General features: G+C 55.2%; 240 protein-coding genes, 11 tRNA genes, 1 other RNA gene and 6 pseudogenes (1 of these 258 only partly in view). 122 read left to right on the top strand and 136 right to left on the bottom strand.

Annotated elements, in window-relative coordinates; translation table 11 throughout:
- Positions 1 to 91 precede the first annotated feature (91 nt).
- A complete protein-coding gene (locus tag IPI71_04885) occupies positions 92 to 376 on the top strand; it encodes a HEAT repeat domain-containing protein (GenBank protein QQR71946.1) in 285 nt (94 codons plus the stop codon).
- A 180-nt stretch (positions 377 to 556) separates the two neighbouring features.
- Complete coding sequence (gene lysS / locus IPI71_04880) at positions 557 to 2074, top strand: lysine--tRNA ligase (GenBank protein QQR71822.1); 1518 nt, start codon at positions 557 to 559, stop codon at positions 2072 to 2074.
- Between the two features lie 272 nt (positions 2075 to 2346).
- On the opposite strand, the gene IPI71_04875 is transcribed toward lysS, so the two are convergent.
- Positions 2347 to 2829, bottom strand: coding sequence for a DUF350 domain-containing protein (locus IPI71_04875; protein ID QQR71821.1), 483 nt, complete (start codon positions 2827 to 2829; stop codon positions 2347 to 2349).
- 377 nt (positions 2830 to 3206) lie between these two features.
- On the opposite strand from IPI71_04875, the gene IPI71_04870 reads away from it, so the two are divergent.
- Both IPI71_04870 and IPI71_04865 read left to right on the top strand, forming a co-directional pair.
- Complete coding sequence (locus tag IPI71_04870) at positions 3207 to 6767, top strand: PKD domain-containing protein (GenBank protein QQR71820.1); 3561 nt, start codon at positions 3207 to 3209, stop codon at positions 6765 to 6767.
- Positions 6768 to 6817: 50 nt separating this feature from the next.
- Complete coding sequence (locus IPI71_04865; GenBank protein ID QQR71819.1) at positions 6818 to 9529, top strand: PEGA domain-containing protein; 2712 nt, start codon at positions 6818 to 6820, stop codon at positions 9527 to 9529.
- On the opposite strand, the gene hypF is transcribed toward IPI71_04865, so the two are convergent.
- The gene (gene hypF, locus IPI71_04860) at positions 9526 to 11781 is read right to left on the bottom strand and encodes a carbamoyltransferase HypF (GenBank protein ID QQR71818.1); all 2256 of its coding nucleotides are present in this window, start codon (positions 11779 to 11781) and stop codon (positions 9526 to 9528) included. The two genes, IPI71_04865 and hypF, sit on opposite strands and share 4 nt — an antisense overlap.
- Before the next feature lie 57 nt (positions 11782 to 11838).
- Between hypF and IPI71_04855 the strand changes: the two genes are divergently transcribed.
- The 3 genes from IPI71_04855 to IPI71_04845 are packed head-to-tail and all read left to right on the top strand — an operon-like array spanning position 11839 to position 15186.
- Positions 11839 to 12351: an ArsR family transcriptional regulator gene (locus IPI71_04855; GenBank protein ID QQR71817.1), complete on the top strand. Its 513-nt coding sequence runs from the start codon at positions 11839 to 11841 to the stop codon at positions 12349 to 12351.
- Positions 12335 to 13144, top strand: coding sequence for a winged helix-turn-helix transcriptional regulator (locus tag IPI71_04850; GenBank protein ID QQR71816.1), 810 nt, complete (start codon positions 12335 to 12337; stop codon positions 13142 to 13144). The genes IPI71_04855 and IPI71_04850 overlap by 17 nt, the downstream gene beginning before the upstream one ends.
- Positions 13141 to 15186, top strand: coding sequence for a DEAD/DEAH box helicase (locus IPI71_04845; GenBank protein QQR71815.1), 2046 nt, complete (start codon positions 13141 to 13143; stop codon positions 15184 to 15186). Before IPI71_04850 ends, IPI71_04845 begins: the two co-directional genes overlap by 4 nt.
- Positions 15187 to 15212: 26 nt before the next feature.
- Here the strand turns inward: IPI71_04845 and IPI71_04840 are convergent, their stop codons facing one another.
- The 10 genes and pseudogenes from IPI71_04840 to IPI71_04795 form a co-directional block, all read right to left on the bottom strand.
- Positions 15213 to 15716, bottom strand: coding sequence for a PH domain-containing protein (locus IPI71_04840; GenBank protein ID QQR71814.1), 504 nt, complete (start codon positions 15714 to 15716; stop codon positions 15213 to 15215).
- An 8-nt stretch (positions 15717 to 15724) separates the two neighbouring features.
- A complete protein-coding gene (locus IPI71_04835; GenBank protein QQR71945.1) occupies positions 15725 to 16585 on the bottom strand; it encodes a hypothetical protein in 861 nt (286 codons plus the stop codon).
- 5 nt (positions 16586 to 16590) lie between these two features.
- Positions 16591 to 17826 carry a 2,3-bisphosphoglycerate-independent phosphoglycerate mutase gene (locus IPI71_04830; GenBank protein QQR71813.1) on the bottom strand — a complete coding sequence of 412 codons (1236 nt, stop codon included), beginning with the start codon at positions 17824 to 17826 and terminating at the stop codon, positions 16591 to 16593.
- 99 nt (positions 17827 to 17925) lie between these two features.
- A complete protein-coding gene (locus tag IPI71_04825) occupies positions 17926 to 18519 on the bottom strand; it encodes a 30S ribosomal protein S3ae (GenBank protein ID QQR71812.1) in 594 nt (197 codons plus the stop codon).
- An 11-nt stretch (positions 18520 to 18530) separates the two neighbouring features.
- Positions 18531 to 20063 carry a serine--tRNA ligase gene (locus tag IPI71_04820; protein QQR71811.1) on the bottom strand — a complete coding sequence of 511 codons (1533 nt, stop codon included), beginning with the start codon at positions 20061 to 20063 and terminating at the stop codon, positions 18531 to 18533.
- Positions 20042 to 20266 (bottom strand): hypothetical protein, encoded by a 225-nt coding sequence (locus tag IPI71_04815; protein ID QQR71810.1) that lies wholly within the window; start codon positions 20264 to 20266, stop codon positions 20042 to 20044. The genes IPI71_04820 and IPI71_04815 overlap by 22 nt, the downstream gene beginning before the upstream one ends.
- Positions 20263 to 21480 carry a DHH family phosphoesterase gene (locus IPI71_04810; protein QQR71809.1) on the bottom strand — a complete coding sequence of 406 codons (1218 nt, stop codon included), beginning with the start codon at positions 21478 to 21480 and terminating at the stop codon, positions 20263 to 20265. Before IPI71_04810 ends, IPI71_04815 begins: the two co-directional genes overlap by 4 nt.
- A gap of 4 nt (positions 21481 to 21484) precedes the next feature.
- On the bottom strand, positions 21485 to 21943 hold the full coding sequence (locus IPI71_04805; GenBank protein ID QQR71808.1) for a 30S ribosomal protein S15: 459 nt from the start codon (positions 21941 to 21943) through the stop codon (positions 21485 to 21487).
- A 186-nt stretch (positions 21944 to 22129) separates the two neighbouring features.
- Positions 22130 to 23362: a methyl coenzyme M reductase-arginine methyltransferase Mmp10 gene (gene mmp10 / locus IPI71_04800; protein ID QQR71807.1), complete on the bottom strand. Its 1233-nt coding sequence runs from the start codon at positions 23360 to 23362 to the stop codon at positions 22130 to 22132.
- 56 nt (positions 23363 to 23418) lie between these two features.
- Positions 23419 to 23938 (bottom strand): annotated as a pseudogene (locus tag IPI71_04795) (amino acid permease).
- A 267-nt stretch (positions 23939 to 24205) separates the two neighbouring features.
- Between IPI71_04795 and IPI71_04790 the strand changes: the two are divergent.
- The gene (locus IPI71_04790; protein QQR71944.1) at positions 24206 to 24484 is read left to right on the top strand and encodes a DUF504 domain-containing protein; all 279 of its coding nucleotides are present in this window, start codon (positions 24206 to 24208) and stop codon (positions 24482 to 24484) included.
- Positions 24485 to 24508: 24 nt separating this feature from the next.
- Here IPI71_04790 and IPI71_04785 read toward each other — a convergent pair whose 3' ends face one another.
- Together IPI71_04785 and IPI71_04780 are read right to left on the bottom strand one after the other, a co-directional pair.
- On the bottom strand, positions 24509 to 25225 hold the full coding sequence (locus IPI71_04785) for a hypothetical protein (GenBank protein ID QQR71806.1): 717 nt from the start codon (positions 25223 to 25225) through the stop codon (positions 24509 to 24511).
- An 81-nt stretch (positions 25226 to 25306) separates the two neighbouring features.
- Positions 25307 to 25534, bottom strand: a complete 228-nt coding sequence (locus IPI71_04780; GenBank protein QQR71805.1) for a hypothetical protein — start codon at positions 25532 to 25534, stop codon at positions 25307 to 25309.
- An 8-nt stretch (positions 25535 to 25542) separates the two neighbouring features.
- On the opposite strand from IPI71_04780, the gene IPI71_04775 reads away from it, so the two are divergent.
- Both IPI71_04775 and IPI71_04770 read left to right on the top strand, forming a co-directional pair.
- Positions 25543 to 25615 (top strand) — tRNA-Thr (locus tag IPI71_04775).
- A gap of 110 nt (positions 25616 to 25725) precedes the next feature.
- The gene (locus IPI71_04770) at positions 25726 to 26940 is read left to right on the top strand and encodes a tyrosine-type recombinase/integrase (protein QQR71804.1); all 1215 of its coding nucleotides are present in this window, start codon (positions 25726 to 25728) and stop codon (positions 26938 to 26940) included.
- A gap of 48 nt (positions 26941 to 26988) precedes the next feature.
- On the opposite strand, the gene yaaA is transcribed toward IPI71_04770, so the two are convergent.
- Positions 26989 to 28236: a peroxide stress protein YaaA gene (gene yaaA / locus IPI71_04765; GenBank protein ID QQR71803.1), complete on the bottom strand. Its 1248-nt coding sequence runs from the start codon at positions 28234 to 28236 to the stop codon at positions 26989 to 26991.
- 136 nt (positions 28237 to 28372) lie between these two features.
- Here yaaA and IPI71_04760 point away from each other — a divergent pair, with 136 nt between their 5' ends.
- The 17 genes and pseudogenes from IPI71_04760 to IPI71_04680 all read left to right on the top strand — a co-directional run bounded on the left by IPI71_04760 (position 28373) and on the right by IPI71_04680 (position 46858).
- A complete protein-coding gene (locus tag IPI71_04760) occupies positions 28373 to 28774 on the top strand; it encodes a hypothetical protein (protein ID QQR71802.1) in 402 nt (133 codons plus the stop codon).
- Positions 28756 to 29367, top strand: coding sequence for a hypothetical protein (locus IPI71_04755; protein ID QQR71801.1), 612 nt, complete (start codon positions 28756 to 28758; stop codon positions 29365 to 29367). Before IPI71_04760 ends, IPI71_04755 begins: the two co-directional genes overlap by 19 nt.
- Positions 29252 to 29767 carry a hypothetical protein gene (locus tag IPI71_04750; protein ID QQR71800.1) on the top strand — a complete coding sequence of 172 codons (516 nt, stop codon included), beginning with the start codon at positions 29252 to 29254 and terminating at the stop codon, positions 29765 to 29767. Before IPI71_04755 ends, IPI71_04750 begins: the two co-directional genes overlap by 116 nt.
- Before the next feature lie 118 nt (positions 29768 to 29885).
- Positions 29886 to 30398: a hypothetical protein gene (locus IPI71_04745; protein ID QQR71799.1), complete on the top strand. Its 513-nt coding sequence runs from the start codon at positions 29886 to 29888 to the stop codon at positions 30396 to 30398.
- A 369-nt stretch (positions 30399 to 30767) separates the two neighbouring features.
- Positions 30768 to 31670, top strand: coding sequence for a hypothetical protein (locus IPI71_04740; GenBank protein QQR71798.1), 903 nt, complete (start codon positions 30768 to 30770; stop codon positions 31668 to 31670).
- Positions 31671 to 32019: 349 nt separating this feature from the next.
- Entirely contained in the window at positions 32020 to 32193 is a 174-nt protein-coding gene (locus IPI71_04735; GenBank protein QQR71797.1) for a hypothetical protein, read from the top strand.
- A 124-nt stretch (positions 32194 to 32317) separates the two neighbouring features.
- Positions 32318 to 32497 carry a hypothetical protein gene (locus tag IPI71_04730; GenBank protein ID QQR71943.1) on the top strand — a complete coding sequence of 60 codons (180 nt, stop codon included), beginning with the start codon at positions 32318 to 32320 and terminating at the stop codon, positions 32495 to 32497.
- Positions 32481 to 32843, top strand: a complete 363-nt coding sequence (locus IPI71_04725; GenBank protein QQR71796.1) for a hypothetical protein — start codon at positions 32481 to 32483, stop codon at positions 32841 to 32843. Before IPI71_04730 ends, IPI71_04725 begins: the two co-directional genes overlap by 17 nt.
- Positions 32840 to 35677 carry a hypothetical protein gene (locus tag IPI71_04720; GenBank protein ID QQR71795.1) on the top strand — a complete coding sequence of 946 codons (2838 nt, stop codon included), beginning with the start codon at positions 32840 to 32842 and terminating at the stop codon, positions 35675 to 35677. The genes IPI71_04725 and IPI71_04720 overlap by 4 nt, the downstream gene beginning before the upstream one ends.
- 93 nt (positions 35678 to 35770) lie before the next feature.
- Positions 35771 to 38062 (top strand): DEAD/DEAH box helicase family protein, encoded by a 2292-nt coding sequence (locus IPI71_04715; protein ID QQR71942.1) that lies wholly within the window; start codon positions 35771 to 35773, stop codon positions 38060 to 38062.
- A gap of 39 nt (positions 38063 to 38101) precedes the next feature.
- On the top strand, positions 38102 to 39553 hold the full coding sequence (locus tag IPI71_04710) for an SAM-dependent DNA methyltransferase (GenBank protein ID QQR71794.1): 1452 nt from the start codon (positions 38102 to 38104) through the stop codon (positions 39551 to 39553).
- Entirely contained in the window at positions 39525 to 41246 is a 1722-nt protein-coding gene (locus IPI71_04705) for a putative DNA binding domain-containing protein (GenBank protein ID QQR71793.1), read from the top strand. The genes IPI71_04710 and IPI71_04705 overlap by 29 nt, the downstream gene beginning before the upstream one ends.
- Before the next feature lie 168 nt (positions 41247 to 41414).
- Positions 41415 to 42518, top strand: coding sequence for a restriction endonuclease subunit S (locus IPI71_04700; protein ID QQR71792.1), 1104 nt, complete (start codon positions 41415 to 41417; stop codon positions 42516 to 42518).
- 270 nt (positions 42519 to 42788) lie between these two features.
- Positions 42789 to 43541, top strand: a complete 753-nt coding sequence (locus IPI71_04695) for a hypothetical protein (protein ID QQR71791.1) — start codon at positions 42789 to 42791, stop codon at positions 43539 to 43541.
- Positions 43426 to 43941 (top strand): hypothetical protein, encoded by a 516-nt coding sequence (locus IPI71_04690; GenBank protein QQR71790.1) that lies wholly within the window; start codon positions 43426 to 43428, stop codon positions 43939 to 43941. The genes IPI71_04695 and IPI71_04690 overlap by 116 nt, the downstream gene beginning before the upstream one ends.
- 308 nt (positions 43942 to 44249) lie before the next feature.
- Positions 44250 to 45811, top strand: a pseudogene (locus tag IPI71_04685) (IS1634 family transposase).
- Positions 45812 to 46450: 639 nt separating this feature from the next.
- A complete protein-coding gene (locus IPI71_04680; GenBank protein QQR71789.1) occupies positions 46451 to 46858 on the top strand; it encodes a hypothetical protein in 408 nt (135 codons plus the stop codon).
- A 237-nt stretch (positions 46859 to 47095) separates the two neighbouring features.
- On the opposite strand, the gene IPI71_04675 is transcribed toward IPI71_04680, so the two are convergent.
- Complete coding sequence (locus IPI71_04675) at positions 47096 to 47251, bottom strand: hypothetical protein (GenBank protein ID QQR71788.1); 156 nt, start codon at positions 47249 to 47251, stop codon at positions 47096 to 47098.
- A gap of 269 nt (positions 47252 to 47520) precedes the next feature.
- Here IPI71_04675 and IPI71_04670 point away from each other — a divergent pair, with 269 nt between their 5' ends.
- Entirely contained in the window at positions 47521 to 47820 is a 300-nt protein-coding gene (locus tag IPI71_04670; protein ID QQR71787.1) for a hypothetical protein, read from the top strand.
- Positions 47821 to 48018: 198 nt separating this feature from the next.
- On the opposite strand, the gene IPI71_04665 is transcribed toward IPI71_04670, so the two are convergent.
- The 14 genes and pseudogenes from IPI71_04665 to IPI71_04600 all read right to left on the bottom strand — a co-directional run bounded on the left by IPI71_04665 (position 48019) and on the right by IPI71_04600 (position 58583).
- Positions 48019 to 48129, bottom strand: a tRNA-Met gene (locus IPI71_04665).
- Between the two features lie 103 nt (positions 48130 to 48232).
- A complete protein-coding gene (locus tag IPI71_04660; GenBank protein ID QQR71786.1) occupies positions 48233 to 49711 on the bottom strand; it encodes an acetyl-CoA carboxylase biotin carboxylase subunit in 1479 nt (492 codons plus the stop codon).
- On the bottom strand, positions 49708 to 51438 hold the full coding sequence (locus IPI71_04655) for a pyruvate/oxaloacetate carboxyltransferase (GenBank protein ID QQR71785.1): 1731 nt from the start codon (positions 51436 to 51438) through the stop codon (positions 49708 to 49710). The genes IPI71_04660 and IPI71_04655 overlap by 4 nt, the downstream gene beginning before the upstream one ends.
- A 54-nt stretch (positions 51439 to 51492) precedes the next feature.
- Complete coding sequence (locus IPI71_04650) at positions 51493 to 52146, bottom strand: hypothetical protein (protein ID QQR71784.1); 654 nt, start codon at positions 52144 to 52146, stop codon at positions 51493 to 51495.
- Entirely contained in the window at positions 52128 to 52826 is a 699-nt protein-coding gene (locus IPI71_04645; GenBank protein QQR71783.1) for an ATP-binding cassette domain-containing protein, read from the bottom strand. Before IPI71_04645 ends, IPI71_04650 begins: the two co-directional genes overlap by 19 nt.
- Positions 52823 to 53494: an energy-coupling factor ABC transporter ATP-binding protein gene (locus IPI71_04640; protein QQR71782.1), complete on the bottom strand. Its 672-nt coding sequence runs from the start codon at positions 53492 to 53494 to the stop codon at positions 52823 to 52825. Before IPI71_04640 ends, IPI71_04645 begins: the two co-directional genes overlap by 4 nt.
- Complete coding sequence (locus IPI71_04635; protein ID QQR71781.1) at positions 53491 to 54027, bottom strand: biotin transporter BioY; 537 nt, start codon at positions 54025 to 54027, stop codon at positions 53491 to 53493. The genes IPI71_04640 and IPI71_04635 overlap by 4 nt, the downstream gene beginning before the upstream one ends.
- 39 nt (positions 54028 to 54066) lie before the next feature.
- Positions 54067 to 55043, bottom strand: a pseudogene (locus tag IPI71_04630) (biotin--[acetyl-CoA-carboxylase] ligase).
- A gap of 5 nt (positions 55044 to 55048) precedes the next feature.
- Entirely contained in the window at positions 55049 to 55471 is a 423-nt protein-coding gene (locus IPI71_04625; protein QQR71780.1) for a DUF2111 domain-containing protein, read from the bottom strand.
- A 31-nt stretch (positions 55472 to 55502) separates the two neighbouring features.
- Positions 55503 to 56078, bottom strand: coding sequence for a hypothetical protein (locus IPI71_04620; protein ID QQR71779.1), 576 nt, complete (start codon positions 56076 to 56078; stop codon positions 55503 to 55505).
- A complete protein-coding gene (locus tag IPI71_04615; GenBank protein QQR71778.1) occupies positions 56075 to 57508 on the bottom strand; it encodes an RtcB family protein in 1434 nt (477 codons plus the stop codon). Before IPI71_04615 ends, IPI71_04620 begins: the two co-directional genes overlap by 4 nt.
- 6 nt (positions 57509 to 57514) lie before the next feature.
- Positions 57515 to 57922, bottom strand: a complete 408-nt coding sequence (locus IPI71_04610; protein ID QQR71777.1) for an archease — start codon at positions 57920 to 57922, stop codon at positions 57515 to 57517.
- Complete coding sequence (locus IPI71_04605; protein QQR71776.1) at positions 57912 to 58214, bottom strand: hypothetical protein; 303 nt, start codon at positions 58212 to 58214, stop codon at positions 57912 to 57914. The genes IPI71_04610 and IPI71_04605 overlap by 11 nt, the downstream gene beginning before the upstream one ends.
- Before the next feature lie 54 nt (positions 58215 to 58268).
- Positions 58269 to 58583 (bottom strand): DUF2551 domain-containing protein, encoded by a 315-nt coding sequence (locus IPI71_04600; GenBank protein QQR71775.1) that lies wholly within the window; start codon positions 58581 to 58583, stop codon positions 58269 to 58271.
- A gap of 143 nt (positions 58584 to 58726) precedes the next feature.
- Between IPI71_04600 and IPI71_04595 the strand changes: the two genes are divergently transcribed.
- The 6 genes from IPI71_04595 to IPI71_04570 all read left to right on the top strand — a co-directional run bounded on the left by IPI71_04595 (position 58727) and on the right by IPI71_04570 (position 63039).
- Positions 58727 to 59620 (top strand): protein translocase subunit SecF, encoded by an 894-nt coding sequence (locus tag IPI71_04595; GenBank protein QQR71774.1) that lies wholly within the window; start codon positions 58727 to 58729, stop codon positions 59618 to 59620.
- Complete coding sequence (locus IPI71_04590) at positions 59617 to 61068, top strand: preprotein translocase subunit SecD (GenBank protein QQR71773.1); 1452 nt, start codon at positions 59617 to 59619, stop codon at positions 61066 to 61068. Before IPI71_04595 ends, IPI71_04590 begins: the two co-directional genes overlap by 4 nt.
- A gap of 56 nt (positions 61069 to 61124) precedes the next feature.
- Positions 61125 to 61397: a thioredoxin gene (gene trxA / locus IPI71_04585; protein ID QQR71772.1), complete on the top strand. Its 273-nt coding sequence runs from the start codon at positions 61125 to 61127 to the stop codon at positions 61395 to 61397.
- On the top strand, positions 61398 to 62048 hold the full coding sequence (gene npdG / locus IPI71_04580) for an NADPH-dependent F420 reductase (GenBank protein QQR71771.1): 651 nt from the start codon (positions 61398 to 61400) through the stop codon (positions 62046 to 62048). It abuts the gene before it with no gap.
- A 41-nt stretch (positions 62049 to 62089) separates the two neighbouring features.
- On the top strand, positions 62090 to 62626 hold the full coding sequence (locus IPI71_04575) for an aldolase (protein ID QQR71770.1): 537 nt from the start codon (positions 62090 to 62092) through the stop codon (positions 62624 to 62626).
- 77 nt (positions 62627 to 62703) lie between these two features.
- Positions 62704 to 63039 (top strand): hypothetical protein, encoded by a 336-nt coding sequence (locus IPI71_04570; GenBank protein ID QQR71769.1) that lies wholly within the window; start codon positions 62704 to 62706, stop codon positions 63037 to 63039.
- Positions 63040 to 63154: 115 nt separating this feature from the next.
- Here IPI71_04570 and IPI71_04565 read toward each other — a convergent pair.
- The 6 genes from IPI71_04565 to IPI71_04540 all read right to left on the bottom strand — a co-directional run bounded on the left by IPI71_04565 (position 63155) and on the right by IPI71_04540 (position 65919).
- A tRNA-Ala gene (locus IPI71_04565) sits at positions 63155 to 63226 on the bottom strand.
- A gap of 218 nt (positions 63227 to 63444) precedes the next feature.
- Positions 63445 to 63516, bottom strand: a tRNA-Ala gene (locus tag IPI71_04560).
- A 121-nt stretch (positions 63517 to 63637) separates the two neighbouring features.
- Complete coding sequence (locus IPI71_04555) at positions 63638 to 64648, bottom strand: transcription initiation factor IIB (GenBank protein ID QQR71768.1); 1011 nt, start codon at positions 64646 to 64648, stop codon at positions 63638 to 63640.
- 9 nt (positions 64649 to 64657) lie between these two features.
- Positions 64658 to 64885 (bottom strand): RNA-binding protein, encoded by a 228-nt coding sequence (locus IPI71_04550; GenBank protein ID QQR71767.1) that lies wholly within the window; start codon positions 64883 to 64885, stop codon positions 64658 to 64660.
- A gap of 106 nt (positions 64886 to 64991) precedes the next feature.
- Positions 64992 to 65642: a histidinol phosphate phosphatase domain-containing protein gene (locus IPI71_04545; GenBank protein ID QQR71941.1), complete on the bottom strand. Its 651-nt coding sequence runs from the start codon at positions 65640 to 65642 to the stop codon at positions 64992 to 64994.
- A 4-nt stretch (positions 65643 to 65646) separates the two neighbouring features.
- The gene (locus IPI71_04540) at positions 65647 to 65919 is read right to left on the bottom strand and encodes a signal recognition particle subunit SRP19/SEC65 family protein (GenBank protein QQR71940.1); all 273 of its coding nucleotides are present in this window, start codon (positions 65917 to 65919) and stop codon (positions 65647 to 65649) included.
- A 67-nt stretch (positions 65920 to 65986) separates the two neighbouring features.
- On the opposite strand from IPI71_04540, the gene hypB reads away from it, so the two are divergent.
- Complete coding sequence (gene hypB / locus IPI71_04535) at positions 65987 to 66646, top strand: hydrogenase nickel incorporation protein HypB (GenBank protein QQR71766.1); 660 nt, start codon at positions 65987 to 65989, stop codon at positions 66644 to 66646.
- 78 nt (positions 66647 to 66724) lie between these two features.
- Positions 66725 to 67102 (top strand): 30S ribosomal protein S8e, encoded by a 378-nt coding sequence (locus IPI71_04530; protein ID QQR71765.1) that lies wholly within the window; start codon positions 66725 to 66727, stop codon positions 67100 to 67102.
- 199 nt (positions 67103 to 67301) lie between these two features.
- On the opposite strand, the gene IPI71_04525 is transcribed toward IPI71_04530, so the two are convergent.
- Positions 67302 to 67628, bottom strand: coding sequence for a hypothetical protein (locus IPI71_04525; protein QQR71764.1), 327 nt, complete (start codon positions 67626 to 67628; stop codon positions 67302 to 67304).
- 159 nt (positions 67629 to 67787) lie between these two features.
- Between IPI71_04525 and IPI71_04520 the strand changes: the two genes are divergently transcribed.
- Complete coding sequence (locus IPI71_04520) at positions 67788 to 68249, top strand: DUF2240 family protein (GenBank protein ID QQR71763.1); 462 nt, start codon at positions 67788 to 67790, stop codon at positions 68247 to 68249.
- Between the two features lie 4 nt (positions 68250 to 68253).
- Here the strand turns inward: IPI71_04520 and IPI71_04515 are convergent, their stop codons facing one another.
- A complete protein-coding gene (locus IPI71_04515) occupies positions 68254 to 68658 on the bottom strand; it encodes a 30S ribosomal protein S6e (GenBank protein QQR71762.1) in 405 nt (134 codons plus the stop codon).
- Between the two features lie 146 nt (positions 68659 to 68804).
- Positions 68805 to 70583 carry a translation initiation factor IF-2 gene (gene infB, locus IPI71_04510; GenBank protein QQR71761.1) on the bottom strand — a complete coding sequence of 593 codons (1779 nt, stop codon included), beginning with the start codon at positions 70581 to 70583 and terminating at the stop codon, positions 68805 to 68807.
- A gap of 215 nt (positions 70584 to 70798) precedes the next feature.
- On the opposite strand from infB, the gene IPI71_04505 reads away from it, so the two are divergent.
- The 4 genes from IPI71_04505 (at position 70799) to IPI71_04490 (ending at position 72931) form a co-directional block, all read left to right on the top strand.
- Positions 70799 to 70871 (top strand) — tRNA-His (locus tag IPI71_04505).
- Positions 70872 to 71278: 407 nt separating this feature from the next.
- On the top strand, positions 71279 to 72133 hold the full coding sequence (locus tag IPI71_04500; protein ID QQR71760.1) for a PEGA domain-containing protein: 855 nt from the start codon (positions 71279 to 71281) through the stop codon (positions 72131 to 72133).
- Positions 72134 to 72198: 65 nt separating this feature from the next.
- Complete coding sequence (gene msrB, locus IPI71_04495; GenBank protein ID QQR71759.1) at positions 72199 to 72633, top strand: peptide-methionine (R)-S-oxide reductase MsrB; 435 nt, start codon at positions 72199 to 72201, stop codon at positions 72631 to 72633.
- 49 nt (positions 72634 to 72682) lie between these two features.
- On the top strand, positions 72683 to 72931 hold the full coding sequence (locus IPI71_04490) for a hypothetical protein (protein ID QQR71758.1): 249 nt from the start codon (positions 72683 to 72685) through the stop codon (positions 72929 to 72931).
- Positions 72932 to 73943: 1012 nt separating this feature from the next.
- Here IPI71_04490 and IPI71_04485 read toward each other — a convergent pair.
- The 20 genes from IPI71_04485 to IPI71_04390 form a co-directional block, all read right to left on the bottom strand.
- On the bottom strand, positions 73944 to 74711 hold the full coding sequence (locus IPI71_04485; protein QQR71757.1) for a formylmethanofuran dehydrogenase subunit C: 768 nt from the start codon (positions 74709 to 74711) through the stop codon (positions 73944 to 73946).
- Entirely contained in the window at positions 74708 to 76411 is a 1704-nt protein-coding gene (locus IPI71_04480; GenBank protein QQR71756.1) for a formylmethanofuran dehydrogenase subunit A, read from the bottom strand. The genes IPI71_04485 and IPI71_04480 overlap by 4 nt, the downstream gene beginning before the upstream one ends.
- On the bottom strand, positions 76408 to 77694 hold the full coding sequence (locus tag IPI71_04475; GenBank protein QQR71755.1) for a formylmethanofuran dehydrogenase subunit B: 1287 nt from the start codon (positions 77692 to 77694) through the stop codon (positions 76408 to 76410). Before IPI71_04475 ends, IPI71_04480 begins: the two co-directional genes overlap by 4 nt.
- Complete coding sequence (locus tag IPI71_04470; GenBank protein ID QQR71754.1) at positions 77684 to 78073, bottom strand: molybdopterin dinucleotide-binding protein; 390 nt, start codon at positions 78071 to 78073, stop codon at positions 77684 to 77686. Before IPI71_04470 ends, IPI71_04475 begins: the two co-directional genes overlap by 11 nt.
- Positions 78070 to 78681, bottom strand: coding sequence for a 4Fe-4S binding protein (locus IPI71_04465; GenBank protein QQR71753.1), 612 nt, complete (start codon positions 78679 to 78681; stop codon positions 78070 to 78072). The genes IPI71_04470 and IPI71_04465 overlap by 4 nt, the downstream gene beginning before the upstream one ends.
- A gap of 1 nt (position 78682) precedes the next feature.
- Positions 78683 to 79771 carry a nickel-dependent hydrogenase large subunit gene (locus IPI71_04460; protein ID QQR71752.1) on the bottom strand — a complete coding sequence of 363 codons (1089 nt, stop codon included), beginning with the start codon at positions 79769 to 79771 and terminating at the stop codon, positions 78683 to 78685.
- On the bottom strand, positions 79768 to 80223 hold the full coding sequence (locus IPI71_04455; GenBank protein QQR71751.1) for a hypothetical protein: 456 nt from the start codon (positions 80221 to 80223) through the stop codon (positions 79768 to 79770). The genes IPI71_04460 and IPI71_04455 overlap by 4 nt, the downstream gene beginning before the upstream one ends.
- On the bottom strand, positions 80220 to 80609 hold the full coding sequence (locus tag IPI71_04450) for a DUF1959 family protein (GenBank protein ID QQR71750.1): 390 nt from the start codon (positions 80607 to 80609) through the stop codon (positions 80220 to 80222). The genes IPI71_04455 and IPI71_04450 overlap by 4 nt, the downstream gene beginning before the upstream one ends.
- Complete coding sequence (locus tag IPI71_04445) at positions 80606 to 80848, bottom strand: hypothetical protein (GenBank protein QQR71749.1); 243 nt, start codon at positions 80846 to 80848, stop codon at positions 80606 to 80608. Before IPI71_04445 ends, IPI71_04450 begins: the two co-directional genes overlap by 4 nt.
- Positions 80845 to 81687: an NADH-quinone oxidoreductase subunit H gene (locus tag IPI71_04440; protein QQR71748.1), complete on the bottom strand. Its 843-nt coding sequence runs from the start codon at positions 81685 to 81687 to the stop codon at positions 80845 to 80847. Before IPI71_04440 ends, IPI71_04445 begins: the two co-directional genes overlap by 4 nt.
- 1 nt (position 81688) lies before the next feature.
- Positions 81689 to 81895: a hypothetical protein gene (locus tag IPI71_04435; protein ID QQR71747.1), complete on the bottom strand. Its 207-nt coding sequence runs from the start codon at positions 81893 to 81895 to the stop codon at positions 81689 to 81691.
- Between the two features lies 1 nt (position 81896).
- Positions 81897 to 82550, bottom strand: coding sequence for a hypothetical protein (locus tag IPI71_04430; GenBank protein ID QQR71746.1), 654 nt, complete (start codon positions 82548 to 82550; stop codon positions 81897 to 81899).
- On the bottom strand, positions 82547 to 83149 hold the full coding sequence (locus tag IPI71_04425; protein ID QQR71745.1) for a DUF2105 family protein: 603 nt from the start codon (positions 83147 to 83149) through the stop codon (positions 82547 to 82549). Before IPI71_04425 ends, IPI71_04430 begins: the two co-directional genes overlap by 4 nt.
- 3 nt (positions 83150 to 83152) lie before the next feature.
- A complete protein-coding gene (locus IPI71_04420) occupies positions 83153 to 83548 on the bottom strand; it encodes a DUF2106 family protein (GenBank protein ID QQR71939.1) in 396 nt (131 codons plus the stop codon).
- A 41-nt stretch (positions 83549 to 83589) separates the two neighbouring features.
- The gene (locus tag IPI71_04415; GenBank protein ID QQR71744.1) at positions 83590 to 83829 is read right to left on the bottom strand and encodes an EhaE family protein; all 240 of its coding nucleotides are present in this window, start codon (positions 83827 to 83829) and stop codon (positions 83590 to 83592) included.
- Positions 83819 to 84055 (bottom strand): EhaD family protein, encoded by a 237-nt coding sequence (locus IPI71_04410; protein QQR71743.1) that lies wholly within the window; start codon positions 84053 to 84055, stop codon positions 83819 to 83821. Before IPI71_04410 ends, IPI71_04415 begins: the two co-directional genes overlap by 11 nt.
- Positions 84048 to 84302 (bottom strand): DUF2109 domain-containing protein, encoded by a 255-nt coding sequence (locus tag IPI71_04405; protein QQR71742.1) that lies wholly within the window; start codon positions 84300 to 84302, stop codon positions 84048 to 84050. The genes IPI71_04410 and IPI71_04405 overlap by 8 nt, the downstream gene beginning before the upstream one ends.
- Entirely contained in the window at positions 84299 to 84796 is a 498-nt protein-coding gene (locus IPI71_04400; protein QQR71741.1) for a hypothetical protein, read from the bottom strand. Before IPI71_04400 ends, IPI71_04405 begins: the two co-directional genes overlap by 4 nt.
- A gap of 203 nt (positions 84797 to 84999) precedes the next feature.
- Positions 85000 to 86457: a TrkH family potassium uptake protein gene (locus IPI71_04395; protein ID QQR71740.1), complete on the bottom strand. Its 1458-nt coding sequence runs from the start codon at positions 86455 to 86457 to the stop codon at positions 85000 to 85002.
- Positions 86458 to 86528: 71 nt separating this feature from the next.
- Positions 86529 to 87989 (bottom strand): TrkH family potassium uptake protein, encoded by a 1461-nt coding sequence (locus tag IPI71_04390; protein ID QQR71739.1) that lies wholly within the window; start codon positions 87987 to 87989, stop codon positions 86529 to 86531.
- Positions 87990 to 88912: 923 nt separating this feature from the next.
- Here IPI71_04390 and IPI71_04385 point away from each other — a divergent pair.
- A tRNA-Leu gene (locus tag IPI71_04385) sits at positions 88913 to 88997 on the top strand.
- Between the two features lie 89 nt (positions 88998 to 89086).
- On the opposite strand, the gene IPI71_04380 is transcribed toward IPI71_04385, so the two are convergent.
- Positions 89087 to 90253 (bottom strand): hypothetical protein, encoded by a 1167-nt coding sequence (locus IPI71_04380; protein QQR71738.1) that lies wholly within the window; start codon positions 90251 to 90253, stop codon positions 89087 to 89089.
- 163 nt (positions 90254 to 90416) lie between these two features.
- Here IPI71_04380 and sixA point away from each other — a divergent pair, with 163 nt between their 5' ends.
- Positions 90417 to 90899: a phosphohistidine phosphatase SixA gene (sixA, locus tag IPI71_04375; GenBank protein ID QQR71737.1), complete on the top strand. Its 483-nt coding sequence runs from the start codon at positions 90417 to 90419 to the stop codon at positions 90897 to 90899.
- 17 nt (positions 90900 to 90916) lie between these two features.
- Here the strand turns inward: sixA and IPI71_04370 are convergent, their stop codons facing one another.
- A complete protein-coding gene (locus IPI71_04370; GenBank protein QQR71736.1) occupies positions 90917 to 91720 on the bottom strand; it encodes an ArsR family transcriptional regulator in 804 nt (267 codons plus the stop codon).
- Between the two features lie 160 nt (positions 91721 to 91880).
- Between IPI71_04370 and IPI71_04365 the strand changes: the two genes are divergently transcribed.
- The 4 genes and pseudogenes from IPI71_04365 to IPI71_04350 all read left to right on the top strand — a co-directional run bounded on the left by IPI71_04365 (position 91881) and on the right by IPI71_04350 (position 96249).
- Positions 91881 to 93197, top strand: coding sequence for a formylmethanofuran dehydrogenase subunit B (locus IPI71_04365; GenBank protein ID QQR71735.1), 1317 nt, complete (start codon positions 91881 to 91883; stop codon positions 93195 to 93197).
- Positions 93197 to 94899 (top strand): annotated as a pseudogene (locus IPI71_04360) (formylmethanofuran dehydrogenase subunit A). The gene IPI71_04365 and the pseudogene IPI71_04360 overlap by 1 nt, the downstream one beginning before the upstream one ends.
- A 41-nt stretch (positions 94900 to 94940) precedes the next feature.
- A complete protein-coding gene (locus IPI71_04355) occupies positions 94941 to 95186 on the top strand; it encodes a hypothetical protein (protein ID QQR71734.1) in 246 nt (81 codons plus the stop codon).
- 298 nt (positions 95187 to 95484) lie between these two features.
- Positions 95485 to 96249, top strand: coding sequence for a hypothetical protein (locus tag IPI71_04350; GenBank protein QQR71733.1), 765 nt, complete (start codon positions 95485 to 95487; stop codon positions 96247 to 96249).
- Here IPI71_04350 and IPI71_04345 read toward each other — a convergent pair.
- The 6 genes from IPI71_04345 to IPI71_04320 all read right to left on the bottom strand — a co-directional run bounded on the left by IPI71_04345 (position 96176) and on the right by IPI71_04320 (position 101855).
- Positions 96176 to 97072 carry a VIT1/CCC1 transporter family protein gene (locus tag IPI71_04345; protein ID QQR71732.1) on the bottom strand — a complete coding sequence of 299 codons (897 nt, stop codon included), beginning with the start codon at positions 97070 to 97072 and terminating at the stop codon, positions 96176 to 96178. The two genes, IPI71_04350 and IPI71_04345, sit on opposite strands and share 74 nt — an antisense overlap.
- Before the next feature lie 43 nt (positions 97073 to 97115).
- Positions 97116 to 98225, bottom strand: coding sequence for a sugar-specific transcriptional regulator TrmB (locus IPI71_04340; protein ID QQR71731.1), 1110 nt, complete (start codon positions 98223 to 98225; stop codon positions 97116 to 97118).
- Positions 98209 to 99195 (bottom strand): homoserine dehydrogenase, encoded by a 987-nt coding sequence (locus tag IPI71_04335; protein QQR71730.1) that lies wholly within the window; start codon positions 99193 to 99195, stop codon positions 98209 to 98211. Before IPI71_04335 ends, IPI71_04340 begins: the two co-directional genes overlap by 17 nt.
- Positions 99192 to 99683 carry an amino acid-binding protein gene (locus tag IPI71_04330; protein QQR71729.1) on the bottom strand — a complete coding sequence of 164 codons (492 nt, stop codon included), beginning with the start codon at positions 99681 to 99683 and terminating at the stop codon, positions 99192 to 99194. Before IPI71_04330 ends, IPI71_04335 begins: the two co-directional genes overlap by 4 nt.
- Positions 99684 to 99939: 256 nt before the next feature.
- Positions 99940 to 100605 carry a hypothetical protein gene (locus IPI71_04325; GenBank protein QQR71728.1) on the bottom strand — a complete coding sequence of 222 codons (666 nt, stop codon included), beginning with the start codon at positions 100603 to 100605 and terminating at the stop codon, positions 99940 to 99942.
- Positions 100602 to 101855, bottom strand: coding sequence for an AAA family ATPase (locus IPI71_04320; GenBank protein QQR71727.1), 1254 nt, complete (start codon positions 101853 to 101855; stop codon positions 100602 to 100604). The genes IPI71_04325 and IPI71_04320 overlap by 4 nt, the downstream gene beginning before the upstream one ends.
- A gap of 110 nt (positions 101856 to 101965) precedes the next feature.
- On the opposite strand from IPI71_04320, the gene IPI71_04315 reads away from it, so the two are divergent.
- The 6 genes from IPI71_04315 (at position 101966) to IPI71_04290 (ending at position 107646) form a co-directional block, all read left to right on the top strand.
- Complete coding sequence (locus tag IPI71_04315) at positions 101966 to 102880, top strand: ATP-binding cassette domain-containing protein (GenBank protein ID QQR71726.1); 915 nt, start codon at positions 101966 to 101968, stop codon at positions 102878 to 102880.
- On the top strand, positions 102840 to 103682 hold the full coding sequence (locus IPI71_04310) for an ABC transporter permease (protein ID QQR71725.1): 843 nt from the start codon (positions 102840 to 102842) through the stop codon (positions 103680 to 103682). Before IPI71_04315 ends, IPI71_04310 begins: the two co-directional genes overlap by 41 nt.
- Before the next feature lie 572 nt (positions 103683 to 104254).
- Positions 104255 to 105661, top strand: a complete 1407-nt coding sequence (locus IPI71_04305) for an MFS transporter (GenBank protein ID QQR71724.1) — start codon at positions 104255 to 104257, stop codon at positions 105659 to 105661.
- 82 nt (positions 105662 to 105743) lie between these two features.
- Complete coding sequence (locus tag IPI71_04300) at positions 105744 to 106040, top strand: MTH1187 family thiamine-binding protein (GenBank protein ID QQR71723.1); 297 nt, start codon at positions 105744 to 105746, stop codon at positions 106038 to 106040.
- Positions 106041 to 106273: 233 nt separating this feature from the next.
- Entirely contained in the window at positions 106274 to 106579 is a 306-nt protein-coding gene (locus IPI71_04295) for a hypothetical protein (GenBank protein QQR71722.1), read from the top strand.
- Positions 106576 to 107646, top strand: coding sequence for a nitroreductase family protein (locus IPI71_04290; protein QQR71721.1), 1071 nt, complete (start codon positions 106576 to 106578; stop codon positions 107644 to 107646). The genes IPI71_04295 and IPI71_04290 overlap by 4 nt, the downstream gene beginning before the upstream one ends.
- On the opposite strand, the gene IPI71_04285 is transcribed toward IPI71_04290, so the two are convergent.
- Positions 107621 to 108943 (bottom strand): GntP family permease, encoded by a 1323-nt coding sequence (locus tag IPI71_04285; GenBank protein QQR71720.1) that lies wholly within the window; start codon positions 108941 to 108943, stop codon positions 107621 to 107623. The genes IPI71_04290 and IPI71_04285 overlap by 26 nt on opposite strands.
- Before the next feature lie 42 nt (positions 108944 to 108985).
- Between IPI71_04285 and IPI71_04280 the strand changes: the two genes are divergently transcribed.
- Genes IPI71_04280 through IPI71_04270 form a run of 3 tightly spaced genes read left to right on the top strand, consistent with a single transcriptional unit; the run spans position 108986 to position 111857 of the window.
- Positions 108986 to 109885 carry a flavodoxin family protein gene (locus IPI71_04280; protein ID QQR71719.1) on the top strand — a complete coding sequence of 300 codons (900 nt, stop codon included), beginning with the start codon at positions 108986 to 108988 and terminating at the stop codon, positions 109883 to 109885.
- On the top strand, positions 109875 to 111215 hold the full coding sequence (locus IPI71_04275) for an HlyC/CorC family transporter (protein QQR71718.1): 1341 nt from the start codon (positions 109875 to 109877) through the stop codon (positions 111213 to 111215). Before IPI71_04280 ends, IPI71_04275 begins: the two co-directional genes overlap by 11 nt.
- A gap of 45 nt (positions 111216 to 111260) precedes the next feature.
- Entirely contained in the window at positions 111261 to 111857 is a 597-nt protein-coding gene (locus tag IPI71_04270; GenBank protein QQR71717.1) for a uracil-DNA glycosylase, read from the top strand.
- Between the two features lie 94 nt (positions 111858 to 111951).
- Here IPI71_04270 and IPI71_04265 read toward each other — a convergent pair whose 3' ends face one another.
- Positions 111952 to 112527 (bottom strand): cysteine hydrolase, encoded by a 576-nt coding sequence (locus tag IPI71_04265; GenBank protein QQR71716.1) that lies wholly within the window; start codon positions 112525 to 112527, stop codon positions 111952 to 111954.
- A gap of 149 nt (positions 112528 to 112676) precedes the next feature.
- Between IPI71_04265 and tsaA the strand changes: the two genes are divergently transcribed.
- Complete coding sequence (gene tsaA / locus IPI71_04260) at positions 112677 to 113186, top strand: tRNA (N6-threonylcarbamoyladenosine(37)-N6)-methyltransferase TrmO (protein QQR71715.1); 510 nt, start codon at positions 112677 to 112679, stop codon at positions 113184 to 113186.
- Between the two features lie 474 nt (positions 113187 to 113660).
- On the opposite strand, the pseudogene IPI71_04255 reads toward tsaA, so the two are convergent.
- From IPI71_04255 to IPI71_04245, 3 genes and pseudogenes are all read right to left on the bottom strand, one after another.
- Positions 113661 to 115430: pseudogene (locus IPI71_04255) on the bottom strand (rubredoxin).
- A 48-nt stretch (positions 115431 to 115478) separates the two neighbouring features.
- Positions 115479 to 115625 (bottom strand): annotated as a pseudogene (locus IPI71_04250) (rubredoxin).
- 52 nt (positions 115626 to 115677) lie between these two features.
- On the bottom strand, positions 115678 to 116073 hold the full coding sequence (locus IPI71_04245; GenBank protein QQR71938.1) for a YkgJ family cysteine cluster protein: 396 nt from the start codon (positions 116071 to 116073) through the stop codon (positions 115678 to 115680).
- A gap of 521 nt (positions 116074 to 116594) precedes the next feature.
- Here IPI71_04245 and IPI71_04240 point away from each other — a divergent pair.
- Positions 116595 to 117056: a hypothetical protein gene (locus IPI71_04240; GenBank protein QQR71714.1), complete on the top strand. Its 462-nt coding sequence runs from the start codon at positions 116595 to 116597 to the stop codon at positions 117054 to 117056.
- 17 nt (positions 117057 to 117073) lie between these two features.
- Here the strand turns inward: IPI71_04240 and IPI71_04235 are convergent, their stop codons facing one another.
- Positions 117074 to 117556, bottom strand: coding sequence for a YkgJ family cysteine cluster protein (locus IPI71_04235; GenBank protein ID QQR71937.1), 483 nt, complete (start codon positions 117554 to 117556; stop codon positions 117074 to 117076).
- 51 nt (positions 117557 to 117607) lie between these two features.
- The gene (gene rbcL, locus IPI71_04230) at positions 117608 to 118900 is read right to left on the bottom strand and encodes a type III ribulose-bisphosphate carboxylase (protein QQR71713.1); all 1293 of its coding nucleotides are present in this window, start codon (positions 118898 to 118900) and stop codon (positions 117608 to 117610) included.
- A 929-nt stretch (positions 118901 to 119829) separates the two neighbouring features.
- Between rbcL and IPI71_04225 the strand changes: the two genes are divergently transcribed.
- Positions 119830 to 120234 carry a pyridoxamine 5'-phosphate oxidase family protein gene (locus tag IPI71_04225; GenBank protein ID QQR71936.1) on the top strand — a complete coding sequence of 135 codons (405 nt, stop codon included), beginning with the start codon at positions 119830 to 119832 and terminating at the stop codon, positions 120232 to 120234.
- Between the two features lie 144 nt (positions 120235 to 120378).
- Entirely contained in the window at positions 120379 to 121251 is an 873-nt protein-coding gene (locus IPI71_04220; protein ID QQR71712.1) for an isocitrate lyase/PEP mutase family protein, read from the top strand.
- A gap of 219 nt (positions 121252 to 121470) precedes the next feature.
- Here IPI71_04220 and IPI71_04215 read toward each other — a convergent pair whose 3' ends face one another.
- From IPI71_04215 to IPI71_04205, 3 genes are read right to left on the bottom strand one after another with little or no spacing between them, the layout of a single operon-like run.
- The gene (locus tag IPI71_04215; GenBank protein ID QQR71711.1) at positions 121471 to 122043 is read right to left on the bottom strand and encodes a methyltransferase domain-containing protein; all 573 of its coding nucleotides are present in this window, start codon (positions 122041 to 122043) and stop codon (positions 121471 to 121473) included.
- A 15-nt stretch (positions 122044 to 122058) separates the two neighbouring features.
- Entirely contained in the window at positions 122059 to 122427 is a 369-nt protein-coding gene (locus IPI71_04210) for a hypothetical protein (GenBank protein ID QQR71710.1), read from the bottom strand.
- A complete protein-coding gene (locus tag IPI71_04205) occupies positions 122399 to 123571 on the bottom strand; it encodes an aminotransferase class V-fold PLP-dependent enzyme (protein ID QQR71709.1) in 1173 nt (390 codons plus the stop codon). The genes IPI71_04210 and IPI71_04205 overlap by 29 nt, the downstream gene beginning before the upstream one ends.
- 90 nt (positions 123572 to 123661) lie before the next feature.
- Between IPI71_04205 and IPI71_04200 the strand changes: the two genes are divergently transcribed.
- On the top strand, positions 123662 to 123973 hold the full coding sequence (locus tag IPI71_04200) for a J domain-containing protein (protein ID QQR71708.1): 312 nt from the start codon (positions 123662 to 123664) through the stop codon (positions 123971 to 123973).
- Positions 123974 to 124106: 133 nt separating this feature from the next.
- Complete coding sequence (locus IPI71_04195) at positions 124107 to 124436, top strand: CGGC domain-containing protein (protein ID QQR71707.1); 330 nt, start codon at positions 124107 to 124109, stop codon at positions 124434 to 124436.
- Positions 124437 to 124966: 530 nt separating this feature from the next.
- On the opposite strand, the gene IPI71_04190 is transcribed toward IPI71_04195, so the two are convergent.
- The 5 genes from IPI71_04190 to IPI71_04170 form a co-directional block, all read right to left on the bottom strand.
- A complete protein-coding gene (locus IPI71_04190; GenBank protein ID QQR71706.1) occupies positions 124967 to 127384 on the bottom strand; it encodes a hypothetical protein in 2418 nt (805 codons plus the stop codon).
- 303 nt (positions 127385 to 127687) lie between these two features.
- The gene (locus IPI71_04185) at positions 127688 to 128428 is read right to left on the bottom strand and encodes an ABC transporter ATP-binding protein (GenBank protein QQR71935.1); all 741 of its coding nucleotides are present in this window, start codon (positions 128426 to 128428) and stop codon (positions 127688 to 127690) included.
- Positions 128429 to 128492: 64 nt separating this feature from the next.
- Positions 128493 to 129254, bottom strand: coding sequence for an ABC transporter permease (locus IPI71_04180; GenBank protein QQR71705.1), 762 nt, complete (start codon positions 129252 to 129254; stop codon positions 128493 to 128495).
- Complete coding sequence (locus IPI71_04175) at positions 129241 to 130197, bottom strand: glycosyltransferase family 2 protein (protein ID QQR71704.1); 957 nt, start codon at positions 130195 to 130197, stop codon at positions 129241 to 129243. The genes IPI71_04180 and IPI71_04175 overlap by 14 nt, the downstream gene beginning before the upstream one ends.
- Before the next feature lie 793 nt (positions 130198 to 130990).
- Complete coding sequence (locus tag IPI71_04170) at positions 130991 to 131749, bottom strand: glycosyltransferase (protein ID QQR71703.1); 759 nt, start codon at positions 131747 to 131749, stop codon at positions 130991 to 130993.
- On the opposite strand from IPI71_04170, the gene IPI71_04165 reads away from it, so the two are divergent.
- Together IPI71_04165 and IPI71_04160 are read left to right on the top strand one after the other, a co-directional pair.
- The gene (locus IPI71_04165) at positions 131736 to 132998 is read left to right on the top strand and encodes a glycosyltransferase family 4 protein (protein ID QQR71702.1); all 1263 of its coding nucleotides are present in this window, start codon (positions 131736 to 131738) and stop codon (positions 132996 to 132998) included. The two genes, IPI71_04170 and IPI71_04165, sit on opposite strands and share 14 nt — an antisense overlap.
- An 85-nt stretch (positions 132999 to 133083) precedes the next feature.
- A complete protein-coding gene (locus IPI71_04160) occupies positions 133084 to 134004 on the top strand; it encodes a glycosyltransferase family 2 protein (protein QQR71701.1) in 921 nt (306 codons plus the stop codon).
- 37 nt (positions 134005 to 134041) lie between these two features.
- Here IPI71_04160 and IPI71_04155 read toward each other — a convergent pair whose 3' ends face one another.
- Positions 134042 to 134860: a class I SAM-dependent methyltransferase gene (locus IPI71_04155; protein QQR71700.1), complete on the bottom strand. Its 819-nt coding sequence runs from the start codon at positions 134858 to 134860 to the stop codon at positions 134042 to 134044.
- Between the two features lie 110 nt (positions 134861 to 134970).
- Positions 134971 to 135825 (bottom strand): hypothetical protein, encoded by an 855-nt coding sequence (locus IPI71_04150; GenBank protein ID QQR71699.1) that lies wholly within the window; start codon positions 135823 to 135825, stop codon positions 134971 to 134973.
- A 50-nt stretch (positions 135826 to 135875) separates the two neighbouring features.
- Here IPI71_04150 and IPI71_04145 point away from each other — a divergent pair, with 50 nt between their 5' ends.
- Entirely contained in the window at positions 135876 to 137141 is a 1266-nt protein-coding gene (locus IPI71_04145; protein ID QQR71698.1) for a glycosyltransferase family 4 protein, read from the top strand.
- A 74-nt stretch (positions 137142 to 137215) separates the two neighbouring features.
- Positions 137216 to 137950 (top strand): FkbM family methyltransferase, encoded by a 735-nt coding sequence (locus IPI71_04140; protein ID QQR71697.1) that lies wholly within the window; start codon positions 137216 to 137218, stop codon positions 137948 to 137950.
- Positions 137951 to 138082: 132 nt separating this feature from the next.
- Here the strand turns inward: IPI71_04140 and IPI71_04135 are convergent, their stop codons facing one another.
- The 5 genes from IPI71_04135 to IPI71_04115 form a co-directional block, all read right to left on the bottom strand.
- Positions 138083 to 138661, bottom strand: a complete 579-nt coding sequence (locus tag IPI71_04135; protein ID QQR71696.1) for a hypothetical protein — start codon at positions 138659 to 138661, stop codon at positions 138083 to 138085.
- Positions 138658 to 139095, bottom strand: coding sequence for a hypothetical protein (locus IPI71_04130; protein ID QQR71695.1), 438 nt, complete (start codon positions 139093 to 139095; stop codon positions 138658 to 138660). The genes IPI71_04135 and IPI71_04130 overlap by 4 nt, the downstream gene beginning before the upstream one ends.
- Positions 139077 to 139478 (bottom strand): hypothetical protein, encoded by a 402-nt coding sequence (locus IPI71_04125; protein QQR71694.1) that lies wholly within the window; start codon positions 139476 to 139478, stop codon positions 139077 to 139079. The genes IPI71_04130 and IPI71_04125 overlap by 19 nt, the downstream gene beginning before the upstream one ends.
- Before the next feature lie 200 nt (positions 139479 to 139678).
- Positions 139679 to 139978 carry a transposase gene (locus tag IPI71_04120; GenBank protein ID QQR71693.1) on the bottom strand — a complete coding sequence of 100 codons (300 nt, stop codon included), beginning with the start codon at positions 139976 to 139978 and terminating at the stop codon, positions 139679 to 139681.
- A 191-nt stretch (positions 139979 to 140169) separates the two neighbouring features.
- Positions 140170 to 140580 (bottom strand): hypothetical protein, encoded by a 411-nt coding sequence (locus IPI71_04115; GenBank protein QQR71692.1) that lies wholly within the window; start codon positions 140578 to 140580, stop codon positions 140170 to 140172.
- 330 nt (positions 140581 to 140910) lie between these two features.
- On the opposite strand from IPI71_04115, the gene IPI71_04110 reads away from it, so the two are divergent.
- The 3 genes from IPI71_04110 to IPI71_04100 are packed head-to-tail and all read left to right on the top strand — an operon-like array spanning position 140911 to position 144007.
- Positions 140911 to 142176, top strand: a complete 1266-nt coding sequence (locus tag IPI71_04110; protein ID QQR71691.1) for a UDP-glucose/GDP-mannose dehydrogenase family protein — start codon at positions 140911 to 140913, stop codon at positions 142174 to 142176.
- Positions 142068 to 143015 carry a UTP--glucose-1-phosphate uridylyltransferase gene (locus tag IPI71_04105; GenBank protein ID QQR71690.1) on the top strand — a complete coding sequence of 316 codons (948 nt, stop codon included), beginning with the start codon at positions 142068 to 142070 and terminating at the stop codon, positions 143013 to 143015. The genes IPI71_04110 and IPI71_04105 overlap by 109 nt, the downstream gene beginning before the upstream one ends.
- Positions 143006 to 144007 carry an SDR family oxidoreductase gene (locus IPI71_04100; protein ID QQR71689.1) on the top strand — a complete coding sequence of 334 codons (1002 nt, stop codon included), beginning with the start codon at positions 143006 to 143008 and terminating at the stop codon, positions 144005 to 144007. Before IPI71_04105 ends, IPI71_04100 begins: the two co-directional genes overlap by 10 nt.
- A gap of 369 nt (positions 144008 to 144376) precedes the next feature.
- On the opposite strand, the gene IPI71_04095 is transcribed toward IPI71_04100, so the two are convergent.
- The 3 genes from IPI71_04095 to IPI71_04085 all read right to left on the bottom strand — a co-directional run bounded on the left by IPI71_04095 (position 144377) and on the right by IPI71_04085 (position 145811).
- Positions 144377 to 144889 carry a CAP domain-containing protein gene (locus IPI71_04095; GenBank protein QQR71688.1) on the bottom strand — a complete coding sequence of 171 codons (513 nt, stop codon included), beginning with the start codon at positions 144887 to 144889 and terminating at the stop codon, positions 144377 to 144379.
- Positions 144890 to 145044: 155 nt separating this feature from the next.
- Positions 145045 to 145437: a hypothetical protein gene (locus IPI71_04090; protein QQR71687.1), complete on the bottom strand. Its 393-nt coding sequence runs from the start codon at positions 145435 to 145437 to the stop codon at positions 145045 to 145047.
- Between the two features lie 86 nt (positions 145438 to 145523).
- Positions 145524 to 145811, bottom strand: a complete 288-nt coding sequence (locus IPI71_04085; protein ID QQR71686.1) for a hypothetical protein — start codon at positions 145809 to 145811, stop codon at positions 145524 to 145526.
- Between the two features lie 326 nt (positions 145812 to 146137).
- Between IPI71_04085 and IPI71_04080 the strand changes: the two genes are divergently transcribed.
- From IPI71_04080 to IPI71_04070, 3 genes are all read left to right on the top strand, one after another.
- Positions 146138 to 146773 (top strand): DUF2284 domain-containing protein, encoded by a 636-nt coding sequence (locus IPI71_04080; GenBank protein QQR71685.1) that lies wholly within the window; start codon positions 146138 to 146140, stop codon positions 146771 to 146773.
- A 765-nt stretch (positions 146774 to 147538) separates the two neighbouring features.
- Entirely contained in the window at positions 147539 to 147910 is a 372-nt protein-coding gene (locus tag IPI71_04075; GenBank protein QQR71684.1) for a rubrerythrin, read from the top strand.
- Between the two features lie 7 nt (positions 147911 to 147917).
- Positions 147918 to 148715, top strand: a complete 798-nt coding sequence (locus tag IPI71_04070) for a bacteriocin family protein (protein QQR71683.1) — start codon at positions 147918 to 147920, stop codon at positions 148713 to 148715.
- Positions 148716 to 149028: 313 nt separating this feature from the next.
- On the opposite strand, the gene IPI71_04065 is transcribed toward IPI71_04070, so the two are convergent.
- Both IPI71_04065 and IPI71_04060 read right to left on the bottom strand, forming a co-directional pair.
- Complete coding sequence (locus IPI71_04065) at positions 149029 to 151317, bottom strand: DEAD/DEAH box helicase (protein ID QQR71682.1); 2289 nt, start codon at positions 151315 to 151317, stop codon at positions 149029 to 149031.
- Complete coding sequence (locus IPI71_04060) at positions 151314 to 152387, bottom strand: ribonuclease H-like domain-containing protein (protein QQR71681.1); 1074 nt, start codon at positions 152385 to 152387, stop codon at positions 151314 to 151316. Before IPI71_04060 ends, IPI71_04065 begins: the two co-directional genes overlap by 4 nt.
- Before the next feature lie 58 nt (positions 152388 to 152445).
- Between IPI71_04060 and IPI71_04055 the strand changes: the two genes are divergently transcribed.
- Both IPI71_04055 and IPI71_04050 read left to right on the top strand, forming a co-directional pair.
- Positions 152446 to 153150 (top strand): type 1 glutamine amidotransferase, encoded by a 705-nt coding sequence (locus IPI71_04055; protein ID QQR71680.1) that lies wholly within the window; start codon positions 152446 to 152448, stop codon positions 153148 to 153150.
- Entirely contained in the window at positions 153129 to 153905 is a 777-nt protein-coding gene (locus tag IPI71_04050; GenBank protein ID QQR71679.1) for a TIGR01458 family HAD-type hydrolase, read from the top strand. The genes IPI71_04055 and IPI71_04050 overlap by 22 nt, the downstream gene beginning before the upstream one ends.
- Positions 153906 to 153923: 18 nt before the next feature.
- Here IPI71_04050 and IPI71_04045 read toward each other — a convergent pair whose 3' ends face one another.
- Positions 153924 to 155012 (bottom strand): site-specific DNA-methyltransferase, encoded by a 1089-nt coding sequence (locus tag IPI71_04045; protein ID QQR71678.1) that lies wholly within the window; start codon positions 155010 to 155012, stop codon positions 153924 to 153926.
- On the opposite strand from IPI71_04045, the gene IPI71_04040 reads away from it, so the two are divergent.
- The 6 genes from IPI71_04040 (at position 154942) to IPI71_04015 (ending at position 160004) form a co-directional block, all read left to right on the top strand.
- Positions 154942 to 155673, top strand: a complete 732-nt coding sequence (locus IPI71_04040) for an ABC transporter ATP-binding protein (protein QQR71677.1) — start codon at positions 154942 to 154944, stop codon at positions 155671 to 155673. The genes IPI71_04045 and IPI71_04040 overlap by 71 nt on opposite strands.
- Complete coding sequence (locus IPI71_04035; protein ID QQR71676.1) at positions 155658 to 156773, top strand: SufD family Fe-S cluster assembly protein; 1116 nt, start codon at positions 155658 to 155660, stop codon at positions 156771 to 156773. The genes IPI71_04040 and IPI71_04035 overlap by 16 nt, the downstream gene beginning before the upstream one ends.
- A gap of 7 nt (positions 156774 to 156780) precedes the next feature.
- The gene (locus IPI71_04030; GenBank protein ID QQR71675.1) at positions 156781 to 157434 is read left to right on the top strand and encodes a protein-L-isoaspartate(D-aspartate) O-methyltransferase; all 654 of its coding nucleotides are present in this window, start codon (positions 156781 to 156783) and stop codon (positions 157432 to 157434) included.
- Positions 157431 to 158057, top strand: a complete 627-nt coding sequence (locus IPI71_04025; GenBank protein QQR71674.1) for a cyclase family protein — start codon at positions 157431 to 157433, stop codon at positions 158055 to 158057. The genes IPI71_04030 and IPI71_04025 overlap by 4 nt, the downstream gene beginning before the upstream one ends.
- Entirely contained in the window at positions 158058 to 158663 is a 606-nt protein-coding gene (locus IPI71_04020) for a hypothetical protein (GenBank protein ID QQR71673.1), read from the top strand.
- Positions 158664 to 158873: 210 nt separating this feature from the next.
- Complete coding sequence (locus IPI71_04015) at positions 158874 to 160004, top strand: glycosyltransferase family 4 protein (protein ID QQR71934.1); 1131 nt, start codon at positions 158874 to 158876, stop codon at positions 160002 to 160004.
- 140 nt (positions 160005 to 160144) lie between these two features.
- Here IPI71_04015 and IPI71_04010 read toward each other — a convergent pair whose 3' ends face one another.
- On the bottom strand, positions 160145 to 161575 hold the full coding sequence (locus IPI71_04010; GenBank protein ID QQR71672.1) for a flippase: 1431 nt from the start codon (positions 161573 to 161575) through the stop codon (positions 160145 to 160147).
- 230 nt (positions 161576 to 161805) lie between these two features.
- Here IPI71_04010 and IPI71_04005 point away from each other — a divergent pair, with 230 nt between their 5' ends.
- Complete coding sequence (locus IPI71_04005) at positions 161806 to 164406, top strand: oligosaccharyl transferase, archaeosortase A system-associated (GenBank protein QQR71671.1); 2601 nt, start codon at positions 161806 to 161808, stop codon at positions 164404 to 164406.
- Between the two features lie 4 nt (positions 164407 to 164410).
- Positions 164411 to 165388: a histone deacetylase gene (locus IPI71_04000; protein QQR71670.1), complete on the top strand. Its 978-nt coding sequence runs from the start codon at positions 164411 to 164413 to the stop codon at positions 165386 to 165388.
- Positions 165389 to 165424: 36 nt separating this feature from the next.
- Here the strand turns inward: IPI71_04000 and IPI71_03995 are convergent, their stop codons facing one another.
- A complete protein-coding gene (locus tag IPI71_03995; protein QQR71669.1) occupies positions 165425 to 166621 on the bottom strand; it encodes a YcaO-related McrA-glycine thioamidation protein in 1197 nt (398 codons plus the stop codon).
- A gap of 58 nt (positions 166622 to 166679) precedes the next feature.
- Between IPI71_03995 and IPI71_03990 the strand changes: the two genes are divergently transcribed.
- Entirely contained in the window at positions 166680 to 166976 is a 297-nt protein-coding gene (locus IPI71_03990; protein ID QQR71668.1) for a DUF2098 domain-containing protein, read from the top strand.
- On the opposite strand, the gene nikR is transcribed toward IPI71_03990, so the two are convergent.
- Positions 166973 to 167395 (bottom strand): nickel-responsive transcriptional regulator NikR, encoded by a 423-nt coding sequence (gene nikR, locus IPI71_03985; protein ID QQR71933.1) that lies wholly within the window; start codon positions 167393 to 167395, stop codon positions 166973 to 166975. The genes IPI71_03990 and nikR overlap by 4 nt on opposite strands.
- A gap of 199 nt (positions 167396 to 167594) precedes the next feature.
- Between nikR and IPI71_03980 the strand changes: the two genes are divergently transcribed.
- The 10 genes from IPI71_03980 to IPI71_03935 are packed head-to-tail and all read left to right on the top strand — an operon-like array spanning position 167595 to position 173366.
- Positions 167595 to 168830, top strand: coding sequence for a translation initiation factor IF-2 subunit gamma (locus tag IPI71_03980; GenBank protein QQR71667.1), 1236 nt, complete (start codon positions 167595 to 167597; stop codon positions 168828 to 168830).
- On the top strand, positions 168794 to 169207 hold the full coding sequence (locus IPI71_03975) for a nucleotide-binding protein (protein ID QQR71666.1): 414 nt from the start codon (positions 168794 to 168796) through the stop codon (positions 169205 to 169207). Before IPI71_03980 ends, IPI71_03975 begins: the two co-directional genes overlap by 37 nt.
- A gap of 7 nt (positions 169208 to 169214) precedes the next feature.
- On the top strand, positions 169215 to 169796 hold the full coding sequence (locus tag IPI71_03970; GenBank protein ID QQR71665.1) for a DNA-directed RNA polymerase: 582 nt from the start codon (positions 169215 to 169217) through the stop codon (positions 169794 to 169796).
- On the top strand, positions 169783 to 169986 hold the full coding sequence (locus tag IPI71_03965) for a DNA-directed RNA polymerase, subunit E'' (protein QQR71664.1): 204 nt from the start codon (positions 169783 to 169785) through the stop codon (positions 169984 to 169986). The genes IPI71_03970 and IPI71_03965 overlap by 14 nt, the downstream gene beginning before the upstream one ends.
- Entirely contained in the window at positions 169987 to 170490 is a 504-nt protein-coding gene (locus IPI71_03960) for a GTP-dependent dephospho-CoA kinase family protein (GenBank protein ID QQR71663.1), read from the top strand.
- A 56-nt stretch (positions 170491 to 170546) separates the two neighbouring features.
- Entirely contained in the window at positions 170547 to 170843 is a 297-nt protein-coding gene (locus IPI71_03955) for a 30S ribosomal protein S24e (GenBank protein QQR71662.1), read from the top strand.
- Positions 170843 to 171022, top strand: coding sequence for a 30S ribosomal protein S27ae (locus IPI71_03950; GenBank protein ID QQR71661.1), 180 nt, complete (start codon positions 170843 to 170845; stop codon positions 171020 to 171022). The genes IPI71_03955 and IPI71_03950 overlap by 1 nt, the downstream gene beginning before the upstream one ends.
- A 10-nt stretch (positions 171023 to 171032) precedes the next feature.
- Positions 171033 to 172610: a bifunctional N(6)-L-threonylcarbamoyladenine synthase/serine/threonine protein kinase gene (locus tag IPI71_03945; GenBank protein ID QQR71660.1), complete on the top strand. Its 1578-nt coding sequence runs from the start codon at positions 171033 to 171035 to the stop codon at positions 172608 to 172610.
- Positions 172607 to 173167, top strand: a complete 561-nt coding sequence (gene rdgB, locus IPI71_03940) for an RdgB/HAM1 family non-canonical purine NTP pyrophosphatase (GenBank protein ID QQR71659.1) — start codon at positions 172607 to 172609, stop codon at positions 173165 to 173167. Before IPI71_03945 ends, rdgB begins: the two co-directional genes overlap by 4 nt.
- A gap of 52 nt (positions 173168 to 173219) precedes the next feature.
- The gene (locus IPI71_03935; GenBank protein ID QQR71658.1) at positions 173220 to 173366 is read left to right on the top strand and encodes a 50S ribosomal protein L40e; all 147 of its coding nucleotides are present in this window, start codon (positions 173220 to 173222) and stop codon (positions 173364 to 173366) included.
- 5 nt (positions 173367 to 173371) lie between these two features.
- Here the strand turns inward: IPI71_03935 and IPI71_03930 are convergent, their stop codons facing one another.
- Positions 173372 to 174022, bottom strand: coding sequence for a DUF1917 domain-containing protein (locus IPI71_03930; GenBank protein QQR71657.1), 651 nt, complete (start codon positions 174020 to 174022; stop codon positions 173372 to 173374).
- Positions 174023 to 174075: 53 nt separating this feature from the next.
- Positions 174076 to 174840, bottom strand: a complete 765-nt coding sequence (locus tag IPI71_03925; protein QQR71656.1) for a thiazole biosynthesis protein — start codon at positions 174838 to 174840, stop codon at positions 174076 to 174078.
- Positions 174841 to 175052: 212 nt separating this feature from the next.
- Here IPI71_03925 and htpX point away from each other — a divergent pair, with 212 nt between their 5' ends.
- From htpX to IPI71_03910, 3 genes are all read left to right on the top strand, one after another.
- A complete protein-coding gene (gene htpX, locus IPI71_03920; protein QQR71655.1) occupies positions 175053 to 175937 on the top strand; it encodes a zinc metalloprotease HtpX in 885 nt (294 codons plus the stop codon).
- A gap of 140 nt (positions 175938 to 176077) precedes the next feature.
- Positions 176078 to 176148: transfer RNA gene (locus IPI71_03915), tRNA-Gly, on the top strand.
- 4 nt (positions 176149 to 176152) lie between these two features.
- Positions 176153 to 176226 (top strand) — tRNA-Val (locus tag IPI71_03910).
- Positions 176227 to 176795: 569 nt separating this feature from the next.
- On the opposite strand, the gene IPI71_03905 is transcribed toward IPI71_03910, so the two are convergent.
- Complete coding sequence (locus tag IPI71_03905; GenBank protein QQR71654.1) at positions 176796 to 177248, bottom strand: HEPN domain-containing protein; 453 nt, start codon at positions 177246 to 177248, stop codon at positions 176796 to 176798.
- Positions 177238 to 177849 carry a nucleotidyltransferase domain-containing protein gene (locus IPI71_03900; GenBank protein QQR71653.1) on the bottom strand — a complete coding sequence of 204 codons (612 nt, stop codon included), beginning with the start codon at positions 177847 to 177849 and terminating at the stop codon, positions 177238 to 177240. Before IPI71_03900 ends, IPI71_03905 begins: the two co-directional genes overlap by 11 nt.
- Before the next feature lie 765 nt (positions 177850 to 178614).
- On the opposite strand from IPI71_03900, the gene IPI71_03895 reads away from it, so the two are divergent.
- Entirely contained in the window at positions 178615 to 179469 is an 855-nt protein-coding gene (locus IPI71_03895) for a tetratricopeptide repeat protein (protein ID QQR71652.1), read from the top strand.
- Positions 179470 to 179498: 29 nt separating this feature from the next.
- Positions 179499 to 180617, top strand: coding sequence for a TIGR04084 family radical SAM/SPASM domain-containing protein (locus tag IPI71_03890; protein ID QQR71651.1), 1119 nt, complete (start codon positions 179499 to 179501; stop codon positions 180615 to 180617).
- 1 nt (position 180618) lies between these two features.
- Here the strand turns inward: IPI71_03890 and IPI71_03885 are convergent, their stop codons facing one another.
- The 10 genes from IPI71_03885 to IPI71_03840 form a co-directional block, all read right to left on the bottom strand.
- A complete protein-coding gene (locus tag IPI71_03885) occupies positions 180619 to 181098 on the bottom strand; it encodes a 23S rRNA (pseudouridine(1915)-N(3))-methyltransferase RlmH (protein ID QQR71650.1) in 480 nt (159 codons plus the stop codon).
- A gap of 222 nt (positions 181099 to 181320) precedes the next feature.
- Positions 181321 to 181659 (bottom strand): DUF5518 domain-containing protein, encoded by a 339-nt coding sequence (locus IPI71_03880; protein ID QQR71649.1) that lies wholly within the window; start codon positions 181657 to 181659, stop codon positions 181321 to 181323.
- Between the two features lie 311 nt (positions 181660 to 181970).
- Complete coding sequence (locus tag IPI71_03875; GenBank protein ID QQR71648.1) at positions 181971 to 183554, bottom strand: O-phosphoserine--tRNA ligase; 1584 nt, start codon at positions 183552 to 183554, stop codon at positions 181971 to 181973.
- On the bottom strand, positions 183551 to 184453 hold the full coding sequence (locus IPI71_03870; GenBank protein QQR71647.1) for a 4-demethylwyosine synthase TYW1: 903 nt from the start codon (positions 184451 to 184453) through the stop codon (positions 183551 to 183553). Before IPI71_03870 ends, IPI71_03875 begins: the two co-directional genes overlap by 4 nt.
- The gene (locus tag IPI71_03865; protein QQR71646.1) at positions 184425 to 186089 is read right to left on the bottom strand and encodes an arginine--tRNA ligase; all 1665 of its coding nucleotides are present in this window, start codon (positions 186087 to 186089) and stop codon (positions 184425 to 184427) included. Before IPI71_03865 ends, IPI71_03870 begins: the two co-directional genes overlap by 29 nt.
- The gene (gene prf1, locus IPI71_03860; protein QQR71645.1) at positions 186089 to 187360 is read right to left on the bottom strand and encodes a peptide chain release factor 1; all 1272 of its coding nucleotides are present in this window, start codon (positions 187358 to 187360) and stop codon (positions 186089 to 186091) included. Before prf1 ends, IPI71_03865 begins: the two co-directional genes overlap by 1 nt.
- A gap of 85 nt (positions 187361 to 187445) precedes the next feature.
- A complete protein-coding gene (locus IPI71_03855; GenBank protein QQR71644.1) occupies positions 187446 to 187952 on the bottom strand; it encodes an NUDIX hydrolase in 507 nt (168 codons plus the stop codon).
- Entirely contained in the window at positions 187953 to 188624 is a 672-nt protein-coding gene (queC, locus tag IPI71_03850) for a 7-cyano-7-deazaguanine synthase QueC (protein QQR71643.1), read from the bottom strand. It lies immediately after the preceding gene.
- On the bottom strand, positions 188624 to 189232 hold the full coding sequence (locus IPI71_03845) for a radical SAM protein (protein QQR71642.1): 609 nt from the start codon (positions 189230 to 189232) through the stop codon (positions 188624 to 188626). Before IPI71_03845 ends, queC begins: the two co-directional genes overlap by 1 nt.
- Positions 189229 to 189633 carry a 6-carboxytetrahydropterin synthase gene (locus tag IPI71_03840; protein QQR71641.1) on the bottom strand — a complete coding sequence of 135 codons (405 nt, stop codon included), beginning with the start codon at positions 189631 to 189633 and terminating at the stop codon, positions 189229 to 189231. The genes IPI71_03845 and IPI71_03840 overlap by 4 nt, the downstream gene beginning before the upstream one ends.
- Positions 189634 to 189799: 166 nt before the next feature.
- Here IPI71_03840 and IPI71_03835 point away from each other — a divergent pair, with 166 nt between their 5' ends.
- From IPI71_03835 to IPI71_03810, 6 genes are all read left to right on the top strand, one after another.
- Entirely contained in the window at positions 189800 to 190228 is a 429-nt protein-coding gene (locus IPI71_03835) for a 30S ribosomal protein S12 (protein QQR71640.1), read from the top strand.
- A gap of 5 nt (positions 190229 to 190233) precedes the next feature.
- Entirely contained in the window at positions 190234 to 190821 is a 588-nt protein-coding gene (locus tag IPI71_03830; protein ID QQR71639.1) for a 30S ribosomal protein S7, read from the top strand.
- Between the two features lie 24 nt (positions 190822 to 190845).
- Positions 190846 to 193038: an elongation factor EF-2 gene (locus tag IPI71_03825; protein QQR71638.1), complete on the top strand. Its 2193-nt coding sequence runs from the start codon at positions 190846 to 190848 to the stop codon at positions 193036 to 193038.
- A 437-nt stretch (positions 193039 to 193475) separates the two neighbouring features.
- Positions 193476 to 193631, top strand: a complete 156-nt coding sequence (locus IPI71_03820) for a hypothetical protein (protein QQR71637.1) — start codon at positions 193476 to 193478, stop codon at positions 193629 to 193631.
- Positions 193613 to 194227 carry a hypothetical protein gene (locus IPI71_03815; GenBank protein QQR71636.1) on the top strand — a complete coding sequence of 205 codons (615 nt, stop codon included), beginning with the start codon at positions 193613 to 193615 and terminating at the stop codon, positions 194225 to 194227. The genes IPI71_03820 and IPI71_03815 overlap by 19 nt, the downstream gene beginning before the upstream one ends.
- A gap of 10 nt (positions 194228 to 194237) precedes the next feature.
- Positions 194238 to 194441 (top strand): hypothetical protein, encoded by a 204-nt coding sequence (locus IPI71_03810; protein ID QQR71635.1) that lies wholly within the window; start codon positions 194238 to 194240, stop codon positions 194439 to 194441.
- A 295-nt stretch (positions 194442 to 194736) separates the two neighbouring features.
- Here IPI71_03810 and IPI71_03805 read toward each other — a convergent pair whose 3' ends face one another.
- Positions 194737 to 195213 carry a peptidylprolyl isomerase gene (locus IPI71_03805; GenBank protein ID QQR71634.1) on the bottom strand — a complete coding sequence of 159 codons (477 nt, stop codon included), beginning with the start codon at positions 195211 to 195213 and terminating at the stop codon, positions 194737 to 194739.
- 119 nt (positions 195214 to 195332) lie between these two features.
- Here IPI71_03805 and IPI71_03800 point away from each other — a divergent pair, with 119 nt between their 5' ends.
- Complete coding sequence (locus tag IPI71_03800; GenBank protein QQR71633.1) at positions 195333 to 195821, top strand: GTP-binding protein; 489 nt, start codon at positions 195333 to 195335, stop codon at positions 195819 to 195821.
- 36 nt (positions 195822 to 195857) lie between these two features.
- Here IPI71_03800 and IPI71_03795 read toward each other — a convergent pair whose 3' ends face one another.
- Entirely contained in the window at positions 195858 to 196361 is a 504-nt protein-coding gene (locus IPI71_03795; protein QQR71632.1) for a flavodoxin domain-containing protein, read from the bottom strand.
- A gap of 120 nt (positions 196362 to 196481) precedes the next feature.
- On the opposite strand from IPI71_03795, the gene IPI71_03790 reads away from it, so the two are divergent.
- Positions 196482 to 196964, top strand: a complete 483-nt coding sequence (locus tag IPI71_03790) for a DUF2124 domain-containing protein (GenBank protein ID QQR71631.1) — start codon at positions 196482 to 196484, stop codon at positions 196962 to 196964.
- A gap of 256 nt (positions 196965 to 197220) precedes the next feature.
- Here the strand turns inward: IPI71_03790 and frhB are convergent, their stop codons facing one another.
- From frhB to frhA, 4 genes are read right to left on the bottom strand one after another with little or no spacing between them, the layout of a single operon-like run.
- Positions 197221 to 198096 carry a coenzyme F420 hydrogenase subunit beta gene (gene frhB, locus IPI71_03785; protein QQR71630.1) on the bottom strand — a complete coding sequence of 292 codons (876 nt, stop codon included), beginning with the start codon at positions 198094 to 198096 and terminating at the stop codon, positions 197221 to 197223.
- A 10-nt stretch (positions 198097 to 198106) separates the two neighbouring features.
- The gene (frhG, locus tag IPI71_03780; GenBank protein ID QQR71629.1) at positions 198107 to 198991 is read right to left on the bottom strand and encodes a coenzyme F420 hydrogenase subunit gamma; all 885 of its coding nucleotides are present in this window, start codon (positions 198989 to 198991) and stop codon (positions 198107 to 198109) included.
- Positions 198912 to 199451: a coenzyme F420-reducing hydrogenase, FrhD protein gene (gene frhD / locus IPI71_03775; protein QQR71628.1), complete on the bottom strand. Its 540-nt coding sequence runs from the start codon at positions 199449 to 199451 to the stop codon at positions 198912 to 198914. The genes frhG and frhD overlap by 80 nt, the downstream gene beginning before the upstream one ends.
- Before the next feature lie 10 nt (positions 199452 to 199461).
- Positions 199462 to 200829 carry a coenzyme F420 hydrogenase subunit alpha gene (frhA, locus tag IPI71_03770; GenBank protein QQR71627.1) on the bottom strand — a complete coding sequence of 456 codons (1368 nt, stop codon included), beginning with the start codon at positions 200827 to 200829 and terminating at the stop codon, positions 199462 to 199464.
- A gap of 431 nt (positions 200830 to 201260) precedes the next feature.
- On the opposite strand from frhA, the gene IPI71_03765 reads away from it, so the two are divergent.
- Positions 201261 to 201416 (top strand): hypothetical protein, encoded by a 156-nt coding sequence (locus IPI71_03765; GenBank protein QQR71626.1) that lies wholly within the window; start codon positions 201261 to 201263, stop codon positions 201414 to 201416.
- Positions 201398 to 202162 carry a hypothetical protein gene (locus IPI71_03760; protein ID QQR71625.1) on the top strand — a complete coding sequence of 255 codons (765 nt, stop codon included), beginning with the start codon at positions 201398 to 201400 and terminating at the stop codon, positions 202160 to 202162. The genes IPI71_03765 and IPI71_03760 overlap by 19 nt, the downstream gene beginning before the upstream one ends.
- Positions 202163 to 202616: 454 nt before the next feature.
- On the opposite strand, the gene IPI71_03755 is transcribed toward IPI71_03760, so the two are convergent.
- Positions 202617 to 203579 (bottom strand): GTP cyclohydrolase I FolE2, encoded by a 963-nt coding sequence (locus tag IPI71_03755; GenBank protein ID QQR71932.1) that lies wholly within the window; start codon positions 203577 to 203579, stop codon positions 202617 to 202619.
- 134 nt (positions 203580 to 203713) lie between these two features.
- On the opposite strand from IPI71_03755, the gene ilvC reads away from it, so the two are divergent.
- The gene (ilvC, locus tag IPI71_03750) at positions 203714 to 204703 is read left to right on the top strand and encodes a ketol-acid reductoisomerase (GenBank protein ID QQR71931.1); all 990 of its coding nucleotides are present in this window, start codon (positions 203714 to 203716) and stop codon (positions 204701 to 204703) included.
- Positions 204704 to 205037: 334 nt separating this feature from the next.
- On the opposite strand, the gene purL is transcribed toward ilvC, so the two are convergent.
- Positions 205038 to 207110 carry a phosphoribosylformylglycinamidine synthase subunit PurL gene (gene purL / locus IPI71_03745; GenBank protein QQR71624.1) on the bottom strand — a complete coding sequence of 691 codons (2073 nt, stop codon included), beginning with the start codon at positions 207108 to 207110 and terminating at the stop codon, positions 205038 to 205040.
- Positions 207111 to 207189: 79 nt separating this feature from the next.
- Between purL and IPI71_03740 the strand changes: the two genes are divergently transcribed.
- Positions 207190 to 207804, top strand: a complete 615-nt coding sequence (locus IPI71_03740) for a translation initiation factor IF-2 subunit beta (protein ID QQR71623.1) — start codon at positions 207190 to 207192, stop codon at positions 207802 to 207804.
- Positions 207805 to 207826: 22 nt separating this feature from the next.
- On the opposite strand, the gene IPI71_03735 is transcribed toward IPI71_03740, so the two are convergent.
- The 5 genes from IPI71_03735 to IPI71_03715 all read right to left on the bottom strand — a co-directional run bounded on the left by IPI71_03735 (position 207827) and on the right by IPI71_03715 (position 212235).
- Positions 207827 to 208096, bottom strand: coding sequence for a DNA-directed RNA polymerase subunit L (locus tag IPI71_03735; GenBank protein QQR71622.1), 270 nt, complete (start codon positions 208094 to 208096; stop codon positions 207827 to 207829).
- Positions 208097 to 208174: 78 nt separating this feature from the next.
- Positions 208175 to 208900 (bottom strand): MBL fold metallo-hydrolase, encoded by a 726-nt coding sequence (locus IPI71_03730; GenBank protein QQR71621.1) that lies wholly within the window; start codon positions 208898 to 208900, stop codon positions 208175 to 208177.
- Between the two features lies 1 nt (position 208901).
- Positions 208902 to 210176, bottom strand: a complete 1275-nt coding sequence (locus IPI71_03725; protein QQR71620.1) for an ATP-binding protein — start codon at positions 210174 to 210176, stop codon at positions 208902 to 208904.
- Between the two features lie 44 nt (positions 210177 to 210220).
- A complete protein-coding gene (locus IPI71_03720; protein ID QQR71619.1) occupies positions 210221 to 211111 on the bottom strand; it encodes a type II methionyl aminopeptidase in 891 nt (296 codons plus the stop codon).
- Positions 211108 to 212235, bottom strand: a complete 1128-nt coding sequence (locus IPI71_03715; protein QQR71618.1) for an aminopeptidase P family protein — start codon at positions 212233 to 212235, stop codon at positions 211108 to 211110. Before IPI71_03715 ends, IPI71_03720 begins: the two co-directional genes overlap by 4 nt.
- A 60-nt stretch (positions 212236 to 212295) precedes the next feature.
- Here IPI71_03715 and IPI71_03710 point away from each other — a divergent pair, with 60 nt between their 5' ends.
- From IPI71_03710 to IPI71_03680, 7 genes are all read left to right on the top strand, one after another.
- On the top strand, positions 212296 to 212523 hold the full coding sequence (locus IPI71_03710) for a hypothetical protein (GenBank protein QQR71617.1): 228 nt from the start codon (positions 212296 to 212298) through the stop codon (positions 212521 to 212523).
- 40 nt (positions 212524 to 212563) lie between these two features.
- Positions 212564 to 212848, top strand: coding sequence for a hypothetical protein (locus tag IPI71_03705; GenBank protein ID QQR71616.1), 285 nt, complete (start codon positions 212564 to 212566; stop codon positions 212846 to 212848).
- A 100-nt stretch (positions 212849 to 212948) separates the two neighbouring features.
- Positions 212949 to 213021 (top strand) — tRNA-Asn (locus tag IPI71_03700).
- A gap of 10 nt (positions 213022 to 213031) precedes the next feature.
- A tRNA-Ile gene (locus IPI71_03695) sits at positions 213032 to 213106 on the top strand.
- A gap of 57 nt (positions 213107 to 213163) precedes the next feature.
- Entirely contained in the window at positions 213164 to 214192 is a 1029-nt protein-coding gene (locus IPI71_03690; protein QQR71615.1) for a hypothetical protein, read from the top strand.
- Between the two features lie 14 nt (positions 214193 to 214206).
- Positions 214207 to 214519: signal recognition particle sRNA (ffs, locus tag IPI71_03685), an RNA gene on the top strand.
- A 13-nt stretch (positions 214520 to 214532) separates the two neighbouring features.
- Entirely contained in the window at positions 214533 to 215489 is a 957-nt protein-coding gene (locus tag IPI71_03680; GenBank protein QQR71614.1) for a malate dehydrogenase, read from the top strand.
- Between the two features lie 12 nt (positions 215490 to 215501).
- Here the strand turns inward: IPI71_03680 and IPI71_03675 are convergent, their stop codons facing one another.
- The 3 genes from IPI71_03675 to IPI71_03665 are packed head-to-tail and all read right to left on the bottom strand — an operon-like array spanning position 215502 to position 216558.
- A complete protein-coding gene (locus IPI71_03675) occupies positions 215502 to 215759 on the bottom strand; it encodes an elongation factor 1-beta (GenBank protein ID QQR71613.1) in 258 nt (85 codons plus the stop codon).
- Between the two features lie 3 nt (positions 215760 to 215762).
- Positions 215763 to 215924 (bottom strand): DUF1610 domain-containing protein, encoded by a 162-nt coding sequence (locus IPI71_03670; GenBank protein QQR71612.1) that lies wholly within the window; start codon positions 215922 to 215924, stop codon positions 215763 to 215765.
- A gap of 49 nt (positions 215925 to 215973) precedes the next feature.
- Positions 215974 to 216558: a uridylate kinase gene (locus tag IPI71_03665; protein ID QQR71611.1), complete on the bottom strand. Its 585-nt coding sequence runs from the start codon at positions 216556 to 216558 to the stop codon at positions 215974 to 215976.
- Positions 216559 to 216614: 56 nt separating this feature from the next.
- Between IPI71_03665 and IPI71_03660 the strand changes: the two genes are divergently transcribed.
- A complete protein-coding gene (locus IPI71_03660) occupies positions 216615 to 218285 on the top strand; it encodes a phospholipase (protein QQR71610.1) in 1671 nt (556 codons plus the stop codon).
- An 8-nt stretch (positions 218286 to 218293) separates the two neighbouring features.
- On the opposite strand, the gene IPI71_03655 is transcribed toward IPI71_03660, so the two are convergent.
- On the bottom strand, positions 218294 to 218602 hold the full coding sequence (locus IPI71_03655; protein QQR71609.1) for a helix-turn-helix domain-containing protein: 309 nt from the start codon (positions 218600 to 218602) through the stop codon (positions 218294 to 218296).
- Positions 218599 to 218829, bottom strand: coding sequence for a winged helix-turn-helix transcriptional regulator (locus tag IPI71_03650; GenBank protein QQR71608.1), 231 nt, complete (start codon positions 218827 to 218829; stop codon positions 218599 to 218601). Before IPI71_03650 ends, IPI71_03655 begins: the two co-directional genes overlap by 4 nt.
- 70 nt (positions 218830 to 218899) lie before the next feature.
- Between IPI71_03650 and IPI71_03645 the strand changes: the two genes are divergently transcribed.
- The gene (locus tag IPI71_03645) at positions 218900 to 219268 is read left to right on the top strand and encodes a hypothetical protein (GenBank protein QQR71607.1); all 369 of its coding nucleotides are present in this window, start codon (positions 218900 to 218902) and stop codon (positions 219266 to 219268) included.
- On the opposite strand, the gene IPI71_03640 is transcribed toward IPI71_03645, so the two are convergent.
- The 4 genes from IPI71_03640 to nadX all read right to left on the bottom strand — a co-directional run bounded on the left by IPI71_03640 (position 219249) and on the right by nadX (position 222418).
- Positions 219249 to 219833 carry a HEAT repeat domain-containing protein gene (locus IPI71_03640; GenBank protein ID QQR71606.1) on the bottom strand — a complete coding sequence of 195 codons (585 nt, stop codon included), beginning with the start codon at positions 219831 to 219833 and terminating at the stop codon, positions 219249 to 219251. The two genes, IPI71_03645 and IPI71_03640, sit on opposite strands and share 20 nt — an antisense overlap.
- Before the next feature lie 78 nt (positions 219834 to 219911).
- Positions 219912 to 220760, bottom strand: coding sequence for a carboxylating nicotinate-nucleotide diphosphorylase (locus IPI71_03635; protein QQR71605.1), 849 nt, complete (start codon positions 220758 to 220760; stop codon positions 219912 to 219914).
- 6 nt (positions 220761 to 220766) lie between these two features.
- Positions 220767 to 221663 (bottom strand): quinolinate synthase NadA, encoded by an 897-nt coding sequence (nadA, locus tag IPI71_03630; protein ID QQR71604.1) that lies wholly within the window; start codon positions 221661 to 221663, stop codon positions 220767 to 220769.
- Positions 221660 to 222418: an aspartate dehydrogenase gene (gene nadX / locus IPI71_03625; GenBank protein QQR71603.1), complete on the bottom strand. Its 759-nt coding sequence runs from the start codon at positions 222416 to 222418 to the stop codon at positions 221660 to 221662. The genes nadA and nadX overlap by 4 nt, the downstream gene beginning before the upstream one ends.
- A gap of 185 nt (positions 222419 to 222603) precedes the next feature.
- Between nadX and IPI71_03620 the strand changes: the two genes are divergently transcribed.
- Positions 222604 to 223866 carry a radical SAM protein gene (locus IPI71_03620; protein QQR71602.1) on the top strand — a complete coding sequence of 421 codons (1263 nt, stop codon included), beginning with the start codon at positions 222604 to 222606 and terminating at the stop codon, positions 223864 to 223866.
- Between the two features lie 98 nt (positions 223867 to 223964).
- The gene (locus IPI71_03615) at positions 223965 to 224504 is read left to right on the top strand and encodes a hypothetical protein (protein ID QQR71601.1); all 540 of its coding nucleotides are present in this window, start codon (positions 223965 to 223967) and stop codon (positions 224502 to 224504) included.
- 1 nt (position 224505) lies between these two features.
- Here the strand turns inward: IPI71_03615 and IPI71_03610 are convergent, their stop codons facing one another.
- On the bottom strand, positions 224506 to 224973 hold the full coding sequence (locus IPI71_03610; protein ID QQR71600.1) for a hypothetical protein: 468 nt from the start codon (positions 224971 to 224973) through the stop codon (positions 224506 to 224508).
- Positions 224974 to 225014: 41 nt separating this feature from the next.
- Positions 225015 to 225088 (bottom strand) — tRNA-Ile (locus tag IPI71_03605).
- A 117-nt stretch (positions 225089 to 225205) separates the two neighbouring features.
- On the opposite strand from IPI71_03605, the gene iorA reads away from it, so the two are divergent.
- Positions 225206 to 225983 carry the start of an indolepyruvate ferredoxin oxidoreductase subunit alpha gene (gene iorA / locus IPI71_03600; GenBank protein ID QQR71599.1) on the top strand. 992 nt of this gene lie beyond the right edge of the window, so the window shows 778 of its 1770 coding nt (coding positions 1-778); its start codon is at positions 225206 to 225208; its stop codon lies beyond the right edge, outside the window.

Below are 225983 nucleotides of genomic sequence, written 5' to 3'. Positions count from 1 at the left end.
CGGGACCGGTTACCAGCAAATAACGGTTTGAAGCGATCTGCTTTGGGTATGGCGGTTTTCAATGACACACGGAAAGGACGATCCGGCGTACATGGTGCGGCTTAACCATTTCATCGCGATGCTCACCGATGAGGAGCCTTCAAACAGATGGAAGGCTGTGGAGATACTTGCCCGTCTGCAGGACGAACGCTCGGTTGAGCCACTTATAAAGGCCCTCTCCGATGAGGACTGGCGGGTGCGGCAAAAAGTTGCATGGGCTTTGGGGATGATAGGTGATGCCCGTGCGCTCGTTCCCCTCCGTCATGCCCTCTTCCATGAACGTGAGGGGGTCAAAGAGATCATAGAAGAGGCCATTAGCCGAATCAAGGGGGAATGACCTCATGATCCTGGCTCCGAATCCAGCTTCCCATCTCCATGCACCTCTCTGATGAACTGAACCATTTTGCTATAAATTTTTAATACGCTTCGCGGGGAATAGTAAAAGGAACGCCAATCCCGGTTTCACCCGGCAGGCTCACCCGTGCATTCGTAAGAGTCCACGGGGAAGGAGATGAGCATGGACAGCAGAGACCCCGGCCTTGAATTCGATCACCAACGGTTAGAGAAGCTTGAAGAGCTTCGTGCGGCAGGATATCCCCTTTATCCCCCGGTTTTTGAACGTTTGAATACGATTGCCGGGATCCGTGAGCATTATTCAGGCGCTGGCCACGAGAGGAGTGAAGATCGGGTAACTACTTCAGGCAGGTTGTACACCATCCGGGACCATGGCAGGACTATCTTTGCCGACCTCGGCGACCAGGATGATAAAATCCAGATCTATATCAGGAAGAATGACCTTGGTCCGGAAAAGTTTGCGTTTTTCACCCGCTATATCGAGCGGGGAGATCTGATCGGTGTCCGTGGGCATGTGTTCCGGACCAAACTCGGGGAACTCACCATCTGGGTGGACGAGATCGTTCTCCTCGCAAAGGCGCTTCTGCCCCTCCCTGAAAAGTTCCATGGCCTGACGAACATCGAGAAAAGGTATCGCCAGCGATATGTAGACCTCATCGTGAACGATCAGAGCCGGGAAAATTTCCGGACCAGGAGCAGGGTCGTATCGTTACTGAGGTCATACCTGACCGATCGGGACTTCCTCGAGTTCGAGACCCCCATCCTCCAGCCTGTATATGGTGGAGCAAATGCCCGGCCGTTCACGACCTACCACCATTACCTTGACCAGAACCTGTTTCTGCGCATCGCACCCGAACTCTATCTCAAACGGCTGGTGGTGGGAGGATTTGAAAAGGTCTTTGAACTGGCGCGTAATTTCCGGAACGAGGATGTCGATACCAGGCACAATCCCGAGTTCTCCATGGTCGAGATCTATGAAGCATACAGGGACTACCATGACATGATGGCCCTGACCGAAGGTATCATCACACATCTCGTGCGTGCCATCCATGGTTCGTACGTCGTTACCTATGGTGATCTGGAGTTGGACTTCTCTCCTCCGTGGCGACGCCTTTCGATGGAGGAAGCGGTGCGGGAGTACACGGGTATCGATGCCAGGTCCACCGATATTGTTCAGTTGAGAAAAACTGCCCTGGACCAGGGTATCGAAGGGGTCGAAGGGGCTCTGTCCTGGCGGGAGTTTCTCTTTCTCTTCTTCGAGAATTGGGTCGAGGAAAAGCTGGTGCAGCCGACACTGGTCTATGACTTTCCGGTCGAGAACTCACCGCTTGCAAAGATGCACCGGTCAAAAGACGGCTTCACCGAGAGATTCGAACTCTTCATTTGCGGGATGGAGATTGCAAACGGGTTTTCCGAGTTGAATGATCCTCTTGATCAGTACGAGCGGTTCCGACAGCAGGACGAGCGGAGGAAGGCTGGGGATCTCGAGGCCCAGATGATCGATTACGATTTCATCACCGCGCTTGCCTACGGGATGCCACCGACCGGGGGTGTCGGGCTCGGGATCGACCGCCTGGTCATGCTTCTCACCAACCAGAGCTCGATCAAGGAGGTAATCCTGTTTCCCCAGATGAAGTCGGAGCAGGATCAGGGTTCACGAAGCGGTGAAGGCCGCTTCTGATAAGTCTTCTGGTATCCATGCGGTCTTCCAGCCAGGATTAAAAAACCACATGATCCCGTGGCCTGGAGACATGTAAACAGGATGAAACGCACATGATACTGTCGGGTTACACGCCCCCTTGATGAAAACCGTGGATGCGGTTTTAATACCAACCGCGGGTGGCTACCACGGCCGGGCAGAAAGCATGAAAATGGCAGGGGGGTCGGTATCGTACCAACCCTATGATATAAAAAACGAAAACCGTGTGGGGGCGTTCATTCAAAAAAAAAGGTTCAGATAAGGGCTGAAGTTATCCCGATGACCCCGGACTGGATGATGAGGGCGGTGGCAACAATGACGCCGGCCATCATGAGGGCGGCGGCGACATTCCCCTTTTTCAACTCTTCAAATTCATCCACACCTTTAGTCAGGTGATCGAGGACATTCAGGGCAAGGTAAATGGCGGCAATGGCCAGAACGACACCGAGGATAAGCTGGATAAATGCGGCTACGAGCGAAAGCCAGTCACCTGCAAGGGCATTGGTGATGCCGATAGAGATACCGGCGACACCGGACTGAACCACGATGGCGATGGCAAAGAAGACGGCTGCAATTATGATGCCTACCGCTGCATTACCCTTCTTGATCTCCTGTGCTTCGTCCATTCCCTTCGTAATCTTTGAAAACGTGGAATAGCCGATATAGAGGGCCACAACCGCAAGGATGATGGCAATTACGAGTTGTATCAATCCGACAAATGCATTCGCAAGTTCCATTGTACTGCACCTCTGTAAGGTTCACCAGAATTTACCCTATTATAATAGATAAAGGTATCTTCAAAAAATGAACAATTTGACTTAATAACTATTCTTTTTTTAATCTGAAAGTGATATTACGAATTAAAAATATTCTGCGCAATAATTCACGGTTGAATCAGCCGTGAAAATGCAGAAAATGTTTATATAGTCATACGATCAGGGATAATTTAAATATCTGATCGATACAGAGTCTCAGTTTCATGCCGGCAGGAGCGTGTAAACGATCGTACATCCTCCAGGGCCGTGGCTATCGACGGGGTGCGCCCCGGGACCGCCGGGGCAACGGGCCTATACGGCACCAAGCTGGGTATCTGTTTTCCATGGAGCGATGAGGTATGCAAATCAAGGTGAAACCAGTTATAACGTTGCTCATTCTGAGCATTATTCTCTTATGTGGTGCAGGAGAAGCGGCACAGGTGTTTTCCACCACCATTCCGATCTCCTTCATCCAGAATGATGGACAGACCGATGACCAGGTCCTCTATTACGCCGATGCAGCCGGCTACACGGTGTATCTGACTCCTTCCGGGGAAGTTATCAGCACTGCCGAACCGCATTCGGTTCTCACGATCTCGTATACAGGCAGCCGTGCGCCGGTAACAGTCACACCAGAGGATGAACTTGCGGGCAAGGCCAACTTCCTCATCGGGTTTGAGGATGCGTGGGTTACCGGCGTTCCTATGTATGGTTCGGTGAGGTATGATGGGCTCTACGAGGGCATCAGCCTGGTGTACCATGGCGGGCCCGGGATCCTGAAGAAGGAGTTCATCCTTGAGCCGGGCGCTGACCCGTCAGCAATCGTGATGCAGTATCTCGGGCAGGAAAGGATTGCCCTCGATGAGAACGGTGCGCTGCTCGTCTCCACCAATGCAGGAACGTTCATTGAAAGCCCACCGGTGTGCTACCAGGTTGTCAATGGTGACCGGGCGGATGTTGCCTGTGAGTATACCATCGATGAGGGAATCGTCACGTTCGCTGTCGGGCCATATGACGCAGCCCTGCCGCTCGTCATTGATCCTCAATATGATTTCTCAACGTATCTGGGAGGGACCAGGGATGACAAGGGTGCTGGGATTGGGATGGATGACTGGGGAAATGTCTACGTTGTCGGTTCGACTCAATCGACGCAATTCCCGCTCTCGAATGGTCCCATCTACCAAGAGCATCTGAACGGAAGCTGGGACATCTTCGTCACAAAATTCGGTCCTGATCAGCCGGACGGTACCGTTTATTCAACCTATATCGGTGGATATTCCGATGATCTCGCAGGGGGTATGGTGGTTTCCAATGATACGGGAATCGTGACATTCACCGGTTCAACTAAGTCCTGGAATTATCCAACTTACTCAACGGCAGGTCCCGATGTATATGGAGGCAATACCGATGCAATCGTCACCAGGTTGAATGCAGATGGTGATGCTCTTATCTGGTCGCGGATTCTTTATGGAAATAAAACTGACGTTGGAACTGCGATAGCACTTGATGATTACATATACAACGACGTCGTTGTTGTTGGATACACCTCATCGGATAATTTAACCGATTGGGGATTCACTGACGGACCAGTTGGAGGGACGGATGGTTTCGTTCTAAAAATTTGGAATGATGGTGTCACTTATGATGGCAGGTACCTCGGGGGCGACAAGAATGATTACGCCTACGGGGTGGAGGTTGAAAAAGGGTCAGGATTCCCCGATATCTGGGTTACGGGTTCGACAAAATCACTTAATTTCCCTACAAGTGGCGGAGCATTCCGTCATGCCAATTTTGGAGAAATGGATGCCTTCGTTACACGGCTTGACTGGGATCTTAATATTAAAGCCTCGACCTATCTTGGCGGTTCGGGGAACGATGTTGGAACGGCAATAGCTGTTGACCGCGACCTGTATCCCTACATCACCGGATATACCGAATCCCCGGTGTCACCCATCAGCCTTTTCCCGATACGACCATTGGACAATGCATTCCAGAAAACGTTTGGAGGAGGTCAGTGGGATGCCTTTGTCACCAAAATGGAACCGGACCTCTCACGAATAAACTACTCCACCTACCTTGGCGGACTTTACGATGAAAAGGCCTATGGAATTGCGGTCGATGCAAATGGTACGGCATTCGTGACAGGGTACACGAACTCAGAAAACTTCCCGACAAAATATCCGATTCAAGCGACAAAGGGACTTGGTTATCTCGTCCCGGATGCCTTCATCACCCAGGTAAACCAGACCGGGACGGGACTTCTCTTCTCGACCTACCTGGGAGGCACCTATTACGATGAAGGAGCGGCTATTGCTGTTACTGATGACGGGAAAACCATTGCTGTAACCGGTTACACAGAATCCGTCAATTTTCCAATCCAGAATGCTCTCCAGCCATACCTCTCCGGGTTCTCGGCAGTCCGGTTCACCGATGCATTCGTGACAAAGATCGTTAAGCTGACTCCGGTGGCTAACTTCACGGGAGACCCGGTAGTCGGATGCACACCGCTCACCGTTTACTTCACCGACACCTCCACGAACAACCCCACATCATGGTTCTGGGAGTTTGGTGACGGGTCGAATTCGACAGAACAGAACCCGAACCATACCTACGTGAATACTAACCTTAATGCGGCGAAGAATTTCACCGTCAATCTGACAGCCTGCAATATTGAAGGGTGCAATACGACTTCGAAGATCAATTTCACGAAGGTCTGTCCCCAGCCCTTTGCAGATTTCATTGCCAGTCCCACGCAAGGTTGCCTCAATTGGAGCAACACCACAATCCAGTTTAACCTGACAGCAGATAGCGGAGGAGTGAGAAAAGGACCGGCCTTGAAATGGAACTGGAGTTTCGGTGATGGTAACTACAGTCTCGTCAACTACACCAACGTGAATGTGACTCACACCTACACTACGATGAATGGAACAGACAATTTCACAGTCACGCTGACCTATGAGAATGCATGCTGTAACAATACCACCGTAAAAGAATATTACATCGACATCCGTGACAAACCCAATGCTTCATTCTATGCCATCCCGACCATCGGTCTCATCCCCCTCCACGTGAATTTCTTCGATAATTCCACCGGGAGGCCGAGCAACTGGACCTGGACGTTCGGGGCAGGGCAGGGAGGTTCAACCGATCAGAACCCAGAACATACGTACAGCACAAAAGGTGCCTATAACGTGAAGCTGACGGCCTGCAATTTCTGCGGGTGCGATAGCGAAACGCAGAACAAATACATCAAGGCCGGAGTGCCGAACCTCACTTTCGCAGCAGGGACTACCATGGTCCTTCCAAACGGGGATATTATCGTGCCCACCAATGATACGACCCCGCTCAGGCTCTACCTCGAGGAAGCGCCCAACGGTATCAGCGGCTACGATATCACGGCGCTCTGGGGTGATTCCGTCCATGGGGACATCATGTCGGTCGCATTCCCATGGTGGGCGGCAAACACGTCCGTCACCACCCTTCCGAATTACTCTGCCCGGATAAAAGCCCTGGATCTTGGTAACGGTGTAAACCCGGGAGACACGAACCAACTCCTGGCCACGTTTAACCTGAAGGGTAACATCTCGACGTTTAGCAGCACTATCGACTTCAAGGCTATCGTGAACAGGCTGGATGACGATGGGGTGTTTGGACCGGTCGATACGCACAGTGTGCCGGCCACGATCAGCGTGGTCCGTCTCCTCCCGTTCCCGGGTATATCCGGTCATCCGACCGACCCTGATGGAGACCAGAAATACTGGGATGTGAACGGCAATGGAGAAATCGACTTCAATGACGTCATAACCTATTTCCTGAACATGGACTGGATAGAGAGTGAACAATATATTCCATTCTTTGACTACAATGGAAATTCCTACATCGACTTTAACGATGTAATCCTTCTGTTCCATGAAGTGTGAGGGGAAAATAATTTATTTCATATTTACAAGGGAGAAATCAGGAGGAGCCTATGACAGCAAATCGAAAATTCGCGTTCACTCTGGCTTTAATACTGCTCTGTGCTCTCATGAGCGCGGTATCGGCAACAACACTTATTGCTGAAACCGGAACGATCCCCGCAACCGGAACAACAGGAAATTTCACTATTGTTGCCGATTCACTCCCGAACGGGATCTCGGGTTTCAAGATAACGGTATCGTTGGGCGATCCCTCAAAAGCAGAGATCGTTGCGGTGACGACCCCTCACTGGGCAGAACTCAGTGAGATTGACGGAGTTGACATCCTGGGTCCCGGGAAAGTCGTTCCGGTGATGCGGGATACCGTTGATATCACGGTCATGAAACTCGAGGTTAACCATAGCCCGCTCTCCAATCTGGAACTTGCCACCCTCACCATAAGGGGTGACAATAATGGAATAACCGGGCTGAATGTTATCCTCAAAAAGATTTCAGACCCAAATGGTACGCCGATCCAGGCAACGGTCCAGAACGGGACCATCACCATCGGCAGCACACCGCCACCGGTAACCAATGGAACGCTGCATGTCGAGACGAACCCTGCCGGTGCAGGGGTCTGGCTTGATGGGAATTATAAGGGATCCAGTCCCCTGACAATTCCCAACGTCACCGCCGGTGACCATACCCTCAAGGTCGAAAAGCCAGGATATTATCCTTCAGAAAACCTGGTTACGGTTACTGCTGGGATCACGAACCCGGTAACAATTTCCCTTACCGAGATCCCCCCCACCCCGACAACCGGGACCCTGGTGGTCCAGTCGAACCCCAGCAGTGCGGATGTCAAGGTTGATGGAGCGTATCGGGGGATGACGAACCTGACCATACCCAATGTTTCGGCGGAACTCCATACCGTTCGGGTAGAAAAAGCAGGTTATTTCCCCTGGGAAGACACAATCGGAGTGGTTGCAGGAGGGACCACCGTGGTAAATGTGGGTCTGACTGCGATCCCCCAGCCTCCGACAACAGGAACGGTGAACGTCACTTCCAGTCCATCTGGAGCCGAAGTCAAACTCGACATGGTTTCCCAAGGGACTACACCGCTGGAAATCACGGGCGTTACCCAGGGAATTCATACCATCCGGGTAGAGATTGCCGGATATCTGCCCTTCAGTTCCCCTATTGAGGTGACAGCCGGGGAGACCACCTATGTCGCCGCTCATCTTGAACCGGTCCCCCCAGTTATCGTGAATGGAACCATATACGTTGAGTCAAACCCCACGGGCGCAAATATCACGCTGGACGGAGTGTTCAAGCAGACAACGCCCCGGACAATCCACGATGTAAGCAGTGGTATCCATACCCTCCGCCTGGAAAAAACAGGATATGTGGTATGGGAAGAACCTGTCATCGTATTTGCAAACGAGACAACCACGGTCTTTGCGGAACTCGCCCTGGTTCCACCCACCACCGGCTCAATCACTGTGGAATCGGATCCACAGGGGGCCGCCGTGTACCTTGACGGTGAACCCAAAGACAGCACTCCGACGGTAATCCTTGATGTTATACCTGGTCCGCACATAGTCCGGATCGAGAAGACCGGATATCTGCCGTATGAGAAGGAGATTACGGTAACCGCTGGAGGGATTACGACGGTTATCGCTGCTCTTACTCCGGAGCCACCTCCAACAACAGGTTCGGTTGAGGTGGATTCTGTTCCCCGCGATGCAAACGTCTACCTTGACGGAAATCTTGTGGGGTTGACAAAAATCCTCATTACCGATGTTGAGCCGGGACTGAAGACGGTCCGTATCGAGAAAGAGGGGTATAAGGTATTTGAGATAGCGATTGCAGTATTGCCCAACCAGACGGTATCTGTAAACAAGACCCTCATCCCGCTTCCCACGACCGGAAACCTGGACATCGACTCATCGCCTCCGGGTGCCAGCGTTTACCTGAATGGTGTCATGCAGGTATCATCAACGCCTCTCCTCATTTATAATCTCGATCCCGGGTTGTATCTCGTGAGGATGGAAATGGATGGGTATCAGACCTGGGAGGAGCCGTTCAATGTAACTGCCGGCGAGACAACGGTGGTGGATGCAATCCTCGAACCAGCCCCGGCACGTACCCCCACCCCCACCCTCACCCCAACCCCTACTCCCATTCCAACGACAACGAAAGGCGGGACAGGGGGGTTGCTGATAACTTCCGATCCCATCGCAACGGTCTTCATTGACGGAAAAGAGAGGGGTATTTCCGGTGAAGTAATAAGCAATGTCCAGGCCGGAACACGGAATGTGACCCTGTTCAAACCCGGCTACAAGCAGGTAAGTATCCCGGTGAACATAAACGCTGCAAGGCCGACGGTCGTTGACAAAGTTACCCTTGAACCGACAGGCGTTCCCCCGGTTACCCCGACTCCCCAACCAACAGCCGCACCGACACCCCTGCCCACCCCGACCCCGCTTCCAACCACCCTTCCTCCAACAACCACCCCGGTCATCCCGCCGTATCCCGGACCAGTAACCGGGGGTCTGTTCGTATACACGACTCCCTTAGGATGTTCCGTCTCCATTGATGGTGTCCATCGGGGGACAACGCCGGGCATCTACAGCATGCTGGCTCCGGGCTCCCACGTTCTCAAGGTAAGTCGTGACAAGTACCTGGATGAAGTCCGTCCCTTCGATGTAGTTGCAGGGGAAGTCAGTACCCAGGTGATCATCATGGTTCCGGACATACGCGGTATTGTTTCCGCCTTCTTCTAATCCATTTTTTTGGAATAGGGATCCATTTCGTTTTCCAGAAGTCCTGCATAGACACACTGCCCAAAGGAGATACACCCGTCGCCGAGCGGGAGATCGGCATTGATCAGGAAGTCGAGCCCGGCAGCCCTGACCTGGCCGGCTATAGTCTCCCTGATTGCACGGTTGTAAGCAACTCCTCCTGAAAGGATCACCAGGCCAAGGTCACGGTCATGGGCAGCATGGACCGCAAGACCGGCAATACCCCGTGCGAGGTTGTACTGGAACGATGCTGCAATATCCGCGATATCACGTGACCCCTGATCCCGTAAGAGCTGGTATTCTTTCAGGGCACGCCGGCAGAGGGTTTTTGTCAGGAGGGTTTCACAGGACCCCTCCCGGGCGTAGGCAAGGTCCCATGGCCTCATTTTGCCGGGGACAGCAGCGGACTCGAGTTTCATAGCCGGCTCTCCATCGTAGGTCTTCTCCCGGCAAACCCCGAGGAGTGCGGATACTGCATCGAGGACACGTCCTGTGCTGCTGGTCTTTGCCACGTTCAGGCCCTGAGCGAGCTGGATCTTGAGGATGTCGAGCTCGACATCTGTCCAACCCCGGGAGGCAAGGATTTCCTGCACACCCCCCTCGGGGAGAATACCATAGAGCATCCGCTCCGGATAGGTTGTTGCGAAGTCTCCCCCGGGCATCGGGACTGTTTCCAGGTGTGCCACGCGTTCGAGATCAGGGACCTGTCCGGCAAATACCTCCCCGCCCCAGACATTACCATCATCACCGTATCCAACTCCATCGATGGTGATACCGATGCAGGGCCTGGTCGTGGAAGCTGCGACATGGGCCCGGTGGTGCTGGACGGGAACAAGGCTCGCACCATATGCTTCTGCAAGCTCCCTGGCATACCGGGTGGAGAGGAACTGGGGGTGCGCATCATGGGCGATGGTGTCGGATCGGGCACCCAGCAGTCGCCCCAGGTTCGCGATGGTCTCTTTGAGGTATTCGAATGTTCGCGGGTTCCTGACATTCCCGATATGGGGGGAGATGGTGCAGAACCCGTTCCTGTAGAACGTGCTGTTGGAATTCAGCTCAGGACCGACGGCGAGGATCGTTGATGGCCCGAGGTCGATTGCGATGCGTTTTGGGGCCATCCCCCGGGACAGCCTGATGATATATCCGTCCCTGACAACCGAATCGTCGCACCGGTTCACGATGCGCCGGTCATGGGTGAGAAAGAAATCGACATCCCGGTTCAGCGTTGCCATGGCCAGGTCGATGTCAGTGATCATCGGGTATCCCGGCATATTGGCGCTGGTCATGACGAGCAACGGGTGTTCCAGGTATGAGAAGAGGAGGTGATGGAGCCCTGTGTACGGGAACATGCAGCCGATGGTGTGGAGGTTGCTGATGTCCTTGTGTGCCGATGCGTCCCGTTTTTCGAGTACCACGATAGGCCGCTCCAGGCTCTCCAGTCTCAGGCGGTCTGCGGCATCGACCCTCGCGATCCGGTCGATACTGTCATGCCTGACCATGACCGCAAACGGTTGTTCTGACCGCCCGATCCTGCTCTTCAGTTCCCTGGCAGACTCTTCGATGCATGCAATGTGAAAACCGCCGATACCCCGGATGGCAACGATCGAGCCGGTATCCAGCAGCATGGCGGTCTCCCTGATGATATCGCCGCACGCCACATCATTTCCGGCCCGGTCAAAGAGACGCAGCCTGGGTCCGCAGTCGGAGCAGGCAATGGTCTGGGCATGGTGCCTCCTGCAGGATGGATCGTGATACTCCCCATCGCATGCCGGGCAGGGAGGGAACCGTTTCATGGACGTCCTCTCCCGGTCGTAAGGGAGCTCGGAGATGATACTGTAGCGGGGTCCGCAGTTGACACACGAGGTAGCCCAGTACCCTTCGTACCTGCCGCCTGGACACATGATGTCGGCAATACACTCCGCACAGGTGGCGATATCCGGGGGAATCATCCCTGAAAGGGCACCGCTGCTGCTCGGGAGGATAACGAAACCCTGGCCGGTGGGCTCATGGGAAGGGAACACTTCGATGCTGTCGATACAGGAGAGGGGCGTTCCACGGGAAACTTCATGGAGAAAGTCCTCGAAATGGTCTCCTTCAGCCAGGATCCTGACCTCGCTTCCGAGGTTCTTGACCCATCCGGAGATGCCATGTTCTCTGGCCTTCCTGTAAACAAAGGGACGAAAACCGACGCCCTGGACGATTCCACGGATGATTATCATGCCGCTGCGGCGCATCTGGTCTCTACAAAACTTTATTGGTTTATTAGGGCATATAATCATAGGGTTTTACTATTGACTGGTCATATCAGGATAGTTAATGATCCGGTGGAATTAGTCCCCCTCTTAATCACGTTCAACAACAGCTGCTACAAGCAAGTCTACGATCTCCTCAACCGTTCCTGGATGACTGAGGAAGAATTGTCTGAACAGCTGAGTGATGCCGGAGTGGGCCACTGCATAACCATCCTGAAAAAGGGTAACCTGATAGAAGAGCAGTGGCGGATGCCGGAACCAGGGGAACGGCCGGTCAGGGAATTTCGTGCAACCTATAATAAATTTCGGGCCAACTTCCAGTGCAACTTTTCAGATCTCTCCGATCTTCTTTACATTGCGAGTTCTAACGAGGAGCACCTCAGGGAGATGGTCGAAAAGATCGAAGACGAACTCTCCAACGGCAATACCTCGATCAACGATATAGCACGCAAATTTGGCGTCAGCCCGGTTTTCATCAAAGGCCTCGCAAAGCGTATCCCCCACCTGGACGTGAAAGGACAGGGGCTGGTGCTGCTTGACCGAAGCCAGTAATGATCCCCTCTACTCGATCCTCCGCAGCAAACGCGAGGTAACGCGGTTCCAGATCCTGGTGGAGATCGCCGAGCATCAGCCATCCATCCGCCAGCAGGAGATTGCCGAAAAGCTGGGAGTCACCCCCCAGGCAGTGTCAGAGTATATCCGCGAGCTGGCGGATGACAGCATGGTCACTGCCCACGGGCGCGGCAGGTACGGAGTAACCCGGAAAGGCATCGAATGGGTACTGAACCATGCTGAAGCTCTTGAAAGCTATGCCCGGCATATCAGGAAAGATATCATCCAGCAGGTCTCGACCTGGACTGCGCTCGCCGCAGAAGACCTGCATGAAGGAGATCAGGTCGGGGTGTACATGAAGGACGGGCTGCTCTTTGCGGCTCGGGAGCAACGGAGCGCGATGGGAACGGTCATCAGGGATTCCCGGAAGGGAGAGGATGTCGGTGTCGCCCGCCTGGCCGGAATTATCGATCACACTGAAGGGACGGTCCACGTATGCAAGGTTCCAAGAATCCAGCGGGGCGGATCACGAAGTGTCAGCCCCGATCTGGTGCGAGAGGTGACCTCCCGGGCCGGAATGGTCGCCGCAGTCGGGCTTGAGGCATACGTTGCCCTCCAGGAAGCTGGGCTTATACCGGACATGTTTTTTGGATCCCGGGAAGGGGTGATCGAGGCGGCCTTTCACGGAATCGAGTGTGTTATCATCATCGTTGATGAGGAATTCACCGATTTTCTCAAACGGCTTGAAGAAGCCGGGCTACCCTACCAGATCCATGATCTTTCCGGCGCATGAGAGTCATCATCCATCCCCAGAAAGGGAATTATAAGATCCTTTTTCTCGAAAACCAGCATGTCCGGGGAACAGGGTTTGCAGATTTCGCCAGAACACAAAAGGGAGTCAGGCCGGTCCAGTACCGGCTCCGGTGGGGGGGCCGGAGCCAGTTCCGGAATACCCCTACCCGTGACCTCATCGCATCACTCCGGAAATCAGACCTGTTTCTCACCGGGCACGATGACCTGGTCGAGGCATTCCTCTCTGATCTCCAGATACCGTTTGATACAGTTGACCTCTGCAGGATCTGCCTTCTTGAAGAACGAATCACTCCCCTGAACCCCGCAACCGCGGTACGGTACGGGGAATCCGAATCGATCTGTCCCGGTTGTGCGAAACGGGAACTCCGCCGTGAACTGGCCCACATGGGGCGCATCGGCCAAAGGGCGATGTCTCACATGGAAGCCCTGATCCAGAAATACCGGGACGTGGACAAGGTGCTGGCTAGTATCCAGCCTGAGAATATCCGGATGCGCCAGACCCTGTTTGACCGGCTTGAAGCACACCCGATCCAGAAGACCGCACGCCTCGAGGAGCTTCCGCTTCCCCGGAACTTTGTCGATGTGTCGGGCGTAGAGACACTCATGCCTGCCCAGCAGCTGGCGGTTGAAGCAGGTCTGCTGTTTGGAAAGGATCTCCTGGTCGTATCGGCAACCGCAAGCGGGAAGACCTTTATCGGTGAGATGGCAGGTCTCAAGAACCTCCTCGAAGGGCGGGGACAGATGATTTTCCTGGTGCCGCTGGTTGCACTAGCCGTGCAGAAATACCAGCGGTTCCTTGAGCGCTACGGGGAGATCACCGGGGTTGGAATCCTGATCGGCAGGAACAGGATCAACCTGCCCGAGAACCGCCCTGTAGGAGACCGGAACACCGGAGCGCCGGTCATCGTAGCTACTTACGAGGGAATCGATCACCTCATCCGGTCCGGGAAGAAGCTAAAGAAAGTGGGAACGGTGGTCATCGATGAAGTCCAGATGCTCGAAGACAGTGATCGCGGTCACCGCCTTGACGGGCTTATCGCCCGCCTCAAGTTCCTGGCCCCAAAAGCCCAGTTCCTGTACCTGAGTGCAACCATAGGTCTCCCGAAAATTCTTGCCAAGAAACTCGGGGCAACTTTGGTACGTTACGATGAACGGCCGGTTGCCCTTGAACGATACCTCCTCTTTCTTGAGCACAAGCAGAAGATCCCGACCATCAAGCGGCTCTGCGAGGAGGAGTTCCGAAATGTCTCCTCCAAAGGATTTCATGGGCAGACCATTGTCTTCACCCATTCACGGGCACGCTGCCACGTGATTGCCGAGGCGCTCGGTCCATCCTACGGTGTTTATCACGCAGGACTTACCTCCCAGGAACGGCGATCTGCCGAGGCACTCTTTCTTTCCGGGAAATTGAAGGCCGTGGTCACCACCGCGGCACTGGGTGCAGGCGTGGATTTTCCTGCCTCCCAGGTCATCTTCGACTCCCTGGCCATGGGGATCTCGTGGCTTTCGGTCCAGGAGTTCAGCCAGATGGCCGGACGGGCAGGGAGACCGGACTACCATGACCTCGGCAAAGTGGTAATCCTCGCCGAACCAGGGGCAAGCTATGTGCGCAATTCTCCCCATACCGAGGAGGAGGTCGCGATGCGTCTCCTGAAAGGAGAGATGGAGGAGGTGGCGCCCGAACATGATCTCGAGGCAAGCTCCGAAGAGTTCGCTGCCAACGCCGTTGTCTGCAACGGAAACGAAAGAGATCTTGACCGCATCTGCTCCAGCATGGTGGGAACACTCGAGCCTGTGCTTCCCGTCCTCATCGAACGCGGCCTGGCCGTGAGATCTGAAGGCCGGATCGAATTGTCTGACATGGCCCGGATCATGGCCGAGCATTTCATCGGGGTAGAACGACTGACGGAAATTCTGGCACTGACCCAGAAGACCGATGACCCCCTCGATATCCTTACCGAGCTCGAGTGCAGTTCCAGGGAACAAGACCGGGAAAAAAGGGTAAAAAAGAGACGCCGGTGAGGGTTAATCCACCAATCGTCTGTCGCTTACGGTCGCTCTTCCCGTCCCGGGTTTCTCATACGTTCCTTGATAGCGTTTTTCAGCGATCCTGCATCGGTAAGACCGTTGATCTTCAGTTCGGAGTTCACCATCTTCCCGCCGCAGAACTCTTCAGTCCGGACCTTAAGAAGCGAGATCCCCAGGAGACGCGACAGTGGGCCCTGGACGATCTCGATGTTGCTGATCCTGTCGTAGGGGATGGTGCCCGCATGGCGATGCCATACACCCCGTTCCAAGCTGATCCCCTCTTCGGTCAACCGGAAGATGATGGTGCGGTAGTATGCACCAGTCCACAGGACGGTAACGATCACCATGAGAAGGATGGGAATGGTAAACATGAGAACCATGACCGGAGAAAGAAATAGACTCGCCGGGATCAGCCAGGGGAAAACACCAGCCCAGACAGCGATGAGGAGATAGGTGAGGTACAGGCTTCGTAGGTTCCGGTGGGGTTTGATTTCAATCGAAGGAATAGTACTCTGTGGTGGCATACGTGGAGCTACCCGCTCTCCCCTTTGATGGTGCATACCCACCGGTCATAGATGGGATCACGGGTATTTTCAGAAATCTCAACAGTCCGGTCACACGCTTGAGCCCATGCCAAGATACGGTTTGCTTCGGCCTCCTTTCCAACCGTTATCAGGCACCGGTCGGTGAGCATCACCAGCTCACGGGTGAGTATTTCCCAGGTATCAGCGTTAAATTCATTGATCTCGCCAAACATCAAACCAAGACCGATCCCGGCCCTGCCGATATAGTGATGGGCAAGTGTTGCATCGATGTGCATGGTCTCCCGGGGAACCAGTCTCCCGGTGGAGAATCCCAGCGAGAGGAGACTGAGATCGATATCGCAGGACAAGATGCGGTAGCCCATGCCCCTGAGCACCGCTGAACCAAGGCCGGAGCCACAGCAGAAATCGAGACATGTCTGCCCATTCCCCGGGCCCAGGTTCTCCATGAGGAGTTCCTGCACCAGTGCGGTCCGTTCCGGGTTGAGATCCTCGAATGCAGGTGTCACTTCCGCCGCGATACGAAGGCTGTAATACTCCCTGACGGCTTCTTCCCAGGCCTGTCGTTCCTCCTGGTATATATCTCCCCCCATGTCCTCGAAAAATGCGATGAGTGAGGCTGTCGGCCGCCTGAGGTGGCAGCACCCGGCAATCCACCGGCCATCCATGGAATGAACAGCGACGGCGATTGGGTCGGACTCCTGGTCAATGAGCAGTCTTCCCTGGTCGCCATCACATTCCATGAGAAGTGCGGTGAACCGGTTATCGGGCAGGTCAGCAAATGAAGGCTCGATGAGATCGAGCGTACCGACCCCGAATATATCAGCAATTGAAGCGTTGTTCTCGCTCATTGGTATCATGCCCCGTATTTCTGCACCCGGTTGATCAGGTCGCAGATTACCGGCATCAGGGCCGATCCTGTGATCCGGTTGAGTCCTCCCTGCGCACACGTGATCTCATCAAAGGACCTGACAGCGTCGATCCGCACACCATCGCCCCGGATGACCAGCGGAACCGGGTCGGCACTGTGGTCACGGATGCTGCAGGGGGTGCTGTGATCAGCGCAGACCACGGTTAGGAGACCCTCGATTGAGAGGAACGGCATGATGGCAGCATCAACCCGTTCGATAAAGTCCCTTTTTACCAGCGCCTCGCCGTCATGCCCCGCCTCGTCTGCACCCTTGATGTTGAACAGGACAAAATCCTGGGTTTCAAGTTCGGACAGTACTGCTTCAACCTTACCCGGGAGATTGGTATCCACAGATCCCGTTGCTCCTTCTACGGGTACACGGCGGAGTCCCACTGCGCTCCCGATCCCGTTGATCAGGGTTGCTGCGGCGATTACGCTCCCAGACAGTCCATACCGCTCTTTGAAGGAGGGAAACGCGCCCATCTCACCGGCACCGCGAATAAGGATGGTCGTTGCCGGGGCAAGTCCCCGGCCCTTCCGGTCATGGTTGAGAGGGTGCCTTTCAAGGATTTCATCGGCCTGCCTGACAAAGGAGTTCAGCGCCTCAGCGGTCTTCAGGTCTGCAGGACTATCGCTGAGCGGTCTGAACTGAGGGGGGCTGACACCCTCGTGTTTCGGATCGTTTGAGGATACGCATGATCCAAGGTCCTGCCCCCGGAATGCGAGAGCGGCACGGTGACCTTTCCCTGACCTGAACAGGAACTCGATGCCGAATTCCGAGAGATTGACTCCGTCCGAGATTGCACGGGTCAGGTCTGCAGTATCGCTGATGCGCCCGGCCCTCCGGTCGCTGACCTTTCCGGCATCATCAAGCGTGGCATAGTTGCACCGGAAGCCGATCATACCCGGCTCCATCCGGATGCCGGTCCCCACCGCCTCGAGCGGGCCGCGACCGGTGTAGAACTCGTTTGGTGGATATCCGAGCAGGCTCAGGTGCGAGGTATCTGATCCAGGGCGGATGCCAGGACCTATGGTGTCCATGATCCCGCAGACCCCTTCAGCGGCAATCCGGTCAAGGACCGGTGTGTGTGCGGCCTGGAGTGGCGTTAGATTTCCAAGTTCCGGGCAGGGCCGGTCAGAAACACCATCAATGATCAGGAGCAGGACCCTCTCAGCCGTCATCCTGAAATGATACGGTCTGCACGATATTATGCTTCACCATTCGGCAGAAGATGGTGCCGATGATATACTTGGAAAATGCGGGTGAGGCAGGAGGCGGCATCACGCGGCCCTGACCGTCCCGACCTTTGACTTGATGATCTCAACCCGGCGGACCGGGAAGAGTGGTTTTATTGCCTTGAAGACTGCCTTGGAGATCTCACCGGTAATTATCCCGTTGAGGAGAGCGTTGAAGTCGCCTTCTTTTGCCATATCCCCCACTTTCTGGGCCATGAGACCGCGAATCGCATGGGTCTGGCTCAGGTTCGCCCGGGTAAGGGTGTAGCAGGTCACGGTCAGGTCGACCTTTTTGCCATCCTTTGTGGTAACCGGGACGTGACAATCGATGCGGGAGGTGCGCCGTTTGACGAGAGACCGCAGGTAATCCCTGGTCAGCTCGTGCCCGATAAACTCAGTATACGCGGCATCCCCCGCCACATCCGAGACCCGGAACTTCATTTTCACATTCTGACGGGCATAATCGTTGATGATCTCGCCAAGGGTGGTCTGCATGATCCGTCCGACCACGTTCTCGGGATCGTTAGCGATGGTATCACCGATATAGGTCTTACCGAGGCTGTCAGGGCCGTATACTTTGTACCAGCTCTTTGCCTTCCAGCCTTCAACTCTTCGTCCTGCCTGTTTTTTCCTTGCCATTCAATCACCTTTCAGAGGAATGTAAACAAATTTTTAGGTTCTCCAACTATTCCGGCCACTGTATCCGGCCAATTTTCACAGTCCAGGCCTTTCTGGGCCAGGAATGCCGCCGTCCACCGCTCAAGGCCGATGCCCGAGCAGCCGGACCAGCAGTCCGCCCCGCTCTGGATCTTTACGTTGAACCCTTTTGGGTACTTGTCCCCGTTGATGCTGACGTTCTGGAACTCGAGCCAGCTCTCGTTGTAGGGGAGGAACGCTTCATAGTCCGTGGTCCCGATCCGCTCGCCACAGCTGCATTCGATCTCGCGCCCGACTATCCCTTCCTGGGCCATGAACCAGGGGGTGACCCTGGCAGACCGCCATTCGAGTTCGAGGATTTCTTCGAAGACGTGCGTGTATACTTCGTGGAGCCGGTCGGCGATTTCCACGGTCTGTTCCGCGGTCCCCAACCAGAGCACCTCGATCCGGTGGAATTCGTCTACCCGTTCGATGCCGTGGATTCCACCGCTCTCATAGCGGTGTGATGTCCCGCTCCGGTCAAAGACCCTGATGGGCAGGCAGTCGTTGCCAAGCGTCTCTCCCTGCACAAAGGGCCAGAACGGAGGGCACTGCGCGTAGCACATGCCCCCGATGGGACCATCGATCCGGTTCCGGATCTCCTCAACCCAGACCTCGCCGGTCACCTTGTAGTAATCGGCGACATCCTCCCAGTAGGAGGCATCGCGGGTCTTCGGGGTGCAGATGTAGTAGATCTCCGGATACACTCCCTTGGCATGCCCGGATCGCATCCAGACTTCCCAGGGGACCATCTTGGGAAAGATCATCTCCGAGAAGCCAAGGGGGTGGATGATCTCTTCCATAACGATCTGTTCAAAGGCCCGGAAGAGCTGGACTGCCTGCGGACCGTATATCCACTGTCCCCGGGCCGGGGCATGCTTGATCCAGCCCCGGGCCACCATCCCGGCGGTCGGATCTCCAGTTGTATGCCGGGGTTTTGGCCCACTCTCAAAGACGAGCTCCCAGTGCTCGCTCTTGCCACCGTAGAGCGCCGCCTCGATCTTCTCTTCCACCAGCCGGACGAGCCGGTCGGGTATCCGCCCCTCGAGATCGGCAGCACTCATCGCAAGGCTGAGCGTCAGGGTGCCGTCAGAGAGGTTGGATTCGGTGATAAAGGGCAGTCTCGGGGCCCGGAAGTTCTCCGGGAAGTCGCCTTTCATGGTGATGGTGAAGGACCCGACCTCGATCTCCCGTAACCCGAGACGATACTTGCCAAGGGCCGGCGCGACCTGCTTCCTGAACCTGAAGAGTGCGTCATGGGCCCGGGTGTATGCCCCGCTCTCGAAAATGAGCCGGAGGACGTTTTCATGGAATTCCGGGGCCCCGGTGATCCGGCCGACTTCGGCAGGATCCGTCCCTTTCGGGACGCCCCGCATGAAGAGCACCCTGTTTGCCTCGTCGATTAATGTCCGGGCAGCCTGTTCAGATTCCGGTGTGAACGGGGCGCTGAACCGGATCCCGGCCTCTAGCCTGAAGTGTACCTGCATAGCTCCTCTGCAATTGCCAGATTCATAAGGTAATCATCCACCGATGCGATAAGGGACCGCAGTTTTGTTGCCGACACCGTGGTCCTGACCGCGGTCCCGGACGCCGTTGTCCGCATGGAGAGGAGGTTGTCGGGCCTGATGGCTCCGGCAACACAGTGCGCGTTCCTGTGGGGGGTAGTAATCTCACCTTCTATCAGTTTCATGCTGCAACGATCCTCCCGAATGCTTCCCGGAACTCGTCGAGACGGGCGCAACTGACTGTTGCCCCGGCCCTCATCGAATGCCCCCCTCCGAAACCGCCGCACTGTACCGCTGCCTGGTGGGCGGCATCACCGAGCCGGTTATCGTGAGTGCCCGGGGAGCGGATGGAGATGTGACAGAGATCACCGGCCTTTGCTGCAACCATCACCGGTGTTTCGACCAATGTGTCACGGACCAGTGCGTCGGCGAGATCGCTTGCCACAGACGTCTCTTCTACGGTGAAGAACCCATTTTGGTCCGGTTTCTCCAGGGCAAACCGGAGGGCCCGGATCACCTGCAGGCGGTGGCCGAGAGCCGTTTCCCATGCCTCGTTCAACCCTTCTGGCGAACGGAAGCAAAGCGATGCAGCAAGTCCGCCGCGTCCGCACTTCCCGCAGGCATCCACGATTGCGGTAAGGGCATGGGCCTCGGTGAGAACCTCCCGCTCCAGGGAATAGCGATCCCCGTACAAAGACTCCATGGTCGCTGCTGGAGCAAAGGGGCTGATCCGGAGCACGATGAGCGATAGCAGGTTTTCCATATCAGGGGACGTATCTCCAGCCACGCTCTCGATCAGGTCTGCCACCGCCATCTCATCTCCACTAACCTGGTGGAGGTAGGGTTTGGTTGAGCAGAGCAACCGCTCGTGAAGGTCCCTTCCAGGCAGGAGGCACCCCTTCCTTGGGGTGATGACCGATTCTGCAACCGCGCTGTTGAAGATCTCCCTGTTTTTCCCGGCAATCTGCTGATCGTCCCCGAGGATTCCGAGCATGACCAGCCCGGCAAGGTCACGGTTGTCGCCGAGCTTCTGCGCAACGAGGTAAGCTGCGCCGGCTGATGAGAGCTCGCGATCGGCATCGATACCGGCGAGGCGCGGGTTGACATGGAGGTCACCGGAAAACCGGGGCAGGTGATGGTCGACGACCATGACCTCGTTTGGCAGGTCCTCAAGACCGGATCCCATGTCGCAGAGCAGCACCGGAGTGCCGGGAGAGATCGATGCCACGCTCAACCGGTGGAGCACCCGCAGCCTGAATCGTATACCTCTCCGGAACAATGCCATGCAGAGGATGGTTCCCGCTGCAATCCCGTCTGCGTCGTGGTGCGCATACACCTCGACGTATTCCTGTCGCGAGAGGTGTTCGGCAACCCGGGATGCGGCTTCGTCAAGGGACATGTCGTTATCGGGAGAGCAGGATCTCCGCGGTCTCCGGCTTGTAGCTCCAGTCGCCCGGCAGTCGCCCGGATGAAACGTAGTACTTGACCAGCCGCCGGACCTTAGATTCAGTCAACTGCAACTGCCGCTTGTTGTGCAGGTCGTTCTTATTCTCAGCGAGATGCTTCCGCAGACCGAGCGCCTTTGCGATCAGGTTGCGGAGGTCTTCGGGTATCTCTGAGCGCAGGCCGTTCTCTTCGAGGACCTGGCCGATCCGCTTCCCCAATACCAGCTTGACGTCCGGAACGCCATAGCGGTCACGGAGCACGAGCCCGATCCGGCTGCTTGAATATCCTTCTTTCTTGAGATCGATGATGACTTTCTCGATGGCTTTCACGTCGGTATTTGACCAGGACGGCGCCTCAGTGCGGTGAGGACGGACCGAACTCGAATCTCCTCTCCGGCGTGCATGTATACGTGCCATGGTTCACCTCCAGGTGATGTAAATCCGAAAAAGAGCAGACACCGCTGACTCTTCTGTAATCCCAAGCCGTAACAAGCAAGGCCGTGCCGAACAGCACGTCGGACTTACATATGCCAGCACATTGTTGTGCTTGCCTCAAATATACGGCCCGGCCGATAATAAGCGTATCGAAGGAGAGCCGGACGCTCACCGCTCCCGGCCATACCGGTTGATGAAACGTATGAGATCTGAGAATCCTTCCAGTTCCATCAGGAGCACCCCATCCCGCGTCATGCCCATACTGGTCTCGGCATCAGCGGTCAGCGTATCGGGACCCCGGAACACCATCCGGTCGATACCGTCCCTTGAGAAGATCTGGACAGCCTCGCGGTCGTGAACGAACGCCCGTCCCGGGATAATGACCGGGTCATCGATGTCCGAAAGGTCGAGCTCCAGGAGGTCGTCGCGGGTAATCAGGCAGGCGATCTCTTTTTCTACAGGCACCACCCTGACCCCGCCCCCCCTGGCATCGAGGATAGCCTGGATTGCCGGGGCGGCAATACTTCCCGAAATCACCGTGGCCGACCTGTCAAGCAAGGGCAGTTTGCCGAGTAGGTCGGGATCGTTCCGGATGGCAAACGGCGATCCAATCGCCGGGTCCCAGAGCGGTGTCCCGCTGATCTTGAACGAGAACTGTCCTGCAAGATCGGTCACCAGGTCACGGAACTCCTCGGGACTCTGGATCCGCTGCCCCTTGATAACCGGGGCGTTACCAAGGATCAGACCCTGCCGCGTGGTATTGGCGAACCGCATGAGGATAAGGCCTTTTGCCCCGCGTTCCTCCAGCCAGCTGCAGGTTTCTTCGAGATATTTCCCGTCGTTGATGCCTGGGAGCACCACAGCGGCACCATAGACATCAATCTCCCCGCACAGCCGTTCGAGGACACGGAGGGAGACTTCGGGAGTGGGATCGTGCATGTAGCGCTTCCGTTTCCGGGGATCCACGGAAAAGACGGTGAAGGACACTTCCGAGAGGCCGTGATCGACCAGGAAGTCGGCGATTGCCACTTCGTCGAAGCCTTTCCCACTGGTATACCCGATGTGGAGCGGTACTTCCATACCGGATAGGAGCTCGATTAAGTCCGTGAACCCCGGGTAGCAGCTCGGGTCTCCTCCGCCGCTGATAGTGACCCGGTCGAGATCTGCGGTCATCATCTGGAGGTTTGCCAGCGTTTCCTCACCGATTTCCCGAAGCGTCTTCCATCCCTGGTAGTATTCCCGAACACTGCGGCTGCAATAGTCGCAGCCGACCCTGTAGGGCGGGCAGTGACTGCACCCGAACGGCCGGGTTTCTTTCACGTGTTTGAAGTAACAGTATTCGCAGAAACCGCGGCAGTTCACACCGGGGCGTCCCCCGATGTCGACCGAGAGGTGCGTCATTAACTTTATTTTTCTCCTTTTAACCGATTAATTCCTTTGGAACGAGGCATCAGGTTTCAACTACAGATGATGAGTATCGCGGGAACGTTCAGGATCCCTCCGTCCACTGGGGTTCGTAAATTCCAAAGGCAATGCCAGGCCTGCCCTGGTTAGGACACTCGCCATGTAGCCCGACCATCCGATGGCGACGACGGCGATGGAGACGGAGTACTCAAGTATCAGGTCCCAGCCGATTATCCATGCCCAGATCTCGCCGAGGGATGCGAAGCTGCAGGTGCAGGCGCTGCCTGCAACCGGGACCATCGTTGCGAACTCAGCGTAGCAGAGGGCGGCGAAGAGGCATGCAGCACCCGTACCAATAAAAGAGACCGCAATGGCTGGTCCGGCATAGATTGCAGCGGCGATCCCGGTGATGACAAAGATCCCGGTGCCAATGATGGCACCGACTCCGAAAAATACCAGCTCCAGTGGCCCAAGGACTTTCTTGAGGGTATGTTCCCCCTGGCAGCACTCCATCAGTCCAGGGATGGTCTTTGTCCGAAAGAGGGTCTTTTTATCCAGAAAATGGCTGCCCATCATTCTGGTGTTCAACTACTCAATTGATAAAATGAAGGGTGAAGGTGACAGATCAGGGATGCAGGTATCATGTTTACCGCAATTCCGGCAGGTCTTGCCCACCCGTCTCTTCACGAAGGTTTCCTTTCGGTGCCCCCCTCCCTGGACAACCAGGCGGGAGAATGATCCTGCTCTTACCTGCCGGGCAGGGTCTGCCCTGGCGAGGACGAAACCGCCCGGTCCCGACAGATCTTAATATATTGCCGGCATCCAGAAATGATTGGGACCATGCGTAAAAGCAGGGAACTGTTGTTACAATTCTACCACGACGCACGGTACCAGTTCAGTGAAGTGGTGGTGTGCTATGTCGACCGGGGAGCGACGGGCGACGAGTCATGTGTGGAGGGTGACCGGATAAAGGATCTTGGTTCGCAGTACATGGAAATCGAGTGTGCCGGCATGGTCTCCCCCATTCCCTACCACCGGATTACGCGGATAAGCTACGCGGGAATGCCGGCCTGGGAACGAGGGGACGGGAAGGAGAAACCGGGAACGGGCCGAGGATGAAGACAGAAACAGTGATGGTTAGTCTTATGACCATCCGAGCTGGTCGAGCAGTGCCCGGGTCCTGTCTTCGGGAAGAGCGCCGGGTTTTCGTGGTTTGACCGAGAGCGATATGGCATGCTTCAGCGGGACGGTCCGGTTCTCCTCCCGGCAGAGGGGGTAGTCTCCGGAAAACCGGCTGAGGGCGGAGGCAAAGGCCCTGATGATCTTCACCGTGCTCCGGAGTTCATCTTTCTTCAGGGCCATGGCATACTCGAGGATTGAGAGGTCGATGAGCGTGCTCGGGATCCAGTCTATCTCGCAGGCATACCCGAAGATCCAGGCGATGGGGGTGGTCTTAAGGGTTGAGAGCAGATCTGCCCGGTTAGACCCGATGGTGCACGATCCAAGGAGTACGCCCTCGATATTCCCGGTGCGGGCAACCTTTCTCACCCCCTGCAGCAGGGTGGTGAGCCGCATACCGCAGGTAATCGACTTCCCTGACTCTGACTCGAGTGCCCCGACCATCCGGCTACCCCCGTGGGCGGCGATGTAGAGAAAGAGCCTCTGCTCCCTGGTGTGGGTCAGGTCGTCCTCGAGTGCCTTCTGGAAGCTCTTCTTCTCGTAAAAACTCGAGTAATAGATGTTGAAATTTCCCTTGTACTTCTCGAGCCCTTCGAGGAATGGAAGCACGGAAGGGCGCTTGGGCTTATGGGCCGGCGTCCACCAGGGCCCTTCGAGAACGAGGAGTGCGGAATCGCCCATCTTTCATCAGCACTTATCCGGATCTGATATCAAGGTTTGGCTGACAGGATTGGGAAGGAGGTGTACCGGGAGTCGTTTCCATCACGGCGCCCGGACCGCATGAGAGCCCGGAGAAAACCCTGTCCGGCATACCGGTATCCAGATGGTATCGCTGGCCGGTCCATAGGTAAGTGCCAGGTCACACCAAATTGCCAGTGGTGGGGCTTCGCCATACCCGATATGAAGGTCCCTGGTGGTGTACTGGTGCGATCCCTTGGAGTGATTGGTTTTTCTCCAGTCGCCACCTTTTTCACGCTCCAACGGCAACATTATATGGCGCCCCAGTGGCTTAGCTGGCAGAGCGGCTGACTTGTAATCAGCAGGTCCCGTGTTCAAATCACGGCTGGGGCTTCAGAAGTCAACCTTCAATTTTCTTACCCAAAATTTATATACATCCTTTCAGACGCCCTTCTATGGCAGAATCTTCCACACTGATTCAACACCATGCGCAATTCTCGGGCATGAGACCTGAATTCGCAGACAAATCCATCGAGAATGGACTGAAAAAAGGCTGGATTACGCAGAACGACATTGCTCTGATCCGCGACTTTGTCACTGAAAAGAAAGTCTCGGGATGTATCGGCCTGTCCAGGGTGAACAAGATCACCTACACCCTAGTGCACTGGCGCAGGTTCCTCCCTGAGTTCAGCGGGATGACCATTTCCGATGTCTACAACGGCATCGAGGCCTTGAAGAATGGAAATACCACGAAAGGCACTCCGTTTGCTCAGAACACCAAGCACGACTTCGTCAGGATCCTGAAACAATTCCTCGTCTGGCTTGTGGAGAACGAGTACACCTCGCTTCCCGAAAAGAAGGTGATGAGGATCAAGGTCCCACCGGACAACCCGATGACAAAGACTGCGTCCCAGATGATAACTCCTGAGGAGATTCAGCGTCTCTACAAGGCATGCTACCGGAGTTACGACCGGGCCATGATCACCTTCATCTATGAGGGAGGCCTCCGCATCGGCGAGGCCGGGGCAATGAAGTGGAAGGACCTCACCTTCAACAAGAACGGGATCGTGGTGAATGTGAACTTCAAGACAAACGTCCCCAGGTACATCCCTATCATCGCAGGGATGGAGTATATCATACAATGGCGCGTGGACTATCCCGGGACTCCGGAAGGGGACGCTCCGGTCTTTATCAACTACCGGGGAACGCTCCTCAGGAACGAGGCTGCCATCGCCCAGCTCCGGGTCATCGGCAAACGTGCCGGCATCGAGAAGCGGCTGACTCCCCATCTCTTCCGGCACTCCCGGATCACCCATATGGTCCAGGAAGGCGTCTCCGAGAGTGTGATCAAGTTGATCATGTGGGGGTCGGTCCATTCCAAGATGCTCCGCACCTATGCCCACCTCACCGGGCAGGATATCGAGCGGGAGCTCCGCAGGGTCTACTGCCTTGAAGACACGGAAGGAGAGAAGAAAAAGTCTGCTCTTGAGCCCCATGTCTGCTCGCACTGCCACATGATCATGCCGCCCGCAGCGGAGTATTGTGCCGTCTGCGGGCAATCGCTGATGGGGACTGGAACAGCCAGCGAAGACGAGATCCAGGACTTCGTACTCAGGCACGGCCCGGAGTTGATGGAGTTCATCATGCAAAAGAGCGGGACGAAGCAGCACACCGAACTTAAGACAACCCCCAAAATCATACCGCCAGTAATCCGATGAAAAATATTTTCCCTCTTTTTTCCTTCGTTCTCAAAAAAGAAAATGGAATCATTTTTCCCGCAACATTAAACGTCGTAAAGTTGAAGCATCCAAGTTAGAATAATCGTAGGTTTGCTCGTCTTCACTTTTCTTTTCAAACCTGAATATGTAGAAAAACCGGTTTGTCTCATCAGTACAAAAATGAAGACGATAATCAGCAATTCGTAGTCTCCAAATTGTGAATTCCTTTATTCGTCCTGTTTCAGTAATTTCTTTCATTTTACGCGATATCGGATAAACCATGAGGACTTGTTGCATTTTTTGGAAAAATAGACGTTTTATATGCGGATTATCATAACTATCAATATCTTTTCGAACATGGGGATGCACACTTAATCTCCATTCTATTTGTTTTCGTTTCATTTCGCTGAGTAATCCCATTGCGTTTCGATGAACGAATAATGAATAAACTGATTCCTCGCTGCTGGTCGGCATTTGGTTAATAAACTGGAGTAAGGATTCTGCAAATTCGTCAATGGGGGTAGGTTCCTTCGGCCAATTCTCTCCCTTTGGCGGCGATAAGATTTTCCGAAGCATCAAGTGATGTGTTTCAAGCATCCAAGAATCAGGGAGTGCGAGCAGTTCCGGCGCGGGCATTCTGAGAAGCGAATCACAGAGCGCAGCCGCAAAGGTCTTGATCTGATCCTCACCGGGGCCAATTTTTCCCATCGCATGAAGTACTCGTACATCCTTTAGTCCTTCGATCGCAGACCAGTCAATCAGTTGTTGATATGCCCTTTGGCCCGTCATATCAACGACCAACTTAATTCCTTCTGCCCTGGCATATGCAGCGAGGAGACAGGTTAGCCTATTGTCTGTCTTCCAAATCTCTTGTATCTCTTGAAGATCTTCGAGGGGGGATTCGTACAGTTGGATCTGTTCTTCAGGAAGGAGCAGTCCATAAAGTCCTGATATTATAAGCAGATGGTGAGGAGATTTTTCCAGGCTAGTTTTAAGGTCGTAGATTTTTCCATCATTGCCTTTTCCCGAATAAAAGCGCCCAATATAGCGGTCAATTGCAGGTAAATACTTGGCGCTAGCCTTTCCATTGAAGTCTTGAGAACGATGCAATCCAAGATTTAAGGGATGCTCTGCAAGAGAACTTCCCTTATTCTCAAGACCCCCTTTGAATATGAGGTCAAAAGACAGATTTCTTGCCTGATAAAGAAGTTTAATCGCTTGAGGATCTTTAAGTCGGGCTGCAATCGATCGTTCCTTATGATATGGTTCATCGCTGGAAACGGTCGCTTTATTCAACGAACAGATTCCGAGGAATAGAACCGGACTTTTTGGATTATAGGTATTGGACGGAGCAGTATTCGAGGACATGACTGTTCAATTGAAACCTGACTTCGCCAGAAGAAGGATGAGAAGGTAGTGTTTATATAATTTCATGCAAAAAAACACAGCCTTCTCATTAGGTAATATAGCATTAATCGATAAAATTGATTCGGAGACCAACTTTTTCGCATCAGTTCTTGGCGGAGTTGGTGGTCGAAGCAAGTCATTCATACCATCCGTAAAGCTTCTCATCAGCAACAAACTCAATCAATCGGTATCGATCAATAAGATTCTGGACTTTACCCCCGACGAACTTCTCAAGACACTGGGGTTTGAAGATACAATTTCAGACCGGAGTTTGTATCGGACTCTGGAACGACTGGGAGAAAGAAAGTCGATTGTTCTTGACCAGTTTCAACGCTGGATCTCCCAGCAGAGCCTCGTGGATCCAACCCAGTTCGTGGACTTCAGTTCGAGTTACTTTGAGGGGACAAAATGTCCGCTGGGGAGTTAGGGTATTCCCGGGACAATCAGCCAGGGAAACTCCAGATCGCATTTGGGATCAGTGTCGGCCTCAATAACATACCGACGATGCTGACCATCCAGAAAGGAAATGTTCAGGATAAAAAGCATATGCAGATGCTGATCCGGTTATGCTCGAGCGTTCTTCCTGAAGGCAGTCTTCTGGTGTTTGACTGTGGAGGGAATACCCAGGATAACAAACGAAGGATCCGCGATCTGAAGTTCCATTATTTGACCCTGAAAGCAAAGAAGAAAGGACCATACCGGAACGAGATAACGATCTACCATGCCAGGAAAGAAAGCCAGGTTTCATTCGTTTCTGGCAACCGGGTCTATTCATGTGTCAAATATCGGGATGGCGAAGAAGTCCGCATATTTTTCTGTGACGACCTGGCCTGTGACCAGTTGACGAAGAAAGCAAGGAAACTTGAGAAAGACCTGGAGAAGGGGAAGGTTCTCACAAAGAAGGTTGAACGCGGAAAAGATCTCGGCCAGTATATCGCTCCTGAGGGGTTGGATCATCGCCCGTGGTCATCTCCAGAAGATCATTGGCGATATCCCCAACCCCTATGTAACCGGTCTTGAAGGTTTCTTCGTGCTTGAATCAACCATCGATGATGATCCCGAAAACATCCTGAATGCCTACAAGAATCGTGACCGTGCAGAGAAGTTCATCCGGGACCTCAAAGAAGGAGCCGAGCTCCGGCCGATCCGGCACTGGTCCAAACACGCGGTGATCGGGTACGTGTTGATCGTTTTCCTCACCAAAGTCCTGGTGAGTTTGACACAACTTTTCTGTAAAGATCCCGTCGTGAAAAATCTGAAAGTCCTCAAAAATTATCTCACGAATTTGACACTTACGATCATATACCCTTCTTTTGGGTATCCTGTCAAGATCATTTCCAACTTCTCCCCAGAAATACGCCCAATTCTTGGAGATTTTATCAAGAGATATGGTAGCCTGGAGGCGCCAAATCACTGGTAAATTGCTTCTGGCGAATTGGGTTAAGTCGTTTAAATTTGATGGAAGTACTGAAAAGTGGCGAAGTTAGGTTGAAAATATGAAGAAGATAAAATAAAAGAGATGGGAGTAAGTATCAATCATGCTCTCACCGATTAATATCAGAGAACTTTTCTCTAAAATGTCAGCCCACACTACGGCCTGTTCATCGTCACAATTTCTTTGTTCAACAAGAGCATCATTTGAATCCTGGTTCAGAGTGGAACTCGTTCCAGTTTTGATAAGTATGGGAATACCCTATCGAGATATCTCCCCTGATTTCACATTTCCCGATGGAGGTAAAGCTGATCTTTGTATCCAATCGGATGGCAAAGCCATTCTATTCGAATTGAAACCTTTTGTATCCGGGCAAGATTCTAAAAAGAAAATCGAATATCCTCGTCAAATCGCTCGATTACTCAATCATCTCAGTAATAAAACGAATATTCTACAGGTTATCACTTTTACAACCTTTAATGGATATACAGAAAATAAAATGAAAAAATTTCGCGAGGATTTTTTTTCAGATGCTCGTTGGGAGGTTGTAGGCCCTTTCCCGTTGGTTGAAGGATATCCCCTCAATCTTATTTTGACAAGCGCAGTGAGATCCGATTGAACTATTATTTCTCCTTTATCCGATACAGTCAGGCTTATCCTGACCCACTTTCAGGAGCTCCCGTTCACCCTTATTTCCTGACTTCGCCAGAAGAAGGATGAGAAGGTAGTGTTTATATAATTTCATGCAAAAAAACACAGCCTTCTCATTAGGTAATATAGCATTAATCGATAAAATTGATTCGGAGACCAACTTTTTCGCATCAGTTCTTGGCGGAGTTGGTGGTCGAAGCAAGTCATTCATACCATCCGTAAAGCTTCTCATCAGCAACAAACTCAATCAATCGGTATCGATCAATAAGATTCTGGACTTTACCCCGACGAACTTCTCAAGACACTGGGGTTTGAAGATACAATTTCAGACCGGAGTTTGTATCGGACTCTGGAACGACTGGGAGAAAGAAAGTCGATTGTTCTTGACCAGTTTCAACGCTGGATCTCCCAGCAGAGCCTCGTGGATCCAACCCAGTTCGTGGACTTCAGTTCGAGTTACTTTGAGGGGACAAAATGTCCGCTGGGGGAGTTAGGGTATTCCCGGGACAATCAGCCAGGGAAACTCCAGATCGCATTTGGGATCAGTGTCGGCCTCAATAACATACCGACGATGCTGACCATCCAGAAAGGAAATGTTCAGGATAAAAAGCATATGCAGATGCTGATCCGGTTATGCTCGAGCGTTCTTCCTGAAGGCAGTCTTCTGGTGTTTGACTGTGGAGGGAATACCCAGGATAACAAACGAAGGATCCGCGATCTGAAGTTCCATTATTTGACCCTGAAAGCAAAGAAGAAAGGACCATACCGGAACGAGATAACGATCTACCATGCCAGGAAAGAAAGCCAGGTTTCATTCGTTTCTGGCAACCGGGTCTATTCATGTGTCAAATATCGGGATGGCGAAGAAGTCCGGTACATATTTTTCTGTGACGACCTGGCCTGTGACCAGTTGACGAAGAAAGCAAGGAAACTTGAGAAAGACCTGGAGAAGGGGAAGGTTCTCACAAAGAAGGTTGAACGCGGAAAAGATCTCGGCCAGTATATCGCTCCTGAGGGTTGGATCATCGCCCGTGGTCATCTCCAGAAGATCATTGGCGATATCCCCAACCCCTATGTAACCGGTCTTGAAGGTTTCTTCGTGCTTGAATCAACCATCGATGATGATCCCGAAAACATCCTGAATGCCTACAAGAATCGTGACCGTGCAGAGAAGTTCATCCGGGACCTCAAAGAAGGAGCCGAGCCCGGCCGATCCGGCACTGGTCCAAACACGCGGTGATCAGGTGCGTGTTGATCGTTTTCCTCACCAAAGTCCTGGTGAGTTTGACACAACTTTTCTGTAAAGATCCCGTCGTGAAAAATCTGAAAGTCCTCAAAAATTATCTCACGAATTTGACACTTACGATCATATACCCTTCTTTTGGGTATCCTGTCAAGATCATTTCCAACTTCTCCCCAGAAATACGCCCAATTCTTGGAGATTTTATCAAGAGATATGGTAGCCTGGAGGCGCCAAATCACTGGTAAATTGCTTCTGGCGAATTGGGTTAAGTCGTTTAAATTTGATGGAAGTACTGAAAAGTGGCGAAGTTAGGTTATTTCACCCGTTTGATCATGCTGGTGTGCATGTGGCGACACGGGTTGCCAGCATGCAGGAACGGAACACCATGGAACAGCTCGTGGTCACACGGGAAGCAGTCGAAGCCTATGAACGCCGGACCGGGTTCGTGGGCATCGGGGAGTTCTTTCTGCGGAAAGGACTCTTTGTCCTGAAGGAGGGTGAGACATGCAGGAAAAAGTAGTGGGCCCCCCAAAATCAGAAGCATCTTCCACAATGATTCAACTTGAGGGACCCAGAATATCCTCTCTTCTCGGATTAAAAAAGGTATGGTTATCTGAATTTTCGATCTGGTCCGCAGGAGGGGTCTGATGCCCACAGCACAGCACTCCACTTCGCCGGTCCCGCTCTATCTCCTCCCCCAGGCACTATCGGAAGAGATCAAGAAGTACGGGGATACAATTGCCGAGGTCAGGATCCGGCGGACCACCGGTCACAACTATGTCCTGAAGGTCAAGCACGAGAAGCGGGGTGACCGCGGTGACTGAACCCGGGACGCTCTCGCTCGGTGAGAACGAGATCCTTCGCGTGGAGATAGACGGCGAGTCCTACCGGATCGAGGCAAAGGAGGTCCGGGCCCTTCTCTTCTACGGCCGTGTCGTGCCGATCATACAGGTCCAGCGGAAGACATCTGCAGATGGAAAGGAAGAGGGCGAGGTAATCTCCATCGAGGGGCACGCAGCCATCAACCGAGCAGGGAAAGCGGTGATCCTCTACACGCGGGCCGGGCACTTCATTATCCCGCTCGTGAGTTTCCAGCGGGTCGCCCGGGGGGAAGCGGTCTCGGCACCGCTCTTCCCCCTCTTCCCGGACTGTCAGGATGGATCGGCATGAGCAGTGAGGTCAAGAGGGCCCTCGCGACCCTTTTCCCGGATGGCGGGATCGTGGAGCTCCGGGCCCTGACCGACCACTCGGTCCACAGCGGGTATTTCGACAACTTCGATACGCTGGCCGAGAAGACGGCAAACCTGGACACGTTGCCGGAAGTCGCCGGGATCTATGTCACGTTGAACACGGTTGACCCGGCCCTGCTCTCCCGGAGAGCGAACCGGGTGAAGTTGAATCTGGGCCGGAAGGACCCGACCACCAGCGACTCTGATGTACTCAGCCGGCGCTGGCTCCCTGTCGACCTGGACCCGGTCCGGCCAAGTGGAGTCTCATCCACCGATACAGAACACGAGGCTGCTCTTGCTCATGCCGGGCGTATCCGGACCTGGCTTGGAGAGCAGGGGTTCCCGGATCCTATCATGGCTGACTCCGGGAACGGGGCTCACCTGCTCTACCGGATCGACCTGCCGAATGATGATGCATCAACAGACTTAGTGAAAGGGTGCCTTGGAGTCCTTGACACCCTGTTTTCCGATGGAACGGTATCCGTGGATGCCGCGAACTTCAACGCCGCTCGGATCTGGAAACTCTATGGGACCACGTCGAAGAAAGGGGACAACACCTCCAGCCGGCCTCACCGGCAGTCACGCATCATCGCAGTCCCTAAAGAGGTGAATGTGGTCCCGGTCGAACAGCTCCGTCACCTTGCCAGCCTACTTCCGAAGAACGATCCGGACCCTGGCCAGCGGACGAAAGGGCGGGGCCTCGACCTCCACGAGTGGCTGAACGCCCACCGGATCGGGATCCGGTCAGAGAAGCCGTGGCAGGGAGGGATGCTCTATGTCCTGGACGAGTGCCCGTTTTCCTCCGCGCACCAGGACGGAGCGTTTGCCATCCAGTTCCCAAGCGGAGCGGTTCATGCCGGCTGCCAGCATGCTTCGTGTGGTGGCGGGACACAGCGATGGCCGGAGCTTCGGGAACGGTATGAACCGAGGATACGCGAAAAGCGAGAGCGGGGATCTATAGCCAATACTGCATCAATCCTCTCACCCCCTGCTCCTCCACTGCCTCCTGCTGCAACGATCGAATCCCGGTCCCAGGCTGCCGAGACCCTGCGGTCCGGTGACCCTCTCACCTTTATCCTGGACGTCTTCCATCGGGACCATGTCGGGGACCGGGTCGTTGCCGAATGCCTCATCCTCTCGGTCGCATCGCAATCGGTCCTGAATACCCAGGGACTCCATGTCGCAATATCAGGAAACTCGGGGAAGGGGAAGACCCATGCCTGTCGCGCGATGCTCAACCTCCTCCCCGAGAAGTTCAAACTGAAAGGGACGGTCTCGGACAAGGCCCTCTATTACCACCCGATCCAGCCGGGCACTGTCCTCCTCTTCGATGATGTGTCCCTCTCAGAGGACCTGCAGGAGATCCTGAAGTCGGCAACCGCGAGCTTCCGGGAGCCGATCGAACATCGGACACTCACCAGCGATCGGCAGGTACGGATCTGCACCATCCCCGAGCGGTGCGTCTGGTGGCTAGCGAAGGTGGACCTGGCCGGTGACGATCAGGTCATGAACAGGATGCTCTGTGTCTGGATCGATGACTCGGCCGACCAGGACGCAGCGGTCCTGGCCCACCTGAAAACTGCCGAGGCAAAGGAAGCCGTTGCCGGAGAAGACCCGGACATCCTTGTCTGCCGGGCGATCTGGGAGCTCGTGAAGGAGCAGGTCCTGCATGTCCGCGTCCCCTTTGCCCCTCGAGTGCATTTCTCATCTGCCCAGAACCGAAGGAATCCCGGGATGCTCTTTGACCTGATCAAGTGCCATGCGAGGCTCTTCTTTCTCCAGCGGGACCAGGATGAGCACGGGAGCATCATCGCTACTCGCGAGGACTTCGAGTATGCCCGCAGGCTCTTCCTGGACCTGACCGGTGATACCGGGGCCCAGGAGACGAAGCAGACTCGGAACGAGGCAGCCGCCCTTGACAGCATCGCTAAGATGGGACTCGAGGTCTTCACCATCAAACAGCTCCAGGATGTCCTCGGTCTCTCCTATCACCAGGTCTACAGGCTACTCAAAGGGTATCGGAACAGTCGTGGACTCTATACCGGCATCCTCGATAAGTGCCCTGCGGTGAGTTACATTGATGCCACGGTCGCCGAGGACATCTACGGGATGGAGGTGAAACACCGGGAGCATTACTTCTCGTTCGACATCGGCCTCTACAAGAACTGGACAGCGAGGGCGGAGATCTGGCTTGAAGACGAACTGGAAGAAGAGCAGCGAAGGACACGAGGTCCTCGAAACGAAACGAATGATGACACTATTGCACTAGGTTTGCTCGACACTGATGTAAATGAAGAAGATGTTGATTCCGGTCTGGAATCTGAAAATGAAGAAGAAGGTACTGAGAGAGGTACCTCTTCTGATACCTCTTTGCATCATTTATCAGGAACGCACAGCATGCACGATCGGGCGAGTGATACCTCTTCCCGTGCCTGCATTTCGGGAAAGGGTGAAAACAAATTACATGCAGGGTCATTGAGGTCCCTAATTGCAGATTCGGGTCTGCAGAATGGTCATTCAATCTCCACCAGCCTCCGCAAAGACGTGCAAAGAAAGGGAAAGGATGCGAAGAGCGGGAAGCCATTCCGTATAAATCCCCTCCCTGGACTCTTGGACCACCGGGATTTTGTCAGGGTTAAAGTGGTGTCCAGCCGGTGTGATGTTTGTCATGTGAAAGCAGCGGTCTTCCGGTGTGCGGAAAAGAATGTGGGGGTGTGTGAGAACTGCTATGCGAGGATGGTAAGTGAGTGGAATGAACAATCAGGCATAAAGTAAATGAGCCCTTTATTCACTCCGAACGCTGGCGAAATTTAATCGTATCTTATCACGACTATTCTTGTATTGAAAGGTTAGATCTCCGTGGCACCAGTGGACAAGAAAACCCTCAGCGAACGTGATATCTGTACGAAATTCATCACCCCGGCACTCTCCCGGTCCGGGTGGGATCTTCATACCCAGGTCCGGGAAGAGGTGAATATCACCAAGGGGCGAATTTCGGTCAAGAGCGGATCGGTCGTGCGAGGGAATCCGAAATTTGCCGATTACATTCTCTATTATCGTCACAATGTCCCGATTGCGGTAATCGAAGCAAAGGATAACAATCACACAGTAGGGGCAGGGATGCAACAGGCTCTTGAATATGCACAGATGATCGATGTTCCCTTTGTGTTTAGCTCGAACGGGGATGCCTTCCTCGAACATGACTCAACCGGAACGAAATCCCCGATGGAGGAAGAGTTCTCCCTCGACGCGTTCCCGTCACCTCAAAACCTGTGGAAACGTTACTGCCAATGGAAAGGAATCGATGAAGGAAAAATTGCTGCAATCACCCAGGAATATTATATCGATGAGACCGGGAAGGAACCCCGATATTACCAGATCAATGCAATCAACCGGACGATTGAAGCGATTACAAAGGGACAAAACCGTGTCCTCCTTGTGATGGCGACGGGAACTGGCAAGACCTATACCGCCTTCCAGATCATCTGGCGCTTGTGGAAGGCCGGTGTGAAGAAGCGGGTCCTCTTCCTCGCCGACAGGAACATCCTCGTTGACCAGACCCTCACCAACGATTTCAAACCGTTCGGATCTGCAATGGTCAAGGTGAGAAACCGGCAGGTCGACAAAAGCTATGAGGTCTATCTTGCTCTTTACCAGGCGGTGACCGGAACCGAGGAATGGAAAAACATCTACAAGCAGTTCTCACCCGATTTCTTCGACCTGATCGTTGTAGATGAGTGCCATCGGGGAAGTGCAGCCGAGGATGCGATGTGGCATGAAATCCTAGATTACTTCTCATCAGCGACCCATATCGGCATGACAGCAACCCCGAAAGAAACAAAGTATGTCTCGAATATCCATTACTTCGGGCCTCCAGTCTTTGTCTATTCTCTCCGGCAGGGTATTGAGGACGGATTTCTTGCTCCTTACCGTGTCGTCCGTATAGACCTTGATAAAGATTTGACCGGGTGGCGGCCGGCAAAAGATCAGAAGGACAAATACGGAAATCTCATCGATGACCGGCTCTACAACCAGAAGGACTTCGACCGGGTTCTTATCCTCGAACAGCGGACGCGTCTCGTCGCCCGGAAGGTCTCTGACTTCCTCAAGATGGTCGACCGGTTTGCAAAAACCATCGTGTTCTGCGAAAATATCGACCATGCCGAGAGGATGCGCCAGTATCTCGTGAATGAGAATTCAGATCTCGTTACGGAACATCCACGGTATATCGTGCGGATTACCGGTGATTCTCCAGATGGAAAGGCCGAACTTGACAATTTCATCATGCCAGACAGCAGGTTCCCGGTCATCGCGACCACCTCCCGTCTTCTCGGGACTGGTGTCGATGTCCAGACCTGCAAGCTGATCGTGATTGACAAGCGAATCGAGTCCATGTCGGAATTCAAGCAGATCATCGGGCGCGGGACCAGGATCAATGAAGAATATGACAAGTACTACTTCACCATCATGGACTTCCGAAAAGCAACGGAACATTTTGCAGACCCTGACTTCGATGGAGAACCTCTCGATGGAGGTGGCTACATCGGCCCGATCGAAGATCCGAAGAAGAAGGAGCGAAAGGAGGGGGAGGGGTTCAGGTATGTGGTCGGAAATGTCCCGGTGACGGTCGTAGCCGAACGTGTCCAGTATTTCGGGGTCGATGGAAAGCTCATTACCGAATCGCTCACTGATTACACGAAAAAGAATGTAACCCGGCAGTATGCGACCCTCGATGCGTTTCTCAATTCCTGGACCCATGCCGAACGGAAGCTGGCAATTGTCAAGGAACTCGAAGAACAGGGGGTAATCTTTGAAGCGCTTGAAACCGAGGTCGGGAAACAGTTCGACCCGTTCGATCTCATCTGTCATATTGTCTACGGAAAGCCGCCTCTCAGTCGGAGGGAGCGTGCGGACAAGGTGAAGCGGGCCTCCTATTTCGAGAAATATGGGGCAAAGAGCCGGGCTGTTCTTGAAGCGATCCTCGAGAAGTATGCGGATGGGGGACTTGAGGACATCGAGGACATCCAGATCCTCAAGGTCGATCCGCTCTCGCAGTTCGGCACGCCACTTGAAATCGTTCAGAATATCTTCGGCGGAAAGGGGAATTATCTGACCGCTATCCGGAGGCTTGAGCAATGCCTCTACACGGCGGAGTGCTGAACCAATGATACCGGTGATTTGTCTGGGAGGGATGTGCTGATGGCAATTTCCACAACGATCAAGGCCATCCAGGATATCATGCGCAAGGATGCAGGCGTCGATGGTGATGCGCAGCGGATCAGCCAGCTCGGGTGGATGCTCTTTCTTAAGATCCTCGACGACCGTGAAAAAGAATACGAACTGCTCCGCGAGGATTTCAAATCGCCCATCCCGGAACCCCTTAGATGGAAAAATTGGGCGACCAATCCCGAGGGAATCACGGGTGATGACCTGCTCGCATTTATTGACGGGAAACTTTTCCCGACGCTTAAGGACCTTCCGGTCGATGCGGGATCGAATGGGTCGGGATTTGTCGTAAAAAGGGTCTTCGAGGACTCCTACAATTACATGAAGAACGGGACACTCATCCGCCAGGTGGTCAACAAGATCAACGATATCGACTTCAACAGCTCCCAGGACCGCCACCTGTTCGGAGACATCTATGAGAAGATCCTGAAAGATCTCCAGAGTGCCGGAAATGCTGGGGAGTACTATACTCCGCGAGGCGTGACGCAGTTCATGGTCGACATGATTGCTCCTAAGCTTGGCGAAGTGATTCTCGATCCGGCCTGCGGGACCGGTGGTTTTCTCACTGCTTCGATCGAAGCCCTCCGCCGGCAGGTCAAGACCATCGAGGATGAAAAACTTCTTCAGAAGTCTGTCAATGGGGTAGAGAAGAAACCGATGCCGCACCTCCTCTGCGTCACCAATATGATGCTCCATGGAATCGACGTCCCGATCCGGATCCGCCATGACAATACCCTTGCCCGGCCGCTCCGTGACTATTCCCAAAAGGACCGCATCGATGTCGTGGTCACCAATCCTCCCTTCGGTGGAATGGAGGAGGACGGGATTGAATCGAACTTTCCCTCTGCCTTCAAGACCCGAGAGACGGCCGATCTCTTCCTGGTCCTCATTATCCACCTTCTCAAGGACGGAGGGCGGGCCGCGATTGTCCTTCCTGATGGAACCTTATTCGGGGAAGGTGTGAAGAGTCGGATAAAGGAGAAACTCCTCACTGAATGCGACCTCCATACGATTGTCAGGCTCCCAAATGGTGTTTTCAGCCCGTATACCGGAATCAAGACCAACCTCCTCTTCTTCACAAAAGGCAAGCCGACAAAGGAGATCTGGTTCTACGAGCACCCCTATCCGGAAGGTTACAAGTCCTACTCGAAGACGAAGCCTATCCGGATTGAGGAGTTCACACCGGAAAAGGCATGGTGGGGTAACCGTGTCGAGAACGAGCATGCCTGGCGGGTGTCGGTCGAGGACGTTGTCTCGAATAATTACAACCTTGACATCAAGAATCCGAACACGAAGTCCGAGGACTCGGGTGATCCCGTTGAGCTCCTCAAGGAATATGAAAAGATCCGTGTCGAGGTCGAACAGACACGAGAAGCGCTAAAACAGGAACTCATGGATGCGCTTGGAAGGGGAACCAGACCGTAGATTAGAGGGTGATGATACGCCAGAGGAATTACCAAGATTATTACAGGAATTAATGGACCTTCCCTCCGAGACCGAATGGATTGAATTTAAAGAAGCGAGAACAACATACGATTTCGATACTCTCGGGCGTTATTTCTCAGCGCTTAGTAATGAGGCAAATCTGAATGACCAATCTGCAGGTTGGTTAATTTTCGGGGTAACCGATACACCGCCAAGGATAATTGTAGGCTCAAATTATTGCCTGATGCCCCCTGGTCTTGATGATCTTAAGAAAAGCATTGCCCGGCAGACAAATCATCAAATGACTTTTTCTGATATTCATGAGTTCAATACCTCGTTTGGTCGCGTCATCATATTCGAAATTCCACCAGCTTCCCGAGGGATCCCTACAACATGGAGAGAGCGAGCCTATGGTCGGATTCATGACTCACTTGAACCTCTTGCACTTCATGAGATTGAACGGATACGGAACCAGGGTCCTGTCGATTGGTCTTCGAGAATCTGTGAAGGAGCCTCAATCTCCGACTTAGAACCCGATGCCATCTCATTTGCCAGAAACGAGTTCAAGAAGAAGTATCCAAGTCTTGCTCAAGAGGTCGACCGCTGGCCGGATTCAGAATTCCTTAACCGGGCAAAAATCTCCGTTGAGGGCAATATCACCAATACTGCAATCGTCCTTCTTGGGAGGACAGAGTCAGAGCATTTTCTCTCTCCATCAATAGCCCAAATAACCTGGGTTTTAAAAGATGAATCTGGAACTGAAAGAGATTATGTTCATTTCGGACCCCCATTGATTCTTGCGGTGAATGACGTATTCCGAAGGATTCGGAACCTTACTTACCGGCATATTTCAGATGAAACTCTCTTCCCGGTGGAGATCTCACAGTATGATTCTTGGGTCATCCGGGAAACCCTACATAACTGTATTGCGCATCAGGACTATTCACAGGGAGCCCGGATATCAATCGTAGAGAGCCCCGATTCCCTGCTCTTTACGAATCGCGGCGATTTCATTCCTGGTTCGGTTGAATCGCTCCTAATCCAGGATGCACCACCGGACAGGTATCGAAACCGATTCCTCGCCAATGCCATGGTGAATCTCAATATGATTGATACAATTGGAAGCGGAATTCGGCGAATGTTTCAGCATCAGAGGGAGCGCAATTTCCCCCTTCCTGACTATGATCTTAGCGAACCTGGACGGGTGAGCGTGAGGATCATTGGAAAGGTACTCGATCCCAAATATACCCGGATGCTGATTAGAAGGAAAGATTTGAATCTGCTCGATGTTATCGCACTTGATAAGGTCCAGAAAGGCCGCCAAATTACACAGGACGAATTCAGATCCTTGAAGACGAAGGGACTGATTGAGGGAAGACGCCCACACCTCTATGTCTCTGAAAAAGTTGCAGCAGAAACGGACACACGGGCTGATTACATCCGGAAGAGATCGTTAGATAGAGATTATTTCAAGAAGATGATTGTCACCTATCTTGAAACCTATCATGAAGCGAAATGGAGTGCTTTTGAGGACCTGTTGCTAGATAAAGTATCAGATGCGTTGAATGAGAAACAGAAGCGACAGTTCATCAAGGACCTTCTCCAGGAAATGCGAAGGGATGGAACTCTGGAAACGATTGGAAGAACCCAGGCAGCACGCTGGGTCCTCGCATCGAAAGACCGTTCATCATGATGGAACAGAATTCCTGCCAAATTAGCAAATCCCGAATTCTAAAATGGATAACAATTGGAGAGAGATTGGAGAGATTAATATTGGAAATTTTCGCAGGAATTTAAAAATGGACATGAATGACTGGATATTTCAAATTTGGAATTCGGGGAACATTGGAGAATTCAGAAAATGAATTCAAAGAATTCTCTAATTGATCGAGCAGATACGACGCTTCTTATAGAGCAATTCCCCTTGCTCGCTACCTCTCCTAATGGAATAACTAATCTGCGCGAACTCATTCTCCAGCTCGCAGTCAGGGGAAAACTCGGAACGCAGGATGCGAGCGATGAGCCGGCGAGAGTTTTGTTCGATAAAATTAAATCTATTAATCAACAGTTAGTGAAGCAGGACAGGATTAGAAATGAGAGACCTCTGAAAGAAATATCTGATTCAGATGTTCCATATAAGATCCCGGAAAGTTGGATTTGGACGCGGCTTGGCAACATTGGTCAAATTGTTGGAGGGGGGACACCACGTACCTCGAATTCTGACTATTATGTGAAAGATGGAATCCCCTGGTTAACACCTGCAGACCTCTATAGATTGAAAGAGAGATTCGTTAAAAGAGGGAGAAGAGATATTTCTGAAATTGGTTTGAGTGAAAGTTCTGCTCAACTGCTACCTAAAGGAACAGTTCTATTCTCAAGTCGGGCTCCGATTGGATATGTGGCGATTGCATCAAATTCTTTAGCGACAAATCAAGGTTTTAAATCATGTATTCCATTCATCATGGAAATGAGCGAATATATCTATTATTTTTTAAAAGCAGCTGCAATTGAAATTGATGCCAAAGCATCTGGAACAACGTTTAAGGAAATATCTGGACAGGAAATGAAACAGATCCTGATCCCCCTTCCTCCCCTCGCCGAACAGCAACGCATCGTCCAAAAAGTCGACTGCCTCATGGCGCTCTGTGATACCCTTGAGTTCCAGCAGCGGAAAGAGCACGAATCAAGGGTCCTGCATGGGACGGCGGCACTTACAGTACTTCTGAAGGCGAAGGATTCTGAAGAATTGGAGAAGATATGGAAGCATTTAACTGGGAATTTCGATGGACTGTTCGATTGTTTAGAAAATATTTTGACACTACGACAGACAATTTTACAACTTGCAGTTAGAGGGCAGTTGGCAGAGCAAAATATCGATGATGAATCCGTGTCCGATGTACAGGAAATATTCGATAATACTCCTCATTCCTTACCTGAAAACCTGACTTCGCCAGAAGAAGGATGAGAAGGTAGTGTTTATATAATTTCATGCAAAAAAACACAGCCTTCTCATTAGGTAATATAGCATTAATCGATAGAATTGATTCGGAGACCAACTTTTTCGCATCAGTTCTTGGCGGAGTTGGTGGTCGAAGCAAGTCATTCATACCATCCGTAAAAGCTTCTCATCAGCAACAAACTCAATCAATCGGTATCGATCAATAAGATTCTGGACTTTACCCCCGACGAACTTCTCAAGACACTGGGGTTTGAAGATACAATTTCAGACCGGAGTTTGTATCGGACTCTGGAACGACTGGGAGAAAGAAAGTCGATTGTTCTTGACCAGTTTCAACGCTGGATCTCCCAGCAGAGCCTCGTGGATCCAACCCAGTTCGTGGACTTCAGTTCGAGTTACTTTGAGGGGACAAAATGTCCGCTGGGGGAGTTAGGGTATTCCCGGGACAATCAGCCAGGGAAACTCCAGATCGCATTTGGGATCAGTGTCGGCCTCAATAACATACCGACGATGCTGACCATCCAGAAAGGAAATGTTCAGGATAAAAAGCATATGCAGATGCTGATCCGGTTATGCTCGAGCGTTCTTCCTGAAGGCAGTCTTCTGGTGTTTGACTGTGGAGGGAATACCCAGGATAACAAACGAAGGATCCGCGATCTGAAGTTCCATTATTTGACCCTGAAAGCAAAGAAGAAAGGACCATACCGGAACGAGATAACGATCTACCATGCCAGGAAAGAAAGCCAGGTTTCATTCGTTTCTGGCAACCGGGTCTATTCATGTGTCAAATATCGGGATGGCGAAGAAGTCCGGTACATATTTTTCTGTGACGACCTGGCCTGTGACCAGTTGACGAAGAAAGCAAGGAAACTTGAGAAAGACCTGGAGAAGGGGAAGGTTCTCACAAAGAAGGTTGAACGCGGAAAAGATCTCGGCCAGTATATCGCTCCTGGAGGGTTGGATCATCGCCCGTGGTCATCTCCAGAAGATCATTGGCGATATCCCCAACCCCTATGTAACCGGTCTTGAAGGTTTCTTCGTGCTTGAATCAACCATCGATGATGATCCCGAAAACATCCTGAATGCCTACAAGAATCGTGACCGTGCAGAGAAGTTCATCCGGGACCTCAAAGAAGGAGCCGAGCTCCGGCCGATCCGGCACTGGTCCAAACACGCGGTGATCGGGTACGTGTTGATCGTTTTCCTCACCAAAGTCCTGGTGAGTTTGACACAACTTTTCTGTAAAGATCCCGTCGTGAAAAATCTGAAAGTCCTCAAAAATTATCTCACGAATTTGACACTTACGATCATATACCCTTCTTTTGGGTATCCTGTCAAGATCATTTCCAACTTCTCCCCAGAAATACGCCCAATTCTTGGAGATTTTATCAAGAGATATGGTAGCCTGGAGGCGCCAAATCACTGGTAAATTGCTTCTGGCGAATTGGGTTAAGTCGTTTAAATTTGATGGAAGTACTGAAAAGTGGCGAAGTTAGGTTGATACCTGTGTCCGGTTCTCTCTGTCGATTATTTCGAAAAATATAAAATCTGATTAAATATCCTTATGCTAAGATATTTCTCTCTGGAGGCCATCTTACCCAGCAGGTTTTATGGTCTTGCTTATAACCTGACCTCCCGAGTTTTAGGCACATGATTCCATCAAATATCGGTCCAATTCTATAATGCGACCCTCAACCGCAAGATCTAAATAATATAATGTGCTTACATTATAAGCATATGAAACCCATTCGCCGAATCAAGAAGATCAATGGGATAGAATACTGGTATGAGGATGTTCCCTACTACGATCCGGTGAAGAAACAAACCCGCCACACCTCACATTATTTAGGGAAAAATATCAATGGAGTTCCAGTAAAAGTAAGAACTGAAGGTATTCCAGGCCCAAGCATCTCTGCAATCCCAAAGGAAGCATTCACTCATGGAAATCTCCTCCCACTTCAGCAAATCATCCAGGACCTGCACATTGATGAATATCTCTCCACACTTGCCAGCAAGAGTGAGAAAGAGACCATTCTCGCCATAGCCATCAACCGGATCCTACATCCCGTCGCGATGCACCTTGTATCGACCTGGTACGAAGAGAGCTCGCTCTTCCTCACCAATCCGAACCTCCATCTGAGCAGCCAATCTATCAGCGAACTTCTTTCCACCATTGGCAACAGCGGTGTTCCCGAGGAATTCATGCATCTCCTCATTCGAAACCTCGGCACCGATGCAACACTCATCTATGACATCACCAGTCTCTCAAGTTATTCGCAGCTCATATCTCTCCTGGAATATGGGTACAATCGTGATGGCTTGGACCTTCCACAAGTCAATTTCTCCCTTATTCTCGACACGCATCAGGCCATTCCCGTTATGTATGACATCTACCAGGGGAGCATTGTCGATGTCGTAACCTTAAAAAATACCATCAAGAAAATCGGAGCCATAGGGGTCAACAATTACACATTGGTGCTCGACCGTGGTTTTTTCAGCCAGGGGAACCTGGAAGAGCTGGTCCAGGAAGGATTCTCATTCGTAATACCTGCGTCCCTCACGCTCAAACAAGTCAAAGAGGTTCTCACCGAAGCTCAACGTGACCTTGAAAGCCCGCAATACCTGCAGAAATACCAGAAGAATCCGATCTTTGTCAAGCCTATCTCATTCGACGTGCACGGGAATGATATCAAAGCATTTTGCTATTATGACATGAAGCGGGAGCAGGATGAACGAAATCTCTTCTATGTTCGCCTCCATGACCTGAAACAGAAACTTGAGCGTCTCAAAATACCACGGTGGCGGAAGCCCGATGATATCTTTAAGGAGTGCGCAGGAAAGTTCTCGAATTATTTCTCCTGGCATGTGCAGGGTAACCAGTTTGTGGTCGAAATCCGGAATAATGCCGTGTCACAGAGGGTTAACAGAATGGGCAAACAGATCATTCTGTCCCATGGACCACTCGATTGGAAGGAGTGTCTCACCGTCTATCGGGAACGCGATTATATCGAGAAAACATTCCGAACTTTGAAACAGGATCTCCAGGTTCTCCCTCTGAATGTGAAAAAGGAGTCTACAATGAAGGGGTTTCTTTTGTCACATTTATCAGCCTCATTTTGAGGATGAAACTGCTGAAACAGATGAAGGACGCTGGACTCCTGGAAGATTATACCCTCGATGGTCTTCTCCTCGAACTTTCCAAGATCAAGAAGATTCGATTGGTGACGGGAGAGACGATTATAACTGAAATTTCAAAGAAACAGAGAACTATCCTGGATGCACTCGGACTATGTGCTTAAACTACCCGGAAGTCAGGTTATAAACCACGCTGCAAATCATCTTCAGCGATACCTGGGCCGGCGTTCTGGACGTTCGGCCATGCTCGTCTCCACTCCCTTCCGCTCCGGTCCGGCCGGTCCTCGCTTCGGGTCGTTCCGCTCACATCGCCTCCCTGTTTTTCTGCGGCTTGATGTGGCGAGTAGACGCTCAGTGACTCGCAACGCTCGACTTTGTGCTGATACACTCGGCAACTGGCACCGCTTGGGCCGCTGTGGCCTCCTACACTTTCACTCTCCCTGTAGCTGAGCCTGTTGATTCTGAAAATGGAAGACCGAGGTATGAGTGATGATCCACCCACAATCTGGTGTCCGAGCTGTGGTTCATTGTTAACCTCGACACTATTAACCTCGCCACTGAATGATTCCGGGATGTGGGAGTGCAACCCTCCAATGCGAGTATTGCAACTCGCGCCACCTTGAAATGCCTGGTCACCTTGGTACCCCTTTTTCACCAAGGTGAACATGGCATCGAAGAATCATATGGACATCTTACGTCCTCGCCACGAGAAGTCAGAATAACTGTAAAACGCACGTCATTTTTCAACTCCGACTATCATACCAGTTTATATATTCCTTAAATTAGAACCTATCTTGGTTAGTATGAAAGCCTGGGGAATTATTGTCGGATTAATGATTATTCTCGCGATGGTCTGCACTCCTGTTGTTGCCATCAGTAAAAGTGACCTCTTATCACAATACTCATCCGGTCAGATATCAGTCGAGACCACGGCGAAGTCCCCGCTAAGTGAGAAACCTTCCCAGGGAGACCTGACATCCGTGTTCTCGCCTGCAAAACAATTGTATCTTTGGAAACTCTCTCAACCTCTCACGTGCCCACCTGACGAACCGATAGGAGGGCTGCATCCTGGAGTCATGGCTCTTCTGTTTAACATAGAAACAGGAGAAGTAACCCACCTTTTCTTCGATGACAGGATGAGGGTCTTCATCGTGAAAGAAGGCTGCCAGTGCCCGATCACCCCGTGGAAGCCTAAATGGGAGCGAATATGAAAATGAAGGCAACGTGGATTATCATCCTTATCCTTGTGCTGTGTTCAATAATATGCATTCCTGCAATTGCAATCAGCAAGAGCGACCTTCTCGCATCCTACATGTCACCATCAAACGTACACTAGACTAAATTCAATACCTCTGAACTTATTTCAAAATCGATGGCCATCCCTACATATCCAATTCCCACTCCTGAAATCCCCTCATCAGGAATTGGCTCTTCATTCCCAAACCTGGTCATCCTACACCAGTTCCGTCATCAGGGAAATCATACCTCCTATCGTGGTTTGTTTCTCCATCTCCCCCTATCCCATGGAAATATGACTCCCCAAGTAAACAACTCATCGTCACTCCAACTCCGACAAGTGCACCCACATCTTCGACAGGATGCATGTACGCATCTTGCCCTCCCGCCATCCCGGTTGGCGACCTCCATCATACGCTCTGTGCATGTATGGCGTATGTCAATGCAAGTACAGGAGAATTGTTTGGGGAAGAATGCATCAATCCAGAGACAGGTTTTTCTTACCCAATCGGGATGGATGCTTTAGGGACCTGCTATCTGGTAAAACCAGGGTGCCCGGCAAAGTGGGCCGATTAATCTATCATCAATTTTTTAGTTTTTTCCGTTTTGCACCCGCTCTCCCGCTCGGGGGGGCCTCGTGGTCGGCACCGCGTGCCGCCCGGTTCGACCCTCCGGCACTCACCTGGGGAGTGAGCAGGAGGGAGGTTTATCAGCAACTAGCGACGAGCGGTCCGCCGCAGCGGTCTGCGAGGAGTGGGTGACAGCAGCCGGTGGTGAGGAGCCTGCGATGAAACCACGGGCGTCTATCGCTGCCCGATCCAGGATGAGAGATCGGGGAGACGGTGCGAGCGGAGCTTCCTGGAGGAGCACCGGACGCGAGGAGGAGCGGACGGGAGGAAGCGGAGACGAGCACGGTCGACCGGTTACAATTCTGTGAACCAACACCCCAGCTCCGCGGAGGCCGCCACCGAACGAGAGTGAGGGCGTCGCCGGAGGGGAGCGATATTTTTGGGCCGCGATCAACCTGCTGCAGGCTGAGCCCTCGCCGCGAGCGAAGCAAGCAGCGGGCGAAGGCTGGAGTCTCGCTCCTGTCTTCACCCTTTTCCGATTAAAAAAATGAAATTCTTGCTAAGAATGCTGCGGGTGGGATCCGAACCCACGACCTCCAGATGTCTCAGATGACGGCGCCTCGAATTGCACAATAACCCTATGAGTCTGGCGCCCTAACCAGCTAGGCCACCGCAGCGCACAAAAGTGCATAATTAAAACGCCACAAACGGTATTAAAGGTTCTGATGTGCATTCTGCCCGTTATAAGAGGCAAATCGGGAAAAAAAAGTGTCCGGGACGTCACTCCTCCTTCTGGCTCTGGATATAGGCGCTGATCGCCCCGGTGATGGCGGCGATCTCCTTGCCGTGCCGGAGGGATGCAGCAAGGGTCTGCATCCTCTTTTCCTCCTCCCGCACGTACCGGGCAAGCGTCTTCTGGATATGCCCCTCCTGGAGGAAATGGGTATGGGTGTCCCCGTTGATGAAGTGCTTGTTGTGCATCACCGCGTGGTGGAAGGGAAGCGTGGTCTTCACCCCGATGATGACATACTCGTAGATGGCACGCCGCATCCGGGCGATGGCCTCCTGCCGGTTCATTCCCCAGGAACAGAGCTTGGCGATCATCGAATCGTAGACCGCCGGTATCGTGTAGCCCATGTGGATTCCGGAATCGACCCTCATTCCCGGCCCGCCCGGTGACCGGTAACGGAGGATCTTCCCGGGGTCGGCGGCAAAGTTATTCAAAGGATCCTCGGCATTGATCCGGCATTCGATAGCATGCCCGCGGATGGATATCTCGTCCTGTTCGAACGGCAGCGTCTCACCTGCAGCGACAGCCAGCTGCTGCTTGACGATATCGATTCCGGTGATCAGCTCGGTCACCGTGTGCTCGACCTGCAGCCGCGTGTTCATCTCCATGAAGTAATAGTCGCCGTCTGCATACAGGAATTCGACCGTCCCGGCGTTCCAGTAATCGGATGCCTGGGCCACGGTAATCGCTGACTGGGCCATCCGCTCGCGAAGCTCTGGGGTCATGATGGGGCAGGGTGCCTCCTCGACCAGTTTCTGGTGACGGCGCTGGATGGAGCATTCGCGGTCGTACAGGTGGACCACGTTGCCATGTTCATCGGCGAGAACCTGGAACTCGATGTGGCGGGGCTTGCCCAGGTACTTCTCGATGAAGACCGTTGAATCACCGAACGCCGATTCGGCCATGCGCATCCCGGCATTGATTGCCTCGTCGAGGGCTTCCTCTTTCCCGACGATTTGCATGCCGATTCCCCCGCCACCGGCACTTGCCTTCACAATAACCGGGTACCCGATCTCGGCGGCAACCTTATGGGCGTCCGCAGCGCTCTTCACACTGCCGGGGCTCCCGGGAACGACCGGGACACCTGCATCCCGCATGGTCTGCTTGCTCTCGATCTTTGACCCCATGGCCTGGATGGTCTTCCATGAAGGCCCGATAAAGGTGATGCCTTCATCGGTGCACCGCTTCGCAAAGGAATAGTTCTCGGCAAGAAACCCGTATCCCGGGTGTATGGCCTCGCTCCCGGACAACCGGGCAATATCGATAATCCGGTCCACGTTCAGGTAACTCTTCGCCGGAGGGGCTTCTCCTACAAGGAATGCCCCGTCAGCGTACTTGACGTGGAGCGCGTCCTTATCGACCGTGGAGTAGATGGCAATGGTCTCGATATTCATCTCCCGGCAGGCCCGCATCACCCGGATAGCGATCTCGCCCCGGTTGGCGATGAGCACCTTCTCGAAGTATTTCATTCCACCACCAGGAGCACGTCCCCGCTCTGGACCACGTCCCCGGTATTGACGAAGATGTCAGCGACCTTCCCATCAAAGGGGGAATGGATGGGGTTTTCCATCTTCATCGCCTCGAGCACCACCAGCAGGTCGCCCTTCTTGACCTCGGCACCCCTGCCGACCGCGATCTCGAGCACCATCCCCTGCATGTTCGATTTCACCCCTCCCTGGATGTCGCCGCGGGGGATCTTCTGGACAGGAGCTGCAGCCGCCGCCACCGCACTTCCCCCGACAGATATGATCCTTACGTTGAAGATCTCCCCGTCCACCTCGACCTCCATGCTGTGCGGGATCTCGGCCGGCTTTGCGGCAGGCTTCGTCCTCTGGGGAAGTTCTTCCGGTTTGCGCTCCCCTTTGAGGAAGGAGGGAGCGATAGCCGGGTAGAGGATGTAGGTGATGACATCCTCTTCCTTCTTGATCAGGCCTTCGGCCATGGCCTGCTCCTTCATCTTCTCATAGATCGGTTCGAGCAGGTCTGCAGGGCGGACGGTGATGACTTCTTCATCTCCGATGATCCGGTGGACGATCTCGGGGTTGATGGGGGCCGGGGGTCGTCCGTAGAGTCCACGGACATAATCCTTGACCTCGTTGGTGACGTTCCGGTACCGCTCACCACCGAGAAGAACGTTCAGGACCGCCTGTGTCCCCACGATCTGGGAGGTGGGAGTCACCAGCGGAGGATACCCGAGGTCGGCCCGGACCCGGGGTATCTCGTCATACACGGCGTTCATTTTATCGAGGGCATCCTGTTCCTGGAGCTGGGAGACGAGGTTCGAAATCATGCCCCCCGGAAGCTGGTATACCAGTACATCGCTGTCCACCCGCTCAGAGATGGGGTTCAGGATCCCGCCATACTTATCCCTGAGCTTGAGGCAGACATCACGGGCCTTCCGGAGGTCCAGCAGATCGATGCCGGTGTCCCTGGATGTTCCCCTGAACGCGGCGACCACGGACTCGGTGGGGGGCTGGGACGTGCCGAGGGCAAACGGCGACATTGCAGTATCGAGGATATCGACACCGGCCTCCGCTGCCGCCTGATAGCTCATCGGTGCAATCCCGCTCGTGGCGTGGCTGTGCAGGTCGACCAGGACATCCATCTCGTCCTTGATCCCGGTGATGAGTTCCCGCGCTGCGTCAGGCATGATCAGCCCGGCCATGTCCTTGATGCAGATGGAGTCGCATTCATATGCATAGAGTTCCCGCACCATATCGATGAAACCGGGGATGGAGTTGACCGGGCTCGTGGTGTAGCAGATGGCGCCCTGGAGATGTGCCCCGACTTCCTTGACCATCCGCATCGACTCCTTCATGTTCCGGATGTCGTTCAGCGCATCAAAGACACGGAAGATGTCCACGCCTACATTGAAGGCACATTCAACGAATTTGTCGACCACGTCATCGGGATAATGACGGTATCCCACAAGGTTCTGGCCACGGAGCAGCATCTGGATGGATGTATGGGTCAGCGCCTCCTTGAGCAGCCTGACCCTGTCCCAGGGATCCTCGGCAAGGAAACGGATACTCGAGTCAAACGTCGCTCCGCCCCAGGCCTCAACCGAGAAAAAGCCTGCCCTGTCAAGGGTTTGTGCGAGGGGGAGCATGTCTTCAGTCTTCAGGCGCGTCGCTATCAGGGACTGGTGGGCATCCCGAAGTGTTGTATCAGTGATCAGAAGACGTCCATGACTCATCTGGCTGCTCCTGGGCAGTTATAAATACGGGCTCTGTTTAAACCTCTAAAACCTTTATATCTGAAGTATAAAAATATCGCGAACTGGTATAAAAGAAAGGGACAGAATGAGAATCGCCAGGATTCCCATAGTTATATCCCGTTTCGAAGTCCGGAACACAGGGCAACAGCTCCCCCCGGACCGGAAACCCCGGATGGCGAGCAGGTCGGCCTGGTCACGGGCCCGCATCAGGTGGGTATGGATCAGGAGGAACCCCAGGGCAGGGATCAGCCTGAATTCCAGTTTCATCCCCTTGAGCAGGATCGCCTTTCGGATCCTTGCAAATTCCCGGGATATTTCGTGAAGGCCCTGGATACTCATCTCAACCGCAATACCGATGTCAAACCCTGCCTTGGTTCCAAACAACCAGACGGAAAGGTCCAGGTACTCACCCGGATACCATTCCCGGTATACCGAGAAAGCGAGCAGGAGGATTACACCGGTCCTGATGAAATAAGAGGCCCCATCGTTGCCGGAGAGTTGGGTGACCACCGCAACGATGCCCACGAAGACCAGGACCCCCAGGAATGCCGCTGACTTCACTGTCTCTTTCAGCGTCAAGGGAGAGAGGAATAGCCATGCCATGGTGAGAGTGGCTCCGGCAATGGAGAGGAATGTGGCAATCGAGAGGCTGACAAGGGAGACCAGCCTTATCCGTGCATCATGCATACCGCCTCCATGAGGTCGTCCCTTGTCAGGTTGGCGGGAGTGATTCCCTGTTCCCGGAGCATCCTCACCGACCCTGGTGCAGATTCCCACAGGGATAGTGCACCGGGCAGGCTGCCGAGCCCAAACAGCCTTCCTGATCGCATCTCCCAGAGATAATCGGTTCTCGGGAGGATGTGCTGCTCATGGGTAATGACGAGCACGATACTGCTCCGGTTCTCTTGGATCGATTGGCAGATGGCCAGCTTACCCTGGCAGTCCAGCGCGCTGAAGGGTTCATCGAGAATGATCAGGTCCCAGGTCCGCATCAGGATGCAGGCGAGCTGGAACCGTTTGAGTTCTCCCCGGGAGAGCCGGAACGGATCCTCACCTTCCCGCCCGGCCAGACCGGCCCGTACACAGGCGGCGGATGGGTCCACACCGTACGATCCGGCCTCTTCGCCCAGGGTGGATCCGGTGACATGGTACTCCGGGTGCTGGAAGGACAGGGTGCGCGAGCCAATCCCGTCGTACTCTACTCTTCCTGCATCAGGCCGGAGCAGCCGCGAAGAAAGGAGGGCAAGAGTGGTCTTCCCTGACCCCACCCTTCCGCTGATCAGATGTATGCCCGGGGTAAAGACCCCATCCGCATCAAATTTCCATGACCCGGAGTGCCACTCCACTGCGGAGAGCGATAGTCTCATCTCCGTGCCCTCCAGGAGAGGGGGTAGCAGCAGCCCGGTTCGAGTTCTGAGAAGACCTCTTCCGGGCGGCCTTCATGGAGAACAGCCCCGTGGTGCAAAACCACGATCTTATCGCACCGTGCGGCAAGCTCCATGTTCTGGGTACATCGTATTACGGTCCGTGCACCTGAACCGGCGATGAGGGCGTCTGCCAGTTGGAGAGAATCGTAATCGAGGTGAGAGTCGAATTCATCGAGAACAAGGGTTTCAGGGCAGGTTATCAGGGCTGAGAGGAGGGCGATGAGAACATGTTCTCCACCGGAGAGTGTATCCATGGTCTGGTTGAGCCGGTCACCAAACCCGATGGTAGCCGCGGCCTCCTTCACCCTGCAATCCACCTCGCTGCATGGGATATGGCGAAACCGTAGCGGTGCGGCGAGTTCATCAGCAACCTGGGAAAAAAGCACATTCCGGTCAGGGTATTCATCGACAAATCCGGTAGTCCCGGGAACGGGGTTTACTCCATCGACCTTGACGCTGCCTGATTCCGGCCGGAAAAGCCCGGCCAGGAGGCGGAGCAGGGTCGTCTTCCCGCTCCCGTTTTCACCGATAACGGCAGTAGTGCCGTCAAAAATCATGAGGCTTGGGATGGTGAGGGCTCGGAACCTCAGATCCTTGATCTCGATCATGGGTTCCCGCTCCGGCCAGTGAAAGCCTCGAGTCTCCCGGCGATAAGGAAGACCGCGTATCCTTTGACCGCATCACCGGGGATGAAAGGGAGCACGCCGATGAGGAATGCCATGGGGAGAGATATTCCGGCAGAGAAGGAGAGCCAGGTCATCCCGAAGAAGAAAATGATCGCAAGGCCGAAGAAGATGCCCGCCACCCGGAGCGTCGCGTGGTGCTGTTCGTACGCAAGCCCTGTCGCAAGTGCCCCGGGAAGAAACCCGAGGACGTATCCTCCTGTAGGGCCGAGCAATACAGCGAGTCCTGCCGTCCCGCTATGGAATACCGGAATGTTCAGCGCCCCCATCAGTATATAGAGACCGGTCGGGTATGCCGCATACCTTCCCATAACGGCACCGGAGAGGATAACAAAGAGGGTCTGCAGGGTGAGCGGGACCGGAACGAACGGGATCGATATCCATGAACCGATGGCAATCAGGCCGGTAAATGCAGCGGTAAAAGCGATAAGAACAGGCCTGGCCGGGTCTCTCAACATCGTCAACCTATAAAACTTGACTGGGTTGACAATAAATTTCTATCGCTGGATGCAGTCCCCGGCAATCACCCGCTCGATCTTCCCGTTATCTTTTCTGATGATCAGCGCTCCGTAATCATCGATGTCGATAGCCTCCCCTTCAAACGTGGCCTTCATGGTATTGATCCTGACCCGCCGCTCTATGGTGCAGGAGAGGCTCTTCCATTCGCGTGCGATCGCCTCATACTCCCCTGCCTCAATGAGGAGATAGCGCCTCTCAAACTCCTTCAGCAGCCGTGCAAGGAATGAAGCCCGGTCAACATCGCCGCCCATCTCGGCACTGATGGTGGTTACCGCACTCTTCACCTGTTCCAGCTTGGCCGGATGAATGTTCACATTGATCCCGATCCCGAGCAGGCAATAGTGGATCACGTCAGCCTCGGCTGAGAGCTCGAGGAGGAGCCCGGCTACCTTCTTGTCACCAATAAAGATATCATTCGGCCACTTGATCAGGGCGCCGAGTTCATAACCCTTGCGGATAGCACGTGCCACGGCCACGGAAGCGGCCATCGTCACCATGAAAACGCGGTCGATGGGAACTGTAGGTTTGAGTATGATGGTGATCCAGACCCCTCCGGCAGGTGAAACCCACGAGCGTCCGAGCCTGCCGATTCCACCGGTCTGTTCTTCGGCGATGATCACCATTCCGTGCATCTTCTGGGCATTCCCTTCTCTCACGAGCTGTCTTCCGATCCAGGTGGTGGATGGGGTGCTCTCGTAGTACCGCATCTTCTTGCCCATGAAACTGGTCCGGAGGTGCTTGTGAACTTCATAGGGAAGGAGCCTGTTGCTCTTCTTGGTCAGGCGGTAACCCTCCTTGCGGGATGCTGAGATCTCATAGCCCATGCCTTTGAGCCCTTCACGTGTTTCCACACCGCCGAACGGGATATGCCAAGCATGCTGCTGATATGCTCGCCAGAAACCGGTTCGTCCTTTGACTCAAGCACCTCAAGTACTTTGAACGCTGCTGTATACATCCGGACTACCTTTTCGCATCCACCCGTTCGGTCGGGAGCGGGCAGGGATCTTTCCCGCAGACCTGTTTGAGAATGGCCGACTGGTGTTCCATCAGGGTTGCAAGATCGAAGATCCCGGTGATGTCAACCACCCCGATCGCACCGATTGCGTTCCCCTGGTTGTCGCGGATGGGGCTCACCACGACCGGCACCCCCTTATACACCCCTGATGATGGTGTTTTCCTGACGATATGGTTTCCTGCCAGAACCTCTTCCAGTACCGGTCCGCTATACTCCCGGTCCACCACCGTCCCGCTCTCAATCCTGATGCCGGGATTGTCCCGTGAACGTGCAGTTATGGGAAGGCGGTTCAGCAGTTCGTGGACGGCCATCCCCAGCGGCTCAAGATCTCCTGCTGATGAGTCCTGCGAGATAACGTAGCGATTCATCGGTACTTCCTCATACATCCCTCTCTTCCTGTCAAAATAATGTTTCCTCCGGTGCCTCGCAGAACGCAGCGAGGAACGGTCGGGATGGGTATTCATGGATGGTGGTCGCCACGATCTCGCCTTGCCCAAAAGACGTCCCGATCAGTACCGGGTTGCCCCCGGCCCGGGCGATGACCGATCCCTCGAATTCCGTGAAATAGCCGTCACACTCGATACAGCTGGTGTCGTATCCCTCAACAAGGCTGGCCCAGGGGCTGGCACCATCAATGGTAAGGGTATTCGTACCGTACTCGTGGTGGTAGCGGAGGCGGATAGGAAGCCAGTCGTAAGCATCCCCCCGATCCGTTGCGGCCCCGAAGACGAGGAGTCTGCCTCCCTGTCCGACAAACCTGCGTATCCGGGGAGCTGCCGCCTTCAGGGCAGGCAGAAGACCTGAGTATGCAGGGTTTGCAAACCCGGTAGGAACGATCAGGGTGCTGAACCGCCCCCGGTAAAACGGTGTGGCAACCATATGGGGGGTGATGTGCTCACAGGCCACCCCGCACTCTTCGACATACCGGGAAAATACCAGCTTCTCATCCCAGAGGAGGGCACAGCGCCTGATCATCCTTTGATAACCCCCAGCGGGGTGAACCGGGCAACAAGCCGCGATATGCCGGTCTCATGCACAACCCTGACCACTTCTCCGCTTGGTTTATAGACTTCCGGCGCTTCATCGGCGATAGCGCCGTTGTGGTGGGCCCGGACAAGAATCCCTTTCTTCCCGAGGGCTTCTCTGATCTCGCGCCCCGAGAGCTGCTTCTTTGCTTTTGTCCGGCTCATGATCCGACCTGCCCCGTGACAGGTGCTCCCGAACGTCCGTTCCATTGCCACGAGGGTGCCATGGAGAAGATAGGATGGCGTCCCCATGCTTCCGGGGATGAACACCGGTTGGCCCACCTCCCGGTACTCGGGAGGCAAATCGGGCGATCCCGGCCCGAAAGCCCGCGTGGCTCCTTTCCGGTGAACACAGACCCGCATTCGCCTGCCGTCAACGACATGGTCCTCGAACTTTGCAATATTGTGGGCAACATCATACACGAGGTGCATGTCTTCGTAGGATATCGAATACATCCTGGCAAACACTTCACGAGTGGCATGCATGATTATCTGCCGGTTTGCCCACGCATAGTTGGCCGATGCAGCCATCGCGCCGATATATGCCAGCCCTTCCTGTGAGGAGAGCGGGGCACAGGCCAGCTGCCGGTCGGGGATGCTGATGCCGTACTTCCTGGTGGCAGCTTCCAGTACCCTGAGATGATCCGTGCAGACCTGGTGTCCCAGGCCCCGGGAGCCGCAATGGATCATCACGCAAATCTGGCCTTCAGAAAGGCCATACACTTCCGCCGCCCGGGGATCGTACACCTCCTCGACCCGCTGGACTTCGAGGAAGTGGTTTCCTGCACCGAGCGTCCCGCTCTGTGGCATCCCCCGCTGGAGGGCCTTTTGCGATACCGCACCAGGATCTGCCCCTTCCATGGAGCCCTGTTCCTCGCAGCGCAAAAAATCCTCTTCAATGCCGAAACCATGTTCCACCGCCCATTTTGATCCCTTTATGAGCATCCCGGAAAGCTCCTTGTGGTCGAGCCGGAGCGTGCTCTTCGCACCGACACCGGTCGGGACCGCGGCGAACAAAGCTTCGATGAGTTCCCGTTTCCGGACGAGATCGGGTGCCGCGAGAGGCGTGGTGAGGACCCGCACACCGCAGTTGATATCAAATCCGACTCCTCCGGGCGATATGACTCCGTCCTCCATGCCGAATGCAGCCACCCCTCCGATTGGGAAACCGTATCCCCAGTGAATGTCAGGCATGGCAAGCGAATATTTCACAATTCCCGGCATCGTGGCAACGTTGGCAAGTTGCTGGACGGCCCCGGGCTCAAGAGTCTCTGCCAGCAGGTCCGAGAGGAAGAACCTTCCCGGGACCCTCATATCTGGAACAAACCCGATCGGCACTTCCCATTCGTACGGCCCGATCCTTGTCAATCCCTGAAGCATGGCACCTCACACATCAAAGATGACCTCAAGGATATAAGTATGATTGTCCCGGTACACCTTGAGCCCTGAGAGGGAGATCCCCTTGATTTCCATGCCACCCCGGTGCCTGGCAGATGAGAACGGTTCTCCAGCGAGATCTCCTTCTACCCTTCCTTCCGAGAGTATCACTTCGGCTCCGGAAACCACCATATCTTCAACCTCTGATACGTAGAGTATCTCGGAGAGGAAGGCATGCATCAGCGACTCCAGGTCCGGTGCCCGGACTTCGATTTTCCGGCGCATCGGTCCGGGTTCTGCGGATCCGTACATCACGACCATCATTGCCCGGGCCGCTTCGGAAAAGAGCCCTTCCAGGGTGCTTGCCTTCACCCGCAGCCTGACATCTGCAGTATGCTCCAGCTCTTCAAAACTCATGGCAGCCGATACCGCTTTTTTCTTCCACGTCGTCCATAAAGAAGGGAACCATTCCCATGTGCACTACAGAGAGATACCGCACCTGGTGGATCGAGACAAAGACCATATAATCCCCTGCGGGTATCTGGAGATCGGACGGCTTGGGGGGCTTGATGCTGACCGGGAGGAGAATCGGGCCGCCGCAAGACGTGGAAATGCGGAAATCGGATTTCCGCTGGGAGATATAATCCAGTACCTCTTTGGCGATCCTGATCTTTTCGGGAGAGAAATGGCTACCTGATCGGGTGTGCATACTATGCTCAATGCATGCGTAGTCTTGCTAAAAAAAAGTGATCATCGGGAAGTTTCAGGCCGTCCCCACAATCCGTTCGACGGTATCCACATACTGTTCTTTCAGGGAGTAGACGCTGCAGGGATTCTCGCGGTTCTTGCTCACATGGAGAATCCCGATTTTGGATGCGACGATTCCCACCATGGCGGCAACGGAATGGTAGCTGATTGAAAATGTCTTGTTGAGGGCTTCATAGATTTCGGCGATGGTGAGTGATTTAAGGCGGAGAAAGAGCTGCAGCAGGGCACGCCGTATCCCGGTCCTGTCCCGGGAGATGTAGTTCCTGAGGCGGTTCTCAACAACCGTCCTGATCTCGTGCGGAGATCTCATGGTGAGGTACTCACCACCCTCTTTATTTAAATATTTCTTTTTTCAGCGCCCATCAACTCCCACGTTCCACCCTCAGGCTGCCGTCGGATTGAACCTGCCCTGTACCCGAAGGATTTTACCTCTGGATCACGAACCTAGTGGGTATGGGATTCGTCACCTTTGATGTGAACCGGTACACCCCCAGGCAGATGGTGGTGCTTCCCATGGTTCTCCTTATCGTATCACTGATCATCCTTTGTTATGGCGTGGTCACAACCGGGATGCCCGCCAAACCGGGTATGGATTTTTCAGGGGGCACAGCTATCACCATTTATACGGAAGATAGTCCTGATGTTCTTAAAACGATCTTTTCAGATTATCCGGTTATCGCTATAGATAGCGGTATCGCAAACGGGAAATTCATAAAATTCGGTATCATGGACGAAGCCACGTTCGATTCCCTTACCACGATCCTTGATGCGCGATATCCGGATGCCTGGCAGCTTGCCCAGATCGATGCAACCTTTGGACAAACGCTCCAGGGACTTGCAAAATATGCCCTTGTCTTTTCCTTTATCGGTATGGCAATTGTGGTGTTCCTCGCATTCCGGTCATTTGTTCTGGCAGGGGCAATAATTCTCGCAGCGATCGCTGATATTGCCATGACTGCTGCGACCATGTTCGTTATTGGTATCGAACTTACTCTTCCGACCTTTGCAGGACTCCTGATGCTGATAGGATATTCGGTGGATAGTGATATTCTACTCACGATGCGGGTATTCAAACGGCCGGGGAAACTGGACGAGAAGCTTGCCAGCGCATTCCATACCGGAATCATCATGACTACTACCACGCTTGCTGCTATTGCGGCGATGGGAATTGTCGCCTACCTGGGTAATGTTCCAGTCATCCCGGCCATCGCGAGCGTGCTTTTCATCGGACTTGTATTCGACTTAATGAATACCTGGCTCACCAACGCCGGTATCATCAAGTGGTATGTGGAGAGGCAGGAAGCCGGGCAGCGGAAAGAGTCCGGTAAGAAGAGGGGTGTAAGATGAACAGGAAAGGGCTGATCGAGCTGGTAAAGACCTGGCAGGTTGCGCTTCTTGTCATCCTCCTGGCGGTATCTGTGGTAGCGATATACCCGCATATCGATGACGGGGTAACCACCAATCTCCAGTACGGCCTCGATCTTCGCGGGGGTACATGGCTCCAGATGAGGTTCCAGGCCGAAGTTGTGGGATTTGCAACGGACCGCCCGGTCTCCGATTTCCTGGCCGACCTCCAGAAAACACTCGATGCTGAGATCTATCTTATTGGGGACAACAAAATTGAAATCCGAAAATACTTCGCTGAGAATGAACTGAAACCCGCGTTTACAGCAGCGCGGGGAACGCTCACCAGTTACGAGCAGGGAGTCTCCAGGAAGACTGGTGAACAGGTGAAACAAATCCTCGAGCAGAAACTCAATGCACTCGGTACCCGGGATGCCAAGGTCAACCTCCTCACCGGGTTTTCCGGTGTTACCCAGTATGTTCGGGTTGAGCTCGCTGGAGTAAGTAGGAGCCAGGCTGAAGATATCGTTGGAAAGCAGGGGAAATTCGAAATACGGATCCATACTACGGGGAATGAAACGGAACACGTCCTCTATGGCGACACCATTTCAACGGTCGGGATACCAAGCCAGGAACCAGGGAAAAACACATGGGGCGTTTCCTTCACCATTTCTGAAGAAGGCGCAAAACAGCTCCGTGACGCAGCCATCAAGTACGGGGGAACAACCGATCCCGATAACCACTGGCTGGACATGATCCTTGATGGAAAGACCGTCTACAGTGCACCGCTGAGTAAAGACCTTGCTACCAAGCTCCAGGCCGGCCCAGTTCAACAACTTCTGGCATCAACCGGTCCAGGTCAGGAAGGCCTGGCGCAGGCCAAGAACCTTGAGATCCACCTGCGGGCGGGGGCACTCCCCGTTGAGGTCTCTCTTGCCGGCACGAACACCATCCCGGCGCCCCTGGGTGAGCATTTCACCAGGATGTGCATGTATGCCTTCATCGCCGCAGCTGTTGCCGTCGGAATCGTCATATTCTACCGTTACCGCGAACCTTCCATCGTCCTCCCCATGATGGGGGTCAACCTTTCCGAGATTGTCATCCTGCTCGGCATCGCAGCCGTTATCCGGCAGCAGCTCGACCTGGCAGCGATTGCCGGCCTTATCGCCGTCCTTGGGACGGGCATTGACCAGCTGGTCATTATTACAGATGAGGTTCTCCACGAAGGAAAAGTCCCGTCACGCCAACTCTATGAAAAGAGGCTTACCAGGGCGGTAGGAATCATCATGGTATCTGCGGCAACGGTGGTCATCGCGATGCTCCCGCTTGCCATCCTGCCTCTCCAATCCCTCCGCGGCTTTGCCGTCATCACCATCTTAGGCGTTCTCATAGGAGTCCTTATCACCCGTCCTGCGTACGGAAAAATAATTGCGGCGATCCTTTCCAAATAAACCGGATAAAAATCTTTATCACCTTTTTTCACCGATTTCTCTGAAAGGTAGTACACATGGGAAAACCGGTTTTGATTGACTTTTTTGCCGAATGGTGCGGTCCGTGCAGGCTCCAGGGGCCCCAACTCGACGAGCTCAAGCGGAATATGGGTGACAAGATAGAGATCCGGAAGATCGATGTCGATCAGAACATGGAGCTCGCCAACAGGTATGCGATCCGTGTCGTGCCGACCCTCATCATCGAAAAAGACGGCAAGGTGATGGAGACCCTCGAAGGGGTCACCAGTGCCGAGGCCCTCAAGCGTATGCTTATGCCGCTGGTGGAATAGATGAAGATTGGCATCGTTGGCGGGACCGGGGATATCGGAGAGGGGATTGCAATGCGGCTCTCCCCAAACCACGATGTGGTGATCGGATCCCGCGAAGAAGACAAGGCAGAAAGTTCCTGCACCGCCTGTATTGAGGCCCTGGGCCATCTCGGAATACGGTGCAGGCTCGCTGGCCATTCTAACCAGGAAGCCATTGACCGGTCTGATATTGTGATCCTTGCGATACCGTTTCGGCACCTGGTCCAGACCATGTCATCCTTGAGCGGATTTGAGGGTAAAATCGTGGTTTCGCCCATCAACCCCATGGAAAAAAGGGAATTCTTTGTTTATGCTCCTCCCGTGGAGGGTTCCGCGGCTCAGCTGGTCCAAAAAATGTTACCCGAAGAAACCCGGGTATGTTCGGCCTTCAACACGGTGGCGGCAAATAAATGGAAGGCACTCAGCGAAGTGCTTGACCTGGCAGTGCCGGTCTGTGGTGACGATGCTCATGCCAAGGCGGCGGTGATGCATCTCGTTGGGAGTATCCCGGGAGTGAAACCCTACGATGCCGGGCCGCTCGCCGTCTCCTCCATGGTGGAGTGCCTCACCCCCCTGCTGCTCAACATCGCGCGGTATAATAAGATGAGGGATGTCGGTATCCAGTTCAGGTGACGGTTTTTTCTCGAGCCTGATGCCTCGCCAGGTGTACCAGCGTGCAGGATGAGTTCGAACGGATCGGAAAGCGGCTCTTTGCCGAGCGTTTGGTTGGTGCCAGTTTTGGCAATATGAGTGCCAGGACCGGAAGCGGGTTCTTTATCACCAGGAATGGCTCCTATCTTGATTGCCCCGGAAGCCTGGTCTTCGTCCCACTGGGCGGGAAGGTCCCCCTTGATGCCTCGAGTGAATACCGGGTCCACCGTGCGGTCTACCGTGCCACCGATTGCCAGGCCATCATACATGCCCACCCCCCTTTCGCGATCGCCCGTTCGCTCCGTTGTGACCAGATCGTCCCGGTTGATTCCCAAGGGCTGATGTTTGCCCCTCTTATCCCGGTTATTGAAGGCCCATGCGGCAGTGATGACCTTGCTTCCCAGGTCGCGTGTGGCCTGGCAGCATACAGCATCGTGGTTGCCAGGGGACACGGGACGTTTGCAGCGGGTAAAAGCCTTGAAGAGGCATACCTCCTTACCTCGCTTGCCGAGCACAGCTGCCGGGTTCTCTTCCTGGCCGAGTCCGCGAAGGGCAGGTAGACCGGACAGTCGTGAGGTGCATTTAATGTCTTCGAAAACAGAACATTGTGGCAGAAAATCGTAAGGAGAGAGTTAGCATGGCTTCACTCGATGAGAAGATCACCCGGCTTTCTCCTGACCAGCGGCGCGAAGTCGAGACATTTATTGATTTCCTCCTGCAGCGGGGGTCGGGTAAGGGCTTTCTCACTGAAAACGGTACACTTTTTCAGGAAAGTCTGAAGGTCGCCCCGCAGCATCCAATCATCATGGCCGAGGAACTACGTCCGCTCACGCCCGAGCCTCCCCGGGACCCGCTGCCCGTTCTACCGGACATCAGCCCGAAAGAATCCAGGCACGAACAGAAAGGGGGCGGGGTTCAGCAGGGCCGCTCCGCCAGGAAAGATCCCGGGCTGCTTCTTGACTGGATTGATTGAACCCAGCGCCATGCAAACCCGCGCCCCTCCACTTTTACGGATCGAAAAGGGGGCTTGCCCCTTGACCTTCTCCTGGTGACCCCCGGTCGCCTCGGATCCCCAGAACCTCTGCCCATGGACTCGACGGGATTCGAACCCGTGGCCTTCACGTTGCAAACGTGACGATCTACCCCTGATCTACGAGCCCTCCCTCTCCTAAAGATTCAGTTTATATTGCTTATAGGCATTGCGAACCTGCATGTCACCGCAGCGATATCAGCCCGGTTCGCAGGCTCTTTAAAAACCGGGATAGACCTGGCGTGATTCAAACCCGCGTGCCTTGACTTTACCGGACCGAGTGCTTTGCCCCTCCCGGGCCCACGCGACCTACGGTCACCACAGATGCTCCCAGAAGTAGATTAAACATGGACTTGGCGGGATTCGAACCCGCGGCCTTTACGTTGCGAACGTAACGATCTACCCCTGATCTACAAGCCCCAGACTGCAGTAATCCAGGTATCTTTCTCTTCAATATAGTTGTTTTTCTTCGGTTCCGCACCCGCCCCGCTGACTGCATACTGCCACGGGCCAGGATACGACCGGAAAAGTATGGGGGATATCAGAGAATTATTTCGATATCCAGCTTTTCTGCAAGTTCCTTGTACCGGTTCCGGATGGTAACCTCGGTCACCCCGGCAACCTCGGCGACCTCGCGCTGGGTGCGCCGCTCTCCACCAAGGATGGACGAGATGTAAATTGCTGCTGCAGCAACTCCGGTCGGCCCCCGGCCGCTGGTCAGCTCTCGCTCGCCTGCCTGGCGGAGGATCTCCACCGCCCTGCTCTGGACCTCTCCCTTCAGGTTCAGGCCCGAGCAGAACCTTGGCACATAATCGATTGGCGATGTGGGCAGGAGCTTGAGCCCCAGCTCGCGGGAGATGAAACGGTAGGTCCGTCCGATTTCTTTGCGTGAGACCCGGGAAACCTCTGCAATCTCATCGAGGGTCCGGGGAACGCTGCACTGCCTGCAGGCTGCATAGAGGGCTGCCGCTGCAACTCCCTCTATGCTCCTCCCCCTGATCAGGTTCTTGTCCACGGCATCACGGTATACTACAGCGGCCGTCTCCCGGACATTGCGCGGGAGGCCGAGGGCGGAGGCCATACGGTCGAGCTCCGAGAGGGCAAAGGCGAGGTTCCGCTCGGTTGCGTTGCTGACCCGGATCCTCCGCTGCCACTTGCGCAGCCGATACAGCTGGGCACGGTTCTTGCTCGAGATGGCCCGCCCATATGAGTCCCGGTTCCTCCAGTCAATCATCGTAGAGAGACCCTTGTCGTGAATGGTAAAGGTCATCGGAGCCCCGACACGGGAACGCTTCATCCGCTGATCGTGGTCGAATGCCCGCCACTCAGGGCCACGGTCGATAAAGTCCTCATCGATCACCAGGCCACAGTTCTGGCAGACCAGTTCTGCACGCTCGTAGTCATGGACCAGCTGGCGGCTCCCGCATTCGGGACAGACCGTCTCGGTGTGGTTCTCTGCCTTCTTCTCATGCTCCTTGACCCGTTCTTTCAGACGGTGCTTGAGAGCTTCCCGCTCATTTTGGAGGACCTTTAACTTCTCTACTTCCTGCATGCTCTGTGCCTACCTTGATACGAATAATTTCTCCCCGGCGGCAACCCTGCATTCTGCCCTGCAGAGCACTGCCGCATACGGAGTAGCCACGTTCCCAAACACATCCACCACCTTTCCTACGGGTCTCATTCTCCGGTCAACGATCTCGGAATACATCCTGGGAAGCTGTGCAGGATTGCAGCGGATGACAAGAAGTCGCTTCCCTACCGTATGCACCACATTCCCAATCGCTTTCAAGGTACAACCCCGTTACTCCGCCCCGGAAAAACGGCAGATGGAATCGCTTAGTAATCTATATATATTCTTGTTGATAGTATAAAAACCTATTGTAAAGGTATAAATATCAAATTCCGCATAAATGGAGGAATTTGGTATTTAAAGCCAACACGCGGTCGCATTCTTCCGTTTTAAGCCCTGCTCCCCTCGCAACAAGAAATCTCGCGCGCTCGTCGAGGAGATCCTGTGGGCCATGCGCGTCGGAATTTACGACGATTGTACATCCAGTCTCCCGCGCCACCATGGCTACATGCCCGTTTGTACGGTTATGACCCCCCCGCGAAGTTATCTCGAGGGCGACCCCATGTTCCCTCGCGGCCTCGGCATCATCCAGAGATATGAGCCCGGGATGGGCGAGGATGTCCACATCATGGCATGTGCACGCCGCGGTGTTGGTCCCCACTGCTACCGGTTCAACAATGGTTTCACCATGCACCACCACAATGTCAGCCCCGCACTCCCGAGCCTCCCGCGCACATGAGGGGATTAAGGGCGGGGGAACATGGGTGAGTTCGACTCCGCATAACAGATTTACTCCATAATGACTGGCTGCAGGCTTCACCTTCTGGATCGCGCCTATTAGAAAATGCAGATTCGAAGGATCGGCATGGTCAGTTATGGCCACCGTGGTATATCCGAGGACGGCCATTCGTCTGACAAGCTCGATCGGGATCAGCTCTCCATCGGTCAGGTTACTATGGGTGTGGAGATCGTACATCTTTTTACCGCCTCCCATCCAGCGCACCGGCCACCATGGCGAGGAGCTTCTCCTTCCCCTGGTCCCAGTCCGCTACGATACGCCCTTCGTTTTTCCACCAGTAGGCCGGATGGCTTTTCTGCTCGGCATGGTATCTTACCCGGCAGCGTTTCAGGGCTTTCTCGATATCCGTGAGAGTCGGATCCCTGATGGCGCGCGATCGGGGAACCCGCCGCCCACCCTTCCTGGTAAGCCCGGCATCGAAGTAGCAGGGATAGAGGATGCGCTGCCCTTTCATCTCATCCTTCATCATACTAAGGTGGGTGAATGGAACCTATAAACACTGCAGCAGCATACATTTTTACATGCACCATATCGACGTCAGGCTCGAGAAGGATATATTCGACGTCAATAACCGTATCGCCCGGGAAAACGCTTCCCGTTTCAGGGCGCATGGTGTCCGGGCCATCGATCTCCTGGGTGCGATCGGCTCAGGGAAGACCGCGCTCATAGAACGGATCGTCCCGGTCCTGAAAGAACGGGGTATCCGATCAGGAGCGATCGCTGGAGACTGCTACGGAGATGATGACTTCCAGAGAATACGGGCCCTGGGCATCCCGGTTGTGAATGCCAATACCGGGAAGGAATGCCATCTCGACGCACACCTTGTCGAGCATTCAGCAGAGCACCTGCCGCTCGATGATATCGATCTCCTCTTCATCGAGAATGTCGGCAATATGGTCTGCCCGACCGATTTCCTGCTCGGAGCCGAGAAGAGAGTGGTTATTGTGAGCGCAACCGAGGGAGACGACGTGGTGAACAAGCACCCGATGATGTTCCGCGGCTGCGACATCGGTATTATCAACAAGGTGGACCTGGCACCACTGGTGGGAGTCAGGCTAGATCGCATGGAACAGGATATGCGCCGCTATAACCCGGAGATGAGGATATGCCGGACCAACTTAAAAACAGGAGAAGGCCTCGGACCGGTCATCGACGCGCTGCTGGCTGAACGGAGTTCTTAAATACGTTGCAGGAGCTATTTATAGAACACTCTGTTCGATTCATTCGGATAAGGCAGACATTAAAAAAGGGGATATAAGATGCTCTGGCAGGGAAGATCAGTCCGGAGGGTAACCGGAGGAAGGTACCGTCCCTCAAAGGGGAAGCTGAGGAGTGAGATCGGTTCGGCACCGGCAGAAACTCATATCGGCAACGACCGCAGAAAGATAGCCCGCTCGTTCGGGGGAAACCCGAAAATCCGCGCAATGCGGGCGCTGTATGCGAATGTTGCAGACCGTTCAACCGGCCGGACCAGGAAAATGGTCATCGAAAAGGTCGAAGAGAACGGAGCAAATCCAAACTATGTCCGGCGTAACCTCCTCACCAGGGGTGCAGTCATCAGGACTGAAGCAGGACGTGCACGGATCATAAGCAGGCCGGGGCAGGACGGCGTCATTAATGCTGTCCTTATCGAATAATTCTTTTTTTCAAGAAACGCAAAAAAAGGGATGCCGTCGTTCCGGCACCGTGTATAGGTACCAGGACATTACCAAAAGTCGTATCCTGTCCTGATGATGTAGGAGGAATGCGGGGGATACGACCTTTGTCGATGTATCTTCGAACTACATCCTCATAAAAGTATTCATCAGGGTTTGCATCGCCGGATAAGAAAAGAGATCAGCGATTTTTCATCTGTTTCTTTGCTCGGGCAAGCGCGGCATTCATTTCGTTGATTGCCGCATCTATCCCGAAGCATATCTCCTCAGCCGCACTCCCGCTGGCATCCAGCAGGGAAGAGACTTTCGCCTCGGCATCGTAGCGCATCTGGCGAAGTGAACGGAATTCCCGGTCGTATTCGGTAGTAAGAGCACGGATTCTGCGCTCGTACTCGCTCCGGAGGTCAGCAACAGCCTGGTCTGCTCTCTCCTGCAGCTTCTCGATCTCGGTGGCGATCTGATCTATCTGCTGCTTTGCTATCTCTGCGTACTCCCGGGTTTTTTTCATACTCCATCATCGACTCCATGGCCATAAGAGTTTTTGTATTTCCAGGCGCTCAACCGGTGCCTTCCAATCGATTCCTTGATAAAAACAGGGGATATATGCTTATCACTGCATGCAACGGGCGCATCTGCCTCCATAGCGTGCGCACCTCCGGGAAATGGTATGAGTCTCACCACGACCATCGCCGCACCGTTCAGGCATACGCGAAAAGAGCGTCTGAAAAAGAACGAGATTGTGTATTATCTCGCCTTTGAGCGGGGATGGATGAACATCGAACAGGCGACCCTGCTCCTCTCAAGGGCTGAGGAGGAGGGGTTGATCGCATATGACGGCGACATGATCCGGCCGCTCTTCGATGTCGGCGGAGTCGAGATCCCGCTCGGGTTCAAACCGTCGGCAGCAGTGTTCCGGACATCGGATCCGCAGAGAGAGCTCATGGACCGGATTGCCCGCCAGGGTGAGATCCCTCTCACCACCGTGACTTCCGAGATGAACGCGCTCATCAACCAGGCCTTTGATGGAAAGATAAGACCTGAGGCGGCACTGGTCATCCTGGCCCGGCGCCGAGGAGTGCCTTTTGAGGATCTGCTCCCTGCGCTGAGAGAATCGGTTTTAAAAAAGTGAATTGTTATTCTTTATTCTCTTCGGGAGCGGGCTTGGCAAAGTATTCTTCAAGCGGTTTTTCACCGTAAGCAGTGATTCGGGCGTTGATCTGGACGAAATCGGCAGTGATCTCATTTCCCCGGATCGATTTTCTCCGGCGCTGTCCTTCCCGGACCGGTCTGAACCCGGCACCTCCGGAGAGCAGCAGCCGCTTTCGCCCTGCAATCGGAAGGTTTCTCCGCGCCGGAGTCCCATCCCGGTCAGATCCCCCGGTGATTTCCATGCGGTATCCGGGCAGACCGAGCGGCCCTGCATCCAGCTCGTCTCCGATCCGTTTCCCGATGATGGCTCCTGCCTGACCTCCACTCACGTTGACATTATATGATCGCCCTGTCTTTTGGTCAGACACTACAACCTTGAACTCTACCATATTCACGACTCCTTATACTCTGCATATCCCGAGGGGAGGGGATCCGCGATCCAAGACCTCACTACACCGGCACGTGCCGGTAGCAGGTGCCCATACGCAGATCGCCCCGAATTGCCAATAACTTTGGATGGCCGATCTATTAAATACTACTTACCCCAGAAAGGGTCGGCCTTGCGCTTCATCGTGGTAAACTCAGCAAATATTTCCTGGGTAGTAATCGGGAGGGTGGCCATCATCTCACGCTCGAGTACTTTGACATGCCGTTCGGGGATGTCCACAAAGAGATCGTCTCCCTCGTTTACCTGCCGTCCAACCGTTGCACCTTCGATGGAGATTGCCACCTCGGCTCCTGCCTTCGCTTCCCGGATGTTCTCCTGGTTCAGCTGCATCGATTTGAGATGCCCGACCTTTTTTCCATCGGTCTGGATGAGATTGATATCGGTGCGCAGCGTTCCCCCGAGCACCCTGACCCCGACAACAGCAGGATTGCTCTGCCGGAAGATACAGTGGGGCAATACCCGTATCTTTGCCGGCAAAATGATCTGTTCGAACCGCTGCTGCTCCGCTTTCCTCTTCATCTCCTCACTCCAGGCGATGTAGTCGTCCACGATCTTGTAGATAACCCGCCCCTCGAAAACCTTCACCTGGGTGTACCCGGGATCCCTGAGCATCTCCGCGGCATCGGGAAGGATCGGTGTGCTGAATGCAAGCAGGGCCCGGTAGTAAGGGTTCTTGATAGTCTCCACCTCGATGAGGTCATGGCGGCTGACCGGGCCGACTTCGGCTCGCATAACCCCGATCTCCTTGGCATCGAGCTCGTTGCAGAGCGCTTCCAGGGCTCCAATGGTGTCCGCCTTTATAATCAGCCCTTCCGGCGAGATCTTGACCGAAATCTCTTCCATCTCCTTCCTGATCCGTTCTTTTGTGACCTCTGCATCTCCCTCAACCGCCTGGATGGGAGACCCGGCAATGGTTCCATCGAGATTCGGGGCACTCACCTTGATGCCTGCTGCTGCCGTGACTTTCCTGACCCGTTCAAACCGGTCCTCGACCAAGATCTCTTTCAAGGGGCGTGGTTTTAACAATGCCCGTACCTTCGTGACTGCCACGCCGTCGTTCCGGGCAATCGCTATCTCATCTCCAACCGAGAGTGTCCCGTCGTAAAGGATGACATCCAGGGTGGTGCCCAAGCCGCGTTCTTCTTTTACTTCAAGGACGGTCCCGGTGCCGGCACCATCAACCGAATATGCCAGATCCTGCTCCATGTAACGTTGGGCAAGCCCGATCATGACCATCAGGAGTTCAGGGATACCCTCACCGGTATGGGCACTTACCGGAACAATGGCCAGGTTGCGCTGGAAATCTGAGACGCGGTCAAAACGTTCCGCGGAGAAGCCCGATTCTGAAAGCTCCGCCACCAGTTCGTAAATCCGCGTCTCGACGATCTCTTTCACCCGATCATTCTGGCGGGCAAATGTCGTGAGAAAAGGTTCATTCCTGCCGGGTCTCCATCCGTGAATACGATCTATCTTTGTCGCCGCAACAACGAACGGAGTACGATAGGTTCGCAGTATCTGGATTGCCTCGGTCGTCTGGGGCTGGAACCCCTGGTTGATGTCCACCACCAGGATAGCCATATCTGCGAGCGCTCCGCCCCGTGCACGGAGGGTGGTGAATGCGTGGTGACCAGGAGTATCGATGAAGAGGAGCCCAGGCACCCTGATCGGCATCTTTTCCATCGTGCCGCTCATCTTCCTGATGGCATCGATAGGAACGATGGTGGCCCCGATATGCTGGGTGATTGCGCCGTTTTCGGTGCTCACCACCGATGATCCCCGTATCCGGTCGAGGAGCGAGGTCTTGCCATGATCGACGTGGCCGAGCACGGCGACAATAGGGGTGCGGATATCTGATTTCTGCGTCACGGGAAACCACCTTTTTGTTTGGCCGCAAACCGGGGGGATGGTGCCGGTCGCAGGCGGGACAGTCCATCCTGGTACAGCCTGGCGGGAATGGCACCGGGTTCTGTAATTATACTGGCGCACATGAGGTATTAATGCACCCTTCGGAAGCACATGGCCCGGCGCATTTCCAGGGTTATCTATTATATAATGCGAAATCCAATGTATTCGGGTATATTGCCAGGGTGGGGTAGCTGGTCATCCTAGGGGACTGTGGATCCCCCGACCCGGGTTCGAGTCTCGGCCCTGGCCTTTCTTGTCTTTTTTCTGGCATCTCTTCCGGACTGAAGGTTCCCGGTCAATCATCAGAGATCCGCCATAGGGGCACCGCAGCGGGGACACTTCAGGGCATAGCAGGGGATCTCAGGGGGTCGGGCCCGTTCGTACCTGCAGTTTGGGCAGAAACAGCGCCGGGGCCCTCCTTCGCCATCCCATTGGTCTCTCCCATGTCCCCTTCCAGGTCGGGGTAACACTTGTTCTTCACCAATTTGAGGGTACTGACACTAACCGCTCATCAATGAATCGGTTGTTCAAGGTGATCGCTCGTGTCAGCCCGGTCCAGATCTCCCAGGTTCTTAGAGGTCTCTTTTTTGTCAGAGAGTATTGATAGGTTTAAATACCGTCAAAAAAATCCTACAGTATACCGGATTTGATCAACCATGCAACGGCTATCTCTTTTCGCAGTAGCGATCCTGGTTACTCTGGCTCTCGGAGGCGCTGGTGTGCAATCAGAAGAGGTTATCGGGGGAGAAATGGGCACATACCGCATCCACTGCAACGTTGAGAGGGCAAAGGTTCATTTCGATGGAGATTATCAAGGAGAGATCGCTCAGGGTATTCTGGAAGTTCCGGTTTATGTGACCGGAACGCCATACCAGACCTTCACCATCGAAAAAGAAGGATACAGGTCCTACACCGGACCAATAACTTCTGTCCCGGTGAAAGGACGGGTCATCGACATCTATGCACAGCTCACAGCCCTCCCACTCACCGAGTACGCCACCCTCCACCTGCTTGTTTCCCCCACGCTTGCCACCGTGTATTATGACGGGAACGATGCCGGAGCAGTCCCACCCAACGGCATCCTCATCATCCGCGATGTTGTCCCGGGCAATCACCTTATCCAGGTCTCAAAAGAGGGATATGTCACCCAGGATCTCGATCTTCACGTCGAGAGAAATGAGATCAAGAAGGTGCCGGTCAATCTTGAAAAGGTGGTTACCGGGCCTCTGACCGTATCTTCGGACCCCCCGGGAGCCACGATATACCTTGACGGGCAGATGGTAGGGACCACACCCCTGACCCTCACCGATACCGCATCAGGGGAACACACCCTCACATTAACGATGGAGGGTTATTCCGATTTCAGCCAGACCATAACCGTCACACGCGACGGGAGTGCGGTATCAGCAACGCTTGTTCCTTCGACAATACAGGGCAGGGTCGGCCTCTCCCCGCTTGCACTGCTGGGAGCACTCATGGTTTGCGCCTTCCTGGCATGCAGGAAGGGATAACCCACTCCCCATTCCAGAGAAGCTGGTGGTGTAGGGAGCGGAGTAATCGGGACGAATCGTGAAAGATGGTCCTCATCTTCAGGGTGCAGACGGGGACACTCGAAGAGTGCGAGAAGGTGGTGAAGAGCGATGCCGAATGGAGGGAGCAACTCAGCGCGGAGGAGTTCCGGGTCGCAAGAAAGGGTGCGACCGAACCAGCTTTCACAGGGAAGTTCATGGACTTTCACGACAGGGGGTTTTACCGGTGTGTCTGCTGCGGTACCGATCTTTTTTCATCTGGATCAAAATTCGATTCCGGGACGGGATGGGCAAGCTTCTCCGCACCAGTAGATGCGCATAACATCAGGACAAGGACTGATCGGAGCTTTGGGATGGCCCGGACTGAAGTGCTCTGCGCCAGGTGCGATGCGCACCTCGGTCACGTATTCGATGATGGCCCGCCCCCGACCGGGAAGCGTTACTGTATTAACTCCGCCTCGTTGAAATTTTCCCCGCTCTGAATCTCTAGGGGGGATGCTTTTCCGCACCAGGTGCCGATGGTGATCCGACATGCAGAGCTGCGTCAGGGCCGCCATCACCAATATCAAAGGGGGTGTTGCAGGGGTGCTCATCTACCTTTCAGTCACCGCCCTGGTGTATGGTGTCGCATTCATGGCCGCGTTAGGCAACGATACTCCCGGTGCCCGGCTCGTTCTGGAGTGGGCCGGGGCGTACTTCCTGGTGGCATACCCCCTCTGGACCATTCCCATCGCATATTTTCTCGGGGGCTGCTTCCTGTTTAGAGACACTCTGAGCTGACTGTGGCGCGGCTCACTTTGAAAACCGGGGACCATGACCCTTGAACCGGCACCATCCACCCAATTTTTAACGATACGTGTTGTCTCTTTCCTGTAAAACGGAGGAACACTGTGAAGGAACACACCATGATGGTAGCGGCGATCCTGCTCTTCTCGTGCGTCCCGGTCGTCCAGCTCATTGTCGCCGGCTAAAAGACGACCGGTGCCATAAATCATGAGATAACTATATTCTTTTTCTTTTCCCATGTTCTGGCATCCATGATCGATAAAAAAGCCTATCTTTTCGCAAAATGGAGAGAGAGCCCGGGACTGAGGGGAATATTTGCCCGTGCCTGGCGATCATGGCAAACCGCGATCTCCCGCAACAGCTGGAAGAGCCGGTGAGAGGAGAAGGCACTATATGACTGACAGGTTATGCCCATTTGATAAAAAGCCCTGTATGGGGAGTGCCTGCATGGCATTTCTTGATGATTCAGGAACTTGTGCGTTTCGTTCCATTGGTTTATCGGCAAAAGGAAACCTGCAGGCGGCACGGAAAAACGAGGATCGTTCATCGTCAAAGCGCTTCAGCGCCCACCTCTTTGACTGATGAGGGGCGGGCACCCCATCCTGCAAACCTATCGGTTCCTGCAACATGAGGCGGTCATCGCGGTCCTGGGGGGGGCATGCCGGATCATCGGATCGATGTAAAACCGGTTGCCCGGTGCATAGCCTTATCAGGGTTCTTGCCGATGGATGCTACTGAGGTGACCATCGATGTGCACTGTCGGAGGACCCGTGGATATGGAGGTACCGCCTGACCGGGTCAAGGGAAAAGACTACAAATGCAGAGAATGTGGAGAAAAATTCACCAGTGTAAGCAAACGGCCGATGTGCCCCTCATGCCAGTCCGAAGATGTTGAAGAGGCATAACAGCCATTTCTGATATACCCAATGTTTTTTTCTTCGATCCATCCAGTGAAAACCTCGATCAGGGTTCTATTATCGCAACGGTTTTCGGGCGGCAGAGAACGCTAATCCTCTCTTACGAGGACGATCCCCTTTCCGCGGTTGGCAACATCCCCGCGGAATGCGGCCATCCGGTACCGTTTCCCCTTATACTCCACTTCCTCAGTTCCATTCCGCACGAACGTCGGGAGGAACTGCCGTGCCTCCCCAAAGACCATGCACGTCCCACCAGTCATGTTCCCGCAGGGCCGTGTGCAATCCCCCCCGATGACAAGCTTCCCCCCCCTCATTTCCACGCCGGGCAGGTCCCCGCAGTTGCCATGGATGATGACCTCGCCGCCCGAGAGGTACTCGGCTGTAAAATCCCCGGCATTCCCCATCACCTCGACCGTGCCGCCCCTCATGCCCCTCTTCTCACCGCGATAACCCGCCCCGCAGTAATGACCGGCGTTCCCCTCGCAAAGGATGTGACCGCCCCTCATCTCGCGACCCAGCCACGCATCGGCGTTCCCCCGGACGATGATCTCTCCAGCGCTCATGAAGTTCCCGCAGTGCATTCCGATATCCCCCTCGATGATGATCCTGCCGGCGTTCATGTACTCACCCACCCTCTTTATGACCCCGGTCTCTCCGGTGAGGATCACCTCCACCTGGTCGGGCGAGACCGCCGGGCCCTCGCTGGTGACGAAGAAGAGGTCACCAAGCGAACGCTCCTTGTTCCCTTCGAAGACCTTCACGTCGTTCCTGCGCAGAAAGTTCTGGGGGATGATCTCCTCAGCCTCGATGGGGATCCTCGGTTTCGCACGCTGCTTGGTCTTCAGGACGACCCTCATAACGACGCCTCCGTATCGATCCGGAGGCCTCTTGGCAGGTAGACGTCCTGGACCGGGTAATTTCGCATCCTGACCGTATAGTATTGCTCGAACTTCTTCGTGAACTCAGGGTCGTTACCCATGTCATACTCTTCCGGTACCTTCACCCTGGACCATATGGTGCTGTTTGCCCCCTCCACCACCACTTCGCCGTCGCGTGCCACCACCCGCCCGCGCTTGATGGTGTAGCGGGTGCGGGAGAAAGCGGCCATCACCTGCTGGTAATCAACGGAAGGGTCGACCTGGTCCGGCCTGATCGGGTAGATGGCGATGTCAGCCTCGGCCCCGGGTGCCAGGTGCCCCTTCCCGATATGGGTGATTCCAAGGGCCTTTGCCTGCCCGGCGCGGGTCATCACCGCGATCTCGTACCAGTCGAGTTCCCTGTCGATAGAGAACAGTGGGACGTAGTGCTCGGTCCTCCGGTCTATCATCTTCCTCTCGTTTTCACGAAGCTTCCTGCTCATCAGGAGCGCAATGATCTCGGGGTATTTCACGAACGGCGCTCCGTTCGGGCTGTCTGTGGAGAGCAGGCACTGCCAGGGGTTCTTCGTCAAGAGTGCAAGCTCGAGGCCGATGGACCACATGACGCAGTTAACGAGGCTCTTTCTCCCGTAGTAGACCGGGATGATCCCCGACCCGGTCTCGAGCTCCACGTCGTGGTTGCTCCACTTGTTGTGGTGAAGCAGGTAGAGCTTGAACTCCATGGGCCCATCGGCGGTCATGGTGGTCGTCCTCCCAAACATGATCTGCCCCATGTCCATGACCACCTGGGGCCTGGCATTCACTGCACGGGCGATGTCCTCGGACCGTGAACTGATGTCCCTCCAGGTCGACCCGCCGTAGGAATGGAACTGGACATGGGTGAGATACAGGCTCTGGCGTTCCCTGTTGAGGTCAGGGACAAGGTCGATGGTGTCAAGGGTTGTCCGGTAGTTCCCCGGGACACCGAGGTTGTTGCAGTGGAGGTGGACCGAGTGGGGCAGGTTAAGGATTTCGTTTGCCCGGATCATCGTCCCGATGATCTCGGCTGGCGTCACCTCGAAGTTCTGGACCGGGTCATGGATGCTGTTCACGTCCTCGCCCCAGCCCCACGCCTCGGTGCCCCCCGGGTTGGTCAGCTTGATGGCAAACCCCCTGACTGCCTCAAGAGTCCATGCAACGATGGCGGCCGCCCTCTTATCATCTTTTTCCCTCACCGCCTCCATGACGGACCAGTTGCCGTCAAAGAGGGTGTTGGCGAGCATGTCCTGGTGGGGAGTCGCGGTGAACTCCTCGTGGGTGTGCCGGGCCTCGAGGGGGGCCATCGCCCCTTCGAGGACCGTTGTGTATCCCATGGTGCAGTAGCGGTAGGAATTGCCAAACGTTGTGGGCACGCTGTAGCCGGAGGTCACGCGCATGACGCCCTTGCGTGCGGTCCTCCCGGCCCGCATGTCCTCAGGGCTCATGTATCGCCCGAAGTTCACCTTGGTCCCGCAGACATGGGAGTGGGAGTCGATCCCACCGGGGAGTGTCAGGCACCCGGCGGCATCGATGACTTCTGCACCCGGCGGCGTCTCTTCCACGATCCTGCCGTTGACGATCGCGATATCCATGATCTCGCCCCTGATCCCCGAGAGGGGGTCGATCACGAACGCGTTTTTGACCAGGAGCCCTGGCGTCATCCCTTCGCCTCCTTAACGATTGCGTAAATCTTCTCGAGTATCTCGAGGTCGTCGGGATAGCTCCCCTGGAAGAGCTTCCGGGTCCGGATAGGGACGCCGTCCATCCGGTAGGCAGTCCCCTCGGAGTCGATCCCCGCAACCGCAACCGGGATCTGGATTTGCGATAGGTGGGTAGTCACGTTGACATGTGGGTCAATCTGGACGGTTGGGATGTGTGCGAGGTGCTCTGCGCATGCCCGCGGGAAGTGTGCACCGGGGTCACTTGCCACGATGAGGCAGGCATCGCATTCTCCCCGCCGGAGGATGTCCACGCTCGTGGTCTCTCCCGGGTTATAGAAGGCGATCCCCCTTGCAAAATCGATCGCATAGGGATAGCCGGTGAGCCAGGTGAACACCTCGTTTGAGCCGTACACGTTCCAGTGCCCCCTCATCGGGGAGATGGTGAACTTTGTGTGCCGGTTCAGCTCCTGGGTGAGCTCGATGGCGTTCCGGATATTCTTGTACTTCCCGGGAGCCATGGTGAGCCCGACACCGAAGAAGAAGGCTCCGAATTTTGCCGCCTTGCACATCTCCGCGACCCTGAAGAGCTGCTCGCGGGAGACGCCCTCCACGTATTGCGGGATGATGCCGCCTTTCCCGCGGACAATCGCCCGGAGCGCCGAGAGAACCGCGTAGTCGCCCCCGGGGTTCACCTTCACGAACTCGTCTGCGACCTGTGAGGACTCGGTCTCGCGGACGTCCACGACCACCACTTTCCTCTCCCTGAACGCATTCTTCACGAAGAACCCGTCGCAGTAGGTGGTGTACCTGCTCATGTGCCGGGGATGGGCATCGATCGGGTTTGCCCCCCAATACACCACGACGTCGGCCCTGTTCTTGACCTGCCCGAGCGTGCAGCCGGGGTGGCCGACCTCCTGGATCGCCATGATGGAAGGACCGTGGCAGACCGTCGAAGTGTTATCGATGACTCCCCCGAGCACCTCTGCCAGGTGGACCCCGATGGTCTGGGCTTCTCCATACGTCCCGCTCCATCCATAGAGGAGCGGGCGGTCTGCGTCGAGGAGGATGCCCGCGGTCTCCTCGATCGCCCTCTCGTATGAGACCTTCTCCCACCCTTCTTTGTGCCTCCGGATAGGAGCTTCCAGCCGGTGGTCGCCCATGAACTTCTCGTTTGCAAGCGTGCAGCCGTTCTCTACGTTAACAACGCGTGTCCCCTCCACCTCTACGACGAGATCGTCGCAGAGGCACCCGCAGAACGAGCAGACAACATCCTCAATCTTCATACGGGACACCCCCGCACCGGCCCATCAGCGCTCCAGGGGACGGAACCGGGTCCTCTGTAATCTCGATCTCCACCTCGGTGACCTTGAAGTCTGGCATCCCGGTGCCATGGGTTTCCGGGCTGACGAGGTGGTTTGCATATGGCCCGAGGCAGCAAAAGACCCTCCCCCGGACGAGACCCGGGTCAGGCCGGACCCACATCACCACTTCGCCGGTTTTGCTTCGGACCCTCACGCGATCGCCCTCCTCTGCCATCAGCTCGAACATGTCGATTGGGTTCATGCGGATCGAAGAGGTCTCCTCCCGGTATGAGGGGGCATTCTTCCGCTCCACATACGAGCCCTGCCGGATCGTCCGTCCGGTGTTCAGGAGGAACTTCATATCTCCTCCTCGGGTCCATGGACAGCTTCGAGAAGACGGGCGACGTGGATAGCTTCGTTCGGGCAGTTGTCCTCGCAGGTCTTGCACCCCGTGCACTTCTCAACATGGAGCACCTGACATTTCCCTTCGTTCACCCGGAGCAGAAGTTCGTCCGTGGAGGCCCGGCCTCCGTGCGCCATCTGCGCATCGATCAGCTTATTCACAGGGCAGGCGACTGAACAGTTCCCACAACCCATGCACCTGTCCAGGTCCACGTCAATCTGGAACGAGAACGAGAGCCTGGTGTTGTCGTAGAACATCGACTCGAGTATCCGCCCGCTCGTCAGCACGCCGTTTGGGCACGCCTCCACGCAGAGGCCGCACCTTATGCAGTGGCCGATGTGGATGCGGGGCATCCACCCCTCCTGCGTCATGACCACTTCGATTGCACCGGGTGCCGGGCAGGCCATCATGCAGAAGAGCTGGTGGGTGCAGGTCTTGCCTGTCAGTTCAGGGTAATCCCGGAAGTATGGTGGGGTGGCTAGCGGGGCGGTCTTTGCGGTGAGGAACTTCTTAAACCATTCACCACGGAGGAACTCTTTTGCGTAGTATAAGATCGAGAGGGCCATATCACCGCTCCGTGCAGGCGATGCAGGGGTCCGACGAGACAAAGGTCGACGGGATGTCCGCAAGCGATGCAACTCCCTTGAGCATGTAGTGACAGCATGCCTCGATGTTCATGATGGACGGGGTCTGGATGGTGATATCGATGATCCTGCCCGCAGCATCGGTCCTGATGAAATAGGAGAGTTCCCCGCGCGGGGCTTCGCCGGAGTATGCTATCTCGCCCGCACCGGGGATTCCACCGCCACGGATGGGTCCTTCCGGTAACGTGTCGAGGCATATGCGAATCAGGGCGATGCTCTGGAGGACTTCCTGGAACCTCATCATGATCCGGGCGAAATTGTCTCCCTCCTCCCTGGAGATCGGGGTAAACCCGAGCTTCTGATATGTCGGATGGTGCAACCTCCGGTCAGATTCAGGTATCCCGCTGGCCCGCGCGGTTGGTCCCACGGCACAAGCCTCACGGGCGGCCTCCCTGGTGAGAATTCCGATCCCTCTGCTCCGCAATGCGATCATCGGACCGTTCTCAAACATCCCCATATACCGGGTAACCTCTTCTTCGATAGCGGCAAGGTTCGCCCGCAGGTGCAGTTCGTCCTCCTGCCTGAGATCGAACCTGACCCCCCCCGGTACGATGTATGCGCAGGTCACCCGGGCCCCGGTGATCCGCTCCAGCTCGTCCATCACCTTCTCACGGACATCCAGCAGGTACATGGCAAGCGTCTCGTGCTCGATGGTGTAACAGTACGAGAAATTGGCAAGGATGTGGCTCTGCATCCGGTCAAGCTCGTTGACAACGACCCGGAGCAAAGCAGCGCGTTCGGGGACCGGAATGTTGCTGATACCCTCGAGCGACTCGATAAAGACCATGTTGTGGATGACCGAGCAGATCCCGCATACCCGTTCGGCAAGGAACATCACTTCCTGCCAGGGTCGTCCCCGCATGATCCGTTCGATCCCCTTCTTCATGTAGCCAAGTTCCACCTCGGCCGAGATGACGTACTCGCCTTTCGTCTCGCATTTGACCCGGGCCGGTTCTTTCCAGCAGGGGTGTATCGGCCCGACGGGTATCGAAACATCCACGGTCCGTTTCATCGCTTCTTCACCTCGTAGTCCTTGAACACGACCGGAGCGACAGCCAGCACCGCGGAGAGGATCTCCGTTGGCCGCGGGGGGCATCCTGGGACCTGGGCGGCGATGGGGATGTGCTTGGCCACCGGCGGATCGATGAGCGTGTGCGGGCGGTTATACAGGCACCCCGATATCGGGCAGTTCCCGATGGCAATCGCTGCTTTGGGTTCGGGAATCTTGTCCCATACGCTGCGGAGCTTCTCCTCCCAGCCTGGTGTGAAAGCACCGATTACCAGGAGTATGTCGGCCTCACGGGGATTGTTGTGGACGTAAATCCCGTACTGTTCGATGTCGTACCGGGGGGAGAGACAGGCGAGCACCTCGATATCGCAACCGTTGCACGAACCCACGTCGACATAGGCGACATGAATTGATTTTGAACGGACGAAGTTCTTGACCTTCTGGAGCAGGCTCATCTCAGGATCGCCTCCCTGATCAGGTCCCTGCCGGCTGAGACGGCTTCCTCCCGTGGCGTATCATGTTCCATCAACTCTTTTATGCGGGAGAGGATACGGCCCATCTCGTCCTCGTCAAGAAGCGGGACGGCCCGCGAGTACAGGTGGGTCCGCAGGCTGCGTTCCGGCTCGGGCGCATGTGCTGTCTGCCGTTTTCCCTCTTCATACCGTGCCGGAAGGTTCTCCATCAGCAGCATGTCGAACCGCTCCATGATGTATCGCCTGAGCCTGATATGCGGGATACGGAGATCGGATGCAATCTCACGCACCATCCGGTCATGGCGGGTGCTGACGAGGATATTGTACTTCATGGCGGTAAGATCCTTTTCGTACAGATATTCGCTCATAGCACACCCGGGTATGTGAATATCCCATAGATTAAGAAGAGGAGGACGGCTACCCAGAGAGCAAACCTCTCCCACTTGTGGATATGGTGTTCATTGTCATACCAGTAAAGACCCGTTGCAAGCCCAAGGACACTGCCTGCGATGATAGCACCCAGGGCGGTTGATGGCCGCTGGACGAGCTGGAGGAACAAAACTGCAAGGTAGATAGCCCCCGCCCCAAGAATAACCTCCCGGATCATGCAACCACCCACAGGATCCCGGCATACACAACCATGAACGCGGTGATCAGTACCTGGACGGTCACGGTATCGAACGGTGAAAGCATCGGGCACAACGCGCAGACGAACGAGAGAGAGATGATGAGGAGAACCATCCCGATGACAATCCACCAGAGGGGAAGACCGCCAATGAAAACGGTGAGGAACGTGAGGAGCAGTACATAGGTCTTCAAACCGTTGGTCACCTCCAGGCCTGCACGCCACACCCCGAAATGTTCGGTCTTGTAGCCGGACACGATCTCTTTGCTTTCGACGATGGAAAACGGACTGGATGGCATTTTTGAGAGGATAACAATGTACATTGCAAGGGCGGGCAGGGGGACCAGGAACAGGAGAGGGCCATGCACCTCCTGGTAGGCCGTTATGTCAGCCAGGGAAAAGGACTCCGTGAAAAGGGCAATGACTGCGACCGTAACAAAGAGCGGTATTTCCGAGGCTGCTGAAATGACCGACCTGACACCTCCAAACTTACCATAGGGCGAGCCTGACGAGAGCCCGAATCCATGCTCAACGATCTTATGGAGCATATAGATACCAAAGATGATCAGGAGACTCCCCCCCGAAAGGACCACAAAGAGGGCGGCGGTCCAGATGCCAATGGCCAGCATGACAATACCCACAAAGAGGGCAGCGCTTGCCGTTGCAGGGATCCAGGTACTCTTGAAGGAGAACTTCAGCATGTGGAGGATTTCCTGCCAGACCGGTGGACCGGGACGTCGCTGGATACGGGCTATTGTTTTTCTATGAATGCCGATGAGGAGCAGGCCGAAGAATACTGCAAACAGGACATATTCGATCATGTCAGTACCCCATGAATGGAATGTCACCCTCGTGTTCCCGGGCCATCCACCAGAGACCTAGGGAAAGGGTAAAGATGGGGAAACACCCGACCAGCAATGCTGCGTATGCCCAGAAGGGAAGGTATTCTCCCCGCTCAAGGAAGAAACCCATCACCATCAGAAACCCCGATGCAAGTGCCAATACACCGAAATGGCTTTTCGACAGCATGTCATATCACCAGGACTACCTCGATCACCCTCAGGAAAATGAGGAGGGACGAGAGCGAACACATTATCACGTACGGTGCACCAGGCGCCCTGAACATTTCAGCCTTCGCGGCATAGAATGGAGCCATCCCCTCCCCCATGACGCCGAGTACCAGCAATGCTTTGATGACCGGATAGACCTCAACAGCAGTCGCTTTCCCCAGTTCGATCATCGAAAGGGTCCCGGTGGTTGCCGCGATCAATGCTGCTGCCCCGAACAGGGGGACAGTTGCCGATAATGCTACAATCCCGTACTGGTACGCCGCTTCCTGTACATGCCGTATCTTCACTGCTGCGACAATTCCGACATTGCAGACGCCGATTAGGGAGACGAAGAGTGTGAAATTGAAAATATCGCCGGTCACCACAGCACCCATCGATGCGAGCCCGCACGCGATCGCCATGAATCGCCGAAACCTCATTTCGGACAGAGATGTCTTCTTTGCATAGTACGCATCACCCCCGAAAACGATGTCCACCTGCCGCTCCGGGCGGCTGATGATGGCAAAGATGGTGAATGCCAGGGCGAACAGGAGCAGGGTGGTGGTATAAGGAGTGAGATATACCAGTTCATCCCCGAATTCAAAAACCAGGAATGGGTTGCCTGCAATGGTCATAGGGGGGTATCACCCCACATGGTCCCCACCAGGGACATTTTTGCGGCTACCTTCAGCAGGATCCCTACCGCGGCCATGAATACCGCGGTGAGCCAGTATTCCGGTAAGAACATGAAGATGAAAAATGCGAAGATCCAGACCGCCCATGAGATACCTGCGGCTATCTCCAGCAGTTCGAACTTTTCACGGTGTCCGCGGGACATGACGTAGAAAATTACACTGAGGCCGACGATCCCTCCACCGGTAAAACCCGAGAGGACGATCCCGTAGACGATGAGGAAGATGGAAATAATAAGAGGGGCGTCGGCCTGTATCACCTCGATGTTCAGTCCTTTCACCACGCGGTCCCTGATCCCCTCCTTCATGATGTAAATCTGGGATAGGGCGAGGAGTTCTGCGATGCCGACCACCAGTCCGGGGAGGATAAGCGCTTCGGCAAGATCGGTCCCGAGAAGGGCGATGATGCTCAGGGATGGGATTTCCACAAGATCGAGGAGGAGAAGGCGATGGAGATCGTCCCTTTCAAGGACCAGGGCAAAGAATGCAATGACCGCGGCCACCATCACCAGGAGAAGCCCGAGCGAGTACTGCTGCCACACCCTTCATCCCTTCCTGAAAAGATACGACGCAATCGCAAAAGCGATGAATAGAATCGTAGGCTCTACAACCGTGTCCAATCCGCGGGTATTGTAAAGGATTTCATCGAGAATCCCACCCGGGTGGGCAACGATGGTGGTCCCGGCATGTAGCGTGCTGTTGGCAATGAACCATGAGAGCGGTGTAAGGTAGGTGGTGACATACCCTGCGGTAGGAGAATTCTCGGGATACTGGCTTTCGATAACCACCTGGGTGAACGGAAGTCCTCCCCGATCATATGGGTCGAGTGGGCTCGAACGGTTAATCGTCTTTGGATATAGCTGGTCTTCATGGTAAGTGAGGGGGAGGGAGAGGATGGCGATGATGAAGAGGACGGTAACCGCTCCGGCAAAAAGCGGCATGATTACTTCGTAGTTGGAAATGATCCGGGATATCTTCTGGATCACGCTGCCGCCTCCTTCTTCTGGATGACCCTGACATAGATAAAGGTGGACAGCGCAGTGACCCCGCCGAAGGTTAAGAGCGCGAGGGCTTCGTTGTAGGATAGCATCACCAGCAGCAGTCCCCAGGCAGGTATTTCAAGGTTGATCAGCTGCACGAGATAGCGCTTTGGACGGGGGAATGCCGAGGCTATCGTGCCAGAGAGAAGGATAACAAGGCCGATGATGAATTCAGGACTCATCGGCATTCCTCCTCAATGCCATCAGGATGAAAATGGTGGACAGGGGGGCAATAAGTGCAGTTGCGGTGAGGATATCGAGCATACCACGGTCCGAGAGGAAGGGCATAACCCCCGCAACGAGGAGGCCAAGTGAAATCAATTTGTTAAAAGGATCCCGGGAGAACATGGTGGCAAGAGCCCCAAGGACGATCAAAACCCCATACAGTACCGCGAGAACCTCATTCATGCTTTGGTCCTCCCGCCCAGGTACTTGCTATGGCATTCGATTCAAAGGTCGAGCCAACAAAATACGCCGCGGCAGCAAGAACTGCCAGGGGGTGGTGGGTGATGAGGACGATAGACCCGGATATGGCGAAGGAAACGACGTTCAGGAAAGGCAATTTTCGCATCGTGTTTCTCTCAAAGATCAGCCGGATCGCCGCATAGATCGCAATAATCCCGCAGATGAGAAGTGCCGTTTCCTGCCCGTTCATCTCGACCTCACCTCCCAGATGCTTGCAAGTAACCGGCTTGCATGGACGTATGATATCCCCTGGATGGTGAGGATGGCGATAACCATGCCGGCAATGAAATCGGATGCAGCAAACCCGATCTGCGTAAACCCGTAGACGATAAAGGTGGCCGTGATGCACCCTGTGGTTCCCGCATAACCCGGATCATAGCAGATACGGTTCCCGACATACACGAGCACCGCTGCAAAGAGGCCCCCGGGAATCCCGGCAGCGTACACTCCGCAGGATGCCAGGAGCGTCCCTGCTGAAGCATCGGGCGATGAGACGATATTTCCCATCATATATCCGCCATGAAGCGATCCATTCCCCCGTTCGATCTCCCGCGCGATGGCCGATGCTCCACTCACGCCTCCCTTCTCCGGCAGCTTGAAAATTTGATCAATGGTGACGAAATTGATCCAGCATACGATGGCGGCCACACCGATTCGCGATAGCGTCACCAGGTCGATGATCATTTCTTAAAACATGCTAGAGGTATAAGCTGAATAAGATTGTGATAGTGCCAAAAGACCTCGTAATGAGGTTTAATTTAACGATTCGAAAGTAATCAATGGTTTTCTAATAAGATCACCTCCTGGTTTTAATTTTCTTCTTAATACCCGGTGGCAGGGTAACCATCAGTGGGAAAACAGGAGAGGATGAAGAACGAGTCCTGTTATTACGGATCAAAGCCCCGGACCAGTCCCACCACCAGTATGAGTACCGGGATGATCTCAAGCCTGCCGATCCACATCACGAAAATGAAGAGCCATTTGACTGAAACCGGGCTTGCTGCATTGAGGTACCCATATCCCATACCGTTGTTCGAGACTGCAGAAATGATCTCAAAAGTCACCTGTATCACATCGTACGTTGTCGGTGCGAGGTGGAGCGCCAGTATGATTCCCACAAAGACCACGAGGAGGTACAGGATAATGATCAGCATATTCTTCGAGAGCTCGACTTCAGAAATACGGGTGGGTATGTTACGTCCTTCATGCTTGAACGGTACGATGACGCTTCCCCGGACAAAGAGCCTCTTGAACCACCATACCATCCCTTCATACCCGAGAATGATGCGGTTGATCTTGATGCCCCCCGCTGTGCTGCCTGATGAACCCCCAATCAGCATCAGTAGCATGATGACCATGACCGGGAGTGGGAGCCACAAGAGGGAGGAGTTCTGGAATCCGGTGCTGGTAATACCTGAAACGGTATTGAATGAGCCCCACCTGATGGCCTCGGCAATGTGGTACTGGTTGAAGAGGTACAGGTTCAGGATGACGATTGCCGACCCGGCAAAAGAGAGGGCAAGCAGCAGACGCACGACCGGGTTTTTAAAAAATACTCCGAACTTCCCCCGGTAAAAAAGAAAATACAACTTGAAGGGGAGCGCCCCTGCGATCATGACCGGTATCAGTAGAAATTCGAGGTGGAAGTTATCATAATGGAGCATCCCGGCATCGTGTGGTGTGAATCCTCCGGTCGAGATTGCCGCCATGGCCAGATTAACCGCATCCCAGAGCGATATGCCGGAGAACAGGATGAGGCCTGTTGCCACGAGGGTAAGGACGAAATAAATGACCCATATCCGTCTCCCCGTCGAGACTACATTGGGCATGAGGGCTTCGGACCGGCCTTCCGACCGGTAGAGTTGCGATTGGGATAGGCCAGAGCGGGAGAGCATGGCGATTCCGAAGGCGATCACTCCGATCCCGCCCAGCCACTGCGTGAATGACCGCCAGAATATTAGCGTCCGGGGCATCGTGTCAAGAGAGGTCATCACGGTGATCCCTGTATCTGTCCAGCCTGACATGGACTCGAATACCCCGTCGGTCCAGGGGATCTCGAGGGCGAGAACGAAGGGGACAGCCCCGACAAGGGCAACGATTAACCAGGTGAGGGCCACCGCGACGAGGGCAACGGAAAGTGAGGGTTGATATGTTGTTTTTGGTACCTTTGAAATGAGAAACCCAAGGGAGAAAAAGATCACCGGAACAGATCCCATGGGGATCATCATAGTCCATTCCTGGAATACCAGGAGGACGATGAGTGGAACGAGGGTGATCAGCGCGAGGAACCCAAAGATGACCCCCATGTCATGGGCGATAATCGCCAGGTGCCCGAGGCGCTTCATGCACTGGAAGGATTAACCTGCAATAAATATCAGTATTCGCTCCCTGCGGGGGAAGGTCTGGATAATTACAGTTAGTTAGGCTCAAAGCCCCGGATAATCCCCATCGCCAGGATGAGGACAGGGATGATCTCAAGCCTGCCAATCCACATCACGAAGATGAAGAGCCACTTGATGACGTCCGGGCTTGCCGGAGTGAGGTACCCGATGCCAAGACCTACGTTGCTTGCTGCAGAGACCAGCTCGAATACAACCTGGTGAACTTCGAATGGGGTTGGAGCAAGGTGGAGAGCGAGGAGCAGTGCGATAAAGATCATGATCACGTAGAGGAAAATGACGAGCATGTTTTTTGAAAGTTCGACTTCTGAGATCCGCGTGGGTATGTTACGCCCTTCGTGCTTGAACGGTACGATGACGCTTCCCCGGACAAAGAGCCTTTTGAACCACCAGACGAGCCCTTCGTAACCAAGAATGACCCTGTTCGTTTTAATCCCTCCCGATGTGCTTCCGGCTGCACCTCCGATCATCATCAGCAGGGTGATGACGATGAGGGGAAGGGCGGTCCACTGAAGGGGCGAGTCCTGGAGCCCTGTACAGGTATATCCGGATATGGTGCAGAAAAATCCCTGCCGAAATGCATCATCAAGAGCGACATTATTGAAAAAATACAGGTTGATGGCCACCACCACTGAACCCAGTATGGAGAGGGCGATTATGAGCCGGACCACCGGGTCGCGGAAGAATGCCCTGAACTTACCCCTGTAGATAAGGAAGTACACCTTGAACGGCAGGGCTCCGGCCATCATGACCGGAATCAGGAGGATTTCCAGCAGTTCGTTGTTATAGTAGGACATGCCTGCATCATGGAGCGAGAAACCTCCGGTGGCAATCGAGACCATGACCAGGTTCACGGCATCCCAGAGGGGAATCTCGGAAAAGAGAACCAGGCCGGTGAACATCACCGTGAGGAAAAAGTAGATTACCCACATTCTTCTCCCGGTTGATACAACGCTTGGCATCAGCGCCTCCGAACGACCCTCCGATCGGTAGAGCCGGCTCTGGGAAAGTCCCGAATGGGAGAGCATGGCAACCCCGAATGCGATGACTCCTATGCCCCCAACCCACTGCATGAATGAGCGCCAGAATACCAGTGTCCGGGGTATGGTATCGAGGGAATTCATGACCGTAAACCCGGTCCCTGTCCACCCTGACATTGCTTCAAAAACAGCATCGGTCCATGAGACCTTTAACGCAAGGACAAACGGGAGAGCCCCGACCGCGGCAATCACAAGCCAGGTGAGGGCAACGGCAACCAGTGCCACGGAGAGGGATGGGTCGTATGGTTTTTTGGGGACTTTGGAGATGAGAAAACCAAGGATGATAAAGACGAAGGGAACCGATCCCATGGGGATGATCAGGTCCCATTCCTGGAAGACCAGGAGGACACCAAAGGGGACGATGGTAATGAGGGCAAGGAACTCAAAGATGAGCCCCATATCATGAGCGATGATCGCCAGGTGTCCAAGGCGCTTCATGCACAGAAACCTGTACATGCATAGGATATCAGTATTCTCCCGGGTTTTCCGACACCCATGCTGCCGGTTTCAACGAGGATACCGGGTTGAGATTGGAATTCCCATACCTCTTATATCCCGGTATGGAACCGAAAAGTGAAGGGGTTTAGGAGGTTAATATGCCATTGAATGGTACGACGCCCTGCAGATCCGGCGTCGCATTCATCCCTTCACCCTTCCGCTTCTTCAATTAAAAAAGCAGAAAAGTGTTTACCATATATGATCCAATAACGGCCTGTTACCGGGTATTTTCAAGGTATCACGGACATCTCCGTAACGTAACCAAGCAAGCAGGTTCACTCGTAGGAGGGAATCATCACCGTTGAATAACCGCCAGCTGTAAGGTGGCGACCAGCCGCGATCGTTCGTTTGCCCAGTGTGGCCCGTGATCATCCTGCTTACCTTATCTATCCAAGTATTCCGGGACATGCGGATACCATACCTTGCTGGTGCTGGAGACAAGGTTGGAAACCCGGTAATGCACAGCTCCCAGACCATCATATATGGCAAGTTTCTGTTATATCTTCATGTTTATAATCTTTGCGCAAAATAATAATTTTGCGTTATATAAACCAGTTCATTCACTCAGATTCGTATATTCGCTGATCGAGGCGCTGATTGATGAGAATAAACCCCGCAAAATAGTAAGGTAATGCAAAAACAACGCAATTCTTATTAACACAGTGTTTTATCCGATTCGATGAAATTTCGGGTTTTAATTTCATTTGAAAACTATTCCGGCATTTTCATCCTGCATGACCGTGTCCCCCAAGGGGCCCGTGCCATATTTTTTAATGTGAAAAAACCCTGGATCTCAACTTCCGGAACCTGGATACCGGGAATGGAAAAGCAGAAATTTTCTGAAATGAAAGTTCTTACCCATCGCGAGGGTTGCCGAGCCAGGTCAAAGGCGCTGGATTTAGGGTCCAGTCTCGCAGGAGTTCGGGGGTTCGAATCCCCTCCCTCGCATAACATATGAAAAAGGATCCCTGTCCCATTTCCAGCTATAGAGAAAATATGGAAAGGGTAACAGTCTCTTCAGGGAGGTTTCACACCGGTTAGCTAATAAAGTCCGAGAGCCGGGACTGCTTCATGCGCAGGCAGTCCGTAAGCAGGGTGCTCTCATCGATAAAACGGGATACCGGCAGCTGGAATCCCGATCCCACCGAATCCAAGGCGCTGGCCAGGCTCTCGAAATGTTCAGGGGGCTGCAGCAGGGCATTCCGGACATTCTCACGGACATTGAAGACTCCCATCGGGATATATCCCTTCCGTGCTTCGCGAAGGACGATCGCCCCCGCCTGCTTTTGTTCACGTGAGAGAGCTTCGAGGAGGGCCATCCTGCACGAGTAGAAACATCCTCCAACCGATGAGTACCCCTGTTTGCCCCTGTTCCGTTCGAAATCGGAAAATACCAGTTCTTCTTTGCCCGCAACATGTAAAAAGGCCTCTGTCCATTCATATTGCCAGGGAGTTGGGAGAAGGATCACCGCATAGTGGTTGTTGAGACTTGAGAAGCGGTGCACCCTGACGGTCTCGATAACCTGGTGCTGCCTGATGTCCTTGAGGAGATGATCCCCGAGCATCGTGTCGCAGGCCGTGATTGCCCACCTGGTCGGGACCATTTTCCGTGACGCTCCCCTGCCGAGCGCCCCCACCGAGAGCGCTTTCTGGATTGAGGTAAACGGAACACCCTGGGCATGGAGTGATGTGATCGCCTGGGCGGCCGGAAGATCGGTATCGTTGTAAAGCTTCTCCAGCTTCGGGTCCCATGACCGGAACTCTATCTCCAGCCGCTCGATACCAGCGCTCGGACCAAACGGGGTCTGTTCCTCGGAAAGGGAAAACCCTCTCGGGACATGCTCGAAGCTGGCTTCACTCTCAATCGATCCTGCCGAGAGGGCGATCTCCCGGAGCTGTTCGGCGAACCTGCAGTCGAGATCCCGGACATCCTGCAGGAGCTTGCCCCGGACCAGTTTCATCCGGTAGGATATGATCTCCTCCTGGGATCGACGTTCCGGTATCCAGGACTCGGGCATGTCCAGTATCCTAGTGTCTCCGTGTAGCGGCGCGATCATCGGACCGGCATACACCTTTGGATAGTTCCAGGATCCAATGAAAACGGAGGGGGGAGAGCTTCCCTCGAGCTCTGTGCCCACCTGGATGGACGGGAGCCGGTACGACGAGGTGATGCTTCGTAAATATGCTCCCTTCCCGACAGTCATGCTTATGAGGCACTATGGTGTTTGATGATAAAAAAACAGGTGACTGCAGAGAGAATGTGATCTCCTTCCTGCTTGCATATTATATCCCGGGAGGAACTTGTTCATCGCTGTTCCTGCAGATGACTGAAGAAATACTGATATTCTCAAATGCTATCTCATGTTCATGGATCTATATATTCTTCGGCACGGTAAAGCCGGAACGTCTTTTTCAGGAAAACCTGATGCGGATCGCCATCTTACCCGGCAGGGCCGGGATGAAATACAGCAGGAAGCATACTGGATGCTCCGGAACCGGTGCCGCTTTGACCTGATCGCTACAAGCCCCCTGGAACGTGCTGTTGAAACCGCGGAGATCGTTGCCGGCGTCCACCGTCACTCCGGGAGACCCGCCATCTGGAAGGAACTTTCACCGGGTATGGACTTCTCCGACCTGATGGCCCGGATAGCATCCTGCACCGGCCTCTCATCTCTCCTCATCGTCGGCCACGAACCCTCGCTTTCAGAGTGCATCGGAAGAATTATCACCAGGGGAGGTGGTGCGGATATCCAGCTGAAAAAAGGGGGCCTGGCCCGGATCAGGCAGTTTTCCCCCTCCCCGGTCTCAGGCTCACTGTCATGGCTCCTTTCTCCACGCCATATGCGCTAAGGACCTGCAATTACGGGTCAGGAAATCTCAGGAGAGGCCTGCTCGAGCACTACAAAACGGCACAGGTTGCTTCCCATCGCATAGCAATGGGTCTCGATGGCAGTCATCCTGTTCGAGTAAAACGATGAGAAGAATGATGTGAGGATCCCTGACTCGAACGCACAGGCAGGTTTTCCCGAGATAGGAAGGTCGATGCACTCAAAGCAGTCGGTGATGCAAAGCGTAAGGGGATCGGTGCGTTCCAGTTCAACATCCCCGAGACAATTTTCTTTCCATATCCGGGCGATATTCTGTACCACCGTCTCGATCTCCGGTGCATCGATGCAGGGATAAAGGGCTTTTCCCGCCCTGAGGCCTGCCAGCTTCAGTACCGGGTCTATCATGATTCCCTGGTTCAGGAGCGTGAGGCGGATGGTGGAGAGGAGGAACCTGAACATCGCTCCCGGGTCGCCGTTGCAGGAGAATGAACCGGGTATATACATATCGAGATCGAACACCCCTCTCCACGAGGAATCCGCCCCGGCAAGGTACAGGGCATTTAAAAAGAAAATCTTCTTTCGTCCATCAGTGGGATCAGATTTCGCACCCACGATTCCCGATTCTGCCAGGTCTTTGAGATGGATCGAGACTGTCGACTTCGCCCGCTTCGATCCCTCCACCAGGTCCTCGAATGCCATGTCCTGCCGGGCCAGCATGTCGAGTATCCTGATCTTGACAGGGCTATCGATAGCACGGATACCCAGGTCGGAGGCATAGAGGCCGATGTATGACAGGTTATCCGTATCCTCAAAGCGAGAGTCCGGCAGGGACGGCTCTTTCACGTACTATTCTTGGTAATCAAAATCTATATATACATTTGGTTCGCATACAATAGATTGTTCGTATACCATAGAACTTATATACGATGCGCGGGTGCGGCTTGCTTCCTCCCAACACAAACCCTGCCTTTCAGCATCGCCCGTGCCAGCAGGTGAAAACGAAATGACCAAGACAGTTACGGATGTTCTCTGTCCCTTCTGCGGGACTCTTTGCGACGACCTTGAGGTAGTGGTCACGGACGACGGCAAGACCATCGTGGACGTGTACAACGCCTGTGCGATCGGGGCGGAGAAGTTCATGCACGCCCAGGCCAAGGACCGGGTGAAGCGTCCGCGGATGCAACAGGCGGACGGCACCTACAAGGAAGTCTCGTATGATGAGGCCGTAGAGTATACGGCGCAGATGCTGGCCAACGCCAGGAAGCCGCTGATGTATGGGTGGAGTTCAACGAGTTGCGAGGCTCAGAGCGTCGGGCACGAGATTGCCGAGAAGGTCGGTGCGATTGTAGACAACACGGCAACGGTGTGCCACGGCACGACATTGATTGCCGTCCAGGACGTTGGCATCCCGAGTTGCACGCTTGGGGAGATCAAGAACCGGGCCGACCGGATCCTGTTCTGGGGTTGCAACCCGGCTCACGCGCACCCTCGGCACCAGTCGCGCTACTCGATCTTTCCCCGTGGATTCTTCACCAACAAGGGTCACAAGAACCGGAAGGTGGTAGTAGTAGATCCACGGAGGACCGACACTGCCAAGATGGCCGACTACCACTTCCAGATCGAGCAGGGCCGGGACTACGAGTTACTCTCGGCGTTCCGGGTAGCGATTCGCGGTGAATGGCTACCGGACACCGTGGCCGGGATTCCCAAGGAGAGGATCTACGAGGCCGCCGAAATGCTCAAGAGCGGCCGGTTCGGGATCATCTTCTTCGGCATGGGTGTGACCCAGTCTCTCTCGAAGAACCATAACATCGACAACGCCATCATGCTGACCAAGGATCTCAACGACTACACCAAGTTCAGCATCATGGCCATGCGGGGCCACTACAACGTGACCGGCTCCGGCCAGGTCATGGGCTGGCAGTTCGGCTTCCCGTATGCTACCGACCTCTCCCGTGGGTTTGCGCGGTATAACCCCGGCGAGACCACGTCCAACGACCTGCTGGTCCGCGGCGAGGTCGATGCGGTGTTCGTGATCGGCAGCGACCCTGGCGCCCACTTCCCGATCAGCTCGGTGAAGAAGATCTCCCAGTTGCCTTCAGTCTGCGTCGACCCCCACATCACACCCACCAGCGAGGTCTCCAAACTCCACGTCCCGGTCGCCTTCGTGGGTGTTGAGGTCGGCGGCAACTGCTATCGCATGGACAACGTCCCGATCGATGCCCGCAAGGTTGTCGACCCGCCGGAAGGCATGCTCACCGACGAAGAGTTCCTGACCCGGGTCAACCAGCGTCTCGATCAGCTGATGGAGGTGGAGTAATGTCCGAGTATCTGATAAAGAACGGGTTTGTCTTTGACCCGGTGCAGGGGATCAGGGGGGACAAGGCGGACGTTGCGGTCAGGGACGGCACGATCGTGGACAACGTGTCGTCCGGCGCAAAAGTGATCGATGCTGCCGGCAAGACGGTGATGGCCGGTGCCGTGGAGATCCACGCCCACATTGCCGGGCCCAAGGTGAACGAGGGGCGGAACTACCGGCCCGAGGACAAGTTGTTCACCTACAGGCCGAAGGGGAAGGGGAGCCGGATGGCCGGCGGGTTCTCGATCCCGACCACCTTCAAGACCGGGTATGAGTATGCCCGGATGGGGTATACCACGGCCATGGAAGCGGCGATGCCCCCCTCTTTGCCCGGCACGTGCACGAAGAGATCCGTGACACGCCCATCATCGACGAGGGGGCTTACCCGGTGTTCGGGAACAACTGGTTCGTGATGGAGTATCTCAAGAACGGCGAGATCGAGAACACCGCCGCGTATATCGCCTGGCTGCTCAGGGCGTCCAAGGGCTACGCGATCAAGGTGGTCAACCCCGGCGGCACGGAAGCATGGAGCTGGGGGCTGAACTGCCTGACCGTGAACGACCCGGTGCCCTACTTCGACATCACGCCGGCCGAGATCATGACCGGCCTGATGCAGGCCAACGAGTACCTGGGCCTGCCTCACTCCATGCACGTGCACCAGAACAGCCTGGGCAACCCCGGCAACTATACCGTGACTCTCGACTCCCTGAAACTGGCCGAGAAGATCAGGCCCAACAACAAGTTCGGGCGGGACACGGTACTGCACTCCACCCACCTGCAGTTCCACTCCTACGGCGGGGACAACTGGGGCAACTTCGAGTCCAAGTCAAAGGAGGTGATGGACTACGTCAACAAGCAGAAGAACATCACCATCGATACCGGTTGTGTGACCCTCGATGAGACCACCACCATGACCGCAGACGGGCCGTTCGAGCACCACCTGACCGAACTCAACCACCTCAAGTGGGCCAACATCGATGTCGAACTCGAGACCGGGTCCGGCGTGGTGCCCTACGTGTACAGCCCGGACATCAAGGTCTGCGAGATCCAGTGGGCCATCGGGCTCGAGATCGCTCTCATGACCAGGGACCACATGCGGACGTTCATCACCACCGACCACCCTAACGCCGGGCCATTCACCCGCTACCCCCGGATTATCAAGTGGCTGATGAGTGCCGAGGCCAGGAAAGAGAGGATCGAATCGTTCAAGCATGGCGCAAAGATGGTCGATGCTACCTACATCGCCGGTATGGACAGGGAACTCTCGCTCTACGAACTCGCCCAGATGACCCGGGCCGGGCCGGCAAAGGCGCTCGGGCTCGCGAACATCTACGGCGGGCTCGCACCAGGTATGGACGCCGATGTCGCGGTCTACAACTTCAACCCCGAGAGATCATACAAGCCCGATGAGATCGAGAAGGCGTTCTCCGCAGCGGCGTTCGTAATGAAGGCCGGAACACCGGTGGTCATCGATGGCGAGATCGTCTCAAACGGCAACAAGCGGACGCTCTGGGTCGACGCAAAGACCAGCGAGAACCCCCAGGTCATGCGAGATATCCGTGACAAGTTCCTCAAGTACTACAGCGTGAACATGAACAACTATGACGTGGCCGGCCACTTCCTGACCAACCCCAGGGTCATCGAGGTCGATGCCGCCCGGTGAGGTACAGCCTGCAGATCACCAGCACAATCTAGGTGAGAATCATGACAGAATTAACCAGGATCAAGAAAGAAGGAACCGTTGAACAACTCCCGTCCTCTGCGAAAGCCGTATTCTCCCTGCTCGAGGACGGCAAACCGAGGACCCTGAACGAGATGGTGGGGAGCGTTTCTTTCTCACCACGTACCATCAGGAACGCCCTGAACCGCCTGAAGGAGTGCGGTCTCATCGTGGCCAAGTTCAACTTCAGGGACGCACGAAAACCCCTCTACCAGCTGAAGAGTACCTGAGGCTGGAAAAAACCGGCGGGGCTGCCAACCCCCCCCCATTCCTCCCAGTTCGTGAGGGGCTCTCTGAAAAAGATGGCATGTGCGATTTGCGAAAATATCTCCGGCCCGGAAAATGATATACCGGATTTAATCACGGCATCCCCTTTGAAAGCGCCCGCAGGCAGGCCGGATCTGCCTGGTCTGCGCCACCAAAGTCCCGGTTTGGCCCTCGCACTGGAGGGATGCCGGGCCAAATCTTTATCTTCTTTTTTCGGAGTACTCTTCGATAGCCTGCTATCAGTGGGGCTGGAGAATGGTGATGAAGCACCAGTATTTTGGAGATACCCGGGATCTCTTCAAATACGATCTCATCACCAGGCTCGTTCTTGATATACCGGATCTCTCCCGTCTCATCATCATCCCCATGCTCACCGCGGATGATGGTTCACCTGGTGGAGGAAGAACGATGTTCCGGGAGTCCCATGCTGGATATCTGAATAAAGTGTTGACAAGCTTTCTTGCTGCCAATCGTGGCTCCCGGGATATAACCAGGATTGTTCAATATTTTAGGGATTGTGGCATCTGCATGGATATGTTCGGGCCGCCGTTTTTATCACACGGCAGGGAAGGCTATTTTTCTTCCGCGGCAACGTTCTGCAGGGGAGTGCAGGGGGCACTGATCTTTATCGATCCCGATAACGGGCTCGAGGTGAAACGGTCGGGGGAGAAGCACCTGCTCTTCTCCGAACTTCTGGCGGTCTGCACTGCGGCAGCCGCTCCCTCCCTCACCGTGGTATACCAGCATTTCCCCAGGGTCTGCAGGGAGGTGTACGTCCAGGAGCGCCTGGTACAACTCCGGGAGCGCTGCAGACAGACAATCCTGGCAGTGGCTGACAACCAGGTGGTCTTCTTCCTTCTTCCATCAGGAGATATTGAGGATAAGGTTGCTTCGGTTCTTCTCCGCTATGCAGGGGAGTATCGGGTACTCCGGAGCTGGACAAAAACCTTTTTTAGATATCGACGTTCAGGAAGATCCTCACCAGGATGCCGATGCCAAACGATATCGCAGCTATGCCAAGGCTGATGGCCGCCATCTCGATGAACCGGCGCCAGAAAGGAAGGTCCTGGGCAACAGCCGTATAGAATGTGAATAATACGATGATGGCGATGGCTGCTGCCAGGGTTATGGCATATGCCTCCATTGCCCCGGTCATCACGAGGAAGGGGAGGATGAGGATGATGACCGTTGCAATGTAGGCGCTGCCGGTATAGAGAGCGGCGGTAACCGGGTTGTTTCCGGATCTTTCCGACTTCTGGGAGAGGTATTCCGAAGCCCCCATGGAGAGTGCGGCGGCAATCCCCATTATCAGCCCGGCGGCAGCAACGATCCGCGTCTCCTGAAGGGCAAGGGTGAATCCCGCCAGGCTTCCGGTGAACTCGACCAGGGCATCGTTGATGCCGAGCACCACGGAGCCGACATACTTGAGACTCTTTTCATCGAGCATCCCGATAATGGCCATCTCATGCTCCTCCTCCTGGGAGAGCACCCCTTCTGCTTCGGGAATAACCCGGGCAATTTCCCGGTAGGTATCTATGGCCTTGTTCTCCCGCTTCTCCATCAGCTTAACCCCGAACGTGAGACCAAAGAATCTTGCTATGAATGAATAGAACAGGACGCGGATCCATTGCGGGGCGGGGTCTTTCCCGGTATAGCGTTTGAGAATTTTGTAGTGGGAAAGCTCCTCACCTGCCATTTTGAGGAGGACATCGCGGTTATGGTCATCCTTCTGTAGGCCTGCAAGGCGCCGGTAGATATGGTATTCGGTGATCTCCCCCTGCTGGAGTTCCAGGAGCCAGGCCACGAGTTCCGGGCTGATATTCCGGCCTTCCACCTCTTGCGATGGCATGTGCGGAAGAGTAGCCCCTGGAACTCATTTAATCTTTCCACACTTAAGAGGGGATCTTCCATTCCGGATTGAGGAGGATATCGTTCGGGAGTCCGGCAAGAGCGACTGCGGCAAGCGCCCCCGTTACTCCTCTCCCGCCGTAGAGATCGGTACTGAAACGCTTCGCAACAGATCCCGCTTCACCGGCATCGATCCGGCCCTCCCTTGCCTTTATCCCGTATGCACGAAATTCGGGATCGATCCGGAACCCCTGTTTCACGGCAACCCCCCATTCCGGTGAGAGTGCTTCATCCTCAACGAAGAGAATTGCCCTCTCCGATACCTTGTCGACACGATGGGGAGGGATTGCAAGCTCGATGAATGAACAGGAATTTCCTGCGGTCTTTTCAGGGATCTCGGGATTGAGCATGGCAACATGGTGATCGATGGGAATGACCCCCTTGATCCCTCCCAGAAACTGGAGGAGGGCAAGGGAGAGAGCGAATGTTGCTCCTCCTTCAATGCTGTCGGTATCGTCAATGCCGATGATCAGGTGGGTGAGGGCCCGGGTCCTGATTGCCCCTTCCACCACCCCTCCGCTCCGCCTGACCTGGACATCACAGACACCGTCAGCCCGCGACATCATATCGGTCAAGGAAAACGCCGGACCCCCGATGCAACGGATATGCTGGATGATGTCATCCCCGTTCCGTTCAACCCCGACCACCCCCACGGCCGGAAACGGGTGAAGCCCGATAGTGATCTCACACTTCCCCATGCGTGCGCTCTCCATCAGCAGGGTTCCTTCACGTCGGATTTCCTGAACAACATCCCCGGCGAGTGCGTGATGGTACTCGCAATATGCTGCGCATGCACTGCTCAGACACTCATGGTAAATCCGGACCTGATCTCCATCCACGGTGGTGAAGATTTTCTGACACGTGCTCTGGGGGAGTGCTGACAGCGATGCGTACCTGGCCGGGGACCTGCCCTGTTTCTTTTCCCGCTGGATCACACAGCCTTCATCGACCAGGCGCATGATCCAGTCCTGGGCGGTGCTCCGCGGGACCCCTGCCGCGTTCTGGATATCAGTGACCGTGAAGTATCCATGTTCAAGCGTGAACGACCGCATCATCTGGAGAAACTCTCTTCTCCGCTTAATGACCCCGGGCATGCATCTCCCTGATAAAGAGCACGTCCCCGATGATGGCACTCGCGGTTTCCCGGGACCCGGCCCCCTTCCCGATAAGGGTTATCTCTCCTGCCATATCCGTCTCGAGGGTGATCGCATTGAGGCTCCCGTCAACCACGAGAGGATGATTTTTGGGAAGAACCCGGGGTGCCACCTTGAGGATACCCCGGTCAGGGACCGCTTCGGCAATGAGGCGGATGGTGCAGTGCTGATCTTCTGCAAGGCGGAGGGCGTCCGTGGTCAGCATGTCAATACCGGTTATCTCGACATCCTCGAGCTTTACGTTCCGCTTCCAGATGGTGTTGGAGAGGATGACCAGCTTGATGGCCGCATCGGTGCCTTTCACATCGTAGGTCGGATCTGCCTCGGCATATCCCATCTCACGCGCTTCAAGGAGGGCCTGGTCGTAGGTTAGGTTTTCTGCTGCCATCCTGGTGAGGATGAAGTTGCAGGTTCCGTTCAGGATACCGTGGACGGCGAGCACCCGGTTCCCGGCCAGGCCATGCTGCAGGGTGTGCATGATCGGGATTGCCCCACCTACGGTGGCCTCGTACCTGAACGCAACTCCGTGTTCGTGGGCCATGCCCTGGAGTGCGGCATAGTGGAGTGCGACAGGACCCTTATTCGAAGTCACCACGTGTTTCCCTCGTGCGATTGCCTTTTTTATGAACCCGGTGGCAGGCTCCCCGGTTCGGGCATCGGTCGGGGTAACTTCAATCAGCACGTCGTAGTCTGCCCGCTCAACGATATCGGTCGCAGAAAGGGACTTATCACCACAGAATCCCCGTTCCCGCTTGGCTGCAAGGACTTCTTCGATATGGATCCCGTCCTTGTCCACGAGAGCGCTCTTTGAATCGGCAAGCCCGGTGACGGTGAGACCCAGGTCCTTTTCATCGATCAGTTCAAGGATCCCACGACCAACGGATCCCATCCCGAGGATTGCCATCCTCATCCGGTTTCCTCCAGAGGTTCGATGATGAGGAGCTGCTTTTCTTTGGCGATACCCCGCAGGATCCCGAGGGCCTGCTCCATATCCTCCTTGTTCACCGACCGGATGACCAGGCGTGCTGACGATGGCTCGCTGATGGCAGGCATCACCATGGTAAGTTCGGTTACTTCTGCGTATCCCGTGCAGTCAATCCTGTCAACAGTATCCCCGAGATCAGTATGCATGATATGCCCGATCATGATGACGGTCTGCTTGTAGAGGAGCCGTTCTTCACCGATCCGGACCACATTCACCCCCTGCCCCTTGATCAGGGAGAGGAGTTCCCCGAGCCTCTGCTCCTGCAGCTCGAGCACGATCTGAACCGCAAGGACATCCCCATTGGTCTTTTCATCACGCTGGTGGATGACAGCAATAATGTTTCCACCGACTTCTGATATCGGTTTCAAGGCCGCGACCAGCTGGCCCGGGGTGTCCTTCATCTCCAGTTTCATGGATACCTGCAAAAGAAACCACCTGTAGTTATATGCGAACCAGGGAATGATAAGCCCTTGTACCCGGAGATGCTCCGGGTTTCCTGGTACGGCCGTTTCTTCCCCCTGGGCCAGGCCCGGTCCGGCCAGCCACGAGAAGGGCCGGGACGATCTCCCGTGGGCGACCCGGGTCTTGAATAGCCGCCATCACATCGCCATCCAGTTTTTTTGGTGGGGAGGTTATGGCCCCTTCATGGCCCCCTTACCGCGGGATTGTTCATCGTCTCCGATGCTGCCGGGGTATCTCGTCTTCGCTTGGGCTGTTCTTCATGTACCCTTCCGGAAGCGTCTCTGCACCTGCGGTCATTTCTTCCCGGGCCACTGGTTTCTCCCGCCCTCTCACGGGATCCGTATACGACAGGGTCCTGAACCGGGAGCAGAAGTACCTGAAGGACCGGTTCTTCTCCTTCGCGGTTGTGACGGAGAAATGGGCAAGAACCTCGATCATGAAAGCAATCCGCGATGTATAAAACGATGGGATCATCCTGTTGAAAACCTCCTTGGTGATATGGTTTGTCGTCTTGTACGGACGCAGCGCAAGCCGTTTCTGGGATGCATCGTCGAGGCCGGCAAGGTACCAGCTCTCAATCTCCTGGATGATGACCACTATCCGGTCATCGGAAAGGACACAGAACCGGGATTTGAGAACCGCTTTCTTGGCTTTCACGGTCCGTTCCTGATCGATATCCCCGCACAGGATGAAATCATGGTCCATTTCAGTGATGCTCCGGACAAAGCGGCAGACCTTGACACTCTTCATGCAGGCATAGGTGATGATCTCTACTGATGCGTAATCGCTTTTGAGGAGTGGCACGATGACCTGTGCGAAGAAACGCTGGTCATCGCCTCCTTCAACAAAGATAAAAAGCCGGTGTGGGGTCATTCCATCCCAAGGAGGTTCTGGATGAAGAGATCCTCGATCCCGATCTCATGTTCAAGAAAAGTGCGAATCTCCTTCTTTGTCCCGGGGCGGATGACCTGCGAGAAACCGCTGCGGTCCCTTGATATCAGGAGGATGTCTTCCAGATCGGCATGCTTGACCATCTCGGGGTTGTGGGTGGTGACAATGATCTGCTTGGTCCGTGCCGCATCCTTCAGCATCTCGACGAGCTGAGAGATAAGGAATGGGTGGATGTTTCGCTCCGGCTCCTCGATGACCGTGACCGGCCGTTTCTCGAAATACAGGGCAATGATCAAGGCAAGGATATTGATGGTGCCGTCAGATATCATCGATGCCGGGATGTACTTACCGCTGCTGTAGGTCTCCTTCAGTTTCAGAAACAGGGACATGTCCATGAACTTTTCGATGGCAACCTCCTCGATGAACGGCAACATCTCGCGGATCAGGCGCAGGAACTCGGTTTTCTTGTGCGGGTCTTCAAGGATGTTCTTAATCACGATGGCAAGGTTGCCGCCGTCTTTCTCAAGCTCGGTCTTTCCGACGATAGGGACCGCCCGCTTCAGGAGGAGCGGGTCGAAGTCAAAGACTTTCATCCCACGAAATAGCCACTCGAGCGGGGGGATGCCCGGGACCGCGATGGGGAGATTCATGATCAGCCAGCGGGACGGGATCTCATGTTTCTGGAAATATTGTGGGAAGAGCTCCTGGTCGCGGAGTTCGATGGTGTCCGGCGGAACAATCGCGTAGGCAACCGAGTGATCGGCTTTGGCCAGCGTGATCCTCCCCATCCCGAGCTCGCACCGCTCATGGGTCCCCGGGCGGGAAAAGGTTCCGGTTATCACCAGCAGGTCGCGGGAAATTTCATAATTATCACCGCTATCCGAGAACGAGAGCGAGAATTCGTACAGGATTTCGTATGGCTCAAAATAGATAGGGAGACCCTCTTTCACAGCGATGACATCCCGCCTTTTCTCTTCGAGCAAGTACAGGATTCTGAAAGAGAACGGCATCGCTGGTCCGATCGTGGTATTCCTGAGATACTCCACTCCACCCTGGAGTGAAATTGCGTTATTCAGGCCATACTTTGCGATATCCCTGATGAATTTAAAGATCTGGATGAGGTTCGATTTTCCCGATGCGTTCGACCCGATGATGATGTTGAAGCAATCAGGCTCGATCCTTATCTCTCTGAAGCTCTTGAAATTTACCACCGAGATCTCCCTTATGGGCATGCATGAGCATTCTTTGGCAATGAACAAAAGATCTTCGATGCGGCAGGAGCTGTGGTGCCGATCGAAAGCCTGTTTTAGGAAAGGTTCTGTACAGGTTACCGGGATCGGGGATGGAGGGGAACCCTGTAATCGAAGCCGAAAACCTTACCAAGCTTTTTGGCGCCCTCGTCGCCGTTGATGGTATCAGTTTCTCGGTCTTTGCAGGCGATGTGTTCGGTTTTCTCGGGCCAAACGGAGCAGGAAAAACCACCACCATGAAGATGATCCAGTGCGTTTCGCCGAGGACTGCCGGCACTCTTACCGTCCTTGGAATGGACCCGGCAACCCATCCCCGGACTATCAAGGCAGAGCTCGGTGTCCTGCCCCAGGAATCGAACCTCGATACGGATTTCACCTGCTTGGAAAACCTCATCGCGTATGCCCACTACTTCGATATCCCTGGTGTCGAGGCCGAAAAACGTGCCAGGGAACTCCTCTCCTTTGTCCAGCTCACCGAGAAACGCGATGTCCAGATCGACAAACTCTCCGGGGGTATGAAACGGCGTCTCCTCCTCGCCCGCGCTCTCATCAACCACCCAAAGGTCCTCGTCCTCGACGAGCCCACCATCGGTCTCGACCCTCAGGGCCGCCACCTCATCTGGGAGAAGCTCAAGGCCCTCCAGGCTGCGGGAAACACCATCGTGCTCACCACCCACTACCTCGAAGAGGCGGAACGGCTCTGTAACCGCCTGGTGATTATGGACGGCGGAAAAATCCTCGTGGAGGGGAGCCCCGGTGAACTGATCTCGCGGTACGTGGGAAGCGACATCGTTGAGGCCGATCATACCCCCGAGGTTATCTCCTGTCTCGAGGAACTGGGAGAAACGTTCGATATACACGGGGACATTGTCCAGGTCTTTACCAGCCAGCCCCGCGAGGTGGCAAAACGGCTCTTTGAGACGTGCAGTCCCGGCCGGGTCTTTGTTCGCAGAGGTTCTCTTGAGGATGTCTTTCTCAAGCTCACCGGGAGGGTGCTTCGTGACTAACCGGCGGGGGCCTTCCCCGGAGAACACCTACATCTTTCCCCGACTCTCACGGTCCTGCCTCAAGGTATGGCGGCGGAACTGGGATGTCTTTTTCAAGACCTACCAGGTGAACTTCCTGCCGCCGTTAATCGAGCCCTTGCTCTACCTCCTGGCCATCGGTTTCGGCCTTGGGATTTTTATCGGTGAGATTGACGGTATCCCGTACGTGAAGTTCATCGCGCCGGCCCTCCTTTCCATCTCCATGATGAACACGGCATTCTTCGAATGCACCTATTCCTCGTTTGTCAGGATGTACTACCAAAAAACGTTCGATGCCATGGTGGCAACCCCCCTTTCCATCGACGATGTGATTTCCGGAGAACTCATCTGGGGGGCTACACGAAGCCTCATCTACTCTTCGGGAATGCTCCTCGTCCTCACGTTGTTTGGAGTGGTCAACCTCCCTTCATCGCTCCTGGTTATACCCTTTTCATTCCTGGCCGGCCTCCTCTTCGCCAGCATCGCGATGTGCTTTACAGCGATCACCCCGAGCATCGATGCTCTCAACTACCCTTCCTTCCTCTTTATCACCCCGATGTTCCTCTTTTCAGGCACATTCTTCCCGCTCTCCATTCTTCCCGCGCTGGTCCAGCTGCTGGCCATCGCCTTCCTCCCGCTCACCCAGCTGGTAATTGTAACTCGTTCGCTCACCCTGGCCGACCTATCTCCACTTGTACCCTACAGCCTTGCGTGGATTGGAATCGTGACCCTGGTCTTTTTTATCCTCTCCACCTGGCTGATGCGGAGACGGCTGGTGGTCTGAAGGCCGGGACCTGTATAGTACGACATCGCGATCCAAAGGCAAGGCAGACCTGGACACGAGGTTTCCTCACGACCGCTTACACCTGGGCCAAGACCAACGTGCTCAACGTGAAACCTGGCGCCACCCTTCGTTTCGTCTCCGGACTGATGAGAGAAAGATATCGGGTGCATTGTGATCACAAAAAAACCATAAACCAGTGGGTATCGTGACCGATCGCGATATTGCGCCCCAAGGGAGTTGGCCGACGGGGATCCCGAATCGCCCCTTATCGAGAGCATCATGACCAGAGATACAGTCACCACCAGGAAAGACACCGGCATTTTTTGAGGCCATTGAAACCGGCAGGTGCCTATCGCCAATGCCACGGGACGGCGACTTTGCCCTCCTGACTGATCCGGCTACCCGCCAGGGAGCTGGGAGACATCGCCAGGATCGCCGGGAAGGAGAGCCCGGGATTTGGCAATCGTGCCCCTTTTTCCCTGACGGGCGATTCAGACGAAAACATTAATGGAGTGGTATCTGAAAGCTCTTGAGAGGCACCTTTCCGCTGCCGCCCCCCCATGATCACCACCATGACGGATCCGCATCCTTCTCCCCATGTAGAGTTATCCCGGTCCCTGATCCTCGTGATGGTGACGATCGGAACCTTCCTAAACCCCTTCACCGGTTCCAGCATCAACCTCGCCCTTCCCATTATCGGGGAAGAGTTTGGCGTCAATGCCGTCACCCTCTCCTGGGTCCCTACCGCCTACCTCCTCTCCACCGCAATTTTTCTCCTGCCGGCAGGCATGCTGGGGGATATTGCGGGAAGGGGCCGGGTGTTTGGGTGGGGTACCCTGCTCTACACGGTCGCATCGGCGATCACTATCGTCGCCCCGTCAGCTCCCGCCCTTCTTGCGTTCCGGTTTCTCCAGGGTATTGGCAGTGCAATGCTCTTTGGCAATGCGGTCGCCATCATCGCCGAGCTCTATCCTCCAGGAGAGCGGGGACGGGCATTCGGGATCAACGTGACATCCGTGTATGCCGGACTTATGCTCGGCCCGTTCATCGGAGGCCTCCTGACACAGTTCTTCGGGTGGCGGAGTATCTTTTTTGTTACAGTCATGCTGGGCGGTACAGTCCTCCTCAATGTGTCCCGGTTTCCGCCGGTGCTGAACGAACCCCGGCGGGATGTCTTTGACTGGCAGGGTGCGTCCCTTTCCGCCCTGGTCCTGATCCTCTTCTCGGCAGGGATTTCCAGGGTTCCTGAACCGGCATCTGTCGCCCTGATCGGCGCATCAGCAATTGCCATGGTCATCTTTCTCGCGGTGGAAGAGCGTCGGCCCCATCCGCTCTTCCCCATCGTGCTCCTGCGGGAGAATCGCGTTTTCTCCCGCTCGAATCTCGCCGCTTTCATCAACTACAGCGCCACTTTTGCCGTGACATTCCTGATGAGCCTCTACCTCCAGGTGGTCAGGGGCATGTCTCCGGCTGCTGCAGGATCGATCCTGCTCATCCAGCCCTTCTTCCAGATGATCTGTTCGCCGGTTGCAGGAAGGCTCTCGGACCGGACCGATCCTTCCCTTCTCGCCACTTCGGGGATGGTGCTCACGTCCTCAGGCCTCCTGGCTCTCTCCTTTGTAGGAGAGATGACATCAACAGGGTTCATTATTCTCATTTTGGCCGGCATCGGAACAGGTCTTGGGCTCTTCTCCGCCCCCAATATGACAGTAATCATGGGAAGTGTGGAACGATACCACTATACCCTCGCATCATCGATGGTTGCAACCATGCGGAACTCTGGTATGATGGTGAGCATGGCTGTCGTGATGGTCGCTTTTTCCCTCCTTATCGGGGACTCGCCCCTCACTCCCGGCAATTCAGGGGCATTCCTGGCAAGCATGCAGCTGGTCTTCCTTGTTTTCTTCATGATTACCCTGATCGGGGCATTCATTTCCCGGGACCGACAAACCACTTCCGCGAGGGTAAAAAGGAGTTGAACAGGACCTGTGATGCGGGTATTTCAGCACCAGGCGGAAGCCAACCGGAAATCTTTCGGTCTACCCGGGGAGCAAAGAAACCATGATCATCGCTGAATGGAGCCTGATCCCCATCGGCACAAGTACAACGTCCGTCAGCCGTTACGTGAAGGATGCGGTCAAGGAACTGGAAAAGCAGGAGGGCATCCGTGTCAAACCGGAAGCAATGGGGACTCTCATAGAGGCAGAAAGCCTTGCGGAGTTATTCACCGCAATTGAAAGAGCACACAATTCCGTTTTCGAATCGGGAGTAAGAAGAATCGTTTCTGAGATACGGATAGATGACAGGCGGGATAAAGAAGCCACCATCGAGTCGAAAGCAAAGGCCCTGGATAAATAATGTTGTTTCCCGACTCTTTGCCCCCGGATTCCCGGTCAGGTCGTTTCAGGCGTTCCATCCAGGGGGCCCTGCCTGGTGATTAAGCCATTTCCCTGGTTTTTTCCGGCACGGGGCATGCTTTTTTTATGCACGTCTCCTTCTCTCCCGTGTGAAACGCGGTTTTCCGGATCATGAAGGATATTGTTTTCCCTTGAAAGATCCCCATACTACGGTAACCTTCTGAAACACCGTTCATGACTCCCTGGGTTCTCGTTGGAATCGTTGCTGCGCTCCTCACCATGTTTGGGTTCGTCCCCCAGATGGTGAAGATGTACCGGACGAGATCGGTGGCCGATGTCAGCCTGGCAACGCTCTGCCAGTTTACGGCAGGTGTATCGCTCTGGGCCTTCTACGGGTTCTTCATCGGGGACAGCATCATCATCATGGCCAATATCGTCAGCCTCGTAACGCTCCTTGTTTCGGTGGGAATCTACCTCAAATACCGGTGGGAAAGACCTGTTATGGCGGTGACTGCTGCTGATGGCATGGAGGGACGGTGATGACTTCTCTTTCCGGGGAGGAACTCCTCCGGGCCCTCGCGTCCCGGGCCGGGACCGCCCCGAGCCCTCTCAATACCCAGCCATGGCTGGTCCGTTTCCACGGCCCTGCACGGATCGAGCTTTTTACCGACCCGGCCCGGGTCCTTCCGGCACTTGACCCGGACTTCCGCCAGGTTATCATAGCGCAGGGAGCCTTCATCGAAAACCTGGACATCGCCGCCGGTGCCCTGGGTTTTTCAACCGATATCACCTTCTTTCCCGCAGGATGGCCCGGAACCGGCCTGGATCTCTCCGCCCCGGTGGCCCGGATCGACCTTGACAGAAGTCCTGGGAAGGAAAGTGATCCACTTGCCGCGGCACTTCCCCTTCGCCAGACCAACAGGAGGCCGTATGAACACTCTCCAATCAGCACCGCGATGCTCACCCGCCTCGCGGAATCCTACGACCAGTTCGCGATCCCTCTGGGGATGATAACCGATACCGGCTCACTACCGGTGCTGGCTGGTTTTGTAGAACAGGCAACCGCTCTTGCCCTCGACGATAAACGGCGGTTCCGGGAAATCCGGTCGTTCCTGGATATCCCCGGCACTACGTACCGCCAGGACGGATACGGGCTTTCCCACCTGGGCCTCGGCTCCCTCTCACAAGCGGGATTCCGGTTAAAATGCGCTTTTCTTTCCGGCGAAAGGAAAGAGCTCCTGTTAAAGGAAACCCTGATCAGGCTTTCCCGCCTGCAGGCGTCATCCGCTGCGGGGTTTGGCTGGATTACCACAACCGGGAACCTCCGGGTCGAGCAACTGAACGCGGGGAGGGCTTTTGAGCGGGTAGCGCTCACGGCGCAATCGATCGGGCTCTCTCTCCAGCCTATGACGCAGCTGCTTGCCGATTATCCCGGCATGAAGGATCTCAATTCCGCGTTGCACGAGTTCCTCGGTATTCCCGCGAGCCGGACCATCCAGGTGTTCTTCCGGATGGGATACGCCCGCCCGGCCCCGCATGCTCCCCGCCGTCCGGTCAATGCCTTCACGCGGGGCTCATGTTCTACAGGAGCAGGCCCTGGAGAATAAGGGCAGCACAGAAGATGACAAGCCCGCATGCTGCAACCGGAAGGGTATAACCGGTGATCATCTCCCGATACCCATCGCCGGTGGCATGTTTCACAATCCAGAAGAACGGGTCGGTCACGTAGCTGAAGACGAAGGTCCCGGCAATAACCATCAGGACCAGGGCGATGGGGTGCAGGGCTGCCGCCACAGCCGTCCCGCGGAGGACTTCGGCGGAAATCACGGCTGTTACCACCCGCGAGCCCTGGGCGGTCTGGAGGAGCGCTGCTAAAATGAATGGTGCCGCGAGAAGGGGGGCAATCATGGATATTTCCCCCAGTACAGCCCCGGCAAACCCCGACTCGAGGATGACGGCGGCCAGCGCCCCGGCACCGCAGATGTCAAAGATGATGAGCCCGGCATGTTTCGCTCCCCGGTGGAGCCCGGATACCCGGACAGGTGGGGGGGCAAGGATCAGGGCGGTCACCGCGCCGGCAAGCATGATCACCTGTATGAGGGAGCCGGTGGAGAGGCCGAGTGCTGCTCCAAGTGGAATGGCGAGGATTATGGCAGCGAAGGGAGCCCAGGCCCGGTAGTGGAATGACGAAGATCCCTCCCCAGGCGGTTCAGCCCCGCCACGGGGCGCGGCCTCTCCGGGCAGTGCACTGGCTGCACCCGGTCTGAACACGATGATCCCGGCAAGCAGGATCAGGGAAAGGGTGACTGCTACCACTTCATAGATGAAGGGGGATTGCCCTGCCATGAGCGATTTGATGAGCGGGATGGTGACCGGTGTCGGGTAGACAAGCCCGAACGAGATGAGGCTCCCGATGGCCGCCAGTGCCAGCCATGCCCGGCGCGACTCGCCACTTCCGAGGCTCCCGACAATCGGTTCAAGGATAATGAATGCCGTGATGCTGCAGGCTACCGGGAGTGCCAGCAGGTATCCGGAAAATCCGGAGATAGCTGCCGGGGTTTTCAACCAGTTCCTGAGGTCTGACACAATCTCTGCAACCTGCCCCTGTTCTTCGAGTATCTTCGCGATCACTGCTCCTGAAAAGATGATGATGGCGAAGAGCCCGAACACCTGCCCGATACCCGCTGTCATGACCGCCACGATCCGATCCGGTGGAAGGCCGGTGAGGATGCCATAGAAGAGGGCCCCGCCTACCAGCGTGAAGAACGGGGAAATCCGGAACCGGATACCGACAACAGAGATGGCAACGAGGGTCAGGCCGAATGCAGGGAGGGGATCCATGATATAGATCATGATCAGTTCGCCGGCGATAAAAAAGAGCCTTACGACATCGCGTGTAATCATTCCGGAAATACGCTTATCATGCACCGGGTCGACCCAATCGGTATGGAGGATCCCGGGGAAGTCCTCGAACAACGGGAGGTGAGGGGTCGTGAAGGATCCTACACCATGGTCCTGACCCGCCGCGACCTCTCCGCCCTTTACCCGGGAATGCGCCTGTACACGCTCCGGCTCCTCCTCGGTGACCGGACCCTCGCCCTCTTCCGGACCAATACCTACGAATATTCTCCAACGGATCCCCTCGATGCCGAATCGGTTGCCCGCAGGGAGGCAGACAAGTGGGAAGACCTGCTCTCCCGCGATCCGGAGGCGTTTTTTGCTGTCCACCTTGAGCAGGTGAGAGAGCCGATTGACTCCCGGAAAAACGATGTGCTCATCATCCAGGGGAGCCCGCGGGCAGATGGCAACTGCAGCATCATGGCAGGCTGGGTTGCTGCCGCGGCAGAGGAGGCGGGAAGCTCTGTGGAAGTGGTATTCCCCCACGATCTCTGGATAAGGGGCTGCACCGGGTGCTACCAGTGCTACAATACCGGTTTTTGCACTTTTCACGATGACATGGAAGGGATCATCGCCTCCCTCCGCCACGCCCGTCTCCTCGTGATCTGCACGCCGGTATATACCAGCACGGTCCCTGGAGAGCTGAAGCTCATGATAGACCGGTTCCAGGCCTTCCATGCCGAGATGTTCCTGGCAGGCAGGTTTGTCCAGAGAACGGGTTTGGTGTGTGCAGTTGCCGGGCGGACCGGGAAAGATAATTTCACCTGCGTCACCCGCGTGATCCATGATTTCATGAAAAACCTGCATATCACCCCGAGAGCCCCTGTCCTGGCCGACGGGATCGACCGCCTGCGGGATGTCCGGAAGGTGCCGGGGCTGGAAGGGCAGATCCGTGCAGCGGTCGCTGAAGAACTCGTGGGTGGAGGCTCCAGACGGCATGGCTGCTGAACCGCTCACCGGACTGCTCGTCATCGGCATACTCATCGGACTGAATGCCTTCTTCTCCCTGGCACACTCGGTGTTCATCGCTTCAAAACGGATGCGGCTGGAGCTGCTCGCCGGTAAAGGAAATCAGGGAGCGGCAACCGCCCTCGAGCTCCTTGACGACCCGAATATGTTCCTTTCCACTATCCAGGTTGCAACCACCTTTATCTGGATTCTTACCGGGGCATACAGCGGGATTGCCCTGGGAGGTTACCTCGCTCCCTCCATCGGAGCGGTTCCTGCGCTGGCGCCGTATGCAACCGTCATCAGTGTTGCCTTAGTTATCGTCGCGACAACCTTCCTCTCCCTGCTATTCGGGGAGCTGGTTCCGAAGAGAATCGGTCTTGACAATCCCGAGTATATCGCATCGCGGGTGGCCCGTCCTCTCCGGGCGATATCGGTTGCTGTACTGCCGTTTGTCCGGATACTTACCGCTACCACCGAGGGGATCCTAAAGGCGTCTGGGAGGAAGAGACCTGAGCCGGCAGGGATCTCTGAAGAAGAGATATGGCAGATACTGTCCGAAGGGGCCAGGGCAGGGGTAATCGAGAAAGAGGAGGAGGCCATGGTCAATGCCATCTTCCGGCTCGGTGACCGGAAGGTCCTGTCCCTGATGACACCCCGGCCGGATATCATCGGCATCGATCTCGATTTACCGGTGAATTCATCGATAAAGACCATCCTTTCCAGCAATCACTCGTTCCTTCCCGTGTACCGGGGCGAGCTTGATACGCTTTCCGGGGTCATATGGGTCAGGGATCTCTGGGCCCAGATGATAGAAGGAGGAAGCGCTGATATAGCCCTGATCCTGAGGGAACCGATATTCATAGCCGAGACAGCCCCGGCCCTGCAGCTGATGGAGCTCCTCAAGACCTCGCCGACTCCCATAGCGCTTGCAATCGATGAATTTGGGGTGATAACCGGGATAATCACCGTGCACGATATCATGAAAGCGATCATAGGTGACATCGGAATTTCGGGGATTTCTCATGACCGGGAGCTGATCAGGCGGGAGAACGGATCGTTTCTCATCGACGGTCTATACCCCCTCGATGAGGTGAAGGACTTCATCGGCATATCCATGCTCCCCGGCGAACAGGAAGGGCTCTATCATACGCTCGCAGGATTCGTGATGACGGAGCTTGGGAGGATTCCTGATACCGGGGACGTAGTCGAATGGAATAATTACCGGTTCGAAGTGGTTGACATGGATGGGAACAGGGTTGATAAAATCCTGGTCACACCCCGTTCATCCGTCAAGCAGCCGGAGGCAGGGTCCACGGACGGTGTGTAACCGGCGGGTGCCTGGCAGGATGTACCATATCAAAAATGAGGGGCGATGTCCCTGACTGGAGAGGAAGCCCGCGTCCTGGAACAGGAGATCCTCGCCTGCACCCGTTGCCGGCTCGCTTCAGGACGGAAACATGCTGTTCCCGGGGAAGGACCGGCAACTTCCTGCATCCTCCTGGTTGGAGAAGCCCCGGGAGAGCAGGAGGATCGAACCGGGCGACCGTTTGCCGGCCGGGCCGGAACGGTCCTGGACAGTCTCCTGGCCTCAGCCGGTCTTTCCCGGAACGATCTGTTCATAACAAACGTCCTCAAGTGCCGCCCTCCGAAAAACCGTGATCCGAGAAAGGACGAGATAAAGGCATGTAAACCATACCTCGACCGGCAGATTGGCCTTGTGTGCCCGTCCGTTATCGTTCCCCTGGGCAGGTTTTCAGCTGCGGTTGTCATGGGGCAGTTTGGGATCCCTGGAAAAAAGATCAGCGAGATCCATGGCATGGCATTCCCGGTCGATGCTCCACACGGGCCGGTTACCATCTTTCCGGTCTATCATCCGGCAGCAGTCACCCATAATCCTGCCTTGCGGGAGCAGCTTGCAGCAGATTTCAGGCACCTCAAAGAGATCCTAACGGACAGTCCTCCGGAGTGAACCCCTGGCAGGACGGATGCTCTCAACCCACCCTGGTGCAGAGTTCAGGGAATGGGCAGGTGGGAAGACAATATGCCTCCCTCTCCTCGGCTTTTTACCGGGCAGGGCGGATCAGTTCCTCCACATCTGCTGCCTTCAGCATCCCGACCCCGATGGCCGCCATATCCCGGCAGTTCGACCGGTGTATCTCCTCGTTCTGGGCAGCTACGGCATCTTCAACGAGAAACGCCCGGTAATTTAGGGCAAGAGCGTCAAAGACCGTTGTCCTTATGCAGTTCGGGGTCTGGATACCTGCGACAAAAACCGTGTCGACCGAGAGGGTCCGGAGCATTAGGTCAAGCTCGGTCTGCATGAAGGCGCTCATCCTCGTCTTTTTGATGATGTATTCACCCGGCGCCGGTTCTAGCTCGCTGATTACCTGTGCACCCTTCGTTCCACTGACGGCAAAAGGCGTCTTCCTGAAAAGCTCTTTCCGAAATAACTCCACGTCGGACCCGTCGCTGCGATGGACGCGGAGGACATGGAATACCGGGAGGCGGTTGCGCCGGAAAATTTCGAGCACCTCCCGAACGTTGCCTATGGTGGCCTCTGCCTCCCTGACACGGAATGGAGCCCCTTCCCGTACAAAATCGTTCTGCATATCAATAATGAGCAGTGCGGACCTCGTCATCGTACAGCATGTGGATGCGGATCGGAAAAAAAGGGTGCGGTTGAAACCAGTCCTCAAAAACAGGTTGTTCAGGATCACGATTTGTGAAAAATGCGGGGGATGCTACCCCCACCCCACTCTTTTTCAGCTTTCTGACCGGATGAATAAGTATGGAGATCCACTATACTTTTATCGGAGTCATTCATTCTCCGTTTACCATGCAGAGGGACACTCCCATCCAGAGTGTCTATAGCTCTGCAGAAGGCACGATCGAGGTTTTCCCGGAATATGCCGATGGCCTCCAGGAGCTCGAGGGATTCTCCCACCTAATCCTCCTCTACCATTTCCATCACGAAGGGCCGATGCGGCTCCGGATTGCCCCCTATCTTGATCATGAAACCGAACGCGGGATTTTTTCGACCCGTCACCATGACCGTCCGAACAGGATAGGGCTTTCCATTGTCGAGCTACTCTCCATCTCCGGGACTACGATATCGGTACGCGGGATCGATGTCCTCGACGGCACACCCCTGCTTGATATCAAACCGTATGTGTTCCATTTTGACCACCGCGAAAATGTCCGCTCAGGCTGGATCGACCGCGCAGACCGTGAACGCCAGGTGCCATTTACACCAGAGCAGCTCACCCGGAAACATCCTCCCGGAAAGGACAGTGGGTGATGCTGTCCGCCAACAGTAGAAGGTATGCACCGGGAACCGATTCTCAATCCGGACGGCCGGGGTCATCCCTTCCCCCTCCAGGGCCCGGGGGAGAGGCCAGGCCCGGGTCGCCGGAATACCGCCACATCGGTAAAATACGTCGTGTCGCTCGCGACCCCTGCCGGCATAACCCATCTCCGGGCCTGTGCCCGGGCGGACCATGCCCGGGCGAAACCTCCCTGTAGCTCGGCGCCCTGAACCCCGCCCTCTCTTCATGACCCCGGTCCCCAGTACAACCCAGGACCCATTGCCCTTTCGTCCGGAACGATCGCCCGCGTTGATGGTCTCAGCCATTACGGTTACCGGGCCCGGAGTGTTCCGACGGACCACCGGTCATCGATATCAAACTCCATGGGCGGGACTTCGATTATATCGACGACTCCGGCGGGTGACCCCGGGGGGTCGCGTCTTTGGCCGTTCCGGCCGTGTTTCATTTCAGACAAAGCGGCGCGGATCGGTCTCTACGTCAACGACGACCGGCACGTTCAACCCCATCGCCTGTTCGATGGCTGTTTTCAGCTCATCCGGTCTCCCGACACGTATCCCTGCTCCTCCACAGGCTTCTGCATAGGCAGCGAAGTCAGGGTTCAGGAGCCCGGTTCCATAGTTGGGGTAGTGCTCCATCAGTTGTTCGACCTGTATCATGCCAAGCTGGTGGTTGTTCAGGACAACCACGGTCATCGGGAGCTCGTACTTGACGGCAGTTACGAGATCGGACATGGATTGGGAGAATCCCCCATCTCCGGTAATGCAGAATACCTGCTTTACCGGGTAAGCAAGTTTCGCAGCGATCGCCGCCGGGAACCCGAACCCCATGGTGGCAAGGTACCCGGACATGGCGAACCGCTGTCGTTTCATCCGGAAGTTACGCCCAAACCACCACTGGTTTTCGCCCACGTCAACGGTGATGACCGCATCCTCCGGTATCACTTCCGAGAGCACCTTCATGATGAAGGGTGGTCGGAGAGGGATTGCGGTCGCGTCAGCCTCCCGGTCGAGCTGCTCCAGCCACTCACGCTTCATCCCCGCGATCTCCTTGAGGACATGTTCGGGGTCCCGCTCCCTGACCAGGCCTGCCAGCCGGGGCACCGTGAGCGAGCAGTTCCCCCAGAGAGAAAGGGTTGCCGGACCCTTCCCAAGTTTCACCGGGTTGGTATCCACCTGCACGAGCAGTTTGTCGGTCGGGATATTGGTGAACTTCGAGAATCCCACGCCAAGGGTGATAAGGAGATCGGCATCGGTAACCGCCCTCCGCGCCTGCGGAGAGCCCGAATGGCCCAGGACCCCGATGACCCACTCGTTATCCTCCGGGACAAAACCTTTTGCCCGGTATGTGGTGAGGACGGGAGCGCTGATCCTCCGGGCGAGGTCAATGACGGCATCCCCATCTCCGTATGCTCCCCATCCGGCGATGATGACCGGCCGTTCGGCTGCATCGATCGCTGCTGCCGCCTTCAGGAGCTCGGGCTCTGCCGGGACGATGTGAGGGCTCTCGAGCAGGGTCTCTCTCCTGCAGAACAGGGATTCGAGGGGCTGTTTCTGGATATCGTTGGGGACAGAGAGCTGGGCCACGCCGTGGTGGAGAATGGCATACTTCAGGGCCCTGTTCACCAGCAGGCAGGTCATTTTTCGGTCATAGATGGTATTGTTATACACTGCAATGGGCCGGAAGAACGCGTCCTGGTCGATCTCCTGGATACCGTAGGGACCGGTGTACTGCGTCTCCACCTGGCCATTGATCGACAGTACTGCTGCTCCATCCTCCCGTGCGTCATAGAGCCCGGTGGTGAGGTTCGTTGCCCCGGGGCCTGCTATCGTCAGGCAGAGCGCAATCTTCCCGGTGAGCTTGTTGTAGGCTGATGCGGCCATGGCCGCGTTCGCCTCATGCCTGAAGACGATGTACCGCAACCCGGGGTTTTTGCGCACCGCGTCAACAAGGCCGAGCGATGAGGTCCCGGGAAGCCCGAAAACTAACGTTATTCCCCGGGCAGCGACTTCGGCCATGAGCACATCAGAGACCGTTGTCTCCGCCGCCTCGTGGGCAAGGTCAACCTCCCGCACCAGGAAAAATGCTTTTTTTTCCGCCCCGCAGACGGGGCAGCGCCAGTCACCGGGAAGCGAGGAGAATGGAGTGCCCGGAGGTGTGCCGGTCGCCGGCTCTCCCTGTTCTTCGTCGTATACATACCCACAAACCGAACATTTCCAGAGGACCGGACCCGCCGGGCCGGAAGCGGTTCCTTCCGGGACCTGGTAAAAAGCGCTCTTCTCTGCCCCGCAGACCGGGCAGCGCCAGTCACCGGGAAGCGAGGAGAATGGAGTGCCCGGAGGTGTGCCGGTCGCCGGCTCTCCCTTCTCTTCGTCGTATACATACCCACAAACCGAACATTTCCACTTAGCCATCGTTCACCAGCCCCTGCTCTCTCTGGTGAACAGGGATGACGTGATTATCCTATTAATAGTTGGGCTCCTGAAGCCGAAAGCCCCGGACCTGATCCTGTTCGGGCAACCCGGACCAGCGCGATCTCTTCTCTTTCAGCGCCGGGCAGCGGGGAAAATAGGTCTCGCCATAGATCCAGGGCATGTAATTACAGCACATATCCGGTTTGACAGTGTGAATAGAACAGGTATACTTCGTCTTGCCGATTCGTCGGAGAAATGGGCAGACCGGCAGGTAACCGCCGGTCTTTGGGTCACGCAGTTCCACGGTTACAATCTCTCCGAGATCTCCATTCTCAAGATCGGCACCATTGACCCGGACACCATTCTGGAGGAGAGCCGAGAAATAAACGAGGATATCCTTCCTGCCCTGCTCCATCCATGAGTAGAGGTTCATCGTTGTGGGCGAGATGCGATCCCCAAAGACCTTGCAGCAGAGCCCGCATTGCTGACACTTCCCTTGGCCAGGATCCTCCGTCCTTCATCACCCCTGCCGGTTCCCGATCAGGTATGGGCACCAGGGCATTTTAAGCTCTCGGGCTGGTATCCCGGGCTCAACCAGAGACAATCCGGGACAGCTTCTCCATGGCCCAACGGGCGGCTGGTTCACTGTTTTCCTCCACCGGGACGATGAATTCTGATTGCTCCGGGAGTGGCTTTCCACGCTCTATTCTCCGTGCCGGCGAGATTGTGTGCCACGTCCCCGGCCTGGAAGGGTCCGGGAGCGAGGGTATACGCCCTTTGTAGGGGGAGCTTGTTGGGCAGACAGGGCCCTGGTCATTGCAAGGATCAACAGCCCATCTGTCTTCCAGGTACTGACCATGATCTTTCCCGATCTCGGCTCAGCGGTGATACTCCTCTATATTCATGCCTGAGGAGACCGACCAAAGTCTTGTTATGTGTGCAGGCGAACCTGATCGGGAGAACCGGGCCATGGTAGAAGATGGTGATCAGTTCCAGGGCTTTTTCCTCCGCCCTTTTTTCCTTTCGAGCACCATCGGGATACCATTCTGCATCTTCAAGCTTATCCTTGGGACTGTTGCTGTCCGGGAGCTGGCACCGCCGGTCCTTACCCTTGCCGGGTGGGGAATTATTCTCTGGGCAGGGACCGATCTCCTGATGAACCTGGGACGTGCCTTTCTCGATCTCCTCCACCGGGACAGCCCCTTTGAATACTGCACGATCGCCCAGCTCGGGCGGCTGTTCGGCATCCCGGCCGTTTTCCTTGCCCTTGATACCCTCCTGGCATTCCTGATCATCTGTGGAATGCTCTGGTCAGGTTGGATAACCCGCCTGACCACGCTTGAGTCCTGGCTCTGGTATGCAGCGACAACCCTGAACCTGGTCAGCCTCTCGGCGGTCATGCTCTACACGGAAATCCTGCGAGAAAGGTGACCGTCACCGGCCCGATGTCAAATCCGTACCTGGTATCCTGCCCTGGTCAGGATGCTGATGACCGAGCGGTCCCATTCCGCCCCGCCGGGATCGTCGATGGGGCGTATCCGTTCCTCCCACAGCCGTGCGAGGTCGGAGTCATCGGGACAGAAATGGCTCTGGCACATGACACGCCCGGCCCGGCGACCATCGGGTCTCAGGATGAGGAGGCGCCAGCATCCAAAATCGCGGCACATGTCAGGGCGGGTGAGGTGAACGGTGCAGTACGCTCTCCCGTCTTCCCGGTTGAACCGGAGAAACGGGCATGCTTCGGGAAACCGCTCGATTGTGCTCCTGTCCTCGTAGAGGTCAACCTTGTCGGGATCGATCTCGACAGTGGTCTTTTCTCCGGTATACTGGTTGGAGAGAACATACTTCTTTGTACCGGGATCCTCACATACAACGAGCACCTGGCCCATGATGCTGCAGCACTCCCCGCACTGCTGGCATTCAAAGACCACAGCTACCCACACCCTCCCTGGTCATCGCCTTCCCTGGTTCGCCTGTTACCTTCATCTCGGTTGGAAATGACCCCACTTCTCGAGGGCTGCGGCAAGTTCCGGGGCAGTACGTGCTTTTTCTTCGAGGGTTATGCCCTCTTCCCATGCTTCCATGGCCTGGACGGTCGCCAGTGCTCCCTTCCTCGTTCCCCCAGGGTGACCATGGATTCCGCCGCTCACCAGCAGTACCTGGTCCCGGCCGTAAATATCGAGCACGGCGGGTACCAGGCCGGGGTGAAGCCCTCCCGACGCCACTGGGAACGCGTTCCTGATGCTCCCCCAGTCCTGGTCTAGAGAACGTTTATCAACACCGCGGACCTGCTTCTCGCGGAGGATATCGGCAAGGATGGCAGATTCTTGCCGGCTCCCGGCAAGCTTGCCTACCGCGGTCCCGGTGTGGATCTGGCTCACTCCGATGAGCCGCATTATCTTGGCCAGGAACTGCATTGAAATCCCATGCAGGGGGTTACGGGAGAATGCGGCATGCATGGCCCGGTGGGCATGGATGGCAAGATCGAGGTCAGAGCAGAAATCGCGCAGGGTCATCACGGCAGCAGTCCCGGCCGCTACGACATCGATCATGGCATAGTTCCAGTTGTATTCGGAAAGCAGCGCGGCCCGCTTCTCCATTGTTTCCGTGTCCCCCGTGATATTGATGAATGCGGACTTGATCATCCCGGTCTCCTGCTCCGCCCGGTCCCGGAACCTGCTCATCCGTTCCACCCGTTCTTCGAACCGGTTGAACGAGGTGGAGGTCAGGTTCTCGTCGTCCTTGACAAAGTCGAACCCTCCCATCCAGGTTTCATAGCCGATTTCTGCGTGCTCCTGTGCGGTGAACCCGACCTTCGGCTTGGGTACCGCTCCGGTGAGCGGCCGCCCGTGGACCTTCATCATCTTCCTGATACCGTCGTTTCCGAAGTGCGGTCCCCTGAAGTGATCTATGTATGCTGCCGGAAGGGTTGCATCGATGAGCCGGAGGTTCGAAAGCGCCTTCATTCCGAAGATATTTCCGGCGATCCCGCTCAACAGCTGCACAGCATTGCCTTCGTCCCAGAGGGCGATCGGGTACGATATTTTCACAAAATTTCCGTCGATCTCAAAGACCGTTGCCTGGAGGTCCCGCATGCGGGGCGGGAGGGTGTGGAGGGTTGTCCAGGTCCCTGTCGAGCTCTCGGATGCGATCCTCCCAGCCGCCTCCTCGTGGCTGATGCCTTCTGCCGGCTCAAAATAGTAAAGAACTATTATCTCATCGCGCCCCGGTTCATACCCGGGATCAACAAAATCCATGTACCAGTCTATTGCCATGGGGCATCCCTGTACATGCGAGGGAGATGAACGGTAAAAAATTGTTGCACCATGGTGAATGTTTTTTACCCCGGTTCACCATGAAAACTATCCTCCGGTCTGATCCCGGATCATCGTTCTCTCAGGATGAGCTTCTTGGAATCCCACGTTGCCTCTTTCCTCTCCCTTATCATACCTGTCTGCCTTCCTTTGAACTGTGGTGAGATCAGATGCCAAACGGTGGACCCGGAATGGGTATGCAGCGGGGAGGCATGCCGCCTGATGCATGTATCTGTCCGAAATGCAAGAAAGAGTATCCGAAAACCCGGGGCGTTCCCTGTCGGAGCCAGACCTGCCCCAACTGCGAAATCCCCCTCATGGGAAAATACTAACTCTCTTTTTTTCCCCTCGCAAGGTGCCAGCGCCCCCTAGCGTAGGATCCCTGGCCCTGCCCGGTAAAGATAACCATTCTCCCCACGGCGTATCAACAGGGTGGCCGGGTTTGATGCGCTCCACGCAGGGCAGCACTCCGGGAAAGACCGATGCCTCACAGACCCGATGCATCGATCAGGCTTGCCGGGGCGAGGGAATACCTGGTGGCCCCCACCATGGCGAGGCCGGGTTTCCACATCTCCCTGGACTTCATTGATCATTGGTACACCAGTTTCGCCAGAATGGATGCCTTGGGAAACAAGGTCACCCATCCCGGTACCCGGGATCAGTCCATGCAGCGGATGGGCCTCTCACCCATCTCCAGATGCCTTGCCGCCAGGTGGAAGGATTCGGCAAGGAAGCCATCCCTTTTTCATTTCAGGGGTGGGCGGGAGGAGGAGGCCCAGGGCCGGGATAAAGCGGACAAGAGAATAGTTCCCTGGTATCCGGCCTTATCCAGGGGGCCGTGAAACACAGGTGCGTGGGTTTTATGGGGTACCTGCACCATGCTCCCTGGTATGGTTCAGATGACTCCAGAAATCATGGATGCATTCCGGGTGGGCAGGATCTTCCCGCTTGCAACGGCATCCCGGGATGGTGAACCAAATGTTGCCCCAATGGGGGCGGTCTTTCCCCGCGATCCGGAAACCATCTGGATCGGCAACCAGTTCATGAAGACTACCCTCCAAAATGTCCTTGAAAACCCCCGGGCCTGCCTCTACCTCTGGGGCCAGGGGATTACAGGGTGCTACAAGATCAAAGGGGATATCGAGATACAATCCGAGGGTCCGGAATACGAGGCCATGAAGGACGAGGTCTATAAAGTAAAGCCCGGGCTCCACTGCCGGTCGCTCCTGGTCATGAAGGTCACCGAAGTTTTTGATTGCATGCCGGGCGAGCATGCCGGGGACCGGTTGCTCTGAACGGGTATTTCCTGATAAGGGGGTTTCAACCCGTCTTTCCCTTGCTGGAGCTCTGAAAAATCCGGGTTGAAATCCTTTCCCGGCCCTGATCTTTTTTCGAAACTTAATTATGCGGTGAATTTTGATGGTTACCATAGTGCGTGCATGAAGAAAACAACGCTCCTGCAGAAGATGATACGCGATCCCGAAATCCTCGTTATCCCGGTGGTACACGACCCGTTGTGTGCGAGGATTGCTGAGCAGGCCGGGATAAAAGCTGTTTTCTCAGCAGGGTATTCGAACTCTGCAGCATACCTGGGAAGACCTGATGTATCCCTCATGACGCTCAGCGAGATGGTGGATTGCGCATCGCGGATTGTCGATGCAGTACAAATCCCGGTATTTGCCGATGGCGAAACCGGGTACGGGAATGTGACAAACATCATCCGGACCGTTGAGCTTTATGAAAAGGCAGGCGTTGCCGGGCTTTTTATCGAAGACCAGTCCTTTCCCAAGCGCTGCGGGCACATGGACGAGAAGCAGGTTATCCCTGCCGAAGAAATGGTGGCGAAGATCCATGCCGCCGTGGATGCCAGGAAGGACCCTGACCTGGTCATCATGGCGCGGACCGATGCCATCGCCATCCATGGGATCGATGAAGCAATCTCCCGCGCGAATCTCTACCGCGAAGCCGGTGCCGATCTCCTGTTCGTTGAGGCGCCCCGCTCAATCGACCAGATGCGGCGTATATGCTCGGAAGTGAAGGGGCCGGTGTTTGCCAACAACCTGCCGGGCGGGAGGTCGCCGTACCTGTCCGCACAGGAGCTGCAAGACCTGGGTTACGCGGTGGTCGCCGATGCAACATCCTGCACTTATGTTATCGCCCACGCTGTCCGGGAACTGTTTGCGGAACTGGCCAGGACCGGGTCATCTGCACAAATGGCCGACAGGATGATCCTCTTTGATGAATTCAACCGGCTGGTTGGGCTTGATGATATCAGGGAGCGGGAGCGAAAATACCTTTCAATCTGTGGATGAATGGCGCGGGAGTACTGGCTTTCGGTTTTTTCAGACATACCCGAATTTGGAACGCCGCAAGCCCTGGCCGGCCTGGAAATACCTGTGAAGGAACCCCGGTAAATAGTGTGGCCAGGTGTCCGGAAGAGGCATTTCACCAATCTTTTCCGCAAACGCACAGGAATGCGGAAAAGAGGTGTTAAGCGTGCGATGGGACTCAAATGACCTTGAACCAACCTCTCAAAGCCTTTGTGCGGCGATCACACAGAAGCCAGCCCTTGGATCTGCCGCCTTCACCGCAAAGCCGGTTTTATCGAGTAATCCACGCACCTCATCCTGGGAATAGAACCGCGCCCGGGAGAGAAATCTCCCTTTTCCCCCCTCCCGGAGATACCTCTGGTGGATCTTTCCTTCCCTCTCGATAAATGCGAGGATGAGGGTCCCCTGGTCAACGAGGATGCGGTGGAGCTCACCGAACACGGGGACCGGGTCGTCCAGGAAACAGATGACCGTTACCATAAGAATCGAGGAACAGGAGCTGTCCTTTACCGGGAGCGCCTCGGCCGTGCCCCGGATAACCTCAATTCCCCGCCGGTGTGCCATCCGGCAGAGGGCACGAGACGGCTCGACCCCCATCCTGATTCCCAGGGGGGCTGCAAACCGCCCGGAACCGACCCCCACTTCGATGGCGCGGGAGTCTGGTGCCGGGAGCACCTGGCGGATACGGGAGAGTTCTGCGAGGTACTCGTCCCGGTGCTCATCAAACCACCGGTCGTAATCATCGGCATATTCCTCAAATACGTCCTGCGGCACCCTTTTCGCCTTCTTTCATGCCCCGTAGATTCGTTTCCGGACCCGTTCTCCGATAGCCTGCTCCCTCCGTTTCAGGCTGGAGAGATCAACCTCCCCCTCCCGGTACGAGGAAAAAAGGAAATAGACAAAGTCAATCGTCAGGTCCATCACTTCCTTTTTGAACCGGACCTCGACCGTCGTATCCCCTGAAAATCCCTTGATGGAGAACCAGTCCGGCTTCTCGAACTTGTAGAATCCCTCACCGACGCCGGGGAGGGACTCGACCTGCCCGAAGTTGCCCAGGTAGGTAAAGAATTCCGGAGATACCGGGGTGTCGAGGAGGAACTCCTTCATGAATGAGCCGTCCGCACAGGCCTTATGCCTGACCGACCGTAGAATCCGCATTCCGGGCAATCCTCCGTATGGCATCCGCTGCAATCCGGCACTCTTCATCGGTCGTGAACCAGGAGTGGCTGAGCCTAACAGACCCCTCCCCGCCGTCAATGGCCTTATGGACCAGCGGTGCACAGTGCAGTCCTGTCCGGCCAATGATGCGATATCCCCGGGCCAGCATGAATCCCACGTCATCGTTCTGGAAGCCCTTGATATTGAAGGCAATGATCGGCAGATCCGGGTGGCCGTTGTAGATCGTCATGTTCTCCTCCTGTTTCAGTTCACGGATGAGAAACGCGGTTTGTCGTTCCGCCTTTTCCCTGACAGAGGCCAGGCCAGTCTTGCTGATGAACTCCACCCCGGCCGCAAGCGCTGCCAGGCCCGGGTAGTTGTGGGTTCCGATCTCGAACCGCTCCGGCATTTCGCGGGGGTGGAGGAGTGAGAACGAGTCCGTCCCGGTCCCGCCGAACCGGACGGGTGCGACTGCATCCGGATCCTTGATGTAAAATCCTCCCGTTCCCGGGACTCCGAGCAGGCCCTTATGGCCGGTGAAGACGAAGGCATCAACCGGCAGGTTCTTCAGGTCGACAGGAACATGGCCGGCAGTCTGGGCACCGTCCACGATAAAGTAGATCCCGTGGTCGTGCAGGATCTCCCCGATTGTCCTGATGTCCTGGACTGAGCCGAGAACGTTGCTTCCATGGGTCATGACCATGAGCCTGGTATCGGGCCGGATGGAGGCTTCGATTGATTCCGGCGGAACATAACAGTCTTCGAAGGGAACGATGTCCAGCCGTATCCGGTGCTGCTGCTGGTATTCGTGGAGTGGACGGAGCACGGAGTTGTGATCCAGTGCCGTGGTGAGGACATGGCATTCTTCATTTATTCCGGCCAGGAACCCGGATACGAGGATGTTCAGTGAATCCGTTGCGTTATGGGTGAAAACAAGGTGTTCGGGAAGTTCTCCTCCCAGGAAAGCGGAGAGGCCCTCCCGGGCCCGGGTGATGTAATCCTCCCCCTGGGTCCCGGTTGTCCTCCCTGAACCAAAAACCGGGAGGGAGAGGGATTGTGCAATCGCTGCCAGCACCCCGGGGGGTTTTGGCCAGCTGGTCGCAGCGTTGTTGAGATAAATGAGTGGTCTTTTATCGATGGTCATCTGTCTTGAGAAGATCTGCAACAACCATCAGCAAAAAGGGATCGTTTGCACCACGAACTATTATCGCTGGATGAACGATACAGATCGTATATGGCCGATGTCACCCCTGCGGTCCTCAGAGAGGCGGCTGATGTGCTGGGAATCCCGGAACAGGCCTCCCTGAACGAAATCCGGCAGAAATACCACGAACAGATCAGGACCTGGCATCCCGATGTATCCCGGAAGGATCCGGCGGCTGCGCACGAGATGACGATCCGCGTCAAGAAGGCCTACGATCTCCTGCTCGATTACTGCACGAACCATGTTTTCTCGTTCCGGATCGAGGATCTCGCACAGGACCTCGAGCAGAGCCCCGCGGATTTCTGGATGGAACGGTTCGGTGAAGATCCTATCTGGGGGTAGGGTGGGAGTCTCCCCGAATTGGATGGTTTGAAGGGATTTCAAGCAATTATTAAAAGACTCCACCGCTCCGACAGGGGCCGGGATTTACGGTTACCATGAAAGGAATTATCGCCATGCCGGGAGATTTCACCGTATGAAAATAGGTATCATCCGTTGCATGATGACCGAGGATATGTGCCCGGCGACCATGGATTTCACCGTGACCAGGGAGGGAAAAGGCGCATTCCGGGAAACCGGGCCTGTTGACATAGTCGGGTTCGTGACCTGTGGCGGGTGCCCGGGGAAGAGGGCCATCCCCCGGGCAAAAATGATGGTCGAACGGGGAGCAGAGGCGATCGTGTTTGCATCGTGCATCACCAGGGGAAACCCTATCGGTTATCCCTGCCCCCATTATGCCGACATGAGGGACTGCATCATCAAGGCAATCGGTCCTGATATCAAGATCATCGAGTGGACTCATTAACGCGGAAGATACACATCGTGTCTCGTCATACCGGTGCCATACTCAGGAGGATGCAAAGACCCGGGAAAACAAACCCGGGAGAGCGGACGGCGCGGGTTCCTGCAACGGATCGGGTATAACCAGTTGAGAAAAGAGCTTCTGGACCTTCTCCCGCTGCATTCCGATCTATAATGCCATGGAAAAAGGAGGGTCTTAAGCCTTCATTATGATTCCAATGTACCTGACCCCTGCATCTCAATTCCGGGATAGGTCTCCCTTCCCGGTTGAGATCTCCTGTATCCTGGGCGATTCACGCCGGGTTAACCGTATTTTCTTTTACGCGTAATCAAGATAATAGCTCACGCTTGATTCGCCTCAGTTTGAATATGGAGATAATAAGGAACGGGTTTATTTCACTCCGTCCAACCGACTGTCTGCCCGGAGACTCCAGATCACTTGAAAATTGTTCCTGGCGAATTGGGTTAAGCCGTCTAAAATTTTATGGAACCTACGAAAAAAGTGGCGAAGTTAGTTCTTTTCCCGGAATAATTTCAGGAACCTCTCTTGATCCTTGGATCGCCCCACCATGCCCAGTCATATGACATATCGTTATCCGGTCCAGGTGATGTCGAAAGCATAAAGGAGACCGTCTCTCCACCATATTCCGATAGATCGACGATAAAATTATTCCATTTCCGTTCTTCAGGGTTGTGTTGGGGACTTATGTGTTCCGTGAAAATTTTATCCCGGGAAACGTTTGTACTAATCCAGATTTCAAATACAACCCCGTTTCCTTTGTCAGGTGACCAGGTCTTGGGATCCATCGCAACATCAAACAGCAGTGAATCATTCTGGCCGAGATGAACATTTTCGACAAGGATTTGAGAGCCGCCTTCCATCGAATGTTCGAAGAGGATTGGTTTGGTGACGGTACCAATTGTGCCAAAAGACGTAAAAAACGTCTGTTCTGGCAGGGTTTTTACAAAATTCAATGGCAGGTAAACCAGGTGGATGTCGGGTGAAAGGAAGTACGGTTTTCCGGTATACGTTATTACAAAATCTTCCTTATAATACTCCGGATGATCTGTTTGGATGGTAATGGTATCAACATTGTTGATCAGATTTCCCTGAAAAATCCATGCCAATGTATCTATATCGGGAACATATTGTGTTAAAAACAGTCCATCCTTTGCATTTCCGGGAATGAAACGATATTCTGGCGAAGTTTCACCGTTCTTCATCCTGAATTTGATAAACAGGGGTTTTGGTTTGTACAGGGTAGCCATGATATTTCCGAACATGCTGTGCTGTATATCGATATGTCCATACAGCTGCCCGTAATATTCAGGGATTCTGACGGCTTCTCCCAATTTTCCCGTCTCTGTCAATAAAACCTGTTCCGGCTGTTCATCATCGGGTCTGCCCGAATGGTTTAAAAGAATAAACCCGCCCGACCGGTCCTCGAATGAATAGTTATTAAAAACTGCCTGAAATGTGGCAGGTTCATCAAAGAGAAGGTATCGCCCATCTATTGATGCGTACGGTCCGTACAGAATTTTTTGAGGCGCCAGGTCGCGGTCTGAAAAATGGAGGCCGTTGATTCCATCAAGGTATTCTGTATATGCAGAGTATGACTGGATTACCGGCCGCGGAGACCAGTTAAGGTCATATGCCCAGCACAATGCGATATCTGAAGGAATAATATCGAGAGGGGTTTGATCGATATTTTCAAGCATGGATTGCTTTACTGCATAACTCTCACGGATTATCGTTTTATACATTTCAACATGCTGGTCAAAATATGTCTCGTTTCCGTACAGTTCAATAGAGGTTTTTATCGACGGCGCTTCTGAAACAATATTATGATTGAAGACCAAGGGTGTTAGAAATACCCCGGAGAGTAATAATAATACAACGATAACACTGTTGAGAGCAGTTAATATGCTTACAATCTCATTGTCTTGACATTTTCGGAATTCACTTGTTAATAATACCAGGGTTATTGCTCCGAATACTAAAAAGACCATTAAAAAACCCAGGACATGCATGTCATGACGGACAAATCCGGATTTAAACGCAATAAACAGTGTAAATGCGTTAAAAATAAAAAAGAGTATCGCTTCTCGTTCATTACGGATGATAAAATAGAGTATACTTGCCAGGAGGACGAGGATGGTTATAAGTCCAATGACTTCCTGCCAGAATGGTCCTGAAATCGCCATTGCGCTGGAATATCCTTTCGTGAATTCAATGCCGCCGATGATATACCCGGGAATATTGGTAATGAACTGCCCGGAAATGAACCACATGAAAACAAAAGAGAGACAGTAAGAACTGGAAAGTGCTATCCCATTCAGAATGTCTCTTTTAATGATACAGCTGAGAAGGACGAATACGAGGATGAGGTAGAGTGAACTTAAAAACATATCGAATTTTATCAGGGAGATGAGTGCGAGGAAAAAACCAATAGTCGCCGGTAAGATGAATGGCAGATTTGACGATCGTTTGATGTACAGAAGAAAGAGCAGGATTGGACTTATTATGAAAAGTTTCACAAACGGAGGTGAATTATATGGAGGCGGATTGGGTAGGACCAGTATAAAGACCGGGATAAAGATTAAATAATGAAACCATCTCGCTGAAAGATGCTCCAGGAGAAAATAGATGGAAATTATAAAGAGAAAATGGATGAACAATAAAAAAATTACTTCAATCTTCCATAGACAATGGTTGTGGATAACCGGCATGATTAGAAAGCCGAGCGGTCCATAGGTCCATACAATTTCAGACCCGAACTGGAATTTCTGAATGAATGCTTCTGTGATTCCGATTACCCACGAGCTGTCTAACCCGGTATTAGGGCCGAAAGGGCCCATTTTGGGCAGGAAAAAAATCCCCACCATCACGAATAAAAGTAAATATTTATAGCGATAAATGAGAAATCTGGCTCCAGCAGCTGACTTTTCCATAAATGAATACTCAACTGTAAATTGTTTTCCTACAGATACCTTTCGATCCTGGTTCTGGTGTATTCCTTCATCGTTTCCTCCCCCGGCAGGTCATACCAGACCCTAAATCACGATATCCACCGACAAATAATACCCGGGAGTATGGTTTTTATTTTCCATGAAGAATTAAAAAAAAGCCTTCTCCAGGCAGGAAAGTGTTTGTTACATCCTGCTGCGTGTACGGTCACAGTTTGAGAGCTCAGCCAAAATTTTCCGGTCGAACCTGATAAGTCCCCGGGGATCAACTCTTGCAGATCCTGTATTTCAAGATGACATTTTCTCCATATCATAGAGGTAGGTCTCAATAACATGATCGGAAGGTCCAATTTTGGCAACCTGCCCGTTGTAAAGCAGGATGCAGTTCCTGCATAACTTTTTGACCTCTGCGAGGCTGTGGGACACGAACAGGATGGTCTTTCCGGATTGCCGGATCTCTTCAATTTTCTCGATGCATTTCTTCTGAAACGTCTCATCGCCAACCGCCAGCACTTCATCGAGAAGGAATATATCCGGATTGGTCTGGATGGCTATCGAAAAGGCAAGCCGGGCATACATTCCTGACGAGAAGTTCCGCAACTTCATGAATTCAAACCGGTGAAGCTCGGCGAAGTCCAGGATATCCCAGTATCTCCGGTCAATTTCCTTCCGGGGAATCCCCATGATCGCACCATAAAGGTAGATATTCTCTCGTGCCGAAAGTTCCGGTTCGAAACCAGCGCCAAGTTCCAGGAACGGGGCAACCTTTCCCCGGACGAACACACAACCCCTGTCCGGAGCAAGGACTCCTGCGACAATCTTGAGAAGGGTACTCTTCCCGGACCCGTTCGGCCCGATGATGCCGAGGGTCTCCCCCTTCTCTACGTGGAAATTCACATCCCGGAGTGCAAAAAATTCTTCATACAAGGGTGGTTGTCGTTTTATGAAAGCAGCAAGGCGATCAAAGGCGGTCAGGCTCCTCTGATGGGGCAGTTTGAACTTCTTGGAGAGACGGGTGACCTGGACCATACTCTCGTCAGAGCCCGTGCCCGACTGCGGATGATCCGATGGACCGCACCGAACATAGTTCATTTCAGATCTCCTCGGCAAATCGCCATTGCAGCCTCCTGAATACCGCCAATCCGATACCCAGTAATACGATTGCGATGAAAATGGAGTACCCGTATAACCAGGCCGAGGGTGTCGTCCCATACAGCAGCGAGTCCCGGTACATCACCATGATGGTGGTCACCGGGTTCAGCATGTAGTATTTCAGCATGTGCTCAGGTATCCGGGTAACGGGATAGAGGATAGGCGAGAGAAAGAACCCGATTGACAAAACAACCTCCCAGATCTGATTCAGGTCACGGTAGAAAACATACAGGGCTCCCAGGGTAAGGCCGACACCATAAATGATAACAAAATAGATGAGTGTGATAATAGGGAAGAGGAGAATATTCCATGTAAACGGATTTTTAAAGACTATAAGAAGGGCGAAAAGGATAATAAACTCCAGGAATGCACTTATCAGGCTTGAGAGGACACTTGAGAAAACAAGGACTTCCCGCGGGATATAGACCTTCATCACGAGGCTTGTCTTCGCCACGATAGAGCTCACAGATGCCGTTGTCCCGTTGGAGAAGAACCGGTAGCTTGTAATCCCAACAAAGAGAAAAAGGATAAAGTCCGGGCCTGAGGTGGTGAACAACCTGCTGAATACCACGTAGAGCACCATCAGCATTAAAAACGGGTTGAGGAGCGACCATAAAAATCCCAGTACCGAGCTCTGGTATTTGACCCGGAGGTCGCTGATGGCGAGGATCCTGATGAGATCGTAATATTCAATGATCCACATTCTTTCCCGCCATCATGTCGCTCCATGGTTCGATAAATTTCATGATTTCATGATCAGGACAAACCTGGATGATCTCGCGCCGCTTTCCAATTATTTTACCGAGTCCTCTCAGGGCGTCCACCTTTGCTTTAACAGCCACCTTTCCCTGTTGTTTCATTGCATAATAAAAAATAACCACCAGGTTCCTTCCAAGGATCCAGGGGAGGAAAGCAACCAACATCTTCACCGGAAAATCCTTGAAACAGTACCAGATGATATTCCGGTTCCCGTAATATACGCAGAGATCTGAACCGCGTCCCGCTGTTCCCCCGTGATGATGGACTACAACAGCACCAGGGACGTAGAGACATCTCCACCCGGCAAGCCTCCCCCTGAATGCTACGTCAACATCTTCCATGTACATGAAGAAGTCTTCATCAAAAAACCCTATCTCCTCCAGCATCTCTTTCCGGTAAAGGGCGGCACCAGCGCAGGGACCAAAAACCTCCCCCGGAACATCGAATTGGCCTTCATCTTTCTGGAACATACCCCTGTCCCATGCCGCCCCGGACATTGAGAGCACTATGCCCGTCGAGTCGATCATCCCATCAGGAAGGATCATCTTCGAGGCGCACATGCCAACCAACGGGTCGCTCTGTATTGCAGACTGCATTTTTTCAAGGAAGGTGTCCGAGATTATGGTATCATTGTTAAGCGTGAGAATGTACTCACCCGACGCCGCCTTGATGCCGGCATTCAAGGCAGCCGGGTAACCGCGGTTGGTGCTGAATTTTATCAGGCGTGTTTGGAATGAAAAATCATGAACCTTCTCTTCGCTCCCGTCCGTTGATCCATTATCAACGACGATGACCTCAAAATCGCGATACGTCTGCAAAGAGATGGAAGAAAGGCAGGCCCCCAGGAACCGGTCCCCGTTATAGTTGACGACAACAATGCTGATCATGCAATCCACAAAGGAAATATCAGTTCCTGCGTGCTTCTATTCCCAGAATTCATCCCCGGGGCCCGTCCCATTATATTTTGCTCCACTAATTTTATCTTTCATCCATTATAACGCCATTGGTAACATCCCACCGGGCGAAAATACCCGTTATCACCCGGATTCCGGGGGAAGCATCCTGCCGCACACTGCCAGCAGAATAGGGAGAAAATGCGGGGCAGCATGCGTCCTACCCCCGGGGGTTGATCCACAGGCCGATTTATTTAACCGCAGGTTTTTGTGGTTTACCATGTGTTCGCACGGTAACCCAGGAAGGAGACGAGGTTTCCTGTCGCATGGGTGAGACCCCTTGGTTCATGGCATCGTAGATGCCGTTTCTCTTTCGCCGAGGACGGCGATGTTATTGCGGAACTTGCGTATGATATCCAATGTACCGACGGTTGAGTTTTTCCGTCGATGATTATGTACCCGATACGCGGATAGTCCCGGCTGGCGACGCTCCGGGTTGTCCGCCCGATCAGGACCTCACTCACGGTGATGATGGATAGTATCATCTCTCCCGAATTATCCTAAGGCAAAACCTCCCTAAAATTGCATATTATTTCTTCCCGGCCAGTAGATATCCAGTCCTGAAAAGTGGGTGTTTGTTGTTAGTTATAATTTTAAAAAGACTGGAAAAAAGATTTCAATTTATATATAAAATCTTTAAGAAGCTCTCATTTTATGTTTGAAAGAATCGATAAAACGGGGATGTCTGGTTAATGAAAGAATAGTCTTTGGATTTCAATCGTTCAGATCAGGACTCGGTGATAAAATACCCCTTGATCCGGTGTACGATGTAGCGAAGGCCGTCACCCGGGTAATGGAGCACATAGGACGCCATCCGACCAGGTGATGCGTGTTTCCTGACGATCTCCCTCCTCTCCGGAAGGTATTTTTTCCAGACCCGGTCGCTCTTCCCTGCCTTCAGGTAACAGGCAAGCAGGACTCCGGTATAGGTTACCCGGACACCGTTGTCAAGGACGGCCCGCAACTGCCAGTCGTAGTCCGCATAGATGCGGTAGCGGGTGTCGAACCCCCCGTATCTGTCGAACACCTCCTTTCGTGCGATGATTGCCTGGTGGCAGATGACCCGTGCCATGAGATCGGTGGGGGTCTTCCGTTCTCCTGACCACCGTTCCGCACTCACCTCGTCATAGTACATCACGTCGCCGGTGAAGATGCCGGACTGCGGACACCGTTCGATCTCCCGGATAACGTCGCGTATAGCCTGTCCTGATGCCAGGTAGTCCCCGCTGTTCAGGAAGTAGACGAGGTCTCCTGTCGCATGGGTGAGACCCTTGTTCATGGCGTCGTAGATGCCGTTGTCTTTCTCTGAAACGAGGACGGCGATGTTATTGCGGAACTTGCGTATGATATCCAATGTACCGTCGGTTGAGTTTCCGTCGATGATTATATACTCGATATGCGGATAGTCCTGGCTGACAACGCTCCGGACTGTCCGCTCGATCAGGGCCTCGCCGTTGCGACAGACGGTGATTATGGATAGTCTCATTTTCCCCGAATTATCCTTGCCGTATATGAGTTATCCGGGTTTGTCTTTAAGGGCTTGTTTTTTTTTAGGAATTGTTCAAAAAAAGGTAAATGAAAGAGGATACAAATCTCATGAGAAAAGAACCAGAAGAACCATGAAAATACTATACGATCACCAGACGTTTGCAATGCAGGAGTATGGTGGAATTTCACGATATTTTATCGAATTGATGAACCAGTTCAGAATAAATAAGGAAATGGGGGTATCGTTCGAACTCGCTCTCCATTACTCCAACAATGAATACCTTCCACAATATCCCTCTTTCAAATATCATCGCCTTTTCCCGGATTGTAACTGCCGGGGAAAGGGGCCGTTCTTAAATTTTGTAAACAAGCCATATTCCCGCACAGCGCTTCTTAAGGGAAATCACGATCTTGTTCATCCGACATATTATGATCCATATTACCTGAAATATTTGAGAGGAAAATCGTTCGTAATCACCGTTCACGACATGATCCATGAGCTGTATCCACAATCTTTTCCAAAGTATGACAGAACTCGGGCATATAAACGGTTAGTTATTGGAAGGGCGAGTGCAATTATCGCTGTTTCACAGAATACAAAAGAGGACGTACTCACATTCTACGATGTTGACCCGGCCAAGATAGAGGTCATTTATCATGGAAGCTCTTTTCAAATAGAGCGTGTATCCTTTGCTCAAAAAGATCGTCAGTTGGATGAGAAGTACTTGTTATTTGTTGGAAATCGTCGTCAATATAAAAATTTTAATTTTTTTATCACTTCGGTAGCGAGCATTTTACAGAATAACCCCGATCTTAAGGTCATCTGTGCAGGAGGAGGAGCATTTTCCGAAGATGAACAAAAACTGCTCGAAAGGTTATCAATCCAGAACCAGGTTGTGCAGGTCCGGACCGATGATGACGGTTTGAAGAGATTGTATTCAAAGGCGATTGCTTTCATATTTCCCTCCCTGTATGAAGGATTCGGTATCCCTGTTCTTGAGGCATTTGCCTGCAGATGTCCTGCGCTACTCAGTAATACCGGTTCATTACCGGAAGTGGGAGGTGACGCGGCATTGTATTTCGATCCCACTGATTCCGAGTCTCTTCGTTCGGCAATCACGGATGTTCTGGAAGATGAGAAGTTGCGGGATAAACTGATTCATGCAGGTTTGAAGCAACTTGGGAAGTTCAGCTGGGAAAGGACCGCGTGGGAAACGAAGATAGTGTATGAAAAGAGTTTACCATAAATGGAGGTTAAGAAACGTTTTCATTAGATTTTGAACAAAAATTTGTCGTTAATTTGAAATAATTATATTATTAAGATTTGAGTACATGAGTGGTCATGGATGGGAATTAACAACTCCCGTTGTATTTATCATTTTTAATCGTCCTCAAACGACAAAGCTCGTACTCGATGAAATACTGAAAGCAAAGCCCCCCAAGATCTATGTCATTGCAGACGGTCCGAGAGATAATGCCCCTGCTGATAAAACAAGATGTGATGAAACAAGGGCATTGATAGAAAATTCCGAAATTGATTCCCCCATAAAAAAAATTTACTCTGATACCAACATGGGATGTCCGGAACGTGTAATCAGCGGGTTAAACTGGGTTTTTACACAAGAAGATCAGGCAATTATCCTTGAAGACGATTGCGTCCCCGATGCCTCTTTTTTCAGGTATTGCGATGAATTGCTATTAAAATATGACGATGACAATCGTGTGATGACAATATCGGGTGATAACTTCCAGTTTGGTAAGAAACGAACGAAATATAGCTATTATTTTTCAATATATCCCCATATATGGGGCTGGGCGACATGGAAGAGAGCCTGGAAACAGTATGATAAGAATATCCTGATGTGGCCTGAAGTTAAAGAAAATAGATTTTTAAATGGGTTCCTTCACGATAGATTGAGCGTCATGTATTGGAATCGGATTTTTGATAGGGTTTATGACGGAACATTAAAAACATGGGATTACCAATGGGTGTTTTCATCGTGGATGAACAATGCTTTTTCAATTATACCTCATGTCAATTTAATATCAAATGTCGGATTCGGCCAGGAAGCGACCCTGACGAAAAAGAAGGATAAATTTTCAAATATCCCATCTTCTGCTCTCGAATTTCCACTCCACCATCCTCCATATGTAATGCGGAATTGGAAAGCTGATCGATTTACACAAAAGGATCATTTTAGTAATATCCCACGGATGTGCTTCAACAAGATATCCTCTCTATGCAATAAATAAAGCCTCGGGACTGAATACTGCATCCATGTGTTAATAGTCAGATTTTATTGAATAATTTTATATTCACTTCCATATCTTCATGAGTCTTACTGTTTAATGCGCATTTTACGATGCTATCCAGACCCCAATGTGATAAATACCATAGAATTTTAAAAAGGGAACTATTAATTTTATTTTCCGAGAAGAAGTGAATGTTGTTCTGGGAATAAAAATTCAAATCGAATTTCCTTGCCATATGTTCCAATGTCTGATGTGAATAGAATGAAATGTGTTGACCATGTTCAAAACCATAGTATAACCAGGTTTCAGGATTTGGAATTTTCTCAGGAAGTAATTCAGTTGAAAAGAGGATATTTCCTGAAATGGATACCATTTTTTTTAGATCTTCCATTGGTTCCACGAAATGTTCGAAGCACTCCCATGCGGTTATCGCAGTTATTTTATTCATTTTGGGATTGAATTCAAATCCTCTTGCAAAGAGGTTTGGACACTGCGGGTCGAATAAATAAAAATCAAATCCAATATCCCGCATCAATCTCGTGAATATGCCATATCCTCCTCCATAATCTAAAAACTGTGACTTTCTTCCAAATTGGTAAAATAAGAAATTTGTGGTAAATTTTGAAAATGATATATTCCGGGCTAATATCCCAGTGTCGTAAGCATTAATCACATCGCAATATGCCTCTTTGAGCCAGAAGGGTGCCTCTGTTTGAATAAATCCGCAATTTTGACAGTGAAAATATTTAACAGGATATTTTTTTAATATCTCTCTTTGGAAGATAAATTTTACACCAGAAGAACATATTTTACATCGGGTACCCAAGGAGTTATCCATTCTGGACATAATAACCATTTAACAATCTAATGTTAAAATGCAACGATTTTAAGTATTAAAATACTACCGAAACGCAAAAACCTTTTTCGATATTTAATTTTATCAGAAATTTTCAATTCTTTGAGTCATCAATCCGAATTCCAAGATTTATATTCACCGGATTTTGTACCGTGTAAAAAAATTGAAGGGTCAGAATGAACACAAAAAAATGTATTCCTGTCCGGGTTAATATTAATAAACAATTTGTTAATCATCCAATCGATTCCAATTAACCTAAGATGTGGTTTTCTCAAAATATTATCAAGAAAAATATTTATCAAAGGTTTATTGATCAAATATGCACATGCTGTATTTGTTACAGGCTTTGTATAATATCTGAAATAATCATCATGCCTAATTTCTAAGTTACTAATTTTTAAATCTTCAAGATTACAGCCTCCCGCCAAATCAATATAAATAAGGCGGTCCTTTTGATTTTTTACAAATTCAAGGATATTTTCAAGTTTTTGAATACTGTTATCCTTAAAAACAATATCATCTTCAAAGCAAATTAAATACTCGCAATTAGTCTCTGAAAAGGCGTTCCATGAGCGTATATGTTTATCCGTGACAACGGTCTCAATATAACTCTTTTTATTCCATAACAGGCCAGACTGCCTTCTAAATGTATAGCTGTTAAAGACATCCCACATCAATAAGGGTAAAGAAATTGCCAATGACTTTGGTCGTAAATTCCGATATTTACACCATTCACGATCTAATTTCAAATATTGAAGTTTTCTGTATATAGCTTGTGAGGAGGTATGAGGTCTAATTTCTGGCTGGTTGGATATGAAAATTATTTTAACATCGAATTTCTTGGAGAAAGAATCTTTTATCTCAAATATTTTTGGTAAAACATAATTATTTCTTTGAAAATCGTTATTATGAATCAGGGCTATACAAAGACTCTCGACTTTATTACGAGGAACTAATACTGCCACCATAAGTATAAATTAGGAACCAATAATCTTTCTTCCTCCTAACATAATAAATGACACCACCCATGAAAATTCTAACTGTTGTATTAAACTTAGAAAAGGGAGGCACCCAGAGAGTAGCGCAAAATTTTGCAGAGGGTTATCATGATCTTGGACATGATTCCAGAATATTAGCTATTGAAGGTCTTGGTGTTCGCGCAAAAGAGATTTTATCGAAGGGTGTTCCTATATGGCAAATGGGTGATATCACTGAAATTAAGATTTGGTCGCCTGATGTTATCCATATACATAGTGTCTTTATTTCCGGATTTGATTCCGTAGTCAATCTATTGAAAGTTTTCGAAGAATCAAAGAAAGAACCCATTATTATTGAAACGAATGTTTTTTCACACCCATCAATTTGGGAAACCAGGGTCGATATAAGTTTTCAATTATCTTCATGGTGCGAATGGGTATATAGAGGTAACGGCGGAAAAGTAAAATCCTTTATTGTTCCAAATCCGATTAATATTTCAAAATTCTTTAGAGCTCCTCCTGATGAAATCATTTCATTTAAAAAGAAATACAATATAAGCTCTGACGAAGTTGTCTTATTGAGAGTAGGACAGGATAGTCCCATTAAATGGTCGCCCTTACTCATTAGCATATTTGTTGAGCTTTGCCATCGCAGGGATAATCTTCGCCTAATTGTGGTAAATCCCCCACAATCTATTGTTTTTGATATAGATCATCTACCCAATGAAATCAAACAAAAAATTGTTCATCTTAAGAATTTAAAGAGTGACCATGACCTTTGCATTTGCTATTCAGCAGCGGATATTTTTTTTCATATAGCGGAACAGGGAGAAAGCTTTGGCTTGGTTCTTGCAGAATCTCTTCTTTGCGAAACGGCTGTTGTAAGTTATAGTACACCTTGGACTGATAACAGCCAGTGTGAAGTTGTTCCAAACAACCTATGCGGTTATATATCTACAAACGCGCGTGATATGGTTTCTGCAATTGAAGAATTGATTGACAATCCTTCATTGCGAAAAGAATTTGGGGTGAACGGCAGAAGACATATAATTAATAGCTTTGAGTCAATGAAAATAGCGCAATACGTTCTCGATTTGGTTCAAAAAACTGAAATGACAACAAAGGTTCCAATCCATAAGGTATCTGATATTTATATGAATAATTATGGTAATAGAGGGGGCATCACTCCTATATTGCTAAAATTTATTGCAATAAATCCGTATATTTTTAAAATAGGAAGATTGTTAATCCAAGGTATTGCCGGACATACAAAATATTCAAGATTTCTTAATCCAATCAAGTAATTGTTGATTCAGGAAGGGATACGGAATAATGAGTAATGAATCCTGCTTTATTGTATAACGAAATGTCGAATAACATGACCCTCAAAAAGAAACGAAAAGAATCATCATTTTTTAGAAAACTGAAATATTGGGTTTATAATAATTTAAAGGATCCAGATAATTTCTCGATTAATTCAAAGATTTTTCCGTATGTGATGATGGAAAATGGAGCGATTTTCCGCACTTCAGATGATTTATCAACACTTTTTGATGTACTTCAAGACTACAGCTTTTCAGATATTAGGAAAGAAGATTATGTTATTGATATTGGTGCGAATATCGGAGGTTTCACAATTTTAGCGGCAAAATTATCTGATAATATTATTGCAGTTGAACCAATTACAATTCGTGAATTAAAAAATAATATTAAACTCAATAACATGAATATACGCATAATTGAAGGGGCATTGGGAGATGGGCAATGGCATATAATTACGTGGATTAGAAATTCGAAGAAAATTAAAACATTTTCATTCACTCAATTGAAGCAAATATCTGGAGGATGTGATTTTCTCAAGTGCGACTGTGAGGGCTTTGAGTGGTTTATTCATCCTGAGGAAATAGAGGGGATAAGAAGAATTGAAATGGAAATACATAATTTTAATCCTTCAAAAAATAATCCTGAGGAGCTTCTAGACTATATTTTTAAAAATTATAACGTAAATATTGAGCCGGAGGATAAAACCATTGAAGAATTTCTTGATTCTTTCGATGATGAAGTGTCCGAAGTAATTATAATTCATGCGAATAAAAAGCAACTTAAAGAATAAAGGATATGGTGCCAATTTATCCACCTAGCTTTTCCATTTTTCAGTAGGGCCATCAACCTTAAAACCTAACTTCGCCACTTTTCAGTACTTCCATCAAATTTAAACGACTTAACCCAATTCGCCAGAAGCAATTTACCAGTGATTTGGCGCCTCCAGGCTACCATATCTCTTGATAAAATCTCCAAGAATTGGGCGTATTTCTGGGGAGAAGTTGGAAATGATCTTGACAGGATACCCAAAAGAAGGGTATATGATCGTAAGTGTCAAATTCGTGAGATAATTTTTGAGGACTTTCAGATTTTTCACGACGGGATCTTTACAGAAAAGTTGTGTCAAACTCACCAGGACTTTGGTGAGGAAAACGATCAACACGTACCCGATCACCGCGTGTTTGGACCAGTGCCGGATCGGCCGGAGCTCGGCTCCTTCTTTGAGGTCCCGGATGAACTTCTCTGCACGGTCACGATTCTTGTAGGCATTCAGGATGTTTTCGGGATCATCATCGATGGTTGATTCAAGCACGAAGAAACCTTCAAGACCGGTTACATAGGGGTTGGGGATATCGCCAATGATCTTCTGGAGATGACCACGGGCGATGATCCAACCCTCAGGAGCGATATACTGGCCGAGATCTTTTCCGCGTTCAACCTTCTTTGTGAGAACCTTCCCCTTCTCCAGGTCTTTCTCAAGTTTCCTTGCTTTCTTCGTCAACTGGTCACAGGCCAGGTCGTCACAGAAAAATATATGCGGACTTCTTCGCCATCCCGATATTTGACACATGAATAGACCCGGTTGCCAGAAACGAATGAAACCTGGCTTTCTTTCCTGGCATGGTAGATCGTTATCTCGTTCCGGTATGGTCCTTTCTTCTTTGCTTTCAGGGTCAAATAATGGAACTTCAGATCGCGGATCCTTCGTTTGTTATCCTGGGTATTCCCTCCACAGTCAAACACCAGAAGACTGCCTTCAGGAAGAACGCTCGAGCATAACCGGATCAGCATCTGCATATGCTTTTTATCCTGAACATTTCCTTTCTGGATGGTCAGCATCGTCGGTATGTTATTGAGGCCGACACTGATCCCAAATGCGATCTGGAGTTTCCCTGGCTGATTGTCCCGGGAATACCCTAACTCCCCAGCGGACATTTTGTCCCCTCAAAGTAACTCGAACTGAAGTCCACGAACTGGGTTGGATCCACGAGGCTCTGCTGGGAGATCCAGCGTTGAAACTGGTCAAGAACAATCGACTTTCTTTCTCCCAGTCGTTCCAGAGTCCGATACAAACTCCGGTCTGAAATTGTATCTTCAAACCCCAGTGTCTTGAGAAGTTCGTCGGGGGTAAAGTCCAGAATCTTATTGATCGATACCGATTGATTGAGTTTGTTGCTGATGAGAAGCTTTACGGATGGTATGAATGACTTGCTTCGACCACCAACTCCGCCAAGAACTGATGCGAAAAAGTTGGTCTCCGAATCAATTTTATCGATTAATGCTATATTACCTAATGAGAAGGCTGTGTTTTTTTGCATGAAATTATATAAACACTACCTTCTCATCCTTCTTCTGGCGAAGTCAGGTTAAAAATAATGGATGAAGGGTTCGCCCTCGGAAGACCTCCAGCAGAGACCCGGACACAGGCATCCCATTCTTTTTTTTCACTGTTGAGATATGGCCTCTGACCCTGCAGAACCAGTCAGCTCCTTCCTGGCTCCTGAACGTCCCAGAAATCTTATTTTGGCAGTTTCATCATCCGGATATCCCGTTCAGCCAGAATATTTGAGAGCAGAATCGGGAAGTCATACATGAACGAGAGGCTATCCTTCTCGTGTTTCTGGCAACAGTCGAGGAGGTTTTTCGCTTTTGACGGCCTCTTGCACCCACGTTTAATACCAGTACCAGAAGCATGAGAGACAGGGTTTTCCTGCATGCCGGATTCAACGATTTGGTGGTCGATGCTTGGGTAGACCATGAGTGCTTTCCCTTCGAGCTCTGCGATGCGGGCTTTCAGCTGGGCGTTTTCTGCTCGCAACTCTGATATGATGCGATTTTGTTCTTCGATGACGGCTGGAAGCGATTAAATATAAGATGCAGAGGTCACTTCATTGATGTCGTTATTCTGCTGATCTTCTACCACTAATTGTTACTATTACGTCGTTGCACAAGGATCTTAGCGGCTGACCATGAACAGTTACAAAAAAAAAGTTAATGCGGAATGCGGTATTATAAAAACTTCCCCATGGCCTGCTCTTTTGATTTGAACCTGGTGCTGACTGAAATTTTGTCGTATCCCTCCAATAACATGTCCTTTTCCGGGAAGATGATATTTGCATTCGAATAGCTGAACGAAGAAGTCGTGGAGAAACCCCCACACGAGGTGCATGACGATCTTCCACTCTGGGTCTCAATGACCCACTCCCAATAAGATACAGGGATATCCTTCCAAATCGACCTGTTCAGGGCATCATCCAGGAAAGGACAGGAGCAATAGACGGGGAACATGTAGTAAGGGTCTACCGGGTAGTAGTAATACGGGTAATCCCGATAGTTGGGGCAGCAGGGAGGGTAATCGAATACAGCACTCGCAGTGGGTATCACTGACCCGAGAAGCACCCCGATAATAATTATCTGCATAGCTCTTCGTATACGGTGCATAGGTACATTCCCAATGCATAGTGTGCTGCATTAATAAAAGAGACTTTCCTCAGGTACTTGGTGGAAGAGTTGGGTTCACCGGGTATACGGTAACCTGTTCACCGGATCAATAGCCCGATGTCACCGGCGGGATAATTTTCCCCAAATGTGGCAGGATAATTTTCCCCGCCTGCTCACATAACATACACGGAAAACGTCCCGGGAGAGAGTGCGTGGAACACCCCCTGTTTCATGCACTCCCTGGGTGGTTACTGTCACCTTTTGTTATCAACATTTTAATCCTCATAAAACCCAACGCAGTATTCATACATGCGGATTTCGATATTCGGCACCGGCTATGTCGGTTCGGTCACAGGCATCTGCCTCGCTCATTGGGGCCACCAGGTAATTTTCAATGACATCGATACACGCAAACTCGATATGATTGAAAAAGGCCGCCCCCCGGTATACGAACCCGGCCTGGACGACCTGCTCCGGAAAAATAAGGGACACATTGCCACTACGGATAACCCGGTTCAGGCCGTTCAGCAGAGTGAGATCTCCTTTATCTGTGTCGGAACACCCTCAAACGGGGATGGCTCGATCAACCTTCAATACGTAGAGCAGGTCTGCAGCGACATTGGACAGGCCGTAGCCCGGAAAGAAGGCATCCATACGGTTGTCGTGAAAAGCACGGTGATACCCGGAACGACCGAGGGTGTCGTTATTCCAGCGCTGGAAAAACAATCAGGAAAAAAAGCCGGCAAGGGATTCTCCGTTGTTTCAAACCCGGAATTTCTCAGGGAGGGGAATGCGGTCCATGATTTCTTCAATCCTGACCGGGTCATCATCGGTGCGCAGGACGAAACAAGCGGAGAACTCGTGAAACAACTGTATTCCCCGGTTGACTGCCCGAAGATGATAACGTCCCTGAAAACTTCGGAGATGATAAAATATGTCAGCAATGCCTTCCTGGCAACCAAGATCAGCTTTGCAAACGAGATCGGGAACCTGTGCAAAGTCCATGGAATCGACAGCTACGAAGTCTTCCAGGGGGTAGGAATGGATGCCAGGATCAACCCGGCCTTTTTCAGATCGGGGATAGGGTTTGGCGGGTCCTGTTTCCCAAAGGATGTCCGGGCCCTCATCGAGTTTGCAAAAACGTCGGGAACGGAGAGGAATATCCTCCAGGCGGTCATAACAACGAATGAAGATCAGCCCAAGAAGCTCGTCCAGCTCCTGAAAAGGCACCTTGACATCCCTGGAAAGACCATCGGTATCCTGGGCCTTGCATTCAAACCGGGTACCGATGACATCCGGGAAACACGTGCTATCCCGGTAGTCCGGGCACTATTGGATGAGAAGGCACACATCATTGCATACGATCCCCTGGCCATGGATAATTTCAGACGGGAATTCCCCGGCATTTCCTACGCCAGGACAGCAGAAGAAGTATTGGCGGCCGATGCAATCCTGATCGTCACCGAATGGCCCGAATTCGACAGGATCGACTATACCGGCAAAACAGTCATAGATGGCCGCAGGGTCGAGCGGGCAAAAAAGACAGCAGGTATGTACGAAGGGGTGTGCTGGTGAAGACGGTTACAAAGGCGGTCATCCCGGCAGCAGGATTGGGAACACGCTTTCTTCCCATCACCAAATCGATGCCGAAAGAGATGATCCCGGTTGTGCATAAACCGGTCATCCATTACGTCGTTGAAGAGGCCTACCTGTCCGGGATAAAGGATATCCTGATCATCACGGGTAAGGGAAAGCGGGCAATCGAGGACTACTTCGATCTCGATAAAAACGCGTCAGGCAACGAAATGATCCACAGCCTTGACGAAATTCTCGGCAGGATCAATATCTATTATACCCGGCAGAAAGGTGTGCGGGGCCTTGGCGATGCGATCGGTCATGCCGAGGCATTTGCCGGGGGTGACCCGTTTGCGGTACTTTTGGGGGATACGATAACCATTCCGCCGTGTACAATGGCATTGGGTTCGATATACGAAAAGCACGGGAAAAGTGTCATCGCCGTTGAAAAAGTCCCGCGGGACATGATCCAGAACTACGGGATTGTGGCGACATCTGATGACACCCGGAAAGATGCCTTTGTCATCGACGACCTGATCGAAAAACCAGTACCTGAACACGCTCCATCCGATCTTGCGATACTGGGGTCGTATCTCCTCACCCCTGAGATATTTGATTGCCTCAGGGAAGTGACACCTGATCGCAAGGGGGAGATACAGCTGACAGACGCATTGAGAATCCTGGCCCGGAAAGAAACCGTACTTGGGCATGTTTTCAACGGGAGAAGGCTTGACATCGGGAACAAGATTGACTGGCTCAAGGCAAACATCGAGCTCGCATTAGCCGATCCCGAGCTTGGGCCTCACGTTGAAGAATTTATCAGGAGGCTATGCCCTTGATAGAGCAGGATGTCGGGGATATTGTAAAAAATCTGGACGGCCTGTCGTTTGAAGATACCACGGTCCTGGTAACGGGCGGTTCAGGATTTCTCGGGTCCTGGATATGTGACGTTGTGCACCGGCAGAATGGCAGGGTGCTCTGCCTCGACAATTTCTCATCGGGGAGAAAAGAAAATGTCGAGCATCTCGTGAATGATGATACCTTCATGCTGATCCGGCATGACATCAGCAACCCCTACCAGCCATCAGAAAAGATCGACGTTGTTTTCCATCTCGCATCACGGGCATCCCCCCTTGAATTCGATCAGTTCCCCATCCAGATCATCAAGGCAAACAGTCTTGGAACCCTGAATGCTCTGGGTATCGCGAAGAAACACGGCGCACGGTTCCTGTTCACGTCAACGAGTGAAGTGTATGGAGATGCAACCGTAATTCCCACTCCCGAGTCGTATAACGGCAACGTGAACACCCTAGGCGTCCGTGGGTGCTATGATGAATCAAAACGGGTCGGAGAGGCGTGTTGCATGGCATACCTCCGCCAGCACAAGGTTGACGTGAGAATTGCCCGGATTTTCAATACCTATGGCCCCCGCATGCGGGCAGACGGGTACTACGGGCGGGTCGTTCCCCGGTTCATCGAGCAGGCAAATAATGGGCGGCCTATCACCATATTCGGCAGCGGAGAGCAGACGAGGAGTTTTTGTTATGTCACGGACCAGGTTGCCGCCCTCCTGAAGCTTGCCGGAAGAGACGGGTTGACCGGGGAAGTCATCAATATCGGCATGCCCATGGAAATCACGATCCTCGACCTGGCCGGAAGAATAAAAAAATTCCTGTCATCTGATTCCCCGTTCGTTTTCCAGCCGCTTCCTGCGGACGACCCGAAGAGACGGTGCCCGGATATCGGGAAGGCGGGAATCATGCTGGACTGGGAACCTCGCGTGGCCCTTGAAGAAGGTCTTCGTCGCATGATCGAGGCTGGACAGCACTGAGGAATGGTGTACTTGTTCAATCTGTATTCTGAGAGAAATTCACTCACCGAACAGCACCATCCGCTCTTGTTTCCATTCTGGGGGTCCCTGGAAACCTGGAACATGATGAAGTCTCTTTGAATTATGCAAGGTTTACCCCTTCATATTTTCGACTTTCATCTATAGAAGATGCAGATTATGCTCTCTTTCCAACATATTACCAATTCATTTGTGATAACCCCGAAAGGTTACAAGATTTTGAGTCAAAGAGATTCATGACCCCGTTCTCCTTGTTTCAATTCATTAGGATACGGCGTCTCGGAATTTACAGAACTTTCCTTACACTATCCCTTGTAACGAGTTGTTGTGTGAAAAAATTCAATTTTCAAATCATCCAAACAGAATCTTATCAATAGGACGCACAATTGAGTCGTAGATGGAATCAAAAACCGAATAAGAGAAATTGGTTGCTATCCCAGATTGAGAAAATCTTTGGGTCGCATAGAAATGAGAGCCCCGTCGAACAACACCAATACCGATAATATCATTGGTAGTATTCAGGATGTTACTCCTATGACCCGAGCTCTTCATCCATTGACGATGAAATTGTGATGCAATTTGTTGATCAGAAGATCCAGGATTGAAAATATAGGCAACATTTTCAAATCCCGCATTGGAATCATGAAAGATATCTCGTGCATTAGCCATCCGTTTACTATGATCCCTCGCATAATTCGACAAATTTTTACTATAACGATATTTTCTAATTCCTTGCTTATTTCTTGATTTATTCGTTAAGGAATAGATGATGCTCTCAATTCGTTGACAATTATTTCTTGGCATATTTTCACCCAATCTCCGATTGAAAACAGTAAAGGAAAGACGAGGGGCTAGAACAGCCAACCCCAATCATCATCCCTTCTTCTCCTCCTCGAAGTTCGTTCCCCTCGGCCAATTAACCAATCACCGTATTTCTCTCCGGACGGACGGGAACGCCCATCCCCGCCCATTAGGTGATTATAATCCCCTCTTACTGTTTTTCTTCGATACGCCATTGCTCACACACCTCCATCGTAGTATTTCCGATTCGGGAGATAACTGTCATAAATTTTGTAGGAATTACCGGATAGATAAACGACAAAAACCTCAACTCTATCAGAGCTTTCTGTTCCTTGAATTTGAACTTCTGCCAATTTTACTGGCTCTAATTGCTTTGAAATAATCCGGCCGTCTGATCGAGTAACCCTCACAATACAATAATCCGTAACAACCTGCCCTTTTCCTCCCGAAAATAATGCGTTTATCGTATGATACACAGGGTCCTTCTCTATTTGAACAGTTACTGCAATATTTGAAGGAGGTGATTGAGAGAGCCCGGGGGGTTGCAGGAAAAGCCCGCTCCCGTGATAAATAAAAATGAACGCTCCAACTAATATTACACCCAAAATCATTGCAATGCGAAGATTTCCTTCATGATGTTGGTTATTTCTATACGTTCTCCGCGTATCCCAATGCCGATAATACCGCGACATAGGGATCACGCATCCTCGATAATCACATCAGGGAAAGCCACTGAAAACTCTACTTCTTTTTTTGGAAGATGTTCGAAGAGTTCGATAGCTTCCCCTTGAGACAATGGCTTCAGATAGTCCTGTTCGCCTCGCCGTTTGGTCTGATATTGGGCGAAATAATTTCCTTTCATTGTTTTAAACAGGAAAATATTCCGCCCTTTTCGTTCCCAGTTTCTACCATCCCAATACGCATCTGATGCGAGGAGGAATGCGGCATCGGTCCTATATCGTTTGCCGTTAACTACTACGCTCATCAATTTAGGAAACATTCTCTGCCTCCATCACCGGTTTTACCGGAGTGGTCGGGCACGGTCTATGCCGTGGTACTGGTCTCTGCCAGCCGACAATGTGGTGTAGAGTGTTACACTAAATAAATATTTCCAATTCCTATCATATAATTTATAGAGAGGGTGATCTACCGCCATAATTCTTATATGGTCTTGAGTCTTTTGTCCGCGAAGCAAAGAAGTACCAAACGTGAATGAGAGACGGGGGATTAGGAGAAGTCAAAGTCCTATGGGCTCAAATGCCAAATAACTATATTGCTGTGCCGATATCTTTTGCATAGAGGAATTCACCTGTGAACATCGCTCCCGAACTGGAAAAACTCACCACCCTCGCCACCTCAAAAGGCGCTCAGGCCAGGCCCATCCCTGCATCCGAGGTCGTCGTCTCCAACTGGGTCCGGTTCAAGTGCCGGTTCGGGTGCAAGGGATACGCCAAGCACTTCGGATGCCCCCCGTATGCCCCGACACCGGCCGAGACCCGGGCCATGGTAGGGGAATACGAGACCGGCCTCCTCCTCCGCTTCGACGGCGTCCCCGGTCACCCCTCCTTCGGGCCGGACGACATCCCCGAGGACTTCCACCATTTTTACACAGACCTGATCCTCTGGGTGAACACCACCGTCCACTTCATCGAGAAGACCGCCTTCTACGACGGGTTCTACAAGGCGTTCGGGTTCGGCGGCTACCCGTGTATCTTCTGCGAGGAGTGCGTGGCCGAGCAGTGCGAAGGGGTCGTCGACGAGAGCCTGCGGAGGAAGTGCCGGCACATGGACCTGGTGCGCCCGAGCATGGAAGCATCGGGGATCGATGTCTTTGCTACCGCAAAAAAGGTAGGATGGGAGCTCTCGACCATCCCCTGCAGGGACATGGAGTACGGCAAGGTCATCCACAGCAATATCGTGTCGATCGGGCTTGTCCTCGTTTTATAGGAAACCCAGGTGAGCGGTCTTCCGGTTTCCTGCAGCATTGCAGCAGTCCTTCAGCAGGATCACGATTTTCCGGGGGATTGATCCGGGCACAATTTCGGGATGGATTATGAAACAAAAGCCTTTCCACGGTTTCCCGGATCGTGTCCCCCAGCATTTCAGCAAATTTGGGTTCACACAGTCAGTGCGCACCAGGACATTCTGCTGATCCAGTGTTCTGTGTATGCTGGGATTTGCTGGGGATTGATCTGAACTAAGAATTATTTTTTATTATAGGTATTATTTTCCGGATCAGAGCCCGCAGGCTGGTTTTCGAATTGTGCAGCAGGTTGCTGGGGATTGCTGAAGGATTGCTGTGATTGCTGAAGGATAGGGTTGTCATCCAGCCATACCACTGCGCCATGGGATAAAGACCCGAAGGGGTCGGCCAAAGGTGGAGACAATGGCCCGCCTCAACACCAGGGCCCCCCTCTTGGTTCACCACGGGCCAGGGGGATTAGCCGGGCACTTTGCAACAGGTCCGGGGCCCACGTGGGATCCCCGGGGTATCGTTGGCGGGAGCCTGCGGTGCCCGGCACATGGAACCGGTGCAGCCGGGTATGGAGGCCCCAGGGACCGATTCCTGGCAAAGGCAGAGAAGGTGGGATGGGGAAGCGCCAAATCATCGCCTGCCGGTGATGGGACCCGCAACCACATATATAAATAGACAGAAAGGGAGAATTATCGCTGGAAGGGTTCTCCCCTGGAAACCCTTGGGAGAGTGTTACAATGGCTGAATTCGCTCATGCATTTTATGGAAACGCCAGCCCCCGGAAGCTCACGCACAGCGAGCTTATCAGGGCCATCCGGCTCATGATCGTTGACGAGTACGAGGCTATCTCGATCTATACCCAGCTCGCCGAGTCGATCGACAACCAGCTGGCAAAGGAAGTGCTGCTCGACATCGCCGATGAAGAACGCGTCCATGCCGGGGAATTCCTCAGGCTGCTGAAGGAGCTGGCACCGGACGAAGAACACTGGTACGCCGAGGGCGCAGCCGAAGTCGAGGCCGAGATCGCAAAGATGGCCGGCGCCCAGGCTGCCGGGGACACCCCTGCAGCGGCAGACAAGCCAAAGACCATCGGGTCGCTGAAGGGGTGAGGAAACCATGGAGACGAAATACCTGGGGCGGGAGGATGCCCCGATCACGCCGGAGACCTGGGACTACCTGGACACCACCATGGTGCAGGCCGCAAAGACCGTGCTTACCGGCCGGCGCCTCCTTCACATCGAAGGCCCGTACGGGCTCGGGCTCAAGGCCGTACCCCTCGAGGACTGTTCGGTATCGGAGTGCATGCTGGTCAGTCAGTTCGTGCCCGTGCACCTGATCAGCACCACCTTCTCGCTTGGGGTGCGCGACCTGCTCGCCTTCGAGCAGAACGGGCTTCCGTTCCCGGCCTCACCGGTCGCTGACGCAGCGGTCGGTGTCGCCCAGATGGAAGACTCCATCATCTTCGAGGGAGCCCCCGGAACACCCGGCCTCCTCACCGTGGCGGGGGCAAACAGCCAGAAGCTCGCCTCGTGGAGCACGGTCGGGAAAGCCGCCGACGATATCATCCAGGCCATGATCACCCTCGACGAGGCCGGTTACCACGGACCCTATGCCCTCGCCCTCGCCCCGGCCCGGTTCAACCTCCTGTACCGGAGGCACATGCAGGGGATGGGAACCGAGCTCGAGCACCTGCGGACCATCGCTACCGACGGGATCTTCAAGGCCCCGGCCCTGAAGACCGGCGGCGTCCTGATCGCCACCGGGAAGCAGTATGCATCCATCGTGATCGGCCAGGACATGACCACCGGGTTCATCGGCCCGGCCGGGGACGCCCTCGAGTTCTCGATCACCGAGAGCCTCGCCCTGCTGGTCAGGGAACCGGCCTCGATCTGCGTGCTGAAAGAGAAGGCGTGAACTTCTCCCGGGTCCACCCTTTAAAAAGACAGGATCTATTCAAATCTCTTTTATTTCAGGAAAGTACTCATTTTAAACGCTCTTTACAAAGACCTTCACAGGAGCCGCCCAGCCGGTAAAAGCCACCGCCGCCAGGGCTGCATAAGCCTGTTTTACCCCCTCCATGGGGCGAGGGTAAAGAGCATATTTTTTGAGCAGGAAAAAGAGGCATCATCCAAAAACAACGGAGATTAACGCATTTTTCCGGACGCGTGAACACTGTTTCCGGTGGAACCAACACTCCCGTTCAAACGGAGGCTGGATCAGGGGTATTTCAGATACCCCCCGGTTCCGGAATACCCGGGGAGGCCTGGTCCCCCTCTCCAAATGCCCTGCACAGCGCACCGAGGATGAGGACCGTCCCCTCCTTGTCGAGCGGCTGGTTGTCGTTCCCGCACCTGGGAGAGTAGATGCACGCCGGGCAACCCTCCCTGCAGGGACACTCGCTCACCAGGGCGAAGGTGTGCCGGGCCAGGTCCCCGAAGATGCGGTAGGCCTTCTCGGAAAGCCCGATCCCGCCTTCGTGGCCGTCATACACGAAGACCGCTGGACCCCCGGTCGCCGGGTGGGCAGGGACCGAGAGCCCGCCGAGGTCCCACCGGTCGCACAGCACGTGGAACGGCATCATGGCGATCAGGGCATGCTCGGTACCATGCAGCCCTCCGTCAGGGTCGGCACCGGTGGCCCGGACCTCGTCCTCCAGGCCTTCCGGCGGCGTGAACCAGACGGCCTTCGTTGAAAACCGGAGCAGGGGCAGGTCGAGCGGCTCGATGCCGAGGAGGGCATCGTTGCGGATGATTCGATAGGCATAGTAATGCTCGCTCACCTCGACATCGCCGAACGAGAGGGTGAAGCCGCCAGCCAGGCGCGACTCCCGGACCTGTTGCACGGCAATATCAACGGACTTCAGCGGTCGCGTATAATAATCGACGTCCGATGGATGGACCCGGACGATCCCATGGGCGAGGTCCATGGAATCCACCAGGTACTGCTCGCCCTGGTGGAGGAGGACCGCTCCCTGGTGGGCTTCCCGGAAGGCCTGGCCGCGGTCCATGGTCTCAAGCGTCCGCCCGTCCAGGACGACCCGGAACGAGTCGCGGGAGATCCCAAAAAACCCCACAAGCTCGTGCGGCCGCCGGCTCCCGGAGTACACGAGCCCCCGCGGAGTCCCGCTAACAAGGTGTTCGGCAAAGAGCGCATCGGCAAATTCCGAAAACCGGGGTCCAAAGTAAACCGAGTCAGAACCAACTAGGGGAAGTTCCGCGGCAGCACATAGGAGCTGGCCGGAGAAGATGTACGGATTTTCGAGATCCACAATGGCGCTCTCGTGTGGGGAGCCAAAGAACAGGTCCGGGTGGCGCATGAAGTACTGGTCAAGGGGATTCGGGCTGGCGACCAGGACGGCCACCGACTCCTCCCCCCTCCTCCCTGCCCTCCCGGCCTGCTGCCAGGTGGCCATCATCGTCCCCGGGTAACCGGCAAGGATAACTCCGTCGAGCGAGCCTATGTCGATCCCAAGCTCGAGGGCATTCGTCGAGACAACCCCGGCAAGGGAGCCGGACTTGAACCGCTGTTCGATCTCCCGGCGTTCTTCCGGGAGGTACCCCGCCCGGTACGCGGCGACCTGGCCGGCCTCCCCAACCCGCTCCCGGACCACACCTTCCCGTGCCCACAGGGCGACGAGCTCGGTCATCTTCCGCGACCCGGTGAAGGTCAGGGTCTGGAGCCGGTGGCGGATGCACTCCACCAGGATGCCGGCCGCATCGCGGTGGAACGACCCCGCCCTGACCCCGCCGGAGAACGGGTTGTAGAGGACGAACCGGCGCGGTCCCTGCGGGGCGCCATCCCCTGCAACGGTCCGGAACGGCACTCCGCAGAGGTTCCCGGCGAACTCGGCGGGGTTGGCGAGGGTTGCGCTCGCGACGATGAACCGTGGGTCCGACCCGTACCGGGCGCAGATACGGCGCAACCTCCGGATGAGGAATGCCACGTGGGACCCAGTGACTCCCCGGTAGCGGTGCGCCTCGTCGATTACCACGCAGGAAAGGCCGGAGAAGAACCGCGACCACTGGTGGTGCCAGGGGAGGACCTGGTGGAGCTCGTGGGGGTTCGAGAGTACGATCCTGGACACCTGCCGGATCCGCGGGCGCCGGTCACGGGGAGTGTCGCCGTCGTAGATGGCCGGGGAGGCGGAAATGCCGGTCTTTCTGCAGATCTGGTCAAACGTGGCGAGCTGGTCGTTGGCAAGCGCCTTTGTGGGGTAGAGAACGAGGGCGGTCGCGGCGGGATCGCGCCACAGCCGGTCGAGTACCGGGAGGAGGAAGGCCAGGGTCTTCCCCGAGGCTGTCCGGGTGGTCAGCACCAGGTGTTCACCGTTCCGGAAGGCAGTATACGCATCTGCCTGGTGCGAGTAGGGCCGTATCCCCCGGTGGTCAAGATAGTCCCGGAGCGGGGGCGGGAGTTCCACCTCCCCGTAGACACCTGCCCGCCCCGGGAAGGAACGGATCTCCGCAATAGCGCGGGCCTGTTGCTCGAGCGCGGCAAGAAACGTGGCGACGGTCATGGCTCACCATTCCTGAACAGGGCGAAGAGCCGGGCAAGCGATACGATATCCTGGCGGTTGTGGGAAACGATGGGAACAAGGGGCCCCGGGTTGCCGGTGGCCAGGTAGGCCTCGTAGAACTCGGGGACCATGGCCCCCGGGACATCACACTCCCGGCAGACCCCGAACAGGTGGCGCTCGAGCGTCCCCAGGCGGCAGTCCGGGAGCCGGTCCCGCCACCGGCTCCGGGCCACGTGCAGGAGATCGTAGTGCGGGTTTTTTATCCCGGCCGGCCGGCCGTAGAAAGCGGAACGCTCCAGAAGGCAGGGCACATCGAACGCCTTGCCATTGAAGGAGACGATGACCCGGTCCTCTGCCAGCACCTCGCGGACAACGGAAAGGGAGGGAAGCTCCTCCTCGATTCCCCGGAGCAGGTACTGGGCGATATGCAGGGTATCGCCCTGCACCCCGGCCAGCCCGAAGAGGATGATAGGGCGCGAGAAGAGCCCCATGGTCTCGAGGTCGATGAACAGCAGGTCGGAGGGGTGGTAGAGCCCCGAGGTCAAAAACGCGTTCTGGTGCGACGGGGAATGCCACCGCGTTACCAGGCCCTCGATCTCCGGTATCCCGTCCCCGGAGAGGATCCGGAGGCTCCGGGCTGCCGCCTTGCCGAACCGCTGGTGACGGACCAGGTCGGCAATGGTCCGGTAGCCCCTGGCCTTCAGCCGCTGCTCGGTTCTGGCCCCGATGCCGCGGACCAGCTGGAGATCGGAGAGCAGGAGGTCCCGCAGCGCCCGGCGGTCCTGGCAGCCGAGGGCGAGGTGCTCTTCGGAACGGATACAGTAGCAGGCCCCTTCGGTGGTCTCCTGCTCCTCTCCCCTGAAGATATCATCGAGACCCTGCCCTTCGTGGGATGAGAGGAGGGATGCCAGGTGTTCCCGGGCAGCCTCGTGCTGCGATTCATAGACCCAGGAAGCATGGAGACTGGTCCGGAACACCGTATCGTTCCGGATGATGGAATAGTCGTGTGCCTCGTCGATTCGGGAACGCCACATCCTGCCTGCGGAAGAAAGAGCGGGGCCAGACTCCATGCGCGGATAACCTGCTCTCGCTTCCCTGGATATTAGTCCCGGGGTGTGCGTTGCGAAAGTGAGCGGCACGAAAGAGCCAATTGGTCGCGCACCCGATCATCCCTGGGTTACGATGATCGGCATCTTCAGGCATGGGAGCGATGAACCGCCCGGCTTCCTCGAGGAGGTGCTGGAAGCATCCGGGAGACCGTTCCGGGTATTTGACCTCTGGGAGGACGGCGCGGTACCCTACCGGCAGCTCTCCCACCTCATCGTCCTTGGCGGCGAGATGAGCGTGAACGATGAAGCCGGCTACCCGTTCCTGGCAGAGGAGAAACGAATCATCCGGGAGATGATCGCCGCTTCCCGCCCGGTCCTTGGTATCTGCCTCGGTGCGCAGATGATCGCCTCGGCATGCGGTGCCCGGGTGTTCCGGTGTGAAAAGGAAGTTGGCTGGAGACCGGTCCGCTGGACCGAAACCCTCCCCGGTGTCCCGCGTGAAACGGTCGTCTTCCAGTGGCACGACGAATCCTTCGACCTCCCTCCCGGGGCACGGCTCATCTGCCGCGGAGAGCGGGTGGAGAACCAGGGCTTCATCATGGGCTCGGCGCTGGGTGTCCAGTTCCATATCGAAGTGACCCGGGCCATGGTCAGGGCATGGACCACCGGCCGGGACGGGATTGCCGCCGACACAGGACGGTATATCCGGGAGAGCAACCGGCTCTGCCGCTGCATTGCAGAACACTTCATCGGGGGAGGTAAATGGCCATCGAAGCCCTCCTGATCGATCTGGACGGCGTCCTTTACATCGGTGAGGCCGCAGTCCCCGGCGCCCGAAACGCCATCCGCTATCTCGAAGACCAGGGATACCCGTTCCGGTTCGTCTCGAACACCACCCGCAGATCGCGCCGCTCGATCGTCTCCCGGCTGGCATCCATGGGGTTTTCCATCCCCGAAGAGCATATCTTCACCCCGGCCGCTGCAGCCGCCGCGTACCTGGCCGGGGACCGGCCGCAGTCGGCACTGTTCCTTACCACCATGGAAGTGGCCGATGAGATTGCCGGCCTTGCCGGCATCGCCAGCGACCCGGTCACCGCTGGAACGGTTGTCGTCGGTGATGCGGGCGACCGGTTCACGTACCGATCGCTGAACGAAGCGTTCCGCCTCCTGCTGGGCGGGGCCGGGCTCGTTGCCCTCGAAAAAGACCGTTCCTGGATGGGAGCGGATGGCATGACGCTCTCGGCAGGCCCGTTCGTTGCCGCGCTCGAGTTTGCAAGCGGGAAGGAGGCACGGGTCATGGGCAAACCCTCGCCGCACTTCTTCATGGAGGCGCTCGCGTCAATGGGGGCAGGACCCACGGAGGCGGCCATGATCGGGGACGACGTGGTGACCGACATCTGCGGTGCCATGGCCTGCGGGCTCTCCGGCATCCTGGTGAGGACCGGGAAGTTCCGGGAAGAGGCGCTGGCCCGTGCTCCATGCCAGCCATCGGCCATCCTCGACTCCATCGCGGACCTCCCCGGCTACCTGCGACGGTGATCTGCGGAAGGGCCCGGCTCAGTCCCCGGGAACGATTAGTCCCGGTTCCCGCATGGTCCCTGCAGGAACACCGGACTGCCGGATCCGCGACAGGGCTTCCCGGCAGTACCCGGAATCGACATCGATCCCGATGAACCGCCGGCCGTTTTTCCAGGCGGCGAGGGTGGTGGTGCCCACCCCGTTGAACGGGTCGAGGACGAGGTCGTTTCGGTAGGAGAACAGCCTGAGGAGCCGGCGGGGGATCTCCTCGGGAAACATCGCGGGATGGCCGAAGTCCCGCATCCGGGTCTCGGGAGGAACCGTCCAGCGCCCGATCACCCACTCCTTGAACTCCTCGTCGGTAATATCGATATCCTCCCGCCTCCCTGCCTTCTTATGAGTCTCCTTGTCAAAGACCTCGATGAACTCCCAGGTGTACTTGAGGTAGGGCATGGACGGTGATTTCCAGCTCCCCCAGGCCGTGTACTTGGCATTGTAGTTGTTCTTCTCCCACAGGATCTCCGCCTTCCAGAGCAGGCCAAGGGCCAGGAGCTGGTTCGAGACCAGGTGGTGGGTGGGGATGTAGTCGGAGAAGAGGGGCTGGATGTTGACCGCCATCCTCCCCCCCGGCTTGAGGACCCGCACGCACTCCTTCCAGATGCCCTGCAGCGTGGAGAAGTAGGTGTTCCAGTCCTGGGTATCGTCGTGCGGGTCGCTCGCGTAGGAATGGCCGAAGTTGTAGGGCGGGGAGGTCACGATGATATCGATGCAGTTGTCAGGGAAACGGTGCAGGACCTCCCCGGCATCGCCGCAGATGACCCGGTTGACATACTCCTGTATCCCGTCAGGCTCGGACAGGGAGACTGCAGAACGTGCACCCTGTGTCCCGCCCCGGATGCGGGCCTTCCCGGCTTTGTCCGGGATCTTCTCAATCCGTGCCTTCCTGGGCATTTCATGAGGTATTAACCCACCGCCATCATTAATACTTCCCCGGGACGGTATGGGAAGGTGAAAACCGTTTAATCCCGCGGGCGGATATATTGTATGGTGAACCGGGATGCTGGATATTGAAGATCTCAGTGTGAAGATAGGAGACCGGGAGGTGCTCCACGACATCAACCTCCACATCGGGGTGGGAGAGACCCACGTGCTGATGGGACCGAACGGTTCAGGGAAGACCACCCTGCTTCGCACCATCATGGGGTTTGCCGGGCTCGAGGTGACCGAGGGAAGCATCACCTTCAAGGGACAGGACATCACCCACCTGCCCATCCATGAGCGGGCACACCTCGGGATGGGAATGCAGTTCCAGCGCCCCCCAACCATAGCCGGGCTGAAGCTGGGAAAACTCCTACAGGTCACTTCCGGCGGCAATACTCAAATGGTGGGCGAATCGGCAGCCTACCTCCGCATGGATGCCCTCCTTGACCGTGCCATCAACCAGGGGTTCTCGGGCGGCGAGATCAAGCGAAGCGAAGTCCTACAGCTGATGGTCCAGAAACCGGACTTCGTCATGCTGGATGAACCGGAGAGCGGGGTCGACCTTGAGAACATCTCCCTGATAGGAAACGCCATCGCCAGGCTCCTTGACAAGGACGTCCATATCGTGAACCGGAAGAGGAGCGGTCTTGTGATCACCCACACCGGCTACATCCTGGACTACCTTGATGCCGATTTCGGGCACGTGATGTGCGACGGGGTGTTCCGGTGCCATGGCAACCCGCGGGAGATCCTGAAGGTGATCAAGACCTCGGGATACAAGGAGTGCCTCGTATGTCAGAAGATATAGACCGGATGGCAGACCTCTCGGAGCAGGACCAGGAACGGCTGGCCCAGACCGGGCTTGAAGTCGACCTGAAGAACCGGTCCGGGAGCTTCTTCCAGGTAGACCAGGACATCAAGCAGGCGGCATCGCTCGAGAAAGGGATCGAAGTCCTGGCCATCGCCGACGCCCTGGAGAAGTACGACTGGCTCCAGGAGTACTCCTGGAAGCTCGTCCCCCGGGACAAGGACCAGTACACCCGGTATGTCGCCGGCCAGCCCGAGCCGAACGGGTTCGTGGTCATCGCCCGCAAGGGGAGCAGGACCGTGTACCCGCTCCAGGCCTGCCTTTTCCTGGCACGAAGCAACGTCCAGCATGTCCACAACATCGTGATCGCTGAAGAAGGTGCCGAGCTCCACATCATCTCAGGGTGTGCCAGCGCCTCCTATGCAAAGACCGGCTCCCACCTCGGCGTGACGGAGTTTTACATCGGCAGGAACGCTCACGTCACGTCCACCATGATCCATAACTGGGGTGATGAGATCAGCGTCTTTCCCAGGTCGGCCTCGGTGGTCGAGGAGAACGGGGCATTCCTCTCAAACTACGTCTGCATGCAGCCGGTGAAGAGGATCCAGATGTCCCCGGTCGCGTACCTGAAAGGGAAAAACTCGGTCGGCCGGTTCAGCAGCATCGTGGTATCAACGTCCGGGTCGTACATGGATCTGGGTTCGGTCGCCCACCTCCTTGCCGAAGGGGCGAGCGCCGAGCTCCTCACCCGGGCGATAACCACGGGAGGGTACATAGTCTCGCGGGGCATGATCGAGGGCCAGGTGCGCAACACCCGGGGGCATATCGAGTGCAAGGGCCTGATCCTCAGGGACGGGGTGATCCATGCCATCCCGGAGATCAAGGGGGACGTGGTCGACACCGAGCTCTCCCACGAAGCGGCCGTGGGAAAGATCGCCCGGGACGAGATCGAGTACCTGATGTCCCGCGGGCTCTCCGAGGATGAAGCTACGGCGACCATCATCCGCGGGTTCCTGGACGTGAAGATCACCGGCCTGCCGGACGTCCTCCAGAAACAGATCGATGCGGCAATCGATGCAGCGGAGCATAGCGGTTTTTAGGAGTGCCATGCCCGGCGAAGATCGCTTCGAGCAGGAACGGCAGAGGATGGTCGACCTGCAGATCGCCGCCCGGGGCGTGAAGGACAGCCGCGTCCTCGCCGCCATGCGATCGGTCCGCCGCCACCTCTTTGTCCCCCTTTCCTTCAGGGATTCCGCATACAACGACAGTCCGCTTCCCATCGGGAGCGGGCAGACCATCTCCCAGCCCTACATCGTCGCCGTCATGACCGAGCTCCTCCGGCTGCAGCCGGGTGACCGGGTACTGGAGATCGGGTGCGGGAGCGGGTACCAGGCCGCCATACTCGGGACCCTGGCACGGGAAGTGATATCCATCGAACGCCTCCCAGAAATCGCCAGGATGGCACGGGAGAACCTATCCCGGGAAGGCATCGGAAATGTCACAGTAGTGGTCGGCGACGGGACACTGGGGTATCCCGAACGGGCCCCCTACGATGCGATCCTCGTCACCGCTGCTGCCCCCCGGGTCCCTCCGCCGCTCCTTGAACAGCTGGCCGAGGGGGGACGCCTGGTGGCCCCTGTGGGCTCGCGCGACCTGCAGGAACTGGTCCGGTGCACGAAACGGGATAACACGATCGACAGGGAGCATTTCGGAGGGGTGGTCTTTGTCCCGCTCCTGGGACAGCAGGGATGGCCGGAATGACCAGGATCTACGATATCACCCGGCCCCTTGCTCCGGGAATCATCGTGTACCCGGGCGATACCGTCCCCCGGTTCCGCCAGGAGGATAACGGGCAGTACCGAACCACGGAGATGGTGATGAGTTCCCACTCCGGGACCCACATCGATGCCCCTGCACACTACCTTGCATCCGGCCGGACCGTCGATGCGATCCCGTTTGCAGCGCTCATGGGGAGGTGCCGGGTCATCGATTGCCCGGGGTCTGGTGGTATGATAACCGCCCGGGAGCTCGGAAAGAAAACAGGGGGAGCCGACAAGATCCTGATCAAAACCTCGTTCTCGGGAAAGCAGGAGTTTGACGAACAGTTCCCGGCCCTCTCTCCGGATGCGGCACACTACCTGGCCAGGGAGGGAGTTGCCTGTGTAGGGACGGACGCTCCCTCTATCGAAAGGCACGGCGGGAGCGGCGAGGTTCACCGAATCCTCCTTTCACAGGGCATCGTTATAATCGAGCTCCTCGATCTATCGGACGTGGAAGAAGGGGTGTACCGGATGGTGGCCCTCCCGCTCCGGCTCCGGGGTGGAGACGGCGCACCGTGCCGGGTAATCCTGTTTGAAGAGGGGACAAACCCGTTAGGAGACTGAATGGACCTTATTACGCGGGCTGTGAGCCAGCTGGAACACCGGATCCAGGGGTCCGGATCGGAAGAAGGGATTGTCACCATAGAGACCGATCCCGACACGATCGTCTGCCAGTACGAGAAGGGAGCATGCCTCAAGGCAACCTACGGCGGCCGTTCCGCACATTTTGTGACCATGGAGCCGATCACCGCCAGGACCAGGATTGGGTTCATGTTCGGCGCAGTGCTCGGGAAGCTTCCGCAGCGGGCCGCTGCCTGCGCTATAATCAATGTTGCCGCCGGGTTCTTCTGCCTTTCACGGAGACTAAAGGCCTGCGATCCCGCGGCTCACCGGGAGTGCCACGAGGGGCTCATGAGAGAGATCGGCGGGCAGAGGATCTACCCGGTCGGCATGGCCCAGAATGTCCGGGCCCGGTTCGTAGACATGGTGACCGACCCTGACCAGGCCGATGTCATCCTTGTGGTGGGAGACGGCCTGATCGAGCCCGGGACGGGGGATCTCCTTGCACGCTACAGCGGGAAGAAGCGGATCATTCTCCTCTCTCCTTCGACGGCAGGTGTGGGGGTCCTGCTGGGCTGTTACCACTGGTGCCCGTTCGGGAAGGCATAATACTTTTACATCACCGCGGGATAACTATTCTCCATTGTTCACGGCTCTCTACCCGGTTGCCGTGAGGAAATACCAGCCCGGAGCCCACGTCCCCAAGACAGGGACGGTCCCTGGCAATGGTTATACATCTCGGAGCGGCTTGACGTGAATGAGAACGTCCCCGATCACCATGGTACCACACCACCTGGAAAGGAAGTGTGCATCGTTATCATGGGTCCATCGACTCGCTTCCTCTCCGGGATCACCTATTTTACTATTCGCCTTGCCAATGCCCTGGCAGGCATTGGACAGATAGACGCGCTGCTCTTCCGGCATATGCTTCCCCTGAAGCTCTTCCCGGGATGGAAACGGGTAGGGAGGATCAGGACCGATGAAAAGTTTCTGCCGGCGGTTGGAGTTGCTGAAATTCTGGATTGGTACAACCCGTTGACCTGGATGCGGGCATATGCCATTGCCAGGAAGGCAGAGGTTCTCATCATTCCCTGGTGGACATCGAGCGTCGCCCACATGTACCTTTTTCTCCAGGTTCTCACCAGGAAAAGGGTGTTTACCGTGATTGATTTTCATGAACCGGTAGATCCACTGGAGGATGCCACCCTCCCCCTGCGTATGTATGCTAGGATAACCGGGAGGATGGTACGCGAACTCGCTGATGGTTACGTTGCACACACCCTCTATGACCGCGATCTCATCGTAAAACGGTATGGCATTCTGCCTGAAGAAGTCGCGATCATCCCCCATGGGCTGTATGACCAGTACGCATCGATAAAGACAGATGAAGCACGTAGAAGGTTAGGGATACGGGAGGAATATGTCATCCTCTTTTTCGGGCTCCTGAGAAAATTCAAGGGAGTCCGCTACCTCATCGAAGGATTCGAGCAATTGCCGGACGATGTGAGGACGAACTCACGCCTTTGTATCGTCGGAGAAGCCTGGGAGGATCAGGAATCTGTTGCAATGGCACGGTCCTCTCCGGACTCCGGCCGGATCACGGTGGTTGACCGGTACATATCTGATGAAGAAGTCGCCCTCTTCTATTCAGCATCAGATGTTTTCGTCGGGCCGTACACAAAAGAAGCACACGATCCCTGCGCAGTCTGCCACATTGCCATGTCATACGGCATCCCCGTCGTCGCTTCCCATACGGGAGGTATGATCGAAAGCCTTGGTTCGTATCCCGGGGTGTTTTTCGTGCCTCCGGAAGATCCGGCAGCAATAGCAAATGCTCTCGTCCAGGTCTTTCAGGACCTGGGTAAACGGTATGAAGCCCCTGAAGAGCTCAGATGGGACCAGGTTGCAAGAAAATGGAAATCCCTGCTCTCCAGTGCCGGCATAGGGTGACTCACGAAGCCAAACAAGGGTTTACTCTTCATGCAGGCTGGATGGTTCTACCTGGCAGGGCAGATGCAGCCGGCCAGGGGCCTTTACCCTTCATACGGGTGGATGATTCATACAGCGTGAAACAAGAACTATGGAAGAGATCACTGCAGACCAAATATCTGTAAAAAACCAACCAGTTCCTGCTTGAGATGGCTGTCGAGTCGCAATAATATTAAGAAATACAAGGCAGCTCCAATGAGAATAACCCCAGCAAGTGACACCACTGAGGTCAGGTCAAATACGAGCCGGTATACTCCAACGCAAACCCCCATGCAGAGGGCTGAAAACAAAATATTCCGCAATGGACCACGTTCAACCAGGATCGGGATTGTCTGCGAGAGATATAGGTAAGAAAGCAGGGCGTTCAACGACACTGATATCAGTGTTGCCAGCGCCGCTCCGGTGATTCCAAGCAGAGGAATAAAGAATAAATTGAGAATGATATTGATGATCGCCGCACATGAAGTGGCCACGAACGATTTCCGGGGATAATCCAGGGCATTCAGGCAGGTAATCTGGAGGGTTACAAATATTCCAAAAATCTGCATGATGAGGAGGATGATCAAAGCAAGAGAACCCTGCTCAAAATCAGCCCCGTACAGGAAGAAAAGAAGCCGGTCCGAAAGAACGAGTCCTCCGATAAGAACCGGTAGGGCGAAAAGCAAGGAGAACGAAAACGCTCTGGACAATGCATTCTTGATACCGGCAAGATCCCCTTCAACACCCCAGCGACTCATTCTTGGGAAGAGGACTACATTGAGCGCCATGCATGTGAAAAGAGCGACACCTGATAACTGGTATGCAATCCGGTAAATGCCCACGTCAGCATTTGTCAGGAAGTGGCCGATGAGAATGGTATCTGCGGTGGAAAAGACAAGAAACCCGCTGGAGGTGAGAAAAATCCAGAATGAGAATGAAAATAAACTTTTTAAATGGTCCTTTCCGAACCTGGCCAGTTTTAACGGGAGATAGCGAAAATTAATCACGAGCCCGACGAACATGCCGATAATAAAACCTCCTGCAAGGCCATATGCGGCATATCCAAGATAGGTGGCAATAATCTGGACGATGGTTTTCACACTGTTGTTCAGGAAATCGCTTGTCTGGACCACACCCACTTTTCCGGCACCGTATACTCCGGTAGAGGAGAACCCGGCAATAGTGCCGGTGATGAGGGCAAGGATCAGGAGCGGCAGCAAACCGGATGTGACAAAATCGGTAAGCTGTGAGGAGATTGCCAGCAGGGAAATCACGGAGACGGCCAGCAGGATAACCCGAAGAACAATGTAGGCCGAGAAAAACTGGTTCGGTTCATGTCCCTCGCTGATACGCTTGGTTGCCGCACCGCCAAAACCACCATCACCTATCAATGAAAAGACTCCGTAATAGGCAAGAAAAAGGTAATATGAGCCAAGCACTCCCGGCCCGAGCACATGGGCGAAGTACATGGTTGCAATATATCCAAGGAGCGTGAGGATGATGAGTTTGGCAAAAGAGATGAGTGCCTGCCGCCGTATTGGTTCAATGGACATTAAGCGGGCGAAATATTGTATTAAAACGGGCACAGTACTGCATGGAGGGGAATTGAATTAATCATTTCTTTTCCGGAGTGTAAACCTGGTGTGAACAGGAATCGCATTCCACTAAAAAACAGGGAAATTCTACAATACCGGGACTTGTGTTCCCGGATTCTCCTGCGAGGACAACAGTTACCAAATCATTATTGCAGTTCATTTCGATATCCTGTTATCTGGTTGATACAATGGATATTCTGGGAAAGATCAAGGAAAAAAACACCCTTATTACCATCGGCATTCTGCTCGTCCTGTTCCTCGTGGTTCTCTATATCAGGGGACTTCCTGTCGTGAACCTCGGGACAACCGATATCCTCAACATCGTTGGTAGCGATGATCCCATGTATAATCTCCGGCAGACGGAGCAGGTGCTGGCCAATTTCCCGTCATATGCATGGTATGAAGCAATGACGCTTTTTCCCACGGGCCAGACCGTGCCCTGGGGCCCCCTCTTTATCTGGATGACCGCCACAGTGAGTTTGATTACCGGAGCTTCGACAAGGACCGAGATTATCGAGGCAGCACTGTGGGTGCCCCCCCTGCTTGCAGCACTCATGGTCCCGGTCACGTTTGCACTTTCACGAAAAATATGGAACTGGAAGGCCGGAATTTTCGGGGCGGTCTTCATAGCATTCATCGGGGGCCAGTTCTTTTTCAGATCTCTTGCCGGCTACCTGGACCACCACGTGGCCGAAGTCCTGTTCAGCACCATCTTTATTCTTGCTTATACCTGTGCGCTGGTTACTATCCGGAAACATCCGGTTGATTTCAGCAACAGGAGCACCCTGAAGATGCCATTGATATCGGCATCCATCGCCGGATTTGCCTACATCCTCGGGATCCTCGTGATGCCGACCATCATACTCTATGGCGTTATCGTTTCAGTATTCACGATTGTCATATTCATCATCGATACATGGTACGATATATCCGGAGCCGGAATACTGCTCCTGAATTCCGTGGTGTTCGGATTAGCCGCCCTTGCCATAGGTGCTTTAAGGATTCCGGGAACGGGGCTGGAGCTGTTTCTCTATTCTCCCGGACAGATACTTGCCTACATCGCTGTTATAGCAGGAACAGGTGTTCTCTATCTCCTCTCAGAATATTGCAGGAAAAAAAGTCGTGCCCTCTTCCCTGTCGCGGTTATCGTGTTGTTGACGCTCACGTTTGCAGCCGCGATGGTCATCCTTCCTGACCTTTTTGCCTCGTTCATTGATGGCCTGAAAGCCTTCTTTGGATTTCACCCCTATGCCATCACCATCCAGGAGGCCCGCCCCTGGACTCTTGCCGAGGCATGGCAGGTCTTCAACCTAGGTCTTCTCCTGATGATCGGGGGAATCCTCATCCTCCTCTATAAGAACTGGAAGCAATACCGTCCGGAACACATCTTTGTCCTGGTCTGGACAGTATTCATCATCATCGCTGCCTTCCGGGAGGTCCGTTACGAGTACTACCTTGCTGCGAACGTGGCGGTGCTGGGAGGGATCTGTGTCGGAGCCGCCCTCGAATACGCCTGGCCGGACATCAAGGCAATGGGAAAACGTGCCGCAGTAAAAGGGCCAAAAGAAGAGCCGAAGGAAGAGAAGGGATCGGTGAAGAAGAAGAAAGCTGATGCTGCTGCCAAAAAGTCCAGGCAAAAAACCTCTCCGAAGCCGAAAGTCAACTATGCAACCATTCTTGTCACCGGGATCATCTGTGCCTGTGCGGTCATCTTTGTGGTGACATCATCTGCCACGCAGTACGCGGTCGCATCTTCGGGGGCCATCAGGATGAACCAGGACTGGCGTGAATCCCTGGAGTGGATGAACACATCGACACCGGATACTGGAGTCGACTACTTCGCCATCTACGACCGGGAGACCTTCACCTATCCCGACACCGCATACGGCGTCATGTCCTGGTGGGACTATGGCCACCTGATCACCTACGTTGCCAGGCGTATCCCTAACGCCAACCCGTTCCAGTCAGGTATTACGCCGAATGGATCGGCAGACTTTTTCATGTCCCAGTCGGAAGAAGAGACCAACCGTATCGCGGATCTCAAGGGCACCCGCTACGTCATGACCGACATCGAGATGGACACCGGCAAGTTCTGGGCGATGGCCACCTGGTACAATGCATCGGTCGGACAGCGGCCCTACCAGCCCGTCTATCTCGTCCCCGTGGACCCGGCAAACCCGCGGAACTTCCAGCCGATGACGATGTACACCGGCGAGTACTTCCGCACCACCATCTCCAGGCTCCACAACTTTGACGGGTCGTTCACCCTGCCCGGGCAGGTCTACTACATCGAGTACACCACGTCCCAGGGCACATCGTACCCCATCGTCACGAACGCCCAGGTGATGGAAGCCTCGCAGGCCCATGCTGCAGCTGACCAGTATAATGCCCACCCACCGGAAGGACACCATGCAGCGGTCGTAAGCCCGGTCATTGTCCAGCCGACCGTAACCCTGCCGGCCCTCCAGCATTACCGGCTGGTCCATGAATCTCCATCCAACGTGTTCGGCGGGAAGGCCCCGGTGGATCTCAAGTACGTCAAGGTCTTCGAGTACGTGCCCGGTGCCCGGATCAAAGGGGAGGGCATCATCGAGCTGCCGCTGGTTACCAACACCGGCAGGCAGTTCACCTGGCAGGCGGAGAGCGTGAACGGCGAATTCGTGGTGCCCTACTCTACCGAGGGCAACCCCTACGATGTCAGGGCTGCCGGAAAGTACCGCATCACCGGGACCGGCCGGGAGGTCGCCGTCAGCGAAGCGGCAGTTATGGGCGGGGCAGCGGTCCCGTAAGGACATGACCTCCCGGTGCTCGGCAATTTTTGGCGAGGAATTCACCGTCCACGAACTCGACATCCACCGGGAAAACCCGGAGCGTATCCGCAGGGTGATCTCCTGCCTCCCGGACTACATCAGTCACATAAGGCCGGTCACGGCCTCGTTTGCCGACCTCGAGCGGGTGCACCACCGGGGCCACATCAGGATGATCGAGTACTTCAGCTCTTTTGACGGCATCCACTACATCGACATGGACACCTACGTCAACAAGGGATCCTTTGAGACCGCGCTGCTGGCAGCGGGCTCATCGATCCTGGCCGCCGAGCGGGCTTTAGACGGAGAGCACTGCTTTGCCCTTGTCCGCCCCCCCGGCCACCACGCCGAGCCGGACCGGGCCATGGGTTTTTGCCTCTTCAACAACGCCGCGGTGGCCGCGGCATGGGCCCTGGAACAGGTCGACCGGGTCGCCATCCTCGACTGGGACCTCCACCACGGCAACGGGACCCAGAAGATATTCTACAAGAGCGACCGGGTATTGTTCTGCTCGGTCCATATGAGGAATGCATTCCCCGGCACCGGCTGGATCGACGAGATAGGGGAGGGGAGGGGCATGGGGTTCACCCTGAATGCCCCCCTCCAGCAGGGCTGCGGGATCGATGACTATGCCTGCCTGTTCACCCGTGTTTTTGCCGAAGCGCTGGGCCATTTCAAGCCCGATCTCCTGATCATCTCCGCCGGGCAGGACACGCTCGGTGACGATCCCATGAACGGGATGAGGCTTGCCCCCCAGGACTTCAGGGTGCTGACGAGGATCCTGATGGAGGCGGTCGACCAGCCCCTGGCACTGGTCCTGGAAGGCGGGTACGGCCCATCGCTCGGTGAGGCCGTGGCCGAGATCTTCGGGGCCCTCCATGACGAGCCGGTAAAGATGCCCTCCGGGACACCCCGCGAAAGCACACTGCGGACCGTTGCCCAGCTCGAAAAAGTGATGATTTGAGGTGCCCGGACAGGGTCCGCGGGAACCACCGGGTCGTTACCGGGTCCGGTCGTGCATACCGGCCCCCCTCCTCCGCACCCGCTCCCGGTTCACGTGGGAGACCTCGAGGCCGGGAACGATTACCCGCACCACCGGGATCTCGGTCCGGGACAGGTCACAGATGCAGACCCGCTCCACGTGCGGCCGGAGCTCCTCGAGCACCACCCGTATATCCTCGTCGATGAACGGGGTCGAACGGTTCCCGATCGATGAAAGCGGGACCGGGACACCATCGGCAAACCACTCCCGGTTGATCCGCCTGAAACGTTCGTACCCTGCCTTCTCGAGCAGTTGCGTGCGGCCCGGGTTCTCGCGGCCCCCGTGCAGGTGAGAAGCCCGGCTCTGGGCAAGTTCGGTCAGGGCCCGCAGGGCGGCGATGGCCGGGTCCGGGTGGGTACCCGATCCCATCACCAGGAGCCCCGGGTCCCGGGCCACCGTGTCGTCACCGGCTGCAGCGATGGTGGGGATGCCTGTCCTCCCCTCCACCAGCCAGAGGTAAACCGCGATCCCGCAGGACTCGAACCGGTCCCTCACCTCCCGTGCCGGGCAGTCGATATCGATCTCCACCCGGGTCCCCATACAGCGGGCCTGCTCGGCCATGCTCATGGCATCCCGCTCCATCACTTCGAGGATGGCGTGCAGGATCGCCTCTTCGATGACATTCCCGCTGGCAAGGCCGTTGGTATCGCTCGCAAAGAGGGGCATGGTCATGCCCAGGGTATCGTAGGGGTGAAAGACCGCATTGCTCGGGACGAAGACCTCCTCGTCATTGAGCAGGTCGTAGGCCGGGCTCCAGTGAAGTCTCTCGCCCTGTCCCAGGGGTCGCGGGAGCACCAGGTCTTCGGGATCGATGGCCCGGTGCACACCGATCTCCTCGTAGGACGCAAACTCCATGGCATCCCCGTGGTACTCGCCGCTGTACCGCTCAACGGCCTCCATAAGGGAGGATACCCTGGCCTGGACCGGGTCCTTTCCCTTCCCGGCGTGGTACCGCACACCGCCCCGTGCGGCACGGGGACGGAATGCGGTGAAACAGGGAATGCCCACCCGGTCAACGCCGGTGATGTCCCGGACCTCCTCGACCCCGACCCTGCCCATGAGCGGTTCGACGATTGAGAGCGTTTCCTCGGGAGACTTCACCCGGTGGGTCCCGTCAAAATAGTGTTTCTGTACGCGTTGGAGCGTATACCTCATCAGATGGGATATGGGCGGGAGAATACCTTTATAGTATCTTTACCATCCATTGGTAACTATGAACGCCGATGAGATCGCGGTCGGCATGCAGGTCCGCTACCCGAGGACCGGCACCGCGGGCACGGTGACCAGGATCGAACAGATGAAGGGTGGCCTGTTTGCCGAGATCGATACAACCGGGCTCCTGTACCGGGCAGACCAGCTGATCGCAGTGGCCTCCCCGATGAGGGAGCCTCAGAAAAGGGACCGGGAACTGGATTACAAACAGGTGAAAAAGGAGATGGAGTTCCTCTCGGGGGTCGGGTTCCAGGAGGCGATCGCCAACATCGACCAGAGCTGTGAAGGCGGCGGCTAATCGCTGAGCGGGATGGTGGTAAGCTTCACCGTTTCGACCCCTTTTTGCGACATCAGGCGCTCCGCCAGGGTCTTCAGGTCCGAGCCCTCCCCGCGCACCAGGATGATCTCCAGGCAGCGATCATGGGTGACGTGGGAATGGAGCATGGCCTGGATGATCTCCATGAACTCGTGCTGGATATCGGTGAGCGTGGAGAGCAGCCCGCGCTGCCCGTGGTCATAGATCATGGTGATGACCCCCTGTCGCTCTCCGGTCACGTCCGACATCCACTTGTAGTAGGTGATGTAGCTGCGGATGGCATCCCGGATCCCCTCCGACCGGGACGAGTATCCCCGGTAGGTTATGATCTCGTCGAATTTGTCAAGCAGGTTCTTTGGAAGCGATATTCCTATCCGGGATAATTCAGTATCAACGGTCATGTAGTCAACCTCGGATATGGAGATCTTCTCATACTGTCGTTTTAACCTTTGCGCAGGATGCAGCATACGGAGTGTTACCGGACGGCCTGGGAAGCATGATGACCCGGAAGGGGAGCGCACAGACGGCCCGGGTTCCCGGCCCATGACCGGTTTGTATAAGTATAGTCATTTATAATCGTATAAGGAGGTTCGATCGCATTTGCGGGATGCTACCATTCCAAGCGTCAACATCGGGGTCGTCGGCCACGTTGACCACGGCAAGACGACGCTCGTCTACGGGATGACCGAAGCGTGGACGGATCGCCACAGCGAGGAGATAAAACGGGGCATCTCGATCCGCCTCGGGTACGCCGATGCGACGTTCTACCGGTGTGAGCAGTGCAGCGGCCCGGATGCCTATACCACGAAGCCCGAATGCCCGGCCTGCGGCGGAAAACCGGTCCCCTTCCGGTCGATCTCCTTTGTCGACGCTCCCGGGCACGAGACGCTGATGGCCACCATGCTCTCGGGTTCGGCGCTCATGGACGGGGCGATGCTGGTGATCGCCGCCAACGAGCCCTGCCCGCAGCCGCAGACCAAGGAGCACCTGATGGCGCTCGAGCTCGTCGGGATAAAAAACATCGTCATCGTCCAGAACAAGATCGACGTGGTCTCCCAGAAGGACGCCCTGAAGCACTACCAGCAGATCAAAGCATTCGTGAAAGGAACGATCGCAGAACATGCGCCGGTCATCCCGGTATCGGCCCAGAAACAGGTCAACATCGGAGCCCTCATCGAGGCCCTCGATGCCACGATCCCCGAACCGGCCCGGGACCCGGACGCCGCCCCGGTCATGCTGGTCGCCCGGTCCTTTGACATCAACAAGCCGGGAACGAGCTGGCGGGAGGTCAAGGGCGGGGTCATCGGAGGGTCCCTGGTACGGGGGGTTCTCAGGGAAGGCGATGATATCGAGATCCGTCCCGGACGACAGGTCCAGGCCGAGAACAAGATCCGGTGGGAACCGATCACCACCAGGATCACCACCATAAACGTGGGGCTCAAGAAAGTCGCCGAAGCATCTCCCGGAGGACTGCTCGGCATCGGCACGAAACTCGACCCGGCCCTGACCAAGAGCGATGCCCTGGCCGGCCAGGTCGTCGGACATGTCGGAGCACTTCCGCCGGTCTGGGACCGCCTGAAGTTCCATGTCACCCTCATGGAACGGGTGGTTGGCGCCACCAGCGAGCTCTCCATCGAACCACTGAAGCACAATGAACCGCTGATGCTCTCGGTCGGCACCGCAGTGACGGTAGGCGTGGTCACCACTGCAAAAAAAGACCTGGTCGAGGTTACCCTGAAACGACCGGTCTGCGTGGAGATCGGGTCACGGATCGCCATAAGCCGTCAGCTGGGGGCCAGATGGCGACTGATCGGAATGGGCACCCTCGCCGAATAGGGGTCCTCCTGGATGCCAACGCCCTGATGGCCCAGGTGCAGTTCAGGATCGATATCTTCGAAGGGCTGGGAAATCTTATCGGATCCTACGAACCATTGATCCTCCCTGAAGTGCTCGAAGAACTCCGCGGACTTGCATGCTCCCATGGAAAGGAAGGGGCCGCGGCCCGTTCCGCGCTCATCCTTGCCGGGCGGTGCGCCGTGGTGGAGAGCCCGGGTGATCACGGGTCGGTTGATGAGAAGATCCTATATTATGCAAACACGCATGGGTGCATGGTAGTGACCAATGACCGGGGTCTCCGGAACGCGCTGCTCGGGAAGGGCATCCCGGTGATATCGCTTTCGGGCAGACAGCGGCTTGAATTGTTCAGGAACTAGGTGGGTCATGTATTACCGGATGAAACTGGCAGACAAGGTGAGGGTGCCTCCTCGCCGGCTTGGAGAAGAGCTTGAGAAGGTTATCCTCGATGTCCTCCAGGAGCAGCTTGAAGGAAGCATTGACAAGGAGATCGGCATCTTCATCGCCGTCACCCGGGTGCTCGACATCGGCGATGGAGAGATCGTTCCCGGGGACGGGGCGGTCTACTACGATGTAGAGTTCGAGGCCGTCGTTCTCCGGCTCATCCTGCAGGAGGTCGTGGAGGGGCTGGTCGTGGAGACGACGAGCTTTGGGGCGTTCGTGAGCCTCGGGCCGATCGATGCCATGCTCCACGTGAGCCAGATCTCTGATGAGTATATCAACTACGACGAGAAGAACTCCCGGCTGATCTGCCAGGAGTCGAAGCGGTTCATCGCCGTCGGTGAGGGGATACGTGCCCGGGTGGTCACCCTCTCCCTGAACGAGCGCGAGCCCCGGGACAGCAAGATCGGCCTGACCATGCGACAGTCCGGGCTCGGCACCAGCCGCTGGCTCGAAGAAGACATGGCAAAGGAGAAGGAAAAGGGTGGTGAGCGTGGCGGCCGTTAAAAGGAAACTGGTAAAGGTGTGCAGGGATTGCCACCGGGTGGTGGAGGGAGAGAGCTGTGCGGTCTGCGGAAGCGGCAACCTCTCCACCGACTGGACAGGATACCTGGTGATCATCGATCCCCGGAGGTCCGAGATCGCACACAAAATGAATATCACGCTCCCCGGGAGATATGCGCTGAAGGTCCGCTGAATGTTCAGGCTCCCCCCGGGAAAACGCCATTTTTTCAAGATCCCGTTTGGCACGCTCTACGCCGACTGCGAGGACGTCCTTCCCCTCATTGAGAAAAAAACCGTGTACACGGTGGGGGATGTCGTCACCTGGCACCTGGTCCGGCGGGGAGTGGTCCCCAGGATCGCCATCATCGACGGCCACACGATGCGCTCGCCGTTCAACCGGTCACCGGCGGTCTTTCAAAAAAAGCTCCATGCACGCAACCCGCCCGGGACGATCACCAGGGAGCTCATGGACGTGCTCGATCAGGCAGTACGGGGCCCCGGGGTGCTGGTCCTCGTTGACGGGGAGGAAGACCTTGCCGTCATCCCGCTGGTCATCGCCGCCCCGGACGGTGCCCTGATCCTGTACGGACAGCCGGGCGAGGGGGTCGTCCTCTGCGAGGTGACCCCTGCCGCAAAGGAGAAGGCGAGGACAATGCTCTCGCATTTCGTTGATGAGGGCGGTGACGTTTTTGAATGAGAGGGAGCAGTGGCCAGAGTATAAATAATCCGAACACGAATTATGAGAGGATACCGATGGAATTTGAGGTTACCAGGGATTCGAGGAATGAACTCCTCTCCAGGCGGGAAGTGGACTTTTCCCTCCGCTTTGATGGTGCGACACCGTCAAGAAAACAGGTTGCCGGGAAACTTGCCGCATCGCTGAACGTAAACGAGAAACTGCTGGTGCTCGACTCGCTGAAGACCATGTTTGGAAAGACCGAGCTCTCTGGCAGGGCCCGGGTGTATGACACCGAAGAGCAGAAGAAAAAGACCGAACGGGCATTCCTGATGACCAGGGGTGTGCCCAAGCCAAGGGAGGAAAGTGCCTGATGGCGGCAAAGAAGGCCAGGAGCGCAGCTCCCCGGCGGGCATCCTGCTACAGGGTCGAGGGCGGAAAGGCGACGCTGGCAAGGAAGTACTGTCCCCGCTGCGGACCCGGCGTGATCATGGCCGAGCACAAGGACCGGACCGCGTGCGGGAAGTGCGGGTATACCGAGTTCAGGAAATAGAATCACTCTGATGCCTGGTTTTGGGCAGATTCTTGGTATTGAGGGGACAGCATGGAACCTCAGCGCTGCTGTTTTTGATACCGATCTCGTCTCGCTCTTTTCAAAACCCTACTCCCCACCCGCCGGTGGCATCCATCCCCGGGAGGCCGCCCAGCACCATGCCCAGGAGATGAAAGGAGTCATCTCCCGGGTGCTCACCGATCCCGGCAGCATCACCGGCGTGGCCTTCTCGCAGGGACCCGGGCTCGGCCCCTGCCTGAGAACGGTGGCGACCGCCGCCCGGTCCCTGTCCATTGCCCTGGGTGTCCCCCTGGTGGGGGTCAACCACTGTGTCGCCCACATCGAGATCGGGAGATTCGCCACCGGGTGCCACGACCCCATCGTCCTCTACGCGAGCGGGGCCAATACCCAGGTGATAGGCTACCTGAACCGGCGCTACCGCATCTTCGGGGAGACGCTTGATATCGGCATCGGGAATGCGCTTGACAAGTATGCCCGGAGCATGGGCCTCCCGCACCCCGGGGGACCGGCAATAGAGGAGCTTGCCCGCGGCGGGGCATATATCCACCTCCCCTACACGGTGAAAGGGATGGATCTGGCCTTCTCAGGGCTGGTGAGTGCCGCCCGGGAGAGCGCGGCCGCGATTGCTGATGTCTGCTACAGCCTCCAGGAAACAGCGTTTGCCATGTGCGTGGAGGTGACGGAGCGGGCACTGGCCCATACCGGCAAGGACGAGGTGCTGCTCGTAGGCGGGGTCGGAGCGAACCGGCGTATCCAGGAGATGCTGGCCACGATGTGCGAAGACCGGGGGGCCACCCTCTTCGTCCCCGAGAACCGGTATCTTGGCGACAATGGGGCGATGATCGCCTACACCGGAAAGATCATGCTGGAGAGCGGCAGCCCGCTCCCCCTTGAACGGTCACAGGTAAACCCATCGTTCCGGCCAGACCAGGTGGAGGTTACCTGGCGGGATGACGACCCGTCCCTGAAGACCGGGCGGGAGTCGCTATACGAGATGACCCGCGCAATGGGGGCCGAAGCCGTGGTCACCCTTGGCCCGGAAACGGTCAGGAAACATCGCGTCAGCAAGAGATACCGGAAGAAAGAGCTCGATTCACGCCTGATCGCCGAACGCACGCGGGCGGAAGCACGGCTCATTGCCATGGCCCGGAAGTCCGGGGTCCCGACCCCTGTCATCCGCGATGTCACCGCAGACACCCTGGTGATGGAGCGGATTTACGGGAACCTGCTCCGCGATGACCTCTCCGCAGGATCTCTCAGGGAGGCCGGACGAACGGTCGGACGGCTCCACGCAGCAGGGATCGTGCACGGGGATCTCACCACCAGCAACATGGTCCTGCGTGACGGAGCGGTCGTCCTGATCGATTTCGGTCTGGCCATGGTCTCCTCAGAACTGGAATCCCGCGGTGTGGATATCCACGTCCTGTTCCAGACCCTCGAAAGCACGACCGATCGGTCCCCGGTGTTGAAGGAGGCCTTCAGCGAGGGGTACGAGGCGGTCTTCAATGGCGCCCGTGAGGTACTTTCCCGGGAGCAGGAGATCGAGCGACGGGGGCGATATCTGTGAAGATCGCCGTGGTGACTTCAAACCCCCACAAAGCGGCGGAGGTAGCGGCATTCTTCGGCCCTGCAGCAACCGTGGAACACATCAGGATGGAGATCCCCGAGTACCGCCACGATGATGTGGGAGAGATTGCACGCCGGAAAGCGGAATACGCATTCAGCATCCTCCAGCGGCCCCTGGTTGTTGACGACACGGCGTTCTGCATCCGTGCGCTGCGGGGGTTTCCCGGGCCGCATGCGGCATATGTCCTTGACACCATCGGAAACCAGGGTATCCTCAAGCTCATGGAAGGAGTCCCTGACCGCCACGCCTGGTTTGAGACGGCAATCGCCTGCGCGACCCGGGAAGGAACAACCATATTCAGGGGGAGGATTGACGGGGTCATAGTTGCACCCCGGGGGAGGGGCGGGTTTGGCTACGACCCCATCTTCGAGTGCAGCAACGGCAGGACCCTCGCCGAGCTCACCCTGGCGGAGAAGAGCCGGGTCTCCCACCGGGCCCGGGCGCTCGCCGGCATGAAAACCTGGCTGGAAGAGGAAAGGTCCGGGTTTCATGCATAACCGTTAAGAGGCAGGATGACCTTTTTTATAAGGCAATAAGTGGTGTCCGAAAATGGCAAGGTTTCCTGAAGCCGAATCACGGCTCCTGAACGTGAAGATCTGCATGCGCTGCAACGCGCGGAATGCGATTCGCGCGACCAGCTGCCGCAAGTGCGGCTACAAGAATCTCCGGCCCAAGAACAGAGAGAAGAAGGCCTGACCGGATCAGGCACTGTAAAAGGTCACTCTTTTTCCCTTCTGGCTGTATTCGCCTTTGAAGGTCTCGATATTCCGCTTGTAGCCGAGGCGATCGGTAAACCCAAGTTCCCGCAGGCGCTCCCGTACCCGCATGACATCTGCCTCGTCACGCCAATCCGGGGTATACACGTAGATGACCTTGATGTTGTCGCGGGAATCGGGGTTGGGTTTTGCGGTGCTCACCTTGGCCGAGATCCCAAGCTCGTTTCTGCAGGTGGCGTCCCGGACTTTGATCCAGGCAGCGTCGACCTCTTCGGGAGGGAGGAATATCAACCATTTTCCGGCCAGTTCGTCTTCGATAGCCTCTGGCCTGACTCCAGGCGCATCCTGCACGATCCAGTACATCCTGGTGGTCCTGCTCGGGACCACGCCCTCCCCCTCGCAGATCGAATGGTATATCACCGTTGCAGAACCAAACCGCCGGATCAGAACATCCCCAAGCTGGGGATACTCGCCTGAAAATTTCGCAAATACCGATGAGAAGAGAGGTTCGAAGTCGCTGTTTGCCTCTACAAGCGAAAAGAGATACAATCCGCGGGCCTGGAGATCGGCATTGAGCATAACCCCAAGGAGCCCGTAGGCCACATCGGCAAGCTCGTCCGGACTGACCTCTTTCATGGGTTAGGGTTTACCCTAAAAAACAATAAAATTCTTCTGTCTCCCAAAAAAAATCAGTGACCAAGTTCCCGGATGACCAGGGAGGCGGCGTGTTCGCCGGAAAGGAGCATTCCGCCAAACACCGGGCCCATGCGGTGTTCGCCGGACACGGCATTGGCCGCCATGCCGGTGACGATGAGTCCCGGGAAGATCTCCCGGGTGTGGCCAAGGATACCAGATTCGGCGCGGTCTGCCCACATGAACCCCTCCCCATGTACCCGCACCGCGCCAGATTTCTTCTCCACAAGGCGGGCGACCACCGCATCATGCCCGGTTGCATCGATTGCAAACCGGCACCCGATGGTCAGGGGGTCCACGTGGAACCCGGCCATCCCCACCGGGGTCCAGTTGATCACCAGGCCCGAGAGACGGCCTCCCCCCCGGATCATGACGTCCTCGACGCTCACCAGGTTGAAGAACTCCGCCCCGGCGCTGCAGGCTGCGGCAGTCAGCCGGGCAACCGATTCCACGGACGATGCAACCCAGTAGCCCTCTCCGTAGGGAACGGATCGGATGGAGAAATGATCGAGCAGCCGCTTGGCCCCGTCCTGTACCACGATCCGGGGAAACATCATGCCTCCCCCCCACATCCCGCCGCCGACCGAGAGCTTCTTCTCGATGACCGCCACCTTCAACCCGCATTCTCCGATGAATGCCGCTGCTACGAGGCCCGATGGTCCGGCTCCCACCACCGCGACATCGACATCGGTATAATCAAGGAGCACCCGCATCTGGGATTCAAGGATCGCCCGGGTGATTATCCGTTCGTCAAGCTCCATCCCGTTCACTCATCCGTAGTATGCCTCCTCTTCAGTATTAAGAAAGACCTTTTGTGACGAACGTGTGGGACCCGTTCCCGGAGCCCGGGGCCACGGGGCGCTGCGCTGGCCTGCCAGAAATGGGTGCAATTTCTCTCTGTTTTTTAATTCCGGCCCTGCATTTTAGGGCACGGAGAGAATGTTTATGAGCCACCCCTGCCGTATATTGATGCATGAAGGTATGGAAACGTGATTGGGGTCTGACCTGGAGGATCTGGCTGACCATGTTCCTCCTGTTCCTGGTCTACCTCGTGTTCATTGCAGTACTCTCCATGCTCGGTATCGGCCTTCCATTCCTGGTGTTGCTGGTGTTCGTCATGGCGTTCATCCAGTATTTCTTCTCGGACAGGCTCGTCCTCTGGAGTACGAGGGCCCGGGTGATTGCCCCCGAGGAGTATCCCGAGCTGCACCGGATTGTCGAGAGGTGTGCCACCGAAGCCGGCATCCCCATGCCCCGGGTGGCGATCATGCAGTCCCAGGTGCCGAACGCCTTTGCCACCGGGAGGAGCCCGAAGCATGCCGTGGTTGCGGTTACCGATTCGATCCTGCGGCTGCTCTCTCTCCGCGAGCTCGAAGCGGTGCTCGCCCACGAGATATCGCATATCAAGAACCGCGATGTCCTGACCCTTACGATCGCAAGCTTCGTGGCCATGATCGCCGCGCTGGTGATGAACAACTTCCTCTTCGCAGCGATGTTCAACCGGAGGGACAGCGGGAGTGCATGGATCCTGGCAGGGATCGTGGCCGTTGTGGTCTACTTTGTCGCCCAGCTCCTGATCATGGCCCTTTCGCGGTACCGCGAGTTCGCGGCCGATCGCGGGAGTGCCTATATCACCGGTCATCCCCGTGACCTGATCTCGGCGTTGCAGAAGATCAGCGGGAGGATGGACTATGTTCCAGCCAGAGAAAAGCAGGCAGTGGAGACGGCGAATGCCTTCTTCATCATCCCGGCCCTCTCAGGATCGACCCTCATAGAGCTCTTCTCCACCCACCCCCCGCTCGAAAAAAGGATCGCGGCCCTCGAAAAAGTCGAGCTCGAACAAAAAGGGCTCGCATAACCGAATTTCACCTTTTTCCCCCCCCACTGTCGCCAGGACCGGGAGGTTTTTTTTGGAAAAATGGCTTCATTTGACGGAGCGGATACGGGAAAACAAAAGTAATAATATTTCCCAAAATCCATATACACAGGCGCAAACCTGCATCGATGGTCTAGTGGCATGACTTAGGCCTTCCAAGCCTATAGCCCGGGTTCAATTCCCGGTCGATGCACTGCGGGCTCGTGGTCTAGCTGGTTATGACGTCGCCTTCACACGGCGGAGGTCAGGAGTTCGAATCTCCTCGAGCCCACTGGAAATCTCCTATTAAAATTCTTAATTGCTTCGATTCGTTAAGCGCATCCAATATGAGTCTGTCTACGACTTTGGAGGCATTTTGCCCGTATTTTTGAGAAGATTTATGGTGTCTTTGGATAAGGTGAGATGAATTGGTTGACGGATCCGGGTGATCTGTTTTTCTTTTTCTATTATATCCCTTATTCCTGTTTCCTTTTCTCCTGTGGCCGCATATGGCGGAGTGTAGGCACACTGTTATCGGCGGGCGGGAGTTAAAGGGATAGCAACAAAGGGATGCGCGGGAAGGATTGGTTTTACCGGTTATTCCAAATCCTCTCAGGTAACAGGTGTCGGTTTCCATTCCCTGAATTGATGACAAAAGATACTCAAGTGATGACTAATGGTAATCAATAGGCTCGTTGATAAGAACCGGACGCTTGCCAAACTCCCGACATTATCTTTGATATCGAGCCGGTATTGACTGTGGACCAGACTATCACCGGAATAAAATGGCAATGCTGGTAAAAAGGTAGATGTGTTCTTGACCAGACCCTTCTCTATCGTGGCGAGAATGTTCCAGTCCCGCTATGGGGAGGGAATACGAAATCCCTGTTTGGAAAGATATGTACTGACGAGTTGGTGCATCGATTCCGCATCGCGGACCGTTCCCTCTGCGGAATCTTTCCCGTAGGTCAGGCCATAATCGGCCGATTCCCGGGCTGTTTTTGCATTTCGGAAATCGGTTACCGTTGATGGAGGCAGGAGACCTTTATTTGCAAATAGTTCCTCCACGGCTATGATCAGGCAATCATGGCTCTTCTCCATGTATCCCGCACTTAGGATGAGCGATTTGCCGGCATGAAACATGGAATAATACGCCTTGATGATCGTCCATTTATAATCCTGTTCGTGCAGGGATTTCCTTGCCGACTCGAGATCCTTTCGTGATTCCTGCAGCTCTTTTTTGATGTTCAACCGATCGATAGGAACTGTTCGTAATCCATGTATGTTCAGGCAGTTCGTGAATCTATACGACATGCTCTCTCCCTTTCAGTATCAATCCCTGGTGGATCTGATCGTAGAGGCTTCTATCGTCTCTCTTCAGGGCATACATCTCATCCAGAGTCAGGACAATCGGTGAGATCTCCCGGACGATCTTTTTCTGATGGGTGTTGAGAATCGTCATCACTGCCTCCTTGTCCTGTGTTTCAATATAGAGATCAATATCACTCCGATGGGTATCCTCGCCCTTGGCGCAACTCCCGTATAAAATGACGGTTGTTGTGATGGGATGGAGGTTCTGGATCAGCCTGTGTATCTCTAGCAGGGTAAAACAGATTTTCATCTGTCTGGTCAGCACATTGTTCATGTTGGATTGATAAAAAACGAGGTTTCCCACTTCCTCATGGGAGACCATCCCCAGCTTCTCCAATTGTTTCAGATTTTTGCTGATAAGGGAGACATCGTACTGGAGAGATCGGGCCAGATCCCGCACGTGGTATTTGGTCGGATAGTTCCTCCCCAGGAAGAGGAGTATGATCAATGACGATTTCCGGAACATGCTTCCATACGAAAGAAGAAAATCCCACGGATACAGTATCCCATCTTTCCCTGGATTCCCCATTCCCTCCTTATTCATGACGGACTCCGAATCACTGGAGATGATTTTGGATATCGATGGATATTCAACATATGTTGACTTATTCTCATCAACCGTAGGGTATAAATCAACATGATATATACATTTTCTGTCGCGTTGTTCATCCCATTGTCACGATAGTATAAATCTCAGATCAGGGAAAAAATAGGAGGTATGGACGGCCACGCGCTCCCTAGGGATTCTGTCTTCTTTGAACACCCTCTGGAAACGCTTATTCTGGGCTCGGTTCTGGAAACGCTGTCCTTTACATCGCCTTCACACGGCGGAGGTCAGGAGTTCGAATCTCCTCGAGCCCATCCTTTTTTTTTCTCTCTCTCCACGAACATCCAAAACCCTGTAGTGCAGCATAAATGTTGCAAGTCCCGCGAAATCAAAAAAATGCGGGAAATATACGGTCCAACGGGTGGAAGGCGTCATACCTTGGAGAAGGGCCGGCTTCAGAGTGCCACCCTCGTTCGCTGACAAGGAAAATGCTTCCACCGGGTCCCAATGGGAAAGCAGGGTTATGGTTACGCCAAGGCAAGTCCTGCTTTCAGCACCATCCCTGCGATCGAGACGCCATGCAGCTGGCAATGGCAGTCATCCCACCCGTTCGGTCCGCTGCAGTGGCGCGACAGGCGAAGCGCTGCAGGGCGACAGAGGTTGAACCCGGTATTGACAGATGTAAGCCCTCCACGAACATTTTTTTCATGTTTCCCGTTCGGTAGGATATTAAACACCCACAATGAGATCTTACCTAACCATATGGATAGAGAGAATCCTGCAGCATCGATCCGCTTTTTCCTGGCCCTCCTGGTCGTGGTGGCAGCAGTAGCCCTGCCTGTTCCGGGAACTGCGGACGCCTCTTCAGACCCGGCGATGCATCTCCGGAAGGGAGACGACCTCCTGCTCCGGAAGCTGTATCACGAAGCGCTGGTCGAGTATGAGACTGCGGTGGCAGGTGACCCCTACAACAGCATCGCCTGGAACAAGCTGGGGATAGCGCACATGCGCACGGGACGGTACGGGGATGCGGAGCTGGCGTTTGAAAAAGCGATTGCGCTTGATCCCCACTACACCGAAGCATGGACGAATATGGGCGATTCCCGTGCCGCGCTCGGGGATCACCAAAAAGCAATCGAGGCCTATGACCGTGCGCTTGGAATCAACCAGCGGGACATGTACGCACTCCTTCGTAAAGGGATTAGCCTCCAGGAGACAGGAGACTCAACCCAGGCCATGGCCGTCTACCAGGAAGTCATCAGGCTTGCGGACTGGGAGATGAGAAAACACCCGAACTACGCCTCCTTTGATGCAGAGATCTGGACAAATAAAGGGGAAGCACTCTCCCGGCTCGGACGGTACGAAGAAGCGGTGGATTCCTTCAATACGGCGCTCGAGATAAACCCAAAGCTCGAGCGTGCGAAGAGCGGAAAGGTAAGAGCACTGGACACCATACTGCTCGCACGCAGCAATCCCGACCTGGTGGTACCAGCGACTGTTGAGAACACCAGCCAGTCCATCCCGACAATCGTCCCCGTCCCGGCGTACTCTGTTATCGGGGCACTCCTCGGCGCCGGCGCTCTGATGGTTGGAAGGCGGCTGCAGCAAAAACCATAAGCCACTCCAGGGAAAAACCGGAACTTCCCATGTTCTATCACCTGATCCTGACCGACGAGTGCAACCTCTGTTGCACGTACTGCCGGGGAAAAGCCTTTGACGCGTTGGCCGGGGGCGAAAAGGACATGGAAATCGACATGTCGCTCCCGCCCGACTTCTCCTGCGACCTCTGTGACCTCTACCGGTTCCTCCAGAAGGACCCGTGTCCCTGCATCACGTTCTACGGGGGAGAGCCGCTGATGAGGATGGATCTCATCCGGACCATCATGGACACCGCCCCGGTCCGGCGTTTCATGATCCAGACCAATGGAACGATGCTTGGTCAGCTTGGCCCTTCGTATGTCAACAGGATGGAGAACATCCTCGTATCCATTGACGGTCCACGGAAAATAACCGATGCGAACCGTGGACCGGGGACCTTTGACCGGGTGATCCGGAACGTCAGGGAGATCGTATGCGGTGGATACACCGGCGAACTGGTTGCCAGGATGACGGTTGCGGAAGGGACCGATATCAGGGAAGCGGTCCGGTTTCTTGCCAAAAACGAGCACCACTCATTTGACTCCATCCACTGGCAGATCGATGCCGATTTTTCGGGAGATTCGTCGATGCGGGACTTTGCACGATGGCTTGACTCATGCTATATCCCCGGGGTCAGGAACCTTGTACGGGACTGGGTGGGCGTTATGGAAACCGAAGGCCGGGTCCTCCGCTGGTACCCCTTTCTCCAGACAACGCTCGACCTCCTCCAGGACCGGCCGTCCCGTCTCCGCTGTGGCTGCGGGTACGCAAATTACACCATACTGACCGATGGGCATATCGCTCCCTGCCCGGTGATGGTCGGGATGAAAGATACATACGTGGGACATATCAGGACCGCGGACCCGGCAAACCTCCCGGTATGCGAGATGACCGGGCCGTGTCGACAGTGCGATATCTTCTCCTTCTGCGGGGGCCGGTGCCTGTACGCGGACATCGCACGCCCCTGGCCTCCTGGAGAAAAGGCAGTCATCTGCCGATCGATCCGCGATCTCAAGGATTCGCTCTCCTCTGCACTTCCAGGAATCCGCGAATTGATCCGGTCAGGGACGATTGGGATCGAGGACTTTTCCCACACCCGGTATAACGGATGCGAGATCATACCCTGATCTACTTGTGGTATGGGATGTTCCGGTTGATGCACGCTGCCCGGTAGAGCTGCTCGACCAGGATGAGCCGGACCAGCTGGTGTGGGAAGGTCATCGGCGAGAGGGAGAGCACTGAATCGGCCTTCGTGCGGACCGCGTCGGGCAGTCCGAGCGGACCGCCGATGAGAAAGGCAAGGGATCCCTTCCCTTCCAGTTCGTATCCCTTCAGCCGTGAAGCAAGTTCCTCACTCGAGAGGAGGTCTCCTCCCTGATCGAGGGCGATGGTTACCGCAGGCCGGGGACCGTGGAGCAGGAACCGTTCCCACGTGGCATGCATGATCCCGGCCTTCTCTCTGCCGGATGCCCGGTCCGGTATACGCTCTTCGGGAAGATCGATGAACGTCAGCTTGTGGCAGGGTGCGAGGCGGGATGCATAGACCTGCAGCCCGGTCCTGATGAACTGTTCCCTGACTTTCCCCACGGCGACTATGGCGATCTGCATGGTTCTTGGGTCAGCCCCCTTGAGCCGGCTCTTTCACTTTCACGGCGCACGGCCGGTGTTCTTCATCCCGTTCACCAGACATGAGGAGTGGAGAGGTCTGCGGGAGGACCTTCGCGGAACAGGCCCCCGCACCCCCCTCTGCAGAAGACCACCTTGAAGAGAAACCTCACAGACTCCCCCTTTTCCCGGGGTTTCTCTCTTTTCATGGTATATCGGATCCGATCATTTTACAATCGCCCCTGCGGTCAACCCACCCAGGAAGGCGAAGATCCCGAAATAGAGGGTAAGGACCACGACATACAACCCGATTGCCATTGCCGGAATAAATTCCGGAGTCCCGAAGGGGAGTCCTCCTCCAATGGCGTTGAGAAAAGAAAAGATGATTGCCGATATGAGACCCGAAAAAAACCCTGCGGCGGCCCCGCCCCAGGCGCCTCCCCGTGCTATTATGCCGGCGATGAATCCCCCGATGGCCGGGCCGAGGACCGGGAGGGAGCCGAGGAGCACCATCACCAAAAAGCCGATAGTGATCCCCGGCCAGAACGATCGCTTCGCAGCCATGCCCGATCTGTTACCTGCGGAACGAATAAAGGTTCGGCCAGGACCCCGGGAGGCAGGGCGCTCCGCTCTAATCGGTCTCCGCTGCAGTCATACCCGTATCATTCACCAGAGCTGCCGGGGACATGGTTCTTTGCCGTTGGGACCAAGCGAACCCGTCTCTGCTACCTAGGGCGTGATCTCATCCATGGGCCCCGTCACCCAGATCGCCGGAACGCTGGTGGAAAAGTACAGCGGGACGACCGGCGCATAATTACAGTCACCGGCACCGGCCGGAGAGAGAACCGCTGAAAACAGGGGCGGCCGGCCGGGTATTACCCGACGATTTCCGAGCGCACGGTGAGGAATACCGGACCCCTCACATCGATCTTCCGGTTGTTGTCGGTGATAAACCGCATGGCGTAGTCCCTGATGCGGATATTGATATCGCCCGGATGTTTTGCCATCTTCACCTGAACGGTGATCCCCTCCCCGCACCGGGCGCCGGATTCGATCCGGGCCGCCGCCAGTGCTGCGACCGCCGAGAGATAGGTCAGGCCGGTAGAGACCCCCTGTTCCCGCACATCCTTCCATTTTTCAGTATCGGGAACTCCGAGGACCGAACCCTGGTGGACAACGATCTCGTTTCCACAGGCCGGGCCGAGGAGCCGCGATCCCGTTTCCGGCTCCTCGACATGGACCGTCACCTCGTGCCCGGCCAGGGAGCCCTGGTATGCAACAAACGAGCAGGGGCCCGGCTCGTCCCCATGGGCAAGGGCGGCAGCATGGATCGCCGATGCCAGGTCCCTCCCCTCCCGGGTTTCCGGTTCTTCGCGTAGACCTACGGCCCCTGCAATCTCGAAATCGGAGAAGGTCACCGGGAAGAACTGGGGAAATGTCAGTTTCCGGACATCATCGGCATGGTACGCGATCATCGCCAACCGTTCCACCCCAAGCCCCAGGTTCATGACCGGGATACCGATCCCGTATTCCCCGAGCGCCGATGGCGAGTAGAGCCCGAACGTGGCAACCTCCACCCAGTCGTGGACCGGGTGGCGTGCGTACACCTCGGTCTGGGTGCCGGGCATGTAGTACTTGGAGCGTTTCTCATCAGGGACGAACCGGAAGTCGGTATACCCGAACGCGGAGAGCAGCGCCCTGCTGACCGCTTTTCCTTCGTCGATGGTAACATCCTCGCCGGCAACCACGCACGAAGCTGAATGGTAGCTCATGAGCCGGGTCGGCCCCTCCTCCTGTTCCCTTCGGAAACAGCGGTCGATCGAGAAGAGGCGGAGCGGGAGGGGCTGCCTCTCCCATATCTCCCCCAGCGTTATGAACCACCCGCTGGTCATGTGGCTGCGAAGCGTGCTCCGGGAGGAACGGGGGGTGAGATCCTTGAAGGCAGAGAAGACCCGGTCATAGATCTCAACGGTCATCCCGTCATCGATCCCGAGCACCTGGGACGTGGCACGGATGAGATCATCGCCATCGATGGCCGATTTCTTGTAGGACTGGAGGAGCTCCCGGAGTCGCTCCTCCTCATCCCGACCGGCCTGCTTGCCGGTTATCGCGGCAATCCCTTCGAGTTCGGCCCTGCCGATCCCCTGGTTCGGCCGCTCTAGACCGCCGAGGTAGAAGACCCGGTCAAGGACGGCCCGGGCTTCGGGGCCGAACTGCCGGTACACTTCCTGCTCCTCGACGATGATGGGATTGCAGGCCTCGTCGAACCCGAGAGAGAGGTAGGTCTCTCTCAGCCGCTGGACCATGGAATACACGGGATGCGGCCTGGCCTGCCCGTACCTGAGCCGGGGATACCTGTCACCCGACCGCGGCGGCGTAATGACCCGGGCCCCTGCATACCAGGCCTCTTCAAAATGGTCGCGGGCCTTCTTCCGGAACTCTTCGGGGTCAAACCTCATGGGTCCTGCTCCAGGAGCACCACCCTGCTTGCAGGGTTCTCATCCGTGATCCGGTAATCGCAATGGCTGGCAATGCTACCGGCAAATGCCCGCACATCCGCATGTCGCGGCATATTCTCTCTCCCCAATCGTTTTCTACTGTATCCAAGATACATATATCCCTTCACCTCAACGAAGGTTGCTCCCGAGTCCTGGACCAGTTTGGCATATTTCCCGGGTGCAGAGGAATTGATGCCCTGTACCAGGGTGATCCGGACCGCCGATCGGCGGGTTCCCAGGAGCGCGATGCTCTCCCCGATCAGGTCCCAGCAGTCTTCCAGGGGCCGGCAGATACGGAGATAGGATTCGCGGTCAGGTGCTGGGAGCGAGATGTAGGTCTGGAACGGGCGGCAGGCATCGATTACCCATGGCCTTGTCCCGTTGGAGACCAGGAACGTAGTGTAACCCTGGTGCGTGAACAGGTCGATCAGTTCCGGCAGGTACGGGTAGAGCGTTGGTTCGCCGGAAAGGGAAATGGCAACGTGCCGGGGGGAGAGCGCCTCTGAAAACCGCTCCGCGGTCACGTACGGGGAGACCTTGTATCCCGAGAGGGCTCTCTTCTGGAGATCCGGGATCCTGGCGACGATCTCTTCGGGGCTGCACTCGCGTTCGCCCGGGTACTCGTGTTCGAACGACCGCCAGCAGAAGAGACAGCGGTGGTTGCACCGGAGCGTCGGGGTCATCTGGACACACCGGTGACTCTCCACCCCGTAGAACTGGTGCTTGTAACACTTTTCACCCCCCTTGAGCGCCTTCTTGCACCAGAGGCAGGGCTTGACCGCTGCAGAGGAGTCCGGCGCAACGAACTGGTATCCCTGGCTCCGGAGCGCCTTACATGGTTGCGAGTGCTTCGATGCCAAGGGTCTCAAGTGCCTCCCGAAGGGTGTTTTTTGTTGCCAGCACCAGGGTGAGGCGACTGTCTCTTGTCTCACCCTGGCTCTTTAGGACCGGTTCGAACTGGTAGAAGACGTTGAAGAGGTCGGCCAGTTCCCTGGCATAGGTGGCAATCAGGTGGGGCCGCAGGTCCCTGACAGCAGATTTGAGCACCCAGGGGAACTTTGCGATGTGCTTGGCAAGTGCGATCTCACTTTCCATGGCAAGGGTAAATGCCGGTTCAAAGTCCCCGGCCTTTTCGAGGATACTGCATGCCCGTGCATGGGCGTACTGGATGTAGGGCCCGCTCTGCCGCTCAAAGTCGAGGGCCTCGTCCCAGTCGAAAACCGTGCTCTTCTCCGGGGAGATCCTGACGATGTCGTAGCGGATGGCGGCCAGGGCAACGGCCCGGGCGATTGCCTGCCTGGCCTGGTAATCGAGGTCATCGCGCCGTGCGGTGACTTCTTCGTACGCCCTCCTGGTGACTTCTTCGATCAGCTCATCGGCAGAAATGAAGGTCCCTGCCCTGGTGCTCATCGCACCTTCCGGTAGCGAGACAAACTCGAAATGGATGATCTCCGGAGCATTTTCTCCGAGCAGCCGCAGGGTGGCGATGAGCTGGGACCCGATCAGCTTGTGATCCGCTCCCAGGACATCGATCACGCGGTCGAAGTTCCGTCCTTTCCATACATGGTAGGCAAGGTCGCGGGCAGCATACACCGTTGTCCCATCGCTCCTCCGCAGCACGTACTCCTTCTCGAACCCGGCAGAAGAAAGGTCGATCCAGAGCCTCCCGTCGTCATGGCACTCGGGGAGATGGATGAGACGGGCGATGACCCGGGAGGTATCCCCGTTCCGGATGAAATCGCTCTCCCACACGAACCGGTCGTGGCGGGCGTTCAGAGCGTCCAGGGTCTCCCTGAAACCATCGAGGCATTCGTTCACCGCGTCCCTGAAGAGCGATACCGTCTTTGCATCCCCCCGCTCAACCTCCTGCATTAAGCGGTCAACATCGAAAACGATCCCGGGATCCTGCCCGATCTCGCGGTTTGCTGCGATGTATACCCGTGCAACATGGTGATCACCCTTTTCACCTTCGCGCCGGGCGCTGTCAAGGTGGGTGAATCCCCAGACAACAATAGCGATCTGGCGCCCCATGTCATTGACGTAGTACTGCACTTCGACGGTATGGCCCGCCTTGCGGAACGCCCTGGCCAGAGTGTCCCCGATGATGGTGTTCCTGATATGACCAACATGGAGGGGTCCGTTCGGGTTTGCACTGGTATGCTCCAGCACGATCCGCACCGGCTGCCGCGGAAGGCTCCCGTATCCTGGAAGGATGGCCCGGGCCAGGGTCTCCCTGGTGTAACCACTCCCGGTATGGAAGTTGATATACGGCCCCCGGGTCTCTATCCGGACGATGTGCAGGTCTGGATCGGTCCGCAGGCCTTCTGCAAGCTCCGCGGCGATCTTCGCGGGAGGCGTTTTCCGTTCTTTTGCCAGGTCAAAGGCGACCGTGGAGGCAAAATCGGCGTGCGCACCACCATCGGTAAGAGGCGGATGTGGGATTCCGGTCGCCGATGCGAGCGCCCTGCTGATGGTCTCGAAGGTCTCCAGGTACATCAGAACCCCGTCCTGTACCTGAGCATTGCAGCAATACCGCCAAACGCGGTATACAGAATGGCTCCCTCTTCGAAATCGTCAGAGATGATCTCCACCTTCGTGCTGGTCTGGTCGGCAAGGGTAGTCAGTTCCTCAACGATATCCACTTCCGAATCGACCACCATCGGGGCAGTGCACTGCCGGCAGGTGGTGGCGAGAATATCCTCGACGGTCTTGCCCGGTTCAAGCGAGATGGTCCGCTCTTCGGAACGACCGCAGTTCTGGCACGTGATGGTGACCCGTGACTTCCGCAGCCTGCTTGAGAGGATGAGGGTGTCAACGGCTCCGAGATCGAGGTTCTTCCTGACACTCTCCTCGCCGTAGGCCGCAAGGCCGTCCTCTCTTACGAGTTCTTTGAGGAACCGGTTCATGATCTCTTTCTCCTTGACCACCGCCATGCCCTTGAGGGCATCCTTGGCAGCGTCCACCAGCTCGGCAAGTCCGCTCTCGTTGGTATAGGCGACATCGAAGAGCCCGATGATCCGCTTCTGGATTTCGTGGTGCAGGTACTGGCCGGCCTCGAACTCTTCCTTGGTCGGGCTCGGGCCACCGATCAGGACGCCCCTGAACCGCTCGAAAAAGTCCTTCTCGGAGAGGAATATGTCGCTTGCCCGCTCTCCAATCTTGGTGTAGAACTCGTTGATGGCGATTTCACGGAGGCGCTGGAACCGGACGCTGGACTGCCCCCCTTTCCTCTGCTTGCCGGGGACAGTCGATGTGACACCACCGATCGGCTCGATCCGGTTTCCCCGCAGGAAACCCCAGTACGCCTCTCTCCTGTCGAGCACCAGCAGGCCATACACGTTCTTTTCCTCGAGCATCTCCCTGAGGGGCTCGAGCTCGAAGTTCGAACTGCACCGGTACAGGTAGAGGTTAAGGGGTTCGGGCGGCTCAATGATGGTGCATTCCAGGTCGGACCGGTCTCCTCCAAGCTGTATGGTGCCGCAGAAGACCGCCATGCCGTTTTCAGGAGGGTTTTTGTAATATTTCAGGCGGGAGAGGATCGATGATATCGCGCTTTGGACGTTTGTCCTGGTCTGTTTGCTCTTGATATTGGCGCACTGCCCGAACTCATCGCGGAGCTGGCCGACCACGTCATGGATCTGTTTGTCAGGAGGGACGTAGAGCGAGATGAGCTCGGTTCCGCTCCCCTGTTTTGCCTGCAGCTTCTCGAGGGTCTTTCTGAACTCGTACCGCCGCCGCGCGTCATCCATCTGGGCTGGTTCGGCCATACCTCTGCACCACCACTCGTGGAAAATCTTACTACTATTCGACACAGGGCGCTATAAATTTGCGCCACGCCCCCTCCGGGGAAGGTTATTTTCCGGAGACCAGGCACCGGTACACTAGGGCGATGGTCTTAGCATCGGATATCGCGCCGTCCCGTATCATGGCCGGAAGGTCGGCAAGGGGTACCTTGAGAAGCTCGATCTCCTCATCATCGTCCTTCTGGTGCAGGCATGAGGGGGAGAGCCCATATCCCTCATAGAGAAAGATACGCTCGTCGCTAAAACCCGGGGTGGTGAAGATGAACCCCCGGTCGATCAGCGTCTCTGCCTGCAGGCCGGTCTCCTCGATCAGTTCCCGGTGCGCGGCATCTTCCGGCCGCTCTCCGGCACGCAGCGTTCCGGCCGGCACCTCGAGTATGCTCTCTCCTATCGCAGCACGGAACTGGCGGATGAGATAGCAGCAGCCGTCTGCCCTGACCGGCAGGACCGCTGCAGCATCTCCCGGGTGGACCACGATTCGTTCCACCTCCCGCCCGCTGGCAAGCCGGACCTGCTTCTTCTCGATGCTCATTCGTTTTCCACGGTAGAGTTCCATTCAGTCATCTCCCTTGTAGGGTATGGGGTCCTTCATGCCGAGCGCCTCGAACGCGGCCTTCCTGAAATAGCAGGCCCCGCATAACCCGCAGGCTTTCTCTTCGTCCTGGTAGCAGGACCAGGTATGCTCGTACGGTACCCCGAGCGTACGCCCGAGCGACAGTATCTCCTGCTTGGTCATGTCCAGGAACGGGGCCATGATGCTGATCCGGGTCCCGTCACGGGTACCGGTGTCCACCACCCGTTGGAAGGCCTCGATAAACCGAGGCTGGCAGTCAGGGTACCCGCTGTAGTCCCGGGACTGGACTCCGATAAAGACCGCACCCGCACCCTTCGCCTCGGCACAGCTTGTGGCAATGGAGAGGAGGTTGGCGTTCCGGAACGGGACATAGGTGGCGGGCACCCCCTCACCGCCCTCCCTGAACCTCTCGATGGCAATCCGGTGATCGGTCAGGCTGCTTCCGCCGAACCGGGCCAGGTAGGCGAGGTCGATCTCGATGAACTCCTCCGCCCCGAGAAGGCCGGCGATGGTCCGTGCCGCCAACCGCTCTTTTCTCTCGGTCCTCTGCCCGTAATTGAGATGGAGGCAGATGAGATCGTAGCCTTCATGACGGGCATGGTATGCCAGCGTGGCAGAGTCCATACCGCCGGAGAGGAGACAGACCGCCCGCATCATGGCACCCCGACAACCTTGTGCAGCTGGACCTGGAGCCGGACCGGGAGGTCACGGGCGACGATGAAATCGGCAACCTGCCGGTAATCCGATCCGAACACCGGGGAGAAGAAGACTTCGCACCGGACCGGATGCTCTTCCAGGATCCGGGCCGCGAACTCGCAGTCCTCCCTCCCTGCCACCACGAACCTGAGGCTGTCGCGGGGGGAAAGGAAGGCGAGAAGCCCGGTATCAGACCGCATGCCCGATGAGGGACACTTCACGTCCATGCAGATCGAGGCATAGGGCTGGAACGGGCGAAAATCGATCGTGCCGTTTGTTTCGATCTCGATCTCAACCCCCCTGCCGCTGTAAAAACGCACCAGGGGGAGCAACCCCTCAGCCTGCATGAGCGGTTCGCCCCCTGTAATGCAGAGGCGGTGCCCGGTGACTGCCGCGATCCGCTGCATGACCTCGTCGCAGGTCATGTCCACCCCCCCGCTCCTGGCAGAGGGGGTGTCGCACCAGGCACAGGCGAGGTTGCACCCGGCAAGCCGCAGGAAGGTGCAGGGAGCCCCCTGGCATTTTCCTTCCCCCTGGACCGATCGGAAGATCTCAGCGATTCTCATGACCCGATCTCGGCAAAACAGGTCTCCGACTCCCAGACCCTGATCCGTTCCACCTGTGCTGCGGCCCCTGCCTCCCGGCATTCCGCTTCGATGGTATCCCGGATGATTTCAGCGAGGAGTTCGCTTGTCGGGTCTCCGGGCGTGGTGACAACTGGCTGGAACTGCCCGATGCATGCTGCCATCGGGTCGTCGCGGTTGAGGATGATCTGGTGATCGAAGCGCTCGACAATCGATTTGATGGCATTGTAATCGACAAGTATTCCGGTGGCCGGGTCCACCTCTCCGGTGATCCAGACCTCTACTTTCCAGCGGTGGCCATGGAGGTTTGCGCATTTCCCGCGATAGTGCATGAGCCTGTGGCTGGCATCGAAATGCACCCGCTTATAGATACGGGAATTCATCAGTACAGGTACGCCGGATAGACGTATAATATTATTAGCAATGCGGGATAACCTTACCAGGCACAAAAAGGGACTCCACAATATATAAAACCGTTCCGCGCGATTATATATATCACAGTGGGGTCTATCCACATCGTCGACACGTGTAAAATAACTGAGGGATTTCATGGGACAGGGAAAATTTGCTGCAAGGAAACTCACCCGCGATGCCAAAAAGTTCCGGTGGAGTGATCCCAAGTACGTACGGAGCCATTCGGGTGTGAACCTGAAGTCCGATCCCCTTGAGGGGGCACCCCAGGCACGGGGTATCGTGCTGGAAAAGATCGGCGTGGAAGCAAAGCAGCCGAACTCGGCCATCCGCAAATGCGTCCGCGTCCAGCTGATCAAGAACGGGCGCCAGGTCACTGCGTTTGCGGTGGGTGACGGGGCAATCAACTTCATCGATGAACACGATGAAGTCGAGATAGAGGGAATCGGTGGCAGGCTTGGCCGTTCCATGGGGGATATCCCCGGCGTACGGTATGTCGTGACCAAGGTGAACAACGTTTCACTCCACGAGATGGTCATCGGCCGCAAGGAGAAACCGCGCAGGTGATGAAGATGGCAGAGACAGAGACCCGGGCAGCAAACCTGCTGCTCTTCAACCGGTGGGACCTCTCCGAGGTACAGGTGGCCGATCCCGGCCTTGTCAGGTATGTCGGGCTGGACCCGGTTATCGTGCCCCACACCACCGGTAAGTTCACCCGGCAGGAGTTCAACAAGGCCCACATGCTCATCGTCGAGCGCCTTATCAACCGGCTCATGCAATCGGAAGCCAATACCGGCAACAAGCAGCTTGCCATGCGCATCGTCCGCGATGCCTTCGAGATCGTCCACCAGAAGACCAAGAAGAACCCTGTCCAGGTCCTCATTGAGGCGATTGCCAACACCGGCCAGCGCGAGGAGACGGTCAGGCTCAAGTACGGCGGGATCAACGTCCCGAAATCTGTCGATACCGCACCCATCCGGCGTGTCAACACGGCCCTCTTCTTCATTTCGGAGGCCGTGGAAAAAGCAGCACACAAGAGCAAGAGGCCGGTCGCTGCATGTCTTGCAGACGAGCTGATAGCGGCTTCAAAAGGCGATGTGAAGGCATATTCGGTGAATAAGAAAGAAGAGCGGGAACGCATCGCGAAATCCGCCAGATGAGATCCCTTTTTTTATGGTGTTGTTATGGCCAGAGGCAGGAAATCGATAGATCGGGTAAAGGAACTGATGAACGAGCCGGTTCACATCCGGAACATCGGCATTGTAGCGCATATCGACCATGGAAAGACCACCCTTTCAGACAACCTCCTGGCCGGTGCCGGGATAATCAGCGAGGAACTGGCCGGAAAGCAACTCTTCATGGACTCTGACGAAGAGGAGCAGTCGCGGGGTATTACCATCGATGCAAGCAACGTATCGATGATCCACGAGTACGACAGGCAGGAATACCTCATCAACATGATCGATACCCCCGGCCACGTTGACTTCGGTGGTGACGTGACACGTGCCATGCGCGCGGTTGATGGCGCGGTGGTGCTGGTCGATGCCGTTGAAGGCACCATGCCCCAGACCGAGACCGTGCTCCGCCAGGCCCTGAAGGAGGGCGTCCGCCCGGTCCTCTTCATCAACAAGGTGGACCGGCTGATCAACGAGCTCAAGGTGGACGAGATGGAGATGCAGATCCGTCTTGGCAAGGTGATCGACAAGGTCAACAAGCTCATCAAGGGCATGAAGGAGGATGCCTACAACAAGGGCTGGAAGCTTGACGCGGCCCAGGGGACGGTTGCGTTTGGGTCTGCTCTCTATAACTGGGGGGTCTCGGTCCCCTACATGAAGAAGAGCGGTGTCTCGTTCAAGGAAGTCTACGACAAGTGCCGGTCCGGCGATATGAAGAGCCTTGCAAAACGCAGCCCGCTCTGCGATGTGGTGCTCGACATGGTGGTCCGCCACCTGCCAAACCCGGTAGACGCGCAGAAACGCCGTATCAAGGTCATCTGGCACGGCGATACAGAGTCGCCGGAAGGAAAGGCCATGATGAACTGCGACCCGAACGGACCGGTTACCCTGATGGTCACCGATATATCCTTTGACCCCCACGCCGGAGAAGTAGCCACCGGGCGGCTCTTCTCGGGAAGACTCAGGCGCGGGACCGAGATGTACGTGATGGGGACCGCCAGGAAGGTAAACCGCCTCCAGCAGGTAGGCATCTTCATGGGACCAACCCGGGTCGAGGTCGACGAACTGGTCGGAGGAAACATTGCTGCGGTAACCGGGCTTAAGGACGCCATTGTCGGTTCGACCGTGACCACCCTCCAGGAGATGACCCCCTTCGAGTCGCTCAAGCACTACAGCGAACCGGTCATGACCGTCGCCGTCGAAGCAAAGAACATGAAGGACCTGCCCAAGCTTGTCGAGGTGCTCCGGCAGGTGGCAAAGGAGGACCCCACCCTGGTGGTCACCATCAACGAAGAGACCGGGGAGCACCTCATCTCGGGGATGGGGGAGCTGCACCTCGAGATCATCACCGGGAGGATCAAGCGCGATAAGGGGGTCGAGATCGTGACTTCACCCCCCATCGTGGTGTACCGGGAGACCGTCACCCAGAAGGCCGGGCCGGTCGAAGGAAAATCACCGAACCGCCACAACCGGTTCTACCTCGAGATCGAGCCGCTTGCCGAGGAGATCGTCAACCTCATCAAGGCCGGTGAAGTCTCCATGACCCAGACCGCGCTCGAGCGAAGGGATGCCCTTATCGCTGCAGGGATGGACAAGGAAGAGGCCAAGAACATCAAGGACATCCACGGCACCAACATCTTCATCGACATGACCAAGGGTATCCAGTACCTGAACGAGACCATGGAGCTGATCCTTGAAGGCGTTCACGAGGCGCTGGCAGGAGGGCCGCTCGCCGATGAACCGGTCCAGAACCTCAAGATCCGCCTGGTCGATGTCAAGCTCCATGAAGATGCCATCCACCGGGGCCCGGCCCAGGTCATCCCCGCGGTCCGGTCAGCGCTGAAGGGCGGCATGCTGATTGCAGGCGATTCCCTCCTTGAACCGATTCAGAAGATCCAGATCACCGTGCCTGCCGACCAGATGGGAGCTGCGACCTCCCAGATCCAGGGGCGGCGCGGCCAGGTCTTTGACATGCAAAGCGAGGGCGACACCATGACCGTGGTAGGCAAGGCACCGGTGGCAGAGCTCTTCGGGTTTGCCGGGGATATCCGGTCCGCAACCGAGGGCCGCGCCATGTGGAGCACCGAGTTTGCCGGGTTTGAGATCGTGCCGTCAGGCATGGCCAGGGACGTGGTGACGGCGATCAGGAAGCGGAAGGGTCTGAAGGAACAGATGCCAACTCCTTCGGATTACCTGGCATAATTTTTTTTCCGGCAGTTGCAAACCAACCGCCGAGCAGTTTTCAATCTAATTTCTCAAGGACGTCCGGATGTCATATCCCGGGCAGGCCCGGCGCCGCCCGAACCTATGTTCTGCACAGGTGCAATCGGGAGAGTGATGCAGAGAACCTGACTTCGCCAGAAGAAGGATGAGAAGGTAGTGTTTATATAATTTCATGCAAAAAAACACAGCCTTCTCATTAGGTAATATAGCATTAATCGATAAAATTGATTCGGAGACCAACTTTTTCGCATCAGTTCTTGGCGGAGTTGGTGGTCGAAGCAAGTCATTCATACCATCCGTAAACTCTCATCAGCAACAAACTCAATCAATCGGTATCGATCAATAAGATTCTGGACTTTACCCCCGACGAACTTCTCAAGACACTGGGGTTTGAAGATACAATTTCAGACCGGAGTTTGTATCGGACTCTGGAACGACTGGGAGAAAGAAAGTCGATTGTTCTTGACCAGTTTCAACGCTGGATCTCCCAGCAGAGCCTCGTGGATCCAACCCAGTTCGTGGACTTCAGTTCGAGTTACTTTGAGGGGACAAAATGTCCGCTGGGGAGTTAGGGTATTCCCGGGACAATCAGCCAGGGAAACTCCAGATCGCATTTGGGATCAGTGTCGGCCTCAATAACATACCGACGATGCTGACCATCCAGAAAGGAAATGTTCAGGATAAAAAGCATATGCAGATGCTGATCCGGTTATGCTCGAGCGTTCTTCCTGAAGGCAGTCTTCTGGTGTTTGACTGTGGAGGGAATACCCAGGATAACAAACGAAGGATCCGCGATCTGAAGTTCCATTATTTGACCCTGAAAGCAAAGAAGAAAGGACCATACCGGAACGAGATAACGATCTACCATGCCAGGAAAGAAAGCCAGGTTTCATTCGTTTCTGGCAACCGGGTCTATTCATGTGTCAAATATCGGGATGGCGAAGAAGTCCGGGACATATTTTTCTGTGACGACCTGGCCTGTGACCAGTTGACGAAGAAAGCAAGGAAACTTGAGAAAGACCTGGAGAAGGGGAAGGTTCTCACAAAGAAGGTTGAACGCGGAAAAGATCTCGGCCAGTATATCGCTCCTGAGGGGTTGGATCATCGCCCGTGGTCATCTCCAGAAGATCATTGGCGATATCCCCAACCCCTATGTAACCGGTCTTGAAGGTTTCTTCGTGCTTGAATCAACCATCGATGATGATCCCGAAAACATCCTGAATGCCTACAAGAATCGTGACCGTGCAGAGAAGTTCATCCGGGACCTCAAAGAAGGAGCCGGCCCGGCCGATCCGGCACTGGTCCAAACACGCGGTGATCGGGTGCGTGTTGATCGTTTTCCTCACCAAAGTCCTGGTGAGTTTGACACAACTTTTCTGTAAAGATCCCGTCGTGAAAAATCTGAAAGTCCTCAAAAATTATCTCACGAATTTGACACTTACGATCATATACCCTTCTTTTGGGTATCCTGTCAAGATCATTTCCAACTTCTCCCCAGAAATACGCCCAATTCTTGGAGATTTTATCAAGAGATATGGTAGCCTGGAGGCGCCAAATCACTGGTAAATTGCTTCTGGCGAATTGGGTTAAGTCGTTTAAATTTGATGGAAGTACTGAAAAGTGGCGAAGTTAGGCAGAGAAGACAGATTCTTCCCCAAAAAAGAGAAACAGGTAAAATCAGACCACGGATGCCACGACAATCTTTACCGGTGTCAGCGGGCGGTCCCCCTTTCCCGTCCTGACCTTCCCGATGGAATCGACGACATCCATCCCACCGACCACCCTGCCGAAGACGGGGTGGTTGCGGTCGAGGTAATTGTTGTCCACCAGGTTGATGAAGAACTGGCTTCCCCCGGTGTTCGGACCTGCGTTGGCCATGGAGATGGTCCCCCGGTTGTTGCGATTTGCCGGGGTAAACTCATCCCTGATCACGTAGCCGGGTCCGCCTGTCCCGGTACCGGTCGGGTCGCCGCCCTGGATCATGAATCCATCGATGACCCTGTGAAAGATGACGCCGTCATAAAACCCTTTCTTCACCAGCGATTCGAAGTTGCCGGCAGTGACCGGCATATCCGCGTAAAGTTCGATCTCGATCGTGCCCAGGGTGGTCTCCAGCCGTACACGGTTTCCGGCAGGATGGTGTGCTTCAGACATACCAACAGGGTGTACGTGCGTGAGAATAAAACCGATGAATGGCCCGCAGGGAGCGGGTGTCCCGGTACCTGGCGGCTGAAAACGGAACCATTAAAAAAGTTCGGGGGAAAATTCTGGCAATGGATCCCACGCGATTGAAGATCGTGGTCTTCGGGTCGTTCCATGCCGGGAAATCAACGTTCGTCCAGGCCATCGATCCCGGCAGCCGCCACGTGGAAGCGAATTGTTCTGACGGGACCACCACGGTTGCCCTCGATTTCGGAAAGATTGAAATTGACGGCAGGGTGGTATACCTCTACGGTACACCCGGACAGGAACGGTTCGAGTTCGTCCGGGAGATAATCGCCCATGGGATGGATGCGGCAGTGCTGATGGTTGACTGTACCTGCGGCCCCGATACATTCACAAAACACCTCTACCAGCATTTGAAAGAGAGGGGTGTTCCGCTCTCGGTCATGCTCAACAAGTGCGATCTCGCGGATGCCTGTCCTGCCAGGGTACGGCAGGAGCTTGACGGCGCGGTAACCTACGAAATATCGGCCAGGAACCCTGGGAGCTCGCGGGAGGCGCTGGGACAGTTCGTGGCAACGATCGGCAGGAAACGGTGAAACGGGATCGCCCCTCACCCGCGCACCCGCCGCGGGTCAGCAGAACAGGAGTGTAGGAAGGGTTCCGGCCCACTTTTTTATCTCATCGGCATCGCGGAAATCTCCGGGAACCGTTCCGGTAAGCCTGATAATCGCCCGGTCTGCAACTGTCATATGGTCCGGGTCAAGCTTCCCGGCAAAGTAGCCTGCGGATACGGGAGAAAGAAAGGGCTTCACCGAGGAGGCGAGTGCGCCATCGGCTGCACCGAGGTGGCCGGCGGTCCGGTCCCGAAGCGTAAAGCCGGCTGAAAAGACGGCCACCGGGCGCGATCGGAGGGAGTACCTGAACCGGCTAACGAACTCCCGCGCTTCAACAAGCCACTTTCCCATGTAGAGCGGGCTCCCGATGACCACGGCATCGTACCCGGCAGGGTCGCCCGCATCCGTTACAGGCGAGAGGGTCACTTCGTACCCTGCTTCCCGAAGCACATCGGCGATAATTGTGGCAATGTCCCGGGTTGAACCGTACCGGGTGGCATAACAGACGAGGATTCGTTCCATGAAAAGATCAAATTAACCTTGTAGGCGCTGGTATCTTAATATTTGAGAACCTCCTTATTCTCATTCCCGGTATTCCGGCCTGCTGCCGGAACGCGGGGATGGTTGTTACCGGTGTCTGTTATGAAACAAAAAGAGGTATTCCAGGGTGTTCCCGGCATGCTCCGGCCGTTCAAAGAGTACCTGGAGAAGAAGGGGTTGAAAGCCGGAGACCAGGTTGTGTACTACGGCTGCCCGGGCACCTGCACCCCGTTCGTCGAACTTCTCGGGTTTGCCACGCGTGGCATGAACCTTGAACAGGTATTCGTGCCCTACGTAGATGAATCAAAAGCGCAGAAACTGAAACTGGTTTCCGATATCGGCATGCAGGCTGCGGGTGCGGTGGAGATATCATCTCCGAAAGCAGTCGTGGTCATGGGCGGCCTTGCCATGCCGAATGTCCCGGTGACCCTGGAGCAGGTGAAAGCGGCGGTTGAAAAATACCATGATGCGGCCCTCGTCGGCATCTGTTTCATGAAGATGTTTGAGAAGGGAGGGTGGCTGAAAGCCATGGAATTTGACCTGCTGATCGATGCCACGATCGATCCGGTTGATGTCTGGAAATGAATTAAAAATCCTCAATTACCCTTTTTCTTTTCCAGTAGAAGGCCATACGCCATTTCTCTCTATGCAGGAAATTGTTCCGTTCGTGTCAGAGCGCTCCCGGTGCCATGCGAGCGCCTCCTGTCGTTTCCGTGGATGACAGGAGGGCAGAGTGGAGGAATGCAAAGACCACTCCCCGGTGAGCCTGGCATATCTGATCAAGGTGGCCCGGAATGCGGGATCTGCCGGGATTATAAAAAAAAGAGGGTCAGGGTATTTTTCAGGGCTTGATATACGGGTTGCGCAGCGCCTTGTTCACGCCGAACCTGGCCCGCTCCTCGACGGTCTTTTGGTTCTTGGTGATCTTCTCGTTGGCGAGCTTGGAGACGAGCTCGAGCCCGGGCTTGACCTGCTCGATGGGCTTGGTCTCGAAGCAGCCGGCAGCGATGGCCTTTGACCAGATATCATCGCCCTTCCTGGTCCGTACAAATACCGTGCTCCAGCCGTCCGGGCTCCCGACCGACCCGGTGGAGACATCGGCCAGGTTTGCCACGTAGTCAAGGCAGACATGGCATCCCGGCTGCTCGTACTTGTGGGTGACCTTGAGCGGCAGCTGGACGACCTGTCCCCGTGCACCGTATACCCAGAACTTGCCCTTGCCGATATCTATCTTCTTGACCGACTCGAGCTTCATGCCGGCATGGTCCTCGACGAGCTGCTTGATGCTCTGGTACGGGAAGTTCTCCATGCAGAAGATCCCGATCGCAAGTGCGATCTTGTCATCGACATCGCGGAGGCCTACAGGATAAAGCTGTCCCTTCCGCACGGCCTGCATCTGGCAGGGGGTCCCGACGATACCGATCCTGTCGAGGCCGAAGCTCCTGGTTGCCTCCTTGATCCAGGACACCTGCGGGCTGATGTTGTACCGCGTCCCGGGGGTCGCCATGAGTTCTTCGACCGAAGTGGCGATGAACGGCCGGGGTCTCCACGGTTCATCACTTGGTCCGGCAACAATCGCCCCGTCAATGATACCCTCTTCGAGGGCATACTTGAAGAGCTGGGTGACGATTCCGCCATCCTGAGCTTTCTTCAGGATATCCTTGTCGGTGGAGCGTGCGGACACGCAGAGTTTGTACTTACCGAGTTCAGTTCCCATTTCTGTCACCTCACTTGAGCGCTCCGGCAATGAGCTCCGTGATGCCCTCGAATTCTGTGATGACATCGAAGTTGAAGAAGCTCCTCGGGCACTGGGCGTAACAGGCGCCGCACTTGATGCACATCTCGCGGTTCACGTTCGGCTTGCCGTACTCGTGGGTAATGGCCCGGACCGGGCATGCCGCAGCGCAGCTTCCGCACCCAATGCAGAGGCCCTGGTTAACGACGTCGTACATCAGGTCGCAGCCGCAGGCTTCGGTGCCGCGCTCGGCAAGCTGCATCAGCGGGGCAAGGTATTTCTTGGCCAGCTCCTGCTGCTCCTTGTTACCTTTGAGGAGCAGGTAGGCCATCACGCAGACGTTCCGAATGAGCTGCGGGCAGGGTGCGCACCCCGGGATATAGACATCGACCTTGATGAGGTCCCCGATCGGCAGGTACGATTCGTGCTGCGGCTGGTTTTGCACACCTCCGCGCCCGAACCTGGTGATATTGCCGTAACAGGCGCATCCGCCAACAGCTACTACAACGGCAGCCTTCTCCCTGGTCTCCCTGATCTCCTGTACCGATATTTTATCCTGAATACAGACCGATCCCTCGACAAGCGCCACGTCCATCTTGGGTATATGCCTGACGTCCGCGAGGGTCAGGCCATAGACGAGGTCGGCATATTTGTCAAGAATGGTGAGTAATCCCTCGGCGTTGTCAGCCAGGGATACGAGACAGCCCGTACACCCGCTCATGTGCACGTGGCCAACTGTGATCTTTTCTGCCACAGGCTTTTCCTCCTTTTTTGTAATTTCAGCCTTTTTTTCAACCTCAGCTTTCGCCGGCGCATCTTTCTTCGTCGGCTCCGTGCTGATACTCTTCTTTCCGAAGATTCGTGATAGCAGTCCCATAGTCCACCCCAATCAGTTCCAGTACGAACCGTACCGTTGTGGGTATCGCCTTTTGGACCTCTTCCGAGAGTCCTATTTCATACTCAGGGGCAGTAACTCGCTTCGGCTGGCACCCGATAACCGTGATATCGATATCATCCTTGATACGCTGCAGCGGTTCGGTTAAATCCCAGGAATGGGCGTCGCGATAGCTGCCAGGAGGCAGGTCTTCGACCCTGAATGTCGCCAGTTCACCCGGATTTGCGCCGAAATCGGCGATATCGATGATGATCAGCCGTCTCGTCACTTCCGGGTTGAGCAGGGTGAAGATGAAATGGGGGCCGCCAAGACCCGCATCCACTACCTTGACATTATCCGGAAGGTTGAGGGAAGAGAGCTCTTCTACCACGGCAGGACCAAACCCGTCATCGGCGAACAGGGGATTTCCGCACCCTGTGATTACGATCTCGCTGAATGCCATCCGGTTACGCTCACTGAATCAGCTTCTGGGCGACTATCCTCTTGTCGTCATCGACCACGATCATGTGGGTGGCACAGGAGACGCACGGGTCGTATCCACGGACGATGACTTCCGCAAGCTGCCAGGGGGCGCCAGTGAGCGCGCGGCTGCAGGTCGGGAAGTTCCAGGTGGTCGGCACCAGCATCTCGTACCAGAGCACACGTCCGTCCTTGACCTTCGCCAGGTGGACGTCACAGCCACGGGGGGCCTCATTTGCCGCCCAGCCCAGTGAACCGTCACCCTGGGGGATGTAGTCTGCCAGTACTTTCCCGGATGGGTTGTATTCATCGAGGGCGTTGATGATGGTGTAAAGACAATCGGGGAGTTCCATCGATCGGGCAATCTGCTGGCCGATAGTCCCTTTCTCGTCGTAGTTCTTGAACTGGACCATGCGTGCCCGGGGTCCTACCTCCACGGGTGCCCCGTCATACAGCGGGACACCGGTACATGCCTCCATCTGGGGGTTGGCCTTGGTTCCCACGGGGGATGTCCCACCAATCGGGTAGCTTGGGTCTGCCAGGCTTACTTCAACCTCGCCCATGTACCAGTCCCAGGGCCGGACATCGGTCCAGCGCTGGGGGTCCCAGCCCGGATTTTCATCGAGGTTGGTACTGCCATACATCGGGTGGGCAGCCATGTATCCCTGGTTGTGGTACCCGAGGTCTTTCGGGATCGGGATCTGTTTTCCACCGACATCGGTCCAGTCACGCCTCTGGAAGTTGCGGAGGACAGCAATCATGAACTCCATCTGTTCAATGGCCAGTGGCAGGCCTTCCTTTGCAAGGTCGTACATCTTCTGGACAGCACGGGGGGTGCATGCCTTGTACAATCCGCCGACACGGGGGTTGCTGGGATGGACTGCTTCCCCTCCCGCGATCTCGCCGATGGTCTGGCCGATCTCGCGCAGCCTGACTATCCGCTTTGCATGGCTCCTGACCGGCTCTTCAGCGGAGAACGGGTTGATCTTCTTGTCGGTTCCCGGTATGTACATGTCAGGGAGGGTCAGGATGTTGTGCAGGGCATGACTGTGCAGACGGTTTGCACACTGCAGCACAATGCGGAGGAGCTTAGCATCGCGGGGGATCTCACAGCGGATGGAGCCCTCCATGCTCTCGATCCCTGCAAGGGTATGGGCGATGGGGCAGATACCACAGACGCGGGATGCGATCTTTGGCACCTGGTCCATCGTCTTGTTGATGGCGAGCTTCTCCACACCCCTGACCGGAGTGATGGAAAGCCAGTCACCCCGTTCGATGATGCCCGCATCATCGACCTTTAATACGAGCTTGGAGTGTCCTTCATGTCTCGTGGTTGGGGAAATCTCTACAACTTTCGACAATATTATCGCCTCATTTTATTGAGTTGTTCATTTGACGGTACCGGTGTTAATCCACACAACTCATCTCGAAAGATGATTGACCGTACAGAGTACGTTCATCCTACTTTTTACCACATACTATATATGGACTGCGTAGTAACCTGACTTCGCCAGAAGAAGGATGAGAAGGTAGTGTTTATATAATTTCATGCAAAAAAACACAGCCTTCTCATTAGGTAATATAGCATTAATCGATAAAATTGATTCGGAGACCAACTTTTTCGCATCAGTTCTTGGCGGAGTTGGTGGTCGAAGCAAGTCATTCATACCATCCGTAAACTCTCATCAGCAACAAACTCAATCAATCGGTATCGATCAATAAGATTCTGGACTTTACCCCCGACGAACTTCTCAAGACACTGGGGTTTGAAGATACAATTTCAGACCGGAGTTTGTATCGGACTCTGGAACGACTGGGAGAAAGAAAGTCGATTGTTCTTGACCAGTTTCAACGCTGGATCTCCCAGCAGAGCCTCGTGGATCCAACCCAGTTCGTGGACTTCAGTTCGAGTTACTTTGAGGGGACAAAATGTCCGCTGGGGAGTTAGGGTATTCCCGGGACAATCAGCCAGGGAAACTCCAGATCGCATTTGGGATCAGTGTCGGCCTCAATAACATACCGACGATGCTGACCATCCAGAAAGGAAATGTTCAGGATAAAAAGCATATGCAGATGCTGATCCGGTTATGCTCGAGCGTTCTTCCTGAAGGCAGTCTTCTGGTGTTTGACTGTGGAGGGAATACCCAGGATAACAAACGAAGGATCCGCGATCTGAAGTTCCATTATTTGACCCTGAAAGCAAAGAAGAAAGGACCATACCGGAACGAGATAACGATCTACCATGCCAGGAAAGAAAGCCAGGTTTCATTCGTTTCTGGCAACCGGGTCTATTCATGTGTCAAATATCGGGATGGCGAAGAAGTCCGGTACATATTTTTCTGTGACGACCTGGCCTGTGACCAGTTGACGAAGAAAGCAAGGAAACTTGAGAAAGACCTGGAGAAGGGGAAGGTTCTCACAAAGAAGGTTGAACGCGGAAAAGATCTCGGCCAGTATATCGCTCCTGAGGGTTGGATCATCGCCCGTGGTCATCTCCAGAAGATCATTGGCGATATCCCCAACCCCTATGTAACCGGTCTTGAAGGTTTCTTCGTGCTTGAATCAACCATCGATGATGATCCCGAAAACATCCTGAATGCCTACAAGAATCGTGACCGTGCAGAGAAGTTCATCCGGGACCTCAAAGAAGGAGCCGAGCCCGGCCGATCCGGCACTGGTCCAAACACGCGGTGATCGGGTGCGTGTTGATCGTTTTCCTCACCAAAGTCCTGGTGAGTTTGACACAACTTTTCTGTAAAGATCCCGTCGTGAAAAATCTGAAAGTCCTCAAAAATTATCTCACGAATTTGACACTTACGATCATATACCCTTCTTTTGGGTATCCTGTCAAGATCATTTCCAACTTCTCCCCAGAAATACGCCCAATTCTTGGAGATTTTATCAAGAGATATGGTAGCCTGGAGGCGCCAAATCACTGGTAAATTGCTTCTGGCGAATTGGGTTAAGTCGTTTAAATTTGATGGAAGTACTGAAAAGTGGCGAAGTTAGGTAGTAATCCGGCCCAATTTGACGCCAAATGCCGGAATAAATATTATTATATGGCAAAAAGGGTGGGAAAAGGGGAATTATCCCCTACCATTCGTGCAAAATGCGGGGAGAATGAATAGGTCCTGAAAAAAAAGAGCGGTTAACCTTCGACTGCTGTTAAGTTCAATTCGTCCTGCTCGCTCCTGAGTTCGACGAAGAGTTCTGCCATCGTTGCCTGCCGCTCTGCATAGGCATCGTGCTGGTGGATACTCTCTTCGTTGGTCTGCTTGATGGTGATGAGGGAATCGCCCGGGAGTTCCTTGAACTCGGTGATTACTTTCTTGGCAATCTCCCTGACGCAGTCTTCAACAAACCGGGGGTTCTTATGGGCGGACAACACCACGTAGCTCTCATCACCGCGCTTGAGCAGTTCGTAGATGCTCGCGCTCATGGACTCCTTGAGGATACGGATGATCTTTTCCAGCTTGACATGCTGGTCGTCGTCGATTTCTATGGAAAGGAACCCCCTGCCCCGCTGGTTGTGGGTTGCCATCGGCACATCCTTCAGGAACGCGGTGATTTTGTCGTTCTCGACCCCGAGGTTCTGCAGGACGTAGACTGCCCGTTCCTTCATGATATCCTGGGCACACGGGCAGGCGGTCATGCCGATGACTTCCGCACCTATGCTCTTTCTCACGATGGGTTCGCGGAACGTCCGGCGCGCCACCGCGCTGGCGTGGACCTTGACGACCTCATGGCAGCTGGTCAGGGATACCGGCGTCTCCCGCTTTACCATGAACTGGCTGTCCATCACCACTTCGGTCCGATCGGCATACTCGTGCCGGTCAAGGAGTTTGCGTGCCACGACGCTGCAGAGGTTCTCAATCTCTTTTACATCGCCATCTATGGCCTGCTGCAACACCTCATCGATGACCTCAAAGTTCCGGGAAAGGTTTGCTCCCTTGAGGGAGCCGGGAAGGTCAACATAGACATCAAAGTTAGAGATGAAAATGACCGGCCTCTTCTCGGGTCGGGACACCTCAACCAGTTTCTTGACGTTCTTGACACCTACGCGGGTGAGGTTGATCCGTACAGCGGGGGTTGTTGACTGTATATCGGGCAGTTCGCGTCCAGTCTTCCTGTTTATCTGAGGGGAAATATTGCATCGCTCCCGTGCGGTTTATACCGGGTGTGTCATGAATTTTTTCTATAAAATATTTAAGTGCTCTGTTAGCTATAGCTGATGGAAGCGACATGATAAAAAAATACTACGAATCAGACGCCGATCTCTCTGTTTTCGATGGTAAGAGGATAGCGGTGATCGGGTACGGCTCGCAGGGACGGGGACAGGCCCTCAACCTGAAGGAGAGCGGGCTTGACGTGGTCATCGGTGTCCGGCCCGGGAAGAGCTGGTCTGCTGCCAGTGCCGACGGATTCAAGGTCTACCCGGTTGCAGAAGCGGTCAAGATGGCTCAGGTGGTTCAGATCCTCCTCCCGGATGAGACCCAGGCCGGCGTCTACCGGACCGAGATCCGGCCCCATATGACCGAGAACAAGTGCCTCATGTTCTCCCACGGGTTCAACATCCACTTTGGCCAGATCGTCCCTCCACCCGATATCGATGTGGTCATGGTTGCCCCGAAGGGCCCCGGAGCGCTCGTGCGCCGCATGTACGAGGAAGGCAGAGGAGTCCCGGCCCTCATCGCCGTTCACCAGAATTATTCCGGGAATGCCCATGCCCTGGCCCTCGGGTACGCAAAGGGGATCGGAGCGACGAGGGCGGTGGTCCTCGAGACAAGCTTCCGGGAAGAGACCGAGACCGACCTGTTCGGGGAGCAGGCGGTCCTCTGTGGAGGGATAACCTCCCTGATCAAAGCCGGTTTTGAGATCCTGGTAGAGGCCGGGTATGCACCGGAGATGGCATACCTCGAAGTGCTCCACGAGACCAAGTTGATCGTTGATCTCATATACGAAGGCGGATTCACAAAAATGCGGAGCGCGGTCTCCAACACCGCCCAGTACGGAGACCTCACCCGCGGCCCCCGGGTCATTGGCCCTGAGGTTTACCTCGCCATGCAGGAGATCCTCGGGGAGATCCAGAGCGGCGAGTTTGCGCGGGAATGGATGCTCGAGAACCTGGTGAACCGGCCGGTATTCACCGCGCTGACCCGTGCGGATGAAGAGCACCTCATCGAGAATGTCGGCAGGGAAGTCCGGGACCTTATGCCCCAGTTCCAGAAAAAATAACCGGGCTGGATCCCGGGTAAAACGACTTTTTTAAATGGAAATGGCTCTGCCATTTTCATGCCTTACGCCCGACCGCACGGCGGTCACCGTGGCCGGTATGTAAACCGCATCCGCGGTTTTTACCCCCCGGGGCATGGTTACCCGACCGTCCCATATGCGTGTTTCATCCTGTATGCACCTGCCTTAACCAGGGGTCCATGGTGGTTTTCTTATGGTACAATGAAACCCGGTATTGTGGTCAGGACATGGGGGGGAGTCCTGCGGGGAACGGTTTTTTCAAACGGCCTTCATATACCCCTCATGTTCCGCGGCGTGCCAGGGCCCGGGGGGAGCTTCAGCCCCGCATGATCCGGGTCAGCGATGAGCATGCGAGCTCAATTTCATCCCGGTCGATCATGATGCGGCACCCTGCACCGCTGATGTCGAAGCCCCCCGGAGTGACCTCGCCGATCTTCCGGAAAGGGATGCCCAAGAGATCCTTTTCGTCATGGTATGCGATGAGGAATCTCCCGTAGGTCTCGGAAAAGAGCTCCTGGAGCGGCAAGCCTCCAATCTCTACCCGGGCACCGGGGCAGAACGTGGCCAGTGCGGCCGCAAGGCCACCCTGCGAAAGGTCTGTTACCGCAAGGTCGGAACGGGCATTGACGAGTGCCCTGATCTGCACGGCAAGGCCCGGGTCTGCCCGGGGCGGCGGAGACCCACAGCAGCCGGTGAGGACATCGAGGACCGATCCTCCAAAGTGCTCACCAGCGGTTCCGGCCAGGGCAAGCAACATCCCCTCATGCGGCACCGTCCGGGGCCGGGGCCGTGCGCGGCCGACCATCCCGATTGAGGGTGTGGGTTTGATCTGGGTCCCCAACTCATCGCTCTCGTTATAGAGGGAGACATTGCCGCCCACGATGGGGATCCCCATCGCCCGTGCCATGTCGCCCATCCCCCGGACACACTCGGCGATCTGCCAGGATATCTCCGGGTGAACCGGGCTTGCGAAGTTGAGGCAGTTAACGATGCAGAGCGGTTCTGCTCCAACGCAGGCGAGGTTCGCGGCATTCTCATACACCGCATTCGCGGTCCCGTCACTGGGGGAAAGGAAAATGTGGCGGGGGTTGCACCCACAGGAGAGAGCAAGCCCCTCATCATCGAGCCGGAGCAAAGCAGCATCCCCTGCCACCGCCACGGTCCGCAACTGCACATCATGGTCATACTGCCCGCTCACCCATGCCCGGGACGCCACTTCGGGATGGGAGAGGACCGAGAGGAAGAGGTCCCTGAGGGGGGCTTTGGGCGGAACAAATGGTCGGACGGCATCGTACGGGCACTGGGGCCAGGTGCATTCCGGGGCATCGCCACAGAGGAAGTCGATGGGGAGGTCGCATACCGTGCGGCCATGGAACCTGACGATATACCGGGGTTCGGCAATTACTTCTCCGACATCGCTCCACATGAGGTCGTACTTCTCTGCGATCTCTCCCATCAGGGGGACGTCGCCAGGGGCGACTTCGATCATCATCCGCTCCTGGCTCTCCGCAAGCATGATCTCGACCGGCCGCATGTTCGGCTCTCGCAGATGGACCCGGTCAGCGTGGATGAGTCCGCCAAAGGTGCTGCACATCTCACTCGACGCACCGGCCAGCCCAGCCGCCCCGAGATCGCGGCAGGAACAGACTTTTCCAGTACCGGCCATCTCGAGGATGGCTTCGATCAGGAGCTGCTCGGTAAAAGGGTCGCCGATCTGAACGTTCGACCGCTCCTGCGCCCCGGAGTCCTCGGCAAGATCGCGGGAGGCGAACGAAGCACCTCCAAGCCCGTCCCGCCCGGTGGTAGCTCCTATCAACAACAGGTGGTTTCCCGGCTGCTTCGCCCTGCCAGTGATGAACCGGGAAGGATCGACGATCCCGATGCATACCACGTTGACCAGGGGGTTTCCATCATAGCTGCTGTCGAAGGCAAGGTCTCCCCTCACCACCGGGACTCCAATACAGTTACCATACCCCCCTATCCCTGCAACGACATTTTCTAGGAGGTACCGGTTCTTTTCCTTGTCGAGCGGACCGAAGTAGAGCGGATCCATGAGCGCTATCGGTCGCGCACCCATGGAGAGGACATCCCGGACGATCCCGCCCACACCGGTCGCCGCACCGTTGTATGGGTCAATATAACTCGGGTGGTTGTGGCTCTCCATGCCCACCGCAAGCGCATGATGGTCCGTGAACCGGACAATGGCCGCATCGTCGCCAGGTCCGAGAAGGACGTTTTTTCCGGTAGTGGGCAGAGTCTTTAACAGGCGCCTGGTTGACCGGTAACTGCAGTGCTCACTCCATAGATTCTCGAATGCGGCTATCTCCACATCGGTTGGTTCCCGCCGGAGCTTCTGCCGGATCTGGTTTAAATCGTCGGCCGATAACATGCGTGAGAAATCTCTCTCATGATACCTTAAATTTCCATCGCGGAGTTCATTATTTACCCTGACGGGGAGAATGATGTGTATGGTTGATCCGTATGAGGCACTGCTGAAGAAAGCCTACGCGAATGTTACCGTTCAAAGCGAGTCGACAGAACGGTTCACGGTCCCGGAAGCAAAGGTCTACATCGAGGGGAAGACAACAGTTCTTGAAAATTTTGCAGAGATTGCTGATATCGTGAGGAGAGATCAGGATCACCTGATGAAATTTCTCCTGGGAGAACTCGGAACGGCCGGCAAGATCGATGGCAACCGTGCAATTTTCAACGGGAAGTTTGAACAATCACTCATCAACGGGCTCATCAGGAGTTACGTTGACGACTACGTCATCTGCTCGGAATGCGGGAAACCAGACACGCGGCTGGTCAAAGATGACCGCATCCTCCTCCTCCGCTGTGACGCCTGCGGCGGTCACCGGCCGGTCCGGAAACGGAGGGCGCGAACGGAACCGGCAGGAAGCGAGCTGCAGGAAGGGCAGGAACTGGATGTCGAGATCCAGTCGGTCAGCAAGCGCGGGGACGGGGTTGTCAGGATGGGGCGCTATATCATGTACGTTCCCCGGAGCAAGCCCGGCCAGAAGGTGAAAATACGGATTACGCGGATATCGGGCTCAATCGTCTTCACAGAACAGGTAAATTAACTTCTTTTTTTTTTAAACCGGGTCAGTCTGCAGGGATCTGTTCCAGGAGCTCAGCGCAGGAGTTCTTGAGGCGTCCGCAGGCGTCCCGTACAACATCGAGCGGGTTGCGTTTCCCCCTGGTTGTGACCAGCAGTTCAGGGTCAGAGAATTGGAATTTGATCAAATATCGTGCCACATCAACGTCAGGGTCTTTCAGGATCTCTTCGGTCAGGACATTCAAGAAGGTATGGCCTTCTCCCTGGATGACAAGGCGTGCGATATTCTCTTCGAGCTCCAGTATCTTGATATTCATCCCACCTATAAATGGATGGTGAATCGGTATATAAGTATGCGTGGATGAACAGGGAAAGACCCGGGACATCTGTCAAAATCAGTCGGGAAAAGAGAAGGTTTCCCCGTCCCTGCCGGTATGCGTGAGATCCCATGGTAACAGGTGGCTCATGTGCACGCACCTGAAGTCGCCTGCCTCCAGTTCTGCAGCAAGAGCACACGCTTCTCCATAGTTCATGTGCTGCCGGACCCGGATGGGTGATGGGGCCAGGGCATCGATGAAAAGGAGGTCTGTCCCGGCGAACAGGGAGCGACTTTCAGCAGAGAGATCCCGGTTGGTATCGGAAGTAAACCCGATAGTGGCAGCAGAAGAGGAAAGGAGGATGCCATAGGTCTCAGCCGGCGGGTGGCACACGGGGACGAGAGTGAATTCGAGCCCGAACAGGCGAAACGGGCAGAACGGCTCCCGGGGGTGGGTGGAAAAGGGCAGGAATGAAAACACATTCTGGCAATAATCTACTACTCCCGGTGCTCCATAGGCGTCCGGGATGTCCTGGACGCGGTAGAACTCCCCGAATCCCATGAAGTGGTCGTAGTGGCCATGGGTCCAGATGACGGCATCGATATGCGGAGATCCTGCCCCGAGCAGCTGCATCCTGAGATCGGGAGACGTGTCTATCAGGATGTGCTTCCCGCTGGTCTCGATGAGAAAGGAGGTGCGAAGCCGCTGGAGTCCATGCTGGATGGCATAGGTGCACTGCGGGCACGAGCACCCGATTTTTGGTGTCCCTATGGCATCACCGGTGCCGAGCAGGGTAATTTTCATCCTATAACCAGTTCTGAGAGCGCACCGTCCCGCGGGTCCCGATGAGGTGTATCCCCTCCTCGAAATCCAGGTCGGTGATGAAGACCCGGCGCTCCATCAGGGCTGAGAGGAGCGCTTCCTTGACCATGATACGGAGATCGGCACCGGAGAACCCCTCGGTTGCCGCCGCGAGCGCTTCGAAATCGCACCGGCAGTCGATACTTGTGGTGACGCTCTTCAGGATCTTGATGCGCATCGCTGTGTCAGGAAGCCCGAACTCCACGATCTCGTCGAACCGTCGCCACGCAGCCTCATCGAGAAGCTGCGGGTGGTTAGTCGCCCCTATCAGGAGCACACCGTCTTTGACCAGGCTGATTCGGTCGATATTCTTTAAAAGCGAGTTCACGGCACGCTTCATCGCCCCATGGTCATCGGCAACCCTGCTCTTGGCGACAAAATCGAATTCATCGATAAAAAGAATGCAGGGAGCGAATTTCCGGGCAAAATCAAAGATACGATCGATATTTTTCGAGGTCTCTCCGAGGTACTGGGAAGTCACCATCGAGAGCCGCACTTCGATGAGCGGAAGGTGCATCTCCCGGGAAAGGGCAAGCGCAAGCGAGGTCTTCCCTGTACCCGGAGGCCCCACGAACAAGAGCTTCCCGACCTCGTGGATACGGTGCCGGGCGAGCAGGTCGCGGTGTTCGCGGGCGGTCCGGATCTTACCGATAATCCGTATCTGCTCATCGGTACAGATGAAATCCTCGAACTTCTGCTCGATCTCTTCGGGCGAGCTGACGATGACCAGCTCGAGGGCATGCTTCAACTCGTCGTCTGCAGCAAGAATTTTTGCGATCTTCCTGGCGCTGTAGGCCCTGGTGTCCTCGTAGGGGAGGTTCCTGGCCCGGACATCCTGGTAGGAGACCGGTGCCATGTCCGAGTCCTGGAAATAGAAGGCAAGCGCCGGGTTGTTCAGGACCAGGGAAGTGCCGCCTTTCCGAATGAACCATCCGGCAGCAGCCTCTAGGCTCGGTACCCTGATCCGCTGGCCGAATTCATCGCAGGTGATGACCGGGACTGAAGAGAGTTTCGCGCACGCGTCAGAGATCCCAAGGCTCCGTTTGATCATGCCCTCAGACAATGTGAGCGGACGCTTGAACTCCAGGCCATCATTGACACCGTACAGTTCTCGGCATTCAGGGGTCAGGTCGTTGATATCGAGGTCAGAGTGCCGGTTGAATATCTCAGCAGTGAGCGCCAGCTCGAGGAGTTTCAGGGTTTCGTCCTCTGCAGACATCTCTGTAACCTATAGTATTACTCTCCGGTTTCCATAAGGGTATCTCAGGCCGTTGTCACGATACAGCCGTTGGCAGTGACGATAAGGGTGTGTTCGTGCTGGGAGACGACGCACCCTGGGACGTCGGCAAGAACCGGGTAAGCACGGACAAGGCCATGAGTAAGGAGGGAGGAGAGCGCAATATCCTGTCGTTCTCCAGGTATCCAGCGGCGGGCAAAAGGCATGCCCCGCCTTTCCCTGATCACGCCGAGGATCCTGCGGGCGGCAGGAAGCCGGACCGGTTTGGTGCTGATCTGCTGGAAGATCTCAACACGCTGTTTCTCGGTCACGCGGCCCGAACCGGTGCTTGCAAACGGCTCAATAGCAAAGACCATCCCTTCTTCGAGGGTCACCCCGTCCTGGAACGAAAGGTTTGGAATCGTGGGAGGGGTATGGATCTGGTACCTGGCAAGGCCGTGCCCGGTCAGGTTTGCCACGGGTCGAAACCCCCTGCCCTCGATCTCCTGCTGGATTGCACTGCTGATCTGACCGATGGTCGCTCCCGGTCTTACCATGGTTATTGCTGCATCGAGAGCACGGGATGATGCCTCGATCAGGAGCGGATGGTCGCCCAGGTCGACCGTTACCGCAGTATCAGCGATATATCCGTCAAGGTGAACACCGAGGTCGAGCTTGACGACATCATCCACAGCAAGAAGCCGCTCATCCCTCACCGATGCCGTATCATGGGCAGCATCCTCGTTGAGGGAAAAGTTTAAGGGAAATGCGAGCCCGGCCCCGGAGTCAATGACCATCTGTTCGACCGTCTCTACGATCTCGAGAATGGCAGCCCCGGGGTGGATGAGCCCGGCTCCGGCATTCCGGATCCGGGAAGCAATCCTGCCTGCTTCCAGGTAAGAATCGAACGCATCATCAGAAAGGGCCGGGGTCGTCATAGCACGAGCTCCCGGGGAAAGCGGGTGAGGCACCTGAACCCGCTCCGGGTGACCACACCGATGTTCTCGATCCGCACCCCTCCGGTGCCGGGATAGTACAGTCCCGGCTCGTTGGTGACCACATTCCCGGCATGCAGCCTCTCTCCCCCGGGCCCGAGAGAGGGAAGCTCGTGAACCTCCAGGCCGACACCGTGGCCGAGGTTATGGGTGAACCCCTTCAGCCCGGTGGTATAGCCCCGCTCATCGAACAGGTCGACAACCGCCTGGTGCACCACGCTCCCTTCGATCCCCGCCCGGATCGCGGCCGCAGCACGATCCTGGGCGTCACGGACGGCGCCGTACATGTCCACGATCTCAGATGACGGCTCTCCGCGGGACACTGTCCTGGTCATGTCAGAATAGTACCCGCTCTCCTCACTCCTGGGAAAGATATCGATGACAATCGGTTCGTGTTCCTGGAGCGGGCCGCTTCCTTTCAGGTGGGGGGTTGCCGTATCTTCTCCACAGGAGACGATGGTCTCCCGGGCCGTGCACCCCCTGCTCATCAGCAACCCGTGTATGGCTGACCGGACACGCTCCGAGGTGAGAGGTCTTCTCTCCAGGTACAGAAGTCCGCCGCGGGGTTTTGCATGCCGGATCAAGTCGATGGCATGATCCATCGCCGCTTCCGTCGCACGCTGCACCTTCCCGATGTGGGCGATCTCGCCGCGGCTCTTCACGGCACGGATCTTTTCCACCGTCCCGGGATCAGGATAGACCGGGAAGCGTTCTGCAATCGCCATGCCGAGGGCGTACGGGAACGTGGGGGGGACGAGGACAGGACCGTTCACATAATCGGTTATCATCCGTGCCAGTGCACGCCAGCGATCCTTCTCTTCTTCGAGGATCCGCAGGTAGCCGGCATCTGCCCGGCTCATGGCCGGAACCACGGCCTCGCGGAGAGCACGCCCGTACTCCATCTGTGACACGATGAGGACTCCTTCGTTCCCTCGTTTCCTGATGTACACCACGGGATCCGTGGTGAGGAACCGGGTGAGGTATCGCAGGTCGGCATTCTCGGAAGATCCGATCAGGACATACGCATCCGCACCACGTTCCGCCATTGTGGCATCGAGGGCGTCCATACCATTCTTTTTTAGCAGCACGACCACAAGTAGTTTTATGATGGAAGTTACCTATGAATGATGGACCCGGCAACGAAAGAAAAGTTCAAATGGAAGTTTTACTGCCTCACCGTCCTGCTCAATATCATCATCCTCCTCGTTGCCATCGGAGTGATCGCGTTTTTCAAAGCACCTTCGGGTTACCGGATACCGGCCTTTGTAATCCTCATCCTCTCTGCAGGGGTTCTCAGTATCTATTTCTGGAGGACGTATCGGGAGACGAAAGCGTGGCTGCAAGAGCAGGCGTAAACCCGGCTGTGCGCGTGATCCGGCTGGAGGAGCGGGTGTGATGATCGAAAAAGTCAGGAGCGAGATCGAACTGATGCAACGGCACATCGAAGTACTCCGCACCGTAGTTGCCCACCAGCCGATTGGCATCATGAAGCTCTCCGAGCTTCTCGATCAACCGTTTCACCGGATCCGGTACTCGCTCCGCGTCCTGGAACAGATGGGATATATCAGGGCCTCCTCTTCCGGTGCTGTGGCGACAGGACAGGCACAGGAGCTCCTCGCAAACCTCAATGCCGAGCTGGAAGCGATGGAACAGCTCCTGGAGTCCATGAAGCAGACCTGACAGTGACCGGAGAACTATCCCGGGCTGGTTGGCAGGCCGGCCGGGATATAACGCTACTTTTAAACATAATCAGAAAGAATGGATAAAGGCACATCCGTGTGCCGCCATAACTCAGTTGGTAGAGTGGCTGGCTGTTAACCAGCATGTCACAGGTTCGAGTCCTGTTGGCGGCGCTTCACCGGCGGGCCCGTAGCTTAGTCCGGTTAGAGCGCCCGGCTCATAACCGGGCGGTCATGCGTTCGAATCGCATCGGGCCCATTGCCTCATTCCTGCTTTTCAAAAACTATGTATTCCTCCAGCACAACGGGGATACTTATGAAGTGTCCTGTATGTGGGGAGGATTGTGTGAGCCAGGCCCGCGAGCTGCTCGATCGCGTTCCTTCGGCCTTCTCCCCATGCCCGGACTGCCTTACCCGGACCCTCGACAAGGGTATCCCTCCACCCCCTGATAGTTATCGCGAACCCTGCCGGTGCGGTAAACGCTTTATCGACGAAGTCTATGCGCATATCTATGCTATCCTGGTAAGCGAAGGGGCGTTTTCCGGCACCGAGCCGCTGAGAATGGTAGGCACCCCCCTCGTGCATCCGGGGTTTCCCATGCAATCTCCGCCGTATTTGCCTGCAAGGTCCCTTGTCCTCCTCTCCCGCCTGGCAGAAAAAAAGACAGCATCCCGGGTACTCGGGGAAGTCCCCGAAGTCCGGGCGGTGATCAAGTTTGAGGATTTCGTCCCGGGGGTTGTCGATCCCGACCTCTCTGCTCCCCCGCGTACCTATGAACTTCTTGCCGGATGCGACATCCGGGCCAATATTTTTCCCTCACGGGCAGGTCCTGTCGTGCTTTACCAGCAGCAGTCAAAAACGCACATCGAGTTCCCCCACATGAGGAACCCAAAGATCGAAGCCGTTGAGCGCGAAATCGCCCGCACGCATCAGGAATGGTTTGTCGATGCGTTCTGCGGCATCGGAAAACTGGGGTTGGTTGGCGGGAGACTGGGAATCGCCCACGTGGTGATGAACGATGCCTGGTATGCGGCAGCCTTCTTTGCTGCCTATAATACCCTGGTCAACAAGGAATTTTTCAGGGTTGACGAAGTCAGGATCCTGGCCGATTATGCAAAGATGGCGGAAACGCCGGTCGTCAGTGAACCAAGGCTGATCGCGCAGACCGAAGGAGAACAGGACATCCGGGTTTACCAGGGGGATTACCGTGCGCTCCATGCCGTCCTTCCCACGACCCCGGTGCTTGCTGCGCTCGATATATTCGAAAAAGATGACCCCGTCAGGTCCGCGGAGGCACTCCGGATCTGGCGGAAGCAGGTGAACGGCGAGGCATTTATCCCCTGACCTTGAGATAATATATGGGGACTAGCCCGGGTGGTTCGGCGTCACCTGTAACCTGAAACCGCCGGTATGCGGGGGGCGAAGTTCGAGGAAGGCCGAAGCGGGCTGCGGGAGGCTGGAGTTTCTCTTCGTTGAAACCTCGTCCTGTGAGGTCGGTGGACAGGGATCAAAGCCCCGGAGGGGGCGGCGACCTGCTGCTGCGGGGAACGGTTCAGGCCCGGAAGGGAGCAGACTTACCGTGGACATCCGGCGCCCACAGGGTCGCGGGGCGGAGGAGGGAGGCTTTCTGCGAACGCAGTTACATTCGGTCGACCAAGAACATGTCCCCACGATGTGATTTTGTATGGCAAAGGTCACGATTATCGGGGCGACCGGAAACGTCGGCACATTTGCCGCCCATACCATATCTGAAATTCCCCATGTCAACGAGTTACTCCTGTTCGGCCGGAAAGGCCGCGAAGGTCTCCTCTGCGGGATCGTCCAGGACATGAAGGATTCATTTGCAGCCTGCGGCAATTCCATGGAGATCCACTGGACAACGGAACCCCCGGACATCCAGGGTTCGGACATCGTGGTCTGCACTGCGGGTACCGGCCGCCGTCCCGGCCAGGACCGGCTCGATCTGGCTCTCGGAAATGCCCGTGTCGTCGCGTCCGTGTCGCGCGATGTCGGCACCTATGCCGATGATACCATCATCCTGATGGTCACCAATCCCGTAGATATCATGACGTCTGTTGCCCTGAAATACTCGGGGCTCGATCCAAACCGTGTGTTCGGTCTTGGCACCCACCTCGATTCCATGAGGCTGAAGTCGCTCATCGCATCGCTGTTCAATGTCCATGTCAGCGAAGTCCACACCAGGATTATCGGAGAGCATGGCGACAGCATGGTCCCGCTGTGGTCTGCAACCACCATCGGGGGCATCCAGATCAGCAACCTCCCGGCGTTCTCACGCCTCCCGTTCACAGAGATGGTCGAGGCCGTCAAGGGCAGCGGAGAAAGCATCATCAGGGACAAAGGTGCGACCATCTTCGGCCCCGGTGAAGCCATCGCCACGCTGGTCAGGACAGTGCTTGGCAACGAGAACCGTATCCTCACGGTATCCGCATATGTCATGAGCGAGGTTCACGATATCGGAAACGTCTGCATTGGCGTCCCGGCCCGCATCAACCGGAACGGTGTCTTTCCCGTACCTATCAGGATTGACGAGCAGGAGGTGGTCCAGTTCAGGGCTTCTGTAGAGAAGATCCGGGGGATAACGACCGAACTGATGGCCATCCTCCAGAAAGAAAACGTATAGTATCCTGTTGTATCAGGTCAGGGTCAGTTCGACGATCTCCGCACGCTCGACGCCCTCAAGATCGTTGAGGCGGGCTTCAACAGCATCGCTCTCTCCTCCGGCGTCGCTGACCACCACCGCAATTTTCAGCGCTTTGAGCCCAAACCCGATCGGCTCTTCCCTGATATCGTGCAGGCCTCCGATGGCGGACGTTATACGCGATTTCAGATCTTCGAGGTCTATTTCGGGAGATTCGGGCATGATCCGGATGATGAGAACCACATCTCCCATGAGTCAGGGCCCCCTGAACCCGCATTTCGGGCACACATAGTGGATACTCTGTTCCCTGCACCGGACACATCGCATGATCTCGAACCCGCATTTCGGGCACCCGAATTCTGTAGCCCCTTCGAGCGCGAGGGGGACATTGCATGATGTACACTTGCGGATCGTCACTTTTTTTGACTCCCGTCTGTCGGTCCTTATATTATCTCGTTTGGGGGATTTAAAAGCCGATGGTCGTGCCGGTCACCGGGTGCCCCTGCAGCCACGACTCCAGTCTGTCCGGGACCCTGCCGTTGAGGATCACCACACGGACTTTCTTCGATATGACAAAGGGGATGAATGACGGATCAACAACCTCCGTCTCAACCGGCTGCGAGAGCCTGTTGATGAGCACACCGCCGGACCGGATCCCGTCAACGGACTTTAACACCACGAGGTCGAGCGAGAGCGAGGCTGCCACCCAGGCGGCAATGGTATCAGAGGTCACCTCCCAGGTATGGGGGAGCGGATCCGCGTTCCTGAGCGGAAGGTAGGGGAGAAGAACCTCGAGGGTTTCCGGGACGTGCAGGTCTGCAACAGGCGGGATGCCATGCGCAGCGATGAGCCAGCCGAACTGCTCCATGGCGCAGATCGCCATCCAGTGTGCAGCATCGTCATCCACCGGACATTCCCTGATGAGGCGTGCGAATACCCCGCCGCCTGGAACGATCAGGGCAGGCTGCCGGCAGGATCGAAGGGTTCCCAGGACCGGTGCGACATGGTCTGCAAGGCTCCCCCCTATCTTGACCACCACCGGATCCTTCATCCCATTGAGATCTCATTTCGCGGGATTAATAACCTGGGCCTCCGAACCGGAGTGATATGCGCAGGCTCTGTTTTTTCCTGATCCTGTTGCTGGTTGGGCCGGTTTCCGGAATAGCAATCGTAGAATTCTGCCCGGATCCGTTCCTGTCCGGTGATCCCGACGAGTACGTGGTGCTTGAAGGTACGGGGAGCCTTGATGGGATCGTTGTCTCGGATGGTGAGGGGGGGTTCCGGTTCCCGGCAGGATCCGACATATCGGGACGGCTGGTCGTTGCCCGGAACAGTGCCGCATATCTGGAGACTCATGGGATGTATCCGGATTTTGAAGTGTATGACTACAGTCCGATTGTTCCAGACGTGGTCAGGAGTGGTACCTTCCAGCTCTCGAACAGCGGGGACCAACTGATGCTCTATGAGAATAGCCGCCTGGTCCAGGAGGTCGTATGGCCGCGTGATGTTACAGCCCGGCAAGGGCAGGTTCATTTTTACGAGGGGGGCTCCTGGGACCCAAGGGTGCTGATGCTCGGGCAGTCGCGGTTCACTCCGGCGGTCTTTACCGAGGTTGACGGTGTCGCGTTTACTGCACCGGACTGCTCGCTCGAGATATTCGAGGATGCTGTTGAAGCCGCTGAGGTGAGCATTCTCGTCAATGTCTACGAGTTTACCTCGCCCCGCATGGCGCGAGATCTCATCGATGCGCGGGCACGGGGGGTGGAAGTCCGGGTTCTCCTTGAAGGAGGGCCGGTAGGGGGCATCAGCGATGAAGAGCAGGAAGTTATCAGACTCCTTCGCGAAGGAGGGGTACCGGTCTCGATCATGATATCGAATGAACAGGTCCATGCTCCCTACCGGTTTGATCATGCCAAGTTCATGGTAATAGACACGGATATTGTGGTCGTCACGAGCGAGAATTTCAAGGAGAATGGCTTTCCTGAACCGGGCACGTCGGGAAACCGGGGATGGGGGGTTGCACTCGAAGATCCCCGTGTAGCCGGCTATTTCCGTGACGTGTTCTCATATGACATTAACGGCAGATGGGCGGTACCTGCCACGGGAGAACCGGGCTCTTGCGAGTCATGGGCCAGGCCTTCATACGGCGTGGAATTTCTCCCTATCAGGTTCTCCAATGCGACGGTAATCCCGGTCATTGCTCCTGATACGAGCCGGCTTGTAGAGGATCTCATTGACCAGGCTTCAGAAAGCATCGATATTGAACAGGCATACATAACCAACCAGAGCGACGGCTCCTTGAATCCCTTCCTTGCCCGTGCCGTGGAGGCCGCAAGAAATGGGGTCCGGGTGCGGGTCCTCCTCGATTCATACTACTACAACACCGATGGAGACGAGGATAATGATGAGCTGGTTGCCGTCCTGAACGCACTTGCACGAAGAGAGGGTATTCCCCTCGAAGCCCGCTGTGCGGACCTTGCTGGAAACAACATCGAGAAGATCCACAACAAGGGTGTGATTGTCGACCGGAGGAAGGTCCTGGTCAGCAGCATCAACTGGAATACCAACTCGCCGACCTTCAACCGGGAAGCCGGGGTGATTGTCGACCATCCCGATGTCGGCGAGTACTATTCACGGGTTTTTGAAGATGACTGGGAAGCGGGGGGAGCAGGCCGAAGGGCAGGGCCTGACCTGCAGAAGGTAGGGATTGCCACGGTCACTGTCGGTCTCCTGGTACTGGTATGGGCCTGGAGGAGGAGAACGGTATGGCGTCGCTAAAAGATAAGTCAGTCTCTTTTCAGGGTCAGGCGGCAGATGTCACACACGGTGATCCCTGCATCCAATCCGGCAACCGAGTGCGCCCATTTGTCGATCAGCGTGCTGAGTTCGCCGGAAAGTTCGATCCTCGACTCGCCTCTCTTCCCGCTCAGGTATTGGGAAATTGCAGCCCTGCTCACCCCGAGCCGTTTTGCCGCGTCACTCTGGCTGATACCCTCGCGTTGAACGAGGCGGAGGACCATTTCCGCACGCATGGCAGGGAGATACTTCCGGACCATGATGTCACAGACCCGGATGTCGCACCCTGCATCCTTCATGCGGGCACCTGCTGGGGTTCCCGGTTCTGGTAAATGATCTGCCGGGCATCCCTGAAATTGAATTTTTCAATGATCAGCTTGTTTTCCTTGAGCTTTTTCAATGCGTACCTGACGGTCCGCGGTGCCAGGTTACTGCGGCTGACAATCTCCTTGTGGGTCATTGCACCGCCTTCATCGAGCAGCTGCAGGACGGTCCTTGACGAGGGGGGGAGGTTCACGTCATGCATGGTAATTTGTTAACAGCGTTAACATATCAATCTGTCGATTTTATACGCTTTCAGGGAAATGCAAACAGGTATGCTACTGCGCCAGGAGCGGATCGCGTTTGGACTTCTCTGCGTGGTGGCCCTGGCCATCCTGGGGGCTACCGTGGTGCTTGGTGGAATCGACCGGGCGTCCCTGGCGCGGGATTTCAACAACGATGTCCCTGATGGGATCCTGGCCCGTGCCGAGGGAGTGATCGATGACCTGCAACCGACACGGACCGGAGGACACCTCATGGTCCGGGTGGAAAATATCCGGGTCTTCATTCCTGCACCGGTCGCAAAGGACGTTGAGCTTGCTCGAGGAGACCGGGTCTGCATAACAGGAACGGTCCGGACATACCAGGGGGAAAAAGAGATCGTCGTGCAGTCACGAGAGGATATCATGGTTCGGGAACGCTAGGGGGACCGGGTGCATCCCCCTGCATCTCATCGCTGTTTTCTGACCCGGATATCAGGCGTAGTGCCAGTTTGGCAGCCTGGCGGACTTTTTCGTCGGGATCGGATCGCGCTACTGTCAGCGCACCGATCGCCCGCTCGTCACCGATTGCGCCCAACGCCCATGCAGCATGCTTCCTGACCGGGGCTCTCTTATCATGGAGGGCATCGATCAGGGGCCCGACCGCTTTTTTGTCCCGGATCTTCCCCAGACCGATTGCCGCGCCGATCCTGAGCCATTTCTCATCGGATTTCAGCGCCCTGATGAGCGGCTCAACCGCCCTGCTGTCACCAAGCGAACCCAGAGACTTGGCCGCAAGCCATGAGACTTCGACGAAGGGATCGTCGAGTGCCTCGATGAGCGGTTGCACCGCGGTCTGGTCTCCGACAATCCCCAGGGCTTCGGCTGCCCTCCACCGGGTGTCAAGATTTGGACTCTTCAGCCGGTTGATGAATTCCCGGGTCCTCCTCCGGCGGGCTTCGATCTCGACGTATTTCCCATCCAGTCCTGCCAGATCCTCGCCGTCCATACCCACCTCCCGTTATCCCGCGGTTAGGATCGAAGTCTAATAAGGCTTTTGGTATCGCCCGGGAGAGAAAATAAAGATTCAGGGGTGTTTGGGATTTTCCGGCACGATATCGAGGCTGATATCAAGGTTCTTAACACTGTGGGTGAGCATGCCAGCGCTGATGAGGTCAACCCCAGGAAGTGCGTAGGAAAGCAGGTTTCCCTCGTCGATTCCACCGGATATCTCGATTTGGAGGCGATCGGTCAACCCGCGGTCACGGAGGGTTCCGATTGCAGCCGTCACCTGGGCGGGAGTCATGTTGTCAAACATGAGGATATCGGCGCCGGCCTCTGCCGCCATAACCGCCTCCTGCAGCGTGGTGACCTCGACTTCGACCTTCCGGTAACACGATGCCTGTTTTGCCGCCCGGACCGCATCATCGATCCGGACCAGGGCAAGGTGGTTATCCTTGATCAGGATGCCGTCGGAGAGGCTGAACCGGTGGGGGTCTCCGCCACCAATGACGACTGCTTTCTTGTCGAGCTTCCTGAGCCCCGGGGCGGTCTTCCGGGTGGCGGCAATCCTGCAGTTCCTTCCCGACTGCGAGAGCAGGAGGACGCAACGCCGTGTCAGGGAGGCAATCCCGCTCATCCTTCCCAAAATGTTCAGGGCGGTCCGCTCTACAAGGAGGATTTGTCGTGCCGGACCAGCAAGTTCGAGAACCGCCGTCCCGGCACGGACACTGTCACCGTCTGCCACCAGGGGGTTGACGTCGACGCCGAAGTGCCTGAAGAGGAAAACAGCCTCTTCGATGCCGGCGATTACACCTTCTTCCCGGGCAACGATGTGCGCACGGCACCGGACCGTACCGATGACGGCATCTGATGTGATATCCCCAAACGGGGCGTCCTCGTGGATGAATGAGAGGAGAAGGTCAGGGTCTTCCATGCGCGGCTACCTCCCAAGGGCAATCATGCGGTCGATTGCCGCCCGGGCATGGGAAGCAACCACCGGATCGAGGATAACTTCGTACTGCATCCGCTCGAGCGAGCGGAAGAGGTCCTGCAGGGTGGTCTTTTTCATGTCCACGCAGATCGCCTCCTGCTTGGTGTAGAACGTTTTCGTGGGAAAGAGCCTCTCCAGCCGGTAACCCATGCCCCTTTCGGTCAGGACGTTCCAGGTCTCGGCGCCGGGAGCGGCCCGGACCATACCTCCGGTCGATGCAATGACGTCAGCTCCCTTTTGGATTTCGGGTCTGCATTCGGGGTGACAGATGATCCTGCCCCCGCGTTTTCGTGCCCTGTCAAGGTCATCCGGGGTGAAGACTTCATGCACGTAGCAGTGCCCGTCTTCCGGGACGGGGATGATCTCTTTTTCAGGGATGAGGTTCTGGACATATGCAGCAAGGTTGCAGTCCGGGCCGAAGAGGACTTCCCGGGTACGAAGCGATCGGACCACCTTGACCGCATTTGCAGATGTGCATACGATATCGGCAAGCGCCTTGCTCTCCGCAGTACTGTTGACATAGAGTACTACTGATGCTTCGGGGTGGGCAGCCCGTGCCTCGCGGATTTTGTCCGGCGTGAGCTGGTGTGCCATCGGGCAGGTTGCATCCTTCACCGGCAGGAGTACCGTCTTTCCGGGATTGAGGATCTTGGCCGTCTCTGCCATGAAATCGACGCCACACAGGACGATCACTGCTGCATCCGTCTCTTTTGCCGATATTGCCAGTTCCAGGCTGTCCCCGACGATATCTGCCACGTCCTGGATCTCCGGCCGCTGGTAATTATGGGCGAGGATGACCGCGCCCCTCTCCTCCTTCAGGGCACGTATCCGGTCCTGGATCCTCATGTGCCCACCACGAGCGGATTGCCGATATTGTCCAGGAGCGAGAGGATGGACAGCGCAGCGAGGTAGCTTGTCGCCGGGTTGTCAGGGCTGGGGAGGTTGCTGACCCTTATGTACAGGTCTCCGAAAGCCCCCTCGGCATAGATCTCGTGGACATTCCGCTTGACAGCAGGGTCCACGTACAGTTCGACATCAGCGTCCCTGCCGCATGCCAGGCTGAGGGCGACGGATACATTGACGTTCCTGGGAAACTCTTTGATGCATTCGTTCGCCTTGCCCTGGAACACCAGGGTTCTCTCGGCCGCAGCGATGCCGAGAGATGCCGGGCTCTTGGTGGTCCTGAGCAGCAGGCGGGTCAACGGGGATATCCGTGCCACCTTCAGGTTGTCGAGACCGCATATCGCACCGCTCGGGATGTATACCCGCCTTCCCATTGTTCCAGCGATGCTAACAATCTCGTCCCGGAAGGAGGGATCAGCGAGTGCCCCAACGCTCAGTATAACCAGGTCTTTACCATTTCGGAGGATAGACTCCGCGTAGGTGCGTACTGCTTTCACCGAAGCAGCTTCCACCACGAGATCGAAGTCCGCCCGGATGAAGCTTTCAAAATCGGCGCAGGATCTTCCCCCGGTCACCCCGGCAAGCTCCCCGGCCTTTTCGGGTACCAGGTCATATAGGGCGACGATCTTCCAGGTTCCTTTATATTCGCCGATGATACGACCGATGTTGCCGCATCCGAGCAGCCCGATGGTGATCATCACTAGATGTTTGACCGCACCATCGGTTAAGCATTTTCATATCAGCAATAATTCCATCGTCGCAGGGAGAGGTACGGCTCATGTTTTCCGGCACCGATCCGGGGGTTGATGAGGGTCACCGGACAGATATGTTCTTGGGAGCAATGACGGATCGGGAGTTCACCGTGACGGACCGTGGTGGTTCCATGCACCTTAGAGAATGTCTCGAAGGTCTCCGTGGGAAAAAAATCGCAGTCCTCACCTTCGGATGCACGTTCAACCAGGGCGATTCAAGGATCCTGGAGCGGATCCTGGCCGATCTCGGGTGCGTGCTTGGGTGCACGGTCCGCGAAGCCGATGCCGTGGTGGTCAACACCTGCACGGTGGTCGGTATAACCGAACGAAGGATGATCCGGGTACTCAGGGCACTTCACGACAAACCGCTCTATGTGACCGGATGTATGGCGCAGGTGCAGCGGGAAGAGATACTCTCGGTATGCAACCCGGTCTTTCTTCCGCTTCCTTCCGGTGCCGGAATACACCAGGAAGGCGGGCCGCCGCTGCCGTATGATGTCGGAATTGTCCAGCTGGGATCAGGGTGCCAGGGTTCCTGCACGTACTGCATCACCCGACTGGCCCGGGGCCCCCTCAGGAGCTACCCGGGCAACACAATCCTTGCCGATGTCCGTTCTGCCATCCGGTCCGGAGCGGCTGAAATACGGTTGACGGCCCAGGACTGCAGTGCCTGGGGTCAGGATACCGGCGAATCGCTGCCCGATCTGCTCGCCAGGATAGGGGAGGTTCCCGGGACCTTCAGGGCCAGGGTAGGCATGATGAACCCGGCAACCATCCTCCCCATCCTCGACCCCCTTGCCGAATCGTTCGGAACAGATAATGTTTTCAGGTTTGCACACATCCCGGTGCAATCCGGGTCGGATCGCGTGCTCCGGAGGATGGGACGGATGTATTCCCCGGAGGACGTGATCGGGATAAGCTGTGCCCTCAGGAGGCGCAACCCCGATATCACCCTGGCCACCGACATCATCGTTGGCTTCCCGGGGGAGGAAGAGGACGATGTGACATCAACCATCGATCTCCTCAACCGGATGCGCCCGGCCAAGATCAATATCACCAGGTACTCCCCGAGGCCTGGCACGGTTGCCGCAATGTTCGATGCACCAATCGATCGCGTGAAAAAGGATCGCTCGCGCCTGGTCCAGTACAATGCCGGGAAAATCTACCGGCAGATCAACAGAACCCTGGTGGGCAGTACCCACCCCGTCCTTGTTACGGAGCGGATCAGGCCGGGAACCGTTCTTGCAAGGACTGCAACGTATACCGGAATCGTCCTGGAAGGGGACTTTTCCATCGGAACTGAACTGGACGCCCGCATCACCGAAGACCGGACCTATTTCTTCATTGGTGAACCGGCAGGCCGCATGTCCCCGCCGGGATCCAGCAGGTCATGATACCGCACCAGGAACGTCCCATGCGCCAATCGCCGATGAAAAGCTTAAGTACGGCTCTCTCCATACGAAGTCTTTCATGGCATACCGGAGCAATCTCCATGGATGAGATCGAAGCGGGGTTCAGGAAACTGGCCGACCGGATCAGGGAGCGGGAAGGGGAGACATCCGCCCTTTCGGAAGAGGTGATGAGAGAAGAGGCAGCCCTTCTCTCCCGGATGATCCGGACTGCACGCCCGTTGATCCCTGCCATAGGCATGAACATGCTGGAGCGGGGCAAGCAGGACACAAAGGGCGAGCTCTACGATACGGTCTTTTTCAGGAGGAAGATGATCGTGCTGGGAAAGACCACCCCCGCAGAATTCCGCCCGGACAATCCAACCAGGAAGGTCGATGACCAGTTCTGTGTCCTTTCCGAAGACGGTAAGATCTTCGAGATCATGTATTCGTTCGACGGGTTCCTGGTGGATTCATATAAAAATGAGATATCTGCACAGGAAGCAGTATCCGGATACGGCGTGGAAATCCTCTTCATGCTCTATGCCGCCTTTCACGACTACCTCAAAGGCCAGGACGAGCTGATCGCCGCCCTCAGGGTAACGCTCGACTATATCATGGGAAAAGAAAAGAAAAGCGGGTGAATCAGTCCTCTTTCTCTTTCCAGCTGAACATGGGGAAAGCCGGTTTGAGGAGATCGTCTTCGTCCTTGTCGAGCGCGGAGAGCACAAAGGTCTTGGAGAACCGGGTTCCCTGCTCGTTCTGGTAGGTGACAACCACTTTTGCCTGGGGCACCATGGTTTCAAACGGATAGAAGAAATTTTCTTCCACCTGGAGCCCGGGGATATCAAACTCAATATTATAGGGGATGACGGTTACATGGATATCCTGTGCCGGGGCATTCCCTCTGTTTCTCAGCTTGAGGCTCTTTGAATCATCCTGCAGGGTGGCCAATATGCTGGGCCTGCCCAGCGAGTCTTCCATTACCATGACTGACATCAGGAGTGCTGCGAAAACGATGAGACCAGCCAGCCCGGCTAAGATATCGATGACAAAAAGGCCGAGGCATACGATGAGCGCCGCACCAAGCAGGATCTTATGGTTCTTCTGCATACCTGAACATTGTCGCTTCGGGGTAATTAAGAAAATGGGAATGGGCCCGATGTGATTCGAACACATGACCTCCCGGTTATCAGCCGGGCGCACCACCGGGCTATGCTACGGGCCCACAATCTGGTTTATTACGTGATCCGCGGATCCTCTTATAAGTTTTGAAATAAGAGCCGAATCACTATATAATGGTACGAAACAGACTTATTCCAGGAGACGACGCCCTGGAGGAACTATGGAACGACGCTATCTTCTCGGCAACGAGGCTATTGCGCACGGATGCCTCGAATCACCGGTAAGTTTTATCAGCGGGTACCCGGGAACCCCGTCATCGGAAGTGATCGAGGTTCTCTCATCGCTCCCTGACCGGAGTTACTATGCAGAGTGGTCGGTCAATGAGAAGGTCGCTCTCGAAAACGCCCTGGCTGCTGCATGGTGCGGAGTCCGTGCGCTCTGTACCATGAAGCATGTCGGACTCAACGTGGCAGCCGATCCCCTGATGACCAGCGCATATACCGGAGTAACCGGCGGGCTCGTCATCATGAGTGCCGACGATCCCTTTGCACACTCATCGCAGAATGAACAGGACAGCCGGATGTACGCAAAGTTTGCCCGTATCCCATGTCTCGATCCGGCAACCATCCAGGAAGCCCACGACATGGTTCGTGACGCCTTCTCCCTCTCCGAGGAACTCGGCCTGCCGGTGCTCTTCCGGCCGACTACCCGGATCTGCCATTCCAAGGGTGACGTGGAACTGGGCCCGGTCCTGCAGAATACGAGGAAGGGTGAGTTTCACCGGGATCCCCGCCAGTACGTGGTGATCCCGGCCCATACCAGGATCCTCCATAAGAAACTCAACGAAAAACAGCCGAAAATACGGAAGCGGCTTGGTGAACTCGGCTACAACAAGGCAACGGTGCGGGGCAGCAAGGCGATCATCGCCAGCGGTATTGCTGCATCCTACGTGCAGGAGGTGATCCCTGATGGAGTCTCGTTCCTCAAGGTCGGCGCAT

The sequence above is a fragment of the Methanolinea sp. genome, from assembly GCA_016699325.1.
Taxonomy (GTDB): domain Archaea; phylum Halobacteriota; class Methanomicrobia; order Methanomicrobiales; family Methanospirillaceae; genus UBA9949.
Note: the sequence above shows the minus strand (reverse complement) of the source record. Positions and strands in the feature narration are given on the sequence as shown.

Bases quoted from the DNA above. Each gene is read 5' to 3' on its own strand.
- IPI71_04545 (QQR71941.1), bottom strand. From the start codon at position 65,642: ATGTACGATCTCCACACCCATAGTAACCTGACCGATGGAGAGCTGATC.
- IPI71_04620 (QQR71779.1), bottom strand. From the start codon at position 56,078: ATGATCAGGCGCTGTGCCCTCCTCTGGGATGAGAAGCTGGTATTTTCC.
- IPI71_04195 (QQR71707.1), top strand. From the start codon at position 124,107: ATGAAAATAGGTATCATCCGTTGCATGATGACCGAGGATATGTGCCCG.
- IPI71_04180 (QQR71705.1), bottom strand. From the start codon at position 129,254: ATGTGGATCATTGAATATTACGATCTCATCAGGATCCTCGCCATCAGC.
- IPI71_03970 (QQR71665.1), top strand. From the start codon at position 169,215: ATGTATTACCGGATGAAACTGGCAGACAAGGTGAGGGTGCCTCCTCGC.
- IPI71_04485 (QQR71757.1), bottom strand. From the start codon at position 74,711: ATGAGGGTCGTCCTGAAGACCAAGCAGCGTGCGAAACCGAGGATCCCC.
- IPI71_03835 (QQR71640.1), top strand. From the start codon at position 189,800: ATGGGACAGGGAAAATTTGCTGCAAGGAAACTCACCCGCGATGCCAAA.
- IPI71_03955 (QQR71662.1), top strand. From the start codon at position 170,547: ATGGAATTTGAGGTTACCAGGGATTCGAGGAATGAACTCCTCTCCAGG.
- IPI71_03815 (QQR71636.1), top strand. From the start codon at position 193,613: ATGTCCGCTGGGGAGTTAGGGTATTCCCGGGACAATCAGCCAGGGAAA.
- IPI71_04680 (QQR71789.1), top strand. From the start codon at position 46,451: ATGAAAGCCTGGGGAATTATTGTCGGATTAATGATTATTCTCGCGATG.
- IPI71_03900 (QQR71653.1), bottom strand. From the start codon at position 177,849: ATGAATAAGGAGGGAATGGGGAATCCAGGGAAAGATGGGATACTGTAT.
- IPI71_03650 (QQR71608.1), bottom strand. From the start codon at position 218,829: ATGCATGACGTGAACCTCCCCCCCTCGTCAAGGACCGTCCTGCAGCTG.
- IPI71_04475 (QQR71755.1), bottom strand. From the start codon at position 77,694: ATGAAGATTGAGGATGTTGTCTGCTCGTTCTGCGGGTGCCTCTGCGAC.
- IPI71_04600 (QQR71775.1), bottom strand. From the start codon at position 58,583: ATGAGATCTCCGCACGAGATCAGGACGGTTGTTGAGAACCGCCTCAGG.
- IPI71_03990 (QQR71668.1), top strand. From the start codon at position 166,680: ATGAACGCCGATGAGATCGCGGTCGGCATGCAGGTCCGCTACCCGAGG.
- IPI71_04875 (QQR71821.1), bottom strand. From the start codon at position 2,829: ATGGAACTTGCGAATGCATTTGTCGGATTGATACAACTCGTAATTGCC.
- IPI71_04220 (QQR71712.1), top strand. From the start codon at position 120,379: ATGAAGAAAACAACGCTCCTGCAGAAGATGATACGCGATCCCGAAATC.
- IPI71_03740 (QQR71623.1), top strand. From the start codon at position 207,190: ATGGTTGATCCGTATGAGGCACTGCTGAAGAAAGCCTACGCGAATGTT.
- IPI71_04090 (QQR71687.1), bottom strand. From the start codon at position 145,437: ATGATTTTGGGTGTAATATTAGTTGGAGCGTTCATTTTTATTTATCAC.
- IPI71_04330 (QQR71729.1), bottom strand. From the start codon at position 99,683: ATGAAACTGGAGATGAAGGACACCCCGGGCCAGCTGGTCGCGGCCTTG.
- IPI71_04285 (QQR71720.1), bottom strand. From the start codon at position 108,943: ATGATTACACGCGATGTCGTAAGGCTCTTTTTTATCGCCGGCGAACTG.
- IPI71_03875 (QQR71648.1), bottom strand. From the start codon at position 183,554: ATGAGGTTTGACCCCGAAGAGTTCCGGAAGAAGGCCCGCGACCATTTT.
- IPI71_04310 (QQR71725.1), top strand. From the start codon at position 102,840: ATGTCTTTCTCAAGCTCACCGGGAGGGTGCTTCGTGACTAACCGGCGG.
- IPI71_04115 (QQR71692.1), bottom strand. From the start codon at position 140,580: ATGCAGATAATTATTATCGGGGTGCTTCTCGGGTCAGTGATACCCACT.
- IPI71_04515 (QQR71762.1), bottom strand. From the start codon at position 68,658: ATGGTAGAGTTCAAGGTTGTAGTGTCTGACCAAAAGACAGGGCGATCA.
- IPI71_04000 (QQR71670.1), top strand. From the start codon at position 164,411: ATGACCTCCCGGTGCTCGGCAATTTTTGGCGAGGAATTCACCGTCCAC.
- IPI71_04380 (QQR71738.1), bottom strand. From the start codon at position 90,253: ATGACTGTCGGGAAGGGAGCATATTTACGAAGCATCACCTCGTCGTAC.
- IPI71_04200 (QQR71708.1), top strand. From the start codon at position 123,662: ATGGCCGATGTCACCCCTGCGGTCCTCAGAGAGGCGGCTGATGTGCTG.
- IPI71_03665 (QQR71611.1), bottom strand. From the start codon at position 216,558: ATGAAGGATCCGGTGGTGGTCAAGATAGGGGGGAGCCTTGCAGACCAT.
- IPI71_04675 (QQR71788.1), bottom strand. From the start codon at position 47,251: ATGCATCCTGTCGAAGATGTGGGTGCACTTGTCGGAGTTGGAGTGACG.
- IPI71_04025 (QQR71674.1), top strand. From the start codon at position 157,431: ATGACCAGGATCTACGATATCACCCGGCCCCTTGCTCCGGGAATCATC.
- hypB (QQR71766.1), top strand. From the start codon at position 65,987: ATGCACCATATCGACGTCAGGCTCGAGAAGGATATATTCGACGTCAAT.
- IPI71_03640 (QQR71606.1), bottom strand. From the start codon at position 219,833: ATGGACGGCGAGGATCTGGCAGGACTGGATGGGAAATACGTCGAGATC.
- IPI71_03790 (QQR71631.1), top strand. From the start codon at position 196,482: ATGAAACAAAAAGAGGTATTCCAGGGTGTTCCCGGCATGCTCCGGCCG.
- IPI71_04845 (QQR71815.1), top strand. From the start codon at position 13,141: ATGAGAGTCATCATCCATCCCCAGAAAGGGAATTATAAGATCCTTTTT.
- IPI71_03795 (QQR71632.1), bottom strand. From the start codon at position 196,361: ATGGAACGAATCCTCGTCTGTTATGCCACCCGGTACGGTTCAACCCGG.
- IPI71_03840 (QQR71641.1), bottom strand. From the start codon at position 189,633: ATGAATTCCCGTATCTATAAGCGGGTGCATTTCGATGCCAGCCACAGG.
- IPI71_04155 (QQR71700.1), bottom strand. From the start codon at position 134,860: ATGGTTATTATGTCCAGAATGGATAACTCCTTGGGTACCCGATGTAAA.
- IPI71_03830 (QQR71639.1), top strand. From the start codon at position 190,234: ATGGCAGAGACAGAGACCCGGGCAGCAAACCTGCTGCTCTTCAACCGG.
- IPI71_04350 (QQR71733.1), top strand. From the start codon at position 95,485: ATGAAGCACCAGTATTTTGGAGATACCCGGGATCTCTTCAAATACGAT.
- sixA (QQR71737.1), top strand. From the start codon at position 90,417: ATGGATCTATATATTCTTCGGCACGGTAAAGCCGGAACGTCTTTTTCA.
- IPI71_04110 (QQR71691.1), top strand. From the start codon at position 140,911: ATGCGGATTTCGATATTCGGCACCGGCTATGTCGGTTCGGTCACAGGC.
- IPI71_03735 (QQR71622.1), bottom strand. From the start codon at position 208,096: ATGAATATCAAGATACTGGAGCTCGAAGAGAATATCGCACGCCTTGTC.
- IPI71_04540 (QQR71940.1), bottom strand. From the start codon at position 65,919: ATGAAAGGGCAGCGCATCCTCTATCCCTGCTACTTCGATGCCGGGCTT.
- IPI71_04105 (QQR71690.1), top strand. From the start codon at position 142,068: ATGGCCCGAATTCGACAGGATCGACTATACCGGCAAAACAGTCATAGA.
- IPI71_03885 (QQR71650.1), bottom strand. From the start codon at position 181,098: ATGCAGATCGCCATAGTCGCCGTGGGGAAAGTCAGGGAACAGTTCATC.
- IPI71_03680 (QQR71614.1), top strand. From the start codon at position 214,533: ATGGCAAAGGTCACGATTATCGGGGCGACCGGAAACGTCGGCACATTT.
- IPI71_03720 (QQR71619.1), bottom strand. From the start codon at position 211,111: ATGACGACCCCGGCCCTTTCTGATGATGCGTTCGATTCTTACCTGGAA.
- purL (QQR71624.1), bottom strand. From the start codon at position 207,110: ATGTTATCGGCCGACGATTTAAACCAGATCCGGCAGAAGCTCCGGCGG.
- IPI71_03760 (QQR71625.1), top strand. From the start codon at position 201,398: ATGTCCGCTGGGGAGTTAGGGTATTCCCGGGACAATCAGCCAGGGAAA.
- frhB (QQR71630.1), bottom strand. From the start codon at position 198,096: ATGGGAACTGAACTCGGTAAGTACAAACTCTGCGTGTCCGCACGCTCC.
- IPI71_03845 (QQR71642.1), bottom strand. From the start codon at position 189,232: ATGAGAATCGCTGAGATCTTCCGATCGGTCCAGGGGGAAGGAAAATGC.
- IPI71_04635 (QQR71781.1), bottom strand. From the start codon at position 54,027: ATGTTGAGAGACCCGGCCAGGCCTGTTCTTATCGCTTTTACCGCTGCA.
- IPI71_04085 (QQR71686.1), bottom strand. From the start codon at position 145,811: ATGAGCGTAGTAGTTAACGGCAAACGATATAGGACCGATGCCGCATTC.
- lysS (QQR71822.1), top strand. From the start codon at position 557: ATGGACAGCAGAGACCCCGGCCTTGAATTCGATCACCAACGGTTAGAG.
- IPI71_03660 (QQR71610.1), top strand. From the start codon at position 216,615: ATGCGCAGGCTCTGTTTTTTCCTGATCCTGTTGCTGGTTGGGCCGGTT.
- mmp10 (QQR71807.1), bottom strand. From the start codon at position 23,362: ATGACGCACCTCTCGGTCGACATCGGGGGACGCCCCGGTGTGAACTGC.
- IPI71_04125 (QQR71694.1), bottom strand. From the start codon at position 139,478: ATGCAAAAAAACACAGCCTTCTCATTAGGTAATATAGCATTAATCGAT.
- IPI71_04390 (QQR71739.1), bottom strand. From the start codon at position 87,989: ATGAAGCGCCTTGGACACCTGGCGATCATCGCTCATGATATGGGGCTC.
- IPI71_03880 (QQR71649.1), bottom strand. From the start codon at position 181,659: ATGGCTGCGAAGCGATCGTTCTGGCCGGGGATCACTATCGGCTTTTTG.
- IPI71_04400 (QQR71741.1), bottom strand. From the start codon at position 84,796: ATGATCATCGACCTGGTGACGCTATCGCGAATCGGTGTGGCCGCCATC.
- IPI71_04140 (QQR71697.1), top strand. From the start codon at position 137,216: ATGACCCTCAAAAAGAAACGAAAAGAATCATCATTTTTTAGAAAACTG.
- IPI71_04305 (QQR71724.1), top strand. From the start codon at position 104,255: ATGACGGATCCGCATCCTTCTCCCCATGTAGAGTTATCCCGGTCCCTG.
- frhG (QQR71629.1), bottom strand. From the start codon at position 198,991: ATGGGACTGCTATCACGAATCTTCGGAAAGAAGAGTATCAGCACGGAG.
- npdG (QQR71771.1), top strand. From the start codon at position 61,398: ATGAAGATTGGCATCGTTGGCGGGACCGGGGATATCGGAGAGGGGATT.
- IPI71_04530 (QQR71765.1), top strand. From the start codon at position 66,725: ATGCTCTGGCAGGGAAGATCAGTCCGGAGGGTAACCGGAGGAAGGTAC.
- IPI71_04780 (QQR71805.1), bottom strand. From the start codon at position 25,534: ATGTTGCCGTTGGAGCGTGAAAAAGGTGGCGACTGGAGAAAAACCAAT.
- IPI71_04410 (QQR71743.1), bottom strand. From the start codon at position 84,055: ATGAATGAGGTTCTCGCGGTACTGTATGGGGTTTTGATCGTCCTTGGG.
- IPI71_04340 (QQR71731.1), bottom strand. From the start codon at position 98,225: ATGCCCGGGGTCATTAAGCGGAGAAGAGAGTTTCTCCAGATGATGCGG.
- IPI71_04185 (QQR71935.1), bottom strand. From the start codon at position 128,428: ATGGTCCAGGTCACCCGTCTCTCCAAGAAGTTCAAACTGCCCCATCAG.
- IPI71_04450 (QQR71750.1), bottom strand. From the start codon at position 80,609: ATGAGCGAATATCTGTACGAAAAGGATCTTACCGCCATGAAGTACAAT.
- IPI71_03635 (QQR71605.1), bottom strand. From the start codon at position 220,760: ATGGAAGACCCTGACCTTCTCCTCTCATTCATCCACGAGGACGCCCCG.
- IPI71_03800 (QQR71633.1), top strand. From the start codon at position 195,333: ATGGATCCCACGCGATTGAAGATCGTGGTCTTCGGGTCGTTCCATGCC.
- IPI71_04490 (QQR71758.1), top strand. From the start codon at position 72,683: ATGCAGAGCTGCGTCAGGGCCGCCATCACCAATATCAAAGGGGGTGTT.
- IPI71_03675 (QQR71613.1), bottom strand. From the start codon at position 215,759: ATGGGAGATGTGGTTCTCATCATCCGGATCATGCCCGAATCTCCCGAA.
- nikR (QQR71933.1), bottom strand. From the start codon at position 167,395: ATGACCGTTGATACTGAATTATCCCGGATAGGAATATCGCTTCCAAAG.
- IPI71_04700 (QQR71792.1), top strand. From the start codon at position 41,415: ATGAATTCAAAGAATTCTCTAATTGATCGAGCAGATACGACGCTTCTT.
- IPI71_04265 (QQR71716.1), bottom strand. From the start codon at position 112,527: ATGACGAGGTCCGCACTGCTCATTATTGATATGCAGAACGATTTTGTA.
- IPI71_04465 (QQR71753.1), bottom strand. From the start codon at position 78,681: ATGGCCCTCTCGATCTTATACTACGCAAAAGAGTTCCTCCGTGGTGAA.
- IPI71_04595 (QQR71774.1), top strand. From the start codon at position 58,727: ATGGGATTCGTCACCTTTGATGTGAACCGGTACACCCCCAGGCAGATG.
- IPI71_04805 (QQR71808.1), bottom strand. From the start codon at position 21,943: ATGGCACGTATACATGCACGCCGGAGAGGAGATTCGAGTTCGGTCCGT.
- IPI71_04170 (QQR71703.1), bottom strand. From the start codon at position 131,749: ATGAGACTATCCATAATCACCGTCTGTCGCAACGGCGAGGCCCTGATC.
- IPI71_04065 (QQR71682.1), bottom strand. From the start codon at position 151,317: ATGACCGTCGCCACGTTTCTTGCCGCGCTCGAGCAACAGGCCCGCGCT.
- hypF (QQR71818.1), bottom strand. From the start codon at position 11,781: ATGCGCCGCAGCGGCATGATAATCATCCGTGGAATCGTCCAGGGCGTC.
- IPI71_04650 (QQR71784.1), bottom strand. From the start codon at position 52,146: ATGCATGATGCACGGATAAGGCTGGTCTCCCTTGTCAGCCTCTCGATT.
- IPI71_04145 (QQR71698.1), top strand. From the start codon at position 135,876: ATGACACCACCCATGAAAATTCTAACTGTTGTATTAAACTTAGAAAAG.
- IPI71_03645 (QQR71607.1), top strand. From the start codon at position 218,900: ATGCTACTGCGCCAGGAGCGGATCGCGTTTGGACTTCTCTGCGTGGTG.
- IPI71_04480 (QQR71756.1), bottom strand. From the start codon at position 76,411: ATGACGCCAGGGCTCCTGGTCAAAAACGCGTTCGTGATCGACCCCCTC.
- nadA (QQR71604.1), bottom strand. From the start codon at position 221,663: ATGAGGATCCAGGACCGGATACGTGCCCTGAAGGAGGAGAGGGGCGCG.
- IPI71_04005 (QQR71671.1), top strand. From the start codon at position 161,806: ATGGATATTCTGGGAAAGATCAAGGAAAAAAACACCCTTATTACCATC.
- IPI71_04210 (QQR71710.1), bottom strand. From the start codon at position 122,427: ATGCGGATTCTACGGTCGGTCAGGCATAAGGCCTGTGCGGACGGCTCA.
- IPI71_04420 (QQR71939.1), bottom strand. From the start codon at position 83,548: ATGCCGCTTTTTGCCGGAGCGGTTACCGTCCTCTTCATCATCGCCATC.
- IPI71_03705 (QQR71616.1), top strand. From the start codon at position 212,564: ATGATCGAAAAAGTCAGGAGCGAGATCGAACTGATGCAACGGCACATC.
- IPI71_04615 (QQR71778.1), bottom strand. From the start codon at position 57,508: ATGCTTCAGGGATTGACAAGGATCGGGCCGTACGAATGGGAAGTGCCG.
- IPI71_04815 (QQR71810.1), bottom strand. From the start codon at position 20,266: ATGAAACTGATAGAAGGTGAGATTACTACCCCCCACAGGAACGCGCAC.
- IPI71_04885 (QQR71946.1), top strand. From the start codon at position 92: ATGGTGCGGCTTAACCATTTCATCGCGATGCTCACCGATGAGGAGCCT.
- IPI71_03945 (QQR71660.1), top strand. From the start codon at position 171,033: ATGCCTGGTTTTGGGCAGATTCTTGGTATTGAGGGGACAGCATGGAAC.
- IPI71_04275 (QQR71718.1), top strand. From the start codon at position 109,875: ATGGCTGCTGAACCGCTCACCGGACTGCTCGTCATCGGCATACTCATC.
- IPI71_03825 (QQR71638.1), top strand. From the start codon at position 190,846: ATGGCCAGAGGCAGGAAATCGATAGATCGGGTAAAGGAACTGATGAAC.
- IPI71_04745 (QQR71799.1), top strand. From the start codon at position 29,886: ATGCTCTCACCGATTAATATCAGAGAACTTTTCTCTAAAATGTCAGCC.
- IPI71_04825 (QQR71812.1), bottom strand. From the start codon at position 18,519: ATGGCAAGGAAAAAACAGGCAGGACGAAGAGTTGAAGGCTGGAAGGCA.
- IPI71_04705 (QQR71793.1), top strand. From the start codon at position 39,525: ATGCGCTTGGAAGGGGAACCAGACCGTAGATTAGAGGGTGATGATACG.
- IPI71_03805 (QQR71634.1), bottom strand. From the start codon at position 195,213: ATGTCTGAAGCACACCATCCTGCCGGAAACCGTGTACGGCTGGAGACC.
- IPI71_04295 (QQR71722.1), top strand. From the start codon at position 106,274: ATGACTCCCTGGGTTCTCGTTGGAATCGTTGCTGCGCTCCTCACCATG.
- IPI71_04435 (QQR71747.1), bottom strand. From the start codon at position 81,895: ATGCTGTCGAAAAGCCATTTCGGTGTATTGGCACTTGCATCGGGGTTT.
- IPI71_04020 (QQR71673.1), top strand. From the start codon at position 158,058: ATGGACCTTATTACGCGGGCTGTGAGCCAGCTGGAACACCGGATCCAG.
- IPI71_04415 (QQR71744.1), bottom strand. From the start codon at position 83,829: ATGAGTCCTGAATTCATCATCGGCCTTGTTATCCTTCTCTCTGGCACG.
- IPI71_04100 (QQR71689.1), top strand. From the start codon at position 143,006: ATGCCCTTGATAGAGCAGGATGTCGGGGATATTGTAAAAAATCTGGAC.
- IPI71_04865 (QQR71819.1), top strand. From the start codon at position 6,818: ATGACAGCAAATCGAAAATTCGCGTTCACTCTGGCTTTAATACTGCTC.
- IPI71_04395 (QQR71740.1), bottom strand. From the start codon at position 86,457: ATGAAGCGCCTCGGGCACCTGGCGATTATCGCCCATGACATGGGGGTC.
- IPI71_04610 (QQR71777.1), bottom strand. From the start codon at position 57,922: ATGAGTTTTGAAGAGCTGGAGCATACTGCAGATGTCAGGCTGCGGGTG.
- IPI71_03935 (QQR71658.1), top strand. From the start codon at position 173,220: ATGGCAAGGTTTCCTGAAGCCGAATCACGGCTCCTGAACGTGAAGATC.
- IPI71_03905 (QQR71654.1), bottom strand. From the start codon at position 177,248: ATGTCGTATAGATTCACGAACTGCCTGAACATACATGGATTACGAACA.
- IPI71_03715 (QQR71618.1), bottom strand. From the start codon at position 212,235: ATGGACGCCCTCGATGCCACAATGGCGGAACGTGGTGCGGATGCGTAT.
- IPI71_04810 (QQR71809.1), bottom strand. From the start codon at position 21,480: ATGTCCCTTGACGAAGCCGCATCCCGGGTTGCCGAACACCTCTCGCGA.
- IPI71_04785 (QQR71806.1), bottom strand. From the start codon at position 25,225: ATGGGCGATTCCGCACTCCTCGTTCTCGAAGGGCCCTGGTGGACGCCG.
- IPI71_04755 (QQR71801.1), top strand. From the start codon at position 28,756: ATGTCCGCTGGGGAGTTAGGGTATTCCCGGGACAATCAGCCAGGGAAA.
- IPI71_04270 (QQR71717.1), top strand. From the start codon at position 111,261: ATGTCCCTGACTGGAGAGGAAGCCCGCGTCCTGGAACAGGAGATCCTC.
- IPI71_04130 (QQR71695.1), bottom strand. From the start codon at position 139,095: ATGTCCGCTGGGGAGTTAGGGTATTCCCGGGACAATCAGCCAGGGAAA.
- IPI71_04655 (QQR71785.1), bottom strand. From the start codon at position 51,438: ATGAGTCATGGACGTCTTCTGATCACTGATACAACACTTCGGGATGCC.
- IPI71_04460 (QQR71752.1), bottom strand. From the start codon at position 79,771: ATGAAACGGACCGTGGATGTTTCGATACCCGTCGGGCCGATACACCCC.
- IPI71_03730 (QQR71621.1), bottom strand. From the start codon at position 208,900: ATGAAAATTACCCTGCTCGGCACCGGTGATGCCATAGGGACACCAAAA.
- IPI71_03610 (QQR71600.1), bottom strand. From the start codon at position 224,973: ATGCAGAAGAACCATAAGATCCTGCTTGGTGCGGCGCTCATCGTATGC.
- IPI71_04430 (QQR71746.1), bottom strand. From the start codon at position 82,550: ATGACCATTGCAGGCAACCCATTCCTGGTTTTTGAATTCGGGGATGAA.
- tsaA (QQR71715.1), top strand. From the start codon at position 112,677: ATGGAGATCCACTATACTTTTATCGGAGTCATTCATTCTCCGTTTACC.
- IPI71_03950 (QQR71661.1), top strand. From the start codon at position 170,843: ATGGCGGCAAAGAAGGCCAGGAGCGCAGCTCCCCGGCGGGCATCCTGC.
- IPI71_03960 (QQR71663.1), top strand. From the start codon at position 169,987: ATGTTCAGGCTCCCCCCGGGAAAACGCCATTTTTTCAAGATCCCGTTT.
- IPI71_04045 (QQR71678.1), bottom strand. From the start codon at position 155,012: ATGTGGAGGTTGATGTCGTGGAGCACCTCCCGGTCTCCTATCTTCACA.
- IPI71_04365 (QQR71735.1), top strand. From the start codon at position 91,881: ATGACCAAGACAGTTACGGATGTTCTCTGTCCCTTCTGCGGGACTCTT.
- IPI71_04060 (QQR71681.1), bottom strand. From the start codon at position 152,387: ATGGAGTCTGGCCCCGCTCTTTCTTCCGCAGGCAGGATGTGGCGTTCC.
- IPI71_04625 (QQR71780.1), bottom strand. From the start codon at position 55,471: ATGAATCGCTACGTTATCTCGCAGGACTCATCAGCAGGAGATCTTGAG.
- IPI71_04640 (QQR71782.1), bottom strand. From the start codon at position 53,494: ATGATCGAGATCAAGGATCTGAGGTTCCGAGCCCTCACCATCCCAAGC.
- IPI71_04010 (QQR71672.1), bottom strand. From the start codon at position 161,575: ATGTCCATTGAACCAATACGGCGGCAGGCACTCATCTCTTTTGCCAAA.
- IPI71_04325 (QQR71728.1), bottom strand. From the start codon at position 100,605: ATGACCCCACACCGGCTTTTTATCTTTGTTGAAGGAGGCGATGACCAG.
- IPI71_03865 (QQR71646.1), bottom strand. From the start codon at position 186,089: ATGTACCTGGAGACCTTCGAGACCATCAGCAGGGCGCTCGCATCGGCG.
- IPI71_04525 (QQR71764.1), bottom strand. From the start codon at position 67,628: ATGAAAAAAACCCGGGAGTACGCAGAGATAGCAAAGCAGCAGATAGAT.
- IPI71_04830 (QQR71813.1), bottom strand. From the start codon at position 17,826: ATGACGGCTGAGAGGGTCCTGCTCCTGATCATTGATGGTGTTTCTGAC.
- IPI71_04500 (QQR71760.1), top strand. From the start codon at position 71,279: ATGCAACGGCTATCTCTTTTCGCAGTAGCGATCCTGGTTACTCTGGCT.
- IPI71_03890 (QQR71651.1), top strand. From the start codon at position 179,499: ATGTTCTATCACCTGATCCTGACCGACGAGTGCAACCTCTGTTGCACG.
- IPI71_04405 (QQR71742.1), bottom strand. From the start codon at position 84,302: ATGAACGGGCAGGAAACGGCACTTCTCATCTGCGGGATTATTGCGATC.
- nadX (QQR71603.1), bottom strand. From the start codon at position 222,418: ATGATCACCATCGGGCTGCTCGGATGCGGCAACATCGGTCGTATCATC.
- IPI71_04455 (QQR71751.1), bottom strand. From the start codon at position 80,223: ATGAGCCTGCTCCAGAAGGTCAAGAACTTCGTCCGTTCAAAATCAATT.
- IPI71_04440 (QQR71748.1), bottom strand. From the start codon at position 81,687: ATGATCGAATATGTCCTGTTTGCAGTATTCTTCGGCCTGCTCCTCATC.
- IPI71_04225 (QQR71936.1), top strand. From the start codon at position 119,830: ATGGTTCAGATGACTCCAGAAATCATGGATGCATTCCGGGTGGGCAGG.
- IPI71_04760 (QQR71802.1), top strand. From the start codon at position 28,373: ATGCAAAAAAACACAGCCTTCTCATTAGGTAATATAGCATTAATCGAT.
- IPI71_03690 (QQR71615.1), top strand. From the start codon at position 213,164: ATGAAGTGTCCTGTATGTGGGGAGGATTGTGTGAGCCAGGCCCGCGAG.
- IPI71_04300 (QQR71723.1), top strand. From the start codon at position 105,744: ATGATCATCGCTGAATGGAGCCTGATCCCCATCGGCACAAGTACAACG.
- IPI71_04645 (QQR71783.1), bottom strand. From the start codon at position 52,826: ATGAGACTATCGCTCTCCGCAGTGGAGTGGCACTCCGGGTCATGGAAA.
- trxA (QQR71772.1), top strand. From the start codon at position 61,125: ATGGGAAAACCGGTTTTGATTGACTTTTTTGCCGAATGGTGCGGTCCG.
- IPI71_04160 (QQR71701.1), top strand. From the start codon at position 133,084: ATGAGTGGTCATGGATGGGAATTAACAACTCCCGTTGTATTTATCATT.
- frhD (QQR71628.1), bottom strand. From the start codon at position 199,451: ATGGCATTCAGCGAGATCGTAATCACAGGGTGCGGAAATCCCCTGTTC.
- htpX (QQR71655.1), top strand. From the start codon at position 175,053: ATGAAGGTATGGAAACGTGATTGGGGTCTGACCTGGAGGATCTGGCTG.
- IPI71_04040 (QQR71677.1), top strand. From the start codon at position 154,942: ATGCTGGATATTGAAGATCTCAGTGTGAAGATAGGAGACCGGGAGGTG.
- IPI71_04175 (QQR71704.1), bottom strand. From the start codon at position 130,197: ATGATCAGCATTGTTGTCGTCAACTATAACGGGGACCGGTTCCTGGGG.
- IPI71_04445 (QQR71749.1), bottom strand. From the start codon at position 80,848: ATGATCCGGGAGGTTATTCTTGGGGCGGGGGCTATCTACCTTGCAGTT.
- IPI71_03655 (QQR71609.1), bottom strand. From the start codon at position 218,602: ATGAAGGATGCAGGGTGCGACATCCGGGTCTGTGACATCATGGTCCGG.
- IPI71_04570 (QQR71769.1), top strand. From the start codon at position 62,704: ATGGCTTCACTCGATGAGAAGATCACCCGGCTTTCTCCTGACCAGCGG.
- msrB (QQR71759.1), top strand. From the start codon at position 72,199: ATGGTCCTCATCTTCAGGGTGCAGACGGGGACACTCGAAGAGTGCGAG.
- IPI71_04770 (QQR71804.1), top strand. From the start codon at position 25,726: ATGAGACCTGAATTCGCAGACAAATCCATCGAGAATGGACTGAAAAAA.
- IPI71_04050 (QQR71679.1), top strand. From the start codon at position 153,129: ATGGCCATCGAAGCCCTCCTGATCGATCTGGACGGCGTCCTTTACATC.
- IPI71_04820 (QQR71811.1), bottom strand. From the start codon at position 20,063: ATGCAGGTACACTTCAGGCTAGAGGCCGGGATCCGGTTCAGCGCCCCG.
- IPI71_04335 (QQR71730.1), bottom strand. From the start codon at position 99,195: ATGAGGATGGCAATCCTCGGGATGGGATCCGTTGGTCGTGGGATCCTT.
- IPI71_03615 (QQR71601.1), top strand. From the start codon at position 223,965: ATGGATGAGATCGAAGCGGGGTTCAGGAAACTGGCCGACCGGATCAGG.
- queC (QQR71643.1), bottom strand. From the start codon at position 188,624: ATGCGGGCGGTCTGTCTCCTCTCCGGCGGTATGGACTCTGCCACGCTG.
- IPI71_04075 (QQR71684.1), top strand. From the start codon at position 147,539: ATGGCTGAATTCGCTCATGCATTTTATGGAAACGCCAGCCCCCGGAAG.
- IPI71_04555 (QQR71768.1), bottom strand. From the start codon at position 64,648: ATGCAGGAAGTAGAGAAGTTAAAGGTCCTCCAAAATGAGCGGGAAGCT.
- IPI71_03930 (QQR71657.1), bottom strand. From the start codon at position 174,022: ATGAAAGAGGTCAGTCCGGACGAGCTTGCCGATGTGGCCTACGGGCTC.
- IPI71_04205 (QQR71709.1), bottom strand. From the start codon at position 123,571: ATGACCATCGATAAAAGACCACTCATTTATCTCAACAACGCTGCGACC.
- IPI71_04660 (QQR71786.1), bottom strand. From the start codon at position 49,711: ATGAAATACTTCGAGAAGGTGCTCATCGCCAACCGGGGCGAGATCGCT.
- IPI71_04870 (QQR71820.1), top strand. From the start codon at position 3,207: ATGCAAATCAAGGTGAAACCAGTTATAACGTTGCTCATTCTGAGCATT.
- IPI71_04165 (QQR71702.1), top strand. From the start codon at position 131,736: ATGGATAGTCTCATTTTCCCCGAATTATCCTTGCCGTATATGAGTTAT.
- IPI71_04345 (QQR71732.1), bottom strand. From the start codon at position 97,072: ATGCCATCGCAAGAGGTGGAAGGCCGGAATATCAGCCCGGAACTCGTG.
- prf1 (QQR71645.1), bottom strand. From the start codon at position 187,360: ATGGCCGAACCAGCCCAGATGGATGACGCGCGGCGGCGGTACGAGTTC.
- IPI71_04605 (QQR71776.1), bottom strand. From the start codon at position 58,214: ATGCACACCCGATCAGGTAGCCATTTCTCTCCCGAAAAGATCAGGATC.
- IPI71_04315 (QQR71726.1), top strand. From the start codon at position 101,966: ATGGAGGGGAACCCTGTAATCGAAGCCGAAAACCTTACCAAGCTTTTT.
- IPI71_04520 (QQR71763.1), top strand. From the start codon at position 67,788: ATGAGTCTCACCACGACCATCGCCGCACCGTTCAGGCATACGCGAAAA.
- IPI71_04710 (QQR71794.1), top strand. From the start codon at position 38,102: ATGGCAATTTCCACAACGATCAAGGCCATCCAGGATATCATGCGCAAG.
- IPI71_03975 (QQR71666.1), top strand. From the start codon at position 168,794: ATGGCGACTGATCGGAATGGGCACCCTCGCCGAATAGGGGTCCTCCTG.
- IPI71_03995 (QQR71669.1), bottom strand. From the start codon at position 166,621: ATGAGGTATACGCTCCAACGCGTACAGAAACACTATTTTGACGGGACC.
- IPI71_04790 (QQR71944.1), top strand. From the start codon at position 24,206: ATGCGTAAAAGCAGGGAACTGTTGTTACAATTCTACCACGACGCACGG.
- IPI71_04320 (QQR71727.1), bottom strand. From the start codon at position 101,855: ATGCCCATAAGGGAGATCTCGGTGGTAAATTTCAAGAGCTTCAGAGAG.
- IPI71_04720 (QQR71795.1), top strand. From the start codon at position 32,840: ATGAGCAGTGAGGTCAAGAGGGCCCTCGCGACCCTTTTCCCGGATGGC.
- IPI71_03895 (QQR71652.1), top strand. From the start codon at position 178,615: ATGGATAGAGAGAATCCTGCAGCATCGATCCGCTTTTTCCTGGCCCTC.
- IPI71_04835 (QQR71945.1), bottom strand. From the start codon at position 16,585: ATGAGCGAGAACAACGCTTCAATTGCTGATATATTCGGGGTCGGTACG.
- IPI71_04840 (QQR71814.1), bottom strand. From the start codon at position 15,716: ATGCCACCACAGAGTACTATTCCTTCGATTGAAATCAAACCCCACCGG.
- IPI71_04030 (QQR71675.1), top strand. From the start codon at position 156,781: ATGCCCGGCGAAGATCGCTTCGAGCAGGAACGGCAGAGGATGGTCGAC.
- IPI71_04470 (QQR71754.1), bottom strand. From the start codon at position 78,073: ATGAAGTTCCTCCTGAACACCGGACGGACGATCCGGCAGGGCTCGTAT.
- IPI71_03710 (QQR71617.1), top strand. From the start codon at position 212,296: ATGGACCCGGCAACGAAAGAAAAGTTCAAATGGAAGTTTTACTGCCTC.
- IPI71_03620 (QQR71602.1), top strand. From the start codon at position 222,604: ATGCACCTTAGAGAATGTCTCGAAGGTCTCCGTGGGAAAAAAATCGCA.
- IPI71_04240 (QQR71714.1), top strand. From the start codon at position 116,595: ATGGTAGAAGATGGTGATCAGTTCCAGGGCTTTTTCCTCCGCCCTTTT.
- IPI71_04070 (QQR71683.1), top strand. From the start codon at position 147,918: ATGGAGACGAAATACCTGGGGCGGGAGGATGCCCCGATCACGCCGGAG.
- IPI71_04280 (QQR71719.1), top strand. From the start codon at position 108,986: ATGGAGGATCCCGGGGAAGTCCTCGAACAACGGGAGGTGAGGGGTCGT.
- IPI71_03725 (QQR71620.1), bottom strand. From the start codon at position 210,176: ATGTCTGCAGAGGACGAAACCCTGAAACTCCTCGAGCTGGCGCTCACT.
- IPI71_04015 (QQR71934.1), top strand. From the start codon at position 158,874: ATGGGTCCATCGACTCGCTTCCTCTCCGGGATCACCTATTTTACTATT.
- IPI71_03855 (QQR71644.1), bottom strand. From the start codon at position 187,952: ATGGAACTCTACCGTGGAAAACGAATGAGCATCGAGAAGAAGCAGGTC.
- IPI71_04590 (QQR71773.1), top strand. From the start codon at position 59,617: ATGAACAGGAAAGGGCTGATCGAGCTGGTAAAGACCTGGCAGGTTGCG.
- IPI71_04190 (QQR71706.1), bottom strand. From the start codon at position 127,384: ATGGAAAAGTCAGCTGCTGGAGCCAGATTTCTCATTTATCGCTATAAA.
- IPI71_04035 (QQR71676.1), top strand. From the start codon at position 155,658: ATGTCAGAAGATATAGACCGGATGGCAGACCTCTCGGAGCAGGACCAG.
- IPI71_03925 (QQR71656.1), bottom strand. From the start codon at position 174,840: ATGGAGCTTGACGAACGGATAATCACCCGGGCGATCCTTGAATCCCAG.
- rbcL (QQR71713.1), bottom strand. From the start codon at position 118,900: ATGGCAATAGACTGGTACATGGATTTTGTTGATCCCGGGTATGAACCG.
- IPI71_04355 (QQR71734.1), top strand. From the start codon at position 94,941: ATGACAGAATTAACCAGGATCAAGAAAGAAGGAACCGTTGAACAACTC.